Consider the following 230,686-nt stretch of genomic DNA (forward strand, 5'->3'; position numbering starts at 1 on the left):
TGGCGCGCCAAGGTGCCCAACGAAGTGATCGCCGCGCCGGTGGTGGCGCAGAACCTGGTGTTCGTGCGCAGCAACGACGGTCGCGTCACCGCGTTCGACGCGGGTACCGGCCAGCAGCGCTGGTTCCACTCGCAGGAATTGCCGACCCTGACCGTGCGCGGCAACGCGCCGGTGGTGGCCGGTCCGGGCGTGCTGTTCATCGGCAACGACGACGGCACCCTGTCGGCGCTGGCGATGCCGGACGGGCGCGAGCTATGGCAGCAGACCGTCGGTGTGCCGGAAGGCCGCACCGAGCTGGAACGCATGGCCGACGTGGACGGCGCGCCGGTGCTGGATGGCACCACTCTGTACGCGGCCAGCTTCAAGAACCAGACCGTGGCGCTGGAAGGCCCCAGTGGCCGTCCGCTGTGGACCCGCGATCACGGCAGCGCCGGCGGCGTCGGCGTCAGTTCCGGCAGCGTGGTGGTGGCCGACACCGCCGGTTCGGTGTGGGCGCTGGACAAGGCGACCGGCTCGGCGACCTGGTCGCAGGCGGCGCTGGCGCGGCGCTCGCTGACCGGTGTCGCGATCCAGGGCGACTATGCGGTGGTCGGCGACTACAAGGGCTATCTGCATTGGCTCAAGCTCGACAACGGCGAGATCGCCGCGCGCGAGCGGGTGGGACGTAAGGCGCTGGTGGCGCAGCCGGTGGTGGCCGATGGCATCCTGCTGGTCCAGAACACGAAAGGCGACCTGACCGCGTTCCGGTTGGGTCAATAAAGGAAAGGAAGTTCGCGATGCTGCCGCTGGTCGCCCTGGTTGGACGGCCGAATGTCGGCAAGTCCACGCTGTTCAACGCGCTGACGCGCAGCCGTGACGCGCTGGTCCACGACCAGCCAGGCGTCACCCGCGATCGCCACTACGGGGTATGCCGGCTGCAGCCGGAAACCCCGTTCGTGATCGTCGATACCGGCGGTATCTCCGGCGAGGAGGAAGGCCTGGCCGGCGCCACCGCCGAGCAGGCGCGCGCCGCCGCCGGCGAAGCCGATCTGGTCCTGTTCGTGGTCGATGGCCGCGAGGGCGCGTCCGCGCTCGACGACGAGATCCTGGCCTGGCTGCGCAAGCTGGCCCGACCGACCCTGCTGCTGATCAACAAGATCGACGGCATCGACGAGGACCAGGTCCGCGCCGATTTCGCGCGCTACGGCCTGGGCGAGGCGATCGCGGTCTCCGCCGCGCACCGCCACGGCATCGACGACCTGCTCGAGGTGGTCCTGGAGCGGTTGCCGGAGGAGGGCGCAGGCGAGACCCTGGACACCGATCCGGCGCGCATGCGCATCGCCTTCGTCGGCCGTCCCAATGTCGGCAAGTCGACCCTGGTCAACCGCCTGCTCGGCGAGGAGCGGATGATCGCGTCCGAGGTGCCGGGCACCACCCGCGACTCGATCGCGGTGGATCTGGAGCGCGATGGCCGACTGTACCGGCTGATCGACACCGCCGGCCTGCGCCGCCGCGGCCGGGTCGAGGAGGCGGTGGAGAAGTTCAGCGCGTTCAAGACGTTGCAGGCGATCGAGCAGTGCCAGGTGGCGGTGCTGATGCTCGATGCCGGCGAAGGCGTGACCGACCAGGATGCGACCGTGTTGGGCGCGATCCTCGATGCCGGCCGCGCCCTGGTGGTGGCGATCAACAAGTGGGACGGGCAGAGCGATTACCAGCGCGCCCAGGCCGAGGATCTGCTGTCGCGCAAGCTTGGCTTCGTCAGCTGGGCCGAGGCGGTGCGGATCTCCGCCAAGCACGGCTCGGGCATGCGCGAGCTGTTCCTGGCGATTCATCGCGCGCACGCCTCGGCGGTACGTGAATTCAGCACCAGCGAGGTCAACCAGGCGCTGGAAGTGGCCTACGAGAGCAACCCGCCGCCGAGCATCCGCGGGCATGTCTCCAAGCTGCGCTACGTGCATCCGGGCGGCAGCAATCCGCCGACCTTCATCGTCCACGGCACGCGCCTGAAGGTGCTGCCGGAATCGTACAAGCGTTACCTGGAAAACTTCTTCCGCAAGCGCTTCAAGCTGGTCGGCACGCCGGTGCGCTTCCTGTTCCGCGAAGGCGCCAACCCGTACGAAGGCAAGAAGAACGTGCTGACCGAGCGCCAGATCGCCAAGAAGCGGCGCCTGATGAAGCACGTCCGCGGCAAGTAGGCGGATGATCGACGCGCGGCGCGAGGTCACGCTGGGCATCCTCGCCGGCGGCCGCGCGCAGCGCCTGGGCGGCCGCGACAAGGCTTGGCTGCTGCGCGATGGACAACCGCTGGTGCAGCGCCTGGCCCAGGCGCTGGCGCCGTCGCTCGCGGCGGTGCTGGTCAGCGCCAACCGCGCGTTGCCGCGCTATGCCGATGGCGGCCTGCAGGCAGTGCCCGATCGCGTCGCCGCGGCGCGGGACGCCGAGCGTTCGCTGGGGCCGATCGCCGGGCTCGATGCACTGGCCGCAGCCTGCACGACGCCCTGGCTGCTGACCGTGCCGGTCGATCTGTGCGTGGTCCCGCCGGCACTGCCGGCGCTGCTGGTGACCGCCGGCAGCGAAGGAGCCGGCGCCTATGCCGAGGACGACGACGGCGTGCAGCCGCTGGTGGCGCTGTACCGCATCGATGCGTTGCGACCGGCGCTGGCCGCGGCGCTGGCGGCCGAGCGCTATGCGCCGAGCGCGCTGCAACGGCAACTGGACATGGTTCGCGTGCGCCTGCCCGGCGTCGTGCTGGGTAACCTCAACACGCCGCAGGATCTGCGCGCAGCGGGTATCCTGCCCGCGCCATGACCGATTATCCGACCCGTATCGCCTATTCCGAGGCGCTGGCCATCGTCGCCGCCGTCGCCCAGGCGCGGCCATTGCCGGCCGAACGCCTGGCGCTGCCGCGCGCCGATGGACGCATCCTGCTCGAAGCGCTGCACGCGCCGATCGACCTGCCGCCGTTCGCCAACAGCGCGATGGACGGCTTCGCGGTGCGTCACGTCGACCTCGCCGCGCAGGGGCCGAGCCTGCTGCGGCTGGCCGGCGAACAGTTCGCCGGCGAGGATCTGCGGCAAGTGCTGGAAACCGGCGACTGCCTGCGCATCACCACAGGCGCCCCGCTGCCGGCCGGCGCCGATACGGTGGTGATCAAGGAGAACGTGGTCGAACGCGCCGGCCAGGTGGAAGTGCCGGCCGCGCCTGTCGTCGGTGCGCACGTGCGCGCCCGTGGCGAGGACGTGCGCGCCGGCGAGCGCGTGCTCGACGCCGGGGTGGCGCTGACGCCGTCGCGGATCGGCCTGGCCGCCGCGCTGGGCGTGGCGCAACTGGCGGTGGCGGCGCGGCCGACGGTGGCGGTGTTCGCCACCGGCGACGAACTGGTCGAGCCGGGCATGCCGCTCAAGCCGGGACAGATCTACAACAGCAACCGCGACATGCTGATGGCGCAACTGCGCCTGCTCGGCCTGGAACCGACCGCATGGCCGACGCTGCCGGACGATCCGCAGCGGATCGACAGCATGCTGAGCGATGCCGCCTCCGCATTCGACGTGGTACTGACCTGCGGCGGCGTGTCCGCCGGCGAGAAGGACTACCTGCCGCGGTTGTTGGCCGAGCGCGGCCGCATCCATTTCTGGAAGGTCCGCATGCGCCCAGGCATGCCGTTGCTGTTCGGCGAACTGGACCGGGCCCTGTTCCTCGGCTTGCCGGGCAACCCGGTGTCGGTGCTGGCGACCTTCCTGGCGATCGGGCAGCCGTTGCTGGATGTGTTGCAGCAGCGCACCGAACCGCGTCCGCAGTGGCGCGCGCGGCTGGCCTCGGGCTGGGACAAGCGCCACGACCGTCTCGAGTTCCTGCGCGGGCGCATGCGTTGCGACGCGGACGGCCAGCTGTGGGCGGAGCCGAATCCGGCCGATGGCTCGCACCGCCTGCGTGGCGCCGCCGACAGCGACGTGTTGCTGCGCCTGGACGAGGGTGCGCGCCGCTTCGAGGCCGGCGAGGTGGTCGAGGTGTTTCCGTACTGAGTCCTTGCGTCTGCGTTCTCGCGCGGGTCGTATAGGCGCATCCTGCGGTCGCGGCTCCCCGTAGGCAGCGCTGGCGCCGCGCCGACGCAAGGCAGTGCAGTCGGCGCCGTGCTCGCGGCTGGCGGTGCGCCATGGAACGGTGCATGCCCTGCGGCGCGAAGGACGCGACATGGCTTTGCGCCGATAATGCATCCATGAGCATCCGAGAACTGACGCCGCAACAGGCCCACGCATGCATCGCCCAGGGCGCGCGGCTGATCGACGTGCGCGAGGAACACGAGCGCGCGTCCGGCATGGCCGAGGGCGCGGTCGGCATCGCACGCGCGCACCTGCAAGGCGACCCGGCCGCACACCTCGGCGCCGCCGATGCCGAAGTGATCCTGATCTGCCAGAGCGGCAAGCGCTCGCATGACGCGGCGCTGTTCCTGCAGCGGGCCGGCTATTCGGCGGTGGCGTCGGTGCTGGGCGGTACCACGCGTTGGCAGCGCGAAGGCTTGCCGTTGCAGCGGCCGGCGCTGGCGCCGGAGCAGCAGGATTTCTTTGAGCGCTATTCGCGGCACCTGCGCCTGCCCGAGGTCGGTGTCGAGGGCCAGCGCCGGTTGCAGGCCGCGCGCGTGCTGCTGGTCGGTGCCGGCGGGCTGGGCTCGCCAGCCGGGTTCTACCTGGCCGCGGCCGGGGTCGGCCAGCTACGCATCGCCGACGACGACGTGGTCGAGCGCAGCAACCTGCAGCGGCAGGTCCTGCACACCGAAGCGCGCATCGGGGAGGCCAAGGTGACGTCGGCCGCCGCGGCGCTGGGCGCGCTGAATCCGGGCGTGGCGGTCGAGGCGGTGCGCGAGCGGGTGACCGCGGCCAATGTCGAGCGCCTGCTGCAGGACGTCGACGTGGTACTGGACGGCTCGGACAACTTCCCGGCCCGCTACCTGCTCAACGACGCCTGCGTGAAGCTGGGAAAACCGCTGGTGTATGGGGCGGTGCAGCGCTTCGAGGGCCAGGTCAGCGTATTCGATGCCGGTCGCCGGCGCGGCCAGGCGCCGTGCTACCGCTGCCTGTTCCCGGAGCCGCCGCCGCCGGAGTTCGCGCCTAACTGCGCCGAGGCCGGCGTGCTCGGCGTGCTGCCCGGCATCGTCGGCCTGCTGCAGGCCAACGAGGTGTTGAAGCTGCTGCTGGACATCGGCGAGCCGCTACGCGGGCGCTTGCTGTACTTCGACGCGCTGGCGATGCGCTTCCGCGACACCCGCCTGGCCGCCGACCCGCAGTGCCCGGTCTGCGCGCCGGGGAAGGCCTTCCCTGGCTATCTCGACTATGCCCAATTCTGCGGCGTGGAGCACTAGCCCTTCTCTCCAGAGAAAGGAGGGTGAGAGCACGAGGCGAAGCCCTCGCGTTCTTGGATTGAATGGCTTTGCCAGAATCCGCATCCGCCTCTGCGGGGGCAACGCAAAAGCGCCCGCTGCCCCCGGTGGGAGAATGGCAAGGACGACAGCGGCGCGCGATGTTGTTGTCGCAGCGGTGGCCCATGACAAGCGATTCGTCATGTCGACCCGCTCGCTCCAGCGCTCGCGGCACCCTGTAGGAGCGGCTTCAGCCGCGACAACCACCCCATCGCAAGCATCGCGTACAGACACCCGCGCCACAACATGCAGGCCACAGCGGCACTGCGTCTGGTGGCGCGCGCCCACTGCACGCAACACCCGGGCGCGAACGCCGCTGCATGTTGACACGCACGATAACGCGGCGGGTTGCGCTACGCCTCCGCGACGAGCAGGCGGCTACCGTCCCGCCGCCATGCCGCACGCCAGTCCATGGGGTTGCTCCAGCCTTGTGCGTAGAATCGGCGCATGACCAACGCAGCCGACAGCAGTGAATTGATCAAGGTCGTGGCGCTGCTCGGCGCCGCGGTGGTGGCGGTGCCGGTGTTCCGGCGCCTGGGCCTGGGCTCGGTGCTGGGCTATCTCGCCGCGGGCCTGGCGATCGGTCCGTTCGGACTGGGCTGGTTCTCCGATCCGCAGGCGATCCTGCATGTGGCCGAACTGGGCGTGGTGATGTTCCTGTTCGTGATCGGCCTGGAGATGCGGCCGTCGCACCTGTGGAGCCTGCGCAAGCAGATCTTCGGCCTGGGCGCGCTGCAGATCTCGGTCTGCGCGGTGGCGCTCACGCTGGTCGGACTGGCCCTGGGCATGCCGTTGCCGGTGGCCTTCATCGCCGCGTCCGGCTTCGTGCTCACCTCCACCGCGGTGGTGATGCAGTTGCTTGGGGAGCGCGGCGACATCGCCTTGCCGAGCGGGCAGAAGATCGTCGCGATCCTGCTGTTCGAGGACTTGCTGATCGTGCCGCTGCTGGCGGTGGTGGCCTGGATGGCGCCGGTACCGGCCGCTGCCGATGCGCCCTCGCGCTGGATCGGCATCGGCATCGGTGCGGCGGCGATCGTCGGTCTATTGGTGGCCGGGCGTTGGCTGCTGAACCCGCTGTTCCGGTTGCTGGCCGCGGCCAAGGCGCGCGAAGTGATGACCGCGGCGGCGCTGCTGGTGGTGCTGGGCGCGGCGCTGCTGATGCAGCTCGGCGGGCTGTCGATGGCGATGGGCGCGTTCCTGGCCGGGGTGCTGCTGTCCGAATCCACCTTCCGCCACCAGATCGAGGCCGATATCGAACCGTTCCGCGGCATCCTGCTCGGGCTGTTCTTCCTCGGCGTGGGCATGGCGCTGAACCTGGCGGTGGTGGCGGCGAACTGGACGCTGATCCTCACCGGGGTGCTCGCGTTCATGGCGGCCAAGGCCGCGTGCATCTACCTGGTCGCGCGTCTCACCGGCTGCGGCAATGCGCGGGCGCTCGATCGCGGCGTGCTGATGGCGCAGGGCGGCGAGTTCGCGTTCGTGCTGTTCGCCGCGGCCAGCGCCGCCGGGGTGATCGACGCCCGGATCAACGCCAACCTGACCGCCATCGTGGTGCTGTCGATGGCGCTGACCCCGCTGTTCGCGCTGCTGTACCGGCGCTGGGCGCCGGTGGAGGCGCCGTCGCTGGACGGCGTGGAGGCCGCCGAGGGACTGACCGGCAGCGTGTTGATCATCGGCTTCGGCCGCTTCGGTCAGGTCGCCAGCCAGTCGCTGCTGGCGCGCGACGTGGACGTGACCATCATCGACAACGACATCGAGATGATCCAGAGCGCGGCCGAATTCGGGTTCAAGATCTACTATGGCGACGGCACCCGCCTGGACGTGTTGCACGCCTCCGGCGCGCACAGCGCGCGCGCGATCGCGGTGTGCGTCGACGATCGCGAGGCGGCCAACCGCATCGTCGAACTGGCCACGCAGGAGTTTCCGCACGCCAAGCTGCTGGTGCGCTCGTTCGATCGCGAACATTCGCTGAAACTGATCGCGGCCGGCGTGGACTACCAGATCCGCGAGACCTTCGAGTCGGCGGTGGAATTCGGCCAGGCGGCGCTGATCGAACTGGGCATGGCCGAGGACGAGGCCGCCGGCATCGCCCGCGAGATCCGCCGCCGCGATGCCGAGCGCCTGGAGCTGGAGATCGCCGCCGGCGACGTGCGCGCGGGCAGGGGACTGATGTACGGCAACGCGATCCCGGCCGTGCCCAAACCCACGCCGTTCACCACGCCGCGGCGCGAAAGCCGCACGCTCAATCCGGAGGCGGTGCCGGCGGACGAGCGCCGTAGCGACTAAGGCACCGCGAATTTGTAGGAGTGGCGTCAGCCGCGACGGGCGTTACCTGTGGCTCTGGTCGCGGCTGAAGCCGCTCCTACGGGGTGTGTGGAGGGGGGCGCTTCAGCGCAAGAACGCCCGCAAGGCCTGCCCATAACGCGGATCGGCGCTGATGTCGTCGTGCCCGGCGCGAGGCAGCTCGACCAGCGTCGGCGCTTGCGGCAGCGCGTCCAGCAGCCGTTGCGTGCTCGACGCCGGGATCACCTGGTCGCGCCCTGCGCGCAGTACCAGCAGCGGCCCGCGGTAAGCGCGCAGCGCGCTGGCGGAGTCGTAGCGATCGCGCAGCAGCCAGCGCACCGGTGCCCACGGATAGTGCGCTTGCGCGGCCGAGGCCAGGCTGTCGAACGGCGTCACCAGGATCAACCGCGCCAACGGCCGCCGCGCCGCCAGTTGGCTGGCGACGCCGCTGCCCAGGCTGCGCCCGAGTACGGCGATCTCGGCCTGCGGCTGCGCGGTGCGCACGTGGTCGTACAACGCCAGCGCATCGCCGACCAGCGCCGCCTCGCTGGGCGCGCCGTCGCTGGCGCCGTAGCCGCGATAGGCCAGCAGATACACGGTGTAGTCGGGCAGCAGTGGCGCCAGCTGCGCGCGGGCGTGGCGCAGGTCCTCGGCATTGCCGCCGAAATACAGCAGCACCTTGTCGCGTCCGGGATTGACGCGCCAGCCGCGCAGCGCCAGGGCGGGGCCACGCTGCAACGCGAAGTCGGTCTGGGCCGGCGCCACCCGCGTCGTTTGCGGGAAATACAGCAGGTCGCGCTGGCCGAAATAGAGCAGGGCGCAGACCACCAGGTAAGCGGCGATCGCGATCGCCGCCACGATGCCCAGGGGGCGCACCATCTACGGGTGCCGGCGCTGCGCGTCGGCGAAGGCCGCCAACTGCTCCGGGGTGGCCTCGGCCTGGTGCTGCGCCTTCCACTCGGCGAACGGCATGCCATAGACGCGCTCGCGCGCCTGCTCCTTGCTCAGGACCTCGCCTTCGGCGGCGGCGGCCTCGCGATACCAGTCGGCCAGGCAGTTGCGGCAGAACCCGGCCAGGATCATCAGATCGATGTTCTGCACGTCGGGGCGGTCCTGATTGAGGTGCTGCAGCAGGCGGCGGAAGGCGGCGGCCTCGATGCGGGTGGTGTCGGTCATGGCGGAATCGGGGACAATGGACATCCCCCGACTCTACACCCGCCCGCCCCGATGACCGATTCCGCGTCCGCCTCCTCCGTCCCGGCCCGCATCCTCGACGGACGGCGCATCGCCGACGACCTGCTCGACCAGCTCAAGGCCCGAGTCGACGCGCGGCTGGCGGCCGGGCAGCCGCGGCCCGGACTGGCGGTGGTGCTGGTGGGCGGCGATCCGGCCTCCACGGTGTACGTGCGCAACAAGCGCCGCGCGGCCGAGAAGGTCGGCATCGAGGCGTTCGACTACGACCTGCCGGCCGGTACCAGCGAAGCGGAACTGCTGGCGTTGATCGACCGACTCAACGCCGATCCCAAGATCCACGGCATTCTGGTGCAATTGCCGCTGCCGGGCATCCCCGACGCCAGCCGGCTGATACATCGCATCGATCCGCGCAAGGACGTGGACGGCTTCCATCCGGAGAACGTCGGCCACCTGGCGCTACGCGAATTCGGCCTGCGCCCGTGCACGCCGCGCGGCATCGTCACCCTGTTGGCGCACACCGACCAGCCGGTGCGCGGGCGCAACGCCACCATCGTGGGCGTCAGCAACCACGTCGGCCGGCCGATGGCGCTGGAACTGCTAATCGCCGGCTGCACGGTCACTTGCTGCCACAAGTTCACCCCGCCGGAGGTGCTGCAGGCGCGGGTGCGCGATGCCGACATCCTGGTGGTGGCGGTGGGCCGGCCGGGGCTGATCCCGGGCGAGTGGGTCAAGCCTGGCGCGGTGGTGATCGACGTCGGCATCAACCGCCTGGACGATGGCCGCCTGGTCGGCGATGTCGGCTTCGACGCGGCGGCGCAGCGCGCCAGCTGGATCACCCCGGTGCCGGGCGGGGTCGGGCCGATGACGGTCGCCACGCTGATGCAGAACACGATCGAGGCCGCTGATGCGGCCGGGAGTCGGGAATCGGGAGTCGGGATTCGTTAAGGGCAACAGCAACGGCGCATGCACGGCCTATCCGGGGTGCATCGGGATCGGCAGGCCATCGAGCGGCAGTCTGACAGACAGGCATATGGCCGATTGCGCAGGGCTCCGCCGTTGCGAATCCCCACTCCCGACTCCCCAATCCCCGCCCCAATGCGTTAAAATGCCGCGCTTCCCCACACTCGGGTCCGCCGATGCTCCGCATCCAGGCTGAAGCTCTCACGTACGACGACGTCTCGCTCGTCCCCGCCCATTCGACCGTCCTGCCCAAGGACGTCAGCCTGGAAACCCGGCTGACCCGCGACCTGCGCCTGAAGCTGCCGATCCTGTCGGCGGCGATGGACACGGTCACCGAGCACCGCCTGGCGGTGGCCATGGCCCAGCTCGGCGGCATCGGCATCATCCACAAGAACCTGACCCCGGCGCAGCAGGCCGCCGAAGTGGCCAAGGTCAAGAAGTTCGAGGCCGGCGTCATCACCGAGCCGTTCACGGTCGGCCCGGAGACCACCATCGGCGAGGTGCTCAAACTCACCCGCGCCCGCAACATCTCCGGCGTGCCGGTGGTGGACGGCAGCGAGCTGGTCGGCATCGTCACCAGCCGCGACATGCGCTTCGAGAAGAAGCTCGACGATCCGGTCCGCCACATCATGACCAAGAAGGATCGCCTGGTCACCGTGCGCGAAGGCGCCAGCGACGAGGAAGTGCTGCAACTGCTGCACCGCCACCGCATCGAGAAGATCCTGGTGGTCAACGATGGCTTCGAGCTGCGCGGCCTGATCACGGTCAAGGACATCCAGAAGAAAACCGACAACCCCAACGCCGCCAAGGACGCCGCCACGCGGCTGCTGGTCGGCGCCGCGGTGGGCGTCGGCGGCGATACCGAACAGCGCATCGAACTGCTGGCCGCGGCCGGCGTGGACGTGGTCATCGTCGACACCGCGCACGGCCATTCGCAGGGCGTGATCGAGCGCGTAGCCTGGGTCAAGAAGACCTACCCGCAGTTGCAGGTGATCGGCGGCAACATCGTCACCGGCGACGCCGCGCTGGCGCTGATGGACGCCGGTGCCGACGCGGTCAAGGTCGGCGTGGGCCCCGGCTCGATCTGCACCACCCGTGTGGTCGCCGGCGTCGGCGTGCCGCAGATCACCGCGATCGACATGGTCGCCGAGGCGCTGCAGGACCGCATCCCGCTGATCGCCGACGGCGGCATCCGCTATTCCGGCGACATCGGCAAGGCGCTGGTCGCCGGCGCCTCCACGGTGATGGTCGGTGGCCTGTTCGCCGGCACCGAGGAGGCCCCGGGCGAGGTCGAACTGTTCCAAGGCCGCAGCTACAAGAGCTACCGCGGCATGGGCAGCCTGGGCGCGATGGAGAAGGGCAGCAAGGACCGTTACTTCCAGGACGCCTCCGACGCCGACAAGCTGGTGCCCGAAGGCATCGAAGGCCGCGTGCCGTACCGCGGCCCGCTCAGCGGCATCATCCACCAACTGATCGGCGGCCTGCGCGCGACCATGGGCTACGTGGGCTGCGCCACCATCGAAGAGATGCGCACCAAGCCCAAGTTCGTCACCATCACCGGTGCCGGCCAGCGCGAGAGCCACGTCCACGACGTGCAGATCACCAAGGAACCGCCGAACTACAGGATGGGCTGATGCCCATCCGGGAATGGGGAATCGGGAGTCGGGAATCGATGAACCAGCGTCTGCACCGCTTTGCCCATTCCCGATTCCCCGTTCCCGATTCCCGGCCTCAATGACCAACATCCACAGCGACAAGATCCTCATCCTCGATTTCGGTGCGCAGTACACGCAGTTGATCGCGCGGCGCATCCGCGAACTCGGCGTGTACTGCGAGATCTGGGCGTGGGACCACGATCCGGCCGAGATCGCCGGCTTCGGCGCCAAGGGCATCATCCTCTCCGGCGGCCCGGAATCGACCACGCTGCCGGGCGCGCCGGCCGCGCCGCAGGAAGTGTTCGACAGCGGCCTGCCGATCTTCGGCATCTGCTACGGCATGCAGACCCTGGCCGCGCAGCTCGGCGGCGACACCGAAGCGGCGGACCAGCGCGAGTTCGGCCACGCCGAAGTGGATGTGATCAATGCCGACGCGCTGTTCTCCGGCCTGAGCGATCATCCCGGCAGCGCGCGCCTGAACGTGTGGATGAGCCACGGCGACCACGTCTCGCGGGTGCCGCCGGGCTTCACCATCACCGCCGTCACCGACCGCATCCCGGTCGCGGCCATGGCCAACGAGGCCAAGCGCTGGTACGGCGTGCAGTTCCATCCGGAAGTCACCCACACCCTGCAGGGCCAGACCCTGCTGCGCCGCTTCGTGGTCGACGTGTGCGGCTGCGCCACGCTGTGGACCGCGGCCAACATCATCGACGACCAGATCGCCCGTGTGCGCGCCCAGGTCGGCGACGACGAGGTGATCCTCGGCCTCTCCGGCGGCGTCGATTCCTCGGTGGTCGCCGCGCTGCTGCACAAGGCCATCGGCGACAAGCTGACCTGCGTGTTCGTCGACACCGGCCTGCTGCGCTGGCAGGAAGGCGACCAGGTGATGGCGATGTTCGCAGAGCACATGGGCGTCAAGGTGATCCGGGTCAATGCCGCCGACCGCTACTTTGCCGCGCTGGAAGGCGTCAGCGATCCGGAAGCCAAGCGCAAGATCATCGGCAACCTGTTCGTGGAGATCTTCGACGAAGAGTCGAACAAGCTCCGCAACGCCAAGTGGCTGGCGCAGGGTACCATCTACCCGGACGTGATCGAGTCGGCCGGCAGCAAGACCGGCAAGGCCCACGTCATCAAGAGCCACCACAACGTCGGCGGCTTGCCCGAGCACATGAAGCTGGGCCTGGTCGAGCCGCTGCGCGAACTGTTCAAGGACGAAGTGCGGCGCCTGGGCGTCGAACTCGGCCTGCCGCGCAGCATGGTCTACCGCCATCCGTTCCCCGGCCCCGGCCTGGGTGTGCGCATTCTCGGCGAGGTGAAGCGCGAGTACGCCGAACTGCTGGCCAAGGCCGACGCGATCTTCATCGACGAACTGCGCAAGGCCGATCTGTACGACAAGACCAGCCAGGCCTTCGCCGTGTTCCTGCCGGTGAAGTCGGTCGGCGTGGTCGGCGACGCCCGTGCCTACGAGTGGGTGATCGCCCTGCGCGCGGTCGAGACCATCGACTTCATGACCGCGCACTGGGCGCACCTGCCGTACGACTTTCTCGGCACCGTGAGCAACCGCATCATCAATGAGCTGCGTGGTGTGTCGCGGGTGGTGTATGACATTTCGGGCAAGCCGCCGGCGACGATCGAGTGGGAGTGATTTGAGGTCCTTCGCGGACTATCGCCAGCTATCGAAAAATCGCCACAACCTTTTGATCTGAAAGGGAAATGGTTGCGACTGCTATCGGTGACTATCGCCGGCTAGCAGAAAAATTTGACGGTATAGGTGACGGCAAAAAACGCGGCCGGATTCAGTCGTTCTCATTCACTATCCAGACTTATACCGTCTTTGACGGTAAAAGTTTTCTCGGAAAAGCTTGTTTCATGCGGCTTTCCGAGCATCAGCAGGCCTCCAGGTCCCTGACGGTAAAAGCCGTCGGAAAAACCGGAGAAAACCTCGATGCTGACCGATGCTGCGCTACGAAATTTGAAGCCCAAGGCCAAGCCCTACAAGGCTTCCGACCGTGATGGGCTTTACGTGACGGTACTGCCGAGTGGTACCGTCACCTTCCGCTACGACTACCGGCTCAATGGCCGCCGCGAGACCTTGACCCTGGGGCGCTACGGCGCTGGCGGTATCTCGCTGGCGATGGCGCGCGAACTGCTGCTGGAGGCGCGTAAATCGGTCCAGGCAGGCATCTCTCCCGCGATCGAGAAGCAGCGGGCCAAGCGGCGGGTTACCGCCATCAAGACCTTTGGGGCGGCGATGGATGCGTGGTTGGCCAATGCGAGGTTGGCCGACAGCACGCGCGCCATGCGCAAGCACATCATTGACCGAGACATCCTGCCGGTCTTCCGCAACCGCCTGCTGACCGAGATCCAGGCGGATGACCTGCGGGCTCTGTGCAACAAGGTCAAGGAGCGTGGTGCGCCGGCGACGGCGGTCCAGATCCGCGACATCGTCAAGCAGGTCTATGTCTATGCCATCGCCCAGGGCGAGAAGGTAGAGAACCCGACGGATAGCGTCAGCGCTTCATCGATCGCCACCTTCACGCCGAAGGACCGCGCCTTGTCGCCGCTGGAGATCCGGCTGATGCTGCAACAACTGGAAGCGGTGGCGACCTATCCGACGATCAGGCTGGCGTTGCGCCTGGTTCTCCTGACGCTGGTTCGCAAGAGCGAACTGATCCATGCCACCTGGGACGAAGTGGATTTCGAGCGGAAGACCTGGACGATTCCCAAGGCGCGGATGAAGGGGCGCAATCCGCACGTGGTCTACCTGTCGAAGCAGGCGCTCGACATCTTCGTGACGTTGCATGCGTGCGCAGCGGGTTCGAGGTTCGTTTTCCCGTCTCGCTACGATGCAGAGCGCTGCATGTCCAACGCTACGTTGAATCGGGTGACACAACTCATCGTCGAAGAAGCCAGGAGCAAGGGCCTGCCGCTGCAGCCGTTCACCGTTCACGACCTTCGACGGACAGGTTCGACGCTGTTGAACGAGATCGGATTCAACCGCGACTGGATCGAGAAGTGCCTTGCGCACGAGGATGGGCGCTCGTCGCGATCCGTCTACAACAAGGCCGAGTACGCAGAGCAGCGGCGGCACATGCTGCAGGAGTGGGCCAACCTGGTCGGTGCCTGGGAGGAAGGAAAGGACTACGTTCCGACGCTGATTCCAAGGAACGTGGTCGTACCCGGACTGAGCGCGGTGGCATGATTATGCGTTGGTTGTCACTTGACAACTATGGTGGTCGCCAGCACACTGGAGACCGCTGATGGTTCGTCCCTCCCATCCGAAGAAGGAAGTCGAGGAGGCGCTTCGGCATGCCGAAGGGCAGGGCTGGCGCGTCGAGGTCGGCGGAAGCCATGCGTGGGGGCGGATCTATTGCCCTTACAACGACCAGGAATGCCGCTGCGGCGAGTTCTGCATCACCAGCGTGTGGAGCACGCCGAAGAGCCCTGGCAACCATGCACGCGCCTTGCGGCGCGTCGTTGACAACTGCACCACGCACAGCCGCCAGCAGCTCGATGCTGGCGAGGGCACCCAGGAGTAGCGCGATGGAATACACCTTCACCCTGAAGTACCAACTGGCTGACGAGGACCGCGACACCGATGCGCTGGTCGAGCGCTTGGGCGAGGCCGGCTGCGACGATGCGCTGGTCGGCATTGGGCAGCCGGGGCGCCTGGCGCTGGAGTTCAACCGCGAGGCGGTCGATGCCGGGGAAGCTGTGCGCAGCGCATTGGCTGACGTACGCGCGGCGGTGCCTTCGGCACGCCTGATAGAGGTGGCGCCGGACCTGGTGGGGTTGACCGACGTGGCCGAGATCGTGGGCGTGTCGCGGCAGAACATGCGCAAGCTGATGCTCGCGTATCCCGGGAGTTTCCCAGCGCCGGTGCATGAGGGCAGCACGTCGATCTGGCATCTGGCCGACGTGCTGGCCTGGCTGCAGGCTCGGGGAGGTTATGCGCTGACGGAGGATGTGCTGGACGTGGCGCGCGTGGCCATGCAGGCCAATGTGGCGAAGGAGCGTCTGCGGCTGCCGAAGGCGGCGGCCAAGGAACTGGAGACCTTGGTCGGATGAATCGTCCTGCGCACGGCTAGATCTTTTCCGAACCCGCCCGGACAGGGCGGGTTTTTCGTTGGCGGACGTCTGGTTTGACTATGCCAGTGCGAGCGGCCTGCTTGCGTTGCTCGATCCACGCTTCCACTTCGGCCAGATCCCATACGACACACCGCGGCGTGAGGTTGAAGCGCCGCGGGAACTCGCCCCGGCGCTCCATTTCGTAGATCGTCGTTTCGGCCAGCGGCACCATCTGATGTAGTTCGTGACGTCGGATGGTGCGGCGAAAGGGAAGGGTGCCGCGCTGGGGGAACTGCGGCAGTGCCTCGTAGGCGTGCGTGCCCGGGACGGGCAGGGGCTGGGCTGTGTTGCTGTCCTCAACCGGTGTCTGTGATCTTTGTTCCACCTAGACCTCCATCGGTTTTGCTGCATGGAGGTATGGTGGTTTTCGGTGGCTATCGGCACAACCAGTTGGGGCGTAGAAAGGATGCGGCGAGCAGGATCGTGCCGATGTGCCGGTCCACTATCGGCGTCAGCCAGCTTCGGACTGTTCCTCCGGCATATCGATGATGGCGAGGTGGCCTGCCGACCACCTTCCTGGTTGGCGTTCAGGACGTCTTTTAATAGCGCGGCTGACGATGACACATGCGTCTCGCAAATCTATCCAGTGCATGCGCCTCTGGATGCGGGCATCGCCAGCTGAGCAAACTTTGCTAGCACACCTCTGCTATAGCGGGGCTCCGGTGGGTTCCAGCGGGCCCTTCGCTCTTGCAGATGAGCCTCGTCTACATTCAGCTGCAGCAACTGGCGTTGGGCATCAATGGTGATGGAGTCGCCCTCCTCAACCAAAGCAATGGTTCCGCCCACGAAAGCTTCGGGTTCGACGTGCCCGACCACCATGCCCCACGTACCGCCGGAGAATCGTCCGTCGGTGATGAGGCCAACGCTCTCTCCTAAACCCTTACCAACCAGTGCAGAGGTCGGTGCCAGCATTTCAGGCATGCCTGGTCCGCCCTTAGGTCCCAGGTAGCGCAATACGAGCACGTCACCGGCTTGGATGCGGTCATCGAGGATCGCCTGCATAGCACTGCCTTCATCATCGAAGACGCGCGCCGGACCGGTGATGGCCGGGACCTTTAGCCCACTGATTTTGGCGACGGCGCCCATGGGGGCAAGGTTGCCTTTGAGGATCGCCAGGTGACCTTGGGCGTAGAGCGGTAGGTGAAACGGCAGAATTACGTTCTGATCGGCTCCCGGCTGAGCAGGAACGGCTGCCAGCTCTTCTGCCAGGCTACGTCCAGTGATCGTGAGGCAGTGACCATGCAGCAGCCCCGCTTCAAGCAGCATCTTGAGCACCTGTGGGACACCTCCGGCCCGGTGCAGGTCGGTGGCTACATACTGTCCAGAAGGTTTGAGATTGCAGATGACCGGAACTTTGCGCCGGACTCTTTCGAAGTCATCCAATGTCCAGTGCACGTCAGCAGCGTGAGCTATAGCCAAGTAGTGCAGGACCGCATTGGTTGAACCGCCTGTGGCCATGATCAGCGAGACCGCATTTTCGATCGAATCGCGCGTAATGATGTCACGGGGTTTAATGTCAAGCTTCACGGCGTTTACCAACGCCCTTGCCGACGCCACCGTACTGGCAATCTTTTCTTCGTCGGGGTTGGCCATGGTCGATGAGTACAGCAGGGACATGCCCAAGGCCTCGAAGGACGAACTCATGGTGTTGGCCGTATACATTCCTCCGCATGAGCCAGTGCTGGGACAAGCGTTGCGCTCTATCCCGTCGAAATCCTCTTCGCTCATGCGGCCGGCCATGAGTTCACCGACTGCCTCGAAGGACGAAACGATGGTCAAGTCCTGATTTTTCCAGCGCCCCGGCTTTATCGTGCCACCATAAACATAAATCGCCGGAACATTGGTGCGGGCCATGGCTATCATGCCGCCTGGCATGTTCTTGTCGCACCCTCCAATCGCCATGATGCCATCCATCCATTGACCTTGCACACAAGTTTCGATGCTGTCCGCGATTACTTCCCGGGATATCAACGAATACTTCATGCCCTCGGTTCCCATGGACATCCCATCGGAAATGGTGGGAGTGCCGAATACCTGAGGATTACCGCCTGCATCGCGAACCGCCTTGATCGCTGCGTCTGCGAGACGCTGGAGACCGGCATTGCAGGGCGTGATGGTCGAATGACCATTCGCTATACCGATCATCGGCTTTTCGAAATCGGATTTTTCATAGCCCATCGCGTAATACATCGAACGATTGGGTGAGCGTGATACGCCTTGGGTAATATTCTTAGAGCGCGTGTTGTACGGCATGGGGTCCTGGTGGAGAGTTATTCAATCAAGCGCGCAATTTTAGGATGATTCCTCGTGGTGTGGGCCTTCGGCGAGCGAGATTGCCTCATTTTTTGCGGGCAGACCTCCTGCTGTCTCAATCGCCTCCTCACGCGAAGTGGCTTGAGGAAGGAGTATGGTCCGCAGGAACCCACAGCTCCTTCTGCAGGCCCCTGATTGGCGTAAGCCTCCGCGTGACTGTGCGTTCCAGCCTTAACAGCGCCATCAGCGCGAGGCTTGAGATCCCTACGATATTGGGCGGCGACGTGGGGCATTGTTGGCGAGGTTAAATACCTTTTGATGAAAGTAATTCTTCTGCCATTTCTACCGCCTGCTCACGCGAAGAAGCAAGCAGGAGGGGATAACCCCAGAACTTTGCAAAGACCGTCGCGAAAGCCTTGAAACCCAGACGCTTTGCCGCATTGGGTTCGATCAGGATCATTGCCTGGACGAGCTTTCGCAATTCAGTCTTGTGCTTTTTCATCCAGAGCGCGGTTCGCTTCTTTTCCTCTGGCGTGTGCTCATGGTCGTCCCCCTCAGGCGCGCTATCACTCAGGATCACGAAGGGTTCACCGCGCCGCAAATTGGCCTCGAATTCGTCGAAGTCCTTCTGGTCGTCATGTCCGGGTTCGTGCGAGAAGCTCACCCAGACCAAGGGAAAGTTCGAACTATTCATGGACATGTGTAACTCCTTTGCCTGCGATATGGCGCCAGGTGACTGCTACGGCAAACGCGCCGGGCAGGGTGATGAAGAGGATGGCCGCGAAGGTGACATGCCAGCCGTCACGCAGTCCGTCTGCAATCCCCCCGAGTGTGCTCAGGGCGACGAGCAGGCTGCCGGCGACCAGGGTGATCCAATCGGTCCTGCGGGTTCCGATCAGTGCAAGAAGCACCGTGGCTATCCATAGGCCATAGAATGCGGAAACGACCCATAACGTACCGGTGTCAAACGTGAGGGCAGGTGTCGCTCCGCGCACCCGGACGAACTCGTTGACATAGAAAAACAAATGGAGTGTCGCGGACAGCACGACGCCGATGGCTGTCGCCAGCCAGAACAGTGCGACCTTGTTGGGATGGTTCATTGGTACTACTTGGGTAGAGGTGGGAGGCATGAACACTTTTCTCGATGGTTCGGGCTGCGGGTGATCAATACCTGTAGTCCAGCGTCACCATCACGTTGCGCGGGGCGCCGTAGCTCACCGTGTCGAAATCGCCCTTCTGCAGCGCGTATTTCTTGTCGAACACGTTATTGACGTTGATCGCCACGTTGGTCTTCTTCGTGATGGCGTAGCGAGCCATTAGCGATACCAGGGCATATGGGCTTTGCTGCCCTCCTAGCGAACTGGTGCCTGTATTGGGAGCCTGGTAGAAGCGGCTTTGCCATTTGGCGCCGGCACCCAGCGTCCACTGGTTCCATGTTCCCGGCAATTGGTAGGTGGTGAAAAGCTGCGCGTTGGTGCGCGGCAGTTGCGAATTAAGGCGGACGTCATCGCCATCATGTGCCGAGAAGTGGGAGACGCCTGCGTAAACGTTCCAGCCACGCGCCAGTTCGCCCTGCACATCCAGTTCGATCCCGCGCGACTTCGTCCCGTCCGCGCCTCTGTAGGCAAGGGCCCCGCTCGGGGTAAGGGTGCCGGGGACCATCTGTGCTGCGTTATCCAGTTCCGTCTCGAACAAGGCCACCGTGGTATTCAGGCGTCCGTCCAGGTAGGCGCCTTTGAGGCCGATTTCCTTGGTCTTTCCCTTGGATGGGGTGAGCACGTTGCCGTTGCTGTCCCGGTAGTCGGTTTGTGGATTGAAGATGCCGGTGTAGCTGGCGTAGGCCGAATAGGTGGTGTTGATGTCATAGACCAGCCCGGCGTACGGAGTGAATTCGCCGCGCTTTTTGTAGTGCACCGCCGTACCACCAGCGGTGTCGTCGATTTCATAGTTGCTGAAACGCCCGCCGATGATCAGTTTCAGTGGATCAGCCAGCGAAAACCGCGCTGCGCTATAGACACCGCTCTGCTTGATTCGGGTGCGAGTCGGAATCCAAGCCATCGCACCGAAGTCGGGCCGGGGAGTGGCTGGGCGCAGCGTATAGACGTTCACCGGCATGAAGCCCGCCGGGAAGGGCGCCACATCCTCCTGGCTGGCCGTGCGATGCGAGTCCGTCGCGCCAATTACCAGGTCGTGCTGGCGGCCCAGCAGATCGAACTGGCCGCTGGCCATGACATCGAAGCTGTTCTGACGGCTACGCCCCTGCGATGCCAGCGCGACCGGATAAGCGCCGGCGGGAAACATGCCCAGCCCGGTGGCGCGATCGGGGCGGCCGCCCAAGGTGATCAGTTCTGCATCGGTTTCGGTGCGGTATTGGTTGGCAATGGCCCGGAGGTTCCAGCCGTTGTCAAAGCGGTGCTCGATCTCGGCAAATCCCGTCTTGAGCGTATTGTCGAAGTGGCTCCAGTCTTGGCCATAGCTTTTGGAACGTGGATAGTCCACCTGCGTGCCATCGCTGAACCACAGCGGCAAGCCGCCCCAGGTGGCCCCTTTCGGCGTGATGTCCTGGTAGTCGTACCCCAAGCTCACGGTCGTGGCCGCGGTCAGGTCGGCCTCGACGATACCGTAGGCGGCCTTCCTTTTCGGCTTGTAGCCATCGATGTATGAGTGGCCGTCCTGAGACGTTCCCACAAGGCGTGCGCGAATGCGGCCGTCGGCGGTCAACGGCGTGGAAACGTCGGCCATGCCCCGATAGGTATCCCAGCTCCCGGCACCCAGCGAGGCGGACGCCGAGACGTCACGGCTCGGGCGCTTGCGTACCAGATTGATGGCAGCCGACGGATTGCCGGTGCCGGTCAGCAAACCCGAGCCGCAGCGCACGACCTCGACGCGGTCGTAGAACGCTGTGTCGAGCGCACCGATGCCGCTGCCATTGACGGTGTTGCCGATCACCGTGGGAATGCCGTCGTACTGGACGTTGTTGATCAGCAAGCCGCGCGAATAGAAGCTGGTGCGTTCGCTGTCGGATTGGTACGCGGCGATGCCGGTGGTGCTTTCCAGCACGCCCTGCACCGAATTCAATTGCTGATCGTCCATGCGCTGGCGGGTGATCACCGTGACCGACTGCGGCGTCTCCTTGAGCGACAGCGGCAGGCGCGTGGCTGCCCCCGTCTCGCCGGTGGTGTAGGAGCCTGTGCCATCTGTGGTCGCTGCATCCGCCCGACCCGTGACGGAGACGGCCGGAAGGGTGGCCTCCTGCGGCTGCGCAGGCCCGGCTGCGCATGCGCCCTGCGCGCTGGCGAAAGCGACCGCCGCGACTGCCGAGCTCAGCACGCTGCGGGGGGCCATCCTGCGGGCGCTCCGGGTGGACCCATCCAGTCCGGGAGGGGCGGAGCGCATGGCACGCATACCGATTTGCCACTGGAGCCCTTCAGCATCCTTGAGATTGCGCATCAAATAATACTCATTAACATTTGAATGCGTAATTTGACAGCGAAATGAAGTTGGCTCGATAGCGAATTCAGGCCAAAACATTGTCCGTTCAGGCCACGGCCCAGTCGGTGTTTTTGGCTGAAATGACAAACAGTCTGGCTTGAGTTCGCAAGATGGATGCGGGCGAAACGGATAGGCTGATCCCACAATGCAGCGCAAGAGGCACCGATCGACACACGCGACCGGTTCGAGAGCCTTCACAGACAGATCAGCGCATGGCGCCGGTCGGTCCGCCACCTCGACGTACCTGTGGCGCAAACCTGCCTGAAAGGCGCGAACTCACGGGTGGACGCTGCAGCCATGCGTGGCGTTCAACACGGATTAGCGCGTTCAAGGCGCCTGGGGGCGATTGGGATCAGGCGGCTGGCACTAGAACTTGTGGCTGTCGGTGGAGTGCGACCTTCGCCATCGCCCCTTGCCCGAGACCACTCTGTAAGTCTCTATGTGTCACGCAACAGCCGGGATTCGGCAGCGAAGGAAATGGATATGGAGCAACAAAATGATCCACCTCGGATCGTGGACATGATCGCAGCGTTCGGCAACAAGAGCCAGGCTTCAGGCAGATACAAAATGAAGCACGCTGCAGAAGCCGGAGCCGAGATCGGCATACAGGCGTCGTCTCTGGAGCAACGCCTGGTGGCGCGCAAACTGAGGCCAACGATTGCTCGGATCAGTGTATTGAGCGCGTTGGCCAGAGCGGCGCCGGGTTGCCTCGATGCCAACCAGATGTATCGCGCCCTCTGCAGGCAATTCGACAGCCTGACGCCGGGATCGATCTACAAGGCGTTGAATGATCTATGGACTGCCGGGTTAATTGTTCGCACGGAAGGGGCACGCGGGCGCGCGTTCTATGCCACCAAACCCGACGCGCTGGATGCCGGCTACATGACACTGCGCTGCCATTGCGGCGCGCGACTGGTCTTCATTGAAGACCTGATGCTGCGTAAATACCTGCAATCGGTGGCGGGCGAAGAGGGCTTCGCTCTCGACGCGGAGCCCGCCTTCACAATCACTGCGACCTGTGCGAAATGTCGGCAACTGCGCAAGGAAGGACGACGCGGCGCCGATCCCGTCACGGCGAGGTTGCGTCGGCAAGCGTGATGGCGGGCACGGAAGCAGGCTCCGCGCCGTTCGTTCGGTCCGCGAGATAGCGTGCCGGTGGCTTGCCCACCGCCTTGCGGAACATGGTGACGAACCCGCTGGAGTTTTCGTACCCCAGTTCCAATGCCACCGTCTGCACACTATCGCCCTTGGTCAATCGTTGAAGCGCGAGGATGACGTGCAGTTGCCGGCGCCAGCGTCCGAAGCTCATTCCAATTTCGTGCTGCAGCAGGCGGCTCATGCTCCGTTCGCTCATGCCAATCCGGGTGGCCCAATCGGCCTTCGGGGTCTTGTCCGTGGGGTCGGTCAGCATCATTTCCGCGAGGCGGCGCAATCGGGGGTCGCGCGGCATGGGCAGGTGCAGGTCCTCCACCGGCGCCTCCACCAACTCGTCGAGCAATGTCGCGATCAATCGGGCTTCCCGCCCGCCCAGCGCGTACAGCTCAGGAAAGCCGGCCGCCTTCAATAGCAGTTCGCGCAGCAATGGCGAGACTGAGATCGTGCAGCAGGATTTAGGGAGATCCGGTGCTGCATCGGGTTCGACGAACAGGCAATAGATTTCGGTTTCGCCGGACCCTCGTGCCGAGTGTGGCAGGTCTCCGGGGATCCATATCGCGCACTGTGGAGGCACGATCCAGACGCCTTCTTCGACTTCGCAGTTGAGGATCCCCCGAACGGAATAGATCAGCTGGGCCTTGTGATGGTGGTGCCTTGCGTTTTCCCAGTCCTTCGCCACTGATGTGGCGCTGAGGGCAACGACGTCTCGGGGAACGCTGTCGATGTCCGTGGGCGCATATACATCGTTGATGGCAAGCCTTGACATCGTGGAGGCCGAAAGTTGTATAAAGAGTAGGGGGTGTATTTGAAAAATATTATGAAAAAACTTCGCATTTAAGTCTAGGTGGCCGTGGGGTTCAATTCGCTCACACGAGTAGCTTGGCGCCAAGAGTTAGCCCGTGGCGGACGAGTCCCGCATGTCGGAGCAGGAACGACGCAAGGAAGTTGGCGCCTTGATCGGATTGAACGGCTCCGTGGGCTGGGCTGCATTGCTGTTCTCAACCGGTATCTGTGATCGTTGCTCCACATGGACCTCCATCGTTTTTTGCTGCATGGAGGTATGGTGGTTCTCGGGGGCTATCGGCCCAACCCGTTGGGGCGTAGAAAGGATGCGGCGAGCAAGATCGTGCCGATGTGCCGGTTCACTATCGGCGTCGGCCGGCTGCGGACTTTTCCTCCGGCGGATCGATGATGGCGAGCATGGCCTGCCGGCCACCGTCCTGGTTGGCGCGCAAGACTTCCTTCAACAACGTGGCTGACTGGGCACTGGTGCCGATCCAGCCGGACTTTGCCAGTTGGATGAACTCCGAATTGTTCAAGTAGCGCGGGCAGTTGTGATAGCCAACGGATGTGCTCCCTCTCTTGTTCTTGGCTTCAGGCAATTGAAGGAACTCGTCCAGATGATCGGCTGACATCGTGATGCCAGGGATCAGGCTTTCGTCGCGTGCATTGGGGCGAAATTGCTCACAGAATTTGAAGAAGAAGGGCTCGTGGCTCAGCCTGTAGCTCCATAGCGATGGCGATGGCGCGAGGTTGAGGCGCGCTGCCGCGGCCTTGAAGTTCTTGGTCTTCTGCAATTGAGTGAGCAGATCTGATGAAGGCGGAACCGGATAGGCCCAACTCTCAGGCTCCTTACGCATGCGCTTGTACTGCAGAAGGACGTAGTTGTCGTAGCAGCTGTTGTAGATCAGGAGGTCGATGCCCAGTACGGTCTCCAGATCTGTCTGGTCGGTGACGATTACTCGAACCGAGCGGTCGTCGCCGTTGTCAAAAGTGGCGACCCTGACTGGCCGTTCTCCAAGAAGGTTATTGAAGATCCTGCTGTCGTGCTCCAGCAGTGTGCGCTCATGAACAGGCAGGGCGTCCAACAGATCCAGCACCGATGTGGCTTCCGGGGCGCGCTCGATGTTCATTGATTTGAGGACTTCCGCACGGTCCAGCCCTCCAATATCCAAGGCCAGGCCCAGGCCGTCTCGCTGCTCATTCAAACGGAGTTCGCGCTGGCTGTTCTCGGGTAATCGATGCTGCTGAGTGCGCAGGGCAATGATGTCGTTGATGCGATCTGCGTCGGCCGGGCGCACTTGTTGCAGCCGCTCTATGAACTGGTTCCAGGTCTGCCCGTCCAATCGCGTCAATCGCTCTGGAGTGCTGACGAGCGATTCCAGGTTCAGTGGCGCCAGCATTCTGGAGGTGATGGGCCGACCGAAGACAAGCAATGGCTTGACCATGCGCATCTTGCGTTTGCCCGAGCCGCCGCTGCCATGCATGTGTTCCATCATGGCAAACGCATGGATTTGAATCGGTTCCTGTTGCAGAGCCAGGGCGACCAGTTCTCGCGACTCGATGTCCCAGTCGAGCGCGGAGAACGAGTCCGAAAAATCTACCTGTGGATGCAAACGTTCTTGCAGCCACTGGGTACGCCCAGGTTCGAATGTCAGGATGAAGCCGCCGTATTCGGCTGGTGTATTCCTTTTCCTTCTTGGCATCGTGCGATTCCCTTGCCCTTTTGCCAGATGGTATCTCCCCACCTTGGATGGTCATAGATAGGCAGTGGGCGTCCCCCGGCAACGCCGGGCCGCGCTGTCGTGCTTCGCATCGAGCCCCGCGGCGCGGGTCTCGCCCCTGACGGGCTTCCATCGTTCCCTCGCTTCACGCTCGGCTGACGCCTCCGGCCCGGCCCTTCGGGCCGTGCCTGCGCGCTTCGCTTGCCGGTCCTGGCTTCGTTTGGGGTCGGGGTGGGCGGAGTTGCCGTTCCCTCGAACGTACCACGGCGTTCTCGCCGTCAAGGGCTGCGCGTGCCCGTAGGCACGCTGGCGGCCTGCGGCCGTCTGCGACCCCTGACAGCTTGCGCTGCGCCGTGATGGCGGCGGTGCCGGGCAATTTCGCCCGAGCAACCGGAGATCGCCATGAACGAGAAATCGCACGTTTCGCTGGAACAACACGTCTGCCTGGTCTGTGGCAGCGCGTTCGAGACTGGCTCCCTCCTGCTGGACAAGCGCCTGCGCGCCAGCATGGAGCGTCACACGAGGACGGGCTGGGGGCTGTGTCCCGAGCACCGGAAGTTCGCCGACGATGGCTTCGTCGCGTTGATCGAGTGTGATCCTGAGCGCAGCGCGTTGGCGACCAATGCAGAGCGCCTGAAGCCGGAGCATGCGTACCGGACAGGGCACGTGGCGCATCTACGGCGAGAGGTGTTCGCGCAGCTGTTCGACGTGCCCTTGGAGTCCTGCCAGGACTGCGTATTCGTCGAGGTCGGGCTGATCGATCAGTTGCAGTCGCTGCTGAAGCGCGAAGCCACCTGATCGCAGTCATGGGCGCTGCCCGCCGTGAGGCGGGCGGCGCCTTTTCGTTTGCGCTCGGTCTTGCGCCGCTGCTTCCGATTGCGCACGCCGCATCTTCGGCCCGGCGAGGTTCGCCGGGCCTGCGCGCTCCGCTTGCGGATCCTGGCTTCGTTTGGGCAGGGGTGCTGAGTTGCCGACCCCTTCAACGTACCACGGCGTTCTCGCCGTCAAGGGCTGCGCGTGCCTGTGGGCACGCTGGCGGCTTGCCGAATGGGGGATTTGCAGACCTTGCCTAACGTATGCCTAACTTAGCGACCACGGCTCGGATCTTCGTTGCTTTCTCGAAGTGATCGAACTGATGGGTTCTTATCCACCACTCGGCAGCTTCCATCAAAAGCTCAGGTGATGTTGCCCCCGTTTTCCCGGCCCCGTCCTATTCGCAATAAAGCGACTGGTCCATCGATGGTGCCAGTCGCACCCGGGCGGCCTGTTGCCACCTAAACTCCCGAGGCGAGCGCATTTTCAGCGACGAGTGCGGATGCACCTCGTTGAAGTGCTCGAAGGCCGCCGGTAGCTGTGCCAGCACCGTCCGGGCGTCACGCAGGTCCATGCGGGCCACGTAGTCTCGTTTGAAGGTGTTGACGAAGCTCTCGGCAATGCCGTTGCTCTGTGGGCTGCATACGGGCGTGTTGATGGGCTTCAGGCCCAGCGCGCATGCCAGCGCCCTCGTTTCGGCGGCGATGTAGGCCCCGCCGTTGTCGCTCAGGAACTCCAGCGCCTGGCCTGCCGGCACCGCCTCCACCGCGCCGAAGCGGCGCTCGACAGCTTCGATGAGCATCTCGCGTACCGGCTCACCAGGTAGCCCCTTGCCTTCCCAGGCCCTCCAGGCCATGACCTCGCGGTCGCAGCAGTCTTTCGTGAAGGTGGCCGTCACGGTCTGGCCGGAGTCGCACTGGATTTCCAGACCGTCGGAGCACCACCGCAAGTCGCTGCGCGAGACCGCCACTCGGCCCTCATGCGTGCGAGCGGACTGCCTGCGCCTGGGGGCCTTGGGCAGCAGCAGGCCAGCGCCTGCCATCACGCGATAGACGCGCTTGGCATTGACCCTGGGCGCGCCCTGCGCAGCGCGCTGGCGATTGACCAGGGCACAGGCACGCCGGTAGCCGTAGCTGGGCAACTGCGCAATCTCCTGGCGTAGCTCTGCGAGCAGTTGGGCATCACCGCAGGGCGTGCGGTACCTGCGGCCATCGGTCCATGCGTCATCGCGCACCAGCAGGTCACGCACATGCGAGCGCGCCAGTCCCATCGTCCGGCAGACCGTCTTCACTGGTCGTCCCCGGGCAACAAGGGCGAGCGCGCAATCCACTTTTTTTCGGCGGCGTACTCCACGGCTTCCTTGAGGATTTCGTTCTCCAGGGTCTTCTTGCCGAGCACGCGCTGGAGCTTGGCGATCTCTGCCCGGGCCGCCGCCAGCTCCGATGCCGGCACCACCGCCTCACCTGCAGACACGGCCGTCAACGCTCCCTCGCGTTCGAGCTTGCGCCATTGGAACAGCAGTCCCGCCGAGACACCTTCCTGGCGGGCCACCAGCGACACGCTCATGCCCGGCTCGTAAGTGCGCCGCACCAGGGCCGCTTTCTCAGCCAGGGACCAGCGCCTGCGGCGCTGGTCCTTCACCACTACCTCTACTGCCTCCGTATGCCTAGTCATATGCACAGTCCTGTTCCTATCTCCAAAGATAAGCGACAGGACAGGGCCGGGGAATCAGGGGGCTATCTCACAGGGTCGTCGTTCTTGTTGGCAAAGAAGGCGTAGAAAGACAGGCCAACGTTGCATCCCTTGTCCGCGATCTTTCGGTCACACACTTCCAACATCTTCTTTTGCAAAGATGGCCTGATGAGTGAAATTTTATCGTCCACCGTATCCTGTCTCATGGTTGCTGCGGCAGTCCCCTCTAGGCTCCCGTACGGGAAATCTCCACAGCCAGGGCCAAGCTGAAGTGATCCAAAGACGCCCCGGTCGCGGTGCGTCAATGCTCGGCAATGTCATCGCGGCTCATCTTCGGAAAGCAAGTCTTCATAGAACGCACCAAACGGGCGTGACGGATGAGCAATCTGGATCTCCAGGATCCAAAGGCCAGTAGCGGGGCACAGGCCGAAGTCCCCTAGATTGCCCGCCTTGTAAATGGCATGCGGAAAATCGCATACCCGATGGCCCTTGATGTCTTGATTCAGACGCCAGCCCATGGCCTCTGCGCGCTCTGCTGCGTAGGCATACAGGGCTTGGCCGCTGGTCTTATGGAGCCGCCAGTGTTCGGCAACCTCGTGCCATAGCGCACGAGCAGCCTGTGCACAGGCATGCATTTCAGGATCATCGCCCACGACGAAGGTATCACCCGCGTCGCCTTCATGGCCCTGCCATACAGGGCCGATGTCCACAAAGAAGATGTCTTGCTCGCCGAGAACACGCGTAGGGTCCGTGCGCTCCCTGAATGTGGCGAGTGTTGCTTCTCCAAAGCGGATGATGATGGGATGCCAGATGCGGTCCATGCCCATTTGGTGGAGCACCCCTTTGGCGTGTTCCTGAGCCTGCTGCTCGGTCATGCCGGGGCGTATGCCCTCGGCCATCCGAGTGACGGCGTTCCAGGACTGACCGCGCGCGAACTGCATGCTATTCAGGGAGAATTTTGTGCCGGTAGCTTCTCGCCGGTCTGGAACATCAATTTTTTCGGTTGTCATCGTCATCGGGGGAGGGGGAGGGGCGCCCTCGGTCTTAACCTCGGGCGTGAGTGCTTGAAACGGATGCCTGGGTCTCTCGATCGGTTGGGCGCTGCAGGGCGTTCTGTGCGCGGATGCTCTACGTCAACGTACTGACCGGCACGCCGTGGGCATCTGTTGCTCCGAACCGATTAACCTTCTGGGCCAAGTAAGAACTGACCTTCGATGTATTCTATGGTGCACATCGAATCGCGTGAAGAACCTTCTGCGCCGAACTTGAAGTCGATTTGTTGGGGCAACAGGTCGATGAGATGTCTGTCAACGTCTTGATCGTCATGGAATCTACGTTGCGTGCCCTCCGCAATGCACCGGCGCGCAGACGAGGGGTCCTGCAGTTGGTTCATGGATGAGCCAGTACTGCATTCACTCTTCCATCACCCGTTCGTCTGCATCCGCTGTGCTCTGCAGTACGCTCAAAGATATCTTCTTTCACAGCCTTGGCCATGAAGTCAAAAGTCCAATTCCGGGTGCGTATCTATCGGGATGACAGCATTGCGATAGGTCCTGGGAAGGTGCAACTGCTGGAGGCGATTGCCGAGACGGGCAGTATTTCGGCCGCAGCCCGACAGCTCGATATGTCTTATCGACGGGCGTGGCTGCTGGTGTCGGAGATGAATGCTGCGCTCATCGAGCCCGCGGTGAGCACGGCCAAAGGAGGCTCGCAAGGCGGTGGCGCGAGCCTCTCGTCCACTGGCCTCCTCCTGATCAAGCACTACCGCGCTATGGAAGCAGCTTCGCGGGCGGCCGCATCGACCGAGATCGCGGCATTGAAACGGCTGTTGGCGCCATGAGCACTCCCGTGCGTGCTACGACCATCTGCAGTGTGCGCAGTGCCCATCTGCCATTCACCGCACGTTTGCTTGCTCAGGCGCGAAATTCCTGGCGCGTGCTAGGTAGTCTGTCGCCGGTGCGTGCAAGCTTGCGCGAGACGCTGACGGCAGACGTTGCCGACGCCTATAGGCGGTACAAGCTCCCGACGCCGCTCCCCAACATCTCGTCGGTGCAATTGGCCATTGGCAAACCCTGCGACCATCCAGCCGCCATCGCTTGAGCGTCACGCAATGGATCGGACGCCTTTGCGCGCTCATTGCGAAGACGGCAGGTTTCGGGGTCTTGGGCGAAAAGGCCGCGCGCGAACATTCGGCCCTGCTCTGCCAGCTTGGTGGTCTTTGGACTGCGCACCGCTGCGAAGCGCATCAGTGCTTCATCCAGGCCGCCGTCGGCCCCATCGAGGCATCTTGCCAGATGCCAAGCGTCTTCCAACGCCTGACAGGCGCCCTGGCCGGAGGTTGGCAGTGGCGCGTGCGCCGCATCGCCGACGAGCAGCACATTCGCTCGGCTCCACGTGTGCAGCGGCTCCACGTCGTGCACGGCGATCAGTTGGATGGAGTGCGCCGGCGTGGATTCGATGAGGCGGGCGACAGGCTCGGGCCATCCTGCAAACAGGTCCATCACCTCCTTGCGCATCTCCGCTGCTGGCGTCGCCTCGGGCAATGGCCGCGCCTGCGCGGCAGCCCAGTACACCAGATCCGTCCGGATCGGCACGCAACCGAAACGATCGCCGGTCCCCCAGTAGTCATGAATTGCGAGGTCGCTGACCAACGCGCCACTTCCCTGGGCAACGCCGATCCAGTTCACGAACCCTTGGTAGATGGGGGTGTTGTCCCCTGCGACGAATTTGCGTGCGATCGAGTCCATGCGGCCGTCGGCACCAATGAGTATATCTGGACGGATGCTTTTCCCGTTCTCGAACCGCGCCACGGCCTTGTCGCCGGCATCCAGATCAATCGCGACCGCCCGATGCCCGAACTCCACCCGGATACCAGCGCGTGTCACGTGGTCCAGCAGCACCGCCTGCAGATCGCGACGCAGGATCGTATGGGTCGGGTAGCCCATGAGCCGGTCCAGCAGCGTGATGTCCAGGCCTCCCAGCGAATCACCCGCTGCGTCTTTGCGGTATACCGACAATGGCCGACCGCCCACCGCCCCGACATCCTCCAACAACCCGAGTTCCTGCAGCACAAAGCCAGCGTTGGGCCAAAGCGTCACGCCAGCGCCCATGGTGGCCGGCCCATTCCGACGTTCGTAGACGCGCAGGGTGTGCCCTTGCCTATGCAACGCGAGGGCCACGCTCAAGCCCGCGATTCCGCCGCCAAGTATTCCGATTTCCATTCCGATGCATCCCGATTCAATGGGTCCGGACACCCCGTGAAGGGTGTCTATTGGACGGGAGTGCATCCTAGACTCTGCCGTTTTTGGCAACTAGTATGCGAATCAGGGATGATTTCATACCTTGAACGGGATAATGTGCGCAACAACCTCGACCTAAACACAGTCCGTGTCTACGTGGCCGTCGTAGACGAGCAGAGCTTTTCCGGTGCGGGGCGCCTGCTGGCCCTGCCGTCATCCAACGTCAGCCGTCATGTCGCCTCGCTGGAGCGCAGGCTGGGAGTGCGCTTGCTGGAACGCAGCACGCGCCATCTGCGCATGACGGAAGCCGGCAGGCTGGTGTACGAGCGCGCCAAACCTGTCCTCGACGCCTTGCTCTCCACGGAGGAGGAGCTCGGCGCAGTACAAGGCCAATTGAAGGGGCCTCTCAGGATGTGCATGCCCAACGAAGCACCCAGGCTGCTCGCGCCGATCCTCGCCGAATTCTGCAGTCTTCATCCTGGCATTGAGTTGGAATGCGACACGCGCCTGACCGGCCTGGAAGTGTTGCGCGAGGACATGGACCTCTCCATCGTCTTCCACCGCGGGCGTCAGGATGACAGTGCGTTCATCACCCGCGAACTGGCGACGTTGCCCAGCATCGTGGTCGCGTCCCCCGCGCTCCTGGCCCAAACCGGAATGCCGCGCCACGTGCACGAACTCAAGTCCCTGCCGTGCATCACCACCGTGAGCGCCCTGAAGGGGCAGCCCTGGCAGTTTCTCGATCCTGCGGGCGAGATCGTGAAGGTGCCCGTGCGCAGCCGCTATCGCGTCAACAGCGGGGAACTCGCGGTGGCGGGCGCGCGCCAGGGCCTTGGCTTCGCCATCGTTGCTGCTTACCCATGTCAGGACGATCTTGCCGCGGGCCGGCTGCAAGAAGTGCAACTGGATCTAAGCCCTGCACCACTGCAATTGCTCGGTGCCTACAGTCACCGTCATTCGGTCACTGCGCGGGTTCGGGCATTGCTGGAGTTCATTCAGGTGCGGCTGCAAGGATTCGGAGGGAATCCCAAGTGAGTGCTGGCTCGCAACGTCACGGGTTCCTTTACGATTCCGGTCTCCAGGGGCTTCCTATCGAGAGTGCGCTGCAGCGTGCTGATTCCTCACAGGTAGGCGTCAGCTGGGGTGCCAGCACCAAAGCCTCACGGGCGCTGCCTGCCGTGAGGCGGGCGGCGCCTTTTCCTTTGCGCTCGGTCTTACGCCGCTGCTTCCGATTGCGGTCGCCGCATCTTCGGCCCGGCGAGGTTCGCCGGGCCTGCGCGCTTCGCTTGCGGATCCTGGCTTCGTTTGGGTGAGGGGTGCGGAGTTGCCGATCCCTTCACCGTACCACGGCGTTCTCCCCGTCAAGGGCTGCGCGTGCCTGTGGGCACGCTGGCGGCCTGCGGCCGTCTTCGACCCCTGACAGCTTGCGCTGCGCCGTGATGGCGGCGGTGCCGGGCAATTCCGCCCGAGCAACCGGAGCTGATCATGACCATGTCGAACCTGTCCATTCTCGATGTCGATGCGTCGCTGCACGTGCGCGACGGCCGGGGGCGCTACCGTCCTGCGTCCGTTGACCAGATCCTGGCGGCTGCGCGACGCGTGGCCGACCTGAAGGTGCAGCGGGGCGCGGAGTTCACCTCGCCCGGCGCGTCGAAGGAGTTCTTGTGCGCGAAGCTGGCGGGCCTTGAGTGCGAGGTGTTCGCCGTTCTGTTCCTGGATACGCAGCATCGCTTGATCGAGTACGTGGAGATGTTCCGCGGGACCATCGACGGTGCGCCGGTGTATCCGCGCGAGGTGGTAAAGGAGGCACTGCGGCTGAACGCGGCCGCGGTGGTCCTGGCGCACAACCATCCCAGCGGGAGCGCGACGCCGAGCAGCGCTGACAAGGCGCTGACGCGGCAACTTCGGGAGGCGCTGAACCTGATGGACATCCGCATGCTGGATCACATCGTCGTGGCGGGATGCACCGCAGTGTCGATGGCTGAAAAGGGGTTGTGCTGAACCCTGGGGCTTCGTTGGGCGCGGCTTTCGCCGCGCCCGTTCGTATCGCCCAGGGCCTGGGTATCCGCTCGGATGCGGGAGAGGGATATGCACAGGTGTAAGGTAGCCGGGCCGTCGTGAACGGCGTCATTCTCCGGGAGGTTCTGCCGGTGCAGCCACCTCGCTGGGCAGAGGCCATTCAGCAATCAACGGAACATCCACGCTTGTGGACGACCAGCGAATCTGTTCGACCAATTGTACGGCTGCGATGTCTTGCTCTTGCAGCACCTTGCCTTCTCGGGTCTTCAGTCGTACAAAACCCGGTGCATCCCCAGAAGAGCCCGGAAACCTGGGTAAGAGTGTGCGTGTGCCAAACACCTCTACCCGGAAGCGTTGATCGGGACTGACGAAGGTTTTGTACCTACTTGAGCAGCACAGCTTGCGCCCGCTGGGTGTGAGCCATAGCCATGCACAAGACCCAAAGGCGACTACAACCAGTAATGCTATAAGTTGATAGTAGGTTGATTTTTGGATGTGCATATGGTTGGCGTTGAAAATAAAGATGCTTTCGCGCCTCGCTCTAAAATGCGCACGGCAGAATACATGATGTAATTGTCGCGCTCTTCCATTGATGAGCGCCAAGACACGCTACCCACAGAGCAGTGGCACGTTCTAGTGACGTGGTTCCCCGGCCTTGGCATGAGATGGATCCCCCACTGCGTTAGCTGTGCGCGGCGCCTGCGCGCCCAGTGTAGGAAGCTCGCTCGGTGCCACGCTGGGCCCGCGGCTGGCCGCCGTGCGGCCTGCCGAGGTCGGTGCTGTCGTGGCCTGGTCGCCCGGCGTGCAACTGGCTACCCAGGTGCTGCTCGACCGACTCTGCAGGTGCCCATGCCATTGGTTCGCCGTACAAGACGCAACTCGCTGGGGCGGTGGCTGCGGCGTCCGTGGAGTTACTGCGGGAGATGCTTGCTGGGACGAGTCCTCGCCGGAGCACCTAGCTTGCGCGGCGCACACCGCCCAGGTTGGCGCTGTGGTATCGCCGGCGTGGCGCTGCTCAGGCGCTCGCGGGAGGACCTGCCAATGGCGCCCGCGTCCGGCATGGTCAGATTCCCACGGGATCGCGTCCGGCGGTATCGGGAAGTTGCCCAGTGCCGTGTCGGGATTTTCCTGGGGCTGGCGCCGTTGGCTGGTTGGGAGCGTCGGAGCTGGGATGCCTCGGCGTCACGCCCAGGGAGGGTTGGATCGGGTCCGGCGGGGAGGTGTTGCCTGGGGCGGCTGGTTCGGGTTGGGCGATGGCGTATTCGAGCAGGTCGAAGACCTGGGCGCGTCGCTCGCCTGAGGCGATCACAAGGAAGGCGATGAGATAGAACCCGCCCGTCATCGCGACTGCTGGCCAGATCCAGGTGCTCCATGGGCCCTCCCATAGCTTTGGGGTCGCTACGAGGACTGCCAGAAGGCCGGGGAACAGGCCCAGTTTCTTGACGTCGCCCGACAGCAGCATGACCCTGCCATCGACGCGGCTCCAACGGTGGCGGTACTGGACCAAGGCGTACTTCAGCATTTCCTTCGGAAACGCCCTCAATTGCTCGATGTAGGCCGCGTCGAACACCATGTCGGCCTGGAACTGCTTGTAGATCGTGCCCCAGGGGTTGCGTCGTTGCTCCAGGAGCATCTTCCCGGCGTCGTAGAAGAACAGCAGGAAGTAGGCCATGGACGGGACGATGGTCACCAGCGCCCAGTTCGGCGAGATCCTCGCTGGCAGCACCCCTGGATAGCGCCGCTCGATTTGGAGAGCGATGGCGAGCAGCGCCGTGTTGACGACGATCATGATGATGAGCGTGGGCTCAATCCACTTCTTGTGCTGGCTGCCCATCGGAAGATGGCGCGATCTGCCGTCCGGGCGCGTCATGCGCTCGATGAGTGCCGAGAGGTCCTTGAGCGAGCTTTCTGGAAAGGCCATTGTTCTGGATCGGACGGGAGTGCGTTGAAGTCTAGATAGGCTGTCGCCGAGTGGGCTTGGCCCATCCTGCTTCCGGGACGGTGTGCCAAGTTTTGCTGGCGCCGCGATCATCGCTTCCGCTGCAAGAGAGTCGGGCTTAGCGACCCTGCGCAACGTGCATGGCTGGAATGCCCCCGATTTATGAGGCGCATGGGGTTGGGCGTCCCCGGCCCTCTGGGAGATGGCCGGTCGCGCTGTCGTGCTGCGCATCGAGCCCCGCTGCGCGGGTCTCGCCCCTGGCGGGCTTCCATCGTTCCCTCGCTCCGCTCGGCTGACGCCTCCGGCCCGGCTTCCAGCTTCGGGCCTGCGCGCTTCGCTTGCCGTGCGGTTCGGCGCAGTGAGGTGGTCGGCGCCGTGTCCAGCCGTCTTCCCTGACTTCATCACCTTGTCCGCGACTGTAGCCCGCGTCCGTGCGCCGTCAAGGCGCGCAGGGCCGTGTCCTCGGCTGCGCCTGCGGGCCGCACCAACCCTGCGCTTTTCTCCTTGACGGCATCCGTCCGCGCGCTCCTGACCGTCGCGGGCGATGAACTCAGGAAAGACGGTGGCAACAGGGCCAACCGGGTTCCTCGTGCCAACCGCACAGAACAGCCGGAAGGCTGGGCTCCGAATCTAGGAATCCGGTGTGCGGTGTTTCTTCAACAGCCTTTTCGTCAGGAGAAAGACCATGCAACTCGCATCTCGTTTCGCTTCCCGTTCCCCGTCGCTGCGCAGCGACTCCCCGCTGTCCGACGACCAGATCCGCAGGGTGGCGCCGTCCATCTTCGCCGAAGCCCCGCACGAAAGCCGCTCCGAGCGGTACAGCTACATCCCCACCGCCGCCGTGCTGACCGAGCTGCGCAAGGAAGGCTTTGAGCCCTTCGCGGTGACGCAGACCCGCGTACGGGACGAGGGCAAGCGCGAGCACACCAAGCACATGATCCGCCTGCGCCACGCCAGCCAGATCAACGGCGCGGAGGCCAACGAGATCATCCTGCTGAACTCGCACGACGGCACCAGCAGCTACCAGATGCTGGCAGGCATGTTCCGGTTCGTGTGCTGCAACGGGTTGGTGTGCGGGGACACGGTGGCGGACGTGCGCGTGCCGCACAAGGGCGACGTGGCCGGGGCCGTCATCGAAGGCGCCTTCGAGGTGCTGAGCGGCTTTGAGCGGGTGAAGGAATCCCGCGACCTGATGCGCGGTATCACGCTGGACGAGGGCGAGGCCGAGGTGTTCGCCCGCGCCGCACTGGCCCTCAAGTACGACGACCCGAACAAGCCCGCGCCCGTGACCGAATCGCAGGTGCTGATGCCGCGCCGATTCGACGACCGCCGGCCCGACCTATGGACCACGTTCAACCGGGTGCAGGAAAACATCACCAAGGGCGGATTGGCCGGGCGTAGCGCCAACGGGCGCCGACAGCAGACCCGGCCCGTGCAGGGCATCGACTCCGACGTGCGGTTGAACCGCGCGCTCTGGCTGCTGGCCGATGGCCTGCGCCAACTGAAAGCCTGACCTGTTCCCCGTGCCTGGAGGGGACGGTCCCCTCCATTCCCTGTTTTTTTCTGGATTGGAGATAAGCCATGAACGCCATTACCCACAATGAAGTCCGCGCCGTCGATGCCGTCGCCGTGCCGCTGGAAGCCGCCGACCCGACCAAGAACCTGATCCTGGTGCCGCTGTCACGGCTGGTGCTGCGCCCGAAGGGCCGCAACGTGCGCAAGACCCCGCGCATGTCCATCCCCGAACTGGCGGCCAACATCCAGCGGGTGGGCCTGCTGCAAAACCTGATCGTGATCGCATCCGCCGATGGCGAGCATTACGAGGTGGTTGCCGGTGGCCGCAGGTTGGCCGCGTTGAAGCTGCTGGCGAAGAAGCGCCGTCTCAGCAAGGAATGGGAAGTGCCTTGCCTGCTGGTGGCCGACGGCACGGCCCGCACGGCCAGCCTCACGGAGAACGTGCAGCGCGAGGCCATGCACCCAGCCGACCAGTTCGAGGCTTTTGCCGCGCTGGTGGCAGAGGGGCGGCCCATCGAAGACATTGCGGCCGACTTCTCTGTCACCCCGCTGGTGGTCCAGCGCCGGTTGAAGCTGGCGAACGTCTCGCCGCGCCTCATGGCCGACTACCGTGCGGACGCCGTGAGCCTGGAGCAGTTGATGGCCCTTGCCATCACCGATGACCACGCCGCGCAGGAATCCGCCTTCTACGATGCCCCGACCTGGCAACGCCATCCGGCTACGCTGCGCGAACGCCTCACCGAAAGAGAAATCGACGCCTACCGGAATCCGCTGGCCCGCTTCGTGGGGCTGGCAGCCTACGAGGCGGCAGGCGGCGGTGTGCGCCGTGATCTGTTCGCGGAAGCGGACACGGGGGTGTACCTCAGTGACGCCGCGCTGCTGGAACGGTTGGCCCACGAGAAGTTAGCGGGCATCGCCGCCGAGGTGAAGGCGGAGGGCTGGGCCTGGGTGGAAGCCGTGCCGACCGCGACCTATGCAGACCTGCACGCCTTCCAACGCGCACCGCGAGAGCACCGCACCCCGACCAAGCGCGAAGCCCAGCGTATCGAGAAGCTGCAAGACAGGATGTTGGAAATCGACGAGGCCATCGAGGCCGCGATGGATACCGACGATGAAGAAGCGGCGGAATCCTTGCAGGAAGAAAGCGATCACCTGCGCCGCCAACTGCAGGTGCTGGAGGACGGCTTGCTGTGCTACGCCGCGAACGTGCTTGCTGTGGCGGGTGCCGTCGTCACCATCGACCGCCACGGGGAGGCGGTCGTCCATCGCGGGCTGATGCGCGAAGCCGAGGCCAAGGCATTGCGGACGCTGGAGCGGCTGCGGCAAGGCTTTGCCGATGGCGATGCGAGCAACGACGACGACGGCGAGGAAGGCGAGTGCGCGCCCCAACTCGCCCCCGTGTCCGACCGGCTGGCGAAGCGCCTGAGCGCGCACCGCACGGCAGCACTGCAGGTCGAGGTGGCCCGGCATCCGCATGTGGCCCTGGCCGCCCTGGTGCATGGCATGGTGCAGTCCATCTTGCAGGACGGTCACTTCCGCCGCGATCTTCCGGTGGGCGTATCAGCCACCGCGCAAGATCGGCTGGAGCGCGTGGCTTCGGATTTTCCCGAGTCGCCGGCGGCCGAGGCGCTGCGCGAGCTGCAGTGCGGCTGGGCCGCGAAGCTGCCCGAGGACAGCGCCGAACTGTTCGCCGCGTTGCTGGCGATGGAGCAGGACGACCTGGTCAAGTTGCTGGCGGTATGCGTGGGGGCCACCGTGGACGTGGTGACGTTGCGCGCTGCGTCTCGCCAGCCCGGCGCGGTGCTGGCCCAGGCGGTGGGCCTCGACATGGCGAAGTGGTGGCGGCCCACGGCTGAAGGCTACTTCCGACATGTTTCCAAGGCCGCCATCCTGCATGCAGTGACCGAGTTTGCGCCGGAACACGTCACCCGGTTGGCGAAGCTGAAAAAGGCTGACGTTGCCAGCGAAGCCGAGCGGCTGGCCGAGGGCACGGGCTGGATGCCGGCGATCTTCCGTTCCGAAGACCTGCCGCAGAACCAGGAGGAAATGCAGCCAGAGGACCCGGTACAAGACGTTCCCGAAGACAGCGGGGACGGCGAGAACGAGGCCACTACCCAAGCGATGGCCGCCTGATCCGCAATCGGACCAGCGCCCCGGCCCCGGCCGGGGCGTTTCGTTGAAGGAGCAACCCCATGTCTCGCAACATCAACCGCCGCCCGCGCATGGCGGCGATCTAAGCACCCGGAACCGTGTGCGCCCGCCGCTGGCATGACGCCGGCGACGTGCGCCGTTACCGCCCGCCCTCGGGCTGGTCGGCCCGGGCGGACCTGACCGATACGCACCCCATCATCGGCCGCGTTCTGCCGCGCGCCGAGTGGTGGATCATCGAAACGAAGGAATAGCCGCGATCGGCGCCGCGCCCAGCCCGTTCCGGCCTGGGGGCGGGGAAAGCAAAACCGGCTGCGGCGGGGCCGCGCCCGGTTCTCAAGACCACTACTGAAGCATCGGAGCGATGCTGTATAGTAAAAATACAGCCGCGTCCCGCTGAACCTGCTGCCGGGTTAAACGACGTTGGAAAATCCCTATTTCATTGGCCGTGCCTTTCTCTCGGTCGATGCGTAATCGGCAGACATCGACCAGTCACAGAGGAATTTGGCATGACTGTCTCGACTTTTTTCGTTTCCGAAGCTGCTGTTCGTACTCTCAAGCGTCAGGCCCAGCGTGCCTTGAAGGATGTTTCTTCATCGCATATGAGTGAAGCTGTTGCCTCAGCCTTGGGATTCAATACGCACGCGTCGCTTCGTGCAGCCTTTGCTGGCAAGGCCACTGCCGAGGCCCAAAAGCCCAGTAACTCCAAACTTGTGCGGCGTCTTCGGCAATTGGGCTATGCAACGCCCGAGGATCTGCGGGTGTTGCCTGAACTGGAGCATTCCTACGCACGGTTCAAGACTTTCCCCCTGAGAACGCAGCGTAGCGCTCGCTGGTGGGTTTGGCGGAATCTGATGGTTGCAGCGGTCAACGCAGGGCTGGCACGCCATTTGTTCGGCTTGTCGGAAGGAGAGAACTGGTGGCCAGGTGCTGCCGAGGACAGCCATCGCTGCGCTGCCGGCACTTACCGGTTCGTGGTTGATGGAAGCCTTCCAGCGATTGCTAGTGTGGATGCGATCAGCGGCGGAGAGCTGTCCATCCATGTTGTTCTGAATCCACGTAATCCTGACATCCAGCCAGAGTGGTACTGCGATTTAGGCAGTGGGGATGCTGTAGCCAGTGGCTGGCTGGAGCGGCGCCTTGGGGCGTGGCTTCAGGACGGCGGCGAGCAGATCCACTGTAGGCGTGCATTGCAGTCTCGCCTTGCACATGCTCGGATCGAGCCTCGCGGCTTCTCCGACCAAGGCAGCTTCATCTTGTAATTGATCGGGCCGTCCCCGTCGGCGCGGCTTCCGGACTTTTTTGCTGGTCCGGTAGCCGTGTCGTGCGGGCGACGCGGCGCTTTGCCGACGGATTAAGGCATTCGGTGTCGCGTCCATTGCAGCGTTGCAGGCTCGCCAGCAGCGCTTGGCGCAGCTCGCGTTTCTCCCCCGGATGGAGAGAACAGGCACGATTACAGAGATCAGTTAGTCAATGCCATCTCTTGATTCTGAGAGCTGCCGGACCGGCAAGAGATCCATGACATCACAGAAGAGTGCACGGTTCTGCCAGTCGTCCCGGTTGCCGATTACATAAAAGCGTCGCTTGGCCCGCGTGGCAGCCACGTTCAACAAGTTGGGTTCTGACACCACCCAATCCCTTGCGCCGTCGCCAGCGGTGTTGCCGCCAAGCACCATGATGATGACGGGAGCCTCCTTGCCCTGCATGGTGTGAATGGTCCCGGAGACCATGGTGTTGCCAAGCAGGCGCTCAAGATTTTCCAGGACTGCCTTGAAGGGCGTGATGACCGAAATTTCGGCCGCTTTCACTCCGTCATCGAAAAGCAGCGCAAGCAGGGCCTGCAGTGCGTCTCCTTCGGCAGGAACCCAGTTGCCTTCGGACTTGCCATCGACGTGTATCCATCCCGTTGGCAGGCTGGCGCGCGTCTCCTTATCGGCGCGCGGCGCAATGGTCCCGTACACCATGGCACCGTCGTAAGCAATCCGGTTGGCTACCCCGTACATCGGCCTGTCGCAGCGCCTATGCACCAATAACGGCAAGCCGACCCACGTCTTGCTGTCGGTGGGGCCCGCCATTCGGCCCCACCCCGTGGCTTGGTCGGCCAAAGTCTGAGCGGACTGCCGGTTGGGAAGCCAATGCGCATCGACGTTATAGCGGGTACGCATGTGTTCCAGCACCGCATCGGAAACGGTGACGATGGGTTTGAGTTGCAGAGGGTCGCCCACCAAGAGCGCGCGCCTGGCGCGCCATAGCGCGCCGATCGCTGCTTGTGGCGTGGCCTGTCCGGCCTCGTCCACCAACAGCCAGCCAATCTCGTTCACACCCAAGGATCTGAAGGAGCGTGCGAACGAGGCAAAGGTGCTGCTGAGCACCGGCACGACCATGAACAGGGAAGCCCAAGCTGATCGAACCGCATCGCGAGAAAAGCCCTGCAGGTTCTGTCCGGTCAACATCGAATTGATCAGGAACAGATTGGAGCGGATCCGCGCGGCTTCCAGTTCAAAGAACGTGCGATGCAGCTTCAGCGCCTGGATGAAGACACGTGAGCGTGCCTGCCGCCAGCCCTCGATGTTCCATGGCTCTGCCAGCTCGATGGGATCACCGCGGCCAATGACTCCGTGGTCCAGCCATGCTTGCAGGTGGTCAGCGCCGCATGTGCTGGCCAGTTCGCTGGCCTGTCGGGTCAGTGACTGCTTTTCTGCCTGCAACTGGCGCAAAAGCTTTAGCGATCCGGTACGCTGCAGTTCCAGTTGCTCTCTGGAGGTCTCGTATTGTTTCGAGAGCCTTCGAATGCGATCGAACTCGGCCCGTGCATGCTCAAGCTGATCTTTCAGTTGCTCCAGAGCAGCAGCCCAGGCCCGCGACGCTCCCCACAAGCTGCGGAGGTTGGCCCAAAATCCAGGCTTGCTTCCTTCGTGCTTGGTCAGCGCGTCCCGCGCATTCTTGAATGCCACGTTGGCAGTTGCGCCTTCTTCGGCATCTAGCCGTGCTTGGCTCTTCGTCGTGCTCTCCAGAAGCTGTTCGAGCGCCTGCACGGAGCTCTCGGCCTCCGCCGTCTTTTCCCTGATCGCCTGCAGGCTTCGCAGCAATGTGCCGATGCGCTTCGCATCGGCGCACGCGGCGCGCTCCTGAGCTTTGGCGGCGTGGTATTCGGCAACAGCCTGCTGCCACAAGGCGAGACGTTGTTCCGACGTGCGATCCTTGTTGGCCTGTGAGTACGTGGCAAGCAGTGCATTAAGGCCTTGGGGCACGTTCTTTTGCGGCTGCGGGATGGCTTGGTTGCCAATGGCTTCGGTCGCGCTGCTCGCACCTTCGTTCAGGTCGCGGGCGGCAGCCTCACTTTCGATTTCGGCCTCTTCGGGCACAGGTGCGCCACTGTCCGGGCTAGGCGACTCGGGCCGTGGCGGAATTCCATAGAAATACCGGTCCACAAACGTTTTGCGCCGCGCCTTGCTTCCCAACGCACCCGAGATCAAGCCCCATGCAGGTTTACCTGTGATCAGTTTCCCCACTTCAGCGAAGTGTTCCGCATCAGGGAGCCAGCTCTCATCGACCTTGTCGCGCTGGGGTAGTTCGAGCGTGACGTTCTCAACTGCGCCATTGTTGGACGATGCGACCACGATCTCGAAGCCGAACAGCGAAGAGTTGAGCTTGAACGCGGCCTGTTCTTTGCCACCGACATTGCCAGCTTCGCGTGGGTTACTGGCGAACGCGTCAGAAGCACGCCTCAACGTGGCTAGGACGTCGGCCCTGCTGGTAACGATGGCGGCGATCAAATCGCGCAGCAGGGTGGTTTTGCCCGTACCGGGCGGGCCATTGATGCCAAGCAAACCTCGTCCGTTGGCAAGCGTGGAGAGAACGGTGTTCACGGCAAGTTGCTGTGAATGTACGAGTCCCAGGTGCCGCTCGGTCGGCCAGCAGCTGTCGGCATAGGCGGTCGGCAGCAGCCGCTCGATCACCTTCATGGAAGCTGCATCGCTGTCAACATGCAGACGCACGCTTTCATCGTGGTGACGCAGATATTGATTCAACGCTTCGCTGCTCTCGCCTTTGCCGAGGCTGTCGGCAACGTTGGCCAGGTCTTCGAGCAAAAAGCTGTTGAGAGGATCTTCCTCCGATGTGGATTTGTCGGGCTTAACCGGCTGCGATCGAAATCTCAGTTGAGTGCGTTCTGCATCCGTAAAGAAGCCTGAAAGACCCAAGAATTGGAGCACCCATAGTGTGAAGCTCCGCAATGCGCCGCTGGATACCTGACCTTGGAATTGCGTTTGCGCCTGCTCAGCGGCGGTCCGCTGATCCTCCTCGAATCCGTGCGTCCAATCTTTTCGCGCCAAGGCGCGCCCAAGAAACCAAGCTTCGCTGGAAAGCACGAGGCTGTCATCCACGAACTGACCGCCCATGTTGAATTTCGCCGCGAACAGCGCGGACACCCGGTTCTGCGGCTCTCTGTAGCCCTGGTCCGCGCCATAAAGCTCCTTGAGCGCGTTGGCGACGAGCTGACTGTCATACAGATAGGAGTAGAGCGTGTGACTCCATTCCCGGTCGTCGGGAAGCCGTTGTTCGGCGACCAAGCTCTCAGGGGTCCATGGAGGAACAGGGCATTGGAAGGGCGTGTCGTGAAAGAATGGACGATACGCTTTATCCCGCTTTTGGATTTTTGGTGCCGCTTGCGGCTGCAGCAGTTCGACTGCGTGCCAATAGCGAACGATCTTCTCCGGCTCCTTCAAGGCGCCTCCCTTCATGTGTCCTGTGTGCTCTTCGACCTGAGCTGCAGGCGCTTTGTATTCAACGGCCAATGTGTGGCGCTGGTGCCTTGCGTGCATGCGACGCGTCGCTACTGCGCTGGTTTCTATGATGCCACGCCGTGGCTTTCCCGCGTTCACTGTGCTTCGCCTCCACGGGAATTTGGGATGCAGGGCGTAAGTACAGATGGCGTGTCGGCACGAGGTGCCGCCGGGCTTTCGGGCTGCGCCCCGTGCCGCCGCTGGCGTCACGGCCTTCGGCTTCAATCCCTCCCGCCTCCGCGCCTAAGGCGCTGCGCGCTGCGCTTGCCGTCAATGCAGGGTGCTTCGCTGTGTCGACGCGCGATGCGCTACGGAACACAAGGCGGATGCCAAGCCACGGCCTGCTGCAGTAGCAGACCCCATGTGCTCGCCGCCCTCGACGGCGGCGGTTCCATGCCAGGACGCAATGAAGGACGGCTCACGGACGCGGTCCGCTGCCGGCCGGCTTCGCTGGTCTTCTTCCTGTAGCTGCCATGCGCTGCGCCGCTGTACGCGGCGGGGCGCATGATCGTCGCCGGCCTTGCCGTTGGGATGGCCTTGCGGGTGTTGGAGGCTCAGCGTGCCGATGCAGCCGTCGTGCGCAGGCACCGAGTCCGCCATGCCACCTTTCGGAGAGGGCCGGCACCAGTGCGTCCTTGTTTGTCGTGAATCCTGGCGTTGGCACGGCTGCGCCTTGGGCTTCATGCCCGCAACCTTCCAGCGAAAACAATTTCCCCGCCGCTGCGCGGCTTCCTCGCGCGGCAAATTCTTTTCGCTTCCAGGCTCTCCACTGCGTTGCGACCGCTGCGCGGTGCGGTCAGCCCATCCCCCGCCGGGCGGATCACAACAAGGACGCACTGGCGCGACCTTGGGTCACCCCGAAAGGAGAAATCACCATGGCAAACATCGGCACCTTCACCACCCAGAACGACGGCTACACCGGCACGCTGCGCACCCTCACGCTCAACGCGAAGGCCCGGCTGGTACCCAACGACAAGGCCGACAACGAGAAAGCCCCCGACTACCTGCTGCAGGTCTCTGGACACGACATCGGCGCGGCGTGGAAGAAGACCAGCGAAGCCGGCCGGCACTACCTGTCCGTGACCCTGGATGACCCCTCGTTCCCCGCGCCGATCTACGCCCGCCTGATCGAAGGCGAGGACGGCAAGCACGAGCTGTTCTGGTCGCGCAGCAAGCCCCAGGCGTCCTGACGGCCGCCACCGAGCCCCGCCCATCGGCGGGGCCGGACTGCCCCGGTCGCGAGGCCGGGGCAAAGCGTAGAGCCACAGAAGCGGAGAAGCGGAGAAGCGGAGAAGCGGAGAAGCGGAGAAGCGGAGAAGCGCATCCCCACGGAAGCACAAATCCGTAAATCCGCATCGGCGCAACTGCTCGTTCGATTCCATCCGTACAAGCGCATTCGTGCTTACGCACGCATGCACGAAGCCGCTTCCGTGGCAATGCACGAAAGCACGCATGCGTGCCTTTGCGACGCGGCCATGGCGCCCGCATGCGTATTGCCGCGATCACTGGTCTCGTCGCAGACGGCGCACGTCTCAATCGCGTTCCAGACGCGGCGCAGCGCGATTCGGACCGAAACGGACATGCACTGCCGTGCCGCCCTCCAGAGACTTCCCACACCCGACCTGCTTCTGCGGTCGGGGCTGTGATTCGATGGAGAACACCATGATGCGACCCACTCCCGTGCGGCCCTCGGCCGCCCCCGGCGCTGCGCCGCAGGCTGCTGCCGCCGCCGCCGCGCACCCACCGCGCTACCTCACCAACGACGAAGCCGCAGCGCACCTGCGGCTGTCTCCGCGCACGCTCGAAAAACTGCGCGTGATCGGCGGCGGCCCGAAGTTCCGCAAGTTCGGCCGGCGCGTGATGTACGCAGTGACCGACCTCGATGCCTGGGCGGATGCCCGCAGCTTCGAGGCCACGTCCGATCCCGAGTACGCCGAGCACCACTCGGCGGACAGCCGTGCGCGGTGACCGGGGCCACACGGCGGGCTGCCGCGCCGTGCGAGCCGGAATCGCGGGAGCGGGAGCAGCTGGACCTGTTCCGTGCTTTGCCCGGCGACATGGCGCCGCGCGACAGTCAGGACCTGATGGCCTACCCGTTCTTCTCGCTCGCGAAGTCGCGGCGCACGGCGCCGATCGACTTCCAGGCCGGGAACGTGAAGATCCGCGTGGAAGGCACCCACGAGCACGGCATCGCCACGATCTGGGACGCGGACGTGCTGATCTGGGCGGCCTCGCAGATCGTGCAGGCGCGCGACGCCTGCCTGCGGCCGTCGCGCCTGATGCAGGCCACGCCCTACGAGATCCTGCGCTTCATCGGCCGCGGCACGTCGCTGCGCGACTACCAGCGCCTCAAGGCGGCCCTGGACCGGCTGCAGTCCACCACCGTGGCCACGTCCATTCGCGAGACGACCGGGCGCCGGCTGCACCGCTTCTCGTGGATCAACGAATGGAAGGAGCTGGCCGACGCCCGCGGCGCGCCGCAGGGCATCGAGCTGATCCTGCCGGACTGGTTCTTCTCCGGGGTGATGGATTCGGCGCTGGTGCTGACCATCGACCCGGGGTATTTCCGGCTGACTGGCGGCATCGAGCGCTGGCTGTACCGCCTGGTGCGCAAGCACGGCGGGCGGCAGCGCGGGGGCTGGCAGTTCGACTTTCAGCACCTGTATCGCAAGTCGGGCAGCGTGGCGCGCTACTACGACTTCGCGGCAGACCTGCGTGCATTGGTCGCCCGGCAGGCGTTGCCGGGGTATCGGCTGTGCATCCTGCCTGCCGATGGCACGCAGTCGCCCTTGCTGTCGTTCCGGCCCGTGTTGCCGACGGCACGGGGATAACCGCGGTAATTCCTGTGGACGGCCTCGTGCTATCAGGCAACACGGGCATCGTGCTATCGGGCAACGAATCCTCGTGCTATCAGGCAACAAAATCGGCCGGAAAGCCGCGGCTGGTGCGGCTTTCGACTCCCCGTAACGTACCTAACCTTGTTTCTAACATTGGTGGTAGAGGCGCCGCGATTCGGTGGATAAGCGCCAACCGGCACGCGCTGGTCTGCGCGATCGGGAGGGCCGCGCCATGATCTTCGCGTTGCTCAACCAGAAAGGCGGCGTCGGCAAAACCACGCTCGCCACCCACATCGCGGGCGAGCTGGCGATGCGTGGTGGGCACGTCATCCTGCTGGACGCCGACCCGCAGGGATCGGCGCTGGACTGGACACAACGCCGCGCCCAGCAGGGGCTGCCGCGGCTGTTCAGCGCGGTGGGCCTGGCGCGCGAGACGCTGCACCAGGAGGCACCGGAGCTGGCGCGTCGCGCCGACCACGTCGTGATTGACGGGCCGCCGCGCATCGCCGCGCTGGCGCGCTCGGCACTGCTGGCGGCCGACCGCGCCTTGATCCCCGTGCAGCCCAGCCCGTATGACCTCTGGGCCAGCGCCGAGATGGTGGCGCTGATCCGCGAGGCGCAGGTGTTCCGGCCTACGCTACGCGCGGCGTTCGCGGTGAACCGGCGCGTGAGCACCACCGTCATCGGGCGTGACGCACGTAGCGCGCTCGCAGAGCAGCCATTGCCCGCGCTGCGCGCCGAGGTGCGCCAGCGCATCGTCTTCGCCGACAGCGCGGCCGCAGGCCGGCTCGTCCGCGAGACGGCGCCGGACAGTGCCGCTGCGCGCGAAGTCGCCGCGCTGGTGGATGAACTGCTGCGGTGGACGGCATGAGCGAGAAGCCCACACCTCGCGCCAAGCGCGTCGGCATCGGCGCGCGTCCACCCGCGAATCCCCATGCCGAGGCATGGATTCGCCAGGGCGACGCCGATGCGCTCGCCAAGGGTGACCTCTACACCGCGCGCCTGACGCTCGACATCACTCCAGCAATGCGGGCGCGCATCAAGGTGTCCGCGTTCACACGGGGCGTGACCGTGGCCGAGCTGCTGCGCAGCCTGCTGGAGCGCGAGTTCCCCGAGGACTCCACGGAGACGCAACCATGAACGCATCCGATTGCGAAAAAGCATCCGAGGCTGGTACTGCACGCCATGCAGCGCTGCATGGCGCACCATGCACGCGACGGCGGCCCCGCGCCATGCTCGCGGCTCTGTCGGCCGCAGGCCTCGCCGCGCTCGCCTGGGCCTCCTTCGCGCACCCCGATCCGCGGCTCATCTACAACCCGTCCGACAGCGTGCCGATCGGCTGGTACCGCATCGATCCCATGGCCTCCGCTGCATCGCGGTCGCCGGCCCGGGTGTCGGTGGGCAGCACCGTGCTGGTTCGCTTGCCGGCCGGCGTCGCCGCGCTTGCGTCGCAGCGTCGCTACCTGCCGGCGCACATCCCGCTGCTCAAGCACGTCGGCGCCGTGGCGCCCCAGCATGTTTGCATCGTGGGCGGACATGTCTTGGTCGATGGCGTGGCGGTGGCGAGCACCTTGCCGGCCGACCGCATGGGCAGGCCGCTGTTGTCCTGGCCGGAGTGCCGTCCGCTCGAACAGGGTGAAGTTTTCCTGCTGAGTGAGACGAATCCGGCCTCGTTCGACAGCCGGTATTTCGGCCCGGTCAGCGCATCCGCCGTGATTGGCGTTGCGCGACCGGTCTGGCTGGAGACACGCCCGTGAGGGCCGCCGATTCGCTGCACGCTGCCGTGCGTCTCACCGCGCCATCGGGCATGGCGTCGCGCTGGTTGCTGCGGTGTCGTCGCACGTGCAGCGCGGGCGCGTCCGCGCCGCGCTTCGCGCAACATCCGGCGCAGCCACCCACTGTGCAGTGTGCTTGCCACGAACGCGCCCGGCCTGCGGCCCCCAGCGCGTCCGTCGTCGCGTTCGCTGGCCGGCTGGCCGCGCGCAACATTGCGCCGCCGGGCCGCCGGTGCCTGAAGCGGCAGCAGAAGGCGAAGGCGGAAGGCAAGACAAAAGGACGCGGCACCGGGCCGCGTCGAAAGGCAGTCTGCACGTGGGGTTGGCGCGGCACGCGGCGTCTGCGCCGCCGTGCCGCGTGGGGTGCTGGAGCTGCGTCGCTCCAGGCATGTCCGCGTGCTTCTCGCGCTCTGGCGCGCTGCAGCTTGCCCGGGGGGCCGCTATGACCCGGGGCCACGACGATGACTTCCGGGTACGTCCCAGCGCCCCCAAGAACCGCGGCAACGCCCAGGGACAGCGCTTCGTCTCCAAGGTCCTGAAGCAGGTAGGAAGGGCCAGCGGCGGCAAGCCCGCGATACGACGTTCCACGACTGGGAGCAGCGGCGCGCGCACCGGCCAGCGGCCCGGCTCGCGCCTCGGCCGTGGCCATACGGCAGCGCGGTTTGCCGGCTCTAAGCTGACGCCCATGTCGCGGCGGGTGACCATCAAGACCTTGCTGGTCAACCAGCGCCAGGCCAGCCCCCGGTCGCTCGCCAAGCATCTGCGTTACATCGAGCGTGACGGCGTGGGCCGTGATGGCGAGCCCGGGCAGGCCTACGGGCCGCAGACAGACACCGCGGACCTGGACGCCTTCAAGGAGCGCTGCGCCGACGACCGGCACCATTTCCGCTTCATCCTCTCGCCCGAGGATGCGGCGGAACTGGAAGACCTGCGCACCTATACGCGGCACCTCATGCACCGCATGGAAGCCGACCTGGGCACGGGGCTCGATTGGGTCGCGGTCAACCACTGGAACACCGACAATCCCCACACCCACATCGTCGTGCGGGGCCGGGACGACACCGGCAAGGACCTCGTCATCGCCGGGGACTACATCGCGCATGGTTTCCGGCACCGGGCCGCGGAGTTGGCGACGGAATGGCTCGGGCCGCGCACCGAGCTGGAGATCCAGCAGACCCTGGGGCGCGAGGTGGAACAGGAGCGCTGGACCAGCCTGGACCGCACCCTGCAACGTGAGTTGGGGGACGGTGACCAGGTGCAGATCGAACGCTTCAACAGGCCGGAGCTGCAACGACAACGCCTGCTGCTCATCGGCCGGCTGCAGCGATTGCAGCGGCTGGGGTTGGCAGACGAGGTGCAGCCCGGGACATGGACCATCCACGCCGACGCGGAGAAGACCTTGCGGGCCCTGGGCGAACGGGGCGACATCATCCGTACCATGCAGCGGGCCATGTCGGGTGCCACGCGCGAGCTGGCGATATTCGAGGCGGGTGGAGATGGCCGCACCATACTTGGCCGCGTTGCCGCGAAGGGGCTCGCGGACGAGCTACACGACCGCGGCTATCTGGTGGTCGATGGCGCCGATGGCAAGGCGCACTACGTAGCGTTGAGCTGGCGCGATGAACTGGCGAACTATCCGGTGGGGGCAGTCGTGGAAGTACGCGGTACCACGGAGGTGCGCACGGCGGACCGCAACATCGCCGCGCTGGCCACCGATGGCCTGTATCGCGCAGACCATCACCTCGCGATCGAGCAGGGCCGCGCCGCGCTTGGCCGCGATCCGCGGGAGGTCGTCGCAGCGCATGTGCGCCGTCTGGAAGCACTGCGCCGTGCCGGCATCGTGGAGCGCGTGGCGGAAGGCCTATGGAAGGTGCCGGACGACTTGGCCGAGCGTGGCCGCCAGCACGACGCGCAGAAGGTGGGTGGCGTCGCCTTGGAGCTGAAATCGCACCTGCCCATCGAGCGCCAGATCCGCGTCATCGGGGCGACCTGGCTAGACCAGCAACTGATCGGCGGTGGCCGTGGGCTGGGGGATCTCGGCTTCGGCGGCGAAGCCAAGCGAGCGATGCAGCAGCGTGCCGACTTCCTGGCCGAACTGGGATTGGCCGAGCGGCGTGGACAGCGCATCCTTCTGGCGCGCAATCTGCTGGGGACACTGCGCAGCCGCGAGCTTGCCCAGGCCGCGAAAGACATCGCTGCGGAAACGGGCCTGGAGTACCGCCCGTTAGCCGACGGGCAGCGCGTGGCGGGCACCTATCGGCGCTCCATCATGCTCGCCAGTGGGCGCTACGCGATGCTGGACGATGGGATGGGCTTCAGCCTGGTTCCATGGCGGCCCGTCATAGAGTCGCGGCTGGGGATGCAGCTTTCCGCGACGGTAAGAGGCGGGGCTGTGACGTGGGATGTCGGGCGGCAGCGCGGGCCGTCGATCGGGTGAAGAACTGGCGTCTGAACTGCTGCGCCTCCATTGCCCATCGACGTGGTTAGGCATTCGGTTCCTACGCGGGTCCAGGCGGTTCGGACTCCATTGGCCCGGGCAGGAACTTGAACGTGACAGGCACGCCGAGTTGCGTGCTCAGGGAGGATCGCCGTGCTTCGTACCCTGAATGTTCTTCGGTGGGAGCGAGCACGTAGAGAGTGATCGTCGCATGCACTTCGTCCACGCCCGTGCCCTGCAGGCCGGGTACCTGTTCGCGCAAACGGGCATGATTCGCAGCGAGGATGGCGCTGATCTCGTCCATCGTCTTGCCGGAGACCAGGGTGAACTTCACCGGGATGGTCCCGTGCGCAGTGCGCAACTCCTGGGTGGCGGGTAGCGGTCCCTGTTTGAGGCGCAGAACGAGCTCGAATCCATCCCGGCTGTCGTCCCAATACGAGGCATCGAGGCGGTCCGCATAGCGTGCCTTGAAAGCTTCGATCTCGGGCCGTGCAAGCACCTGCCTGAGTTCCAGACGGCGGGCGGCCTCTGCTTCGTCGACACCGTTGTCCCTCGCATAGCTCGCGTACGCCGGCTGCATGAGATCCGAGGACGGATGGACCTGCGCCCGGGAGGCGTCTGCCAGCGCCGCCGCGCACGCAATGGCGAGAAGCCGGGTGAGGACCAGCGGGATATCCTGCTTTGACATGAGCCAGAGACCCTGTGGTGGGACATTTATTCTTGTTTTGGCCAGAAGTAGTGTCAATGGGCATTAATCTGGTTGTGGGCCCGTGACCGTGGCATGGCCTTCTCGTTATTGGAAATGGAGCGAGAAGGGCGATGCAGGCCGTTATCTATCTCATAAAGTGAGATGCACGGAAACAAATATCCCCCTCCGGTGGGGAAGTTGCGCGGCCATCCGGCCTCTACCATCGGCCCCCGTCTTTGGGGCGGGGCAGGGGGCGATCCCCCGACAGCCACCCCTCAGCGCCGGTAGGGATGAGGTCGCTCGTACGGGTTCCGCCATGCGCTAGGCGGCAGTGGCTGGCGTTGCACGCCAAACCCGCGCACTGGCTAGTTATCCAATTCGCGAAAATGCCAGCAACGTGCTTCAGGTCGCGCCGGGTACCTGCGAGCGCACGGCGCAAACGTTTTCGTCCGGAGTCCCGAGCGGCAACGGTCGCACGCGTCGTGGCTGGGCGGAGGCGAATGTGAGGATCGCCAACTGAATGAAAGCCCAGCGCTCGTGGGATAGCGCTGTCAAAACTCGATGCGCCTCACATTCGCTTGGTGGGGGGCTTCAATGGGAGATCGTCAATATCGGGAGGTCAATATGCAATGAGGCAGCCGATGAGGGAATGAGCTGGAGACAGGATCGATGGATTGGAGTTCAACAAGGAAAAACAATATGGAACTACGCCATCTTCGGTGCTTCCAAGTAGTAGCCGAAGAACTTCATTTTTCACGTGCGGCCGAGCGCCTGCACATTGAGCAATCACCGCTTTCCCGCACCATCAAGGAGCTGGAAGCGGATTTGGGAACACAATTGTTCGTGCGGACCACCCGCAGCACGCGACTGACGCGCGCCGGCATGCTCTTCAAGGAGCGCGTGCCCCGGATCTTCGCAGCGCTCCGCCAGGCTTGCGATGGCGCAAAGGCCGCAGCCAACGGGTTCGACGGCCAGTTGCGTATCGCGCTGTCGGATGGCATCACGCCCTCCGGCCTTCCCACGCTCCTGGCCCGATGCCGCGAAGAGGAGCCGGAGACCGACATCAAGCTGTCCGAGGTCACGTTGTCCGAGCAGATCAACGGATTGCGGGACGACCTCTACGACGTTGGGTTCGCTCAGTCCCCCGATGTCGGCGATGGGCTGGTTGCCGAGCCGGTATGGGCAGAAGAACTCGCGGTGGCCGTCCCATCGCGGCATCCTTTGCTGGCGCACAAGCATCTGGCGCTCGAAGAGGTCATGCGCTATCCCCTGGTACTGTGCGATTCCAGGACCTACGAGGGGCACGCCATGCAGGTGGAGCGCATCCTGCAGCGGACTGGCATGGAGCCGCTGGTGGCCGAGCGCGTTTCCTCCATCGACTTGATGATCGCCCTGGTGTCCGCTGGGCTGGCGCTGGGCCTGGCCGGTGCGTCGTACATCGCGCCCAGCCGGGCCGGTGTGGTGATGCGGCCATTGGCGGCACCTGCGCCCATGCTGACCACCTACCTGCTGCGTCCGGACAAGGCACTGTCCGAGCCGTTGGCACGGTTCATCGCTCGCGCGCAAGCGGTCGGCAGTCTGGATGGCCGCGGCGGTAGTTGATCGCAATCTGGCTTGTCGCTCAGGCGCGACGGGGCCAGCCGTGGACTCGCGGACCGGGAGGGGCCGCGAACCACTCGCTTCCCAGCATCGCCTCGTCCTGCTCTATCTCAGTAGGGAGGGTAGCCACACACCGCAACATCAGCCCCGGCGGGGGGGAGGGGGCAAGCAGCAGTGCGGGACGTGCTGAGCAAGCGCTACCCAGCCCTGGCCGCGTCCACCAGATCCTTTGGGTAATAGGGGCTATCGCGCAACGGCTCGTCCTCGATATCGAGCACCATGGCGGCGAGTGCGATGTCGAAGCACCAATAGCCGAAGTACGCGCCTTCCGCACCCTTCAAGCTGTTGGACCAGTAGATCGGTCTCATCTTCGTCTTCCACACCTTAGAGGCGGCAAGCAACTTCGCGGGCCGTTCCGACGGAGGGCAGCGCCACACCTCCAGGAGCGGGGTGTAGACCTTTGGGAACTTGCAGGCTTCCGCCACGGGCCTTTGTGCATCGCCCAAGGCGCGCGCACCTTCGTCGATCAGCGCATCCTGGCCGGGGTGCCCGATTGCACCGATTAGTCGCGTCATCTCCTCCGTGGTGAAGTTCAGCGCTTTTGCGAATGCCATCATGGTCAGCGCGTCGTAAACCGTGTCGAGCGTGATCCGCTCATACATTAGTTTCACGCCTTTTTGTTCTGGCGCTATTTTTGAGACGATACGTGCATGGATTTCATTCGCCGTCACCCAAGTCCAGATGTCCGGGCGAATTTCCTCAAGCGCATCGCCCCTGCTGAACTTGCGCACGCAAAGCTGAAATGCGTACATGCACATGCTGGATGACATGATGGGTCTGCCTTCGATGCGATGAAAGCTCTCAGCAGTCGGCAAGCGCTCAAGTGCTTTTTCTTCTATTTTAATGCTATTTGAAAAATATCCGAAGTCTTTTATTTTGTCTCTCATGTCCATTCCAGGTTTGCTATTGTTCAATTCGGGTTGGTTTATTATTTATTATTGTTTGAGGTGCGGTTGTTAATAGGGAGTTTGAAGCATGCGAAGGCGTAAAATTCCGCCTTCTACTCATTTTTCCTAGCCGCGTCCACCATGTCTTTCGGGTAATACGGGTCGTCGCGCAGCTTCTCGTCGTCGATGCCCAGCACCATGGCAGCAAGGGCCACATCAAAACACCAATAGCCGAAGTAGGCGCCGTCAGCACCGTTCAGGCTGTCGGACCAGTAAATAGGCTTGATCTTCTTCTTCCAGGCCTTGGAAAAGGCGAGCAGCTTTTCGGGGCGCTCCGACGGATCGCAGCGCCATACCTCTAGCAGCTGATCGTAGACCTTGGGGAACTTGCAGGTCTCCGCTACGGGCCTCTGCGCATCACCCAAGGCGCGTGCCGCTTCATCGATCAATGCGTCCTCGCCAGCGTGACCGATGGCATTCACGAGGCGCGTCGTTTCTGCAACGTTGAAGTGGAGCGCCTTGGCGAACGCCATCATGGCCAGCGCGTCGTACACCGTATCCAAGGTCACCCTCTCGTACATGACCTTGTCCTCGTGCTTTGCTGGAAGTGATGCGAGCACGCGCTGCTGCAGTTCCCTGCCTTCGACCCATTGCAAGACGTTCGCCTTGATGGCTTGGATCTCGTCCCCCGCGCTGTAGCGAAGAATGACGATCTGTAACGCATAGAGCACTAGGTCGTGTGCCCTCCCGGGGCGCCCCTCCACCCTCGGAAACTGCTCCGTGTCCTGTAAGCGCTTCAGCATCGCTTTCGTAGCGAAGCTGATGTTGTCAGAGAAGTAAGCGGAGTCCTTGTTACGATCGCGCATTGCTACTGTCCATGGCTAGTCGGTTATTTTTTTGGAGCGAAGAGCTATTGCTTGGTTTCCACGGTAGCACGCAACGCCTGCACTCGACGGGTTAGGGAATAGCTGGCATGCGACCGGAGTCGTCTACAGTTCGATCACCAACCAAATATTCTAGAAATCTGTTGAGGTTCCTGAAGTTTTTGTAATCCGCTCCAAAAAATCTCCACACCTCGGGTTCAGCTTGCCCTGTTCGCCAGACAACATATGTTTCTTCTGGCTCATATGGATTGAACCCAAACAGCGCCACGTCATCCTTACTGACGTTTGCTGGCGGACAGTGGTCCCAATTCTCGATGCGTAATGCAATCCACTCTTGCGCCGTCGCGTCGCCGCCGATGTTTGCTGCATCGGAAACACTCAGCCAATCCTGATCGAGGTTGGCGTTGTTCCATCGACCGCAAAATTTAAAACGCTCCATTAACATGGGAGAAAGCTGGCGGATTTTTCCTGAAAGCGTCATCAGTTCAAGGCTTTCAAGATTGGCAGGTTGAAGTTCCTGATCACCATGGTCAGCGTCTGCTTCGTTTCGCAGACGCAGCCGCTCAAGCAGGCCGCGTGTCGCATTGCTCTCTTGGGTCATTAACAACCTCTAACGTAAATCATTATTTACACATTATTGGCGAGCCTGCGCGACCCTTATCCGGGCAAAAATTCGTCATCTTCGAATCAAAGTACATGTGCCGTATGAATTCCTTCATGGCAGTTTTGGTTTGCGAATGATTTTCTCCTCGGGGAAAAATATTTCTTCAACGCCATGATCAATGATGCGCTTATCGCCTCGAAAACTTGGGAGATCCATCAAATCGACATCAGGCGTCGGAGTCAGCTTGATTCCTTTCAAATCGCGTTTACGCAATTCCAAAAACAATTTTTCTGAAACCACAAGTAGATCCATTCGTTCAGCGACTCTAAATAGATTCGAGTTGCCAGCCAATTTCTCATCCACGACGAGTCTGTACAAGTACTTTAATTTTGGCCGCTTTACTCCCAAGTTGTTGAAAACAACCTTCCCCGCCTCATCCCGTTCCACGCGCAGTTCTGAATGAGAAAAATCTGCGCATGAAATATTTTCATGAAAAACCGCCAAGTGATATTTTTTCTCGATTTTTATTGGTTTCCTATTCTTTCCAATCATGTGTGCATTGATTGGGACTGATGAGAAGTCCACGTTGAAGTCCCGGAGAACTTCTACGAAAAGACTGGAGCAGAAAATAGCATCCTTGTATTGATCGAAAAAATCAAATCCAATTGGTGCGTAGTCAAAAAATACATCGGACTCTCGAAATTTCTCTATTTCCGCCTGGCTCATAGACCTGAAGCCATCTTCGATATGGGCAGCGTCATGCATGGGGAAGGAAACATCGCACCACGCGGGGCAATCACTCCCTCTTTCGGGAGAGCCCTCATAACTGATAAAAAAATGCATATCACCTCAACTTTCCAGCGGCATTTATGTTAGAGCTTGTCCCGTCCGCAAGCTCGTTCTTAAGCTGATTTATGTATATGAACATTTCCTGCTGTGCGGACGTGCCGGACAAGCTTCCGCAAATTTGCGTCAGTTTTGATTTAACGGCAGCGTTATATGTCAAATGATTGGAGTCATGAACGGGGGGCGAACATTACGGCCGCGAGCAGTTTTTGCCTTTTCACTGCATGGCACTGCTTACATTCTTTTTCACACTAGTACCTCAAGATCGTTTCGACGCAGGATCAACGGTTATATCAATAGGACGAATCGGGACGGCCGTTCCCCCACCCCTTGTTTAGGACAGAACCCCGCTGGGTCAATGCTTGGGACATCCCTGGCCAGCGCCAGCACCAAGGCCGGATGCTCGGGCTACAGCGGCCCAGCGCCTTTTCTATTCGCGGGAGCGCTCGGTAGCTGGCCAGTTCGTGCTGGTGTGGGCTCCGCGGCTCTCCTGCAGCAGCCGCAGACCTTCACACGCGAGCTGCGATGCACCAGCCAAGGGTGGCGTAGCGGTAGACCTGCCGGATGGGTTCGCCCTCGCGGCCGGCGCGGATGACAGAGGCGTGGGTCATGCGGTGCAGTGCGTCGTAGCGGCAGTGCAGTTCGGGGTCCACTCCAGCGCATTCAGCTGGGTTTGGAGGTGAAGTAGGCCATGGTGTTGTTGGTGAGATACATGCCATCGACACGATCAAACTTCGCGATGGCATCCGGCCAAGCGATGAAGCGAGCATGAGGCTTCGGACTGACGGTGCCGGCCTTCATGTGTCGGTAATGGGGTAGAGCTTGTGGCCGTACTGCCTGCATAACTTTCAGACGGCCTTGACGAAGGCATCTGTTTCTGGATCTTCCACAGAGTCATAGGAAGCGGCAAGACGGCCATCCATTAATCCATCCGGCGTGTAGTTGGCCCTCTTTGAATGCTGAAACTGAATCAATCCCCTGCCAAAGAAGTCGGGTGTGTACTCCTCTCTAACTGGACTCTTATGGATGTATTTTATTTTATAATCATCTAGATTTGTTATATTTGTATTTAATATTGCGCAAATGGAAGTAAGTGCGCCATGGCACTTATCAATGGACGGTTGAAGGATGATCTCTAGTTTTGGGAGTGGATAGGTATCTATGAATCTCACGCTAGGAATTTCTTGGATCAATATCTTCGAGAACTCTTCTTCATCCTTCTTGGTCATGAAAACTTGAAGGGTCGGCAGGTGCCGCCACCCGAAATTCCTTGGCAAAGTGCTCCCCCGGCGGACGATTGATACCGCCCAGCGCAGCAACATTCCACGTTCGTATCTCGGGGTCAGCCCGTAGATTTTCGGAGGTCTGGGATTTGCCATGACAACACGTATAGGCGCACTTCTTTCATCCGCGCTTGGACGTCAGGTATGCCATCGTGTTGTTGGTCAGATACATGCCATCCACTTGATCAAACTTAGCCACGGCATCTGGCCAAGCAAGAAACTTGGAGTGCGGCTTAGAGCTCACTGTGCCAGTCTCCATATCCGTGATGGGATAGAGCTTTAATGCGTGTTTTTTGCATAGACGCCAGACAGCTTTAACAAAAGCATCAGTCTCAGGGCTTTTTACGCTGTCATACGATGCCATCAGAGCACCATTCCTAAGTCCGCCGGGAGAGTAAGACGCAGTCTTCGAGTGCAGAAATTTTACCATCCCGTCGCCAATGTTCCCCCCGTGGAAAAATCCCTTTCCTCCAATGTCTTTTATATAGTTATTCTTATAATAATCCAAATTAACAATTTCCTCATTGATTATCGCGACCGAGGAGTTTCCTGCGTCGTAACACTCATCGATCGAATTCTTCACCATGGGTGAAGGAGAAGTCCAAGCATAGGTGTCGATGAAATAGACGCTCTTGATTTCCGCCTTCAGGAGTTGAGAGAATACCCGCTCATCTTCGCGCGTCATAAACAATTCGATTGCCAAAAGTTTTTGACTAGACATTTTCACCTTCTCGTTACAGTGCCCGTAGGCATCTGGGATGCATCCAGCGTCCCCGGAGCGGGGAGGCTTCCCTTGGGAACAGTTATGACGACTGCATTCGGATCCTGTTGGGTGATGCGTACTGCATTGTTCCACTCACGCTGGCTCATACCGTTCACGGTACCCTTATCCACTGTCTGGATGTAAACGGTACGCCCTTGGCCATCCTCGAACGTCATGTCGGTATAGGAAGCCCCTTTACGCCCATTACCACTCAACGGTTTCAAATAGGTCTCTGGTTGTTCAATCCCCGTCGTGGCATTGCGCCCACCTCGATCATGGTTATACGTAGGGTTTTCGGCTTGGAACTGATCCCGCACCTGGTCCATATGGCTTTTGGTCGCGGCATTGCCTCTACGGCACCAGCCAAGCGGGTCGGTCCAAGTTATGGGGTTGAACGCATATTGGTGCAGATTCACCCCGCCTGCCAAGCCGATCGGATCAGGCGTAGTGAAGGCGCCAATGTCCGGGTCATAGTATCGGAAGGTGTTGTAATGCAGCCCCGTCTCCCGGTCCAGGTACTGCCCCTGCATGCGCAGGTTCTGCGGCAGGGGCGCCGCGCCCGGCTGCGTCCGGGTGCCGGTCTCCGCCATTGGCGCATCCACGGGGCGACCTGCTGCATCGAACGCTTGCCATTCCTCAGTGACCGCGCTGCCCCACACGCGGTATTGCGCCCGCCACACCAGATGGCCGTCGCGATCGCTCATCTCTTCGGGCAGCCCGTTGGGCTGAAGGTGGAAGTAGTAGATGCGCGCCGAGGCCTGCGACGAGTCGGGAGTCGGAGGCACGGAATTTACCTGCGGCTTCGGCTCCTGTTCCGCGCTCCGCGTCCCACGCTCGCGCGCTTCCAGCTCGGCCATCCAGCGCGCCGTCGCGCCTACCGGCCCAGCCACCGCATGGTAGGCATCGCTCGCGTCCGCATTGGTAACGGGGATGGAGCGGACCTTGCCCTCCGCCGGGTCGCTGCGGGGGGCGTGCCCGGCCAGCGCCAGCACCGCGGCCGGATGCTCGGGCTCCAGCGGCCCAGCGCCGTCGATGCGTGCCAGCGGCCGGTGGCTGACGGGTTCGTACACGTAGGTGCTGGTTTGGGCTCCGCGGCTCTCCTGCAGCAGCCGCAGGCCTTCCCACACGAACCGCGTCTCGCCGAAGTCGTCCTCCTTGGCGATGCGCCGGCCCAGCGGGTCGTAGCGATAGCGGAAGACCTGGCGGATGGGGTCGCCCTCGCGGCCGGCGCGGATGACGGAGGCGTGGGTCATGCGGTGCAGCGCGTCGTAGCGGCAATGCAGTTCGGTGTGCGCGCCGATGCGCTTGCGCACCAGGCGGCCGAAGCCGTCATAGTCGTAGCGCTTGTCCTGCAGCACCTTCACCCGGTTGTGCCGCACCCATCCACGGCTGCCCTCGGCGCCCTGCGGCACGGGCGCGTCCAGCCGGTTGCCGGCCGGGTCGTAGTGGAACACCTCGTGCAGCGCCTGTTGCAGGGCCGGAGACACGCCGCCCACAGCGCCCGCGGCCTGCAGCGTGGCCGACAGGACATGGCCTGCCGGGTCGTAGCGGTAGCGCGTCTCCCCATTGCGGCTGTGGCGCGTGCGCACCAACTCACCCGCGGCGTCGTAGTCCCATTGCTTGCGCAGGCCGTCCGTGGGCACTGCCAATCCCGGCGAGGTCGTCGCGTCCGGCATCTGTTGAGCCCAGTCGCCGCCTACACGCAGGCTCGCCGATTGGGTCCACTGCGCCCGCTGCCGGCCCAGCGGATCGTAGGCCCAGCGGCTCGCCCAGCGCCCCTGCGTGCGCAGCACCTCGCGGTGCAGGTCGTCGCGCTCGATGTCGGCCACCACGACGCCGTCCAGGCTGATCTGGTGGACATGGCCGCTGCCGTAGTGCAGGTGGCGCAGCACGCGCCCGTCCGGCAGTTCGGTGGCGAGGCGGTTGCCCAGCGGGTCGTGCGTGTGGCGTAGAACGGTGTGCGTGCCCGCGTCGGCGTCCCGCGCCGAGTCCAGGACCAGGTCTCCCAGCAGGCTGTAACCGAATTCCGCCGCCTGCACGGGCGACTGGCCTGCATCATCGAGCGTTTGCGCGCGCACCAGCCGGTTCATCCTGTCGTAGGCGAAGCGCTGCACGATGGTGTCTTGCGGAGACGGTGCGCGCGCCACGGCCTGCACGCGCTTTTCGATCAGCCGGCCGATGGCATCGCGTTCGTAGGCGGTCTGGATCGGCGCGGCCGGCGCGTGGCCCGGTATCGCGTGCTCGATCACGTCGTCCTCGCCCGGGTCTTCCCGCAGTGCTACCACGCGCCCCAGCGCATCGTGCGCGAATGCCCGCCGGCTACCGTCCGGCCGCAATTCCTGCACCATCCGGTTGGCCGTGTCGTAGGCAAAGCGGTAGGTGGCGCCGTTCTCGCTGACGAGGCTCGCGAGGCGGTGCGCTGCGTCGTAGCCCAGGTGGACCGTGCTGCCGTCGGGCCGCTGCAGCGCCAGCAGCTTGCCGTGGATGTCGTAGCGGTAGTGCGTGAGCCGGTGGCTCGAATCGCCGGCTGACACGAGCTGGTCCGCGTCGTCGTAGCTGTATCTTGCCGCTGTTCCGTCCGCCCGCGTCACGCTCAGCAGCCGCCCGAGCGCGTCATGCACGTAATGCGTGGTCTGCCCCAGCGCATCGATGTGCTTGCTCAGGAATCCATTGGCGTCGTACTCGAAGCGCGTGGTCTTGCCCGAGCAATCGGTGTGGCGCACCAGCAGGGCGCGTTCGTCCCAGGCCCATTGCTGGCGTCCACCGTTCGCGTCGATGGTGACCACCGGCAAGCCGCGGGGGTCGTGCACCGTGGATTCGCGCCAGCGCGCTTCGCCCTCACTGCCCGGGATATGCGGGGGCGAACCCGGATCCTGCGGCGGCCCGAGCACCTCCGTGCGGTTCCCGCGGTCGTCGTAGGTGTAGTGCCAGCGGGTACCGTCCACGGCGGTGGCCGCGCGCACGCGCTGCAGGCGTTCGTGCCAGTCCAGCCGGGCGGTCTGCCCCAGCGGGTCGGTGGCACCGGTCAGGTTGCCCAGGCGGTCGTAGGTGAAGGTGAACCGGCTGCCGTCCGCACGCGTCCAGGCCAGCAGTTGCCACAGCTCGTTCCACTCCATGCGCTGCACCTGCCCCAGCGGATCCTCGATGCGCGTGACGTTCTGGTCCGCATCGTGGTCGAAGAGCTGCACCCGTCCGATGTGGTCCGTGACGCGCGTGCGCCGATCGCCGGGCCGTTCGCCGGGCAGGTCGTATTCGAAGGTCCAGGCGGTGGCGGGCATGCCCGGGGCAGCGTCCTCCAGCCAGTGCTGCACCACGCGGCCTTCGGGCGCGGGCCGGTCCCACCGGTAGCGGGCCACCAGCCCGCTCGCGAAGGTCTGCGCGACAAGGGTGGAGCCCTCCCAGGTGAAGCGCCGCACGCAGCGCCCCAGGCGGTCGATGACCTGGGCGAGCTGGCCATGGGCGTCGTAGCGGTATTCGACCAGCGTGCCGGCCGGGCCGCCCGCCGTGAGGTCCACGCGCACGAGGCGCAGCCCGCCGGCCTGCGCATAGCGCAGCGCGAGCCGGTGGCCCGCGCTGTCGGTCACATGCCGCACCACACCGTCGGCATCGCGGTGGAAGTCGATGGTATTGCCGTTGAAATCCGCCCATTGCTGCAACCCCAGGCGTTCGCCATCGCTGCTGCCGGCGCGCTGGCCGAAGCAGTAGATCCATCCCAGCGCAGGCATGCCAATGAAGTAGGCGCCGTTCTCCCCGCGGCTCAGTTGCACACCTTCCGGCACGCTGAACATCTGGCCGCCGGGCGGCAGGTCGTCGAAGGGGACGTCGCGGCCGGACTCGTCGATGAAGTGCGCCTTGCCGCCCTCGAAGACCAGCTCCACGCTGAAAGGCAGGCTCCAGCCCGTGCCCAGCGCGCCCGTGCGCCCGTCGCAGGACGCATACGTGCGGCGCCAGACGATGGGCAGCGCTCCGGGCAGGCTGAAGTCGGTGTCGTCATCGCCCAGCAGCACCTTGGCGCCGGTCACCACATGCACAGGCTTGCCTTGCAGGAAGTTGCCGACGGCCGTGCCCGCGCTTTTGCCCCAGCCGCTCACGGCGGAATGCCCGCCGTCGAACGACGGCAGGATCTCTCCCATCACCTTCGCGCCCACGACACCGGTGAGCACGGCCATCCCGAAGCATTTGAGACCGGCCTTGAGCGCGCCGGTGGCGCCGCCGATGATGCCCCCCCAGAAGCGGGCCTGGCTGGCGAGTTCTCGGTCGGAGGCCGGTATCTCCTGGTCCCGAAAACGCGCGATGGGGACCGATTCCCCGCCTATGAAGACATCGTCTGAGCCCTTGCTGATCTTCGCCTCGCAGTCCAGGCAGTCGCCTTCTCGCGCGGCGCGGTAGCTGTCGATGAAGACGTTCTCGCTGCCGTAGATCACCAGGCTGGTGGGCGGGCTGTGCTTGGCGCATTGGCCCACATCCAGCCCGGTCCGGATCGCCGGCTTACCGTTGATGAAGACCGTGCTCGATCCGGTCGCTTCGAGCTTGCCGCAATCGGAGGTCAGAGTTCGCCCGAAGGCTTCGCCGAAGGATTGGATGAAATCGCCAGCCAGGCTCGCGATATGTGCGATGGCGAAAGAGCCCAGCACAATGCCGATGCCGACGGCAATGCCGGCCAGCGTGCCGAGGCCCGGGCATATGATCGTTCCGCCGGCAATCGCGCTCGCGACGAGCTCCGTGACCGCGACGGCCGTGCCGAATTCGAGCGCGGCCGCAATCGCGGCCCCTGCCGCATGCCCCTCGCGTGCATAGGTGTGGGCGATCGGGTCGTGCAGTCGGGCGGCCTTGGGCATGGCTTGGAGCGGTAGAACTAGTGCGGGAAGAAGAGCGGCGGCCTCACGCGCGCAGGCGCAGGCTGTGCAGAATCGAGGCCCAGTGGGCGATGTGCTCCTCCTTCCAGGGACCGGCGTGGGTTCCGGTTACGACCAGAACCCGTCGTGCGGGCATCTCCGCGAGCACGACCTTCTGGTGGATGGGGTGGCCCTGCTTGGTGTAGGTGACGTAGGCACCAGCAGCGTTGTGCGCTCCACCACTGGCCGAGACAGATGCCGATGTTGGCTGCGCACCCGCGTGCGCATTCAGCGGCAGATGGGTCGTGCCGAACTCCAGCTCCTTGAACTGCTTGCCCGACGTGGACAGCGCCTTGACCTGCTCGCGCAGCAGTTGCTCGACACTCCCGCCCTCGTCGAAGTAGTCGCGCGTGATGACCACGCTGAAAGGCAGTGCGGGATCCCCGAAAACCAGCACGTTCACGCTGCGGTCGATGAAGCTGCCCTCGGGCAGGTCGAAGGTGGCTTCCTGGATGTGGTACTGCATGGATCGTTCCGCGGCTGGGGCCGCGGAAGGGTCAGTTGATGTTGACGGGCTTGCCCAGCACGTTGAGCACGTCCTTGAGCTCGATGAGCCCGTTCTTGCCGCGGATCTCCACCTTGCCTTTGTCCTCGCTCAGCAGGTCGATGTCGAGGCCGAAAACCTGGCTCAGTTCTTCTCGCCCCTGCAACTGCCGGAACTGCAGCTGCTCTCCCAGGGGCGTCTGTATGGTGACGCGGCGTGTCATGGTGCATGGCCCGCAGTCGAAATGGACTGCACGGACGAGTCGGAATGGCCGGGATCATAGGCTGGAGGTATGCGATTGAAAAGATATGCGGCGCGCGGATCTGTTTTCAAACGTTACGGCGAATTACGAGATATATGAATCAGTTGGCGCGCGCCCTGCAACTGGCGAGGTGGTGGCAAGCTGATGACCCAAGTATTCCAAGAAAAATTTATCGACTGCATAATAAATTGCATCGCCAGTCCTTCCTCTATGCGGCGATCCTGCTGGTCTGGATTTCAAGCAACAAGAGGTCAAGATGCGATTTCGTCTACGTCAAATGGAAGTGTTCCGCGCAGTCATGCTGGCCGGATCGATAAAAGGGGCGGCAAAGCTGCTTTCCATGTCCCAGCCCGCCGTGAGCCGAGGAATCGCGCACACGGAGCAATGCCTCGGATACCCCCTGTTCGAGCGTGTTGGCGGCCGCCTCTGCGCTACGGAGGAGGCGAAAGCCCTGATCGCAGACGTGGAGTCGTGCTATCTACACGCACTCCAGGTCAACGACCTGGCGGCTAGTCTTCGCAACGGGTCTGCCGGTACTTTGACGCTTTGTTCGAGTCCATGCCTGTCCCGCGGAGTCGTCGCCCGTGCGGTTGCTCGATTCCTGGCCCGCTACCCGAAGGTGCATGTGCAACTGCGGACGTGCACGCTCGGGGAAATGCCACGCGTGCTCCTGAGCAACCAGGCAGACTTGGCTATCGCAGTCGTCCCATTGGAGCATGTGAACCTGGAAGCCGAGGTGGTGACCTCGGGGCGCATGGTTTGCGTGATGCCCGTGGACCATCCGCTGGCATCGAAGGAACGGATCAGCTTGCAGGACCTCGCCAACGTCCTAGTGATCGCTCCGCATCCGAGTATCGCGGGTGGCCAGTTGATCGAGGCCGCGCTCAAACGGATTGGCGCGTCACTGAATTCACGCTTCGATGTCTGGCAGATGGATGTCGCGTGCGCGCTCGCCGCATCGGGGATTGGCGTGGCCTTGGTCGATGAATTCACGGTGCAGGCGCACCATGACGATCGTCTCAGGGCAGTGCCGATCGCCGAGGACATCTTGCTTACCCCGGCGGTGTTGCGCTCGTCGCTTGGCGTCGCAAGGCCCTATGTCGCCCCATTCATCGCTGCCTTCAAGGAGCAGGCGGCTCAAGAGCGGATGGACTTCGCACCGTCCATGGCGAATTGAAATGGCCTCTTATGGGCAACATAAATAATTGTTGAAATGCGCAGGAGGTAGTCGATCAATTAACCAATATGCATACTGCACCGGATATTTAGCAATCGTCACATTCCACCTGTCGGCATAGCATTTCGGCCGTTCAGTGCATTACCGGGAGGGGATGATGCGTATTGGTTTGATCGGGGCTGGAAATATCGGCCGGCATTTCGTCAGGCATTGGGTTGGGGCAGGGCATGCGGTTATCGTGATCGACTGCAACGCTGCAGCCGTATCCGCGGCGCTGGAATATGGTGCGGTCGCAGCGGATGGATTGGATGAGATGCTGGCTGACGTCAGCGTGGTCTGCATGAGCTTGCCAACACCCGACAGCGTGCTGTCGTTCGTTCGGGAGTTGGCGGGACGCTCAGGGCAACGTAGACCGAATGTGCTTGTCGATCTGTCCACGATAGGGCCAGAGGCCACCCGTGAGGCGAAGGCATTGATGGACGAGGCAGGCGTGCGTTTCCTGAGCGCTCCCGTAAGCGGAGGGCTGACAGCTGCTGTGCGCGGTGAGCTGACCATCATGGCTGCTGGCTCGCTGGATGCATACGGAAGCGCATTGCGCGCCTTGGAAGCCATCGGAAAGCACGTCTTCTACCTCGGCACTGACGTGGCCAGCGGGCAAACCCTCCGGGTACTCAACAGCCTGCTCTATGCGACGACGATGCTCGCAAGTTTCGAGGTGATGGCCTGCGGCGCCGCTGCCGGGATTGAACCGTACATGGTCCTGGACGTCATCAATCGATCGAGCGGAAGGTCGTTCGCCACGCAGGAGCGGCGCGCTAGCGGGCTGCTGGACCGGAGCTTTCCGCCGCGCTTCAGCAGCGGCCTTCTCCGCAACGACGTGCATCTGGGGCTCCAGGCCGCCGAGGCGCTTGGCGTGCCGATGGATGTGTGCCGCACGGCGTTGCGCCTGCTCGACGTGGTGATCGCGGATGGACCCGGCGAGGCGGTCAACACCACAGCCATTCAGTCCTTGGACCGGGTGGCCGAGGTCACTTTCAGCAGCGCGCCTTGAGCGCCGATCTGCGAGCCGGACAGAACAATCAACCGAATAGAAACCATGAAGAAACGCATCGTCGCATTCCTCATTGCCGTGGCGCCGTTGGTTGTTGCCGCGTTTCCGGACAGGCCGATCCGGCTTGTGGTCCCGATGTCCGCTGGCAGCATCACGGATGTCGTGGCGCGAACACTGGCCGACGCGATGGCGATACGCCTGAAGCAGCCGATCGTCGTGGACAACCAGGCCGGCGGCGGCAACTTGGTAGGCACGATGGCGGCGGTTCGTGCTGCACCGGATGGCTACACATTGCTCATGGTGGGCGTCACCAATGGAGCCAGTAACTTGGCGGTCATGAAGTCTCTTCCGTACGATCCCCGGAAGGACTTCACCCCGATTTCCTTGATCGGCGAGTCCCCCTTCCTGCTGGTCTCCAGCAAATCGCTGCCTGTCCGGTCTGCGCAGGAACTTGCCGCCTATGGCAAAGCCCATGCTGGCAAGCTTTCCTATGGGTATGGGGCGGGGAGCACCCAGTTGATGGCCGCTCGCTTTGTGTCGGCGATGGGCTTCGACGCCACCGCGGTGGGCTACAAGGGAACGCCGCAGGCCATGGCGGATTTGATAGGCGGCAACACGGACTTTGTCGTTGCCGATCTCGTCAACGGCATGCAGGCGGTGCGTTCCGGGCGCGTGACCGCGCTGGGTGTCACGTCCGCACGGCGCACGCCGCTTGCGCCGGACATCCCGACGCTTGCGGAGCAAGGCATCCGGGACTACGACCTGACCGCGTGGATTGGTGTGGCGGCTCCTGCGAACACCTCACCCCAGATCGTCGCTCTGCTCAACGCCACGCTGCGCGAGGTGCTTGCCGATCCAGACATCAAGCAGCGCTTCGATAACGTGGGCCTGGCCGTGTCGCCTTCTTCGCCTGAGGAGTTCGGCCGACTGATCCGCGAGGACATCGAGAAATGGGGCGAAATCGCCAGAAGTACCGGCATCGCACCCCAATGAGGCCGCGCCCGCGAGCAGCTGAGCGGCCCACACGCCGCTGCATCGCTTCGGATCGCGGTCAGGGCTGACGACCTGCCCGGGCCAGCGGCCCCGGCATTCCACTTTCTTTATTTGCATGCCCGTTTGGGCAGGGGCGAACTCGCGCCCCAATAGGCCGGGTGCCCGCATGCGCGGTGCCCGGGAGGAGAGACACGATCATGCATTCCCATTCCAACGTACATGACGCGCTCGCCGCGGCCTTGGCGCCGCTTGCCAAGCCCGGCAGCTTCAAGGACCCGGTGGTGCGCGGGCATGTGCTGCACGTGGCGCAAGCGCTAGCTGCGGTGCGCTGCGCATTGGACGGCAGCGCGCATGCCGTCGCCATCGCGCGCTTACGAGCCCTTGGCGTCACCACGGCGCAGCTTGCCAGGGTTGCGGATCGGCTGCCCCGCGGTCCGCTGCACGGCCTGGTGACGAACAAGGTCCGCGCCTCGACAACTTGGGCGGGCGGCATGCTGGAATACGGCTGGCATGGATTGGCACCCACATCTCAGGTGGCGTGGGGGCTGGGTTTCGATCCCGCGAGTTTCAGCGAGGCCGCGGAAAACCCCACCTTGCACTGGATCGCGAGCGGAACCGTGCCGCTGTACCTGACGCAGTCGTGGCAGGTGCTGGGTGGGGTGATCGATGCCGCATTGCTGCGTGGGCTGGGCGATCTGGCCCGCAGCGTTTGCGATCAACCGGATGTGCGCTGCGCTGTCTTTGCCGGCAGCTATCGGGATACCGTCCAGCAGTTGGAGTGCATGGCCGAGACCTTGCTTGCTATCGACCTGCGGATGCAGGAGTGCGCCTGGATGCTGGCACAGCTGTCAGAGCGGCTGGATCCGCTGGCTGGCCGTGTGCTGTCCGCACTGGACGCGCGGTACAGCGGCGCGGGAGGCCTGCCGGTGGAGTACATCTACGCGGAGTTCGACCAGGTCCAGCAGCACAACCTGAAGTCGTGGTGCGCCGCGCAGCTTCGGCTGCTTCACGTGCGGCTTCTGAATGACGACGGCGGGCTGACGGCCGAGGGCAGCGCTGCGGTAGTGGACGCAAGGCGCCTGCTGTTGAGCGGTGCGTCGAGTCTGGCGATTCGCCACGAGGCCTGCGCTGCCTGACGGCGCGGTCCATTCACTGAGCAAAAGGCACGCGGCAAAGCGGTGCCTTGGCGCGGAACCATTTGCACGCACTTTCGAACTGACTTCTGTCTCAAACTGAAAATCCGCCATTCTTGGAGCGCGCGAACCCGTGTGCACATCGAGACGGCACGACGTTACGATGTGCGCGCTTCGCTTGCCCCTATGTGGGCTGCGAAGCGTTGCACCAACAGGAAGTCTCTGGCGCTACGGCGCCAGCACCAATTCGTGGAGAAGACTTGATGCACAAGACACCCGTTGCAATCCCCTTGCTTGCGATGCTGCTGGCCGGCTGCAGCCCATCGCAACCAGCCGAGACCGTTGATTCGCTGGTGGCCAATCCTGAGCGCCTGAAGGAACTGCGCCGCCAGTGCCGCGAGGAGCGGGAGAAGGTTTCGGACGCGCTATGCGAGAAGGCGGCACATGCCTTCAACCGCCGCTTCCTCGGAGACCGGCCAGAACAGAAGTCGCCATAGCGCCAGGATATGTGGCGCGCGAAGCACGGTGCTTCGCACTCGAATCCCACTACGCCGCAGCGCTCTCGGGCCTGCGGCTTTTTCATTGCTTTCGCTGCCGCTGGAAGTCTGATTTTTTACGTATGAATCCTCGCCAGAACAGTCTTTGACGGTCCCTGGACCTCACACCGATCCTCGCCATCCGGCACGCGCTCGTGCCGGGTACGCAAGGAGAAGTGGAGGCAGGAATGCAGGGTCAAGGGGTGCTGTTCGGACAGGTCGCGATGGTCCTCGGCATGGTGGTTGCCGGGGTCTGGGGTGCGACGCAATGGACTGCCGCGGCCCTGGGCTATCAGGTACGCCTGGGCTCGCCCTGGTTCGACCTCTACGGCACGCCGGTGTATCACCCGTGGCGCCTCTTCGAGTGGTGGTTCTTCTATGACGCCTACGCCTCGCGCATCTTCGACATCGGAGGCGCGATCGCCGGCGGCAGTGGCTTGCTGGCCGTGGTGGTCGCCATCGCGATGTCGGTCTGGCGCTCCCGCCAGTCGCGCCTGGTCACGACGTATGGATCGGCACGCTGGGCGAACGCGGAGGACATCCGCAAAGCCGGCCTCACCGAGCCGGCCGGCGTGTTCCTCGGCCAGCATGACCGCCAGTACCTGCGCCATGAGGGCCCGGAACACGTCCTGACCTTCGCCCCGACGCGCAGCGGCAAGGGTGTTGGCATGGTGGTGCCTACGCTGCTTTCCTGGCCGGCGTCCGCCGTCATCCACGACATCAAGGGCGAGAACTGGCAGATCACCGCGGGCTGGCGCAGCCGTTTCAGCCACTGTCTGCTGTTCAACCCTACGGACGCCGCTTCTGCGGCCTACAACCCGCTGTTAGAGGTCCGACGCGGCGCGCACGAGGTGCGCGACGTGCAGAACATCGCGGACATCCTGGTCGATCCGGAAGGGGCGCTCGAACGCAGAAATCACTGGGAAAAGACGTCCCACGCGCTGCTGGTCGGCGCGATCCTGCATGTGCTCTACGCCGGGCAGGACAAGACGCTGCGCGGCGTCGCCAACTTCCTCAGCGACCCGGCCAGCCCGTTCGAGCTGACGCTGCACCGGATGATGACCACGCCGCATCTCGGCGATGGCCCGCATCCGGTCGTCGCTTCCGCTGCACGCGAAGTCCTGAACAAGTCGGACAACGAGCGCTCCGGCGTGCTGAGCACGGCCATGTCGTTCCTTGGCCTGTACCGCGATCCCACCGTGGCCGAAGTGACGTCGCGCTGCGACTGGCGCATTGCCGACCTCATCTCCGCTGAGTATCCGGTATCGCTGTATCTGGTCGTGCCGCCGTCGGACATCTCGCGCACGAAGCCGCTCATCCGGTTGATCCTCAACCAGATCGGACGGCGGCTGACGGAATCGCTGGACGGCTCCGATGGAATCGAGCGCCGGCACAAGCTGCTGCTGATGCTCGACGAGTTTCCGGCGCTGGGGCGCCTGGACTTCTTCGAGACGGCGTTGGCCTTCATGGCCGGCTACGGCATCCGCAGCTTCCTCATCGCGCAGTCGCTGAACCAGATCGACAAGGCGTACGGGCAGAACCACTCGATTCTGGACAACTGCCATGTGCGGGTGACGTTCTCCACGAACGACGAGCGCACGGCCAAGCGCATCTCCGAAACCCTGGGCACGGCTACGGAGTTGCGCGCGCAGCGCAACTACGCAGGCCATCGGCTTGCGCCCTGGCTCGGCCACCTGATGGTGTCCCGCCAGGAGACCGCAAGGCCGCTGCTCACGCCTGGCGAGGTGATGCAGCTTCCGCCCGACGAGGCGGTGGTCATGGTCGGCAGCAGCCCGCCCATCAAGGCGAAGAAGCTGCGCTATTACGCGGACGCCAACTTCCGGCGGCGCGTACTGCCGCCGCCGGCGCTGGCCATGGGGCGCTATGCCGACGCGCCGCCAGCCCGCCCGGACGACTGGAGCGAACTGGCGATTCCCCCAACGCCCGCGGCACCCGCTTCCGATTCCACGCACGGCTTGGCGTGCGCGGATGACGGTGGCCCGCGCCGACAGCCAGAGCTCGCCGAAAAGGTCGCCTACGCCCCCGAACTGGACGCGGTCGCGAACGACCTCTCGCTGCTCGACGACGAAGACACGCCGCTGCCGCTCCCCGGCCAGCTCGATCCGGCCATGCAGCGCACGGCCCGGCTTGCCTCACTCGACCCTGACGACGGAATCGACCTATGACCCAACACCGCCTCAACCTTTTCGTTCAACCCGAACACGCCAAGCGCCTCGATGAGCTGGCGGCAAAGAAGGGGGTATCCAAGTCCTCCATCGTCGCGGCGGCGCTGGCATCCTGGCTGTCAACGGATGCGGGCGAACAGCGCGAAGCCGCCATCGCCAAGCGCCTGGACCGCCTGTCGCGGCAGCTGGAGCGACTGGAGCGCGACCAGGCCATCCTGATCGAGACGTTGGCGCTGTACGTGCGCTACTTCCTGACCGTCAGCACGTCGCTCCCCGAGGCCCACCAGGAGGCGGCGCGCGCGCAGGGCAGGGCGCGCTTCGAGCAGTTCGTGGAGCAATTGGCCCGACATCTGCTGCGTGGCCGCAGCCTGGTGCGCGACGTCGTGGGAGAAATGCAGCCCGACACCGCGCGCATGAAGGATGCGGTGGCGGCGGCCGAGGTGAAGGAGCGCGCGTCGTGATGCCCGCGGCTGGTGTTCCGACGGCAACCACGCTCGATCGCCGCGTGCGCATGCTGCGCACCGCCATGGGGCCGGTGATCGGCGCCGCGCTGGCCGATGCTGACGTGGTGGAGGTGATGCTCAATCCCGACCGCTCCCTATGGGTCGACCGGTTGTCCCGCGGCCGCGTGCCGTTGGGGGTCGAACTGTCCGAGGCCGACGGGGAACGCATCATCCGCCTCGTGGCAACGCACGTCGGCGCGGAGGTGCATCGCGATCGGCCGCTGCTGAGCGCCGAGTTGCCGGAGACGGGCGAGCGCTTCGAGGGTGTGTTGCCGCCGGCATCGCCGGCACCGGTCTTCGCGCTGCGCAAGCACGCCGCGCACGTCATCGGCCTGGAGCGCTATGTGGCCGATGGCATTCTGGGCGCGGAGCAGGCGGACTTCCTGCGCCGTGCCGTGCGCGACCGGCAGAACATCCTGATCGCCGGCGGCACCAGCACCGGCAAGACCACGCTGGCCAACGCGCTGCTGGCGGAAGTCGCCGCCACGGGCGACCGGGTACTGGTGCTGGAAGACACCGTGGAACTGCAGTGCCTGGCACGCGACCACGTGGCGTTGCGCACGCGGGCTGGCGTGGTCTCGATGACGGACCTGGTGCGCTCCGCGATGCGTCTGCGGCCTGATCGCGTCGTCGTTGGCGAGGTACGCGGCGGCGAAGCGCTGGACCTCGTCAAGGTGTGGGGCACCGGGCATCCGGGTGGCATAGCCACCATCCATGCCGGCTCCGCGCACGGAGCGCTTCTGCGCCTGGAACAACTCATCCTCGAAGTGGCGTTGAACGCCCCACGCGCCCTGATCGCAGAGGCGGTGAACGTCGTCATCCACATCTCCGGACGCGGCTGCAAGCGCCGCGTCGAAAGCATTGCCCGGGTCGTCGGCTTCGACGGCTCGGGCTACCAACTGGCGGACGCCCTGGAAACCCCGCTTCCGGAGCTTCCGCCGGATTCCTCCCCATCCACTGAACCATCTGGAGAACTGCCATGACGCAGGCGCATCTTCCTGCCTTCCGTAATTCCGTACATCCGCGTTCCCGGTCCACGCGGCCAGATCACCTCACTGTGCCAGCAGTGCGTGGCCTTGCGCTCGCGGTCCTGCTGCTGGGGCTGGCCGGCGCGGCGCAGGCCGCCGGCTCGTCGATGCCGTGGGAAGGGCCGCTGCAGTCGATCCTGGAATCCATCCAGGGCCCGGTCGCGCGCATCGTCGCCGTCATCATCATCATCTCGACGGGCTTGGCCCTCGCGTTCGGCGACACGGCGGGCGGCTTCCGCAAGCTGATCCAGATCGTCTTCGGCCTGTCCATCGCGTTCGCCGCGTCGTCGTTTTTCCTGTCCTTCTTCAGCTTCTCCGGCGGGGCCGTCGTATGACGGCGGCCCATGACGCAGCGCCGGGCACGGAGCAGGACGCCTTGCCGGGCTTCGAGGTACCGCTGCACCGCTCTCTGACCGAGCCGATCCTGCTGGGCGGCGCCCCGCGCGCCGTCGCCATCGCGAACGGCACGCTGGCCGCCGCGGTGGGCATGGGGCTGCAGCTCTGGCTACCCGGGCTGCTGCTGTGGATCGCCGGGCATTCCCTGGCGGTGTGGGGCGCGAGGCTGGACCCGCAGTTCACGGAGGTGTTCGCGCGCCACATCAAGCACCAGCCACTGCTGGACGTGTAGGGGGCCGGCATGCTGAACCTTGCCGAATACCGCAAGCGGCCGGCGATGCTGGCCGACTGGCTGCCCTGGGCCGGGCTTGTCGCTCCCGGCGTGGTACTGAACAAGGATGGATCCTTCCAGCGCACTGCGCGCTTCCGCGGGCCCGACCTGGACAGCGCGACACAGGGCGAATTGATCGCTACGTCGGCGCGTTTGAACAACGCGCTGCGCCGGATGGGATCGGGGTGGGCGCTGTTCATCGAGGCCGAGCGGCTGCGCGCCGCGGGCTACCCTTCCTCCGTGTTCCCTGAGCCGCTGTCGTGGCTCGTGGACGAGGAGCGCCGCGCCGCGTTCGAGGAATCGGGCAGCCACTACGAAAGCAGCTACCACCTGACACTCGTCTATCTGCCTGCGGAGGAGTCGCGCGCACGAGCGGCCAGGCTGCTGTACGAGCATCACGCCAGTGATGGCGTGGACTGGCGCGAGCGGCTGCAGGCCTTCGTGGCGGAGACCGATCGTGTCTTCGATTTGCTCGATGGGGTGATGCCCGAGATCGTGTGGCTGGACGATGCGGCCACGCTGGCCTATCTGCATGCCACCGTCTCCACGCGGCGCCATCCAGTGGCCGTGCCGGAGGTGCCGTTCCATCTGGACGCGCTGCTGGCCGATTCCCCGCTGGTGGGCGGCCTGGCGCCCATGCTGGGCGACCGGCACCTGCGTGTCGTGTCCGTGCGCGGATTCCCGTCGTCCACCTGGCCCGGCGTGCTGGACGACCTCAACCGGCTTGGAATCGCCTACCGCTGGTCCACGCGGTATCTCTGCATGGACAAGGCAGAGGCTGAGAAGGAGCTGCGACGGCTGCGCCGGCAATGGTTCAGCAAACGCAAGAGCGTCGTCGCACTGCTGCGCGAAACGATCTTCCAGGAGCAGACGCCGCTGGTCGATACGGATGCCAGCAACAAGGCTGCGGACGCGGACGCGGCCATGCAGGAACTGGGAAGCGACCACGTGTCCTACGGTTACTTCACCGCCACGGTGACGGTAATGGATGCCGATCCGGACGTGGCCGACGAGAAGCAGCGCATGGTGGAGCGCGCCATCCAGGCGCGGGGTTTTGTCACGATCCCGGAAACGCTCAACGCCGTGGATGCGTGGCTGTCGTCCATACCCGGCAATGCCTACGCCAACGTGCGCCAGCCGATCGTGTCCACGTTGAATCTGGCGCACATGATGCCGGTCTCGGCCGTGTGGGCCGGGCCCGAGAAGAACGACCACCTCGGCGGCCCGCCGCTGATCGTCACGCGCACCGATGGCGCCACGCCGTTCCGGCTGGTGACGCACATCGGTGACGTGGGGCACACGCTGGTCGCTGGCCCGACCGGCATGGGCAAGTCGGTGTTGCTCGCCACGCTGGCGATGCAGTTCCGTCGCTACCGCGGCTCGCGCATCTTCGTGTTCGACATGGGGCGCTCGCTGCGCGCCACGGTGCTCGGCCTGGGCGGCGAGCACTACGAGCTTGGTGCGGAGGCCGCGGATCGCCCTGGCGTCGGCGTCGCCTTCCAGCCGCTGGCACGCATCGATCAGGAGAGCTATCGCGCCTGGGCGGCCGAGTGGGTCGAGGGCCGGCTGCTGCATGAGGGAGCGCCTGTCGGCCCCGACGAGAAGGCCGCGATCTGGTCCGCCCTGGGCAGCCTGGCTGGCGCCCCGGTGGAGCAGCGCACGATGACGGGCCTGTCGGTGCTGCTGCAGTCCAACGCGCTGCGCCAGGCCATCGCGCCCTACGTGCTGGGCGGCACGCACGGCCACCTGCTGGATGCCGACCGCGACCGCTTGGGCACTGCCGAAGTGCAGTGTTTCGAGATGGAGGAGCTGATGCACAGCCGCGCGGCGGTGCAGGCGGTGCTGCGCTACCTGTTCGCACGCTTCGACGAGCGCTTCGATGGGGCGCCGACGCTGCTGATCCTGGACGAGGCCTGGCTGTTCCTCGACGAGCCGGCCTTCGCCGCGCGCATCCGCCAGTGGCTCAAGACGCTCAGGAAAAAGAACGTCAGCGTCGTGTTCGCCACGCAGTCGCTGGCCGACATCCAGGATTCGAGCATCGCCCCCGCGATCATCGAAAGCTGCGCCAGTCGCATCTTCCTACCCAACCCGCAGGCCACCGAGCCGCAGATCCGCGGCATCTACCAAGGCTTCGGCCTCAACGCGCGGCAGATAGAGATCGTCGCCAACGCGACTCCCAAGCGCGACTACTACTACCAGTCGCGCCTGGGCAACCGGCTGTTCGATCTCGACCTGGGGCCGGTCGCGCTGGCCTTCGCCGGCGCATCCACGCCGCAGGACCAGCGCGACATCGACAGCGTCCTCGCCGAGCACGGCACGCCCGGTTTCGCGGGCGCCTGGCTGCGCCATCACCGCCTCGATTGGGCGGCCGACCTGCTGCGCGAGTACCCGGGCGCCGCACCCGGCACTGCTCACGCCACCACCCACTGATAGGAGACATCCATGAAGAGCCACACGCCCAAGATCGCGGCCCTCACGGCCGCCTGCATCCTCGCCCTCGGCGCCGCGCAGCCCGCGCATGCGCTGTTCGGTGTCGGCGACATCGTGCTGGACCCGACCAATCTGGTGCAGAACACGCTCACCGCCGTCCGCACGCTGGAGCAGATCAACAACCAGATCCGCCAGTTGCAGAACGAGGCACAGATGCTCATCAACCAGGCGCGCAATCTCGCGAAGCTGGACTTCAGCGTCGTCAACCGCCTGCGCTCCACGCTCGCCACCACCGAGCGCCTCATCGCCGAGGCCCAGGGCCTGGCCTACGACGTGCAGAACATGGACCGCGAGTTCGCGCGGCTGTACCCGCAGCAATACGCCGCCACGGTCAGCGGCGACCAGATGTACCGCGATGCGCGCGAGCACTGGAAGAACACCCTGGACGGCCTGCACACCGCCATGCGCATGCAGGCGCAGGTCTCGCAGAACCTGCGGGACGACGAAAGCGCACTGGCCGACCTGGTCAACCAGAGCCAATCGGCCACCGGTGCGCTGCAGGCCATGCAGGCGACCAACCAGCTGCTGGCCCTGCAGGCCAAGCAGTCCATCCAGGCGCAGCAACTGCAGATCACGCAGGACCGCGCGGCCTCGCTGGAGCTGGCGCGGCAGTCGGCTGCAGCGGAACGCGGGCGCGAGATCACGCGCCGCTTCCTCGGCAGCGGTACGGCGTACACCCCGCAACCGGTGGACTTCTACAGCCGCTGATGGGAGGCCGCGCAATGTCACGCATATCTGTGCTCTTCGTGCTGTGCCTGTTCGGCGCCGCGCTCTCCGGTTGCGGCGTGCCGCAACTGCCGTCGGTGGACGCGCTGGCCGGCGACGCCGAATTGCTCGACACCTTGCGCACGCGCTGCATGCATGGCTCGCCGCCAGGGCGTCCCAGCGACGAGCTGTGCGAGCGCGTAGAGCGCGCCGACCTGCAGCGGCTGCTGTCCGGCCGCAGCGATGCGGGCGAGTACCGCACGCTGGCCGAGATTCCGCCGCTGCCCGCGACCTTTGAACCACCGACGTGGCCGTGCCATGAATGACGTCACGATCATCGACCGCATCCTCGACACCTTCTCGCGCTACATCGATTCGGGCTTCGGCCTGGTGGAGGGCGAGGTGTCGTATCTCACAGCCACGCTGGTCGCGATCGACATGACGCTCGCCGGCTTGTACTGGGCGCTGGGACATGCCTCCGGACAGGGCGAGGACGTGATGGCCCGGCTGATCCGCAAGGTGCTCTATGTCGGGGCCTTCGCCTACATCCTGGGCAACTTCAATCAGCTGGCGGGGATCGTGTTTCGCTCGTTCGCTGGCCTGGGGCTGCAGGCCAGCGGGACGGACATGAGCATGGAGAACTTCCTGCAGCCGGGCAGGCTGGCGAAGGTCGGCATCGATGCGGCGGCGCCCATCCTGGAGCAGGTCAGCGAGATGGCCGGATTCCCGGACGTCTTCATCAACATCACGCCCGTGGTCGTGATGTTCCTGGCCTGGCTCACCGTCATCCTGTGCTTCTTCGTGCTCGCGGTGCAGTTGTTCGTCACGCTGGTGGAGTTCAAGCTCACGACGCTCGCCGGCTTCGTGCTGGTGCCGTTCGCGCTGTGGAACAAGACCGCGTTCCTCGCCGAAAAAGTCCTCGGCAACGTCGTGTCTTCCGGCATCAAGGTGCTGGTGCTGGCGGTGATCGTGGGCATCGGCACGGGCCTGTTCGCCGAGTTTCAGGTGCATCCCGACGAACCCTCGATCGACCACGCCCTGGTCATCATGCTCGCCTCGCTCACGCTGCTGGCACTGGGCATCTTCGGCCCGGGCATCGCCACCGGGCTGGTGTCCGGCGCGCCGCAGCTGGGAGCGGGTGCCATGGCGGGCGCGGCGGTGGGCGCGGCAGGCACCGCCGTCGCCATCGGCGCTGCAGCGACCGGCGTGGGCAGTGCCGTTGCGGCCGGGGCGCGCATGGCGCCGGCTGCGGCCCGCGCACTCGACCGCGGGGCCAGCGCAGCGGCCGGGGCAGCGGGCCGGGCTCAGTCCATCTTCCGCGCCGGCTCCGCTGCCGCTGGCGGCGGCCCGGAAGGCACCGCCGCCGGTCTCGGGCAGGTCGCGCGTGCCGGCATGCGCGCGGCGGGCAGGAGGGCGGCGGCTGGTGTCCAGTCCTTCGAGCAGCGCATGGCTGCAGCGTTTGATACCGGAGCCGCGGGCAGTGTCGGCGGCGACGCCGGTGCCGACGCTCCCGCACGCGGCACCGATCCGCCACCGCAGCCCGCCTGGGCGAAGCGGATGCACCGCCGCCAGCAACTCGGCCATGCCGCCGGCACCGCAGCGAACGCGCTGCGCGGCGGCGATGGAGGCGGATCTTCCCAAGGGCCGCGTCTCGATCCCGATTCATAAGGAGGTTTTCCCATGCGATTCAAACGACCGCGGGTGCGGTACGGCGACACCCCGCAGCCCACCACCCCCTATCAGGCCGCGGCACAGGCCTGGGACGAGCGCATCGGCTCGGCCCGCGTGCAGGCGAGGAATTGGCGTCTGATGGCCTTCGGATGCCTCGGACTGGCGCTCGCGCTGGCCGGCGACCGCATTTGGCATTCCACGCAGTCGCTCGTCACACCCTACGTCGTCGAAGTGGACAAGGAGCACGTGCGCGCCGTGGGCGAGGCGGTCACTCCGTACCAGCCCACCGACGCGCAGATCGCCTTCCACATCGCGCAGTTCATCACCCGTGTGCGCTCGCTGTCCGTCGATCCGGTCGTGGTGAGACAGAACTGGCTCGATGCCTACAGCTACACCACGGACAAGGGGGCCGGCGTGCTCAACGACTTCGCCCGCTCCAACGACCCGTTCGCGCGTGTCGGCAAGGAGTCGGTGACCGTGCAGATCGCCAGCGTGGTCCGCGCCAGCGATTCCTCGTTCAACGTGCGCTGGACCGAACAGCGCTTCGCCAACGGCGCGCCGGTCGGCACCGAGCGCTGGACCGCCGTCGTCTCCATCGTCCTGCAGCCTCCGCGGACCGAGCAGAAGCTGCGCAAGAACCCACTGGGTATCTACGTCAACGGCCTCTCGTGGAGCCGTGAACTCGATGCCCCCGAAGGAGCCAAGCCATGAAATCGTGTTTCCGTATTTCCGCATCCGTGCTTGCTGCAATGGTCACCCTGGCCGGTTGCGCATCGCAGGGCCGGCCCGCGCCGCGTATCCCGCTCGACGAGCCGGTGCAGGCGCAGCCGCTGCCCGAGCCGCCGAAGCCTGTCGAAGTGGTGGAGGTGCCGAAGGTGCTGCCCATGCCGGCACAGATGAAGCCGCTGCCGGCTGCCGATGAGACCAAGCCACCGCCGGAGCCGGCGGATGAGGCGGTGCGCGTCTCCCGCGCCAACGCCGAGGCGCGCGTCGCGCCCACGCGGGAGGGTTATGTCAACGCGATCCAGGTGTGGCCCTACACCGATGGCGCCCTGTACCAGGTGTACACGGCCGCAGGGCGCGTCACCGACATCGCGTTGCAGCCCGGTGAGGAACTGGTCACCGTGGCCGCGGGCGACACCGTGCGCCGGATCGTGGGGGACACCACCAGCGGCAGCGGCGCCGAGCAGCGGGTGAGCATCCTGGTCAAGCCCATCCGCGCGGGCCTGCACACCAACCTCGTCATCAAGACCAGCCGCCGCACCTATCTGCTGGAGCTGACCTCCACCGAGAAGGCGTGGATGGCGTCCGTCTCCTGGGACTATCCCAAGGACCGCATGCTGGCCTTGAAGCGCCAGGCCCAGGCCGCGCAGGCGGCTGCGCCGGTCGATGCCGGTCTCTCGCTGGAGCAGATCCGGTTCCGCTACGCGATCACCGGCAGCAATCCGTCATGGAAGCCGCTGCGTGCATTCGATGACGGGCAGAAGGTGTACATCCAGTTCCCACCCGGCATCGCGCAGGGCGAGCTGCCGCCGCTGTTCGTCATCGGCGCCCAGGGCGATGCGCAACTGGTGAACTACCGCTTCCGCTCTCCGTACTACGTCGTTGATCGCCTGTTCGGCGCGGCCGAACTGCGCCTGGGAGGCGGCAAGAGCGCGGACGGCAAAGCGGGCGAGGGCGAGGTGGTGCGCATCGAACGCACGGATGGCCAGCGGAGGAACTGACATGGTTCAGGACGACCTGCCCAACAGCGGCGCCGCGCAGCGGCCCGCCAAGGTGGCGCCGGAGACCGTCGCGCTGCGCGCCCAGCCGCGCGCCGTGACCCGGCTCAACCGCCGCACGCTCGCGGTCCTGATCGGCGGCCTCTCCGCCGCCGTGCTCGGCGCGCTCATGTGGTCTCTGCAGCCGCAGCGGCGCGCAGCCACCGAACAGCCCGAGCTCTACAACGTCGATCGCATCGCCAAATCCGATGGGCTGGACGCGCTCCCGAAGGACTACTCGCAACTGCCGCCGGCTGCCTCCAAGGTGCCTGAGTTGGGGCCACCGCTGCCCGGCGATCTGGGGCCGGCCATCCTCAAGTCGCAGCAGCAACCCACGGTGGCGACCTACTCGCCGCCTGGCCAGGACGCCGCGGCGGCCGAGCGGGACGCGCTGCGCAAGGAGGCCGAAGCCGCTGCGGGATCGTCGGTGTTCTTCCGCACCGGCAACAACCGTCCGGGGACGGCCGTGGCCTCCGCAGCGCCGCCTGCCATGGGCGCTGCGGCGCCGCCTGCGTCCGCGCTCGCGGCCTTCGATCCGCTCGCCGCAGGACCGGCTTCGATCGCGCCGCAGGCCAACGATCCCGCTACCGTACAGAACCGGCAGGACCAGAAAGAGGCTTGCCTGAAATCCGGAACGCCGGATACCCACAATTCCGGAAAGCTGCATATGCCCGCATCGCCGTACCAGGTCATGGCCGGAGAGGTGATCCCTGCCGCCCTGGTCACCGGCATCCGCTCGGACCTGCCCGGCGACGTCATCGGCATCGTGACCGAACCTGTGTACGACACCGCCACGGGCCAGCACCTGCTCATCCCGCAGGGTTCGCGCATCTTCGGCCGCTACAACAGCCAGGTCAGCTACGGGCAGAGCCGCCTGCAAGTGGTGTGGAACCGCATCATCCTGCCCGACACGTCGTCGCTCACGCTCGACAACCTCGTGGGCACCGATCCGGCAGGACACGCGGGCCTGGAGGATGGTGTGGACCGGCACTGGGACCGCCTGCTGGCCGGCGCGGCGCTCACCACGCTGCTGGGCGTGGGAGCCGAACTGGCCGCGCCTAAGCACCGCCAGGACGGCAACCGCATCGTCATCGCCGGCCGGGATGGGCTGCAGGACTCCGTGAACCAGGTGGGGCAGGAGCTGACCCGCCGGAACCTCAACGTGCAATCCACCTTGACGGCGCGTCCTGGGCTGCCGGTACGCATCATCGTCAACCGGGACCTGGTGCTGCGGCCGTACCAGCCGATCTTCTTCGCCAATGGCAAACCACAGGGAGCATCGCAATGACCCAAGGCAACGACAGCGTCCAGGCCAACGACAGCGGGAAGAGCGAAGCGCGCGGCAGTGGCAGCAGTGCCGCGCGTGCGTCGCAGAACCGCCGCAAGCTGCGGCTGGGGCCGCTGCCGAGGACCGACAGCACCAAGATCACCTTCACGTGCCCGGCCAGCCTCAAAGCGGACCTCGACCGCTATGCCGCACTGCATGGGCAGACCTACGGGGAGACGGTCGATGCGGCTGCGCTGGTTCCTTACATGCTGGAAGCGTTCATGGCGGGGGACAGGGGGTTCAGGAAGAGCGGTACGGCTCGGAATAGATCGCCATAGTCGGCGGTCCAGGCGAGGTGTCGGCGCATGCGGCTGAAGGCTTCTCCGACACCTTCGACCTTGCGAGCGGTTCCTCGCCAGCTAAGGAGTTTGCTGCGTTGGAGTTGACCGAAAGATGCAATGGAGAAACCTCAGCATATGCGAAGAGGGAGATGGAAGGTGGTCTGCCTGCGCTGGAGGGGGCGATTGCCTGCGTCGTTGTGGTGGTCTAGTATTAGTCGGCAGTGCTGACAGGGATCGTCGTATGCGCAACGTGGATAACCCGTTTACCGCATTGCTTTGCGCAGGGACGAGTCGCCGATGCTCGATTCGCGGCAGCCTGTGCACCATTTCCTTTTCTGAGCTCCCCGTCACAGGGATAGGCGTCTCCAGATTTTCGCGTCGCTTGCTGTGCGGCGATTGACTGTATCGGGATTCGATGGACATTCGTCGGGATGCGCCAATGGCACATCGCGATTCATTAGATCAACGTGCTGCTTCCAAGGAATGGTCATGAACACACCCTGCCGCATTAACGCGAACACCGGCATTCGGCGCTTCGCGCTTCTGATCGCGATGTTGTTCCTTCTCTCGGCGTCTGCATTCGCGGCGACAGAGGGACCGAAGCAGAAATTCGTGGTCCGCGACGCGGAGGGAACTGATCGAGGCACCTACTACACCCAGTCGGAGGCGGAAGCGGCGATCAAGGCGATTCCGGGGCCGCAGTACGCGCAGGATGCTTATCAGTACGTCGACACCATCAAGAGCCAGATAATCCTGGAAGAAGGAAAGACGCTGATCACCTACTGGATGGGCAACGCGAAGGCGAAGGACGAAGATTGGCTCTATTACCCCGCAGTGGGTGGGTCTAAGTTTGCTTCGGAAGAAGAAGCCGTTGCAGCGATAGTGCAGACCTTGAACGAGGAGGCACCTCAATGTGGAGTCCCGTCCGTCGCCCCGCAGGGTGGATGGACAGCGCAAGCCGGCCCGTATCCGGAGTATGACCTGGGGATGGAATCTCAGGCTAGGCCTTACACCGCTCAGGTATTTTTTGACGATTGCAGCGATACGTATGATTTCGACCTAAACATAACCCGGTTAAAGCGGAGCGAATGCCCGAAGCCCTACACCAATTGGCACATCAGCGACCAAGGCTGTACGAACCAGGGGATTATCGCGACCATCGAAGTCATCACCCTGCAGTGCGGTGGTGAGCAAAACAGCAGCCAAGGTGGCGGCGGCAACTCCGGCATGGTCGGCAACCCCTGCGACGTCAAGACTGGCGAAAAATTCCAGGCCGAACGCGACTTCGATCTGGGCTGGATCGCGTTGACGCGCTATTACCACTCCGGCATCGCGTTGAATACCGGCGGGTTCGGACCCGGCTGGACCTTCTCGCACACGCTGCGCCTGGCGATCCAGGGCGACACGCTGGGCCTGGTGGAGGGCAGCGGCTATGCCGTGCCGTTCCGCAAAGTGGGCTCGGACTATCGCGCGGCCAATGCCTCCGGCGAGCGCATCGTGGCCAATGGCGATCAATGGGTGCTGTATCGCGAGGATGCCATCTATACCTTCGACGCTCAGGGCAAGCTTATCTCGCGCGCCGCGCAGGACGGCAGCGGCCTGACGTACGCCTATGACGCGCAAGGACGGCTGCAGCGCATCGCCTCGCTGCAGGGCCGTTCCATCGAACTGGTGTACGTCGACGATACCCGCGATGCGCTCATCGCCAGCATCGTCTCCGGCGGCGTGTCGCTCGCCAGCTACGGCTACGATCAACGGCGCCTGGTCAGCGTGACCTATGCCGACGGCGGCAGCCGGATCTATCACTACGAGGACGCGCGCTTCCCGCGCCATCTGACCGGGGTGACCACGGAAGACGGCCAGCGCTTCAGCACCTTCGCCTACGACGAAGCCGGTCGCGCGATCTCCAGCCAGCATGCCGGCGGCATCGACGGCGTCACCTTGGCGTACTCCGCCGCCGGTACCCGCGTCACCGATGCGCTGGGCGACGTCACCGATTACACGATGACCGACGCCGGCGGGGCATCGCCGAAGGTCGGCGCCGTGGCCAGGGCCGATGGCACGCTGCAGTACAACTACATCGACCAGGCCACCGATTTCCGCCGCCGGCTGAGCAGCGCGACCGATCGGCGTGGAGTCCAGACCCAGCATAGCTATGCCGAAGCGACCGAGAATGGACTCGCGGTCAACATCCATACGGTGCGCGACGCGGTCGGGCAACCCCAGGAGCGCACGACGATCACGCGTACCGCGGCCGACAGCAATCGCCTGCTGTCGACCCAGGCAGGCGGGCGCACCGTTTCCTACGGCTACAACGAACGGCTGCAGCCGGTGCAGATGACCAGCAGTGACGCGGCGTCGGGCAAGCAACGCACCCTGGCCTACAGCTACTGCGAAGCGTCCGACGTGGCAGCGAGCGACAGTACCTGTCCGATCCTGGGCCTGCCCAAGACGGTCGATGGCGCCCGTACCGATGTCAACGACACCACGGCTTTCACCTATTACCCGTCCGACGCCGACACTTGTGCCGCATCCCCGACCAACTGTCCGCATCGCGAGGGTGATCTTTGGAAGACCAGCAATGCCCTTGGGCAGGTCACGGAGTACCTGGCCTACGACGGCGCCGGCCGCGTGCTGTCGGTTAAGAATGCCAACGGTGTGGTCACCGACTTCACCTACCACCCGCGAGGCTGGTTGACCGCCAGCAAGGTTCGCGGTCCCGACGACAGCAATGAGAGCGACGACCGCATCACCCTGATCGACTACTGGCCGACTGGCCTGGTCAAGCAGGTCACGCAGCCGGACGGTGCATTCACCCGCTACACCTACGACGCTGCGCAGCGACTGACCGATGTCGCCGACAACGCAGGCAACACGATCCATTACACGCTCGACAACGCTGGCAACCGCGCCAAGGAAGACACCAAGGACGCGTCGGGCACGCTCAAGCGTACCCTCTCGCGGGTGTACAACCAGCTCGGCCAGCTGGCCACGAAGGCTACCGCCCAGGGCAATCCGACCGACTTCGGTTACGACGCCGACGGCAACACCAAGACCGTGACCGACGCGCTCGGCCACGTCACCCAGAACGACCACGACCCGCTCAACCGCCTGGCGCGCACCCTGCAGGACGTAGGCGGCATCGCGGTAGAGACCAAGTTCGGCTACGACGCGCTGGACAACCTGACCAAGGTCACCGACCCCAAGGGCCTGGACACCACCTATGCCTACAACGGCCTGGGCGACCTGACCAAGCTCACCAGTCCGGATACCGGCGTCACTACGTACACCTACGACAGCGCCGGCAACCGCGCGACCCAGACCGATGCGCGCAACGTCAAGACCACTTACGGCTATGACGCGCTGAACCGGCTGACGCAGGTCACCTATCCGACCAGCAGCCTCAACGTCACCTACACCTACGACGTCAGCCAGGCCACGTGCGCCAGCGGCGAAACCTACGCGGTCGGCCGCCTGGCCCGCATGCAGGACGGCAGCGGCAGCACTGACTACTGCTACGACCGCTTCGGCGACCTGGTACGCAAGGTGCAGACCACCAATGGCAAGGTGTTCGTGCTGCGCTACGCCTACACCAAGGCCGGGCAACTGAGCCGGCTGACCTACCCGGATGGCGCGGTGGTCGACTACGTGCGCAACGCCCAAGGCCAGACCACCGAGGTCGGCGTGGCTCCGGCCGGTGGCACCCGCCAAGTGCTGTTGAATCAGGCCACCTACTATCCGTTCGGCCCGGTGGCCGGCTGGACCTACGGCAACGGCCGCCCGATGCAGCGCGTGCTGGACCAGGACTACCGTCCGCTGGCGGTCAATGACACGCGCAGCGACGGACTGGCAGTGGGCTTCGCCTTCGACCCTGCGGGCAACCTCAGCGCCCTGACCGCAGCCGGCAACACCGCGCCCGTTGTCAGCCTGGACTACGACGCCCTCGGCCGACTGACCGCGTTCAAAGATGGCCCGACCGGTACGGTGATCGACGGCTACAGCTACGATGCCACCGGCAACCGGCTCAGCGCCAAGGTCAACACAACGACGCAGACGTATGCCTATCCGACCACCAGCCACCGGCTGGATGCGGTGGCGGGGACTGCGCGCACCTACGATGCGAGCGGCAACACCACCTCCATTGGTGGCACCGCGCTGCAGTTGGTGTACGGCGCCAGCGGCCGGCTCGGGCAGGTCAAGCGCTCCGGCACCGTCGTAATGAACTACGCCTACAACGGCCGCGGCGAGCAGGTACGCCGGGTGGGCAAGACCAATACCTACACGCTATATGACGAAAGTGGCCATTGGATCGGCGACTACGACAACAATGGCACCCCGCTCCAGCAAGCGATCTGGCTGGACGACCTGCCGGTGGGCGTGCTGGCCAAGAACAGCCTGCGCTATGTGCAACCGGACCATCTGGGCACCCCACGTGCGGTGATCGATCCGGTCCGCGACGTGGCGATCTGGAAATGGGATCTGAAGGGCGAAGCGTTCGGCAACACGCCGCCGAACCAGGATCCGGATGGCGACGGCACGGCGTTCGTGTTCGATATGCGTTTCCCGGGGCAGCGCTATGACTCTGCCACCGGGTTCAACCAGAACTACTTCCGAGACTATGACCCCATCACTGGGCGGTATGGGCAGAGTGATCCTATTGGACTAGGAGGTGGTTCTAGTACGTATGCGTACGCGCTGTCAAATCCATTTTATATGGCGGATCCAAACGGACTGCAGGCATTTTATCCTGTGAATCCCGCAATAAATGGTGCCGCTGCATTGGCTGGAACAGGTAATGCCAATATTCCGCGTGATTCGGATGGTCGTGATAGTTGTGGGCCAAAGGTGGATAGTCCAGAGGTAAAGGCGGCATTTAATCTTGCTCAAATGGCAATTCCGCAAAACATACTGGGGCCAAATGGGCTTTTGTGGAATCTATCTAGGCTTGCTGCGAATGCGGCGCATAATGATGACAATGAATCTGACGATAACCAGTGTGACCATCAGTATTACAATGTTGACACTCCAACTTGTCGTGTAATAAGTAAAAAGAGGGGGAGTACGGCCGGCGCTCGATGCTATGCTTCTGCGGCAGAGCGATATTCGGCTTGTTTGAATGGGCGTCCTATGCCTCCATTGGATACATGGAATAATTGATATGAATTTTGGAATAAGGATTGATGCGTTTATTGATAGAAATGGGAGCGTTGAGCCGTTTTTTCTGGAAATATCGGAGCCAGTTCCTTCGATTGATGATGATTTCTATTGCGTCGTACATATGCCTGGAATTCTAAAAAGAGATGGAAAGATTTTTGGTATTGATGCGGTGCAGGCAAGGCAGTTGGCAGTTGATTTTGTTAATTCCATGTTGGATGGTGCTAAAATTGTTGACAGAGACGGGGGCGTCGTAGCTTTGGGAGAAGGCGACTCTGGTGCTCAATGAATTAATTGCTAGGCCGTTAACATTCGCAATCGTTCTTGGGAAATAGCTCTGTTTCGTCTATCCCAATATCCCCTGAGCGAACCATCTCGGTGGCCGACGGACGTCATACGCCAGAACACACCGCATCCGGGCGAGCGCGCCGGATGCGGCGGTCATTGCGCGGGATGGTGCGTCCACGCCGCTGTTCGGGCATCTCTACAATCCCGATGGCGTCACCTGGGGTTGGAGCTTGTTGCTGTTCGACGCCCGGCAGCAGGACACATGGAGGCGATGCGGCATGCGCTGGCCCAGGTCCGCGACTGGGACTGGGTGCGTCCTCCGATGATCCTGGCAAGGCGGTGCCGGAGGCCGGCGATGCCGCGGCGGTGTTCGATCTGGACGGCGTCGCGCATGGCGCCTATGGCATTGAGGGCGATCCGGCGCTGGTACTGGTCAGGCCCGATGGCCCACGCTTTTGCACATCGATGCCAGCGCCCGCCCTGGCGCCTCAGATACCACACCCGACGGATCTACGCGGCGGTTGACGGCACGCTTCACGAGGCAGTGGATGTCCGCGCATCCAGACGCGCAAGTGATCTACCGCGACATCGGCCAGGAGCCGCCACCGCCCGTCACTGGTCCCTGGATCCATGCGGGGTTTACACCCGAGCCGGTGCGCGAGCCCTGGATGCATGACGCCCTGCGCACCAGCGACGCTCTGGTGGACGAACTGCTCCGGGCCGACCTGATTGTCGCTGGCGTGCCCATGTACAACTTCGGGCCGCCAGCGCAGCTCAAAGCCTACATCGACAAGGCTGTATGGAAGCTCTGCAAGCAGCACGGTCAGAAGCTGTACGCCATCACCGATATGAAGGCCGGCACCGTGAGTCCGAAACCCCATGGCCGGTTCGTCGGCTGGCCGGATGCCATCGCCAAGTTTGACCGCGTCGGCGACCTATATCTCACGAACAACACCATGGCCTATTTCACATCCAAACCTGGATGAAGCAATTCGCGGATCGGCAGTACTCAAATGTGTTTGGAGGGCGCGTTATGAATAAAACCGGAATACAATTTCATGCTACCCATGAAGAGATTGCAGAAATCCTGAAAGCGCTCTGTGGGGCGAAGTCGGTCTATGCTTGCCTAGTTGAAAATAGACCATTCTCCGTAAGGAATTTAAATGTGAGCGCCGATCCAATGTCTTTGAATTTGAGTGATATTATATTTAATGGAATAAATTTTATTTACTTTGGGGAGGGGCCTTTTGTTGAGAGGTGTGATTCTATAGCTGAGTTTAGAAATAAGAATGAACACCACACATCTTTACTCGTAGGAAAGCAAGGCCTGAAAGTGCTTGAAGATTCGTTTTTCAGCTGCCTTGCCATGGATGAGGATGAATATAGGTTTGGAAAGAATGTCTGCGCTTTTATAAAAAAATACACTGTCGCTGGACTTATTCCAGTCGGCGCCAATGGGCAAAGAGGGAAACTTAGCAAGATCTTCCGTTACACCAAAGGGGCAAGAGAGTTCTATTCAAGTGGTGGCGAGTTGAAGGCTATGGTTGGTACGGCGCATTTCGAGGTGCCGTAACTCTCGCCTTTGCAGGTTCTAACTTGGCTCAAAACCCATCAGCGTGAAGAAGATCCATGCATTCAGAAGTAAGAGTTGATGGTTGGCGAAATTTTGGCAAATTCAGTCCCATGGGTCATGCTGCGGGCAGAGACGAGATTCATCGATACCAGGAGGAAAAAGTGAATGCAACTGATTTGATGAGTTTTTTGGGTCATAGTAGTATTTACGAGCCGTTTGATAAGTTCCTTGCGGATAGTGGTGTAAAGAAACGACCCAAAATAGGCAGGTCTCTTGACACCATCATTCCAGTCAAGGGTGAAGGCCTTTCCATGTCTTTTGAAATGGACGCGAAGGGTAGGGGGGTCGTGCAAAAAAGCGAGGGCAATTTTGTCTTCTATCGATTGGAAATCATGTTGCTGGAAAAAGGCCAGGACAATGGGATCTATACCGGGCAGCTGCCTTACAGTCTCCTTGCTACGGATTCGCGAGGCGAGGTCGAGAGCAAGCTAAAAAACTTGAGAAGGCGGCTACCAGACGGCGATGATTACTTTGTGGATGGGCTTGTCTGGACGGTGGCTTTTGATGGAGAAAAGCTGCGCTTTTTTCAAGTAGTTGTGCCAACCGATGGGATGCGCAAGCGCGGCCTTTGTGATTTAGGGTGACCATGAAGCAAGTCGAGGAAGTATTTGAGAGGTACCATCGTTTTGATGACGGTCTAATCAAATCTATCGAAGTGACTTATGGTGGGAGCGGTTCATTGAGTGTGGATTTCATCTTCTATGCGAGAGATCACTCGGCCACGGGCAATGTTTGGCGGAATGTAATCATTCGAGTTGGTAGAGTGAGTGAGGTCATGCTGTCTGCCCAGGGTGGGGTGATAAGTTCTATATCATCAAGTGTCAAGCTTCTTCCCTTCGGTGACCTTTGGTGCGTAGAGGTGGACGGTACTTATGCATATGGCGATGACCCAAAAACCATCGAGGAAATAAGAAAGTACGGAACGTGCTATGCCTTCGGCAGGGATGTAGAGGCCATAGAGATTTCAGAGCCTGGTTGAAGATTTTAAACTCTTCGGAGTTAGAGGCGCGATGAGTGCAAAGTCGAAGCCAGGTTTTTGCTTGGGTAAATGCCGTGGACAAGTTCGATCAGGTTGATGGCATGTATCTGACCAACAACACGATGGCGTACTTGACATCAAAAGCCAGATCAAGGGTGTAATTTAAATGCAAGATTTTCTTGTTTATATGAGTCTCACTGAGTTGTATCAGTCCTCGAAAAGTAGGGAGTGGCGTAAACAGGTAAAAGACCGGCAAGCCGTGATTTTTAAGTTCTTGCAAGACAACGGGCTTAGTAAAGTGCCGTTGTTGGATTCGTGTGGAGATGTCTCTGAAGACTTTGAGTTGAGGAGTTCTCATCTGGTGGAGGAAGGGATAAAGCTATTTGCCAAAGCGGTTCCTGCTTGGCAGCGTGCCGGGGATAGGGATGGGAAGTTGTCGAACATTTATCAGCTGGAAAACGGCTTCAAAAAGCTACGCGCCGATAAGTAGATCTGCTCGCATTGGCTGTTAGCAGCAGCCGCAATGCTTGAATACCGTGAATGTGAATAATGATGCGTCGAAGCTCGCACACAAATTACAAGTGGCTCGAAGCTCAAATCTATGAGTACAAGGGCAGCTACTTCGTGCTGGAGATGTGCCAGCAGGGGCAGGTGCTCTTGCCTGCGCATGGGCCTGAGCAACTCGCGAGTGAGTTCTGTGCGCTGAGTATGAAGCTGGACTGCGGTGTAGGTTCAGATGCATTGGGGAGCGCCACGAAGAAAGCTCTTGAGGACTTCGACACCCAGTCTCATCCTTTTGACCAATACGACATTCCATCCCGCAACAAGGTGGTTTGGGGGTGGTTCGGAGCGCGCGGAATGGGTGTCCTGGAGAAGAACTGCAGGGTCGTTCAGGTGCTGCACTTTCTGGAAAGCGGCGAGATTCGCGTCATTCCGTTTGATAACCACCAGTGTAATCACTGGAACGGGCCGATGGATGGCCACGCCATCACGTTGTCTCAGGGAGCTGGCGCGTCCGAGATTGGGGGTGCCGTCGAGGCCGCTTTTTTATTGGCGACCTATCATCCTGAAAGAAAGGATCCCGTTTCCTGACTTACGCGTAATTGACCTTCACGATTCGGATGCTCTCGTCGTCGGTCGGCGGGGTTTAGAAAAAATTCCGGGATTTAATCTGCGCGAGAAGGATCGAATCCGTATCTTTTATTGTTTTCATGAATCAGAGTCAAGAGTGTTCTGGAAGATGCGACCACGTCATTCCATTCCGGCGTGGAAATATACTCAAGATCCGAGCAATGATCGCCGTATCTTTCAAAGACGAGATCCAATTTTTTCATCACGTCAATAACCCCGCCCTTCTCGTCTTCGACCAAGAACAGCCCTATAGCGCCTGCCGGGTCATCAGACAGACCGGAATCATTAAAAAGGAAATTTACTACCACGCCCAAGTTGTCCCACTCTATTCCCGGTGGGAAGTTGTGATTTACCCACACTTCGCGCTGGTTGCCCTTGTCGGAGAGCGCTTGGATGGACATCAAAAGCTCTCGACGTAGGAAGGGATACTCAAACGCGGCGTCGCTCATGGTTTGTTTCAGCTTGACAGGTTTTCCCGCTCGGAAATGGGATATTGCGTCCCGACTGGCTTGGTTTCTTGGCGGGATGTAGGGATTTGCTTCTGGCCTTTCGGAGATTGTCCATCTCGATACTACAGCCCAGGCTCCTGCGCTAGTCGATCAAACGCTTACTCGGCGTCCAGTGACGACTCCTGTCTGGGGTCAGCAAGCACGAGGGTTTCCCCGGTGACCGCCGTCAGCCAGCCAGTGCCCATGTTGCGCAGCAACCATTGCCACTCGCCGTAGCGGCTCGTCAGCGTGCCGGTGGCATAGCAGGGACCGTAGAGGTACCAGTCGTGTTCCTGGCGGTTGGTGATCACGATGGCGTGCCGCAGGAAGTCGGCGACCTGCTCTGCGCTGACGCTGTAGTCCTTGCAGTTGTCCCCGGCCTCGTTGGGGCCCTGGCCGACCTCAAGGACCTGGATCCGCTCCACTGGTCCGATCACCGTGATCACTTCTTCCGCCAGCAGTGGTGCGGACAGCAGTTGCAGACTCAGGCCCAGAATCCATCCTTTCATTCGTGTGTCGTCCATTGGCGGAGTTCGAGCGGTGACGCGGCTCTACTGCACATCGAACAACTTTCTTGCAACAGTTGTTTGATCTTCTTGCCGCTCAGGCCGCGCTCGGTATCGGTGAGCACGGGGAACGCTACTTCAAGATGCTGTGAAGCGAAAGTGGCAATTCGCGCCGCCAAGGCCGATCTTCCTCATCAAACATCAGATGATGGCCTGCAGGCCCTTGTCGGCGATGACGTTGAGTAGTTTCAGTGCAGGCCCTGTGGGATGGGTGTCGCCTTGCTCCCACTTGCGTACGGTCGATGCTGATGTGTGCAGATGGAGGGCGAATACCGGCTGGCTGAACTTCAACGCTTCGCGCAGGCGCCTGATATCGGAAGCGCTGAACTCCCGCACCGGCGGCGGGCAGATCGCGTCGAACTCGCGCATGGTCACCTTGCTGATCGCTCCTGCTTCGTGGAGCGCAGCCAGGTCGCCACGCAGGGAATCAATGATCTTGCTCACAATGCACCTCCAGTAAAACGCCTGACTGCAATGCCATGGCAAGGGCGTCTTCGGAAAGCTCCAGGAACACCTTGCCAGCGAATTGCAGTGCCTTCTTCTCACCCCGAGTGATGTTCGCCTTGTCGTTCTTAGGGAACCCATGCAGGAAGATATAGCGGCCGCCGATCCTTGCCGAGAGCAGGGTGCGATAGCCACCGCTCTTCCCGCGGCCGGGCCGCGCTACTCGCTTCTTGTACAGATGACCACCCAAGTCCGCGTCGATGAGGCCGCATTCCATCTCCCGTGCCGTCTGGCACAAGGCGGAGTCAGGCAGCTTTTCACCCGCCTGCCAACGCGCGAAGTCCCGTCGCTTGTAGAGCCACGTCATCTTGGCATCCAAACTATACCCGTTGCGGGTATGGTTTTCCAGGGCCGTTCCCCGGGTGACGAAGGGGGAGGGTGTAGATGACCGTCGTTGGCCGGCGGTGATCGGAGTGGGGGCCGACACGTAACTTTGTCGGATCATGCTGGTACCTCATTCGTTTCCGAGGGGGCGCCAACGACCGACTTGCGCCGATTGGCCACCAGCTCTGCGGCCTGCCGCACCGGATCGTCCTCGGTGTGGACGTAGCGCATAAACATCGCCACGGTCTTGTGTGCGGTCAGTGCCATGCCGACCTTGACCGGCTGAACCTGTCCCGCATGAGCGGACGCCAGGAAGCGATACATTCATCGCACCCTGGAGGTTCCATGCAAGGCATTACCCGTCGCCGCTACACCGAAGATTTCAAGACGCAAGCCGTCGCCCTGGCCGAGTCGATTGGGCCGGCCAAAGCCGCCCGGCAATTGGACATGTCGGCCAAGACGCTGGCCAGCCGCTGAGCTCCCCCAGCCGCAAGCCGGTCAGTGAGATGGAGAGCGAACTGGCTCGGCTGCGGGCCGAGAACGCCACGCTCAAGCTGGAGCGCGAGATCCTAAAAGACGTCCTGAGCGCCAACCAGGAAGGTGGCCGGCAGGCCATGCTCGCCATCATCGATCCGCCGGAGGAAAAGTCCGCAGCCGGTCGACGACGCCGATAGCGGATTGGTACATCGGCGCGACCTTGTTCGCTAACCCTGGTGGTGCATGGGCGGCATGAAACGTCAGCACTCAATGGGCCACTATGACGGAAAGTAGCTGTAGCGCACTGACAATCGTCCCCGATGCAGAACGCCCCTGCTTTCTACCGCGACGCTCCTATGTGGCTCCCAGCCCACAACGCGACAACCCCGTAAAGCGATCCGAGTCGGCGCTAAGTCAGCGCCACACATAGACTTTCGCCCGCTCGGCCGCTTTCACAAAAAGCTTGACGCGCGCCATTTTTTGATCCTCGCTACCGCCAGCGGAGTGAGCATCGCATGTTGCTGGAGTACCTCCATGAAGAAATCGCGCGTCCAGTCCGGCTTAACGAAACCGATTATGTCGTTACGCAGGCTCTGGCAGATTTTATTCGCTATGAAAAGCGATTAGCATTCGACGGCATAGCGTTTCGATCGGTGCAGCGCGAAGGTGGAACTAACTACGTTTTATTTGATAGGGGGGTAAGCGATGCAATTATCGCGCCGGACTGGCGTCCGACGTTCTATCTAGTCACATCTCCGGCTCATGTCTCCCAACACGTTATTAAAAGTGTGCGCTACGTGCATGACTAAATGCTCAGGATTAAAATCGATTCCGAACTCGTCAGGAATTTGGCGAAGGTTCAAGCCTTATTTGTAAGCTTTCAAGATCCACCACCTTCAAGCCCGCTGCAATGAGTGAATGGAAGTAATCTAATAGCTCGTCTTGCCTCGGCTGCCCGAATGCAAGGCGATATACAGCGAGGCTGTGTTTAAGCCAAGCGAGCCGAGTGACTTCCCTACTGAATGGCAGCATTGGCACGCGTCGTTCGACACGCACGGAGCCTTCGTAAATCCAGTAGGGAACAAGGTCGGTATCGACTTCCGCCTCCGAGCGAGCGCGCTCGAACATGAGCTTCCACGGATCGTCAGGAGTCTGCCCATGGCCCCGGACGACCGCGGCCTGGCGCTCGGCCAGATTGAGGCGCACGGCATGGCCCTTGAAGCGATGGACGCGACCTTCCCGTTGCTCAAGGTCCACCGGGTTGCCTGGCAAGTTCCAGTGATAGACGCGATAGCAATAGGGATGGAAGTCCAGCCCTTCCTGACCAACCGACGTGGTGGCAAGAACGAATGGCCGGAACGGTGAGTTGAAGGCGTCACGCACGCCTCCGAGGCGCGCGACGGCGCCATCTTCGTCCTTGTAGTCGGCGAGCCGCATCGCGAAGCGTCCGCGCATCTGGAACTTGCCGATGGCGAGGGACTCTCCATCGACACGCACGTCATCGACTTCGATCTGCGACGGGCGGATAGCCAGGGCCTGGGCCATGGCGCGAGCGACACCGATTGCGCGGTCTTCGGCTGGGCGGGCGCCGAGTCCTTCGGCATCGACGAGGTAATGTGCGTACTCGTCCAGGACGGCCTGTAGGTTGTGCTGGGCGCAATAGGCCAGCACGCGGCGCCAGTAGTGATCGTCAGTATCCCGTCGCAGCAAGGCGACTGCGTCATGCTGATTGAACAGCGCCCGGAACGACCAAGCGACTTCAGCGGCGGCGCTGAGCAAGCGTGGGTCATCCCACGCAAGCTCGGGCGCTATCCGCTTGAGAGCGCGAAGCGCGCAGACGGCCGGACTGCCGAGCGCGACGTCAACCAGCAGGTCCGAAAGATCGTCGGACGAAGCAGCGATGTGGCGCGTCCTCACTGCTTCCGCCAGTTCGGCGACATGCTCGTGGAAAGCGTCTTCGCTCGCCAGGGCGCGCATGCCGTGGGACGCTTCCAGCCAGGCGCGGGATCGCGCGCCCAGCAGGTCATCGATCACGGCTGGGGCGGCCCACTCGGCGCTGTGCGCGTCCTGATGCGACACCGTGCCTTCCTTCAAAGCACCCAGGGCGGGCTTGAGGCGGTCGCCCACTGCGGAGCGCATTCCCTCAAGCGACAAGGTGGCCCCCGTTTCGCTGAACACCGCCAGCGGATCGGCCAGTTCGGCGAGCGCCGGCGAGGGATAGATCAGCAGCAGCGCGCGCAGACCCGCGAGCCGGCCGTGATCCAGCCGAAACTGCAAGGGGCGCAGGCGATGCTGCTCGAAATAGCGCCGTCCGGATTCGCCGACACCCATGAGCCGCTCGGCTTCATAGGACAGCAGGGCTGCGATCGCCTCGGGCACCATGGACCAAGACGAAAATATCAATGCTTTGGTCAGCGGTGCCCCGGCTCGCGCCTCGCCGTAATAGGGCAGGGCGGCGGGTATCCAGAGGTTCTGTTCCAGTTGCTGGCCGAAGACGTCGTCCATGATCGCGCGCATACGGCCGTTGGCCGGGTCCAGCGGCGCATAGGCGTCGATGGCGTCGTGATCGAGCATGGCTGATCGAGCGGCTTGAATTGCGGTGCGGAGCATGGCCGTAGGCGCGTTAGCCTGATCTTCCAATAGCCGCTTCAGGCTGTAGTGACGCATGAAATTGAGCAGATAGGGCGACGACTTCCAGTATTCGATGATCTCCGGTGCATTGAGCGCGCGCGCTACCTGAGAAACGGCGGATGCCTGCGCGAGGTCGGCGGGCGCGATCGAGACCGCAATGGGAGGCTCGCTCATCATGGAGTCGCGCTCGATCGTGGATGCGACCCGCTCGGTTCGGGCGATCACACGGCGCAGGCGCCGTTCAATGGTCTGGCGGGTCTCGACCGCTGAGGCATGTGACTGTGGCAGGGCATGCAAGAGGCCGCGGAAGGTGCGCATTTCACGCGCCAGCGTGGCTGCCACCTCCGGCCCCTTTTCCCGGCCGTAGAGGAAACTCAGGGTCTCAAGGAAGTCCCGATAGTGGTCTCCTTCGTCGGCCTCGTCGCCGACGAGCGTGAGCATCCGGTAGGGTGTGGCGGAGAGCAGCAAGGTACGGGCGGCGTGCCCGTCGCTTCCCGAGTAGTCGAACAGTTCGCGCGCGAGGATCGCCGCGTCGCTGTCGCCATGCAGCAGATCCCGAAACCGCTGGAACTCGTCCATGATGATGAGGTCGGGTTTCAGCGCATCCACGCACGCGTGGGATAGCTTGGCGCGCAGCCGGGCGACCAAGCTATTGCGGGGCTGCGTCATTTCTGCGGGATAGGTTTCCCGGCGGCGGGGGAACAGTTCGCACACCCGTTCGAGTTCCTCGAAGAGATCGCGATCCGCCTGCACGTCGCGGCGGAAACGCGCGGTGATGCGCTCGTCGACGCCTTCGAGGGTGAGATTGTCGACGGCGCGACTCCAACCCTCGACGCCTGCGTTGACCTGCAACAAGTTTTGCAGACCGCGCGGGCGCGTAACGAGACCGCGCAGTAGATGGAGCAGCAAAGCGCGCTCAAGCGTTACGCCCGTCGCGGAGCGGAGATCGAAGGTGGTGCCCGGCGTCAGGCTGATGAAGTTCACCTTGTTAGCGTCGAGGCCCGCCTGATCGCGCAGTTGCAGCGGCACGAGCGTCATGCGGGTTGGCAGGGCCAACTCGCGCCTTCCAAGGACGTTCAACCGGTTGAGGTTCTGGGCGGCGATCGCCTGATTCGAGCAGATGTAGAGGATGTCGATCCGCTTAGTGCTGTCCCAGAGGTGTTCGATCATGCGGGCGATGACCCCACGCGCGACCATTGTCTTGCCGAGGCCTACCTCGTCGGCGACTAGGAACTGGCGGACAGGATCGTCCCGGCCATAGAGCCGATCGAATACGTAGTCGACGGTGCGCCGCTGAAAGATCTTGAGGGGAGCGAGCGCCGCATCTGCGCGAAATCGTTCATTCGACATGCGCGGCGTCCTGTGTGGCGAGCGCAATTCGGAATGTGTTCCAGAGTGCGCGGAACTCGGCTGGAATCGGATCGGTATCGTCACCGTCGCCGGTTTCCAGGCGTGCGATCAGCCGTTCGATGGCACGAAGCTGGTCCCCGCCCCGGCAGAAGGCCCGAACCATCTCCTCGAGGACGGGCGCGTCGTCGCTTGACGCGCGCCAGGCGCCCTGACCTGACCCATCCTGCGCCGCGAGGGCGGCGGCGAATGGATCGCCCAATTCGGAGAGGAGCAGCCGGAGATAGCGGAAGAAGGCGTCCTTGCTGTCGATCACCCAGCGCAGGATGGCGGAGTGGCGCTCTGCGGGCAGCCCCTCCATCATTAGCCCGGTGCTGAACAGGATCGAGATATCTTCCATCTCGTCCGTCAGTTGACAGGCGAGGAACCGGGTAAGGTCAACCAAGGGCATCGCGCCAAGGTCGGCGGGCTGTCCCTGCCGGAGCGGCTCCAGCACATCGCGCGCATGGCCTTCGCCTCGCGTGATCGGCCAAACCCGCAGCGCACCGAGCCCGGTAAGGGGCAGCGGTTCGGACGGGATCAGCCAGACCTGCCAGGCCGGCGCGCCATCCGCGCTATGCTCGCCGCGCTCGCACCGTAGCGTGAGGCCGCTGCGGCAAATCTCGCGCCTGGCCCGATCCAAACGAGCCTCGGCGGCTCGTCGCGCGGCATCTGCGGCTCCCGTCTCGTCGCGGATGAACGGCCGCGTCAGCCGGCCAAACCCCTTGTCGCCGAGGATTTCCTCGACGCTGCCAACCCGCGACCGCTTCCCGGTCAGGGTAGTGAAGATCTCGACATTGTTGCCGGTCAGCAGCGCCGGCCGCGTGGCATTCCCCGAGCCTACTGTGATCGCGGTGTCCCAGCCGCGTTCGGCGATGAACGCCTTGGCATGGAGCCCTTGCAGGGCCGCTGCGTCCTCCTCTTCGCCATCTTCCGTGGCCGCCATTTCGTCGAGCACCGCCACGCGGGCAAAGCCCTTGAGCGTGGTGCCTGGCACCTGGGCGAGTTGGTCGGATCGCCCAATGAAGATGGGCTTTTCGGCGCTGGCTAGGCCCGCGAGCATCAACAAGGTTTGATCGTCGCAGAAGGGCGACACTACGCCCAGTCGAACGCAGGGTTCCGGGCGCCATGGCTTTCCGCCGAGGCCGTTGACGGCGAAGGAGACGCTCTGGAACGGTTCGGGCAGGCTCCATTCGGCGCGGCGCATGTCTTCGGCCAGGTCATCGACAAGCGTCTTCGTTCCGTCGGGAACGCCGACGGTCGCGAGGTCGGGGAGCTGGCGAAGGAAGTCGGCGACCGGGCGGTTGACGGCTTTGGGCTGCCTGGTGATCACGCCATCGAGGGTGGCGGCGATGTCCCATGAGCGATCACGCGTCAGGTTTCTGGAGAGAATGAGCAGACGCAGGCGGGCGGGGTCTTCGGGCCGCAACGGCGTGAAGCGGAGCGCCCACATCTTGGGGTGGAAGGCGCCGCCTTGAGGAGCGGCGACTTCGACAATGATGCGTTCAAGCAGCGAGCAAAGGCGGGAATGCGACCGGGCGCTCGCCTGGATATGGCCAGCGTCGGTGAAGACGACGAGGCGGCCGGCGATGCGCTCGGCCCCTTCCAGCAGAGCCAGCGGATGGGAAAGAATGTCGTCGCGGTTCTCGGCGGCGAAGAGCGCCAGACTGACTGGCACGGCGAGCGCCGTCTCGAAGTCGAGCGAGAAGGTCGTGGCGACCCCCGCGTCGAAGACATAGCCCGCCGGCGGCTGAAGATTGGCGCCGTAGAGCGTCCGCTGTTCGGGATCCAGGGTGCGCCTATTCAGCATGGGCGAGATCCCGCAGGTGGGATTTGGCCTGCGCCCAGCGGAAGCTGAGGCGGTCTGCGCCCGATGCGCCGGTCCAGCGGTCACGTACAGCGTGATTGGCGTAGCGGGACTGGTTGGTCTTGAGCCGGCGTTCGCGCTCCTCGACGAGTCGCCGCGCCGCGGGCGCCGAGATTACCTGCTCCGTCCCGGCCAGAACCAGGTCGCGCCACTCATTCACGAACCGCTTGGCGGCCGGTCGGACGGCGTGCGCCGGGTGCTCCACGACATCCCAGAAATCATCGAGCGACCATGCGCGGACGGCGCCGGTATCGAGTTCGTCGCTCCAGGCTTCAAGCCGAGCGCGATAGACCTCGATCCAGTCGTCACGCTGGCGCAGCTCGCTGAGCGCGAGGTTATAGAGCAGCGCCGCGCCGTGCATCACATGGGAGAAGATTTCCCCATGCTGGACGAGGCGGCGCGCCGCGGATGGAAACGCCGACAGATGGGGGTGCGTCCAGATGTAGTCGCAGTCCGCGTCGATGCCTTCGCGCGCCAGCATCGTGAGCAGTGCGGTGGGCTGGCTGGAGATCAGGCGGTCGATGAGGAATTGCGCCTCGTCGGTGGTCAGGCGGAAGACGGCGTGCTCAAGTAGGTTGTCGGGCATCTGGGGCAAGGCTGGATTCCAGACGGCGGGCGTCTGGGCGCTGGCCAGAGCGTCTTCGCCGCTGGATGCGCCGCGCGACCGGCCACGGCCCCGCAAGGCGACGAACAGACTGTCGAGCGAGCCCGGGAAGACCCGTATGCCCCACGCGCCCAGGCCAGCCCAATAGACGGAACTCGGCAACCGCTGAAGCCGTGGCCCTGCATCCCGGCCGATGATGCCGTTGGACTCACCGCCGGCTTTCAGTGCGTCGGCAAGCCGGATTTCGGTGTCGCGCGCCTCGGTGCGGAGCTGCGCTTCAGGGAATTCGCGCTTTTCCAGCGCCCGATAGAGCCAGGGAATGAACAGCATGTATCGCAGGCGCGTCTGTATCGTGCTTGTGCCCGGAAAGAGATGATCGGCGATGGAATCCCGGATTGCCCCCAGTCCCAGCTCGTCGCGGCTCTCGCGCTCCTGAAAGAGCGCCATGATGCGCTGCGCTCGCTGCCGTTCGGCTTCGTCAAAATCGATCCAAGCAAGAGACGACATGGACTCAGCTGGCCTCGTTCTCGGTCGGCTTCGTGCGCAGGACGCGAAGAACTGCACCTGGGCGCATCAGCAGGCTCAGCCCGCGCATGCTCTCGAGGCGGCCTTGGTGACCGTCTCGGCCTGTAGTCAAGCAGCTTAGTGGATGTCTTTTTGACGATACGTGTAACGCCAAACTGTTTACTGGCCGCGCTGTCCCTTCCATGGAATTCCCACTCGATCATCAACAGCACTCGCAAGTCCGCATGGTTAAAGGATTTTGCGATGATTGACATAGGGCATTACCGTCACCTCTACCGTCATCCGGCAAGAGCTTTGCCTAGTGCGGAAGACGGAGGACCGTCAGGGCTCCACGGTTCCGGCACCACATAGTCAATCGTCTTCCAGGATAGCGCAGATGAGCGCACCTCGACCAGCGCCTGGCGGTACCCCACCTAGGCAACACTTGTCAACACACCACAGTCGAGACAGACACCTTGGACGCGCCGTCAGTTCCTAAGTCGTTGCCTAGGATGGATACTTTTCGGGAGTACTGCCGAAGTGACCAAGGATGCGCAGTGGATTAGACACCCCGGCGGCTCCCACTAGTGCACCAGCCCTTGCTAATCACGATCAACGTGGCGACCCTCATGGGCAGCGGTGGCGCAAGAACAGGTACACGCTGGCTACGCTCGGGTCCGGGAGATTGGCAGACTCTCCGTAACATCTACTTAGCGAGTAACTAGGTGTATAAGTACCGCAATGGACTATTGAGTGGGAGTGAAATCAGGTCCTTCGGGGACCATCGTCAGCTATCGAAAAATCGCTGCAACTTGTTGATCTGAAAGGAAGCTTGTCACGGCAACTATCGGTAGCTATCGCCGGCCAGCACAACGGATCGGCGGTAGCGCTGACGGTACGAACCGGAGGTCGGATCAAGACCCTCCCGTTTACTATTGAGGCCAAAACGGTCTTTGACGGTAAAAATCTCCTGAGGAAAGCTTATTTCATGCGGCTTTCCGAGCATCAGCGGGTCTCCAAGTCCCTGACGGTAAAAGCCGTCACGAACAGGAGTGAAAACCTCGATGCTGACCGACACTGCACTGCGCAATCTCAAGCCTAAGTCCAAGATCTATAAGGCTTTTGATCGAGATGGAATGTACGTGACGGTATCGCCTACCGGTACCGTCACCTTCCGCTACGACTACCGTCTTCATGGACGCCGGGAGACGCTCACGATCGGGCGCTACGGACCTGCCGGCCTCTCGTTGGCGATGGCCCGCGAAAAGCTCATCGATGCCAAGAAGACCATCGCCCAGGGCAAGTCGCCCGCGATGGAGAAGCAGCGCGAGAAGCGCCGGCTGACCGACGTGAAGTGCTTCGGCGACGTTGCGGTGAAATGGTTGAAGGAACTGGACGCCCTGGTCGGATGAACGGCTCCGCGCACGACTAGATCTTTTCCGAATCCGCCCGGCCAGGGCGGGTTTTTCTTTGGTGGACGTCGGTTTGACGATGCCGGCGCGGGGCGCCTGCTTACGTTGTTCGATTCAAACTTCCACTTCGCCCAAGTCCCATACGACACAGCGCGGCGCCAGGTTGAAACGGCGAGGGAACTCGCCGCGGCGCTCCATTTCGTAGATCGTCGTTTCGCCCAGCGGGACCATCTGACACAGCTCGTGGCATCGGATGGTGTTACGTAAGGGAAGGGGGCTGCGCTGGGAGAGACTGCGTCAGTGCCTCATGGGCATGTGTGCCCGGACGGGAAGTGTCTCGTCTGTTGTGATGTTCACAGTCATTGCCTTAATGCTGGACGGAGCCAGCCAGTTCGAGCGGAACGGACAGACATCGGCTGCGTCAGCTGTGGCTTGGCATCGGCACGCCCACTGCTTCGCGAATGGCCTCAGGAGCAGTCGACCACGAACCAGCGTGGTATGGAGGCTTGGGATCGTATTGGATCTTCAACTGAGCCTTCATCGCCTCGGTGTCTCCACGCAGGTGGCCGATGAGCGCGAGCGTCATGTCCAGGCCTGCGGATACGCCTGCCGAGGTCCAGTATTTGTCGCTGACGACCCATCGCTCGTCCGTATAGGTGGCGCCCTGGTCGTTCAGCATGTTCTGCAGTGCCCAGTGTGTCGTGGCTCGGCGTCCACGCAGGAGCCCGGCGCGGCCCAGGATGAGCGATCCGGTACAGACGCTGGCGGTGATCCTGGATGTTTGGTCGATGCACTTGATCCAGTCCATGACGTCGGGATCGTTGGAGACGTCGCGTACTCCCATGCCACCGCCCGGAATGAGCAGAACGTCGGCTTTGCCGATGTCCTGGAGAAGGGCGTTCGCTTGGTAGCTCACCATGCCGCTGTCGCTCTTGTAGAGGTCGCGCGTCTTTGCGGCGAGGACCAATTCGATTCCGGGCACCCGATGCAGCAGTTCGTACGGACCTATCCAGTCGAGCATGGTGGTGCCCGGGTACAAGAGCATGATCACTTTCGTCGGCCTCTCGGAACCTCGTGGTTCCGCACTCCCCGGAACCTCAACGGAAGCCGATTTCGCGGGCCCGGAAGCCTCCGCCAGTACGCGGGTTGCGACGAGCAGCGCCCCCAGCGCGAGCAGCCCCGATTGACTGATGTGCCGTCGCATCTGGTCGTGTTTCATGTGGTCTCCGAATTGAGCATGACACTGTTTCCTCCATGGCGATCGAATGCCGATCACGCTGCCGCGCCCGAGCTAGCCCTGCCGGACCCATGCTTTGCGGGCCTGCTCAGAATCCTTCGAGCACGATCTTGCCGCGGCTGCGGTTCGTCTCGATCCATTCGTGCGCGCGGCGCAGGTTGCTGGCGTTCACCGTGCCGAAGTTCCCGGCGAGCGTGGTGCGCAGCACGCCTGCATCGATCAGCGATCCCGCGCGGGTCAGCAGTTCGTGCTGGCGGAGCTGGTCCGGCGTCGAGAACATGGAGCGCGTGAACATGAATTCCCAGTGCAGCGACGCGCTCTTGGTCTTGAGCTTGCGGAAGTCCAGGAGATCCGGATCGTCGATGAGCGCGATATGCCCCTGTGGGTTGATCGATGCGACGATTTCGTCGAAATGGCGGCCCGTCTGGTTCAGGCTGGCGATGTAGTCCACGCCGGAGAATCCGATGCGCTGGAGTTCCCCGGACAGCGGCTTGCTGTGGTCGATCACGTGGTGCGCACCGAGCTCGGTGACCCATTGGGCGGTTTCCGGGCGCGATGCGGTGCCGATCACGGTGAGGCCCGTGAGCCGCCGTGCGAGCTGGACGAGGATCGAGCCCACGCCGCCGGCTGCGCCGATCACGAGCAGCGTGGCGTCCTGGGGCTGGTCGCTTTCCGCGATGGCCAGGCGATCGAACAGCAACTCCCAGGCGGTGATGGTCGTCAGGGGAAGCGCCGCCGCGGCCGCGAAATCGAGGGTCTTCGGCATGCGGCCGGCGATGCGCTCATCGACGAGGTGCAGTTCGCTGTTGGTGCCGGGCCGCTTCAACGATCCGGCGTACCACACCCTGTCGCCGGGCTTGAAGAGCGTGACGCCCTGGCCCACGGCGCGCACCACGCCCGCCGCATCCCAGCCGATCACCTTGGGCTGGCCGGCTTCGGGTGCGACGCCCGCCCGGATCTTCACGTCCACCGGGTTGACCGACACGGCGCGCACTTCGACCAGCAGGTCGTGCTCGCCGGGGACGGGGTCGGGCAGCGTGAGATCGATCAGCGATTCGGCATCGCCGATCGGCAAATTGCGGTAGTAGCCAATGGCTTTCATGGTGGTGCTCCGGACGCAGACAGAATCGAATCGGCGCGAGCCAGCGCAGCGTCGATTGCGCTTCAGCTCCAGCCAAAGATGGCGCCATCATCCGTCCACGCCACATACGTTAAAAGACGCGGTGAGCGATATCAGTTTCAAAATTATGTTGAAAATAGCGGGCGGTGGCAGATCCGCTGAGCTTCCTCACGCAAGGTGGCCGCTGATCCGCTGTACGAGGACATCGCGCAATGCGTTGACGGTGGGCGACAGCATTGCTCTGTGTGCGCAGACCAAATGGAGCGGCGCGCGCTCTCCCTCGAATTCCGTTAGCGCCGCCTCGAGTCGGCCAGCGCGCAGATCGTCCAGCACGTCCAGCCTGGACTTGTAGGCAATCCCGAGTCCGGCAACGGCCCAGCGCCGGACCAGTTCTCCGTCGTCGCTGCTGCGATCGCCATGCACGGACACCACTGCCGGTTCGCCTCCACCGAAGAACGTCCAGCGATCGTGCAACGCGTCGCTCAGGGCAAAGCGCAGGCAATTGTGCTGAGCCAGGTCCGCCGGAATCGCGGGTCGGCCGTGGCGCAGGAAGTAGGCGGGCGAAGCGCACAGCACCCGGCGGTTGTCGGGCGCGAGCGGCAGTGCCACCAGCGAGGAATCCTCGGAGACGCTGTAGCGGATCGCTACGCTGACGGGCGCGCGGATCATGTCGGTGATCTGGTCGCCGATGCGGACCTGCAGCGAGACGCTGGGGTACTGGGCCTGGAACTCGTCCAGCCATCGCAGCAGTACGTTGCGACCCAGGTCGGAGGGCACGGACAGCGATACCGTTCCGCCGATCCATTTCTGGCCCTGGGCCACTGCGTTACGTCCCGCTTCTACCTGCTCCATTACGTTGCGCGCGTACTGCAGATAGCGTTCGCCGTCCGGCGTGAGGCGCAGGCTGCGCGTCGAGCGCGCGAGCAGCCGGGTGCCGAGCTCCGTCTCCAGCCGTTTCAGCCCCACGCTGGCCACCGCCGGGGTGATGTCCAGTTGTCGGGCTGCCGCAGATAGGCTGCCGCTGTCGGCCGCGGATACGAAAATCCGCACGTCTTCTAGTCTGATCATTGAGGTTTTTCCAGCAGAGTGCGCCGAGTTCCGGCTGATCTGAAACCTAGCGGGATGCGGCGATTTTCAAAATTATCACAATACTGCTTGCTCCGCTCGCCGCTGGTTCCGGGCACGCTGCCTCACCACAATCCGGCCGGAGTTCCATTCGTAAATTCCCTGCTGGAGAGCGCTATGCCATCCCCCTTCCCCCGCCATCGGTGGGCCCTTCTCGTCGCCGCGGCCCTCACGGGCGCCGCTCCGTTCGCCCATCCTGACGCAGCGACGGCAGCGACGGCACACCTTGCAACGCCCGTCGCCGTGCGCGAGAGCCGGCAGATGCCGTGGAATGCGGTGGCGCTCGATGGGCGAGGGCGCTTCATCGTCAGTTCGCCGCGCTGGACGGGCAACACCGGCCCCGCAGTGGCCGTCGCGCAGAAGGATGGCTCGCTCACTCCCTATCCGAATGCCCGTTGGAACGGCTGGAAGCCGGGCAGCGAGGCAGCGCATGCATTCGTCAGCGTCAATGCGATCCACAGCGACGCGCGCGGCGACCTCTGGATCGTCGATACCGGGACGCCGGAGTTCGGTGGCAAGCCGATCGCCGACGGCGCCAAGGTCGTCCATATCGATCCCCGCACCGACACCATCGTCCGCGTCTACACCTTTGCGAAAGAGGTAGTTCGCGAACACTCCTACGTCGATGACATCCGCATCAACGGCAGGCATGCCTACCTGACCGATGCCGGCGAAGGCGCGGTGATCGTGCTGGATCTCGACAACGGTAGCGCGCGGCGCCGCTTCGACGGCGCGCCGTTCGCGCGCGCCCGCGCCGACGACAAAATCATCGTGAACGGCAAGGTGCTAGCCGGCAACGACGGCAAGCCATTGCAGGTGAATGCCGATCCGCTGGAGCTGAGCCCAGACGGCCAGACCCTGTACTTCGGCCCGCTGGCGGGGTCGCTGTCGCAGGTTGGGACACGTTACCTGGACGATGACGCGCTGAGCGACGAGGCCCTCGCCCGGCATGTGAGCCCATGGTTCGACAATCCGCCGATCGGCGGCACGGCAATGGGCGCCGACGGCAGCCTGTACTACACGCCGCTGGCCGACAACGCGCTGATGCGGCGTGCTCCGGACGGAACGTTGTCGGTGGTCGCGCGCGACGACCATCTGCGCTGGGTCGATGCGCCTTTCCTCGATGGGCACGGCCATATCTACCTGCCGGTGCCGCAGATCGATGGCGCTCCGGCATTCAACCAGGGGAAGTCGACCATCCGCTTTCCGGTGAAGCTCTTCCGGGTCGATCTGCCGGCAGGCCCGCGCTAGCCGGACGTTGCGCGCTGCGCAGCCGACCGTGCGGCGCGCAGCGCGATCTGTCCATCCGTCCATCCGTTGAAAGTTGCCGCTTGCAGCAGCGATCGTGCCCCGGAGTTCAGCATCCATGGATCACCGCATCCCCGTTCGTCTCCTGACGATCGATCTTTCCTTTCATCGCGCCGCGGCCAGCGTGGTCCGCTCCATCCTTGCCAGTCATGGCGTGGATGTGAAAGAAACCTTCGCCCCCCACGAGCGAGCCTTCGAACAACTGCGCGACGGCGCGGCCGATGTCCTGTGCAGCGCATGGCTGCCCGACAGTCACGGTATGTATTTCGCTCCCATGGCGGACAGCTTCGAGAACGTCGCCGTTCTCTACCGCCCCTACGCGTATTGGGGCGTGCCTGACTACGTGCCGCAGGATGCCGTGTACTCGATCGACGATCTTCGCAGGCCAGAAGTGGCAGCGCGCATGCAAAAGCGCATACAGGGGATCGGCCCCGGGGCGGGTATCAGCCGGTTTTCGCGCACGGCGATAGCGCGGTACGGCCTCGCGAACTCCGGCTATCACTTTGAGAACGGCACGCTGGACGATTGCGTTGCCGCGTACGAAGACGCGGTGCGACGCAGGCAGTGGGCAGTGGTTCCGCTGTGGAAGCCCCAGTTCCTGCACGAGAAACATGCCATCAGGCAACTGGAGGATCCGCTGGGGGTAATGGGGGGCGCCGACGAGGCGACGCTGATCGCACGCCGGGGCCTGATGGCCCGATTGCCCCCTGGCGCAGCGGTGGCGTTGCGCGGTATGCACCTCGGCAACGAAGAGGTCTCGCGGCTCGACTACCTCATTTCGTGCGAGGGAATGGATGCCTTGGATGTCGCCCAAGTACGGTCCAAAGGCGCGGGCTGATATGGTTCTGGTCCGGTCTTTCTGCCAGCAGCACGCTGGCATGCGGCGCCATTTGCGCTTCGGCATGGCTGCCGCTGGCGCGTTTGCCACGGCGGCGAGTGCCGCCGGACAGCCCATGCAGTCTTCTTCACCAGTGGATGATCCGCCGTACAGCCTTCCCGCAGTGGCGGTCACTGAAACGTTGGACGGCTACGCACAACCTGCCAGTCGTACCGCTACCCGCACCGCCACTCCGTCGCTGCGCGGTGGCTCCTACGTCATCGTGGACCACGCGGCTGTCGTCGGTTGGGCATGAGCAACGCTCAGTCGCTGCATCGGATTGAGTCTGCTTTCGTTCGCCGGATCGCGAAAATGTAAATGGTAACTTTTTGTCGGTCTCCGCTATGGCGTTGCGCGCGGCAACTCGTTGTCATTGGCTTGGCAGCTGTATGGGTGCGGTTAAATCTGGAGTAAAGCCACTTCTGGATAGTGAACCGGCATCGCAGGTTGCGTGACAGCGCCCAGTGACACTCAGTCGATCAGCTTGCTCAGCAATTTGTGCCCATCATCAGTCACCTCGACCATCGCCGAAAGCATCACGCTATCCGCGCCGTCCTTGGTAAGCACGGTCCAGAACTCCGGCGGTTGGAACCGTATGCCGGCGGTGCCTGACTTCGCCACCACATAGACGTTTAGCACCTGACCGGATTTCATCGGAGTTTCATCGTTGATGGAGCTTCCATAGCCCAGCACATGGGGCTCCTGAACTCGCGTCTGGCCCATGGAGTATCCCACTAGCTCATGTATGGCCACCGCGTGGTTGGCATCGAGTTCCTGCTGAATGGCAGTGCCCACATTGGATAGCCGCTCCCCAGCCCGGATCTGAGCAATGCCCATTCGTAGCGCGCGACGAGCTGTCATCAATAGCTGCCGCTGTTGCTCAGTTGCATTGGGAGTAGCAAATGTCCATGCCTGGGCTACATGGGCCTGTGGCGACGCAGCTACCAATTCCACTTTGACAAGTGCGGCATCTGGAAATGGCGCGTCAGTAGGGACGGCATTTCCCACTTGATTATTTACGGAAACCGGTACTGCCTCCCGGTACCCTTCGTAACCAATTAACATTGGTCGCCAACCATGCGCTGAAAATTGCTTCAGTAAAAATTCCTGGATCGCTATGCCGTTACTACCTCGGCGGACAAGGGGTTTTACCTTAAGCAGCATCTCACTGGCAATGGGGGCGATTCGAGTCTCGTCAGCTAAAATTGTCGCATTGTCCAGTTGGGAAATCCTGGCCCTAAGCTCCTCATTGCCTGCGGCGTAGCGGTCGTAATGCGATTCTGTGGCGAAAAAACTTGTAGAAAACAATGATAGAAGGATTGCGATCCTTTTCAGAAATAGCCTCCGTATGCGAATTAATTGTGACTGCCAATGTCGAGCATGGTAAGCGATCGGTAGTGTGGATGACTGCTACCGTTTGAACAACAGCTTCCGCAGCAATGAAGTTCGCACCCTGGCAGGCGCTGGTAGGGGCGCTTGTCTGCGCTATCCTAGAGGCTGATTGACTATAGCTTTCCGGAGCCGTCGCGCCCCAATGTTCCTCTGCTTTTTGCACCCGACAAGCTCTTCTCTGGTGACGATAATTGCCTATGTCGATCATCGCAAAATCCCTTGACCACGCGGACTTGCGAGCGCTGTTGATGATGGAACGGGGGGGGATGTTTGCCCGGTCGGTGATATGCGGAACTACGCCAGGTTGCTACCTAAATCCCTGATAAAAACAGACACTCCCGTCGGTATGACTAAGTTGCTTGCCGAGGAGGACATAGCGCCATCGCTGACCGAGGCGGCACGCGCCGTGCTCCGGATTATGAGCGAGATGCCTGACCTGCTTGATCGCCGGGTTGCTGATCTGAACAAGGAGATCGGCCGGCGTACCGGGGAGAGGGGTGTCGCCGATCAGCCCTTCGCGACGGGGGTGAAGAAATTGATCGGGTTGCCGTCAGGATCCCGGAACAGCATCGAGCGGTTGCCCCAGGGCATGTCCTTGGGTTGCTGCAACCAGTCGGTCACGAAGACGTCGATGCGCGCCCGCTCCGCGTCGACGTTGTCGACTTCGAACTCGAGGATCGCCGATCCGTTCGCGCTGGCGGACCACTCCCCGCCATGCGCATAAGTGGCGGCCGCCTGGCTGACGATCGCCAGGATCGCACCGCCCGGATGCAACTCGACATAGTGGTCATCCCCCTTGGGCGGTGCGCCCAGAAGCTTTTCGTAAAAGCTGGCGAGGCTCGGGACATCCTTGGTGACAAGGCGCGTGTAGGCAAATTTCATGAGCGAGACCTCTCTGGCTTGCGGCTTTGTCGGTACACACCGATACTGAACGGTACCGTTCTTGTGGAACGCTACCGTAGCGTATCGTAATGGTCAATGGGAGGCTTAGGGTGGATCGGATTGCGGACAAGCGGGTGGAACGATCCAAAGCGGCGGTCTTGGCCGAAACCTATCGCCAACTGACGCAGAGCGGGATCAGCGGTGTCAGCATCGACGAGGTATCGCGTGTCTCCGGCGTGTCGAAAACGACCATTTATCGGCACTGGCCGTCACGCTCCGCCTTGCTGATCGACGCCTGTTCCAGGCTCGGGAACGCACCTCCGCCGCCCGACACCGGCAGCTTGCACGCCGATCTCCATACGCTGGTGACGACGCTCGCGGAGCAGCTTCGGTCTGCCGCGTGGGCATCGGTTTATCCCTCGATCGTCGATGCGGCGGAGCGCGATCAGGAAATCGCCGCCCTGCAGGCTGGACTGCACACAGCCTTCATGGCGCCATTCCATGCCGTCGTCGAACGAGCAAAGGACAGGGGGGAAGTGAATCCGGAGACATCCGCCACCGACGTGGTCGCGGCGGTGATTGGTCCGCTGTTTTATCGTCGGTGGTTTTCCAGAGAGCCGGTCGACGACCGCTTCATCGAGACCACAATCGCCGCCGTCGTCGAAGCCGCTCTTCTCCGGTGATTTCTGGGATTTGGATGCCGGCACCGCTCAGATATCCGTGTCAGGCCGCCCGACTGCTGCCCGGCAGGACTGTCCCAGTTCGGAGCGTTCCTCCGACCGGAACAAACCTCGGATGGGCTCGCGCTTAGCCGAAGGGCAGTTGCGACAAGATCCGGACCATCGCGAGTTCGCCTTCGACTAATCGTCGGTCCGTTGTCTTTCATCCCAGTCCGGCGGGCGTCGATGGCAGGGGGCAGCCTTGGCCAAGGCGCGGCTAGGCGCTCAATGTCGCATGTCCGTCGTCGCGCCTCGCCGCTAACTGGACCCGGTGTTGACCAGGTCCGACACGGTCGCCTTGTGCTCGAAGGCCGGTCCGAGCATGTCCAGGAAGGCGCGGACCGCTGGATTGCTGCGTCGGCTTTCGGGCCAGAGGGCGGTGACATTCCGCCGTTCGACCGCGAAGTCGACGAGCAGCGGCGACAGGTCTCCGCGCGCGATATAGGGCGCGGCGGCGAACGACGCGCCGATCCCGATTCCGCCGCCGGCGACGAGCGCGGCCAGGACCGCCTCGCTGGTATCCACGACGATCTCAGACCGCGGCAGGATCTCGATTTCCTGGCCGCCGATCATGAAGGGCCAGCGGAAGAGTTGCCCGGTGCTCTGGTAGCGCAGGTTGACCGTGTCGTGGCCGTCGAGGTCGTGCGGATGCGCGGGTGCGCCGCGCGCGGCGAGGTAGGCCGGGGAGGCAAGGCAGCAAAGCCGATACGGCGCCAGCTTGCGCGACAGCAGGCGGCTGTCCGGGAGCTCGCCGATACGCACGGCGACGTCGATCCCTTCCTCGATCAGATCGGTCATCTGGTCCCCGAGCCGAAGATCGATCGTCACCTCGGGAAAGCGCCGCCGGAACGCGGGCAGGGCAGGCGCGATCACGTGCAGGCCGATCGGCAGGGAGGTGGCCACCCGCAGCGCGCCGCGCGGTTCGGAGCGCGCCGTCAGCGCCATCTGCTCGATTTCCTCGGCCTGGCGGATCAGGCTCAGGGCGCGCTCGTGGAGGTCGCGGCCTTCGGGCGTGAACGCCAGCGAACGGGTCGTGCGCGTGAACAGCGAGACCCCCAGGCGTTGCTCGAGTCGCTGGATGCTCTTGCTGACCGCCGAGGGGGACACCGCCAGCGACCGCGCCGCCGCCGCATAGCTGCCCAGCGCGCCGACGCGCGCGAACGCGATCAACCCGGTGAGACGGTCGAGGCTCATTCTTTCCATGGCGGCACTATAGAACTGCTTTCTGGCCCAATTATCAACTCGAATGTTGGTCGCTAGATTGCCTCGCAAAGAGGAGAACGATCATGAGCGAGACGATGAAAGCGGTTCGACTGCACGCCTTTGGCGGCCCCGAGGTGCTGACTTACGAGGATGCGCCCAAGCCCGACGTCCGACCGGGCGAGGTCTTGGTCCGGGTCCGGGCCGTCGGCCTCAATCCGCCGGACTGGTATCTACGCGACGGGTATCGTGCCCTGCCGCCCGAATGGCGACCGGATTCCGACTTCCCGCTGATCCTGGGCACCGACATTTCCGGCGTGGTCGAAGCGACCGCCGCTAACGTCGCTGGGTTCAGGGCCGGCGACGAGGTCTACGGCATGGTCCGGTTCCCGGATGGCGTGATGACCGGCGGCGGCGCCTACGCCGAGTATGTCAGCGCGCCAGCCGCGCACCTGGCCCACAAGCCGGCGGGGCTGGATCACGTCCATGCCGCCGCCGCGCCGATGTCCCTGTTGACCGCGTGGCAGTTCCTGGTCGCGCTTGGCCACGACGCGCCCAATCCGTTCCAGGACGTCCCGCATGTGCCTGTCGAGCTCGAAGGCCAGACAGTGCTGGTCAACGGTGCTGGCGGAGGTGTCGGACATCTGGCGGTGCAAGTGGCCAAGGCGCGGGGCGCGCGGGTGATCGCCGTGGCTTCGGCCAGGAACGCGGCGATGCTCGGCCAGTTCGGCGTACACCAGTTCATCGATTACCGGGAAACCATGGTGGAAGAGGTCATCCGGGATGCCGACCTGGTGCTCGATGCGGTGGGCGGTCCGCGGATGGAACGGTTCCTGGAGGTGATCCGGCCTGGCGGAGCCCTGTTCCTGGTCAATCCACTTGGCTTCGAGGGTCACGAAGCCGCGGCAAAGCGTGGGATCAGGGTGTCCTCGACCCAGGTGCGCTCGAACGGCGCGCAACTGGCACAGGTCGCCGCACTCCTCGACCGACACACCGTCCAGGTCGTGATCGACAGTGTCTTTCCGCTGTCGGAGGCCTCGCGCGCCCACGAGCGCGCCGCCGAAGGCAGCATCCAGGGCAAGATCGTCCTGACCGTCTCCTGATGCCGATGGGGCGTGCCGGCTGCGGCGCCCCTGTTTCCCTTCGAACCTCTGGAGTCGTTCGCCATGCTGATCGTCACCGGTTACGTACAGGTGCCGCCCTCGGATCTGCCGGCCTTCACGCGCGATCTTGCCGATCTCGCCCACACCACACGCGAGCGAGACGGCGCCCTGTCCTATGACGCCGCCGTGATTGACGCGTCCCGCGGGCGGCTGCTGGTGATGGAGCGGTGGCGGGACCAACACGCCCTGAGCGCCCACCTGGCGGCCGCCGATACCGTCGCCTTCGTGGCGCGATGGGATGCGCGCCTTTCGGCGGACATCAGAAAGTACGACGCGACGCACGAACGGGGCTTGGCAGACGCCTGACCCGACCTTCCAGGTGACGCACGCCACCGCCTCGCCTCGCGTTTGCATTCGCGAGAACGGATCGACCGTCGGCGGCGTACCGCGGTGTTGCCGCCGTGCGCCATGTGCTGGCGCAAGCCGACGCCATCTGGATCGTCGTAGTGGCGCCGCGCATCGCCCGATCGCTCATCGACGCTGGTAGACCACGCCCTGGACCAAGACCTGATCCGGCTCCGGCTGCGTGTCGAAACGCTGATGCGCCTCGGCGATGGCGGCTTGGTGCTCGTTCGCCCAGTCGACCAGTTCCATGACCGGCTTCAATAGCGTTCGTCCCAGGTCGGTGAGTTCGTAATCGACGCGTGGAGGGATCGTCGGATACAGCGTGCGCGTGATCAGTCCGTCGCGTTCGAGTCCGCGCAAGGTCAGCGTCAGCATGCGCTGGGAAATGCCGTCGATGCCGCGCTTCAGTACGTTGAAGCGCTGCGGGCCGTTCTGCAGCATGGCGACGATGTAGAGACTCCACTTGTCGCCGATGCGATCCAGGATTTGACGGGTCGCCAGACAGCCGCCCGCGTCGGGTGCGGGCAGTTCGGCAGGGTGCTCGATGTGACCAGGTGACATGCATGTGCCTTCTTGTGGGGCAGCGGCAGGGACAATACCATCCTTTGTATGGATTCGTAATTTAGAACCCATTTATTACTTGGTTCTCATTTTATACCTAGGAGCCGTCATGAGCCGCACGCTACTTGTCACGTCCAGTCCGCGCGGGGCGGACAGCCTCTCCACCCGTTTCGCCACCGAGATCGCCGAGGGCATCCAGGCTCGCTCTGGGGGCTCGCTGACCGTGCGCGACCTCGCGGCGAATCCGCCGCCGCACATCACGCCGGCCTACATCCAGGGCCGGATTCTGCCACCGGAAGATCGCACGCCGGAGCAGGCCGAGGCGGTGGAGGTCGCGCAGGCGTTGGTCGATGAGTTGCAGGCCGCGGACGTGATCGTGCTCGGTTCGGGCATGATCAACTTCGGTCCGCCCTCGCAGCTCAAGGCCTGGTTCGATCACGTCACTTGGCCACGCGTCACTTTCGGCTACGGCGAGGCCGGGCCGCAGGGACTGCTGACCGGCAAGAAGGTCTATCTCGTCGCCGCCACGGGCGGCGTGTTCTCGGAAGGCGCCTGGGCGCCGTTCGATTTTCAGACCAACTACGTGCTGCACCTGCTCGGCTTCATCGGCCTGACCGATGTGGACGTGGTGCGCGTCGAAGGGACGGTGCTCGGCCCGGAGGCGGTGAGCGCCGCCATCGACAAGGCCGCAACGGCCATCACCGCCTTGTTGGCGAAGGCGGCGTGAGCGTGTGACCGGGAAAAAGACCATCGCGTTGTTCGGTGCGACCGGGCCGACGGGGCGGCACCTCATCGAGGAAGCCTTGCAGCGTGGCTACTCGCTGTCGGTCTATACGCGCGACGCCGGGAAGCTCGCATCGTTCGCGGGGAAGGTCGACATCGTGGTCGGCGACCTGCAGGACCGCAACGCCATTGCGCAGTGCGTCCGAGGGGCCGATGCGGTCATCAGCGCCCTTGGGCCCAATGGTCTCAAGGTGCAAGGCGACAAGCCGGTCATGCATGGCCTGGCCAACATCATCGCCGCGATGCAGCAGGCCGGCGTGCGCCGCCTCATCCAGATCTCCACCGCTGCCTATCGCGATCCCAAGGACGGGTTCGCGTTCGGCACCCACGCGTTCGCGCTGCTGTTCAAGCTGATCGCGCGCAACGGCTACGAGGATATCCAGGCGACCGGCGCCTTGGTCGCGGGTTCGGACCTGGACTGGACGCTGGTACGCATTCCGAACCTCAAGGATGGTCCCGCCAACGGCGGCGTGGATGTGGGGTGGTATGGACAAACCAAGCTCGGCACGAAGCTTTCCAGGGGCAATCTCGCGAAGTTTCTGGTCGACCAGGTGACCGACACGCACTTCGTCCGTGCCGCGCCAGGCATCGCCAACCATTGACGCAAGACCATCGACAAGGCAGTGGAACATAGCGATGCAAATCGACCTCTACACCGACATCACCTGTCCTTGGTGCTTCGTCGGCCATCACCGTCTCGACAAGGTGCTGGCAGAGCGTTTCCCCGACCTGGCCGTGGAGATCCGACAGCATCCGGTCCCGCTGCTGCCGGATGCGCCCGCAGGCGGCCTCTACATTCCAGATCTGCTGCGTTCGCGCTACGGCATCACCGATCCGAAGGCCGCTTTCGCTCGCCCCGAGGCGGAAGCGCGCGCGTCGGGCTTCGATCTGGATCTCGGTCGCCAGCTCTGGACCTATCCGACCCGGGCGGCGCATGCGCTGATCCTCGCCGCCGCTGGGCGCGATACCCAGCATCGGCTCGCCGTCGCCATCACCGATGCCTACTTCATCGCAGCGAAGAACATCGCCGATGCGGAGGTGCTGGCCGACATCGCAGTCGACCATGGTTTCGAGCGCGACCAGGCGCGCGCCATCGCGCTCGATCCTGCGCAGCACCGTCGCGTCGAAGCGGAAGCGGCCAGGTCGGCGAATGCCGGTGTCCGTTCGGTTCCTCACTTCGTCTTCGCGGGAAGAATCGCCATCAATGGGGGGCGTAGCGAGGACGAGATTGCTTCGGTACTACGAGCGGCGTCCGCTGCGATCCCTCTTTGATACCGTTCCTTGGCGGAGCGGGCGTGGTGTTCGGATCGTGCAGATGCATGTGCATCGATCGAAACCGGCAGTGGAAGCGGTCCGACCCGGTCGCTTCCACGGCCCGACGATGGCGCGTGCCATCGGTCGCTGCGCGGTAGCGCCGCCGGCCAGAGGAAACGGAGTGCTGTCTCCCTGGCCTCGGTACATTCGACGTCGGGCGACAGCACCGCCAACCGGTGCTTGCCGTTCTCCTCGGAGGATCTTTCTTAGGTCCTCCGGATCAGTTCGCGATTGTCGGTCGTCTCAGCCCCACGGCATTTCGCCGTTGGCGACCTTGGCGCCGATCTCGAGGGCGATGCCCATGCCCAGATTCGGGAAGCGCGCTTCCATCGCCGCCTCGAGCGATGCGGCTCCCTTGGCCGTCGCCAGTTCCTCCTCGAAGGCCAACAGATAGGCCTTGGTGTGGGCGATGGCCGACAGATCGGTCGCCGCGTCGGGCGTCAGATGGCCAGGCACGACGATCGCCGGCGCGCGCGCGGCGATCGCATCGAGATTGGCGATCCAGGCGGCACGCTGCTCCTGCGTCTGCGTATCGGCGGTCCAGACATGCACGCCGGAGAAGATCATGACGCCGCCGAACACGGCGTGCAGCGACGGCACCCAGAGATAGCGGCGATTGGCCAGACCCTGGGCGGCGACGATCTCGACCGTCTCACCATCGACCGACAGAGAGGCGCCGTCGAAGGTCTCGGGCAGGACGATGTCGTCCAGCGTCTGCGGACCGTTCTCCTTGAGCTGCGGCCCCCACACGGCGAGCTTCTTCGCGACGTTGCCCTTGATGGCGGCGAGCGTGTCGGCGGCGGCGATGACCTTGGCCTGAGGAAAGGCCTCGCGCACCGGCTTGAGGCTGAAGTAGTAATCCGGGTCCGACTGGCTGACGTAGATCGTCGTCAGCGTCTTGCCGGTGGCCTCGATCGCCTCGGCCAAGGCCTTGCCGTCGGGATAGGTGAAGCCGCCATCGATCAGCAGGGCTTCGCGCGGGCCGGTCAACAGCACCGGCGCGCGGAAGAAGCCGTTCTGCCCGGCGGGAAAGTGGGTCCAGCGCAATGCGGAGGTCTGGCGATCGGTGCTCATTGGATGTCTCCTTGTGTTCGGGAGTGCGGGCGTCGGGAATGAAGGGCGGGGGAGGTCGGCGGCTCAGGCGACGCGCAGGTGCGCGGCCAGGGCGGCGCGATCGCCGAACAGCGCATCGCTCGGCAGCAGCCTGCTTCCGTGCGCGTCTTCGACGACGAGCGTGGGAACGCCCTGCGCGCCGAAACGGGCCATCTCGCGGCGTGCCGCATCGATGCGCGCGCGGTAGGCGCCCAGCACGTCGGCATCGGGCGACACGACGCGCCGCGCGGCATCGGCAAAGCCGGCAGCGGACAGCACTTCCGCCACGACCGCGCGATCGGAGGTAGTGCGGCCGTCGACATAGCGGGCCTGTTGCAGGCGCTTCAGCGCCTCGCGTTCGCGATCCGGTTCGGTCATGCCGACCGCGACCACGGCAAGCGTCGCCGGGGCCGAATCGAACAGCGTGCCGCTCGCGCCGAGCACCCGGCTGCGGTAAGCCTCGGAAAACGCTTGGCCGGTGAGGCGCGCGATGCGCTGGTCGTTCTGCCAGGCGTAGGCGGCGAAGGATGCCTCCAGCGGCCGCGCGTTCTCGCCGGCGAACAAGCCGGTGGGGGCGAGCTGCACGCTGACGCCAGGAACCTGCGCGAGCTGTTCCAGGGCCGGGGCGGCGCCGTAGCACCACCCGCAGAGCGGATCGAAGAGGTAGGTGATGCGCATGGTGGAACCCGCTTGAGGAGGTGCGGTCACCATAGCGAGCCGGGATTGATGGATAAATAATGTGGAATGCTAAACTCTGTAAACAACTGGCTTACAGTGTGTCGGGAGCAGCGTGGAAGCCGTCAATCTCAACAGGCTCGCCTATTTCGCGGCCGTGGTGGACACCGGCTCCTTCACCCGCGCGGCCGAGCGGCTCGGCATCACCAAGACCGTCGTCAGCCAGCAGGTCGCCAAGCTGGAGGCGGAGTTGCAGACGGCGTTGTTGATGCGCACCACCCGTCGGGTCGAACCGACCGAGGCCGGGCGGCTGCTGCATGCAAGCAGCGTGAGCGTCCTGCGCCAGGTCGAGGACGCCATCGGCGAGGTCACGCGCTCCAACACCGAGCCGAGCGGCGTGCTGCGCGTGGCGGCGCCGCACGACTACGGCACCTCCAGGATCGCGCCGCTGGCCGCCGGGTTCTCCCGGCGCCATCCGGCGTGCCAGGTCGAGTTGATCCTGGCCGACACGCGCATCGACCCCGTCGCCAGCCAGATCGATCTGTCCATCCGGGTGGGCTGGCTCGACGATTCCAGTCTGCATGCGCGGCGCATCGACGGTTTCCGGCAGTGCCTGGTCGCCACGCCGGAACTGGCCAGGACCTTGGCGGTGGCGGACCCCGACGACCTCGCGCAGGTCCCGTTCGTCGCCAACAGCGCGCTCCGCGAGCCGTTGACCTGGCACTTCGTCAAAGACGATTTCGAGCGACGCACGGTGCGCATGCGCCAGGCCCTGTCGACCAATGCGACCCCGGCCGTGCTGGCGGCGACGCTGGCCGGTGGCGGGGTGTCGGTCCTGCCGGATTTCCTGGTGGCAGACGCCCTGGCGGCCGGAACCCTGGTCGCCGTCCTGCCGGAGTGGTCGTTGCCGGCCGGCGGCATTCACGTGGTCTACCCGATGGCGCGCTTTCGCCCCTCCAAGGTCACCGCCTTCGTCGAGATGCTCGTTGCTGGAGCCGGCAAGATCGGGGCATGACGCGGGTGCGGGCGCGACGGCGGTCGCCAGCGCCCCGGCGATCGCATGCGCGATCGGCATGCGAAGGCTGCGACGCCGGCGCCCACGTGCGATTGCGGCGCTGGCCCGCAGCGATCGCCTGTCGGGATCGGCGCCATCGCGGCCGGTGCAGGGACGCCGCCATGATCGGGCCCAGCAACGTCCGCTGGCTTGGGAGGAACCGACGTCCGCACTCCCGCCCGCGTTCGGGAGCGGCGGCACGGGCGTAAGGCTGCGTCACGCAAGTGCCGGCGCGTGATTGCGCTTGGAGGACGCGTCGTTCAAACAAGACTCCCATTGCAAGTCGCCGGCATAGCGCGACGCCATCCGGCCTTCGTCGTCCAGCGCGAAAAGATGCAGCCAGCGATTGTCGAACAGCGCGCGCACCGCCGGATGGCGTTGCAGGATGTCGGCGATCGGGTCGGTCGGCGCCTCGATCAGCACGGAAAGCCGCAGCGGTTCGTGGATCAGCCGTTCGCCGTCGTGCACCGACTGCCACGGCAGCCCGCCGCGCAGCAGGCCGCCATTGCCCTCGACCACGCCGATGCCGCCGGTGACGTTGTGCAGCAACTTGTTGCCCGCGCCGAAGACCGCGGGCGCGACGGTCGACCCGTAGTACTGCAGGCTGATCCAGCTGGCGACCACCACCGGGGCGGTCAGGATCAGTTCCAGCACACCGAAGCCGTCGTCGCGCCGCCAGTCGTAGTCGTGGAGGAAGGCCCGTCCCGCCAGGTCGCGCCCGGAGGTGCGCTCGCGTGGCGCGGCGATGAAGGCCTGGCAGCCGGCCAGCGCCCATTCCGGGCGCAGCTCGGCCCAGTCGCGGGCGCGATGCGCGATGTCCTGGCCGCGCTGCGCGCGCGGCAGGCGCAGCGCCCGCTCGCCCCGCGCCAGCGCGCCGGCGGCCTGCAGCCAACGCGCCGCCTGCTCGACATCGGCGGCATGCTCGGGCGAGGGATGGTCGGCGCTGTAGAGCGTGACCGCGTCGGTCGTGGTGTCGTGCAGCGCGGCCAGGAACAGCGTGTCTGCGGGAATCGCGATGCCGCGCTCGGCGAGACCGGCGCGCACCTCCGGGGTATTGAGCAGCGAAGCGAGCAGCCGTGCGTTCACGTCGCCCGAGTAGCCGCCGCAGGCGCCGCACTGCAGCGCGCTGGCATGAGGGTTGTTGACCACACTGGCGCCGTGACCGGCGAGCACCACGAGCCGCGCGAAGCCGGCGGTGAGCGACATCGCCTTGAGGATGCGCGTGGCCATGGTCAGCCGCGTGTCGAGGTCGAGCGCGTCGGCCAGGCGCGGTGCGGGATCGTTCGGCGTGGTACGACGGGGCAGCGCCAATCCATCGCGCAGCAGCTTGGCGACATAGAGCGGGCCGGTGGCCTCGACGAAGGCGAACGAGGAAATGGCGGCCAGCTTGAAGCGACCCCAGGCTCGCTTCGCCCGGGCCGCGATCCGCGCGGCGAGGTCGGAGTCGGCCACCGGCGACGTCGCCTCTCCCGCGCAGGTGAATACCCCTGGCGTCAGCAACACCGGAAGACGCGCCTCGACCACGTCCGAGGCGAACCGCCGATGGCCGATGCCCAGCCCGAAGAATCCGGCGAATCCGAGGGTCTGGATACCCGCATCGAGGCTTTCCAGTGCGCGGCGGAACACTTCCGAGCGCACGTCGATGCAGAAGGCCATCTGCATCGTCATTCGCGTCGGTGCGGCCGGGGCCGAGGCGGGTGCTGCAAGCAGAGCGTCGAGCCGCCGCTGCGCCGCGCGTTCGGCCGCTTCCTGCAGGATGCTGTCGATCACGTCGTCCGGCGTCGCCGCAATCGGCATTGCGTATGCGGAGATGGCGGTTCGCCACTGCGAGGCGATCGCCGACTCGAACTTGCCCAGCAGCGTCACTTCCCAGCGCATGCGGATGGCGAGCAGGTCGGTGACGCACGCGTCCGTCTCGCCGCTCAGCTCCGCTTGCCAGAGCCGATACCGGGCGAGCTGGCTCCAGCCGCCAAGGGTGGTCAGCAGTCGGTGGAAATAGCCGTCCAGCGCGTCCGCCGGCAGGCCGAGGCGGGCGACGCCGTCGACGAGCGCATCTTCGGCATTCGCTGGCGCGTCCGCCACCTGCTGCGCGAATCCGGCGAGGCCGGCGATTTCCGGCGTCAGATCGTGGGTCGCGATGAGCCGCCACATGCTGTAGGCGCCGCCGGATTGACCGGCGGCCCACAGCGCCTGGCCCTGGTCGAAATAGGCGGCGGCCCAGTGCCCGATGCGCTCGTCGACGATGCTCGGCCAGTCGATCGCCGAGGCGTCGCGCGCCAGATCGGCGACTGTCGGGATCGCCCGCGGGGCGGGACGCACGGCGTCGATGACGTGCTTGAGCGCGGACAAGTTCGGCGGGCGCAGTGCGGCCGGCGCGTCGTGCAAGGCCGCCTGCAGATCCTCCTCGGCGATCTCGCCGGAGTGCAGCCGCGCCGCATACCAGGAGCGCGGCAGGGTCAGGGCGATGCCGGCCGCGCGCCGCAGCCGTGCCGCCGCGGTCGCCAGCGGCTCGCCGGCCTGGCCGAGGAAGGGGTTGACCGCCACGCTCGAGGCCAGCGGCCACAGCGGGGGCAGGGCGCGCGCCGCACGCTGGGCGGCGGCGATGATCGCAGCGTGGGACATGGAGGGTGCATCGGTCGCGGTCATCGGCATGGGGGTGTCCTGGCGGTTAGGGGTCACGACGTCTTGCTGACAGACCAGCCGCCGAGCAGGCGATCGATCGTGGCGTTGGCATATAGCCCATTGGAGAGATGGACGCGCAGCCCCGCGGCGGCCGGGTGCGAGGCCCAGAGCGGGAACAGCGCCTGCGCCACCGCGACCAGCCCGAAGCTCAGCACCGCCAACGCCATCAGCGTCCACTCCAGCCGTCCCGGCGCCGGCGTCGTCGGCAGCACCCCGGCAGTCAGCCATTCGGCGGCGGTCTGCAGCGCGAAGTAGCCGATCGCGGCGGCGCTGGCGTAGAGCGCCGTCCTGCGGGTCAGGGGGCGCGGCGCGGCATCGGCCAGGCCCTGGGCCAGCAGATAGGCGACACCGAAGATCAGGATGGCGCCCAGTGCCAGCGCCTGTGGCGACTTGTGCTCGAAGCCGAAGGCGAACCCGAAGGCGGCGCCGATCCCGACATAGATCGCCAGGGCGATCAGGAAGGCGCGGCCGACCGCCGCCCCATCGGGTACGGCAACCGGCCCGGGCCGGCGAATGGAGGCCACCTGCTCGACGGCCCCGTCGGCGGCCAGGAAGGCATGCGCCTTGTACAGCGAGTGCGCGACGATGTGCAGCAGCGCCAGCGGGAACAACGCAAGGCCGCACTGCAGGACCATGAAACCCATCTGCGCGACCGTGGACCAGGCGAGCGACGTCTTGACCGCGGGCTGGGTCAGCATCACCAGCGCACCGAACAGGGCGGTGAACCCGCCGAGCATGGCCAGCACGGCGAGCACGCCGGGGGCCGCCAGCATCAGGTCGGCGAAGCGGATCAACAGGAAGCCGCCGCCATTGACCACACCGGCATGCAGCAGCGCCGACACCGGCGTGGGCGCCTCCATCATCTCGGTGAGCCAGCCGTGGGTCGGGAACTGCGCCGACTTCAGCACCGCGGCCAGCGCCAGCAGGGCGGCCGCCGCGGCGAGCGGCCAGCCGTGCTCGCCGTTCCGCGCCAGCGCGTTGATCGTGGCGATATCGGTGGTGCCCAGGCTGTTCCAGACAAGCAGCGCCGCGGAGATCAGCGCGATGGCGCCGATGGTGGAGAACAGGCGCTTCTTGCGCGCGGCGCGCTGCGCCGCCACGCGTTCCGGATAGAACAGCAACAGGCGATGCAGCGCGGCGCTGGTCGCGATCCAGGCGACGACCAACTGGACCAGGTTGCCCGCCTGCACCAGCAACAGCACGGCCGCGAGTGCGAAGCACAGCCAGCCGGTGAAATAGCCTTGGCGCGCCTCGCCATCGAGGTAGGTGCGGGCATAGCGCACCACGATCCAGCCGACGAACGCGACCAGCGGCAGCATCGTGGCGCTGACCGCATCGAGCCGTGCCGACAGGCCGATGCCGCCCCAGCCGAGCAGTCCGCTGTCGCCGGCGCCTCGCGCGACCAGCAGCGCCAGCGAAGCGATCGCGATGAGCAGCGCGCCGAATGCGGCACCTTCGGCGAAGACGGGGAGCCGGCGGGGACGTCGGCCGCTGCGGACAAAGCCGAACACGGCGGCGACAGACAGCAGGAGCGGTGCGGAAAGCGGCAGCAGATAGGGCGACAAGGCAATCCCCTCGAATGGGCGCGGTGGTGGGCGGCGCCACGATAGCGATCGGCGGGATCGAACAAAAATTCATTGTTTTCACTAATTCGTTCGTTAATATCGAACGATATGGCCGCCTTGAACTACAACCATCTGCGCTATTTCTGGGCCGTTGCCCACGACGGCAACCTGACCCGCACCGCCGAGCGGCTCAATCTCACGCAGTCGGCCTTGTCGGTGCAGATCCGCAAGCTCGAGGAACGCCTCGGCCACGCGCTGTTCGAGCGGCGCGGGCGGCAACTGCATCTGACCGAGGCGGGGCAGATCGTGCTCGACCACGCCGACGCGATCTTCGCCACCGGCGAGGAACTGCTGGGCACGCTGCGGCAGACAGGCGCCGCGCGCCAGGCGTTGCGCGTCGGGTCGCTGGCCACGTTGTCGCGCAACTTCCAGATGGAATTCCTGCGCCCGCTGCTGGGCCGCACCGACATCGATCTGATCCTGCGCTCGGGCAGCGCGGGCGAACTGCTGCGGGCGCTGGAGGCGCTCAATCTGGACGTGGTCCTGTTGAATCAGGCCCCCGCCGGTGACGCGCTGACCCCCTTGGTGACCCATCGGCTCGCACAGCACCCGGTCAGCCTGGTGGGCACGCCCGATCGGTTGGGCGGTGCCGCCAGCATCGCCGATCGTCTTCGCAGCCATCCCATCATCCTGCCGACCGTGGACAGCAGCGTGCGTACCGGCTTCGACGCCCTGGTCGATCGCCTGGGGGTGCGGCCGCAGATCGTGGCGGAAGTGGAGGACATGGCGATGATGCGACTGCTCGCCCGCGAGGACATCGGCCTCGCCGTGCTCCCGCCGATCGTGGTCAAGGACGAGATCGCCGCCGGCGTGCTGATGGAAGGGGATCAATTGCCGGACATCGTGGAGGCGTTCCACGCCGTCACCATGGCGCGACGCTTCCCGAATCCGTTGGTCCGGCTGCTGCTTCAGCCCTCGGCTGCGCCAGTAGACCCGTAGCGGCCCCGATGGGCGCCGCGGCGCCGTGCCGAGCCATCGCCAGGGGAGTGCAAGCGGCTGGTCGATTCAGCAGGGCAAACCATGGCGCGCGCCGAAGATCGGCAGCGTGCGGTTGGCAGCGGTTGGCACTACTCAAGGAGCACGTCGAGGATCTTTCAATTTGACAGCATGCTGTCAAATTGAAAGAATGTTGCATGGCTTCTGAAAACCTCCCCGTGCTGATCCGAGAACTGGTTCTCGCGGTGTTCGCCAGCAACGGCCGCCTGGTCGACATGGGCAACCAGTTGGTGCGCCCGATCGGGCTGACCACCGCCTGGTGGCAGGTGCTCGGCGCGTTGGGCTATTCGCCGGTGCCGCTTCCGGTCGCGCATATCGCGCGCAACATGGGGCTGACCCGGCAGGCTGTGCAACGCGTCGTGGAATTGCTGGCCGAACACGGGTTCGTCGTGTTCGAGACCAATCCGCACCACGCGCGCGCGAAGCTGGTCGTGCTGACGGCGGCGGGGCGCGCGGCCTTGCGCGCCGCCGAAGCCGCGGTCGCATCGCTCGACCGGCAACTGATCGAGCGACTCGGCGCCGAGCGCGTCAGGACCGCCATCGAGGTGCTCGTGGAAATGCGCGACGCACTCGACGAGTCGCTGGGCGCCTGAACTGCAGACACCCGCGCCGCAATCACTTACCTGGAGACACCATGCCCCTTGCCTCGCAGACCGACGGGTTCGATACGGACGTCCTCATCATCGGCGGCGGACCGGTCGGCCTGACCACCGCTTGCGCGCTGGCGTACCATGGGGTGCGCTTCCGCATCTTCGAGCAACGCACGCATCCCAGGCCGCATTCGCGCGCCAACAATCTGTGGGCGCGCCCGCAGGAGCTTCTCGCGAGCATCGGCATTCGCGATGCCCTGGCCGAACGGGCGTACCGGATCGTCCACATCAACACCCTCCTGAACGGCAAGACGGTGGATCCGATCGCGATCGCGCAGGTCGACAGCCCGTATCCGGAGGTGTTGTACAGCGGCCAGGACGTCATCGAGACCGTGCTGACCCGGCAGATCGAGGCCGGCGGCGCGGCGCTCGAACGCGGCCGCAAGGCGATCGGCTTCGAGCAGGATGCCGAGGGCGTCCGCGTGACGATCGCGACGGTGAACGACGACGGTGAGCAGATCGAAGGGCACCCGGTCGAGCACCTGCGCTGCCGCTACCTGGTCGGTGCGGACGGCGCCGAAGGCTTCGTGCGCAAGCAGATCGGTGCGGACTTCACGACGGAGAAGCTGCCCCATTGCATCAATCGGCAACTGGACGCGAAGCTGCGCTGGCGCCGCTCCACCGCGTTCGACCACCTCTGGTTCTTCTACTACCCCAAGGGCTTCTGCGGCGTGCTGCCGGTATGGGAGGGCTATCACCGGCTCTTCTTCCTGTCCGACGACGAGGGCATTCCCGATCGCGACCCGACGCTGGAGGAATTGCAGGCCATCGCGCGCGAGGTCACCGAGGACGAGACGCTGGAGCTGAGCGATCCGATCTGGATCACCCATAGCCGCTTCCAGCACGGCGTGACGTCGCGCTATGCCGAGGGGCGCGTGTTCCTGGTGGGCGATGCCGGCCATCTCACGCTGCCCGCCGGCGGCCAGGGCATGAACGCCGGACTGCAGGATGCGGTCGGCCTGGCATGGCGGCTGGCGATGGCGCTGGACGGCAAGGCGGCGCCGGTGCTGCTGGAGTCCTATGGCCTGGAGCGCGGCGGCGAGCACAGTCGCCTGGACGCGCAGCAGGAAAAGGGCTTCAGGAACAGCGTCTATCGGGGCGCCATCAAGGATGCCGTCATGGGCATCGCCGCCAGCGTCTTGCCCAACATCGGGGCGCTGATCCAAGGCACCGACGACCTGCAGCAACTCTCCGTCGCCTATCCCGACAGTCCCTTGAACGAGAACCACCTCGATGGACTGCGGGATGTCGTGCACCGGCGCGCGCCGCGTCCGGGCGAGCGCGCGCCGGATGCGGCGGTCATCGCGCAGGATGGTGCGTGCACGACGCTGTTCGCGCATCTCTACAACCCCGATGGCGTCACCTGGGGATGGACCTTGTTGCTGTTCGACGCCCGGCGGCAGGATGCCCTGGACGCGATGCGGCGTGCGCTGGCGCAGGTCCGCGATTGGGAGTGGGTGCGTCCGCGGTCGATCCTGGGCAAGTCGGTGCCGGAGGCAGGCGATGCCACGGCACTGTTCGATCTGGATGGCGTGGCGCATGGTGCCTACGGCATCGAGGGCGTTCCGGCGCTGGTGCTGGTCAGGCCCGATGGCCATATCGCGTTCCGTGGTCCGCTCGACAAGCCGGAATTGCTGCGGGCGTACTGCGGCCGGGTGTTTGGCGCGTAAGCCGTCCGATCGCAGTGCGGATCGAGCCGTTGCGCAAACTAACGCGCGAGGCGTCGCGGCGTGCCGAGAATCGACACCACGGCGTTCCGGGCCTAGCGCCGATCGAACGGTTCTCGATCCAGCAGACAGTCGATGAACGCCCCCAGCAGGGCGGGGCGATGCTGCCTGTTCGGGTAGTAGAGGAACAGCCCAGGGCGCGAAATCGACCAGTCCGCCAGAACCTGGACCAATCTTCCCTGGGCCAACAGCTCGCCGACGCCATCTCGCTCGAAGTGATAGGCGATGCCGAGCCCGTCGAGCGCGGCAGCGATGCCGATATCGGCGTGATTGGTGACGACGGGCCCCTCCACCGCCACGTCTAGCCGCTGGCCGCGTTTCTCGAACTCCCACCGGTAGTGCCTGCCATCCATCCGCAGCCGCCAGTTGATGCAGGCATGGCCGTGCAGGTCGGCGGGCGAGGTGGGTGTTCCCCGCCGTGCGAGGTACTCCGGCGAGGCCACGGCCACCATCTTCAGATCCGGCGTGAGCCGCACGGCCACCATGTCCTTCTCGAGCTGCCCGCCCACCCGGATGCCCGCATCGAAGCGACCCGCGACGATATCGGCAAGCGCATCGTCGACCACGATGTCGAGCGCCACCTCGGGGTGCGCGCGATGGAAGCGTGCGAGCCGCGGCGCAATGATGGTTCTCGCCGCGATCCCCAGCGTGTTGATGCGCAGTGTGCCGCGCATCTGTCCGGTCGCTTCGCTGGCGTCGGCGACGGCCGCCGCCATCTCGCGGAACAACGGGGCGATGCGCCTGTAGAGCAGTTCGCCACTTGCCGATGGCGCGACGCTGCGCGTGGTGCGGTTGAGCAGGCGAGCGCCGATGCGGTCTTCGAGCTGGCGGATGGTCTGGCTGAGCGCCGACGGCGACAGGCCCAGATGCTCCGCGGCCCGCGCGAAGCTCTGGCGCTCCACGATGGCCACGAATGCCTTCAGCTCGGCGAAGTCGGACCCGCGCATTGTGTATCCATTTCTACATGGCGAATGCCGATTCTAGGATATTCCCTGAATTAACGCCGGCGCGCATCCTGAGGTCTTCAACGACCCCAAGGAGCCAGCACCGTGAACGCTTTGACCCTTCCCGAACCGATTGCCGCGTACTTCGCCGCCGAACACAACCCCGACGCCCTGACGCAATGCTTCACGGCGCACGCCGTCATGCAGGACGACGGTCGCACCTACACCGGCGTCGACGCCATCAAGGCCTTCATGGCCGAGGCCTCGGCCAAGTACAACGCGACCAGCGTGCCGTTCGCCATCGAGCGCGAGGACGGCGGCCACCTCGTTCGCGCCAAGGTCACCGGCGACTTCCGTGGCAGCCCGGTCGTGCTGTCCTACCGTTTTCGCCTGGAACGCGGCCTGATCGCAGCGCTGGAGGTCACGGCATGAGCTTCGATCTTCACCTGACCGGCCTGCGCGCCGTGGTCACCGGCGGCACACTGGGCCTGGGCGCGGCAGTCGTGAAAACCCTTGCCGAGGCCGGCGTCCGGGTGGCGACCTCCGCGCGCACCCTGCCGGCGCAGCCGGTGGAGGGGGTGCACTACGTGGCGGCCGATCTGTCCACGGCGGAGGGCACGCACCACCTCGCTGAGACTGTCCTGCAGCAGTGGGGCGGCGTCGATATCCTGGTCAATGTGCTCGGCGGTTCGAAGACGCCCGGCGGCGGGTTCGCTGCGATCCGCGACGCGCACTGGTTCGCCGAGCTGAACCTGAATCTGATGCCGGCCGTTCGCTTGGATCGTGCGCTGTTGCCACGATGCTGGGGCAAGGTTCCGGTGTCATCATCCACGTCAGTTCCATCCAGCGCGTGCTGCCGCTGCACGAGTCCACCACCGCCTACGCGGCGGCCAAGGGCGCCCTCACCACCTACAGCAAGTCGCTGGCGCGCGAGGTGACGCCCAAAGGCGTACGCGTATTGAGCGTCGCGCCAGGCTGGATCGAGACCGAGGCATCCGTGGCGTTTGCGGAGCGGATAGGCGCGGAGGCCGGAACGGACTACGAGGGCGGCAAAAAGATCGTGATGGATTGGCTGGGGGGAATTCCCGTGGGCCGCCCCGCCAAGCCGCACGAGGTTGCCGATTTGATCGCCTTCCTGGCGTCCCCGCGATCCGCCTCGATCGCGGGGACGGAGTATCGGATCGACGGTGGCACCGTTCCTACCCTGTAGCCGACCGGCGCAGCCGGGCGAATGATGGTGAATTCATCGCCCGGCCCTTGTGCACGATGGCCGGGGAGCGATTGAACGTCCTTCGCGGTCCATCGCCAGCCATCGGAATGCTGTGGCGTGGCGAGGCGAAAAATCTCGACTCAATGCCCTAAGGGCGCTTCCGTGTGCATACCTACCGCCCAGTGGGTGTTCTCTTCCGCAGCGACCGATTATGCTTGTGGGCGCCATGAAGCACTTGCACGGTGAACATGCGTCCTCTTGAGCGCGTTCTGAGCGGCAGGATCGTGGTCTGCGAAGTTCCCTCCGATGCCGCTGGGAAGCGGCGTTGGTTGGAACTGCAGTTGCAGGATGTCTCCAGGCCGAGCTACCCCTTGAGGACTCCCCCCAATTCCATGCTCGGATCGTCTCCTCTTTGGCCTTCGGTGGCAAAGCAGAGCGCCAGGTTCAAATTGCGGATTTCCGATTTCGATGCGGAAGACATCGCATCGGGAATGGATCCTTCTTATGATGCTGTTGGTGCGTACATTGAATTTGAATCGTATGCCGATTTGGTGGCGTGGCTGAAGGAACGGGAAGTTTGCTTGCAGGACTTCGTCGACTCGGCTGGAACGGACTATCCATTGTAGGCATTTGCTGGGGGTGGTTTTGAAGATTGCTCGGGGTCGGTCACTCAAGGGAGGCGGCGGATGATCCGGATTGCGCCGGAAGTGGTGGACTTCCAGATAAACACGACCGGTGTTGAAATTGGATACTCCGAACTGGACGGCCTGACGATCCGGCTGACCGTTGTCAAAGAGGACAAGGTGACCGCGGCCACGATCTGCTTTCCGGTTGTTGCGGAATTCGAATGCGTGGGAATGAATTTCTATGAGCGCCATTTCGGCGAGATGGAAATCGTAAACTCTTCGACGGAGATGGTGGACTCCGGGTTCTACAAGAACCTGGACAGGATTTCATACGCCGAAAAAGTCAAGACATACGACCCGAAGCAACGATTCGATCTGGAGGAATATTACATTCCTGGCAACGATTCCTATCTCCGAGTGATGGCGTCGAAATACCACGTCCGAATCGACGAGGCGTGAGCAGGGCTGCGCAAGTCGCTCGACTGTGTGCCGGGGCAAGCCCGGTTGGCCTGAGACCACGGAGTCCATCAACCACGCGTTTTCGCGTCTCCCTTACCGGGATCACCGACCGCACGGCGGATCCAAGGCATTCGCCAGCCTGATCCGGCCGGTGTCGGGCACGTGCATGCCTACACAACGGCATCACTTTGCCGAACGTAGTGTGGCTTGCGTCGTCGCTTCGTGAGGATGGCCGCACGGCCGCATGCGCGCGTGGTCTAGGTTTCCACACAGCGGCGACGATGGGTGCGCTCGGGAGCGTGTCCCAGCGCGCGGCCAGCGCCCATGGCAGCGCCCCCGCTTCATTCACACGCAACCATGAGGCACCACCATGACGCCCCACCGGCAGCCCGATCCCGCGAATGGCGAAGACCCGGCGCGTATTTCGACCGGCAGTGCGGGGTTGGACAACATATTGGGCGGAGGCGTCGATTCCAATCGCCTCTATCTCTACGAGGGCCGGCCTGGGACCGGCAAGACCACCATCGCCTTGCAGTTCCTGCTGGAGGGTGCACGGCGCGGCGAGCGGGTGCTGTACATCACCTTGTCCGAGACCCAGCGCGAGCTGCAGCTGGTGGCCACGCGCCACGGCTGGAGCATGGACCAGGTGGACGTGTTCGAGTTGGTGCCGCCGGAGACGGCGCTGGATCCGGATCGCGAGCTCACGGTGTTCCATCCGGCGGAAATGGAACTGACCGAGACCACCAAGCTGATCTTCGATGAAGTCGAGCGGCTCAACCCCAGCCGCGTGGTGCTCGACAGCCTCTCGGAGTTGCGCCTGCTCGCGCAGAGCCCGTTGCGCTATCGCCGCCAGGTGCTGGCCTTGAAGCACTTCTTCGCCAGCCGCCAGTGCACGGTGATCCTGCTCGACGACCTGTCCTCGCAGGAAAACGACCTGCAGCTGCATTCCATCACCCACGGCGTGGTGTTGCTGGAGCAACTGGCCATCGATTACGGCGCCGAACGCCGGCGCCTGCGCGTGGTCAAGATGCGCGGCATCCAGTTCCGCGGCGGCTATCACGACTTCACCATCGAGAAGGGCGGCCTGGAGATATATCCGCGCTTGATCGCGGCCGAGTACAAGCACAAGCCGGTGACGGACATCGCCCCCAGCGGCAACGACGAGCTCGACCGGCTGCTCGGTGGCGGCCTGGAGCGCGGCACCAACATGCTGATGCTGGGGGCGGCTGGTGTCGGCAAGTCCTCGCTGGCATTGAGCTTCGCCATCGCCGCGGCCGAGCGCGGCGAACGCAGCGTGTTCTTCGCCTTCGACGAGGGGCGTGGCACGGTGGAGGCGCGCGCGCGCGCGCTGGGCATGCCGCTGCAGGAAAGGCTCGACGACGGCCTGATCCGTTTCCAGCAGATCGATCCGGCGGAGATGTCGCCAGGCCAGTTCGCCGCGATCGTGCGTCGCAGCGTGGAAGTGGACCAGGCGAAGGTGGTCGTCATCGATAGCCTCAACGGCTACCTCAACGCAATGCCGGACGAACGCTTTCTGATCCTGCAGATGCACGAATTGCTGAGCTACCTGGGCCAGCAGGGGGTACTGACCATCCTGGTCCTGGCCCAGCACGGGCTGCTCGGGCCAACCGAGGCGCCACTGGATCTGAGCTACCTGAGCGATTCGGTGCTGATGCTGCGCTATTTCGAGGTGGACGGGACGGTGCATCGCGCGCTGTCGGTGGTCAAGAAGCGCACCGGCAGACACGAGACCACCATCCGCGAATTCCGTCTCGGCAGCGACGGCATCCACGTCGGCGCGCCGCTGAAGGCGTTCAACGGCATTTTCTCCGGCACGCCGCGCTACAGCGGAGGCGATCAGACGTTGTTGGACAGCCGTGCATGAGCAGTAGCGAGGCGACCGAGAACCGGGTGCTGGTCTATGCGCCGATCGGGCGCGACGGCGCGGCCTCGGTGGACCTGTTGCGGCGCGGTGGCGTGGTGGCCTGCCACTGCGCGGACCTGGAGATCCTGGTCCGAGAGTTGCGGATCGGCGCCGCCGCGGTGTTCGTCGCGGAGGAAGGCCTGTTCGGTAAGGACTGCGCGGCCCTGTTCGCCTGGGCCAACGCGCAACCGGCGTGGTCGGATCTGCCGTTCGTGGTGCTGACCAGTCATCAGGAACAGCCGACGGTGGTGACCTGGCGCCGCAACCTGGTGGCCGCCTTGCGCAACGTGGCCCTGCTCGAACGGCCGGTGCAGGCGATCACCTTCACCAGCACCGTCAAGGCCGCGCTGCGCGCGCGCGCGCGGCAGTACGAGGTGCGCTCGCTGCTGCAGGCGCAGGCGTCGGCGGCGCAACAGCTGGAGGCGCAGGTGGTGGCGCGGACCCGCGAACTGGAGGAGGCCAACCGCCTGCTGCGCACGCAGATGGACGAGCGCGCGCGGGTCGAGGAAACCTTGCGGCAGGCGCAGAAGATCGAGGCGATCGGCCAGTTGACCGGTGGCGTCGCGCACGATTTCAACAATCTGCTGATGGTGATTTCCGGTGGCCTGGCGATGCTCGACATGCAGGCCGATCCGGCGGTGCGCAAACGCTTGATGGACGGCATGCAGAAGGCGGCGCAGCGCGGCGCGGGCCTGACCAAGCAGTTGCTGGCGTTCTCGCGGCGTCAGCAACTCAAGCCCGAGCCGGTGGACCTGACCCGGCAGATCGGCGGCATGCGCGAGTTGCTGGACCGCAGCCTGCGCGGCGACGTGCATGTGGATTTCGATTTCGCCGACGACCTGTGGCCGATCGAGGTGGATCCGGGCGAGCTGGAGCTGGTGGTGCTGAACCTCACGGTCAACGCGCGCGATGCGATGCCCAACGGCGGCACCATCGTGGTCCGCGCGCAGAACGTGCCGGGCGCCAGTGCGACCGATCCGGATTTCATCCGCCTGTCGATCGTCGATACCGGCACCGGCATGGCGCCGGAGGTGCAGGCGCGGGTGTTCGAGCCGTTCTACACCACCAAGGACATCGGCAAGGGGTCGGGGCTGGGCCTGGCGCAGGTGCACGGCTTCGTGCAGCAGTCCGGCGGCTCCATCCGGATCGAGAGCGACCTCGGACGAGGCACGGCGATCCATCTGCTGCTGCCACGGTCGTTCCGCTCGCCGGTACCGGACGAGCGCCAGCTGATGGAGGTCCAACTCGCACGCCGTAACCTGGGCGAGGCCGGCTACGTGCTGCTGGTGGAGGACGACGACGAGGTCGCGGCACTGGTCGATGAGATGCTGCGCCAGCTGGGCTACCAGGTCACGCGCGTGGCCAGCGCGGCGGCGGCGCTGGGGGCGCTGGCCAACGGGCGCGCGGTGGACATCGTGTTCTCCGACATCATGATGCCCGGCGGCATGAACGGCCTGGAGCTTGTCCAGGAAATACGCAAGCGGCGCCAGGCGCTGCCGGTCCTGCTCACCAGCGGCTATGCGGAGGCGGCCAAGTCCGCGGCCGAGGCCGAGGGCGTGCAGATCCTCGCCAAGCCCTATCGGCTGGACGAATTGGCCGCGGCGCTGCAGCAGGCGCGGCCCGGTGCCAGCACGCCGGAACCGCTGTGTCCGTGAGCGGTGTGGCCGCCCGCGACGTGCGCGCGTCACCGTCCAGGCGATCGGCGCTGCGGTAGGCCGCGCGGCTCAGTGCAGCAGCATGTCGCCGAGCAGTTTCACGTTCAGCGCCACGATCACCGCGGCGATCGCCCACGACAGCCAGGCCAGCCAGCGCGGCGCGACCAGCGCGCCCATCTTGCGTTTGTCGGCGACGAAGCGCACCAGCGGGATCACCGCGAACGGCAGTTGCATCGACAGCAGCACCTGGCTCAGCACCAGCAGCTTGGCGGTGCCCTGTTCCCCGTACAGCCAGGTCACCACCACCACCGGCACGATCGCCAGGCCGCGGGTCAGCAGGCGCCGCGCCCACGCGGGAATGCGCAGGTGCAGGAAGCCTTCCATCACGATCTGCCCGGCCAGCGTCGCGGTCACGGTGGAGTTGATGCCCGAGGCCAGCAGCGCCACCGCGAACAGGGTCGAGGCGATGCCCACGCCGAGCATCGGCGCCAGCAGTTCGTAGGCCTGTTCGATTTCCTCCACGTCGGTGCGGCCGTGCGCATGGAACACCGCCGCGGCCAGCACCAGGATCGCGGCGTTGACGAACAGCGCCAGGCTCAGCGCGATCGTGCTGTCGGTCAGCGCCCAGCGCAGCGCCGAGCGGCGGCCGCCGTCGCTGCGTTCGTAGGCACGGGTCTGCACGATCGACGAATGCAGGTACAGGTTGTGCGGCATCACCGTCGCGCCGACGATGCCGATCGCCAGGTACAGCGCGGCGGGGTTGGTCACCACCTCCGCGCGCGGAATGAAGCCGGCCATGACCTCGCGCAGCGGCGGCGCCGCCAGTGCGATCTGCACCAGGAAGCAGAGGAAGATCACCAGCAGCAGCGCGGCCACGAACGCCTCCAGCGTGCGGAACCCGCGCCGCATCAGGTACAGCACCAGCAGCGCGTCGATCGCGGTGATGATCGCGCCCAGCGTCAAGGGGATGCCGAACAGCAGCTTGAGCGCGATCGCGGTGCCGATCACCTCGGCCAGGTCGCAGGCCACGATCGCCACCTCGCAGGCCAGCCACAGCAGGAAATTGACCGGCCTGGAATAGTGCGCGCGGCATGCCTGCGCCAGGTCCAGGCCGGTGGCGATGCCCAGGCGCGCCGCCAGGCCCTGCAGCACGATCGCCATCAGGTTGGACAGCAGGATCACCGACAGCAGCAGGTAGCCGAAGTGCGAACCGCCGGCGATGTCGGTTGCCCAGTTGCCCGGGTCCATGTAGCCGACCGAGACCATGTAGCCCGGCCCGAGGAAGGCCAGGAGGCGGCGCCAGCCCAGCGCGTTGCGCGGCACGGCGACGCTGGCGTGCATGGCGCCCAGGCTGGGGCGCGCCTCGTCATGGCGGGTGTGCGCTGCGGCAGAACTTGGCAGGGGCAGGGGAGCGGCCATGGCGGCGACGGCGTGGGCGGGGTGCGAACGAGTATATAGCACTTGCTATATGGATTAGCATTTGCAATTCAAATCGCTGCGATAGCGGCGATTTCGGCCAGAATAGGCGGGTGGCCGGCGGGCGCCGGCACTGACAAGGGCGTTGCGATGCAGAAAAGCGGGAAGTCGACGGCGCCAGGAGCGGTGCTGCTCGACGCCGAAGTGCAGGTCGAGAGCTTCCGTCAGGTGCGCGAGGCGCATCGCCTGGAGCTGATCGAGGACTATGTGGAGCTGATTTCCGACCTGCTGGCCGATGGCGGCGAGGCGCGGCAGGTGGACATCGCCGCGCGCCTGGGCGTGGCCCAGCCGACCGTGGCCAAGATGCTCAAGCGCCTGGTCAAGGGCGGTTGGGTGGTGCAGCGGCCGTACCGCGGGGTGTTCCTGACCGCCGAGGGCGAAGCGCTGGCCGCGGCCAGCCGGCAGCGCCATCAGACCGTGGAGCAGTTCCTGCTGGCGCTGGGCATCGATGCGGACACCGCGCGCCGCGATGCCGAGGGGATCGAACACCATGTCAGCGAAGCGACGCTGGCGGTGTTCGCCGCGTTCGTGCGCAAGCACGGCGCGCCGCGATGAGCGTCGGCGACGACGCGCGCTTGGCGCGCGACGAACACTGGATGCGGTATGCGCTGGCCCTGGCCGACCGCGCCGAACGCGAGTTCGACGAGATCCCGGTCGGCGCGGTGCTGGTGTCGGCCGACGACGAAGTGCTGGGCGAAGGCTGGAACCTCAACATCGCCGAGCACGATCCCAGCGCGCATGCCGAGATCGTCGCGCTGCGCCAGGCCGGGCGCCGGCTGGGCAATCATCGCCTGGTCGGCAGCACCCTGTACGTGACCCTGGAGCCGTGCGCGATGTGCGCGATGGCGGTGGTGCATGCGCGGGTGGCGCAACTGGTCTATGCCGCCTCCGATCCCAAGACCGGCGCCTGCGGCAGCGTGTTCGATCTGATCGCCGATCCGCGCCACAACCACCGCGTGCAGGTCCGGGGCGGCGTGCTGGCGGCGCCGGCCGGGCTGCGCCTGACCAACTATTTCCGCGCCAAGCGCGGCCGGCCGTTGCTCGGCGGCTGAGCGCCGCGCAGGCGTCGGCATGTGAAGCCGCGTGCGCCGCGCGCGCTATCATGCGCGACCCGATACGACCCCCGCGCCGGCCTCGCCGGCGCGAACGACTGGATGGTGCTATGGCGGAACCGCGTGTGGACAACGATCGTCTGATCTGGATCGACCTGGAAATGACCGGGTTGGATACCGACGCCGATTCGATCATCGAGATCGCCACGGTGGTCACCGACGCGCAGCTCAATGTGCTGGCCGAGGGGCCGGAATTCGCCATCGCCCATCCGCTGCAGACGCTGCAGGCGATGGACGAGTGGAACCGCAACCAGCACCGCCACTCCGGGCTGTGGCAGCGCGTGCTCGACAGCCAGGTCACCCTGGCGCAGGCCGAGGCGCAGACCGTGGCGTTCCTGGCGCAGTGGTGCAAGCCCGGCGCCTCGCCGATGTGCGGCAACTCGATCTGCCAGGACCGGCGTTTCCTGCACCGGCAGATGCCGCGGCTGGAGCGCTTCTTCCACTACCGCAACCTCGATGTGTCCACGCTGAAGGAACTGGCGCGGCGCTGGGCGCCGGCGGTGTCGGCCGGGCTGACCAAGACCTCCTCGCACACCGCGCTCAGCGACGTGCACGATTCGATCGACGAGTTGCGTTACTACCGCCCATTCATGGGCACGCTGGGCGGGCAGGGCGAAGGCTGATCCGCGCTCCTGGCGCCTTCGGGGCGCATGCGGCAGGCCGCCGGACGAGGAGTGTCGCGCGGGGCTGCTGGCAATACCGCGGGTGACGCCGCCGCTCAGCGCGCCAGCGGCGGTCCCGGCTTGGTCTCGCCGTCGTCGGTGACGCCCTTGAGCAGCAGCTCGGCGATCGGACGGCCATCGGCATCGTGGTGGTACACGTGCAGGTCGCGCTGCGGATACGGAATGCTCAGCCCGTTCTCCAGCAACTGGTTGCGGATCTGCTCCAGCGTGCTGCTCTTGGCCGCGCCGAAGTCGCCGTTCCTGGCGTAGGCGAACAGCATCAGGTCCACCGTGCTCTCGCCCAGGTTGGTGACCTGCACGAACGGGGCGGGGGTCTTCAGGATGTTCGGGTTGTCCTGGGCGATCTTCAGCAACAGCTCTTGCGCCTTCTTCAGGTCGTCGCCATAGCCGACGCCGACGGTGATTTCCAGGCGCCGGTTGGGCAGGGTGCTGTAGTTGACGATCGGCGCGGTGGTGATGGTGCTGTTGGGCAGGGTCACCATGCGTTCGTCGAAGGTGCGGATGCGGGTCTGGAAGATGCGGATCTCATCGACCACGCCTTCCTGGCCGGCGACCACCACATGGTCGCCGTCGCGCATCGGTCGCAGCACGATCAGCATCACCCCGGAGGCGATGTTGGACAGCGAGTCCTTCAGCGCCAGGCCCACCGCCAGGCCGGCGGCGCCGAGCACCGCGAACAGCGAGGTCGGCGGCACGCCGATCTTCTGCAGCGCGGTCACGAACACCAGCACCAGCATCAGCGCGTAGGCGACGTTGCGCAGGAAGTTGCTGAGCGTGGTTTCCACCCGCGCCCGGGTCAGCGCACGCTGCAGCCACAGGCTCAGGCGCTTGGCGACCCACATCCCCACCACCAGGATGACGATCGCCACGCCCCAGTTGAGCGCGTACTGCGCCCAGTCCAGTTGCCGCCAGTCGAACGGGCGCGCGGCCGGCGCCGCCGGTGCAGCGGTCGTGGCCGCCGTCAGTGCCGTCAGCCACGACTGCATCGGCATCAGCCCTGGCTCTTGAGCTTGGCCAGGCGCAGCCAGGTGTCGACCACGGTGTCGGGGTTCAGCGACACCGACTCGATGCCTTCCTGCATCAGCCACTCGGCCAGGTCCGGGTGATCGGACGGGCCCTGGCCGCAGATGCCGACGTACTTGCCCTTGGCGCGCGCGGCCTTGATCGCCATCGACAGCATCTTCTTCACCGCCGGATTGCGCTCGTCGAACAGGTGCGCCACGATCGAGGAGTCGCGGTCCAGGCCCAGGGTGAGCTGGGTCAGGTCGTTGGAGCCGATCGAGAAGCCGTCGAAGATCTCCAGGAATTCCTCGGCCAGCAGCGCGTTCGACGGCACCTCGCACATCATGATGATCTTCAGGCCGTTCTCGCCCTGGCGCAGGCCGTTGCTGGCCAGGACCTCGACGACCTTGCGGCCTTCCTCGAGGGTGCGCACGAACGGGATCATCACCCACATGTTGTCCAGACCCATCTCGTTGCGGACCTTGAGCACGGCCTTGCATTCCAGCGCGAACGCGGCGGCGAAGCTCGGATCGACGTAGCGGCTGGCGCCGCGGAAACCGATCATCGGGTTCTCTTCGTGCGGCTCGTAGTTGCCGCCGCCGATCAGGTTCGCGTACTCGTTGGACTTGAAGTCCGACAGGCGCACGATCACCGGGTGCGGCGCCACCGACGCGGTCAGCGTGGCGATGCCTTCGGCCAGGCGGTTGACGTAGAAGCTCACCGGATCGGCATAGCCGGCGATCTTCTCGTCGATCTTCTTCTTGGTCGCCGCATCCTGCTTGGCGTACTCCAGCAGCGCGTTGGGATGGATGCCGATATGCGCGGCGATGATCATCTCCAGGCGCGCCAGGCCGATGCCGGCGTTGGGCAATTGACCGAAGTCGAACGCGCGCTCCGGGTTGGCCACGTTCATCATGATCTTCAGCGGCGCCGGCGGCATGTTGCCCAGGTCGGTGGTGGTGCGCTCGAACGGCAGCCGGTCGGCGTAGATGAAGCCGGTGTCGCCTTCGGCGCAGCTGACCGTCACTTCCTTGCCGTCCTCGATCAGTTCCATCGCGTTGCCGGTGCCGACCACCGCCGGCACGCCCAGTTCGCGGGCGATGATCGCCGCGTGGCAGGTGCGGCCGCCGCGGTTGGTGACGATCGCCGAGGCGCGCTTCATCACCGGCTCCCAATCGGGATCGGTCATGTCCGCGACCAGCACGTCGCCGGGCTGCACCCGGTTCATGTCCTCCAGGCTGCGCACCACGCGGGCCACGCCGGCGCCGATCTTCTGGCCGATGGCACGGCCTTCGGCGATCACGGTGCCGCGCTTTTCCAGCGCGAAGCGTTCGATCTGGGTGGCGTGGCCGCGCGACTTCACCGTCTCCGGCCGCGCCTGCACGATGAACAGCTTGCCGCTGACGCCGTCCTTCGCCCATTCGATGTCCATCGGCCGCTGGTAGTGCTGCTCGATCACCAGCGCCTGCTTGGACAGCTCCTGCACGTCTTCGTCGCTGATCGAGAAGGTGTTGCGCAGCTCGGCCGGCGTGTCCTCGATGCGCACGCGCTCGCCGGGCACGTCCGAATACACCATGCGGATCGCCTTGCTGCCCAGCGAGCGGCGCAGGATCGCCGGCTTGCCGGCCTTGAGGGTGGGCTTGTAGACGTAGAACTCGTCCGGATTGACCGCGCCCTGCACGACCATCTCGCCGAGGCCGAAGCTCGAGGTAACGAACACCACGTCGCGGAAACCGGACTCGGTGTCCAGGGTGAACAGCACGCCGGAGGCGCCGACGCCCGAGCGCACCATCAGTTGCACGCCGGCCGACAGGAACACGTCCTCGTGCTTGAAGCCGTGATGCACGCGGTAGGCGATGGCACGATCGTTGTAGAGGCTGGCGAAGACTTCCTTGACCTTGTGCACCACGTCGTCGGCGCCGGTCACGTTGAGGAAGGTCTCCTGCTGGCCGGCGAAGCTGGCGTCGGGCAGGTCTTCGGCGGTCGCCGAGGAGCGCACCGCCACGGCCACGTCGCCGCCCCCGTTCTCGTCGCACAGCTGCGCGTAGGCCGTGCGGATCGCCTGGTCCAGCTCCGGCTGCAGCGGCGCGTCGGTGACCCAGCCGCGGATTTCCTTGCCGGCGGCGGTCAGTGCGCCCACGTCTTCCACGTCCAGCGTGGCCAGCCTGTCGAAGATGCGCTGGTACAGATCGTTGTGGGCGACGAAGGCCTTGAACGCTTCGGCGGTGGTGGCGAAGCCGCCCGGCACGGAGACGCCGAGGCCGGCCAGGTTGCCGATCATCTCGCCGAGCGAGGAATTCTTGCCACCGACGCGGGCCAGATCGGCCAGGCGCAGCTCATGCAACCACAGGATGTTCTCGTTCAAGCGCGATGCTCCGTTAGGCCATCGCCCGAGGCGGGCTGGATGGCCGCGTCCGTGAGGGAAGAAGCCGATATGATGCAGTGCGCACCCGAGCCGGCACAAGCGAAACGGGCGCATCCGTTGGGTTTCATCCAGGAGAATGCAGGCAATGTCGACGATCAGACCGGTGTTCTACGTGTCCGATGGAACCGGTATCACCGCTGAAACCATTGGACATAGCCTGCTCACCCAGTTCAGCGGTTTCAGCTTCGTCACCGACCGCATGTCGTTCATCGACGATCCGGAAAAAGCGCGCGAGGCGGCGCAGCGCATCCATGCCGCGGGCGAGCGCTACCAGGTTCGGCCGATCGTGGTCAACTCCTGCGTGGATCCGCAATTGAGCATGCTGCTGTCGGAAAGCGGCGCGTTGATGCTGGACGTGTTCGCGCCCTTCATCGAGCCGCTGGAGCGCGAATTGAACGCGCCGCGGCATTCGCGGGTGGGGCAGGCGCACGGCATGGTCGACTTCGAGACCTACCATCGCCGCATCAACGCGATGAACTTCGCGCTGACCCACGACGACGGCATCGCCATCAACTACGACGAGGCCGACCTGATCCTGGTCGCCGTCTCGCGCGCCGGCAAGACGCCGACCTGCATCTACCTGGCGCTGCACTACGGCGTGCGCGCGGCCAACTACCCGCTGACCGAGGAGGATCTGGAGCACGACCGGCTGCCGCCGCGGCTGCGCCAGTACCGCAACAAGCTGTTCGGGCTGACCATCGATCCGGACCGCTTGCAGCAGATCCGCCAGGAGCGGCGGCCGAACTCGCGCTATTCCAACCTGGAGACCTGCCGGCGCGAGGTGGCCGCGGCCGAGACCATGTTCAGGATGGAGCGGATTCCGACCCTCAGTACCACGCATACCTCGATCGAGGAGATTTCCAGCAAGGTGCTGGCGACGCTGGGCCTGCAGCGCGAGATGTTCTGAGCGGGGCGGCTTCGCAGCTCATGAAAGGGCAGGGCGCCCGACGCTGCGTGTCGAGACTTCCAAGGTAGGCCGCGACGGGCGATCCGTCAATGCTGCCGCGCGGCCGCCGCAGCGTGTAGCATCGGGGCCATGCAGCACGCCCTGACCCGCAGCGAACGCATCCCCCGGCTCAGCCGATTTGGCTGGCTGATGGGCTTGTACGCCGAGAATTTCCTGCACCTCAATCGCCTGTTCGTGCCCTCGGACCTGGCGGTCGGCAGCTACGTGTCCTCGGTCGGCGACGGCCTGGACCTGCGCCTGGACGTGATCGAGCACCATCGCTACACGGTGGAACTGCGCATCACCTACGACCTGTGCGACCCGCTCACCGGCGAGCCGGACCCGTCGGCCTACGTGCGGCTGTACCGCGACGCGCGCCAGGCCGAGACCACGCATTGCTACGTCGGTCGCCGCTGGCAGGACGTGATGGGGCTGTATCCGCCGCCGGCGGAACTGATCAGCCACCGCATGCGCATGAACACCTTTCTCAGCAAGTGGCTGGAATATCTGGCCGAACGCGGCCATGGCGTGGCCACGCTGAAGCCGGCCGCGCCGCTGCCGCGTCAGCCCAGCGTCGCGGAGACACCCGCGCTGTAGCGCCGTCCACCGCGGCCGATGCGGCATACTGCGCGCCCGCCGACTCGCCCGCCCGCCGCATGCCCTACACCCCGATCGTCGCCACGCTGGGCTACGTGCTCTCGCCCGACCGCACCAAGGTCCTGCTGATCCATCGCAACGCGCGGCCCGGCGACCATCACCTGGGCAAGTACAACGGCCTGGGCGGCAAGGTCGAGCCCGACGAGGACGTGCTGGACGGCATGCGTCGCGAGATCCGCGAAGAGGCCGGCATCGAGTGCGAGGCGCTGCAATTGCGCGGCACCATCAGTTGGCCCGGCTTCGGCAAGCACGGCGAGGACTGGCTGGGCTTCCTGTTCCTCATCACCGCCTACAGCGGCGAGCCGTTCACCGAGAACGCCGAGGGCACGCTGGCCTGGGTCCCCGTGGCGGAGATGGAATCGCTGCCGCTGTGGGAGGGCGACCGCCATTTCCTGCCGCTGGTGTTCGACGCCGATCCGCGCCCGTTCCACGGGGTGATGCCGTACCGCGACGGACGCATGCTGTCCTGGTGCTATTCGCGGCTCTGACCCGCGCTGAGCCATAAAGCCCCTCTCCCGCCGGGAGAGGGGTTGGGGTGAGGGTCCGGCGCGAAAGCGACTCGCGGAGTTGGGTGCGCGATGCTTCGCCCGTACCCTCATCCGCCCCTACGGGGCACCTTCTCCCGACGGGAGAAGGAAGCGCCGCTAACCCCTCTCCCGCCGGGAGAGGGGTTGGGGTGAGGGTCCAGCGCGAAAGCGACTCGCGGAGTTTGGGAGCGCGAGGCTTCGCCCGTACCCTCATCCGCCCCTACGGGGCACCTTCTCCCGACGGGAGAAGGAACAGCCTTACCCCTCATGGCGGTAGAGGATGAGAGCCCGGCGCGGCGCGCGGTCGAACGCCTGCGCGACGCCGCGACCGGCTTGTCCACAGCGGCTGTGGATCGATCCTGCACAAGCCTGTGGGCAAGCGTGGCAAGTCGCTGAAATGGCTGCCCGATTTTCCCGGGTGGCGAAAATTTCAGCACGCCCGGCTGCGCTTCTCCACAGCCGGTGTGGATGGAATCGCACAAACGTTGTGGATAAGACCCGCGTGACGTTGCGCCGCAACGCTCGCCGCTGCGCTGGCGAAAAATTCGCCAGTGTCCAATCCGGCAGCGGGAGCTACGGCGCGCGCCGCGCCGCTACTGCGCGGTCCAGCCGCCATCGATGGCGATGGTCTGCGCGGTGATGTTGCGCGCTGCCGGCGAAGCCAGGAACGCGACGCAGCCGGCCAGCTCGTCGTAGGCGATGAACACGCCCTTGGGCATCGGCTTGAGCATCACCTGGGCGACCACGTCGGCTTCGGAAATGCCGCGGGTGCGGGCCTGGTCGGCGATCTGCTTGTCCACCAGCGGCGTCTTGACGTAGCTCGGGCACAGCGTGTTGATGGTGATGTCGGTGTCGGCGGTCTCCAGCGCGATCGCCTTGGAGAAGCCGACCAGGCCGTGCTTGGCGGCGACGTAGGCGCTCTTGTACGGGCTGGCGACCAGCGAGTGGATGCTGCCGATGTTGACGATGCGGCCGTAACCGCGTGCGCGCATGCCTGGCAGCACCGCCTGGGTCAGCCGCGCCACGCCGGTCAGCATCACCTCCACCAGCAGGCTCCACTTGGCCATCGGGAACTCCTGCAGCGGCGCCACGTGCTGCAGCCCGGCGTTGTTGACCAGCACGTCCACCGGCCGCGACAGCGCCGCCAGCGCGGCGTCGATGCTGGCGGCGCTGCTCACGTCCAGCGTCACCGCCTCGGCCGAGCCGCCGGCCTCGCGCAGCTGCGTCGCGACCGTGTTCGCCGCGTCCAGGTCCAGGTCGCTGACGACGATGTGGCGGCCGCCGGCGGCCAGTTCGCGGGCGATGCCGGCGCCGATGCCGCTGGCGGCGCCGGTGATCAGGACGGTCTGCATGGGAAGCACCTTGACGGGGAGGGAGCTGCCCAGCGTAGCAGCGTGGCGCGACCCTGCCATGGCGGTCGTTCTCCTGGCCCGCCACCTGCTCGTGTAGGAGCGGCTTCAGCCGCGACAGGCTGTCTGATGGTGTCTGTCGCGGCTGAAGCCGCTCCTACAGGGGGCGGCAAGCCGACCGCGGCGGTCATGCGCCGTCCTCGCTCGCCAGTGCGTCGGCGCCACGCTACCCTGTGCCGTCGCACCCTTTCCAGCCGGATCCGCCACGCCATGCCGATGAAACGCCACTTCTCCATGCTGCGCGAGTTCCAGTTGGCCGACTGGTTCACCCTGGCCAATGCCTTCTGCGGCACCGGCGCGGTGTTCGCGGCGATGCGCTTCCTGCAGGAGGGCCGGCGCAGCGACCTGTTGATCGGGATGGCGTTGATCCCGCTGGCGTTCGTGTTCGATGCGCTGGACGGGCGCGTGGCGCGCTGGCGCAAATCCTCCTCCACGCTTGGCCGCGAGCTGGATTCGCTGGCCGACGTGATCTCCTTCGGCGTCGCCCCGGCGGCGCTGGCCTACGCCTGCGGCATGCAGGGCGGCTGGGACTGGCTGGTGCTGAGTTTCTTCGTGTGCTGTGGCGTCAGCCGCCTGGCGCGCTACAACGTCACCGCCGAGCAACTGGCCGGCGATGGCGACAAGGTGCCGTACTTCGAGGGCACGCCGATCCCGAGCAGCCTGCTGCTGGTGATCGTGCTGGCGGTCGCCGCCTATCTGGGCCACATCGGCGAGTCGCTGTGGTTCGGGCAATGGCGCCTGGGGCCGTGGCTGCTGCACCCGCTGGTGCTGCTGTTCGCGCTGTCCGGTTCGCTGATGATCAGCAAGACCCTGCGCATTCCCAAGCCCTGAACGGGCGCAGTTGCTATCATTCGCAGCCGAGTCGGGAGGGTGGCGATGATGGCTAGCGGCGGCAACGATGCCGGCGAGTTCGAGGCGTTGGCGCGCCGGTACTGGGACGCGTGGCGCGACGCGCTGCGCCAGGGCGGAGCGACGCCCGCGTCGCCGCCAGGCGGCGCTCCTGGTGGCTGGCGCGAGGCGATCGACGCCTGGGCGCAGTGGCTGCCGCGCGGCGCCGCGGGGCCGGCCGAGGACGCGGTGGCGCAGTTGCAGCGGCAGGCCGGCGACTGGTTCGGCGCGATGCAGCAGGTCGCCGCGCAGTTCGCCGGGCGCGATGCCAGCAGCGCGGACGTGGCCGAGGCCTGGAAACAGCAGGTGCAGGGCCAGCGCGAGCAGATGCTGCAGTGGCTGCTGGGCGCCGCGCGCGGCGCCAACCAGGCCGGGGTGGATCCCTGGTTGCAGCAGGCCGCGCAATGGCTGCAGGGCTGGCAGCGCGACAGCGGCCCATGGCTGCAGATGCCCGGCTTCGGCCCGGGGCGCAACCACCACGCGCGCTGGCGCGCCCTGGCCAAGGCGCAGCAGGAGTACCAGGCGCAGCTGCAGGCCTACCTGGGCCAGTTGCAGGGCGCGATCGATCGCGCCTTCGGCGTGTTCGAGTCCAAGCTGCGCGAGCATGAGGACCCCGGCCGCCAGTTGACCAACGCACGCGCGATGTTCGACTTGTGGATCGACGCCGCCGAGGAAGCCTATGCGGCGGCGGCGTTGTCGGAGGAGTTCCGCGAGGCCTACGCCGGCTTCGCCAATGCGCAGATGCGCCTGCGCTCGTTGCTGCAACGCGAGACCGAGCAGGCCTGCGAGCAACTGGGTCTGCCCACCCGCACCGAACTGGATGCGGCGCATCGACGCATCGCCGATCTGGAGCGGCGCCTGCGCCGGCTGGAGCGGGGGGGCGTGCCTGGTGCAGGGGCGGCTTCGGACGCTCCTTCGCGTCCGCAGGCCGCCGGCGCCGCGGCGCAGTCGCGCTCCGCGCCGGCGATGCCGGATGCGCCCGCGGCACGGCGCTCCGCCAAGCGCACGCCCTCCGGCGCCAACGCCAAGCGCTCCGCCACCGCCACGCCGGCGGCCAGGTCCACGTCCAACTCCTCCTCCAGGAAACCCAACGCCACGTCGCCGGCGGCCGCGCCGTCCAGGCCGGCCGCCAAGCCTGTTGCCAAGCCGGCGCGCGGCAAGCCGGGCGTGGTCTCGCGTCGGAGCCGCGCATGAAAGGGCCATTGAGCTTCAGCAGCGACGACCTGCTGCAGGAAACGCTGGAACTGCAGCGCAAGCTGTTGGAAGGGCTGCGCGTGCTGCCCGGATTGGACGAGGTGCAGTACGGGGTCACCGAGCGGCAGGAAGTGTGGCGCGACGGCAAGGTGGTGCTGTACCGCTTCGTCGGCAAGCAGCCGCCCACCGCCAAGGTGCCGCTGCTGATCGTCTATGCGCTGGTCAACCGGCCGTACATGGTGGACCTGCAGGCCGACCGCTCGCTGGTGCAGGGTCTGCTGGCGCTGGGCGAGGACGTGTACGTGCTGGACTGGGGCTATCCGGACCGCTCCGAGCGCTACCTGACCCTGGAAGACTATCTGCTGCGCTACATCGATGGCGCGGTCGACCACTTGCGCGACGCCGGCGGCGGTGCTCCGGTCAACATGCTCGGCATCTGCCAGGGCGGCACCTTCTCGCTGTGCTACGCGGCCTTGCAGCCGGCCAAGGTCCGCAACCTGGTGACGATGGTGACGCCGGTGGATTTCCATACCCCGGACAACATGCTGTCCAACTGGGCGCGGCAGGTGGACGTGGATCTGTTCGTGGACACGCTGGGCAACGTGCCGGCGGATCTGATGAACGTCAGCTACCTGATGCTCAAGCCATTTCGCCTGAATCTGCAGAAGTACGTCGGGCTGCTCGACATCCTCGACGATCCGCGCGCGCTGGAGGACTTCCTGCGCATGGAGAAATGGATCTTCGATTCGCCCGACCTGGCCGGCGAGACCTTCCGCGAGTTCGTCAAGCAGTTCTACCAGGACAACGCGCTGATGCACGGCCGCGCGCGCATCGGCGAACATGCCGTGGACCTGGCGCGGGTGACGATGCCGGTGCTCAATGTCTACGCCGAGCAGGACCACCTGGTGCCGCCGGACGCCTCGCGCGCGCTGCGCGGCCTGGTCGGCAGCGACGACTATGCCGAACTCGGCTTCCGCGGCGGCCACATCGGCATCTACGTCTCGGGCCGCGCGCAGCGCGAGGTGCCGGCGGCGCTGCACCGCTGGTTGCGCGAGCGCGATGGCGGCGCGTAGCCGGCATGGACCGCGACGTTAAGCGATCCACGCGCCGCGTCGGCCTGCGCTTGCTGGCACTGGGCATGGTGGGCGTCTGTGCGATGAGCTCGACACTGGCTGCGCCGACGGCGTCCGCCGAGCGCGAGATCCAGGCGCTGCTGGCGACGCTGCAGGCGTCGCCGTGCCGGTTCCAGCGCAACGGCACCTGGTATCCGGCGGCGCAGGCCGAGGAACACCTGCGTCGCAAGTACGCGTACCTGCGCAAGCGCGCGCTGGCCGCCAGCGCCGAACAGTTCATCGAACGCGGCGCCAGCCGCAGCAGCGTCAGTGGGCAGGTCTACCGGGTCGCGTGCCCGGGACAGTCCGAGCAGGACGCGGCAGCCTGGTTCACGCAGCAGTTGACGGCGCTGCGCCGTCACGCCGTGTCGGCGGCGCCGCGACCAGACTGAGCGCGCCTTCGTCGCAGGAGCCACCGTCATGTCCCAGCCCCAGCCCGCGCGCACGCTGTCGCGCTCGCTCGACGACCGCATGATCGCCGGCGTGATGGGCGGCATCGCGCACCGTTTCGGCTGGAGTCCGACCTTGCTGCGCGTGGTGTACGTGGTCGGCTCGATCGCCTCGGCCGCGTTCCCCGGCATCCTGGTGTATCTGATCCTGTGGTTGCTGATTCCCAACGAGGCCGATTGAGGCCGGTGCTGTCCGCGCTGCGCCTGGCCGGCTTCGTGCTGGGCGCGTTGTGGGCCTCGCCCAATACGTTGCTCGGCCTCAGCGCCGGGCTCGTCGCGCTACCGTTCGGGGCGCGAGCCCGCATCAGCCGCCGCGAGCTGGCGCTGGTGTTCGACCGCGTTCCCTGGGGGCCGCGCGGCGCCATGACCCTGGGCAACGCGATTCTGGTCAGCGCCGACGACCTCGACGTGGCCTGCGCGACCTACGAGCATGCCGCTGGCCGCTGCCGGCATCCGCCGGTGCGCCTGGGCGACCACGAACGCGCCCACGTGCTGCAGTACCTGGTGTTGGGGCCGCTGTTCCTGCCGGTCTACCTGGCCTGCGGCGGGGTCAGCGTGCGCAACCCGTTCGAGCGCGCCGCCGACCGCTACGCCTTGCATGGCCGCGGGTGGTGGCCGGGATTGCGCTGAGCGTCAATCCAGCCGGGCGAAGCCGAACAACTGCGCGAGCGGATGCTTGCGTCGTTCGATCTGCGCGCGCAGCAGGCCCGCGCCGAGCATGCTGTAGGTGATGCCGTTGCCGCCATAGGCCATTGCAAACAGCATGCGTGGCCCGTGCTGGGGATGGGCGCCGAAGAACGGCAGGCCATCGGCGGTTTCGGCGAAGGTGCCGGCCCAGGCGAAGGTCGGCTGCAGGTCCAGATCCGGTAACGCCTTGGCGATCTTGCGGCACAGTTTGCGGGCCTTGCTGTCTACCCGCGCATCGCGACGCACCGGAATATCCACGCTGTCGTCCTCGCCGCCGGCGACGATGCGCCCGTCGCCGGTGCTGCGCAGGTACAGATACGGACGCGCGCTTTCCCACACCATGGTGCGCTTGAACACGCCGAGCCGGGCATCGTCCAGCGGATCGCTGACGAAGGCGTAGCTGCTGCGGTTTTTCGCCACGCGCTGGTCCAGCCACTCCTGGTTGGCATAGCCGGCCGCCATCACCACATGGCCGGCGCGCACCTGCACGTCTTGCTCGGTGTGCAGTGTGGCGCCGCGGCCGTTGACCGCGATGCGCGCGACCCGGGTCCGGTCGTAGACGCCGGCGCCTCGCCGCTGCGCGCGGGCGAGCAGGCGGTAGGTCAGCCGATACGGGTCCACGCGCGCGGCCTGCAGGCTCAGGATCGCGCCGTGCGCGTGGATGCCGTACCCGTCGCGCAAGGCCTGCGCATCCAGCCATTCCACGTCCAGCCCGTGCCGCGCGCGCAGTTCCAGTTCGTGCTGCAGCACGCGCACATGGCGCCGGCGGCTGGCGTAGTAGAGGCTGTCGTTCCAGCCGAAATCGACGTCGCGCAGCGGCTTGGCCAGCGCGCGCAGCTGTTCGAGCGCCTGCGCGCAGGAACCGTAGGCGAGGGCGGCGGCTTCCTCGCCGTAGCGCTTGGCCAGGTCGCGCATGTGGGTGTCGATCTCGTACTGCAGCAACGCGGTGCTGGCGGCGGTGCTGCCCCAGCCGATGTCGCGCTGTTCCAGCACGGCGACGTCGTAGCCGTGCGCGACCAGCTCGTCGGCGATCAAGGCCGCGGTGATGCCGCCGCCCACGATCGCCACGTCGCAGCGCAGGTCGCCGCGCAACTGCGGAAAGCTGTGCATGAGGCCGTTGCGTATTGACCAGAAGGGGTAGCCGCTCTTGAGATCCATGCAGGTGCGCAGCGTATTAGGGTGCGCGACTAACGCCTATGCGCGGTTAAGCCGACGTGAGGCCGAGGTAAGTCATTTGCGGGCAAACAGCCGCGATTAACCTGCGTGGAGGTTGCCCTCACGACGCGCTGTGTAGGCTGCGCGCCAGTTCCACGAATTCCCAACAGAGGAAGCGTCATGTCGGTCGTTCTGTATATCGGTGGCAGCAAGGATGGCGAGAAGGGCGTGGTGCCCTACGGTTTCAGCAAGTCGATGAAGCAGACCGAGGCCGGTCCGGAGATCTACGTCGAGCGCATGCTCGCGGTGAGCGACCGGCAGATACGGATCATGGCGCTGGAATCGTTGCAGGACGAGATCGTGGTGGAGCGGTTACACCAGTACTATGCGCGTTGACGCCGGCATGCGGACCCCGGTGTGGCCGCCCGGGTAGCCGGGCCAACAACGGTTCGCATGGAATGACGAATACCCATGCCCGGACCCGATAACCGCGTTACCGTTCACGAAAGCACCACCGCCAACCTGGCGGAGCATCGCAGCGACATCTTCTTCGCCGCGGTGGAGACCACGCGGATGCCGATGATCGTCACCGATCCGCGTCAGCCGGACAATCCGATCGTCTTCGTCAATCGCGCCTTCCTGGAGATGACCGGATATGGCGCCGAGGAACTGCTGGGCAACAACTGCCGTTTCCTGCAGGGGCCGGAGACCGACCGCGCCACCGTGGACAGCGTGCGCGAGGCGATCGCCGAGCGCAGCGACGTGGCCGTGGAGATCCTCAACTATCGCAAGGACGGGTCCAGCTTCTGGAATGCGCTGTTCATTTCCCCGGTCTACAACGAGCACGGGGAGTTGGTCTATTACTTCGGCTCGCAGCTGGACGTCAGCCGCCGCCGCGATACCGAGGATGCGCTGCGCCAGGCGCAGAAGATGGAGGCGCTGGGCCAGTTGACCGGCGGCATCGCGCACGATTTCAACAATCTGCTGCAGGTGATGTCCGGTTATCTGGAGTTGATCGAGCACGGCCTGGAACGCGAGCCGCTGGACCCGACACGCTTGCGCAAGAGCGTGGTGCGCGCCCGCGACGCCGCCAGCCAGGCCGCGCGGCTGACCCAGCAGTTGCTGGCGTTCGCGCGCAAGCAGAAGCTGGAAGGGCGCGTGCTCAACCTCAATACCCTGGTCGCCGGCATGAGCGACGTGGCCGAGCGCACGCTGGGCGACGGCATCGCGTTTTCGCTGGACCTGGCGGCCGACCTGCGCAACTGCCGGATCGATCCGACCCAGGCCGAAGTGGCGCTGCTGAACATCCTGATCAACGCGCGCGATGCGATGGCCGCGCAGCCTGCGCCGCGCCTGGTGATCCAGACCCGCAACATGTCCATCCGCGCCGACGAACCCACCACCTACGACAACCTGCTGCCCGGGCACTACGTCTGCGTGTCGATCACCGACAACGGCAGCGGCATGCCGCCGGACGTGCTGGCGCACGTGCTGGATCCGTTCTTCACCACCAAGGAAGAGGGCAAGGGCACCGGCCTGGGCCTGTCGATGGTGTACGGTTTCGCCAAGCAGTCCGGTGGCGCGGTGCGCCTGTATTCGGAGGAAGGCCACGGCACCACGGTGCGCCTGTATTTCCCGATCGACGACAACGTGGAGAATCCGGCGCCGCGCGACGCGCGCACGCGCCGCTCGTTCGACCGGCAGGGCGACGAGACCATCCTGATCGTGGAGGACCGGCCGGACATCGCCGAACTGGCGCGGCTGTTCCTGGACGACCAGGGCTATGTCACCCACGTGGTGCACAACGCGCGCGAGGCGCTGGAATTGCTGGACACCGGCATCCACGTGGACCTGCTGTACTCGGATTTGATCATGCCCGGCGGGCTCAACGGGGTGATGCTCGCGCGCGAGGCGCGGCGACGCCGGCCCAAGCTCAAGGTATTGCTGACCACCGGCTATGCGGAGTCCTCGATCGAGCGCACCGACGCCGGTGGCACCGAGTTCGACGTGCTGTCCAAGCCCTATAACCGGCAGGAACTGACCCGCAAGGTGCGCATGGTGCTGGACGGGCCGACCGGGGTGAGCTGACGGCCTGCGCGGCCTCGCGCGGGCGCGCCGGGGCCGACAGGTCGGCGCGCGCCTGTCAACGGGTTCCCCGGCGGGACGGGCGCTGCGAAAATGCGGGTTTTCCGCAAGGCGGCTTCGGCCGGACGCAATGCACGACACTCAGCTCGCCCAGCAGATCGCCACCACCATCGCCGCCGAGATCGGCGCGCAGCCGGCACAGGCGCGCGCCGCCATCGCCCTGCTCGACGAGGGCGCCAGCGTCCCGTTCATCGCGCGCTACCGCAAGGAAGTCACCGGCGGGCTCGACGACACTCAGTTGCGCAATCTGGAAGTGCGCCTGACCTATCTGCGCGAACTGGAGGAGCGCCGCGCCGCGGTGCTGGCCAGCATCGCCGAGCAGGGCAAGCTCAGCGACGAACTGCGCGCGGAGATCGTCGCCGCCGACACCAAGTCGCGGCTGGAAGATCTGTATCTGCCGTACAAGCCCAAGCGCCGCACGCGCGCACAGATCGCCCGCGAGGCCGGGCTGGAGCCGCTGGCCGATGGCCTGCTGGCCGATCCCACCCAGGTGCCGGAGACCGTCGCCGCCGGCTTCGTCGATGCCGACAAGGGCGTGGCCGACGTCAAGGCCGCGCTGGATGGCGCGCGCGCGATCCTGATGGAGCGCTGGGGCGAGGACGCCGCGCTGGTCGGCGAACTGCGCGGCTGGCTGGGCGAGGTTGGCGTGATCCGCGCGCGCGTGGTCGAAGGCAAGGAGCAGGAAGGCGCCAAGTACCGCGACTATTTCGATCACGCCGAAGCGCTGGCCAAGATCCCGTCGCACCGGCTGCTGGCGCTGTTCCGCGCGCGCCGCGAGGAGATCGTGTACCTGGAACTGGATCCCGGTAGCGAGGCCGAGGCCGGCCACCAGTATGCCGAAGGGCGCGTCGCCCTGCGTGCGGGCATCGCCAATCAGGGCCGTCCCGGCGATCGTTGGCTGCTGGATGCGTGCCGCCTGACCTGGCGCGCCAAGCTGCACATGCACCTGCTGCTGGACCTGTTCAACCAAGCCCGCGAAAAGGCCGAAGCCGAGGCGATCGCGGTGTTCGGCGACAACCTGCAGGACCTGATGCTGGCCGCGCCGGCCGGGCCGCGCGTGACCCTGGGCCTGGACCCGGGCATCCGCACCGGCTGCAAGATCGCCGTGGTCGACGCCACCGGCAAGCTGCTGGCCACCGACACCATCTACCCGCACGAGCCGCGCCGGCAGTGGGACCAGTCGCTGCATACGCTGCGGCAGCTGTGCACCCAGCATGGCGTGGAGCTGATCGCGATCGGCAATGGCACCGCCAGCCGCGAGACCGACAAGCTGGCCGCGGACCTGATCAAGCAGAACCCGCAGCTGAAGCTGGAGAAGATCGTGGTCAGCGAGGCCGGCGCCTCGGTGTATTCGGCCTCCGAGTTCGCCGCCAAGGAATTCCCGCAGCTCGACGTGTCGCTGCGCGGCGCGGTGTCGATCGCGCGGCGCCTGCAGGATCCGCTGGCGGAGCTGGTCAAGATCGAGCCGAAGGCGATCGGCGTGGGCCAGTACCAGCACGACGTCGACCAGTACCGCCTGGCGCGGGCGCTGGATGCACGGGTGGAAGACTGCGTGAACGCGGTCGGCGTGTACGTCAACACCGCCTCGGCAGCGCTGCTGTCGCGCGTGTCCGGGCTGTCGTCGAGCGTGGCCGAGAACATCGTGCGCCACCGCGACGACAACGGCCCGTTCAAGCGCCGCAAGGATCTGCTCAAGGTGCCGCGGCTGGGCGACAAGACCTTCGAACAGTGCGCCGGCTTCCTGCGCATCGCCGATGGCGAGGAGCCGCTGGACGCCTCGGCGGTGCATCCGGAAGCCTACCCGGTGGTGGAGCGCATCGTCGGCGCCACCGGCAAGCCGATCAAGGCGCTGATCGGCGATGGCGGCTTCCTGCGCGGCCTCAAGCCCGACCAGTTCACCGACGAGACGTTCGGCGTGCCGACCGTGCGCGACATCCTCAAGGAACTGGAGAAGCCGGGCCGCGACCCGCGTCCGGAGTTCAAGGCGGCGCGTTTCGCCGACGGCGTGGAGGACATCAAGGACCTCAAGCCGGGCATGGTGCTGGAGGGCGTGGTCAGCAACGTCGCCGCGTTCGGCGCGTTCGTCGACATCGGCGTGCACCAGGACGGGCTGGTGCACATCTCCGCGCTGTCGGACAGCTACGTCAAGGATCCGCGCGACGTGGTCAAGGCCGGCGATATCGTCAAGGTCAAGGTGCTGGAAGTGGACGTGGCGCGCAAGCGCATCGCGCTGACCCGGCGCCTGGACGACACGCCGGCGCCGGCGTCGGCGCGCACGGGCGAGCGCGATGGCGGACGTCCGGCGGCGGGCGCGCCGCGCCGCGAGCGCGATGCGCGCGGCGGCAACAATGGCGGCGGCAACGGCAAGCCGCGCGCCGCGGCGGCACCGCCGCAGAACAGCGCGCTGGCCGACGCGTTCGCCCGCGCCAAGCGCGGCTGAGCGAAACGGGCGCGCGTGCCAGACGGCACGCGGGGCCGCGGCCATGCGCATCGCGACGCGCGTGGCCGCAGGCGTCAGGCCGGTTCGGCCTGCGCGTTCGGATCCTGTTCGGTGGCGGTCCGCGGCTGCACCAGCGAGGCGGCCAGCGCGACCAGCTTGACCGGGTCCACCGGCTTGCCCAGGTGCGCGTCGAACCCGGCGTCCAACGCCAGCGAGCGGTCCTCGCCGCGCACATAGGCGGTCAGGGCGATTGCCGGAATGCGGCTGGTCGCGCCGGCGCCGCGGCTGCGCACGCTGCGGATCAGGCTATGCCCGTCGCGGCGCGGCATGCCCACGTCGCTGACCAGCAGGTCGTACGGCCGCTCGCGCAGCAGCGCCTCGGCATCGTCGGCGGACACCGCGGTCTCGACCACCGCGCCGGCTTCCTGCAGGAAGCGCTGGGTGACACCGCGCGAATCCATGTCGTCGTCGACCACCAGCACGCGGATCCGCTGCAGGCTGGCCGTGCCGCGCTGCAAGGTGGCGGCCAGCGCCGCGCCGTCGCTGCGCCGCACCGGATCCAGCGCGTGCACGTCGTTGCGCGGCAGCAGCAGCGTGAAGGTGGCGCCCAGGCCGACGCCGTCGCTGCTGACCGACAGCTCGCCGTGGTGCATGTCCACCAGTTGCTTGGCGATCGCCAGACCCAGGCCGAGGCCGCCGGCGCTGCGCGTGCTGCTGGCGTCGGCCTGGCGGAACCGGTCGAACACGTGCGGCAGGAACAGCGGATCGATGCCGATGCCGCTGTCGCTGACGCTGATCCGCAGATGCGTCGCGCTCGCGTCCAGCGTCACCGTGACCTTGCCGGCATCGGGCGTGAACTTGACCGCGTTGCCGATCAGGTTGGTCAGCACCTGCCGCAGGCGCGCCGCATCGCCCAGATAGGGCAGGGCGGGAGCGTCGCTGCACGGTGTCAGCGCGATGTCGATGCCCTTGCCCTCGGCGCCGGGCCGGGCCGCGTCGATCGCTTCGCCGGCCAGCGCGCACAGATCCAGCTCGGCGATCTCCAGGCGCACCTTGCCGGACAGGATGGCGCTCATGTCCAGCAGGTCGTCGATGATCTGCGCCTGCGCGTGCGCGCTGCGCTCGATCACTTCCAGGCCGCGGCTCAGGTCCTTCTCGCGCACCGCTTCGCCCTGCATCAGTCGGGCCCAGCCCAGGATCGCATTGAGCGGAGTGCGCAGCTCGTGGCTGAGGGTGGCCAGGAACTCGTCCTTCATGCGGCTGGCGCGTTCGGCCTCGCCGCGCGCGCTCTGCTCGGCGGCCAGCAACTGCTGCAGGCGCAGGTCGGTCGCGCGGCGTTCGATGATGATGCCGGCCAGGCGCGAGGCCGAGCGTGCCAGCTCCTGCTCGTGTGCGGTCGGGTAGTGCACGAAGGGGTGATACAGGGCGACCACGCCCAGCACCTGGCCATCGCTGGCCAGGATCGGGGTGGAGCAGCAGGCGACAATGTCCGCTTCGGTGGCCATCAGCAGGTAGTCCTGCCAGTTCGCTTCCAGGCGCACGTCGCTGCATAGCACCTGCCGGCGCAGGAACGCAGCGCGTCCGCAACTGCCGCTGCGCTCGTCGATCGGCAGCCGCTGCACCGCCTTGCGGAACGCGGCGGGCATGCTCGGCGCGGCGCCCTCCAGCAGGCATTGGCGGTGTTCGTCGACCAGCATGATCGTGCAGCGCAGGCCCACGTCGCTCTGCGCCTCGGTGCCGCGCGCGATCGCCTCCAGCACCGCGTTCAGCGGCTTGCCGGTGGTGATCATTTCCAGCGCGGCGCGTTCGGCGGCGGTCGCGTTCTCGATCCGCTTGCGCTCGGCGATGTCCAGCAACGAGCCGATGAAGCCGAGGAACTGGCCGGAGGCGCTGAAGCGCGGCGTGGCGGTGTCCACGCACCAGCGGTACTCGCCGTCGTGGCGCCGCAGCCGGTATTCGATCGAGAACGCACGCCGGTCGGCGGCGGCGCGGGCCATGGTGCGGCCGACCGCGGCGACGTCGTCGATGTGGATCTTTTCCATCCAGCCGGCGCCCAACGCCTCCTGCTCGGTCTGCCCGGTGAACTGGTGCCACTGGCGGCTGACGTACTCGCAGTCGCCGTCGGCATTGGCCATCCAGATCAGCACCGGGGCGTTGTCGCACAGGGTGCGGAAGCGCAGTTCGCTTTCCTGCAGGCGTTGCTCGACCACGCGACGATCGTGGATGTCGGTATTGGTCCCGATCCAGCGCACGATGTCACCGTCGTCGTTGCGGATCGGCAGCGCCCGGCCCAGATGCCAGCGGTACGTGCCGTCGTGGCGGCGCAACGGATACTCGATCTCGTAGGGTTCGCCGCTGCGCAAGGCGGCTGGCCAGGCCTGCATCACCCGCGCCAGGCCCTCCTCGGTATGCACCTTGCGCCAACTCTCGAACCCGGCCTCGCCGTCCGCCAGGCCGGTGTATTCGTACCAGCGCCGGTTGAAGTAGTCGACGTGGCCATCGGGCGTGGCGGTGAACACGATCTGCGGCATCGCGTCGGCCAGTTCGCGCAGGCGCGCCGCGCTGCGCGCCAGGTCCGATTGCGCGCTGGCGCGCTCCATCGATTCCCAGCAGCGCGCGGCGACCAGTCGCACCAGTTCGATTTCCGCCGCGGTCCATACCCGCGGCTGCAACTGGTGCACGCCGATCACCGAGACCAGCCTGCCGCCCTTGTGCAGGGGGGCGCTGAGCGTGGCGCGCAGGCCGCTGTTGCGGTAGGCGGGATCGGCGAAACGCGGCGGCGGCGCGTGGAGCTGGATGTCCTGCACCACCCAGGGCCGGTTCTCGTGCAGGCAGTCGAGAAGATCGCTGCCGAAATCGCGGAAATGGAAGCGCCCGGTCAGGTGCTCGGTGCCATCGACGTAGTCGGCGCGGATGTCGAAGGCGGCTTCGTCCGGGTCCACGATCGCATAGGCGCAGCGGTTCGCGCGCAGGTGCCGGCCGAGCAGGGTGGCGCCGGTCTCGCAGATCGCGTCCGCGTTGTCCAGGTTCTGCAGTGCGTCCTCGAGCATCAGCAGGAAGCTGTCGTGGGCCTGCGCGCGGGCCTGCTCGGTCCGGTCGATCACGTGCACCAGCACGCCGTTGACGTTGTCCTCCGCATCGCGCATCGGCTGATACACGCATTCCAGCGTGGTTTCCGAGAGCGAGGCGTCCGGCGTGCGGCGCAGGTTGAAGGTCATCGCCTCGCCCATGAAGGGCTGGCCGCTGGCGCGCACGCTGTCGAGCAGGCCGATCACGCCATCCTGCAGGATCTCCGGAATCGCCTCGGCCAGCGGCTTGCCGACCACCTCGCGCGGCCCGATCAGGTCCTGGTAGCGCTGATTGACGCTTTCGACCACATAATCCGGGCCGCGCAGGATCGCCAGCGCCGCCGGCGATTGCTCGAACGCGTCCGCCATCTGCGCGCGCTGCGCGTCCAGCACCTTCAGCAGCCGGTCGCGTTCGCGCTCCAGCCGGATCTGCGCGGTGTCCTCGGTGCACACGCACAGCACGCCGCCGATGCCGCCGTGGTCGTCGAACAGCGGGCTGTAGGAGAAGGTGAAGTACGCTTCCTCGTCATAGCCGTTGCGGCTCATCACGAACGGCACGTGCTCGTTCCAGGTCGGCTCGCCGGTCGCCAGCACCTGTTCGGCCTGCAGCCCGACGCTCGGCCATACTTCCGGCCACACCTCGCTGGACGCGCGCCCGAAGGCGTAGGGGTGGCGCTTGCCGAGGATCGGAACGTAGGCGTCGTTGTAGAGGTTGATCATCCGCTTGCCCCAGCGGATCACCATCGGGAAGCGGGAGTTGAGGCAGATCGACAGCGCGGTGCGCAGGCTCTGCGGCCATGCCTCTAGTGGTCCAAGTTCGTGAACGGACCAGTCGATGGCGCGCAGCAGCGCTCCCGTGGCACTGTTGGCGGGAAGCCAGACAGGGGGCGGCGAGCGATCATGGACGTTGATGGCGGTGTTCCTCGAATCGGTTCCTGCCGTCTGGCAGGCTTCCGATCCCGGATTCTCACGGCCGTGCGGTCATTTTGGCGTGAGCGTCGAGCAGGGCCTTGATCAGGTGTTCGGACAGATACGGCTTGGTCAGCACGACGCCGGCCGCGAACCCGGCCGGAAGCGACTCGGCCGCGACGCCGGTGGCCAGTACGTACGGGATCCCCTGATCGGTGAGGGCGCGGGCCACGACCTCGCTGGTTTCGCCAGCGGCCAGACGGAAGTCGAGCACCGCGCGGTCCGGCCGCTCCTGTTCGATCAACGTCAGTGCCTGGCGGACCGAGTCCGCCGGTCCCAGCACCTCGGCGCCGGCCTGAGCGAGCTGCAGTTCCAACAGCGTGGCATTCATTTCGTCGTTCTCGACCACCAGGATGCGCAGGCCCTGCAATGCCGACATCGCTTGCTCGTTAAGGTTTGGGAACGGAAAGTATAGCGGCAGGGGAACGAGCGACGCGTAGACCTGGATCCCGGCAAAGATGAAGGATTTACTTGTGCCGGATTGCGGCCATGGCGAGGCGTCGGTGCGGTGCAGCCAGGTTTTGCCGCGCGCAATTTGCCTGCCGCGGGTCGCAGCGAAGCGGCGAGGGCGCCAAGTGCGGTGGCGCCTCCCGCCCAGGCATGCGCAGGTCTGCAGGATGTCGCCAAGCACGCGTCCCTGTCGGCGTATCTGTGTCTCCCCGTACGCACGGCGACGGCCAAATGAGCGCAGTCCGGGCCTGGGTGCCAGTCACCGACGCCAGGCTTATAGAGCGTGTCGGATATCGCGGCGCCCGCGATGGTGCGCGCAAAAAACAAACGGCAGCCGAAGCTGCCGTAGGTCCTGGTGCCGAAGGTGGGACTCGAACCCACACGCTTTTAAGGGCGGCGGATTTTGAGTCCGCTGCGTCTACCGATTCCGCCACTTCGGCGCGGCCGCGAAGTATAGCCGACCGTTTCGCGCTGCGACAGGGGTAGTTCCCGGCGGCAGCGTCGGATGCGCCGCCCGCGGCGCGGAGGCGATGCGCATCGGGCAGCGTACGCGGTCCATGCGGGGGATGCGCATGGTCTCGCGCGCGGATCGAGCGCGCCAATCCGATGCGCGCGGTGGTGAGCACGCATCCGATCCCAGCAACCGTGCACGGGCTTGCGCGCGTCGCCGCGTTCCCCGATGCATCCACGGCGGATCGCGGCATGGCAATGCAGGCGTCGCTGGAGTGGGTCGGTGGTCGGCGCAAAACCCGTTGTGCATCGCGTGAAAAAACTTCAAAAAACGCTTGCGCGCAGCGGAGGCCATCGTTAATATTCCGCTCCTCGCAGCACACGTGGGGCCATAGCTCAGCTGGGAGAGCGCTTGCATGGCATGCAAGAGGTCGCCGGTTCGATCCCGGCTGGCTCCACCAACTTTTCGGGCATTAGGCCTGTCCGCAAAGCAACATCGTTATCAGCGTCCCCATCGTCTAGAGGCCTAGGACATCACCCTTTCACGGTGGCGACCGGGGTTCGAATCCCCGTGGGGACGCCATTTTTTCGCGAGACCATCGAAGTCCGGCGCCGCCGGACTTTTTTTGTGCGGGATGTGCACATTTCGCAGAAATCGGGTAAGATTCCGCTTCTGCCAGTTTCATGTGGGGCCATAGCTCAGCTGGGAGAGCGCTTGCATGGCATGCAAGAGGTCGCCGGTTCGATCCCGGCTGGCTCCACCAACTTTTCGGGCATTAGGCCTGTCCGCAAAGCAACATCGTTATCAGCGTCCCCATCGTCTAGAGGCCTAGGACATCACCCTTTCACGGTGGCGACCGGGGTTCGAATCCCCGTGGGGACGCCATTTTTACGAAAACACCCGGCACTGCCGGGTGTTTTTTTGTCTGCGATTTGGGCGTCGCCGCTGCGTGCGCCGTCGTGTCCGCCCGGATGTGGGGCATTGCGGTGATCGGCGTTCGAGGTAGCCGCGCCCGGCCCCTCGTTCCTGCGCGCGGCGTGCCGACAGTGCGGCGCCGGGCGGTAGCCGTGCGCGGCGCTCATGCCGCCGCCGGCACGCGCGCCGCGCCGCTGCCCCGGCGCAGCGAGAACAGCAGGTCGTACAGCACGGGGATGACGCCCAGCGTGACCAGGGTGCCCAGCGCCAGCCCGCCGATCATGGTGATCGCCATGCCGGTCCACAGCGGCCCGGCGAACAGCATCAACGGCACCAGGCCGACGATGCAGGTCAGCTTGGTCATCACGATCGGGCGCAGGCGCTTGACCGCCGCGGCGATCACCGCCTCGTGCCGGCCCAGGCCGTCGGCCAGTTCGGCATCGATGCGCTCCAGCAGCAGCACCGCGTTGTTGACGATGATGCCGGCCAGCGCGAGCAGGCCGAAGGTGGCCATGAACCCGAACGGATAGCCAGTGACCAGCAGCGCGAGCGCCGCGCCGATCACCACGAACGGAATGCTGGCGACCACGATGAACAGCTTGCGGAACGAGTTGAACTGCCAGACGAACAGCAGCAGGATCGCGACCAGCGCATGCGGCATGTATTGCAGCAAGGCCTGGTTGGCCTCGGCCGAATCCTCCAGCTCGCCGCCCAGCTCGATGCGGTAGCCCGGTGGCAGGCGCAGCGCGGCGACCTTGTCGGCCAGGGCCGCGACCACCTGGTCGGTGGTCATGCGCGGATTGCGGCCGGTGACGGTAATGGCGCGGCTCAGGTTGCGACGCTGGATCGCCGACGGCTCGGAGGACAGGACCACGTCGGCGATCGCCGACAACGGCACCGCCGGACCGCCGGCCTGCGGATACAGCACGGTGCTGCCTGGGTCGCTGCTGGCGGCGCGTTCGTCGGCGCCACCGCGCAGCACGATCGGCACGTTGACGCCATCGTCGTGGATCGTGGACGCGGCGATACCGCTGTAGCGCAGTTGCAGCGCCTGGGCGATGTCGTCGCTGCTCAGTCCGGCGCGGCGCGCCTTTGTCTGGTCGATGCGGACCTCGTAGCGCGGAATGCGGATCTCCCAGTCGTCGCTGACATCGACGGTGCCCGGCAACTGCCGCAGCGCCTGTGCGATGCCGGCGGCGAGACGGCGCAGCTCCGCCTCGTCGGGGCCGACCACCCGGTAGATGGCCACGCCCGCGTCGGTCGAGCCCAGCGAGAACCGCTTGGGCTCGGCGCGGACCGCCGGATAGCCCTGGCGGATGTGCTGGCGAACGCGGGCGATGACCGCGTCGATGTCGGTGCCGGGGCGCACGCCGACGGTGAAGTAGGCGATGTTGGCGGCGGGCTGCGGCGGGTTCAGGCCGAGCACGATGCGCGGGCCGCCCTCGGCCACGTAGCCGATGCTGTCCACGATCTCGGGATTGCGCCTGCGATGGGCGAGCCAGGTGCTGATCGAGCGCACCGTGCGCAGGGTTTCGCGCGCGTCGCTGCCCGGCTGCAGCGTCACCGGCATCTGGAATTGCAGGCGGTCGGACTTGGGCAGGAAGCTGTAGGGGATCGAGCCCAGCACGGCGGCGGCCGCGCCCAACAGCAGCAGCATGCTGCCCAGGAACAGCGCCTTGTGCCCGAGCAGGCTGGCGATGATGCGGCGGTAGCCGCGGTACAGCCTGGAATCGTAATGGTCGGCCGCCTGCCCAGGCGCGGGGCGGTGCGCCCGCGCGAAATGCATGCACAGCAGCGGGGTCACGGTGACGCTGAGCAGCCACGAGCCGAGCAGGGTCACCGCCAGCACGATCGCCAGCGAGCGCATGTATTCGTTGGTGCTGGTCTGGCCGAAGAAGAACGGCGAGAACGCGAGCACGATGACCAGCGAGGAGGTCAGCAGCGGCAGCGCCAGCGTGCGCCCGGCCGCTTCGCAGGCCTGCCGGCGCTCCTCGCCCGCGGCCAGGCGGCGCTCGATGTCCTCGGCGATGACGATGCCGTTGTCCACCAGCAGCCCCAGCGCCAGGATGATCGCGGCGATGGAGACGGTCTGCAGTTCCACGTCCAGCGCGCGCATCACGATCAGCGTGCCGAGGATGGTCAAGGGCACGATCGCGCCGACGATCAGGCCGGTGCGCCAGCCCAGGAACAGCATCACCACCGCCATCACGATCAGCACGGTCTCGCCCATGACGTGGTGCATCTTGCCCATTTCGCGCTCGACCACGTCGGCCTGGAAGGTGACCACGTGCTGGGAAAAACCGATCGGCAGCATGCGCGCCGTTTCGTCGAGCTTGTGCCGCAACGCCTGCCCGACCTGCGCGATGTTGAAGCCGGGCGCCATCGACACCGCCACCACCACCGCCGCCTGGCCCTGGTAGATGGCCGCGCTGTCCGGCGGATCGGCCGGCATCAGCGCGATGCGCGCCAGCTGCGACAGCGGGATCTGGGGCATGCCGTCGGCGCCGGACGCGGCGATCGGGAGGTCGCGCAGTGCGTCCAGGGTACGGATCTCGCCGCTGGGGGTGACGGTCATCGCCAGGCCGGAGGCGGCGATCTGGCCGCCGCTGGCGACCACGTTTTGCGCGCGCAACTGCTGCGCCACCGCGGCCGGGGTCAGGCCGGCCTCGCTCAACCGGGTCCGATCGAAGGCGACGTAGAGCCGATCCTCGCGCAGCCCGTGGAAGGTGACGCGCTCCACCCCGGGCACGGTGTACAGCTGCTCGCGCATCTGCCGCAGCGGCTGGCGCATTTCGCTGGTGCTGAAGCCCGGTGCGGTGACCGCGATCGAGGCGATCGCGACGCGGCCGAAATCGTCGTCGACGAACGGCCCCTGCGTGCCGGGCGGCAATTCGGCACCGGCCTCCGCGGCCTTGTTGCGCACGCGTTGCCACAGCGTCGGCAGGTCGTCGACGTCGTCGCGCGCGGTCAATTGCACGATGGCGCTGCCGGGGCGCACCGTGGTGACGATCTTCTTGATGCCGGTGAGCTCGCGCAGGTGCTCCTCGAGCGGACGCGCGATGGTGTTCTCGACGCGTTCGCTGGGCATGCCGGGAAACGCGACCTGCACCACCGCGTCGCGCACGGTGACGCTGGGCTCCTCCTGCGAGGGAAAGCCGAGGAAGGTGGCGACGCCGGCGACCAGCACCAGCGCGGCGGCGAACAGGGTGAAGCGGCTCGAGGTCAGGGCGGCGCGGGTCAGGTTCATGGCGTGGCGGCGTCGGTCAGGTGCGTGGCGGGGAGGTAGGGGACGACACGCTGTCCGTCGCTGAGGAAGGCTGCGCCGGCAGCAACGACGCGTTCGCCGGCGCGCAGGCCCTGGCGGACCTGCACGCGCTCGCCCATGGCATCGCCGGCGACGATCTGGCGGCGGCGCACGGTGGCGTTGCGGTCCTGGTAGACGAACACCATCGGCTTGCCATTGCCCATGCTCGGCACCATGGCGCTCAGCGGGACGCTCAAGGGGCGGGTCGCATCGCGGGGCAGGGCCAGCAGCAGGTTCTCGCCGCTGCGCAGGCCGGCGTCGGCGTCGCTGTCGAACAGCGCCTGCACCGTGGCGCCGCCGTCCAGGCGCGCGGACACACTGCGCAGCCGCATCGGCAGCGCCTGTCCGGGCGCCGTGGCCCGGTATGCCGTTGCCGCCTGGCCGGGCTGCAGCGTCGCCGCCAGTGCCGCCGGTAGCGTGGCCACGAGCTGGAGGTGGTCCTGGCCTTCCAACTGCAGGACCGGCTGGCCGGCGGCGACCATGGCGTCGGCTTGTTGCAGGCGCGCGACCACACTGCCGTCGAATGGTGCGCGCAACTCGGCCTGGCGCAGGCCGCGGCGCGCCAAGGCCAGGTCCGCCTGCGCGCTGCGCAGGCGCGCCTGCGCAGCGGCGAACGTGGTCTTGGCCGCAGTCAGGGTCGCCGCCGACGCGGCGCCGTCCTCGAACAGCGCCTGTTGTTGGTCGAGCTGGGTCTGCTGTTGGTGCAGGTCGGCGGTGGCGCCGCGGACGGCGGCGTCGGCCTGCTCCACGCGCAAGCGGTTCGGCTCCGGATCCAGTCGCGCCAGCAGTTGCCCCTGACGCACGCGATCGCCGACATCCACCGCGATGGCGGCGATGCGGCCGCCGCCTTCGAAGCCGAGTTCGGCGCGCTGCGCCTGGCGCACCTGGGCGACGAAGCGATCGCCGTCGGCAGCGTCGGCGTGGCCGACGGTTTCGAGTTTGACCGCGCGCGGCGCGTCCGGCGTCGGCGCCGCCTCCTGGCCGCAGGCGGTCAACGCCAGGGTTGCCGGCGACGCGCAGAGGAAAACAAACAGGGCAAGGCTCGGTTTCATGGACATTCCAGGCCGTCAAAAGGTGTAGGTCACGGCGCCGCTGGCGCTGGCGAAGGCGCGGCGCTGCACGATCGGGCTGCCGTCGGCCTGGTCGACGTAGCGCGTGCCGGCCACCGTCAGCGAGGTGCTCCAGTGTTTCGACAGCGCGTGGTCCCAGTTGGCGCCGACCGAGTAGGCGTACAGGCCGGAGCCGGCGTCGTAGGCGGCGAAGCGGCTGTGCGCGCTTTGCGCCTCGGTGACGCCGAAATAGGCCTGGTTGTAGCGGCGGTCGCCCCAGTGCGCGTCCAGGTCCATGGTCAGCGTGTCCCGGTCGTTCTGCAGCAGGGTGAACTTGGCCCCGGCGCGATAGGCGTTGCGGCGCGCGCCGTCCTTCAGCGCGATTTCCGCTTCGGCGTCCAGCATCAGGTAGGGTGTGAGCTGCTGCGCGATCATGCTGCGGCTGGTGATGGAGCCGGGGACGTCACCCATGCCGGCCAGCGACCTGCCGCCCGGACGCCAGCGGCTGTCGCGGTCGAGCCGGCCCAGGTCGTAGCCGAACGACTGGCTGACGTAGAAACCGCCATCGCTTTGGAACTGCACGCCGAGTCCGCGCACGCTGTCGAGGAACACGATGCCGCTTTGCGTGGCGAAGACCGGGGCGAACAGCGCGCGATCGTCGGCCGAACCGAAATAGCGCGGCGCTGCGACGGCGGCCACGCCGACGCTGAGCTCCGTCTGGTGGCCGAACAGGCGGAAGCCGGACGCGTTCGCGTCGGCGGCATGGGCCGCCAGCGGCGACGCGGCGCAGGCCAGGAGCGGGAGCAGTGCGATGGTTTTCATGGAGAGCCTATCGGAGTGGGGGTGGGTCAGGAGGCGCGCGGCAAGCGCACGCCGTAGAACGCGTGGAACAGGGCGATGCGGTTGAGCAGCAGGTCCTGGCGGGCCTGCAGGTGGTCCAGCGCGGCCTGTTCGGCGGCGATGCGCTCGCCCAGCAAGGCCGGGCGATCCTGCAGGCCTTGCGCCACGCGCCGGGCCATGCGCGCGATGCGCTGCGCTTCGCGCTCGCGATTGACGCGTTCGCGCTGTTCGCGTTGCTGCAGGACCGGCGCGGCATCGAGCGCATCGGCGACTTCGCGGAATGCGGCCGCGATGGCCTTCTCGTAGTCGGCGACGCCGGCCTGCGCGCGTAGCTGCGCGATGTCCAGGTTGGCGCGATTGCGGCCGTAGTCGAAGATCGGCATGGTCAGTTGCGGGATGAAGCTCCAACTGCGGCTACCGGCATCGAACAGGCCGCTGAGCGCGTCGCTGGCCGTGCCCAGCGAGGTGCTCAGGCGGATCGACGGGAAGAACGCGGCGCGCGCGGCGCCGATGTCGGCATTGCGTGCGCGCAGTTCGGCTTCGGCCTGCTCGATGTCCGGGCGCTGCAGCAACACCGCCGAGTCGAGGTCGCGTAGCGCCGTGGTGTCGTCCTGGGCCGGCAGCAGCGCCTCCAGATCGCCGGCGCCGGCCGGTGCGTCGTAGCCGGCGAGGGTCTGCAGCGCACGGCGCGCCGCGGCGTGTTCGCTTCCCGCCTGCAGGGCCCGGACCTGGGCCTGGTCGGCCTGATGGCGCTGCCGGTCCAGCGCATCGCGGGAGATCAGCCCGACCGCCTGCTGGCGCTCGGCGAACGCGAGCAGCGCGGCGCTGTCCTCGGCGATGGACTGCCAGCGCGCCTGCGCCTGCGCCGCAGCGCGTTCCACGGTATAGCTGCGCAGCACCTCGGCGATCAGCGCGCCGCGCGCGGCTTGCTGGCCGGCGCTGGACGCCAGATAGCGCTGCTGCGCGGCGGCCGACAGCGACGCCAGCTTGCCGAACAGGTCCAGTTCGAATCCGTCGATGCCGACCCCGGCCGTGACCAGCTTCTGGCCGTAGCGCTCCTGCTGCTGCGGCGCGTCGTAGCTCTGCCGCGTCTGCTGCGCCTGGATGCCTACCTGCGGCAGTTGCTGCGCACGCTCGATCCGGTACTGCGCGCGCGCCTGCTGCACCTGCAGGACGGCGCTGCGGAAGTCCGGATTGCGCGCCAGTGCCTGGAGCAGCAGCGGAGCGAGATCGTGATCGGGCGAGAACGCGCGCAGGAACTGTTGCTCCTGCTCCGACAGGACCGGCGCCGGAGTTGCCGCGTGCGTTGCCGGCGGCGCGGACGTCGCGCCCAGCGTCCGCGGGAGGGTCGCCTGCGGACGCTGGTAGACCGGCGCCAGCGAGCAGCCGCCGAGCAGCGTGGCCAGCGCGCCGAGGAGCAGGAGGCGAGGGCGGTGTGGCGGCGCGCCTGCGGACGATAGAATCATGGTGGTCACTCGGGGAGCGAATCTCGAGTGATAGAGTCGGCCGGCAAGTTCAAGCTGGCTTCCAGGATTCTTCAAGATTTCTTCAAGGCGCGCGACGGGGCGGTACAGGCATGGGTTCCAAGAAGATTCTGGTCGTCGAGGACGACGCCGACAGCGCCAGCATCCTGGAGGCCTACCTGCGCCGCGACGGCTTCGAGGTCGCCATCGCCGGCGACGGCGAGCGCGCGATCCAACTGCATGCGCAGTGGAAGCCGGACCTGGTGCTGCTGGACGTGATGCTGCCCAGGTTGAGCGGCACCGACGTGCTGTCGGCGATCCGCCGCAGCGGCGACACGCCGGTGATCATGGTGACCGCGATGGGCGACGAGCCGGAAAAGCTCGGCGCGCTGCGGTATGGCGCCGACGATTACGTGGTCAAGCCGTACAGTCCGAAGGAAGTCGTGGCACGGGTCTACGCGGTGCTGCGGCGTGCCGGCCCGGCCAGGGCGCCCGAGGAGACCTTGCGCTACGAGCGGCTGACGGTGGACACCAGCGCGGTGCTGGCCACGGTGCAGGACGAGAACGGCAACCCGGTGCCGTTGGACCTCACCCCGACCGAGTTCAACATCCTGGCGACCCTGCTGAGAACGCCGTTCAAGGCCTACACACGCAGCGAACTGCTGGAGATCTGCCTGCCGGAGAGCGACGCGCTGGAACGCGTGGTCGATGCCCACGTGCACAACCTGCGCAAGAAGCTGGAAGCCGAGCGCATCACCGACGTACTGGTGACGGTACGCGCGATCGGCTATCGCTTCCGATGAAGTGGCCGTTCGCGCGGCGTACCGCGCACGCGCCGCTGTGGAAATGGGTCGGGCTGCGCATGAGCGCGCTGGCGGTGGCCACGGTGCTGGCGATCGTGTTCGGCATGTGGCTGCGCTTCGCGATCTGGGACCTGGTGACCCTGCACAAGCTGCCGCCGGCGGCGCGCGCGGAAATGATGGAGTTGCGCGAGGACCCGCACCTCAACGAGCGCCGCTTGTGGGAATTGTTCGAGCGCTACTACGACGTCGCCGACTTCCTGCCGGGCCTGGCCAGCCGCGACTGGTTGCTGCTGGCGGTGCTGGTGCTGGCGTCTATCCCGGTCATCGTGGTCTGCGGCCTGCTCGCGTCGAAACCCTTGTCGCGCCAGTTCTCGAACGTGGCCGAAGCTGCGCGGCGCATCCGCGACGGCGATTTCTCGGCGCGGGCCACGCTGATTCCCAGCGCGCCGGACGAACTGGCCAGCTTCGCGATGGACTTCAACGGGATGACCGCGCAGTTGCAGCAGTACGAGCGCGAGGTGCGCGATTCCAGCGCGATGCTGGCGCATGAACTGCGCACCCCGCTGAACGCGGCGATGGGCCGGGTGCAGGGCATGCTGGACAGGGTGTTCCCGTGCAGCGACGCGCAGTTGCAGATGGTCCATCGCCAGTTGGAGCAGATCAACCGCCTGGTCGGCGACCTGCATCTGTTGTCGATGGCCCGCGCCAACCAGTTGATGCTGGAGCCGCAGGCCTTTCCGATCGACGTGTTGATCCGCGAACGCCTGGCGTGGCTGGCGCAGCCATTGCAGGCGGCGCGGATGGAGGTGGAGTTGCGCGCGCCGGCCGCGCTGACGATCCACGCCGACCGCGACCGCATCGGCCAGGTGCTGTCGGTGTTGATCGACAACGCGCTGCGCTACGCCGCGGCTGGCGGGCGCCTGCTGATCGAGGTGGCCAGCGGCACGGATGAGGTCTCGATCCGGGTCTGCGACCGCGGTCCGGGCGTGGCGCCGGACCTGCTGCCGCGCATGCGCGACCGCTTCTGGCGCGCCGAGGACTCGCGGGCGCGACATTCCGGCGGCAGCGGCCTGGGCCTGGCGATCGCCGCTGCGATCTGCCATGCGCACGGTGGCGCGCTGGAGTTCAGCAACCGCGAGGGCGGCGGCCTGTGCGCGCTGGTGCGGTTGCCGCGGGTGGCCTAGGGAGGTTCCGGAGCACGGCATGGCCGCGTTGCCTGCCGATCGAACGGTGCGCGTGTTTGCCATCGTGATGCCGCTCGATTACCTCCGGCCGGCGCGGTGGAGGAGTTCGGCGGCGGCATCGCCATCGATCAGGCGGAGGTCGCGGGCAGGGAGGCCTGTCTTGCCGCCATCGCCGTCGACGTGGCGGTAGACTTGCGCCTGGCCGACAGGATCGGCTCAACCAGGATTTCCGTGAGGCAGACGCATTGACTGGCAAACGCCAAACCGGCCCGACCGGTACCACCAAGTCCGAGTGGCAGGCGATCGAGCGTGCCGCGACGCAGGAACTGCAGCGCCGCACCGCCGAGGCGCACGCGACGCTCCTTGTCCTGCTGCAGCGGCACGCGAAGGATTTCAGTCCGAAACAGATCGCGGTGCTTCGACGGCGATTGCGCAAGGGTCGCTGAAGCGTTGAGCGCGGACGCCAGGAAGAGACGCTGCACCACCACCGCAGTGACTGGCATGCTTCAGCGGCGCTCGCACTGACAGGTTCGGGATGAGGCGTCTGGCGAGCACGCGGCGAGCAGGAGCCGCATGACCGGCGCCGCGAAGCAGTGCGTCGGTGTCGAGGGACAAAGCCCCGCGGCGATCATCACGGCAGCGTCTCAGCCACGGATGCATGCGGATCGCTGCCTGGAATAGCCTTGCGCCGTGCAGAGGGTGTCCTTCGGATGCACGGCAGGCGCATAGAACAAGGCCCCGCAAGCGGGGCCTTGTTCGGATGCAAGCCGATCTTCTAAGACGTGGCCTTGCGCATTCCCGCGGTCAGCCCTGCGGGAGGTCGCACTTCATTTTTCCATCCACGTAGTAAGGCTTGGGCACGTCCGGGTTCTGGCTGGTTTTCTCGAACACCACCTCGAACGAGTCGGGTTGCGGCTTGCCCTTGCGCGAGGTGCAGGCCTCCTGCAACTTTTGCTTGACCGCGGCGATGCCGGCCTCGCGGTTGGCGCCATCGGCGCTGTTGGTCAGGTTGGCGACCTCGGCAAAGGCCGGTGAGGCGATGCCGAACAGGCATCCGGCGAACAAGAGTCCTTGCAGCTTCTTCATGGCGTCTCCTTTTCAATGTTCGTGGGCGTCGGTCAGCGTACTCCCCGCCTTACACGGCATCCGTGGCTGCGGCGGGCGCGATCCAGCGCGCCGCTAGGATAGGGGGAGGTGGTTAAGACTTCGTGCGGAAGGTGACGTTGGCGATCGAACTAGCGTCCTGCGCCGTGCGAGTGCCGGTGCTGCATGGCGGCCTGGCGGATCAACAACGGCATGGGGAATCGATCCAGAATTATTTCTGCGATTTTCTGCTTTCAATTGCTTGGCGATGGCCGAAAGTGGCGCCGCCCGAGGACTGCCGCAGCCGTCCTCGGGCGCCGCATCGACGTGCGATCCCGCCGTCAGGCCGACGCCGCGACCCTTGCGGCGAACGCGTGGTAGGAATGCAGGGGACGGCCCAGCAGCGCGGTCAGGCGTTCGACGTCGCCGGCATCGGGCAGCATGCCGTCGCTGATGAAACGTTCGCTCATCAGGCGCATGTCGAAGGCCATCCAGCTCGGCATGAACTGGCGCAGGTTCTGTTCGAAGCCCGCGGTGTCCTCGCCGGGATATGCAACGGGTCGGCCGAGCGCGTCGCTCCAGATCGCGGCCACGTCCGCGCCGGTCAGCGTGTCGGGGCCGACCACGTTGATCCGCTCCAGCGGCAGCGGCACGGGCGAGCGCTCGCGGCGGAGCAGCTCGATGGCGGCGACCTCGGCGATGTCGCGGGTGTCGACCATCGCCAGGCCCTTGCTGCCGATCGGCATCGGATAGAGGCCGTGGCCGCGCACCACGTCCTGGATGGACAGGTCGTTGTCGATGAAATAGGCCGGGCGCAGGATCGTGGCATGCAGCCCCATCCGCTCGATCATGCGCTCCACCGCGAACTTGCCGGCGAAGTGCGGCACGTCGACGTACACGTCGCTGTGGATGACCGACAGGTAGACGATGCGTTCGACGCCGGCCGCACGCGCTAGGTTGAGGGCAATCAGCGCCTGGGTGTATTCGTCGGCTACCACCGCATTGAGCAGGAACAGCGTGGAGACGCCGGCCAAGCCGCTGCGCAGCGCGTCGACATCGAGCAGGTCGCCGCGGACGACGTCGACGCCGGCCGGCAGGGCGGCCTTGGCGGGGTCGCGGACCAGCGCGCGCACGTCCGCGCCGCGCTGCACGAGGTGTTCGACGACCTGGCGGCCGACGGTGCCGGTGGCACCGGTAACGAGAATGGTCATGTGTGTGTCCTCTGGTTGGAATGTGGTGTGGAGGGTCGGCGCGCGCGGGATGCTCAGGCCGAGAAATCGACGACGGTCTTGCCGGTCTGCGGCTGCGTGCGGTTGCGTTCGATCGCCGCGGGCAGGTCGTCGAAGCGCACGACCGCGCCGATCCTGGACTGCAGCCGCGCCTGCGCCACGTCCTCGGCGATCGCCTGCAGGCGCGCGGCGTCGGGCGTGTTCATGAACCACAGGCCGCGACGCCCGGCCGGCGTGCTCGACAGGATGGCCGGCGAGACGGTGCTGACGATGGCGCCGTTCTCGGCGAGCACCGACCACGAGCGGCTCAGGACCTCGCCGCCGACGTAATCGAGCACCAGGTCGATGTCGCTCAGCGCATGCTCGAACGGCTCCTGGTCGTAGGCGATGACCTGGTCCGCGCCGAGGTTGCGGACATCGTCGGCCTGGCGCTGCAGGGCGGTGGCGTACACCGTGGCGCCGGCCTGGTGCGCGAACTGCACCGCGAATCCGCCGACGGCGCCGGCGGCGCCCTGGATCAGGATGCGCTGCCCGACACGCAGTGGACCGGCGGCGTTGAGGCTTTGCCAGGCCGTCACCGCCGCGACCGGCAGCGCCGCCGCCTCCACGAATCCCAACGCATCGGGGACCAGGCTGAGGTTGGCGGCATCCACCGCGACCAGTTCCGCGTAGGCGCCGAGGCCGCCGCGCGGGCCCATCACCCGGTCGCCACGGCGCAGGCGGGTGACGCCTGCGCCGACCGCCTCGACCACGCCGGCGAGTTCGATACCCAGCACGGTCGGCAACTGCAGCGGGAAGGCATCGCGGACGAAGCCTTCGCGGACCTTCCAATCCAGTGCGTTGACGCCGGCGGCATGGACCCGCACCAGCACCTGGCCGGCGGCGGGCGTCGGCGCCGCGATCGATGCGATCCGGGCCGCATCGGTGCCGCCGTATTCGGTGAGAAGCAGGGCGCGTACGTTGTTCATGAGGGAACTCCTTCGGGGTTGGGTTGCGGACGACCCCACGATAGGAGGTTCCACATTCGAAACACAGACGGTAATATTTGGACATCCCGTATCAAATTTGAGACACATGGATCTCAATGCCCTGGAGGATTTCCAACTGGTCGCCGCGCACGGCGGCTTCGGCAAGGCCAGCCGTGCCAGCGGGCGCTCCAAGGCCACCCTGTCGCGGCGTGTCGCCGATCTCGAACAAGCCCTGGGCACCCGGCTGATCGAGCGCGGCACGCACCGCCTGGAACTGACCGAGGCGGGCCGGCTGCTGCTGAGCAGGACCGAAGGTCCGCTGCGCGAGGTCGCCGAGGCCGCTGCCGCGGCCCGCGACGGCGAGGCCACGCCCAAGGGACGGTTGCGGATCGCGGCGCCGGTGCTGTTTTCCCAATTGGCGCTGGGCCGCATCGCCGCCGGGTTCGTGGCGCGCTATCCCGAGGTGCGGATCGACGCCGCGGCCGAGGACCGCTTCGTCGATCTCGTCGACGAACAGTTCGATGTCGCCATCCGCGTCAATCCGCGCAAGGACAGCGCGCTGGTCGGCCGATGCTTCGCCAGGGACAGGATGGTGCTGGCCGCGGCCCCTTCCGTGCAGCGACCCGACGGCACCGGCGCCCCGCCGTTGCGGATTCCGGCGGTGGTCATGCCGACCTATCGCGACGGCGAACTGTGGTCCGTGCGCGATGGCCGATTCAGCATCGAGCCGCAACCGGTGCTGCGCCTGTCCTCGCTGTTGGCGATCCGCGACGCGATCGCCGCCGGTGCCGGCGTGGCGATGCTGCCGCAGTCCATCATCGGCGGCTTGCTGGCAAGCGGCGAACTGGTGGCGTGGGGCAGCGTCGGCGACGACGTCGCGCTGTGGGTGCTGCACACCTCGCGGCGTCTGCAGAGCCCCAAGGTGCGCGCGTTCGTGGAGTTCATGTGCGAGCAGTATCCGAACGGCAGGTTCGTCATCCCGCCGTACTGAGGCGCGCGCGGCGTTTTGCCGTGGCATTGCATCTCCGGCAAGTCGCTCGATCCGTGCCAGCCGCGACGATGCCCCGGGATCGCCATCGTCCGTCGCCCGGCAATGCCTTCGCTCGCAGAGTGGAACGTAGACCAGGCCGACGACCTTGTCGTGCACGCAGACTCTGGCGATCGATCGACGGCCGAACGTCACGTGGTCTCCATGACGTGGCCTTTTGCCCGTGCTAGGTTGTTTTTATCTGTGGAGAGGTAAGGCCGTGAAAAGGATTGCTTACGCCGTGGTGGCCGCTTGTCTCCAGTTTGCCCTTACCGCTCCTGCACATGGTCAGGTCCATGTGCCGGATCTCCAATCGGCCCCGGAAGCGAACGGTTGGAATGGCGCCACGTCCGCGTTCTCGGTTCTCCATCGAGATGGCAAAGCCAGCCTCCAATGCGACCGGCCCGGCCAACATGTCATCTGGCTGAAAGACATGGAGCTGGAGGGCGGGACGATCGAGTTCGATGCGAAGGGAAGCAGCCAGCCCCAGAGCAGCTTCATCGGCGTGGCTTTCAGGGTCCAGGAGAGCCGCCTGTTCGACGCGGTTTACTTCCGCCCCTTCAATTTTCGCCCGGACGCGCCTGATCGCCGCGCGCGTGCGATTCAGTACATTTCCGAACCCGCCTGGCCCTGGGAAAAGCTGAGGGCCGAGAGGACGGGCGAGTTCGAGGCGGCGGCTGTGCCCGTGCCCGACGGCGATGCCTGGTTCCACGCGAAAGTGGTGCTCGAAAACCGTCAGGTCCGGGTGTGGGTCGATAATGCTCCCGCACCCTCCTTGCAGGTCGGTGAGCTCAGCGATCGCAAAGGCGGAGCGGTGGGTGTGATCTGCATCGGACACGGCGCCATCGCAAATCTCAGGATCACACCCGCGCCAAGCGCCGGCGCGCCGACAGCACGTGCGGCGACACCGGAGTAAGCGCAGTCTGATGGTCCCGCGAGACATCGGGGAACGTGGCGAGCCGCGGATTTTGTAAACTCAATCCACCTTTGGCCGGTGGACGCGGTTCGGATGGATCTAGAGACGTTGGACAGGCAGCTGGATCCACTGCCGTATCAGCGGGGTGTGGTCGCCTACCTGAAGCAGTACGAGCCCGATGTCTGGGCGTGGGCCAGTTCGCAAAAGGCGCGCGACGAGCACCTCGCACAGGTGCGGGCCGAGCTGTTGCGCGGCACCTATCGGCTGGAGGTCGACGCCCATCCGGAGGTGCACGCGCTGCTGGCGCTGGCCATGGAACGGCTCGGCATCCGCGCCCCGGCCATGCTGTACCAGGCGGGCGGGCAGGCCATGAATGCGGTGCTGGTACACGTGCCTGGAGAGGTGCACATCGTGCTGGAGGGGCCGCTGCTGGAGCGCCTGGCCGAGGACGAGCGCCTGGCCCTGTTTGGCCATGAGCTGGCCCATTATCTGTTGTGGTCGCAGGACCAAGGCGAATTCCTCGTGGCCGACCGGATCCTGCAGGATGCAGTGTCGTCCACCAGCGCCACCGAGAGCCATCGCGAGACGGCACGGTGCTACGGATTGCACACCGAACTGTTCGCCGACCGGGGGGCAGCGCTGGCGGCACGGGCGCTGGCGCCTGCCGTCGGCGTGCTGGTCAAGGTGCAGACCGGTATCGCCAATCCCGACCCGGCCGCCTACCTGCGCCAGGCCCTGGAAGTGGAAGCCGCCTCCGATGCCGGCAGTCAAGGCACCACGCACCCGGAGACCTTCATCCGCGCGCGGGCGCTGGAACTGTGGTGGCAAGGCGCCGAGGAGCTGGAGGCCTGGACCGACCGCAGGCTGCGCGGCCCGCTGAGCCTGTCCACGCTGGACCTTCCGCGGCAGGCGCAGCTGCAAGCGATGACCCGTGGCTTCCTGACCTGGTTCCTGGCCGGCCAGCGCTGGGACAGCGCGCCGATGTGCAACCAGGTGCGCCAGCTTTTCGCCGACTGGTCCGAGGGCGAGGTCGCCACGCCGCCGGAATCCTTTACCGTACTGCACGTGGCGGACGATGTGCGCGCTTATCTCAATGCCCTGATGCTCGACCTGGCACTGGTCGACCCGGAGGTGCGCGATGTGGCACTGGAACGCGCACTGGTCACGGCCCGGGTATTGGACAGCGAGGAGGCGCTGCTGGTCCAGCTCAAGCGCGATGCCGGCATGGGCAAGCGCGAAATAGACCGGCTGCGCAAGCGGGTCAAGCGGGAGCTGCCGGCATGAGTGCGCACGACGAGGCCCAGCCCGCGACCCTGGCCACGGTGCTCGAGGCGCAGGGGGGCGCGCCCCTGTCCACGGACGATGTGGTGCTGATGGTGGTGCCGCTGTTCCAGCAGGTGGCCGCGCTGCACGAGCAGGACCGCGTAGCCCGGCTGGATCCGCACCGCATCGTGCTGGCTGGGGAGGGCGGGCTGGTGCTGGCGCAGCCGCAGGGCCAGCCACGGCTGATGGACATCGGCGCGGTGCATCGCGTACAGCCGCCGCCGGCCTCGGCGCTGAACATCGTCGGCGAGTTGCGGCGCCTGCATGACCAGGCCGGGATGGAGGCACTGGCCACCCTGGAGGTCCAGGAGGACCTGGTCGCTCCGATCGAGCGCCCGGTGTATCTGCCTGCCTTCGGAAGCTGGGAGCTGCAACTCGGGCACCACGACGAGATCACCGACGTTTTCCAACTGGGCATGGTGCTGGCGGCACTGGCCTGCGGGTTGGATTTCAACGATCCAGGCGACGTGCGCCGCTTCGCCGAACACCGGCGCAACCTGTTCCTCATCAACGCGCGGCTTCACCCGGTGGTGGCCGCGGTGATCGTGGAAATGACCGCGCTCAACCGCCACGACCGCGCCACGGACGTGGCCGGCCTGGCCACGCGGCTGAGCACCTGGCGCGAACAGCCCGGCGTGCTGGACGTGGAACGGGCGCTGGCCGGTGTCAGCGGCGTGGTCTCGCGTCGCACGGCGGTGCTTGCGCATCTGCGCGACCGGCTCTTCGATCTCTCGCGGCGCAACCGGCTGCTGTATTTCAAGCCCACCGCCAGTAGCGTCAACCTGACCGTTTCCAGTGTGCCGCTGATGCTGCAGGTCGAGAGCATCCGGCCTGAGCACCTGTGCACCTGGGGCGGCCCGTTCGCCTCCGAGTTGCTGGCCGGAAAGGCGGTCGACCTGCAGCGCTGGCTGCGCTTCGAAGACCAGCCTTACCTTCCTGTCGCGCTGGACAAGCTGATCCAGGACACGCGCCGGGACCGCGCCGAGTATGGCTTCGGCACGCTGCGCCTGGTGGTCGCTTTCCTGCGCTGGCACAACCTCAAGGAAGCGCCCGAGGAGCGTATCGTCACGCCCTTGCTGTGGCTGCCGGTGGAGCTGACCCGGCGCAAGGGCGTGCGCGATCAGTACGTCCTGCAGGTCGAGGACGACGATGCCGAATTCAATCCCGTGCTGCGCCACCAGCTGCGTCAGCTCTACGACATCCAGTTGCCCGAGAAGGTCGACCTGCAGTCCACCTCGCTGGCACAGATCCATGCCGATCTGCTCGCGCAGATCCGGCGGACCGAGCCCTCGGTGGAGCTGCGCCTGGTCGAGAAGCCGCAGGTCCGCCTGGTGCGGCAGAAGGCGCTGCAGCGGCTGAACCAGTTCCAGCGCCGGCGCGGCCAGTCGCGGCGGCCCGCAAGCAGCGGACTGCCGGACTACAGCTATGCGATAGACGATTACCGGCCGCTGGGTCAGGCCCTGTTCGCGCGATGGGTCGCGCCCAGTCCGCTGCCGCAGCGCTTCGAAGCCGGTGCCGCGCCTGTGGCCGGCCCGCGCCATGCGCGCATGGTGGACGCCGAGGCGGCGCAGGAGCGGGTCGGGTATGCGCTCGAGGAATCCGACGGTCACCGGTACGCCTGGGACTTGGACCTGACCCAGGTGAGCCTGGCCAACTTCAACTACAAGAAGATGTCGCTGGTGCGCGACTATGCGCAACTGATCGAATCGTCCGAGGCCAACCCCGCCTTCGACCAGGTGTTCTCGATCCAGCCGCGCGAGACGCAGACCGATGCGCCGGCGGCGCTGCCCTTGGCGAGCCAGTGGAACGTGGTGGAGTCCGATGCGACCCAGAACGCGGCGGTCGCCCTGGCGCGCACCCAGCGCAGCTTCATCATCCAGGGGCCTCCCGGGACCGGCAAGTCCCAGACCATCACCAACCTGATCGCCGATTACGCCGGCCAGGGCAAGCGGGTTCTGTTCGTCTGCGAGAAGCGCGCGGCGCTGGACGTGGTCTTCCACCGTCTCAAGCAGAGCGGACTGGATTCGCTGTGTTGCCTGATCCACGATTCGCAGGCCGACAAGAAGGCCTTCATCGCCGAGCTGCGCGATGGCTACGGGCGCTGGGTCGCGCAGCCACACGGCAGCGAGGCGCTGCTCGCCCAGCGCGAGCGGCTGGTGGCGACGATCGATGCCAGCCACCAGCGGATCGAGGCGTTCGAACGCGCCATGTCGTCGGTATCGGACCAGACCGGCACCAGTGCGCGCGCCCTGATCAGGCGCCTGGCCGCACTGCCGGCGGCCCAGGAACTGGACGCCAGCAAGCGCGTCCGGCTGCCGGACCTGGCAGCCTGGGATACCCAGCGCGAGCTGGCTGTGCGCGTCCACCGGCAGCTACAGGCCCGTGTCGGCGTGGAGTGCCTGGCCGAGCATCCGCTTGGCCGGGTGCGTTCGGTCGTGGTCGACGACCCACGCGCCTATGCGCGGCTTACCCAGTTGCTGGACGATGCCGAAGCGCTGCTTGGACAATTGGATCCGCTGCTGGAACATCCGGGCCATCTGCTCGACGGCCATTCGCGCCTGGACCAGGCGCGCGAGATCGCGACCGAGGCGCAGTGGCTGCTGTCGCAGGGACTGGCCGCGCACCTGACGCTGCTGGACGAGGCCGCGCCGGCGTCGGTTGAACTGCGCACGCTGCGCGAGGTACTGGCACAGAAGACGGCCGCGCTGGAGGCGGCGCGCGGGGGCACCACGCACTGGCGAGACAAGCTGGATCCGGCCGATACCCAGGCCGCGCTGGCCATGCTCGGCCAGATCGAAGGCTCGGTGCTGCGCTGGCTGAAACCGGCGTGGTGGCGTTTGCGCGGCGAGCTGAAGCGTCGCTATGACTTCGGCCGCCATGCCGTCCATCCCGGCTACGCGTCCGTGCTGCGCGCCCTGGCCGCCGAGCAGGCGGCGGCCGCCGCCGTCGAGGCCGAGCAATCGGCAGGTCTGCAGCGCTATGGCGTGCCGCGCCTGCAGGACCTGATCCAGGCTGTGGAGCAGCTCAGGCAACGCTTCGCCACCTCGGCGACCACGCGCCAGTTGGTCGATCACCTCCGCGCCGCGGTCGATCCGCTCGCTTCCGCGCGGACGCATGCCAATGCGCGCGAGCCGCTGGACAAGCTGGCCGTTCGCATCGAGGAGTCGCTGGACCTCGACCAGGGGATTGGCCTGGATGCGCTCGCCGAGTACCTGCGTGACCTGCGTGAGTCGCTGGACGATCTTCCCGATCTGCTGCCGCTGCTGCGTGGCGTCCACGCGGCGGACCCCGGCAGTGCCTACGTACTGCTCAACCTGGCCGGCCCACCCGAGCGCATGGAGGCCGCGGTCGCCCATGAAGCCTGGCGCAGGCTGGAAACGGCCGCGCCGGAGCTGGCGCGCTTCGACGGAGCGGCGCTGGCTGGCCATGCGCGCAAGCTGGCCAGTGGCCAGGCGCAGCTGCTGGCGCTGAATTCTCGGGTCGTCCAGGCCAACCAGCACCGCCTGTTCGCCGAGCACGTGCGGCTGTCGTCGCTCTCGGCGACCCAGCTCGACGCGGCGGGCAAGGCGTTCAAGAAGACCTACGCCACCGGTCGGCGCGAGCTCGAGCACGAATTCGCCAAGAGCATGCGCTACCGCTCGATCCGCGATCTGTCCGACGACGAAACCGGCGTGGTCATCAACGACCTCAAACCGATCTGGCTGATGAGCCCGCTCTCGGTGTCCGACACGCTGCCGCTCTCGCCGGACCTGTTCGATGTCGTGATCTTCGATGAGGCCAGCCAGATTCCGACCGAGGAGGCCGTGCCGGCGCTGAGTCGTGCCCGACAGATCGTGGTGGTCGGCGATGAGATGCAGTTGCCGCCGACCAGCTTTTTCTCGGCCGGTGGCGAAGCCGACGACGAACTGGTGGTGGAGGACGAGGGCGAGCGCATCGCGATCAGCATGGATGCCGAGAGCCTGCTCAATCAGGCCGCGCGCAATCTGCCGGCCACGCTGTTGGCCTGGCACTACCGTAGCCGCCATGAGGCGCTGATCAGCTTCTCCAATGCCGCCTTCTACGATGGACGGCTCGTGACCATTCCCGACCGCCGCATCGAACCGGCGGACGACACGCCCCCGCTACCGCGCTCGGACCAGCAAGACGCCGGCATTGTCGGTGCCGATGCCGTGCTGGCACGCGCGGTCAGTTTCCACCAGCTTGCCGACGGCGTTTACCTCGGGCGGCGCAACAGCGCCGAGGCGCGCTACATCGCCCAGACGGTGCGCGAGATGCTGCGCCGCGAGACAGGCTTGAGCCTTGGCATCGTGGCCTTCTCCGAGGCCCAGCAGGACGAGATCGAGAGCGCGCTGCAGACACTCGCCGCCGAAGATGCGGACTTTGCGCTTCGGCTCGATCGCGAATACGTGCGCGAGGACGACGACCAGTTCAACGGTCTGTTCGTCAAGAACCTGGAGAACGTGCAGGGCGATGAGCGCGACGTCATCCTGCTGAGCATCTGCTATGCCCCGGGGCCGGACGGCCGCATGCTGATGAACTTCGGTCCGATCAATCAGCGCGGAGGCGAAAAGCGCCTGAATGTCATTTTCAGCCGAGCCCGCCACCGCATGGCCGTGGTCTCCACGATTCAGGCCGAGGCGATCACCAACGTCCACAACGACGGTGCCGCCGCACTGCAGGCATTCCTGCGCTTCGCTCAGGCCAGTGCGGTTGGCGACCACCGCCGAGCCCAGCACGTCCTCGGGACACTCAATGCAGGCGCCCGCGACGCCTTCGCGCGGCCTGCATCGTTCGACCCGGTGCGTACCGCCCTGGCCGATGCGCTGCGCGCACGCGGACATCTGGTCGATGAGGACGTCGGGCGCTCGCAGTTCCGCTGCGATCTCGCGATCGTGGACCGGCATAGCGGCGACTACTCGCTGGCCGTCCTGCTGGATGCGCCCGATCAGCCCGTGGCCGACACCCGCGAGCGCTACGTGTTCCGTCCTGGCGTGCTCCGCCGGTTCGGCTGGCGGGTGCTGGACGTGCCCGGTCGCGACTGGCTGCGCGCCCCTGGGGCGGTGATCGAGCGGATTGAGCTGGCCCTGTCCGGTGCAGAGGAAGCCGATGAGGAAGCCTTCGAACTCGAAACTTCCCCGTTGGAGGTGTCGAGCGTCGTAAGCGCGCCTGCCGACGTCCCGGTGCCTGCGCCAGTGCCGGCGCGCGACGATGCTTCGCGGGTCGAAGACGAGGTCCGCAGCCTGAGCTTCGAGCAAGGAGCGTCGAGGAAATTCTGGCGCGTGTCGCGCGCCGGGGCAGACCTCACTATTTCCTATGGCCGGATCGGAACAACCGGGCAGTCGATCATCAAGACGTTCGAGACCGGCGAGCGCGCCTCGCGAGAGCTGAGGAAGCTGACGGAAGAAAAGCTTCAGAAGGGCTATGTCGAAAAAGAGATCTGATCCGAGGATACGGCGGTTATTTTCGGGTAGCTGGGCAACGGCAGGTCGGTCGGAAAGATGGGGGCGCGTCGCGGGACGGAAGCGCACCGGCCGACAACCCACTCGAGTCCTGAGGGCGAGCGTCTCAAGAGAGACGCCAGAGGCTACTCGGTGCGCGGCGCCTTGTAGTCCTGGCCCGCCTGTAGCGTGGTGACGTAGGGGCCGTTCCAGTCGCGGTCGAAGATGCGTGTCAGCGTCTCGGCCGGGCCTTCGCCCTTGACGAACACGGAGGCGTCCACCGCGGTATTGAAGTAGCTCCACTCCCAGTTGCCGGTGCCGATGACGCTGCTGCGGCCGTCGGCCACCGCGTACTTGGCGTGCTCGACGCGCGCATACGGGATGAAGCCTTCCGGCGCTGGCGGCAGGCTGCTGAACTTCACGGTGATGTTCGGGAGCGCGGCCAGGCTCTTCAGATAGGCCTGCATCGGTTCGCGCAGTGCCCAGTCGGCGACGATGATGCGCACCTGCACGCCGCGTGCGGCGGCATCGCGCACCGCGCTGTCGACCGGCGCCCACCAGCCCTTGGGTCCGAAGCTGCGGATCGCCGAGAGCGTCATCACCTGGATGCGCAGTGCATGCTGGCTGGAGCGGATCATGTCGACCAGGGCCGGCTCTTCTGCGGTGACCCAGGCCGGCTGCAGCGCCGGCGGGCTGAACGCGGGGAAAGCGATCAACGGCGTGTCGCTGCCGGCATCCAGCAGTACCGGATCGGTGGCGGTGGCCGGGACGAAGTCCGGCGGCTGCACGCCGCGCGCCTGCGCCTTGGCCAGGTCGCCTTCGTCGGCCAGGCGCCAGCTGTAATCGAAGCTGGCGGCGAAGGTTCTGGCGAAGCGCGCATCGTCGATGCGCGCGCCGATCTCGTGGATCTGCTCCAGCGCCCGCCAGTCCCAGTTCTGGCTGCCGACGAACACGCTGGCATCGTCGACGACCATGTACTTGGCGTGCAGCACGCCGCCGGTCAGCGTATCGACCGGCAGCACGCGCACCGTGATGCCCGGCACCTTGCCCAGCCAGGCGACGCTGTCCGGATTCTTGGCCAGGAAGGTGTGGTCGACCAGCAACTGCACCGTCACGTCCGCACGGGCGCGTGCGGCCAGCGCGTCGAGTACCGGGGTCAGGCCGGTACCGGGTTTTTCGGAGATGTAGAACGCGGCGATGTCGATGCGGTGCTTGGCGCCGTTGATCATCGCCAGCCAGGTCTGCTGGGTGCGCGGCACGCCAGGCTCGCCGTAGACGCTGGCGTCGGGCACGCTTTCGACGATCTGGAACTGCGAAGGCCGCGGCCGTGCCTCGCTACCGGTAACCGCCGACAGCAGCAGGCAGGCCAGGGCGACGGAGAGGGAGCGGCGCGCGCGATACGCGCGGGCAGGGGACGAAGCGGGCACGGGGACATCCTTGCTGTGGCTGGGAACGGGAAGCCCGGCGACTACGCGTGTGCATGTTGCCGGTGTCGCTGGTACGGATTCGGCGCACCAACAGACGCGGCATGTCGGCGTCTGCTGGGTGTTGTAACGCTTGCGTTTCAGCCAGGGGGCGCAAGCCCGCCCGCGGCTGGATGTATCAGCGTACAGCGTGCCCTCGACGCGCGCAGCATGCCGTAGCCGATGCTCACACCTTGCAGAACGACCGCGCTCATCGAATGTGGGGGATCGCAGGTCCACACCGGCTGTGCCCGCCGCCGCGCATCAGCGCGGCCTGGCGTGGGCCATCGAAGTGATGAATCAGGCGGCGCCTGACCATGGCCCGTCGGCGGGCAACGTCACGCCGACCATTCCGGTACCCAGCGCGCCGCGCAGTGGGGTTCGTCGCTGGCGGTGAAAGCGTTGGAACGCAAGCGCTTCGTCCTGGATGACTATGTGGTGTCGCTGAGCCGAAGCGGTTGGCTGCGCCGCGTGATTGGCCAGCACACGCCCGCGGATCGTCAAGGCCTACAAACAGGCCCCCAGCGAGGCCGGGCAGGGAGCGGGTGGGGCGATCCCACCCGTGGTCGCCAACCGGCTGACCTCGCTCGTCGCCGGCATGCTGGATAGGCTGTCCAAATCCTGCCGCTGCGGGCTGTGGTCTCTTTTGTTGCGAGCGGTCAGTGCCGGCAGCGGGCTGCCTACAGTTAGTAGCGACCATGCCGCGCGAATGACATTTGCCCTGGGGACTTCGCTACGACCGTGCGGCAGTTCGCGGAGCGGCGCAATCACTGCAACCAGCAACGACCAGGCGTCCTGCAACGGTATCCAACCTCGGCTATCATCCCGCCCAATCTGAGGTGAGTACGGATATGGATGTGCGACTCACGCGCGAGCAGGTGCTCGCGCTTGCGCCCGATGCGGCGTCGAGCAAGGCGGCCGGTGGTCTGGCCACGGACGGAAAGTGGGGCCTGCTCGGCGCCGACGCAGAAGCCCTGTGGGGCGAATGCCAAGGCAGCGGCGCCAAGCCGTACCAGACGCAGGTGGAGCTGACCACGCTGGCCAGCCGATGCTCGTGTCCCAGTCGCAAGTTCCCCTGCAAGCATGGCCTGGCCCTGATGCTGCTGCATGCCGCCGGCAACCCGCGCTGCGTCCCGAGCGAGCGCCCGGCCTGGGTGGACGAGTGGATGCAGGGCCGCCGCGCCCGTGCGATCCGCAAGGAGGAAGCCGCCGTCAGCGTCTCCTCGGCGGATCCGCAGGCGCAAGCCGCCGCTGCCGCCAAGCGCGAACAGGCGCGCTGGTCGCGCATGGAAGCCGGCGCGGCGGAACTGCAGCGCTGGGTGGCCGACCAGTTCCGCCAGGGGCTGGCCAACCTGGGCGGGGGCTTCGAGCAGGACGCGCAGCGGATGATGGCGCGCATGGTCGATGCCCAGGCCCCGGGACTCGCCAGCCGGCTGGAGCGCGCGTTGGGCGACGGCGGTCGCGACCTCGCCCAACTGGCCGAACTCGGCGAATGCCTGGGGCTGTTGCAGTTGCTCACCCAGGCGGTGCCGCGCATGGAGACCTTCGGCGCAGCGCGTCAGGCGGACCTGCGCGCAGCGCTGGGCTGGCCGATGGAGCGCGACGCGGTGCAGCGGGAGGGCGAGGCCGTGCGCGATCGCTGGCACGTGCAGGGTCAACACCTGATGGAACAGCCGGGCAACCTGGTGGAGCGCCGCGTGTGGCTGCATGGCCTGGAAAGTGGACGGCCCGCGCTGCTGCAGGACTACAGCCATGGCGGGCGCGGTTGGGAGCAGCACTGGCGCAATGGCCATGTGCATGCGGGCACGCTGCGTTTGCATCCGGGCACGGTCCCGCTGCGCGCGGTGCCGGGCGAGATGGCGGCCGGCACGGACGCCGGTACCGCGGTGCCCCGCGACGATACGCTGGATGCCGCCGCGCAGGCATACGCCACCAATCCATGGCTGCCGCAGGTGCCCATGCGCCTGGGAGAGGCGCACGTGGCGCACGATGGCCGCAACGCCTGGGCGCAGCATGCCGAAGTCACGCTGCCGCTGCGGCTGCCCACGTTGCAGGGCTGGGCGCTGATGGCGTTCGCCGGCGGCCATCCGCTGTGCCTGATGGGCGAATGGGATGGCCAGGCACTGCTGCCGCTTGCCGCCTGGAACGCGGTGGGCGAGCGCTGGGACAGGAGCGGGGCATGAGCGACGCATGGTTGAAGCCGGCGCTGCTGGGCATCGATCGCCCGCAGACCATCCCCGCCGAAGGCGCGCTGGGCGAGGTGCTCGCCGCGGTGGCCATGCAGGAAGACGCCGCGCTGGGGTACAGCCAACAGGTGGGCGTGCTGGCCGCGTGCCGGCGTGCGGCCCTGCGCATGGCCGCGCCGGTGCCCCTGCCACCGCCAGCGGACGTCGATCCTCTGGCGCTGCCCAGCGGCCACGCCTGGGCACCGCTGTTGCAAGCGCTGTTCGCCAGCGTGCAGCCGTCGCCATGGGTGAGGCGCGTCCGTTACGAAGCCTGCGTGCAGCTCGCTGCACGGCACCGGCATCTGCCGGTGGCGGTGCTGCCGCAGGCGCTGGACGCCGGCGCCCGCCTGGGCGCGTTGCGCTCGTGCCTACGCCCGGTGCTGGGCGTGCGTGGCCGCTGGCTGGCGGCGCGCAATGCGGACTGGGCCTACGCGGCGCAGACAGCGATCGAGGCGGATGCACCGGCGGACCTGGAGCAACTCTGGAACGAAGGCGCCTTCGATGCGCGCCTGCGGGCCTTTCAGCAACTGCGCGCGCACGACGCCGAGGATGCCCGTGCGCGATTGCAGGCCACGTTGAAGGACCTCTCCGCGCGCGAGCGGGTGGACTTCGTCGCCGCACTGCAGCCGCAACTGAGCGAGGCCGACGCGCCGCTGTTGCTGCCCCTGTTGAAGGACCGCAGCCGCGAAGTGCGCATGCTGGTGGGCCCGATGCTGGCTCGGCTGCCGTCCACGCCGCACGCGCAGTACGTGCAGGCCCAGATGCTCGCCCTGCTGCAGCACCAGCCGGGCGGGCTGCTGCGCCGGATGAGCTGGAAACTGGAAGCGCCGGCGGCGGCGGATGCAGGTTGGGCCGACGCTGCCATCGACGGCAAACGTCCCAACACCGATCTGTTGGGCGAGCGTGCCTGGTGGCTCTATCAGTTGGCGCGTCAGCTGCCGCTGGCATGGTGGTGCCATACCCTGGAAAAAACGCCAGCGCAGGTGCTGGCCTGGGCGCGCAGCACGGACTGGTACGACGCGCTGTTGCGCGCCTGGCTGGAGCGTGTGGACGCCAGCGAGCCGGAATGGGTGGAAGCCCTGGTCGCTGTGGAGCAGCGCCACATGCGCCTGGGCGAGCTGCTGGCCATGCTTCCGCCGGCGCAGCGCGAACGGCATTGGCCGGCCAGTGCCGCAGAACTTCAACAGAAACGCCTGTTCGGTGACGTGCTGGACAGCACGGGCCCGGGCCAAACCCTCAGTGCCGCTTATTCGCGGCAACTTGCTGCCGGGCTGGGCGCGCTGTTCGGCGAGGAATCGTTGCGTTACGACTACACCCTGCGCGACACGCTGCTGGAACTGTTGGCCGTGCTTCACCCCGCCGCGCTGCCGCACGTGCAGGTGGCCGACGCAGCGGCCGACGCCACCGAGGCCATGCGCGACTGCGTCCAGCAGGCACGCCAGCTTCTGGTCCTGCGCCAGACCCTGCACTCCGCTTTCTGATCCTCACGACCTTTCAATGGAGCCACCATGAATACTGCCGTCCTGCGCCAGCACGCCGAACACCAATACGCGGAAGAGCTGGAAGAACTGCGCCGCCAGGACACCCGCCAGCGGCCGGCCAACTGGCTCCTTTCGCCGTGGGCAGTGGTGACCTATCTGGTGGGCGGCACCCTGGAAAACGGCTTCGTGGTCAGCCCCAAGTACATCGGCGACCGACGCCTGATGGAAGTGGCCGTGGCCACCATCGCCACCGACCGTGCGCTGTTGCTGTTCGGGGTGCCGGGCACGGCCAAGTCGTGGGTGTCCGAGCACATGACCGCGGCCATCAGCGGCAACTCCACCCTGCTGGTGCAAGGCACGGCCGGTACCAGCGAAGAGCAGATCCGTTATGGCTGGAACTACGCGCAACTGTTGGCCTACGGCCCCAGCGAGAACGCGCTGGTGCCCAGTCCGCTGATGAACGCCATGCGCCTGGGCAAGATCGCGCGCATCGAGGAACTCACCCGCATTCCGGCGGACGTGCAGGACGCGCTCATCACCGTGCTGTCCGAAAAGACCCTGCCGGTGCCGGAACTGGGCAGCGAAGTGCAGGCCGTGCGCGGCTTCAGCGTGATTGCCACGGCCAACAACCGCGACAAGGGCGTGAACGAACTGTCCAGCGCGCTCAAGCGCCGCTTCAATACGGTGATCCTGCCGGTCCCCTCCAGCGAGGAGGACGAAGTGGCCATCGTCGTCAAGCGCGTGGCCGAAATGGGCGTGGCGCTGGAGCTGCCGGCCGAACCACCGGCGCTGCAGGAAGTCGCGCGCGTGGTCCGCATTTTCCGCGAGCTGCGCAACGGCGTGACCGAGGACGGCAAGGCCAAACTGAAGAGTCCCACCGCCACGCTCTCGACCGCCGAGGTCATCTCGGTGATCAACAACGGCATGGCCCTGGCCGGCCACTTCGGCGATGGCGTGCTGCGCCCGGGCGACATGGCCGCCGGCATGATCGGCGCCATCGTCAAGGATCCGGTGCAGGACGCGCTGGTGTGGAAGGAGTACCTGGAAACCGTGGTGAAGGAACGCGACGACTGGAAAGACCTGTACCGCGCGTTTCGCGATCACGTCTGAGCGGCCCGCGCCAATGAGCGAAGGCATCTCCCTGTTCGGCATCCGCCACCACGGCCCGGGCTGCGCGCGCAGCCTGCTGGCCGCGCTGGAGGCGCTGCGGCCGGACTGCGTCTTGATCGAAGGCCCGGCAGGGACCGAGGCGCTGCTGCCACACGTGGTGGAGGCGGGCATGCACCCGCCGGTGGCGTTGCTGTCCTACAGCGTGGACGACCCGCAGCTGGCGGTATTCCATCCATACGCGCTGTATTCGCCGGAATGGCAGGCCATGCACTGGGCGCTGCGCAAGGGCGTGCCGGTGCGCTTCATGGACGTGCCGCCGGCACTGACCCTGGAATGGCAGGCACAGACCCGCGCGGAGCGCCTGGCGCCGGAGGCGACGGACGCACTGGATGCAGCGGACGAAACCGCGATGCAGCCCCAAGGGGATGGCACATCCGCCGCAGAGGAATACACGGACGCCAAGGAAGACGCCGAAGCCCGCCTGGCCGACCCACTGGACTGGCTGGCGCGCGCCGCCGGCCACGCCGACGGCGAGGCCTGGTGGAATCACATGGTGGAAGAGCGGGGCGACGGGCAGGGGCTGTTCGATGCCATTGCCGAGGCCATGGCCGCGGTGCGCGAGCACACGCCCGAACATTCCGGCTTGCGCGGCGAGCACGAGGCCGTCCGCGAGGCGCACATGCGCACCGCGCTGCGCGGCGCCAGCAAGGAGTTCGCACGCGTCGCCGTCGTCTGCGGCGCCTGGCACGTGCCGGCACTGCAGCCGGCCGCGCTGCGCGCCAACAGCGCGACGGCCGACAATCGCCTGCTCAAGGGCATGCCCAAGCGCAAGACCCAGAGCACCTGGGTGCCGTGGACCTACCGTCACCTGAGCGCCGAAAGCGGATACGGTGCCGGGGTGGACGCCCCCGGCTGGTACGACCACCTGTGGCGCAACGCCGGCGCGCGCAACCAGCGCACCGTGGGCTGGTACGCCCGCGTGGGCCGTTTGCTGCGCGAGCACGGGCTGGATTGCTCGCCGGCCCATCTCATCGAAGCCACGCGCCTGGCCGACACCCTGGCCGCGCTGCGTGGTCATCCGGCGCCGGGACTGGACGACATTGCCGAAGCCAGCCGCGCCGTCCTCTGCAATGGCGACGACGCCCCCATGCGGCTCATCCGCGAACGCCTCATGGTGGGCGAGGCGCTGGGCCAGGTGCCCGACAGCGTGCCGGTGGTACCGCTGCAGCGCGACCTGGAGGCCCAGCAGAAGCGCCTGCGCCTGAAGCCCGAGGCCCTGGAAAAGACACTGGATCTGGACCTGCGCAAGGAGAACGACCTCGCGCGAAGCCACTTGCTGCATCGCCTGCGGCTGATCGGCATCGATTGGGGCAGGCTGGCGCGCACAGGGCATTCCGCGCGCGGTACCTTCCACGAGATCTGGCAGCTGGCGTGGCAGCCGCAGTTCCTGGTGGAGTTGGTGGAGGCCAGCCGCCACGGACAGACCCTGCTGGACGCCGCGACCAACAAGGCCATCGCGCAGGCGCACAAGGCCGAGGCGTTGCCGGAGCTTTCCGATCTGGTGGACCAGGTGCTGCTGGCCGACCTGCCGCAGGCGGTGCGCGCCATTGCCGCCGAACTGGAGGCGCGCGCAGCGACGGATGCCGATCCGCTGGCGCTGCTTGGCGCGCTGCCACCGCTGGCCAACATTCACCGCTACGGCAATGTGCGTCAGACCGAAGGCGTGCAGGTGGCGCACCTGTTCGACAGCATGCTGGAGCGCGCGGTCATCGGCCTGCCGCTGGCGCTTTCCAGCCTGGACGAAGCGCGCGCCGAACACGCACGTAACGTGGTACTGGGCGCCGACCGCGCCATCGGCCTGCGCCACAACGCAGGCGGCAGTGCCGGCTGGCAGCACGCACTGCAGCGGGTGGCGCTGTCGCCCGCGTGCAGCGCGCTGTTGCGCGGCGTCGCGCTGCGCTTGCTGTTCGACACGCAGGCGGTGGCGTCCGAAACGGTACACCTGCAACTGCAGCAGGAGCTTTCGCCGGGTGCCGAGCCCTTGCAATCGGCGCAGTGGCTGGACGGCTTCCTCAACCGCAACGCCACAGTTCTGCTGCACGACGATGCGGTATGGCGGATGATCGACGAATGGGTGTTGGCCCTGGACGACGCGCAACTGCTACGCGTGCTGCCGCTGGTGCGGCGCACCTTCGCGGCCTTCGAGGCGGCCGATCGCCGCGACCTGGGAACGCGTGTCAAGCGGCCCCCCATGCAGAAAGCTGCGGCTGTCCTGGCCCCGGACTGGAACCAGGCACGCGCCGACCGTGCGTTGCCGATGCTGCGTGAACTGCTCGGGCTGCCCGCATGACCGATACCACCGAAACACCGAATGCCTCGACCTCGCGCGAAGAACGCTGGCGCTTGATTCTGGGCCAGGAGGCCGATCGCAGCTGCGGCGCGTTGCCCAAGCACTTGCAGGGCATCGACCAGGCCCTGGCCGCGCTGTACGAGCCCGATGGCCCCGGCGGCCTGGGCCGCCGCGGCGGGCGCGGCGCGTCTTCCCCGAATGTGGCCCGCTGGCTGGGCGACATCCGCCGCTATTTCCCCTCATCGGTGGTCCAGGTGATGCAGCGCGACGCCCTGCAGCGGCTGGACCTCACCCAGATGCTGCTGGAAAAGGAGATGCTGGAGCAGGTGCAGCCCGACGTACACATGGTGGCCAACCTGATCGGCCTGAGCCGGGTGATTCCGGAGGAGACCAAGGACACCGCACGCATGGTCGTGCGCAAGGTAGTGGACGAACTGCTGCGCCAGCTCGATGAACCCATGCGCTCCGCGGTGACCGGGGCCCTGGACCGAGCCCGCCGCAACCGCCGCCCGCGCCTGGCCGAGATCGACTGGCACCGCACCATCCGCAGCAACCTGCGGCACTGGCAGCCGGAACTGCGCACCGTGGTGCCGCAGGAGGTTGTTGGCTATGGTCGCAAGGCAAGGAGGCCGCAACGCGAGGTGCTGTTGTGCATCGACCAGAGCGGTTCCATGGCGGCATCGGTGGTGTATTCGAGCATCTTCGGCGCGGTGATGGCCTCGTTGCCGGCGATCGCCACCCGCCTGGTGGTGTTCGACACCGAAGTGGTGGACATGACCGAGCAACTGGACGATCCCGTCGATCTGCTGTTCGGCGTGCAATTGGGCGGCGGCACCGACATCCACCGTGCGGTGAGCTACTGCCAGGGCATCATCCGCGAACCGCACAACGCCATCCTGGTGCTCATCTCCGACCTGTACGAGGGCGGGGTGGAAGCCAACCTGCTGGCCCGCGCGCGCGAACTGCTGGAGGCCGGCGTGCAGTTCATCGTCCTGCTGGCGCTCAGCGACGAAGGCGCACCGTCCTACGATCGAAGCCTGGCCACCAAGCTCGCGGCCCTGGGCGTCCCATCGTTTGCTTGCACGCCGGATGCCTTTCCGGGGCTGATGGCCGCCGCGATTCGTCGTGACGACATCAACCAATGGGCGGGTGGGCAGGGGTTGTTGACGACGCGTTGAAGGCTGTACCGGCTCCCTTGATAGGAGTCGCGGGTGGAGTAGGGAAGTAGGGAGCCGATGCACGATTAGGTAAATTTATCGGGGGTAGGGTGCCATGAATACAGTGAGAGACCCGCCTACGGTTGCTGGACTTCGATGCGATGGCGGAGGTGCTCGTGGTTCGGAGTCTGACCCATGCGCGTGTAGAACGAATCTAGGAACGCTGTGGCCGTGTTGATGGCCCAAGCCGCGCACTCGGGTGCCAATAAGCGGGGGCCATAGTGGTGCGTAGCCGGCAGGAAACTGAATGCTGTTTGCCGCCCGGGGGTATAGGGCGCTTCCGTAGAGGTTGTTGACTCCCACCATGTCTTCGGTGCCAGAATCCAACCAATCGCGTTTGTAGTGAACCAAACGGTTCCGAAGGTCCAGAAGGGTCTTGGCTCCCTGCCACGTGGCGTCTTCCTGGTCGAACTCTGATCCCCCCGCATCTATGCTTCCGTCTCGAATCAAAAAACCTGAGCGTGGCCAACTGCACGCGCGCCGCAGTCCTAGCAAACAGTATCAGCACTCCTCGTGGGCAGAAGCCCGCAGATATGTAGCATTGGGGCCTAGCCTAAACTTCCTGCATACCAGGTGGATTGGGACTCTACAACTTAACCCCTACAGTCAGCCGAGTGAATCACAACGATTATTTGGCATTTCGCGTAGTGAGCGCATCAAGCGAAAAAGTTCGGCCTGGTACAAGGCGTCTTCCAGGGCGTCATGATTCGGGGCTCGCTGCGGCTGCAAGCGCTTGCTCATCAGACTGGAACGCGTATCGCCCCATGAGCATCCTGTGGCGCCCATGTAGTAAGCCTTGATATCCAGGGCCGAAAAGCCAAACGGGTTGTCGCGTGTAAAGCGATGGAAGTAGTAGTTCACGAACGACCAGTCGAATGGCGCATTGAACCCCACGAAAACCAGTTTATCTCCCTCAGCCTGCAGGGACTGCAGCCACTGGGCAAAATGATTCATCGCAATGGCGGGCGCAGTGCCGGTTTTGGCCAGTTCACTCAACGACAAGCCGGTGGCGGCCAAGGCCTCGGGATCAGCGTTCTGATTCAGTGGCTGCAGCGTGCACGCGAAGGTCAGCTCATCGCGATCTACATCGCAGGCCCCCAGCGTGAGCAGGCTGAATTCGCCGGGGATCGGTCCGGAGGTCTCCACATCGACGGAGATGAAACGTTCGGGTGTGTTCGGCATGTAAAGCAAATCCTCAATAATCGGCCGCTCTCAATAGCATTGCCTTGGGCGATTTGCACTAGGTCAGAGCCCCACACGAAGCGCTTAGGGACCCTCCTGGTCCGTCGCACGCGCTAGAAGGATTCCGGGCCGCCTATTCATGAAAATGAATGAGCTAACGACCACTTTTCTCAATTTCTGAGACTTGAATAGCATTAGCTAGGGACATACGTAGCACTTTAATCACGGAGTGATGACATGACGCTAACAGAACAGCAAGCGAGTGACTCGCCGACCAAGACGGCCAGGCACGGCCGTTTTAGTACGACCGAAGAGATCAAGCGCATCGTTTGGACTCAAGCTGCCGGGCATTGCGAGCTGTGTGGTACCGATCTGATGCACGACTATAGGGTGGGCCAACCCATGAAGTGGGGCGAGGTCGCCCACATCATGCCAGCTAGTCCCAAAGGGCCTCGAGGACAAGCCCAGCACAACGCCGAACAGGCGCAGGCCCTGACCAATGATCCAGCCAACTTGATGCTGCTCTGTCCCAGCTGCCACGACAAGATCGATCGCGACGCAGAGGACTACCCCGAGCAGGATTTGAGCAACCTGCATCAGGCCCATTGTGAGCGGATTCGGTTGGCCGCCTCCACTCCAGAAGGTGGCCGGGCCATCGCCCTGATCGTGCAAAGCCGGCATTTCAGCACCCAGAACGAGATTGGGGAGCGCGCCTTCCTCACGGCCATGTCCGCTGAAGGACTGGCCGCCTTCGGCCATCCTGTGAAGCTAATTCTGGATGCGCCTGGGCCCGCGGGTCGCGATGCGGCCTACTGGAAGTTGCTGGAAAACAAGATGCGCTACGAGCTCGAACACAAGCTCAGCCAGCGCGGCGGCTCACATGGCGATGCGCCGGCATTGGCCGTGGTGGGCGTGGCCGATATGCCGGCGTTGGTCCTGTTGGGGCAATGTATTGGTGATCGCTCCAATCGCGCGTTGTTCTCCTTCAACCGTGAGCACGGCCTGAGCTGGCCCGACCCCGGCGCCGCGCCGCCAGAGTATCTGTACACCGCGCCACCCGACGGCGATGGGCCGTTGGCCTTGGTGCTGTCCATTTCCGCCCAAGTCCCTGATCGGGATGTGCTGGCTGCCTTGCCCGGCGCGCGCATTGCCACGCTGGCTATTTCCGAGCCCAGCTACGCGATGGTCAAGAACCGCGGCGTCATCCATGCCTTCCGCGATGCCTTGCAGATCCAGCTCAGCCGCCTGGAGGCCATGACGGCAGGGCCCATCCATGTCTTTCCGGCCGCGCCTGCGGCCTTGATGATCGAATTTGGGGCCCTGCTGACCACCGAACACCAACATCCCTATCTGATCTTTGATCGTGACAAGAACGATCAGGATCGTTTCAAACCCGCCTTGCCGTTGGGCCCTACGTCGAACACAGGTGAACCATGAACATGCACGTCAATACTGGCCACACCAAGTACAGCAGCTGGGAGTTTTTCCTACTGAGTGCGGCTGAGAGGATTTCGCTGAGCGAGGCGCAATACCAAATCATCAACAATCGCTACCAGCAATTGCAAAAGGTTCTGGATGCGGCTGACGATCCATTGTTGGCCGGGGCCCACATCTTTGTGCAAGGATCCATGCGCTTGCGCACGACGATCAAGCCGGTGGCGGACGCGCCCAAGGACTTGGGCACCATCGATGCCGATGCCATCGTCTGGTTGCCCCATGCGCAGGGCGCCAGCGCGATGCAGGTGCTGGATGCCATCTACAAGCGCTTTGATGACGGCAGCCGCGTCCAGGCCAAGATCGAACTGCTGCGGCGCGGCGTTCGCATCGTGTATGCCGATGATAATCCCGGCTTCCATATCGATGTCACGCCAGCCCGCGCCATTGCCGGCAATGGGCAGGAGAACGGTGCGGGCAAGCTCGAGGTACCGGACCGCGAAATGCGCAGCTGGAAGGCGAGCAGTCCGCTTCCATACGCGACCTGGCTGCAAACTGCATCTCAGGAGCAGATCGCCTTGGACAGCACGCATCGCTTGGCTAAGCGCGATGGCCGGCTGGTCGAAGCTTCGCAGGAGCCGCTGCCCGACTATGCGCTGTATTCGGAACAGGATCCGCTGCGTGCGGCGGTCAAGATGCTCAAGCGGCACCGTGATGAATGGGCCATTCGCACCCGGACGGAGGGGCATCGGCCGATCTCGGCGGTCATCACCACGTTGGCTAGCCAGGCCTATCTGGATGTCGCTAAGGCCTCCAAGGCCCGGGCATTGCGCCCGTTGGAGGCGATGATGGCCATCGTTCAGCGGATGCCGGCCCATATCCAGGGACATCCCGGCCACTACCAAGTCTGCAATCCAAAGGATCCGGGCGAGAACTTTGCCGAGAAGTGGAATCGTCCCGACGGGCAGCTTTACCGCCAGGCGTTCGATCGTTGGCATGCCCATGCGATGTCCTCCTTCGGGCTGGGTCTGCAGACCTTCAGCTCGACGGCGGACTTTACCGACTCGGTGAAGGAGAGCTTTGGCATCGGCGGTGCCTTTGTGGACGAGATCAACAATGCGATCCCGCCCAACTGGACCTTGCCTGGTCGTGCCGATACGGTGACCCGTAACGCCATGATGGCCGGCTCTTTCTTCGGCGAGGGGGTGCGAGGTCAGGGCTCGCAACAGGACGTGAAACCGGTCGGGCGCCTTGGCTAAGCCTGCGCAAAGTGATGTGCAGCGCGGCATCGCCGCGCTGCATGCGTTCTTGGGCCCGGATGTGGTCCAGACCTGGCTGACAGCGATCACGCCACGCTACAACGAAGCAGCGGCTTTCACCCTCCCGCTGCCGGCGGACTATACCGGCCTCTCACGCCGGCTACGCATCGGGTTTCCCTCGCAGTTCCCCTCAGGTCAACTGGCTCTGCAGGTGACGCCATCGCCCTGGCTTCAGTGGCCTCATGCCATGGAGAATGGCATGTGCCTGCACGGCTTTGGCGAGCGCCCGATTACGGGAACACCCGAGAGCATTGTCTGCGACAGTTTGAAACGACTCGGGCAAATTCTGGAATTTGCCGTTGAAGGATCTGATCCCCATCGTCGGGCAGCCGAGTTCCAGGCGGAGATCACCTCTTACTGGTCCCACCAGCTAAAAAGGTCCTCGCAGAGCTTGCTGCTGTTGAAGCGCCCCACGCAGGCCGGGCCCTTGTATGCCTTGAGTGATCCTCGACGCGAGGTGATATCGGGATGGGAAACGCTATGGCTATCGGATGACCAGGGCGCCCTGAGGAAGCATCACGAACGCGTCGTCGGAGTGGCTCGATCGATCCGCGAGCCGCTGGCTCCGGCGTTTTTCATCAAACTGCAGGACTATCCTCCACTGAGTGTTCCCACGGCTGAAGCATTCTTGGAATGGCTGATGCCGTATCTGGATGATGAGGATATTCCGGCCTTGTTGGATTGGCTGCAGCGCAGCGATGATCTTCCCGTTCGCTGGGCCGTGCTGGAACTGCCCGGTGAGCAAGCCGGGCCGCTGTTTTGCTTCAACCTGCGCTCCAAGGCGCTGCAACCCCGCCGAGGCCCGCGCTATGGGCTGCGCGCCGGGCGTCGACAGGGCGCGCAGAAGACAGCGTTGTTTCCCGCGGTTCTGCAGGTAGCCACGCTCGACTTGCTCGAGCGCGCTGCGATCCATTCAAGAGAACGCGCCGGAATGGCCGCAGATCTGGAACATCGCCGGGTCGCGTTGGTCGGTCTAGGTTCCTTGGGAAGTCCCGTGGCGATGTTGCTGGCCAAAGCCGGGGTAGGGCATCTGACATTGATTGACCCGGACAAGCTGGTTGGTCAGAACTTAGGCCGACATGCGTTAGGCATGGATGAGTTGGGAAAGTCCAAGGTAGGCGCGCTGCGGATGCGGCTCCAGCGGGATCTCCCCACCGTCCAGATCGAGGCCTACAACACCTTCGTGGAGGTCATCCTGACCGCCAAGACCGAGGTCCTGGACAAGGCAGACCTGGTTATCGTGACCAGTGCCGAATGGAGTTCAGAGGTAGCGCTGTGGCGCGCCAAGGCCAATGGCGCAGCGTGGCCGTTGATACAGGCATGGAGCGAACCCAATGCCTTTGTTGGTCATGCCCTGGTGGCGATTGAACCGGGCAGCGATGGGCGGCGATTGTTCAATGAGCGCGGTGATTTTTGCCAGGCGTTCACCCAGTGGCCTGATGGTGGCGTGGTGCCGCTGCCGGCCTGCGGGGAGAGCTTCATTCCGGGAGGTGCGACGGGTCTAGCCAGCGTGGTATCGATGGTCGTCAACAGCGCGATACGCGTGTTGCGCGACCAAATGCCCGCACAGGCATGGGTCAGCAGTATCTCTACTCCTGACGAAGTAGCAACATTGAAGGGGCACTACCAAGGCCCACGCCTGGAGCCCGGTCAGGTCCATATGGTGTTGGAGCGTGAGTGGCCGGCCGGCGAGGAGCGCCATTGAACAAGATTGCCTGGCGATGGCGGTGGCCCGGTCACAGCGCAGAGCTGCTTGTCACCGAGACTGTGGCGCAGGTATTGAGCGCACATCGTCAGCGGATCTGGGAGACCGAGCGCGGCGGCCAGCTCTTTGTCGATCCGGATGATCGGCGAGGGCTCGTGCTCGTCAGCGCCACCTCGCCCCATCCGGCAGATCGGGCAGGGTGGGCGTGGCTGGAACTGGATGCCAAACGATGCCGACAAGAGATCGGCCAAGCCAACGCCCGGGGCTGGCGTCTGGTGGGCTATTGGCATACCCATCCACAGGTGATGCCCAAGATATCGCCCAAGGATGTGGCGAGCTTTTCAGCTTTTGCTACGCAGCATGCCGTTGCATTGTCATCACCATTGGCGGTCATTGTGGGCAAGTCCGCGCACACGCGTGGGATTCGTGCGTGGTCGATTCGAGATGGCCAACCGAAAGAAGGACAATGGGCCCCGGCATGAACCGCGTCTTTTCGCCCTGCGGTAACAAGACACGGCCAGTCTCGCGCGGGCGAAGGCGTCACAGGTACGGGAAACAATCATGAGATATGAAACTGCACTACAGGTTGTACGCCGCGTAAAAATGCCTTGGTTGGCAATCGATTGGACCATCCCGTGCCGCGCTGGCTTCAGGGTATCGTGGATACGGTTTTGGGTTTAGCTCTAAGCGTGCCAGAGTTCCTGAAGGTCGATATCCCCACTGTCTGGACGTCGGTTGGAGCTGAGCATGTCTACCTGAACCACCATCGGCAGGTCGAAGGCGGTTCCCGTCACCACGCAGCAGCCTTGGGTCAGGTTCGGAATCAGCGCACGGGAAATCGGGTCCAAGGTCGAGATAGTGTTGTCGATCAGGAACAGGTCGCGGTCATTTACTAGACGATGGATCAGGAAGTTGTGGATCTGAGACACGATGGTCGGAGAGATGTCTGCCGGCCGCTGGCTGGCAATGGTCAGGAAGGCGCCGAACTTGCGTCCTTCCTTAATGATTTCTTCAAACAGCTCCAGACGGTAGTCCTTCCACGCCTCCGCCTCGCGGGTAGACATCTCTGACAGGATGTTGTGAGCCTCATCGATTATGAGGTGTAACGTGCGGTCCGGCGGCGAGGCCACGGCAGCGCGATGATGGTGATACGCGTGTTTGGCGATGAGGATGGGAAGAATCTTCTTTGCGTCGGTGCTGCACCTCTTAAGCGATACGACCGTCAGCGTGGAGGGGGGCAGGGCGTCTTGGATCGCCACCTGAACAGTTTTGCGCAGCATGGCGATCGCTCCCTCCATGCGCTTCATCAGCGGCAGAATGTGATCTAGCTGAACTTGACCCGTGCCGATATCGTTCATCAACCCTAGTTGGCAGCGAACGTCCAACTCGTCAAACGCGTCCATGTCGGGGAGTTCTGCGGCATCAACGATTGGGGCGAGCGCGTTAGCGTAGCCAATTCCGTCTGCGTTGAACCAGGTGCCGCTGCGCGGATTATTGAAGGTTGCCACGGCGCCGTACCATTGAATTTCGTCGAGCGCTTGAATGAGATCGTCTAGGCCCAACTGGCTGACCAAGAACCTAGCTCGATCAAGGAGCTCTGGACGCGGGCGGCTCGATGTGAATATTTTCTTGACCACGCTCCGAAAATAGCGGGGCAACGAATCTTGCAAGTGGCCAAAGCGCCTGCGGCCTTCCACCACACGGCTTAGGAAGGGGCGCTGGGTGTGCTGGGTAGCCTGGAAGAGCAGCGCAAGGGTCTCGACATCCCAGAATTCGTCAAACGTGATCGTGATGCGGTCGCCGAGAACGCGCCCGGTCGAAACGTCGAGCACCCGCTTGTAGGGGGCGTCGACCAGCTGAGCTTGAGTGTATTCGCCGTTGAAGTCGATGAGAAGGAAGCGGCTGCGCTGAGCTAAGCCGGGTGGGTTACGCTCGAACAACGCCGTGTACAACTTGGCTAAGGTATTGGATTTTCCGCTGCCCGTGTTCCCAAAGATGCCGATGTGGCTATTGAAGACGCGAGTGTATGGCAGCGCGACCGGAAGGCCCTCCTTCTGCAGCATTCCGATACGCAAGCCAGGGGTATGTGCCGATCGATCAAAGATCTGCGCAATCCGCTGGTCAGACAAGAGGTGCGCTTCATCCAAGATCATGGGCAAGAACTTGATCCCATGCACGAAGCGGTCATTCTCAAAATATCCGATGGGCCGCGCGTCGACGCGACGCACATATTCGGTACGAACACCGTCCGTCTCACTCCGACGTTCGTCAAGGAATTCGCCCTCGACCATGCAGATAATGTCGCGAAAGCCGCGGGAGATTGCTAAATACTCACGGATCGAAATTCCCTTCAGCCGTTCGCCACGAACGAATAAGACCTCCTTGCTAGATTCTTCATCGATGCGGAGCGTGACCTTGGTGCCCGCCACCGCAATGACCGCACCGACCCGCATCATGGGGCCGCCCCAACCACCGGCCCCGCAGCGGACGATGGGCTAACGGAGGTGAGCATGGCGTTGAACGTGTCGAAGGTGAGGAGGCCGTCCGCGGCCGTCACACAGGCAACATTCGCGTAGTCCGCAAACTGGACGGACAAGCGCGCATACTCGGTCTCGTTGAAGCACGTGACAAATACCATCAACTGTGGGTTGGACAGCGAGCGCTTAACGAGGTTGAGGATATGCTCATCCGCGAAAGAAAATCCGAAGGTGATGAGTACGGAATTCTCTCGCTCCAGCTCAAAGCTAAGCATGCGGAGCATCTGATAGTAGTGCTCTTCAAACACCGTTTCGTGGAACTTCCACTTAGTTGGGTTCACGATCGGAAGCCGGCGGTAGGCTGTCCAAAACGTTTCCATCTGGGCTTGAGTTAGGGGGGGCGTCAGGCAGTGCGGTGTCTGGGCCGCCGGCCTCTAATTGCTCCCAATACTCCTTAACAGCCTCGCGCATCCCCTCATCGACCAACGGGGCGTCCGCCAAGTGATCATGGTTGTAGGACACATGCACTTGATCGGCATGCCGGGACCAATAAACCGAGCCATGTAAGTTTATGATATTGATCTGAGGGACGGTCTGACGATGCCGCTCGAAGATGCCGGTGCGCGTGAGATAGGTGTTGTAGTTCCGCGCCTCGACCACACGTTGGAAGAAGCCGCGGCTCCCGTCATTGACTACGAAATCCTGCCCACCCTCGAGCGTGATGCGATTGGCCGCTTCCGGAAGGCATCCGTCGTAGTTAGTGGTGAACACATTGCAGCGCCGGTCGACCCCGCGCCGGCGCTGGAGCAGCGTGAGCACTGCCCGGATGAAGCGCTCGTAATTGGCTTGGACCGCAGATCGCGCGGGGTCGTTACGAATGGCTTCGAACGACATCTGCTGAGCTGGGCGAATGCACTGGTCGTAGTAGTGCATGAATAGCGCGGTGTGCCGCTTCCTATCTTCCTGCTGTTCGTAAGACGTCGCCAAAGTCTCGATGGTATGTGCCCTGCCTTCGTCCCATGTGACCTTCAACGCAAGGGTGGGCAGCAGGCCGAATGAGGCGCCGGGCCCGATCAGGAAGTTGAGGGGTTTGTCGTAAATCGCGTTGACATCGAAGTTCATGGCCAGTCCTTGGAAGAGTGAGATCTATGTCTTACAGGCGCATATGTCGCGATCTGTACGAGACCCTTTGCTTCAACCACGAGCGCCGGGTTAAGACCGCGCATATGCTTGTCTCGGTGTACGGGGATCGAGCAAGCACTTGAGCACTTAGCCGATGCGCGCCGCCTTAGGGGTCGCGATCTGGGTCGACTCGTGGCCAAGACGGAATGCCACGACGTAAAGGACAGTGGCGTTCATAGGCGCGCCCGAGCCCATCCGGACGGCGACCTTGCGCTGACCGTGACACAACGATACGCCCAGCACCTGCAGCGCGTCGATGTGCTGCTGCAGCTCGTCGTAGATGTCGAGCTTGTTGGTTTCCGAGTACAGGTCGTGGCAGTCGCGGTACTCACGGTAAGAGTCGATCAGCGCAGCGAACTCGGCCGCCGCCTCGCGCGGCAGCTCGAAGGTCGGCTCGGACAGATCCATCTCGCACGACGTGATCAAGCTGGCCAGCTGACGGCCCGTGGTCAGCGGTGCCACCGCCAGGGTGATGTGGTCGCGCTCGAACTGTGCTTGCGCCGCCTGCAGCTCCTCGGCCGTGGGCAGCGAGAAGGGCTTATTGAGCGCATCAATGTCGTTGAGGTCGAAGACGCGAGCCAGGGCACGACGGGTGTCGAAACTGGCCGAGTCGCCCTGTTCGACCCGCTGGACGGTGCGCACGCTCAGGCCCGAGATCTCGGCCAGTTGCTCTTGCGACCAATGGCGTAGCTCGCGGGAATTGGCGGATGCAGGCGCCGACTTCGGCTGTGGTCAGCAGGCGGGGCGGGGTAGCGGTGGTCATGGGGTGTAACTCCGGTGCGGTAGGAATCCCAGACTAGGAAGGCGCCGGACCTGGCAACACGACAGCAGCCCGACAGGCGCCCGACACGGGTCAATTATCCAGTAGCCGGGACGCCGGGTTCTTCGGCGCATTGCCAGCTTGGAAATACCCCACCACGCTCGACACAGACCGGTGCTCGGTCAGCTGCATGATCGCCGGCAGAGCCGCGCCCTGGCGGCTGGCCTCGGTCACGAACCCCGATCGCAGACTGTGACCTCCGAAATCCCCCTCCAGTCCGGCCAGTCGCGCCCGCCGCTGTACGATCTCGCCTACCGCGGCCGGAGACAGGGCGGGGCCGACGCGCTGCTTCCAGAGCCGTCGGAAGATCGCCCCTTCGGTGATCCCGGCTGCGTCCAGCCAGTCCTGCAGCGCGAGGGCGGCCCTATCGAGCACCGGCTTGTCCGGGGTCGAGCTCGCGGTGACGCCGGCCTGCTGTGCTCCAGACGGTAGATGTAGCCCGCCTCGCCGATCCGGCGCAGGTCGCGCAGGTCGGCGGCGGCGATCTCACTGCGCCGGCGCCCACCGCTGGCAAACCCGAAGCAGAGTAGGGCGCGATCCCGTATTCCTTCCAGGCTGTCGTCGCAGGTGGCCAGCAGGGCTTCCAGCTCGGGCAGGGTGATCGCGGTCTTCTTGCGCGGCCGCTCGCCGCGTTTGACTGCGGCTCGGGCGGCGCGGCTGAGCACGGTGCGGATCGCTGGCTGTTCGCAGGGATTGGTCGCCTTTTTGAGCCTGTGCGCGGTGGACAGCACGGCGACCCGATGCCGCACGGTGGCCAAGGTCCAGGGTCCAAGCTTGGCCTTCAGGCCGGCCGCCACCAAGGCCTGGTCCACGATCGGCGGCAGCTCCCACGCCAGCTCACCGTCAGTCGAGCGGCGCTGCACGTGATCGACCACAAACTGCAGCACAGTGGCTTCGGGCACCGGCAATGCGAGCTCGATGCCGTAGCGCGCCGCATGCCAGCCGGCCCAGTAGCGCAGGGCACTGGTGTAGCTGCGGGTGGTGTTCTCGGCCGCTGCTTCGGCCAGCAGTTCGCGCACCGCGTCCGCCGCCTGTTGCGCCAGCTGTTCGGGCAGTACCAGATGGTGGACAGTCTGGGCGAGGGCGGCACTAGTGGAATTATCATTCATAGTATGTAATGTATGCTACGAATAAGTAGGCGTAGCCACGATAATCATCACTTATCGCGAGTACGTCAACTGCGGGGCAGGGCGCCAATCCGGGAGGCACTTCAATGGCCAGAGGCATCACAGAATCAGACGTCCACGCCGCCGCCGACGCGCTTGTCGCGCTTGGCGAACGTCCGACCGTCGAACGCATCCGTGCTCATCTTGGTACAGGCTCCCCGAATACCGTCGTTCGGTGGCTGGATACATGGTGGCGCGGATTGGGGACGCGCCTGGCGCAAAACGACCAGATCCGCGTAGTCACAGCCAATGTGCCCGAGGCAGTGGCAGCCCTGGCAGGGCAGTGGTGGGCGTTAGCTCTTGACCATGCGCGGAACCATGCCGATGAAGCCATCGCCAGTGAGCGTGCCGCCCTACTGAGCGCCCGAGATGAATTAGAACGCGATCGCCACAGCATCCAGGCCGAACTCGGCCGGCTTAGGGGCGAGGCAGAGGTGGCTCATCACGCCGAACAGCTCGCGACAGCCCGCGCCGGCGAACTCGAGCGTCTCGTTGCGCAACTCCGGCAGCAGCTAGATGAGTTCTGCCAGCAGCGCGACGCGGCAACACTGCGTGTATCAGAAGTAGAAAGAGCCTGCGAAGCACTGCAGATTCAGCTTCAGCATGTGCAGGAAGCGGCGCGTGCTGAGCGCGACGCTTTGACCCAGCATGTGCGTGCTACGGAAGACCGTGCACATGCGGAAGTGGATCGGGCGCGCCAGGAGGCCAAGGAGGCTCAACAGCAACTGATGAGCCTCCGAAAAGAAGTTGCAATGACCGAACGGCTGCATGGCGAGGAGCTTGAGCGCGCGAAAGCCACGGTCTCTCAGACTCGCCAGGAATTTACCGTCCAGCAAGCGCGTGCCGACGCGTTGGAGGCACAGCTGGCCAAATTGAACGATCTCCCTGCGGCACTCGAAGCGGCTTGGTACCAACGTGTTGGACACGGTCAGCCCAAGCCTCCTAAACCAGCACGCTCTAGGCGCAGTCGCGGCAAAGTGGCTGCAACCTGACACAGATCAAGCTGCTCTGCATAGCGACACTGGCACGAAGAGCGTCCATGCGTTACTTTGGATCGTGTCCTTGGAGAGGGAAAAAAGCCTTTGAAATCAAGCAGGAGCACGATCCAAGCGAAAAGGACACGAACTAAAGAAACTGACAAGCATGGTGCTGCCGCTGGTGCAAAGGCTGCCGGTTGGGGCGCCCCTTTATTTCGCATAATGTATATTATGTAAAGAGGGGCGCGTTATCGCAGGATACTCACATTGCTCGATCCACAACCCTGAAGCTTCTCCCGGGAGTTGCGGCCGAAGGCACCCTGTAGCAACCAATCTGGAAGAAGCTTCGCCGCATTTGGGCTGCCCGCGATCATGGTGAACGCGGTTGGCTTCAGCCGCAGTTCGATCACGCCCAGGCGGTCCAGGCGGTCCAAGTGTAGATAGCTGTTCTGCAGTTCGGTCGCCTCGAACAAGTCGCTGAGTTGGACCGAGATGTCTTTGTAGGCTGGGTCGATGCTGCCGTCGATATCGATGAGGACACTCTTGCCGATCAAGTTCAGGCTGGCCACGGCCGCCCAGTCGTAGCCCGCGTCCAGCATCATGCTGAGCCCTCTTGCGAGCCTATAAGCCTCCACAATCGGATGCATGTAGGCATCGGCGTTGATGGACCGATAGCTGATCTCGTTTCCGGCCTGCCCTGACACGCTGCCGTACTGGTGGGAGCCCAGGTCGAGTCTGAGCGCGTCCATCAGCGCAGCGCCGCGATCGAGGTCCGACTTGTTTTCGCCCCACAGCCGGTGAAGCAGTTCGCGTCCCAGAAAGCGCTCATACTCACCAAGTGCGTGATATAGCCAGATCATTGCCACGCCGGTGTCGCTCAGGTGCGCGCGCAATCTACTCAGACCTTTGATCGGATCCTCCAGGTGATGCATCACGCCGCTGGAGATGATCACGTCGAACTCCATGCCCAGGTCGAGTTCCAGCAGATCGCACTGGCGATACTCGATGTTGGAGACGTCGTTGCTGGCTGCCATCTTCCTGGCTGCGTCCAGTGACGCAGAGGTCATGTCCACGCCAATGACCTGCGCCTTGGGAAACATCTTGGCGACGCCATTGGCGCGCTGGCCCGTTCCGCATCCCGCATCAAGAATCCGCTTGCCCGCGAAGTCTTCGTCGGGGAAAAGAACGCTCAGCATGTTCCCGTTGTCCCGAATCAGCCCGTTGCCGACGATGGGGCTTGGATAAGGGAATTTTTCGTACATCTGCTTCACGTCGTTCGTCGTGCGCTGGCTGCGCGCATCTGCGGATGGACGGAAATTCGATCCGTCACCATCAGCGATCGTCGGTGCTGTCGCATCAAGCGTGGGCGAGAAGTCGGGTTCATCCTTCATGCTTGGTCCTGTTGGCAATCTGCTCAGTGATTAAAGCGGCGAAAAATTACATGCCCTGCCCACCAGCCGTTGCCGTCCACAACGATGAGGTCGGATGGCGTCGACGTCCGGCATGTCTGTTTTTTGGCGTCGTGCGGCCTGAACGAGCGCGCAAGCAATTCGTGGCGAGTATCATCGGACGATGACGTCTGGCTCCCTGCCAGCTTCCATATCCGTGCGAAATCCATTGCACATCCACTGCAGGAGGTACGCCGTTGAGCGCCAGCCGCTGGTTCATCCGTCCCGATCCTCGACCATACGCCGACATGCGGTTGGTCTGTCTGCCGTATGCCGGTGGATCGGCGGCCACGTACATTCCCTGGGCTTCCAGTCTGCCCGACAACGTGGAACTGGTCTGCGCGCAGCCGCCAGGACGTGCTTCCCGCATGGGCGAACCCGCGCATACGTCGATGGAGGCGATGGTGGCCGATCTGAGCGCTGTGTTCGTTGGCCTCTTCGATAAGCCCTACCTGCTGTTCGGCCACAGCCTGGGCAGCCGCGTGGCCTATGCGTTCGCACGTCGCTGCGCGTCGTTCGGGTTGCCGGGCCCTGCCCGACTGATTGCGTCGGGTAGCCGCGCGCCGCACGTCCCGTCGACCCGCGCCAGTATCCATGACCTGCCCAAGGACGATTTCCTCGCCAAGCTGCGTGAACTGGATGGGACGCCGGAGGAAGTGCTGGGCAACGCGGAGCTGTTGGACCTGCTGATTCCCCTGCTGCGCGCTGACTTCAGGATCGCCGATGTCTACCGGGCCGGGCCGCAGCCGTTGGACTGCCCTATCACCGTCCTGGCCGGCATGGACGACCATGAAGTGGCGCAGGCCGATGTCGATGCCTGGCGCGAGCTCACCACCGGCGCGTGCGAGATCCATTGGTTGCCCGGCGGCCACTTCTTCGTCAACGAGCAACGTGCGGAGGTGATCGCGAGGATCAACCACGCCATCGGGCAGGCCAGCCGCGAGCTGGCCTAGTAGGCTCCAGCACGTCGGCCGACGGTGCCCTGCCCTCACGCTCGCCCGACGGGGTGAACTTCGCGCGCGCGGCTGGATCATTTCACGAAAAATGTCGTCCTGGCGACGCCGGCGTTGTTGGTCATGCCGGTCCAGGCGCGGATCTGGACCTCATAAATGCCGGGGCCTTGGGTCGTGAGCTGGGTTTCGTATCGGCTGGTTGCGGCATTGAAGCGCAGCGTTTGGGGCTTCTGCTTTTTCCCGTCGATCCAGAGATAGGCTTGGACGTCCGTTCCGTCCGCCTTCCAGGGGCCGTCGGTCGACAGGCCGCAGCCGCACATCAGCGTGACCGATGCCTCTAGTGGAATAGTCGAATTCGCCTTGACCCACTGATACGCGGTAGGTGTCGCCAGGTCGACGATCAGGCCCGGCAGTTCGAGCAGCCAGCCGTCGCCGGCCGTCACGTGGCGGCCCGGCAGTATCCATTGGCTGCTGGTGACCGTGGTCGCCGCTTGTGGCTGGCTCATCGGTCCGGTGACCGTAGCGGTGACGCGGCGCGCATCTGTCAGGTCGAGCGTTGCCTTGAATACGCCGGAATCCGGCGTGGACAGAGGCGCGCGGCCCTGCAGGATGCGCTGCGTATCACCGGTCGAGCCCTGGGTCATGCCTTTCGCCAGCACTTCGCCCGTCTCCGCATCGGTGAGCGTCACCAGGGCCGACGCCGTGTATCCGCCGATGAACTTCGCGCCGCGCGCAAGCACGCGCACTTCGACGTCGGTAGGCTCCGCCTGTGCAGGTACGCCGACCGCGAGTGTCAGGATCAGCGCGCAGGCGCCGATGGCGCGCCGCGAGAAAAGTGAAGCAAGTGGGTTCATCGCGATGTTTCTCCTAAGGTTCACATCTGTCTAGGCCACGCGCGGCGGCGCGATTGACCGGCTACCTGCCCTGCCCGTCAACATGCCGCTTCGAACACGATGCGCTCCTGCGCGCCGCGGGCGGAGTTGATGACACCGTCGTAGCTTTCGCTGTTCGGCATCATGCGAATCCACGAGCCACCGAAGCGATCGCCGAACTGGAACACGCCCCAGACGAAGTCGAAGACCTGGCGCGAGCCCGGTGCGTGGCCATAGAAGCGCACGGATTCGCAATACTCCTGGGCGATCCACAGCTCTTGTCGCTCCAGTGTGGCCAGTTTTCTCGTCCAGTCCTCCATGTTCATGAAACGCCCGACATAGACGTCGATGCCCTGCATGCCGTCGCACTGTTTGACGACATAGTCGTCCTTGCGCGCCAACAGTTCGTCCATCAGGTCCGCCCGGTAAAGCGGCCCGCCAAGCATGAAGGTGCGGGGCACATAGCGCGTGACCAGCTCGGCGTCGGCGGTGGGCAGCGCGCCCGCCTGCACGGCGTAGTGCAGCAGCGCCATCGCGCGCTTGTCGGACAGCACCATGTTGGTCGGGAAGTCCGGGCAGGCCAGCTTGCCGGCCAGCACGCTGCGCAGCAACTGGACCGGCGCGGGCGCCTCGCCGCTCAGGTCGCCGAAGGTCACCAGGTGGATTCTGTCGCCGTCATGGAAGGTGCCCTGCGGTGTCACTTCAAGCGCGTCGAATGAGGCGAAGAACCGTACCTGGGCGTCGACTCCGGACGCGGCGACGGCCTCGTCGATGCACTGTTGCAGGAACTCGCCGTACAAGGCCGGATCGAAGCCTTCCTTGACCTTGAACAGGATGACGCGCGTGCCGTGGTCCTCGATCCGCGCCGCCGACTCGATCAGGAAACGGAAGAACGTGACCGGCGTGTTGCGGCAGCTGACGCTGTGCTTGTCGAAGAAACCGCGGTAGCCGGGATAGTTCCTGAAGGTCTCGTCCATCCATTGGATCTGCCAGCCTCCGATGGAGGTGCCGACGTTCACCTCTACCAGCTTGAGGCCTTGCTCCGTCAGCACGGCATCGGTGCGGAAGCAGATGTCCGACAGGTTGAGCTTGCTGAGAAACAGCGAGCAGCGCACGGCATCCATTCCCATGGCCGCGGCCATGCGCTCGGGATCATCGTTGAAGATGCCGCGGATGGCGGCATGGGTGATGCGCAGGATGTTTCCGTTCATTTCCTGCATGTCGGCCACGAACGCGGGCGAAACGAAGAATGGCCATGAGTTGATCGGGTACTGATACGTCCGCATGAACTCCGTCGTCGCCAGGTCGCGGAACGGGATGGGATCGGAAATCCCGTGGGCGTCGACGTAACGCTCGAATTCCCTGTTCAGCAGCGATGCGTCGGATCCGTTCTTTTCAATGAGGTCGATCATCGTTCGTTGCCCGTGGTGGCGAAAGGCAGTCGCGGCGCGGCTTGGAGCGCTTCTTGGAGCTCTCCGGAGGAGCGCCCGGTCTGAATCGAAGCAGTTGATGGGTCGGGGCCGGCGATGGCCTCGCGCAGGCGTCCCTGCTCCATGTGGACGATCCGGTCCGCCTCTCCGAAGAAGCGGTCGTCATGGCTGATGACGATGACGGCTTTCCCTCTCGCCTTGAGTTCGTGGATGATCCGCCGATAGAAGATCTCCTTGAATGCCGGATCCTGATCGGCCGCCCATTCGTCGAAGAGATACAGTGTCTTGTCCTCGATGAGCGCCGCCAGCAGCGCCAGGCGCTTGCGCTGCCCGTCCGACAACGCGCGGGTCGAGAACTTGCGTCCCACGATGGATAGCTTGCGCTCCAGTTTGAGCAGGGTCATGTACTCGCGGATCTTTTCGTCCTCGTCCAGCCGCGCGTCGCAAAGCAGTCGGTCGAAGAGATGGTAATCGGAGTAGATCGAACAGATCTGGTTGCGGTAGGCAACGATGTTGGCATCGGTCAGCGGATCGTCGTCGAACAGCATGTCTCCGCCGCTGGCGCGGTAATGGAGCGTGATGAGCTTGCTCAGGGTCGATTTGCCCGAGCCATTGCCGCCGACGATGAAGGTCACTTCCCCGCGATGGATGGTCAGGTCGATGGGGCCGACGTGGAAGCCCGCATCGTCGCCATTGCCCGCGTGGGTGTACTCCAATCCGCGCAGGGTCAGCGTCGACCAATCGTCACGCGCTCCGCCAGCGGCAACCGGGTACGTCTCCGACGGGATGGCGCCCAACAGCGCGTTGACCTTCTTCAAGGAAATGCGCGCCATGAACACGGCGGGAACGGTGTTGATCACCAGCGCGATAGGCGTGGTGATGTACAGCATCGCCATGATCACGCTGGTGAGGGTGGCGGCGGTGATCGCGTGATAGTTGACGAAGACATAGGCGATGACGCCGATGACCAGGAAACTGATCATGTCGCCGTAATTGGCGGCGAGCCGCACGACGGTGTTGCCGGCCTTGTCGGCGCGCATGACGGCGTACTCGTTGTCCATCAGCACGTCGAGGAAGTAGCGCTGGCGCTTGGCCGGATCGAGCTTGAGTTCCTTCGCGCCGTTGATCAGGCCCTGGATGGCGTCCTGCAGGGGATCGATGCGTTCGCGTGAGCGCTGGAAGTGGCGGTTGGCGAGGAACATCGGGATCTGGTAGGTGATCGCGCCGAAGGCGATGGCCTGCAGGACCAGGACGAAGACGGGAAAATCCAGGTAGCTCATGAAGCCCAGCATGCCGACGATGGTCACCGCGCTGATGAGCAGATCCGGCAGCGCTCGCGCGCCGAACACGATGCGGCCGACGTCTGTGGTGATGGCGGCGATGAGCCTGGCCGACCCCATGCGTTCGAGCTCGGCGATCGGGGCCTGGCTGATGCGCTCGTACAGCGTGCGACGCAGTTCGGTCGTCACCTCCATGGCCACCCGCAGCAAGGTGATCTGCGACACGGAGCGGAACACCAGTACGCAGGCACACAGCGCGAAGAAGACCAGAGCCAGCTTGTGCTGGTGGACCTCCACGCCCAGGAAGATGGCGGTGTCGGCGCTGCCCGCTGCTGTGTCCGCGCCGCTGATGCCGACCTGCACCATCGGGATCAGCAGCGAATAGCAGACGCCGGACAGCGCGCCGAGCAAAATGGAGAGGAAGATCCGGTTCGGGGCGCGGCGGACGAAGAGGTCGAACAGCTTCACGGTCTTGCCTCGCTGGCGCCGCCTGCTGCATGCAGGGTCTGGCGCATCGCGCCGGCCGCGGTGTCCGGCTGCCTCAATGCGTACAGTTGCGCATGCGCGAAGGGCTCAAGCATGTCGTCGAAATGCGGGCTCATCGGATTGCCGGACTGTCCGGTCGAGTTCATGTAGGCGTGCTCCCCGCCACCCTGCCCCATCACCATGACCTGGCGGAACACCGCACCGAAGTTTTGTTCGTAGCCTTTCATCGGCCGATAGAGGCTGCCGGCGACGTTCACGGAGTTCTCCGAGCCAGGGCTCGGCAGACGTCGTGAGAACACGCGGTCCAGCAGGTTCACGTCGCCGAACGGGACATGGTTGAACCGCGCGCGGTGCAGCGTCCCCCATGCCCAGTCCGACCGGTCGCCGCCGTACTTGCGCAGCTCCCGCAACGCATCGTCGAGCGCGGTCCGCAGGGGGCCCGTGCAGCCTGTGGCGGCCTTGCTGTCGCTGCCGCACCAGGCGGGGTCACCGCTTTGCAACAGCTGGCGGATCTGCACGGGAGTGACTCCGCCGACGTAGCCGCGCAGTGCCTGTATCTGGTCGGCTGCGCCCTGCTCGTCGTCGATCCGGTCCAGGAGCAGACGTTTGCGCAGGTGCCTGAGCCAGAAGTTGAACACCGTGGCCGAAGGCTGGTCCGTGTCCATGCGGCCGTCCCACCGCGCGAGATCCCGGACGGCGGCGCTGGATGCCAGTTCCGGGGAAACATGGGCCACCAGATAGTCGCGCAGCGCAAGCGCTTCAAGGTCCACGGTGTCCGCCTGCATCAGGCGCGTCTGCTCCGTGTCGATCTTGCCATTGCGGCGCAAGGCGTCGGCGATCATGGCGGTGATGCGTTCGGCGCGAGCAGGTGGCGCCCAGTCGCGCGAAATGAAGTGCGGGTAGCGATCATCCACCACCTTGTTGTTCGCGCTGACGATGACCCCGCTGGCCGGATTCAGGGCGCGCGGCATCTCGCCGAACGGGACATAGCCGCGCCAACCCGACGCCGAGCCTGCCGCCGGTGTCGGCATGCTGCCATCCCCCGTTCCTCGCAGTGGAATGCGTCCCGCCGCGACATAGCCGATGTTGCCGGCGTCATCGGCGTAGACCACGTTGATGGCCGGGGTCACGACCTGGCCGAGCGCGGCATTGAAGTCCGCCCAGTTGCGCGCGTAGGCGAGTCGGAAGATGCCCTGGTAGGACGTGTCGCCATCGTCCAGGCCCGACCAGCGCAGGCTGATCGGCTGGTCGAACAGTCCTGTCGCGTCGCTGACCACGGGCCCGAAGCGTGTGCTGCGGACCTGCACGCGCACCGGCGCGCGCGGGGCGCGCAGCGAGGCGGGGAAGTCGGCCCGCACCGCGATCTCTTCCTGGCGCACCGTCATCGCGTGCCACTGCCCATCCACGCGGTAGACGTTGGGACGCTCCGGGTGGGTCTCCAGCGCATAGAGATCCTGGGTATCGGCCATCATGTTGGTGCCGCCCCATGCGACGTGGCGATTGCGGCCGAAGACGATGATCGGCAGGCCCACGACCGACATCCCGGAGACGGCGAACCCCGGGGCCGAGAGGTCGGCCACGTACCACGCCGAGGGCATCTGCAAGCTCATGTGCGGGTCGTTGGCCAGCAACGGCGCGCCATCGCGGGTCAGCCGTCCGGCGAGCACCCAGGCATTGCTGCCGACATACGGCCCACCCAGGCCCAGGGTCCGCTCCAGACGTCGACTCAGGTCGGACAGGGCTTGCATCGGTTGATCGAGCGCCAGTGTGGTCGGCGCATCCGCGGGATAGCTTCGCTCCAGCAGCGCCCATTGCCGTTCGGGGAGGAACTTGCGCGCCAGATAGCGGTCCGCCTCGGCGCGCATGCCGTTGGACTGGTTGAGGCTGAACACCTTGAACCATGCCAGCGAGTCAATGGGCGTCCACCGCTCGGGGGTCACGCCGAGCAGCAGGAATTCGGGCGGCAGCGTCGTGCCCTCGTCAAGCCGAGCATTGATGCCATCGGCGTATGCCTGCAGTGAGCGCTTGGCGTCCGGCGCCAGCGCCGGCCAGGCGCGCTCGGCGGCGCCATGGATGTCGAGCGTGCGCATCCAGATGTCGCTGGACAAGGCCTGCTGCCCAAGGACCTCGGCAAGGCGCCCCTGCGCGACCCGCCGCGCCAATTCCAGCTGCCAAAGACGGTCCTGGGCGTGCAGGTAGCCCATCGCGAAATAGGCGTCCATGTCGCTGGAGGCGCGGATATGGGGGACGCCGTGTGCATCGCGGGTGATGTGCACGTCCGCCGCCAGGCCCTTGGCCACGCTGCGGTCTCCCGCTTGCGGCAGACTCTGGCGCAGTTGCGCGTAGCCGAACCAGCAGGCGATCGCGATGGGCAGGCAGACCCACACGGCCAGGCGCCACAGCAGCGGATGCCGCGACAGCGTGCTCATGTGCGCTCCTGCGCGCGCCACGTGGCCGCGCCGGCTGCGCTGCAAGGTACCGGGATCGGACGCGCTGCAGTGGTCACAGGGTCGCCACCGCGTTCTTCAGCCGGTTCAGATGGGGCAGATTCTCGAGCACGACCCGCGGGTCGATGCCGAAATCCACCAGGCACGCGATCTCGTCCACGCCGATGGAGCGCAGTCTGGCGGCGAACTCCAACGCGCTGTCGGGCGTGCCCAGCAGCGCACTGGTTCCGTGATAGCGGTGGAAGGCGTGTTCCAGCAAGGTTTCCATGTCGCCGCTGCCGATGCTTTTCGGGTCGATGCCGACCTGCGCGGCGAGGTTGCTCAACAGATCGATCGACTGGGCTAGATAGCGCTTGAACGGTTCCTTGGCGACCTGAAGAACCGATGCCTGGTCGGAGGAAATGAAGGTGTGGATCATCACCGTCACCTGCCCTGGCGTCGTATAGCCGGCCTCCGCCCTCGCCTGGCGGTAGACCTTGATCTTCTGGCCCAGCGCCTCCGGTGTCTGCCCGGTCAAGTGGGACAGGACGTTGGCGCCGATCCTGCCTGCCGACTCGAAGGTCTGCGGGCTGGTGGCGGCCGTGATCCAGACCGGTAACTCCGGCTGGATCGGCCGCGGCAGGCAACTGATCGCGATGTCCTCGCCAGCGCCGTTGCGGCGCGTGATGGAGCCTCCGCGCCAAAGGGTGCGGATCTCCTCGATGCCGTCGTACATGAACTGGTGGCGGGTCGGATAGACATCCGGCGCCAGCACGAAATCGTTGGGCTGCCAGCCGGACGCGAACGCCACGCCGGCGCGGCCATCGGACAGGTTGTCCACCACGGCCCATTCTTCCGCCACGCGCAGCGGATCGTTCAGCGGCAGCACCACGCTGCCGGCACGCAGGGCGACGTGGCAGGTCGTAGTCGCCAGCGCGGAAGCCATCAGCGCCGGATTGGGATACAGGCCGCCGAAGCGGGCGAAGTGCCGCTCCGGTGTCCACACCGCCTCGAATCCGTGTTCGTCCGCGAACCGCGCGCCATCGAGCAACAGCCGATACTTGTCGCGGTCGCTGCTGCCCTCGTCGCTGGAAAAGTAGAACAGGCTCATCGACGTCGGGCGTTCGCGTCCGGCCCCCGCGTCGCGCTGCGCGGACGCGCCGAGCAACGCCTGCTCGACGCGGTCCCGCTGCTGCTTGAGTTCCAGCAGCAAGGCCTTGTCCTTGGGCGGACTCTTGACCTCGATATTCAAGGTCCCGTCCTGGATCCTCAGGAGGATGCCCTGTTCGGCGCAACGGCTGATGATGTCTTCGACGTCCATGGCACTGTGTCCTTGAGCTGTGGTCGATGGGTCAGGCGGCGCGTTCCGCCGCTCCGTTGGTCCGCGCCGGCGCGCTGGCCGTCAGGAAGGTCGAGAGCCCGGCGATGGTCTGGTGCACGTACAGGTCGCGCAGTTGCAGGCCCGGCAGTCCCCGCTCCCGCGCCTTGGCGGACATGCGGATGGCGATCAGGGAGTTGCCGCCAAGGTCGAAGAAGTTGTCGCTGCTGGACACCGGCACGGCGAACAGTTCCTGCCAGATATCCAACAACTGGCGGGTCACGTCGTCGTCGGCGATGCCGACAGGTCGGTCGATGGCGGCCGCGCGGGGCGGCGCAGCCCGGTCCCCACCCGGGCGCGGACCACGGCCCGACGACGCCAGCACCCGGGCCGCCATGGCGACGGGATCGGCCTTGCCGTTGATGGTCAGGGGCATGGAGGAGACCTGCGCGATGGTGGCTGGCAGCATGTGCTCCGGCAACCGCGACAGCGCCAGGTCCCAGACCTGATCCAGCGTTGCGCCGTCGAGCACCACGTAGGCATCGATGCGCGCGGTGGCCGCATCGGCGGGGTCGCGCTGGGCGAAGACCACCGCCGCGCTGGACACGCCCGGACAGTCCTGCAGCACCGAGCGGATCTCGTCGAGTTCGATGCGGAAACCACGCAGCTTGACCTGGCTGTCCAGGCGCCCGAGATGGAGCAGCTCGCCGTCGGGCAGCAGCCTGCCGCGGTCGCCGCTGCGGTACAGCAGGCCTTCGCCGAACGGATTGGCGACGAAACGCTGCGCGTTGAGTTCCGCGCGATCGTGGTAGCCCAAGGCCACGCCGGCACCGGCGACATGGATCTCACCGTCGACGCCGGGAGGCAGCAGCGCCAGGTCGGCGGAGAGCACATGGGCCTGCCAGCCCGGAATCGGCTTGCCGACGGAGCGCGATCCTTCCAGGGCATCCAGCCGCGACACCGTCCTGGCCGTGACGTGTACCGTGGTCTCGGTGATGCCGAACATGTTGACCAGCCGGCACTGCCGCTCGGGATGCCGGTCGAACCATGGCAACAGGCGCCGCGTATCCAGCGCTTCGCCACCGAAGATCACCAGCCGCAGCTGCGGACCGATCGGACGATCCGCTTCATGGGCCATCAGTTGGGCGAAGGCCGACGGGGTCTGGCTGAGCAGGGTGATGCCGCGGTCGTTGATCTGCTCGATGAGCGCCGCAGGATCGCGCGACGCCTCGTGCCCGACCACATGCACGCATGCGCCGGTCAGCAGGGCGCCCCACACTTCCCACACCGAGAAGTCGAACGAGAAGGAGTGGAAGAAGCTCCACACGTCGTGCGGCCCCAGTTGGAAATCGTCGCGGACGGCGGCGACGAGCGCGTGCACGCTGCGATGCGCGACGCGTACCCCCTTCGGGCGGCCGGTGGAGCCGGAGGTGTAGATCATGTATGCCGCATCGTCCGGCGTCAGCCCGTCCGGCTCCTGCAGGCCAGCGCCAGCGTCGGCATCCAGCAACGCGGGCAGCGGCGCGATGGCGCAGCCAGCTGCGTATGCCGACGCCCCGTTCTGCACGACGAGCAACTTCAGGGCCGCATCGGCACAGGTATGGGCGATGCGGTCCGTCGGATACTTCGGATCGATGGGCACATAAGTGCCGCCCAGCTTCATGATCGCTACGGCGGCGGCGATCATGTGGCGTGACCGGTCCACGCACAGGCCGACGTGATCGCCTGGCCGCACGCCCAGGCGCGCCAACTGCGCGGCCATCGTCGTCGCGCACTTCTCCAACTCTCGGTAAGTCATCATCCCGGCGTCGTCGCTGATGGCCGGGGCCTGGGGTTGACGGGCGGCGACGGCGGCGATGGCCGCTTCGATCCGCAGCGCCGGTTCCATCTGCGGCCGCTCGGCGCCAGCGCCGAGCTCGAGTACCTTGCGCCGCTGCGAGTCGTCGAGCAGCGGCAGGCTCTCCAGCGCGGCGGCGGGGTCGACCATCAGTTGCCGTGCGACCGTGCCGATGCAGGTCAGGAGCCACTGCGCATCGTCGTTGCCCAGGGCGCTACGTTCGTGGCTCAGGCGGATTTCGCTGCCAGCCGTCGTGGTGGCGATGTCCAGCAGCACCGGATAGGGCGGCTGCAGGAACGCGAGGTAGTCCAGTTGCGTTACGCCCAGCGCAGACAGCGCCGGCACGTCATGCACCACCACGCCGAGCCAGTCGCCGGGCTCCTGCGCGAGCACCGCCTGCGTGCCGGCGTTGAACGGCGCCGCGACGGTACGGGTCAACAACACGCCGCAGTGCCGCGGGTCGGCACCGATCACCCGCTGCGCCCAGCCCGATGCGGTGTCCCCCGGCTGCGTCCGCGGAACGTCGGCCAGCACGGGAATGCTCGCCATGGTCTGTCGCGCGAAGGCAAGCACGACGCGTGTGATTGCCTTTGCGATCACCTCCAGTGGCGCGTTCAGCACGATCGGTCCGTGGCGCATCGTGCCGGTCTCGGTCGTCGTGGCCGACCAACGCGCCAGCGGGGCCGCGCCGAGCGCGCCGTCGGCCACCGGCGGCAACGCAGCGGTGGTGACGACGGCCGCGGTATCGCCGGCGTGCGCCGGGACGTCGCCGGCGGCTCCGCTCGCGAGATGGTCCACGATACGGGTCAGCGTGGTGAGCCCGGCCGCGTCGCGTCGGGCCGCCACGATCAGGTCGCAGGGACCGTTGGCGTAGGTCAGTTGCACGATCCTTACCGTGTTCGACGGACCGGCGCCAACTGCGCGCGCGAGTTCCCGCTTGGCCAGTGCGTCCGCGTGAGCGCTGTGGTCGGCGAACGGCAGGGTTTCGCTGAAGAAGTGGAGAACGGGCACGGCGTCGCGCCCGCTCCGCTCAGGCACGCAGCCGAGTGCGACGGCACGCTGCCGGGCCTGCTCCGGGCAAACGCCCACCGCCAATCGCACGCGCAGGGCGTGCGCGTGTCCGCTCGATACGTGCTCGCGGGCCGTGGCCTGCGCAGCGTCGCGGTGGGGCGTGGAAGGCATGAGTGGGCGGCTCCGATTTGGTTGCTCTGTCCGACGCTCAGCGCGCCGTGAATCCGCCGTCGACGGTGACGATGCTGCCGGTCACCCGGCGTGCCGCATCCGATGCGAGCCAGACCGCGGCTTCGGCCACATCCGCCGGCTCGACCAGCTCGTTCATCGGTTGCGCCTGGGTGAAGACCTGCTCGTGGCTGGCCACGTCGACCTCGAGCGAGCGTGCGATCTCCGACAACATGCGACCCTCGACATGACCGGAGTCACGCACCGAACCCGGGCAGATCGCGTTGACCCGTACCTTGAGCGGACCGTAGTCCAGCGCCGCGGCCCGGGTCAGCCCGACGATGCCGTGCTTGGCCGCCACGTACGCCGAAAAATTGCGATAGCCGACGCTGCCGGCGGTGGACGCGATGTTGATGATGCTTCCGGTGCGTTGCGACGTCATGAACTGTCCGACGGCCTTGGTCATGCGCCACGCGCCGCTGAGGTCGATGTCGATCATCAGGTTCCACTCTTCCTCCTCGATGTCGTGCACGATCTTTCCCGAGGGCGCGGCGATGCCGGCATTGTTCAGCAGGATGTCGATCCGGCCGAACCGCTCCAGCGCCATGTCCTTGGCCTGATGCAGCGCAGCCATGTCGCGCACGTCGGCGCCGACCACCAGCACCGCCGCGCCGGCGCGGCGGCACAGCGCGGCGGTGGTCTGCAGTTGGTCGGCGTTGCCCAGGGGATACGGCACGCCGTCGATGTGCGTGTCGACATCCAGCAAGACCAGGTCGGCACCTTCGCGGGCGAACGCGCGGGCGCATTCGCGCCCGAGGCCACGCGCGGCCCCGGTGACGACGGCGACCTTGCCGGCCAGCCTCATCGCGCCGCATCCACGGCGGTGGCGGTCGACAGCGAACGCGCGAAACGGTCGATGAGTTGCAATAGAGGCATGGGATCAGCGATGAAGTACATATGGCCGCCCGGCAACTCGCGGTGCGTACATTGCGCGCCGCTGGCGCGGGACCAGCCGGCGACTTGCGACGCCGACACCAAGGCGTCCTGGGCGCCGCGCACGGTCATCAGCGGCACGCTGAGCCCTGCCCCGCTGCGCGGCCGATACTCCTCATGCATGCGCACATCCGCGCGCAGCGCCGGCAGCAGCAGTTCACGCATCATCGGATCGTCCAGCGCTTCGTGGCGATAGTCCGAGAAGCGCGACACAGCGGCGATGAACGCGTCGTCGTCGCGCTGGTCGGAGGCGCGCTCGGTGCGGGGACTCCACGGATCCGGCGATCCGCTGACCACCACGCCCAGCAATGGAAACCGCGCCGAGTCCTCGAGCCGGCGCGCGAGTTCGAAGGCCAGCACCGCGCCCAGGCTGTGCCCGAACAGCAGGGCCGGCTGGTCGTCGTCGTCGGCCAGCAGGTGCGCCGCCAACTCGTCGGCGGCGGAATGCAGGTCCTCATGCGCCGGTTCGAGAAAGCGCTTCTCGCGCCCGGGCAACTGCATCGGGACCGGTTCCAGTCCTTCGGCAACGCCCTTCCAGGCATTGAAGAAGGACGCGCCGGCACCCGCGAACGGGACGCAGATCAGGCGGATAGCATGCATGGATTCATCCTTGTTGCAGTCTGATGGTCGCGACGGCGGGCGCCTATTCCGAGCGCAGCGCGAACACGGGCCAACGGGTGATGATGGCCCGCAGCGTGAGGTAGCAGGCGGCGGCCACCGAGGCGACGATGACGATGTAGCCGGTCGCTCCGGCGCCCCAGGACAACGGCAGCTCGTAGCCCGCGTAGCGCGCCAGCAGCCGATCGGCGGCGATCAGGATGACCAGGCTGGCGATGGTGCCGTAGACGCAGAGGATCAGGTTCTCCGTATAGACCATCTGCGCGATGCGCGCCGGTGCCGCGCCGATGGACATCCGTACGCCGAGTTCGTAACGGCGCAGCAGGATGCCGTAATTGAGCACGCCGTAGATTCCGACGCTGGCCAGCAATACGGTCAGCACGCCGAGGCCGATCGCCACCCAGACGATGAACAGGTCCTTGAGCACCAATTGGTGATAGATGTCATCGACCCGCTCGTACTCGTACAGGTTGTACTGGCTGTTGACCGCGCCAAGCACGTCGAGGAATTCCTGCCGGCTCAGGGTGGCGCCCTGCTCGAGTTGCACGATGAAGCGCAGGCCGCTGTAGCGGGTCGCGTAGAGCCGCGGCGTGGCCGGCGTGCGCGGAATGCTGACGTCGCGCACGACGCCGATGATTTCATTGGGCTTGAACTCGCCCTCGCCGTCCGCCTGCCAATAGACGTGACGGCCGACGACATCGCCGTCGGGTGCGATACGCCTGGCCATCTCCTGGTTGACCAGCACCTTCGGCGCCGAGCTGTTCACGTCGTCGCGGCTGAAGTTGCTGCCGCTCACCAGCTTTTCCCCCATCACCGAAAGGTAGGCGTCGTCCACCAGGTTGGTCGCCACCGATACCGTCTCGGTGCCGGCGGCATCCAGCTTGACCGAGCTTGTCCAGCGGTTGCTCATCATCGGCACGAACAGCGCGCTGCTCACCTGCTTCACCTTGGGCAACTGCTTCAGGCGCGCGGTGAGATCTTCGATGTTACGGATGCGCTCGTCCCGACTGGGCTGCAGCGCGCCGGTACTCAAGTTGGCGAATACCAGGTTGTCGATGTTGAAGCCGGGATCGCGCGTGATGGTCTCGTACGAGAGACGGACGACGCTGGAGATGGCGACGAGCAGGAACGCGGCGAGCGCGATCTGGCTCACCACCAGCGTGTCGCGGACGGTTGCCGACACCTGCAATCCCGACCCCTTGCCGCTGGATTTGAGTTGGGACGCCAGGCGCCGGTAGTCGAGAAGATGCGTTACCAACCCGGAGAACGCCAGGGCCAGGAGCAGCACCAGGCCGATGGCCACCCCCACCGTTGCGGGGGAGATGGATAGCTCGGCGATGCGCGGCAACTGCCCCGCGATCCTGTCCTTCATCGCCGAGGTCACCACGGTGGCCAGCAACAGCGCCAGCACGGTGGAGGTGCCGACCAGCAACAGGTGTTCGGCGAAGACCTGACGGAAGATGTGCGATTTCTTCGCGCCCAGGGTCGCGCGGATGGAGAGCTCGCGCAATTGCTCGGCTGCCCGCGAGAGCAGCAGGTTGAAGACGTTGATGCAGGCGATGATGGCCAGCGCGAGCCCACTGGCGAGGAACAGCAGCGCCGACACCCTTCCGTCCTCCACCAGATAGGGCTTCAGTCCTTCCAGCGAGACGTGATAGGAAGCATTGTTGAGAAAGGCCGAACCGCGCGTCTCGGCTTTGAAGCGGTCGCTGACGAGACTGTTGATCGACTGTTCGGCGACCGCCTGGCGCTGACCCGGTGCGAGCAGGCCAAGCAGCTTGATCTGGTCGGTGAAGGCCGACCAGTTGCGGCGGATCTCCGGCGGCCATGTGTTGAATTCCCATGGCAACCAGACGTTGGTCTTCAGACCGGCCTGGAACAGCTCCGGCTCCACGAAGCGCGCGGCGGTGACGCCGATGATCCGGTAGGACACGTCGTTGACGACGACCTTGTCGTCGAGCACGTTGTCGCGTCCCCCGAAATAGGTCTGCCAGGTCTCGTAGCTGATGACGGCCACGGGTTCGTGCGAACCGACACCATTGCGCGCGGAGAAGCCGCTGCCCTTGGCGAAGCCGGCGCCCAGAATGGGAAAGTAGTCAGGCGTTGCGTTGGTGATGCGCAGCTTGGGCCGGGCGGCGATGTTGGTGACGATTTCCTCGCCGTAGTTCAGGATCGCCAACCGCTCGAGGCCGGTCTGCGCCTTGCTTTTCTCGAGCAGTTCGGCGATCGGATAGGCGACGTTGTCGGCGAATTTCACCTCGCTGCTCTCGTAGACGTTGCCGACGCCCACGACCAGCCGCTCCTGGGCCGGGTACGGCAGCGCCTTGAGCAGAAGCACCTGGTTGAGGTTGACCACGCACAGCAGGATGCCAAGGGTCACCGTCAGGGTCAGCACGATGCTGAGGACGAACAATGGCCGTTTGCGCAGACTGCTCCAGGCCTCCGCGAGTTCCTGGCGCAGCATCAGGCGGCCTCGTCCTTGGGCTGCCCGGCGGCCCGCGAGTGGCTCGACTGGATCTTGCCATCCAGCAGGCTGATCCGGGTGCGGGCGAAGTCCGCATAGCGCGGATCGTGGGTGACCATGCAAATGGTGGTGCCGGCCTGGTTCAACTCGTCCAGCAACGCCATGATGGCGTCGCCATTGGCGGAGTCCAGATTGCCGGTCGGCTCATCCACCAGCAGGACGGCGGGGTTGGCCACCAGGGCGCGGGCGATGGCGATGCGCTGCTGCTGGCCGCCGGACAGCTGGTTCGGCCTGTGCCCGGCGCGGTGGTTCATGCCGACCTTCTCCAGGCAGTCGGTGACCCGCGCCTGCACCTGCTCGGCACTGCGCCGGGTACGCGAATAGCGCAGCGGAAGCGCGACGTTCTGGGCCACCGTCAGCCCGTCGATGAGATTGAACTGCTGAAAGACGAAGCCGATCTTCTCGCAGCGCACCTCCGCACCTTCGGACAGGCCCATCCTGCTGACGTCGATGCCGTCGAGAAAGTAGCTGCCGGAGGTCGGGGCATCCAGCAGTCCGAGAATCGAGAGCAGCGTGGACTTCCCACAGCCGGAAGGACCGGAGATGGCGAGGTAGTCGCCCTCCAGCACCTGCAGGGTCACCTCGGACAGCGCATAGGTGTCGACTTCGTCGGTCGAGAACACCTTGCTGAGATTCTCGACGCGGATCTTGGCCTTGCTCATGACGTACCCCGGAAGTAATGACTGGTCCATGTAGCGACTGCACGACGCGTGCGGCGGGGCCGGCCCGCAGGCCGGCTCGGCACGCGTCAATCGGCGATTGCGAGCACGTCCTCCGACGCATACTTGGAGACATCCGACAGGACGATGCCGGAACCCTTGGGCACCCCGTTCCTGATCTGGATCAACTTGCCGGACTCCTGCCCGAACTCCACCTTGGTCCGGCGCGCGACGTCGCCTCCCCCATCCACCACGAACACGCTGGAGCTGGCATTGGCGACGACATTCGCCGGACGTTCCACGTACAAGGCATTGGGGAACGACCCGACGCCGACGCTGGCATCCACGTTGAGGCCCGGGCGCGCGTTCGCCGGCAGCGGCTGATCGGGCCTGAGCTCGATCAGGACGCTGCCATCGGCGACGCCTGGATTGATCTGCGTCACTTTGGCCGGCACCCGCGTGCCGCCGACGGAAATGGTGGCGGGCTGGCCGATCTGGACGGCGTCGCTCCTGGATTGCGGGATCTTGACCAGCGCGTCGAGGTCCCGGTCGCCGCCGATCAGCGCCAGCTCCTTGCCGGTGTCGATGCTCTGGCCGAGCTCCACGTAGAGCAATTGCAAGGTCCCCTCCTTGCCCGCGCGGACGGTCAGCCTGTTCTTCTGTTCCATGACCTTGTCATAGGCGAGCTGACGCTCCTGCACGAGGCGGTTGCGTATCTCGATCTGCGCGCCGTTGATCTTCTGCAGCGTCGCATAGCGCTGCTTCTCGATCTGCAGGCTGTGGCGCAGCTGCTTGGCGTTGAGCGAGATCTCGGCATACGCGATCGAACTGATGATGCGGGCCTTGGCGAGGTCGGCCATCGCCTTCTCGCGCATCTGCGCCAGCTCCAGTTCGGACTGCACCTTGAACAAGGCCGCCTCCGCCTCCTGCAGTTCTCGCTGCTGGGTCAGCCCGATCTCCTGCACGGCGATCTTCTCCGCTTCGAGCTGGTGCCGGGCGAGATCAAGATCCTGGTCGATCTGCGGATTGGACATGCGCAGGATGACGCTGTCCGGCGTCACCTTCGCCCCGGGTTTGAGCACCAGCTCTTCCACGGTCGCCTTGCTGTCGCTGGTGATGAGACGCGCGCTGCCGGACTTCAATTCGCCGTAGCCATCGACGGACACATCGAATTTGCCGCTCTTGACGACACCGATCACCAGCGCATCGCGCTTGATGGCGGCGGAAGACGATTGGGAGCGCAGCGCAAAGCCGATGATGACGACGACAACCGCCGCGGACAGCAGCAACATCTTCCTGGAAGCGAACCACTTCCCCCGACTACGCACCTTCTCCGATCTTGCGATATCCATTTCTTCGTCCGTGGCTGAACGTCATTCACGCGTGCACTGCGTGCGGGGATCGCAGCTGAACGGCGGCGGCGTCTGCCCTCGGCATCCATTGCGCCTGCGTGACTGGTGATCCAGTGCAATCGCAGAGAGTTGTGATCGTTGGCGAGCCTATGGCAGAGCCCACACAGTGTAAAGCCGCATCGCGGTGCCATCGCGGTGCATGACGTAGACAGAAAGGAATAGTAATCACATCGTACGAGGAGGCATGCAACATGCGCGATGTGGCGTGCTTCATGCGTCAGTTCAGCCCGTTGCCGCGACGAGCGCTTCGCGCTCTTGGGCGGTTGCTGGCTCGACGCCGGGCAGATCTCCGCGCTGCACTGGGTCGGCCTGTGCGAGATAGATCCGCCGCTCGCCCTTGAACGGCTTTCTGGCGTGCGCGGTAATCAGATTGTCAACGACCAACAGGTCGCCGCGCTGCCAAGCCACCGGCACGGCCTCGGCCAGATAGGCCTGTTGCAGCATGTGCACGACCTCGGGCTCGATGGGGCCGCCATCGCCATAATAGGTGTTGTGCGGTAGCCCATCGTCGCCGAACATTTCGCGCAGCGACGCGCGCAGGTCCGCGTCGAGCGTCTCGATGTTGAAGAACGTGGCGTGGTTGAACCAGGCGGCATCGCCGCTGACGGGATGCCGCAGTATCGGGTCGCGGATCTGCCAGGTCTTGAGCGATTCGTCGCCAAGCCATTCGAGCTGGATATCCTGGCTGCGGCAATACGCCTCCACCTCGTCACGGGACTGGGTGTTGAACGCTTCCTGCCAGGGAACGCCGATACCGGCCGTGTAGTTTCTGACGTACATCCAGCGGCGCGCTTCGAAGCGCTGCCGGACCGCCTCGTCGATGCGATTCAGCACCTTGCGGCAATCGACGATCGGCGTGGCGCCGCCCTCGCTTCCCGGATGCACGCAATAGAAGAACAGCTTGGTGGGGATCTCCTTTTTGTAGGAGTTCTCGTTGTGCGGAAAGATGTCCATCTCGGACCGGTAGTTGGTCGAGGTGTACACGTTGCCGTAGACATGGTTGCGTGGGGAGCTTTCCTCGTCGTTGCGGTAGGGCGCCGACGACAGCGACCGTACAAGCGCGTCGAGTTCCTCGCCGGAGATCGGCGCGAAGCCCCGGTAGAGCACGGCGCCGGCGCTGGCCAGCGTGCGCCCTAGCGCGTCCTTGTGGCCGGCCAGTGCGTCGGCCAGCGAGTCGCCCGGCCGTGCCGCGGTGAACGTCAATGGAAACTGATCGTGCTTCATGCTGGTCTCCGACTGCATGCGGATGCGCTGTGGTCAGGCGTGGACATGCTCGGCGCGCTGTGCGGCCGCGCGGGGTCGCGCCTCGAAGGCGTAGATGTGGCCGAACACGGGATGGATCTCGGTCCCGGCGCTGCGGCGGATCGCATGACCGATCCGGGACAGCTCGTCCGTGCCGTCGAGCCGCGGCGTCGGCCAGGCGATCGAGATGTCGTTGAGTCCGTGTTTCACCAGATCCGCCGGGACCACGATCTCGTGGGTCTGCCACTGGCCGGATAGCGCGAAGCGATGGCAGGCGACGCCGTTGAGCAGCAGCTCGGCGTGCCCGTCGCTGCTGCCATCGGCCGACTTCAGCGTGATCCGCACGCGGTGCTCGCCGGTCTCGCCGGAAATGAAGCAGAAGTCGCTGACCGGTGCGTAGCCCTTGAAGAAGTCGTTGTGCTGGTTGACCCCGCCCTCGATGAACTGCTGGTTGGAGAACGACGTGCTGTGATAGTAGGGGTCCAGCAGATCCACCGCACCGAGCGCGCCGACGCAATGCGCCGCGACCCGCAGCGCGGAAACACGCGGTGCCAGGTCCCTGCCCCGATCGGCATGGCACTGGATGAAGGCGTCGATCAGCAACCTGTCCAGACACTTGAACTCCATGGAGAACAGGTAGCGCTTGATCTGCGGCGATACGTTCTCGATCAGTTCCGTGGCGCGTGCGTTCATCCAGGTCGGCAGTCGTTCGTTCTGGATCTCGACGATGATGTCCATCAGCTCCAAGATGTCCGGGGACTTTTCCGCGGCGCGACGGCAGTAGTGGAGCACCACCTCGTACGCCTGACCCCAGTGCGCGTTGTGGATGGCGGCCAGCAGATGCGCGTCCGCCTCGTCCCCATCGGTGGGCCAAGGCGCGTGCGCCAGCAGTTCGGCGACGCTCACCTGCCCGCCTTGCGCGCGCGCGATCAACTGCCGCGCGACCGCCGTCATCGCCAGGCGGATGCCCTTGCTGGTCATATGGCAGTAGTCGAGAAACAGTTCCCGGCCGGCGACGGTGGTGCCGGTCGCGGCGCCGAGGACGTCTTGCAGGTCGATCACGTCATGGCCGTGCGCCCGTGCCTGCTCGAGAATGATGCGGCGGATCAGCGTGGTGATTCGCGGCGAATAGCTGCGATTGAAGTCGATGATCGATGCATCGCGCGCCATTTCCAGGAATTGGCGTTGTGCATCCATCATGCCCAGGCCGCGGCAGCATTCGGCGAGCAAGTGCGCGGTCCTCGCGCAATCGCCGCCGTCCAGCGCCAGCATGGCTTCCGCGTGCTGGCGCGCCGCGTCGAAGTCACCTTCCGCCAGGCGCTCTTCCGCCTGGGCCAGGCGCGTCAGCCAGGTCTGGTTGGCGCCCTCGCCGCCCAGCCAGTGCGCGTGGATCTCGGGATCGCGCCAATCGTCCAGGTTGAACTCGGGAAGTACCCAGCACACGGGCACCTGTCGCCGCGCGTACAGCGCCGCGATGTCATCGATCAACGCGGTGATCTCGGCGGTCAGCTCGCGCTCTATCTGCCTGCGCAATCCGGCGATGCCGCCGTCGCGCAGGCTGGCGGCCAGCGCGTAGGCATGCGCAGTGCCGACATAGGAACGGCTGCCTGCCCAGTTGTTGCCGGCGAAGATGACCGCCTGCTGCGGTTGCAACTGCTCGGCCTGCTGCGCGGTACGGCGCAGCGTCGCCATCGAGGCGTTGGTGCGCGCAAGATCGATCACTTCGGGCGCGCGCGCTCCTGAATGACCGGCCAGTACCTGTTCCAGCACCTGGGCGGGCGTGTAGCCGGGATCGTAGAACATGCCGCGGGCGACGGACTCGCCCATGAACACGACGCGTTCGCGCTCGCTGCGCACGGGGATGCTCTGCCGCTGCGCCCAGTACGCCCAATCGGCGCTGGCGCCGGTGTCGCGATGAAAGGCTTGCGCGGCGTCGTCCAGCTTCCATATGCCGATCTTTCCGGGCGCTTCCTCCACCGCTGTTGCCGCCTCCTTCGGCGCCGGAGAGGTGCGACCCACGAGATTGGCGAACGTCAGCAAGCGGGCGAAATCTGCGCCCTCCTTGCGATACACCTGCGCGGCGATTTCGTCGGACAGCTGCTTCATCGGGTCATGAATGGACATCGTGGCGCACTCTCAGAGGAAGGTGTAGACGGCATGGCCGATGGCACGGGAATCGCGGCGCGGTGGAACGACTGGCGTGTTGCCCACGCCCACGCGCCACATCTCCGGAATGTCGCTCTGGCGGATCACGAAATCCTCCAGGATCAGGAAATCGATGCGAGCCCGCACGAAGCAGATGATGGCGTCCAGCGGCGAGCACACCACCGGTTCACCGCGCACGTTGAAGGAGGTGTTGAGCAGGATCGGACAGTCGGTGAGCGCTTCGAATGCGCTCAGCAGCGCGTGGAAGCGAGGATTGACCTCCCGCTCCACGGTCTGCACGCGCGCGGAGTTGTCCACGTGGGTGATGGCGGGCAGGTCGAGCAGCGACTCCACGTCGCAGGTCTGCAGCATGAACGGCGACGGCGAGGTCAGCGCGAAGTGTTCCCGGGCGGATTCGGCCTTGACCGCCGGCGCGAAGGGACGGAAGGCCTCGCGCATCTTCACCAGCGCATTGATTTTCTCGCGCATCTCTCCGTCGCGCGGGTCGGCCAGGATCGAGCGCGCGCCGAGCGCGCGCGGTCCGAACTCCATGCGCCCCTGGTACCAGCCCACGACCTTGCCGTCGGCCAGTTGGCCGGCGGTGAACGCGATCAGGTCGGCCTCCCTGCCGCGGTAGTCCTCGAACAGCACACCGGTACTGTTGAGCAGCCGGTGCACATCGTCCGGCTGATGGCGCGGTCCCAGATAGGCATGCGGCATATCGCGCTGGCGCGGACGTTCGCCGAACAGGCGCACCCACGCCACCGCGGCGGCGCCGAGCGAGGAGCCAGCATCGCCCGCGGCCGGCTGCACGAACAGGTTCTCGAACGGGCCATCGCGCAGGATCTTGCCGTTGGCCACGCAGTTGAGCGCCACGCCGCCGGCCATGCACAGATTCCGGCTGGGCACGCGCGAATGCAGATAGCGCACCTTGTCCAGCAGGATCTCTTCCAGCACCACCTGCAGGCTGTGAGCGATATCCATGTACTCCTGCGCGATGTCCGATTCAGGCACGCGCGGTGGAACGCCGAGCAGGTCGATCAGCGCGTCCGAGTACATCCGGCTGGTCCGGAGGAAGTCGAAGTAGCGCATGTCCAGGTGGTACTGGCCGTTCTCGCCGTTGCGCACCAGCTGCCGCAGGCGGTCGGCGTAGATGCTCCGGCCATAGGGCGCCAGACCCATGACCTTGTACTCGCCGCTGTTGACCTTGAAACCAAGGAAGGCGGTGATGGCGCTGTAGAACAACCCCAGGGAGTCGGGGAATCCCACTTCCTCGAAGATCTCCAGCGTGGCGCCCTTGCCCTCGGAGTAGCTGGTGGTGGCCCACTCGCCGACGCCGTCGACGGTCAGCACGGCCGCGTCGTCGAAGCCCGAGAAGTAATAGGCGCTGGCCGCGTGGGACAGGTGGTGCTCGACGATCTCGATCCGCCCCTGGTAGCCAAGCGTCTCGCGCACGGTCCGCTCCGGGCCGTCGGCGCACAGATGGTCGACGACTCCGGCCTTGCGCACCGGGTCGGCGTTGTCGATGCTGCCCATCCAGATCTGGCGGGACAGCTTCTTCTCGGGCTCTTCGTAGTAGGCGATGCAATCCACCTCGTCCAGCCCTACCCCCGCTTCGGCGAGGCAGTAGCGCAGACTCTTGCGCGGAAACGACTTGTCGTTCTTCACCCGGCTGAAGCGTTCCTCCTGTACCGCGGCCACCAGCATGCCGTCCTTGAGGATGCAGCAGGCCGAGTCGTGATAGCCGAAGGACATGCCCACGACCACTCTGGATGTTGCGTTGTCCATGAACCCACTCATCACGTTGTCCTTGTCTCAGTTGATTGCGGAATCGGCCGCTTCGGCCACGCGTGCCGTCGGGTTCCCGACGATCCGCACGAGTTGCCCACGAATGAGGTCGGCGAGGTGCTGCATGTCCTCGCCGGAGAAATGACGCGCATCGAACTCGATGTTCATCGCCAGTTGCCCGCCATAGACGCCACCCTGGAACCCCATTGCCGCGCTCAGCGGCAGTCGTGCGCTGGCCGAGGGTCCGATGTCTTCCTGGAGGAACTGCAGAACGCCGGCGTCGGCCACCATGCTGTTGAACTGCCCCAGGTAGTTGAAAAGCACCTGGAATGGCGCGTGCAGTTCGGGATCGCACAGCGCCGGCGCGCGCTGGAGGAAGCGCAACACGCCATAGCCGAGTCCATCGTGAGGAACGGCCGCGAGCTGGGCCCGGACCGTGGCCAGGTCCTGCTGCACGTCGCCGGGTTCGAACGCCATCAGGAAGGGATAGGACTGGGTGAACCAACCCACCGTCTGCGACAGATCGAGTCCTGTCTCGTCGCTGTGGCGACCGTGGCTCTCCAACAGGATCCGGAACCCGCCGCGGCCGCGCCAGGCAGCGAGCCCGCGGTACAGCGCCGTGAGCAGGATGGCGTTGACGTCCGCTGCGCCGCGCGCGCCGCCATGGGCGAGCAGCGCCGCGGTGGAGGCGACATCCAACTGCAGCGGTTGATGGCGGCGATGGCCGATGTCGGCGGCAGGTGCGTCCTGCTGGAGCACCGGCGCCAGCGGCGCGGTGGCGAGCTGCATCGACCAGTAGCCGAGTTCGTCGGCGAACCGCCCGCGACGCGCGCAGGCGACCAGATGGCGTCCCCACGCCTGATAGGTCGACGCGGACGGCGCCAGGCGCACCGGTTCGCCACGCAGGCACTGCTGCACGGCTTCGCCGAGATCGGCGACCAGCAGATGCCAGGACACCACATCGAGAACGGCGTGATGGCCCAGCAGCAGCAGCCGATCGACGTCGGGGGCGCGGATGAGGACCAGTCGCAGCAGGCCACCATCGGCCAGCCGGAATGCGTGCTGATGGCGGACGCAGATCGCCTTGACCGCTGCGGCGACGTCCGCCGCATCGGTCGGCACGTGGTCGACCGCCGTGGCCTGCGCGAACACCGGCGCCGTAGGCTCCAGGTACACGGCCGAGGGTACCGGCGCGTCCAGGCGGAACGCCAGGCGCAGCGCATCGTGCCTGGCGAGCAGCGCATCGTAGATGTCGCGTACGGAAGACGCGGGCAGGCCCGGCGGCAAGCCGAACAGCGAGCCGCCGTTGAAGTGGTCGAACACCGTCAAGCCTGCCGCCAGCTGCTCCACGAGCACCTCGTGATGGATCGGCAGTAGCGGCTGTTCGCCCGTCAGCGATGTGCGCTGTTGCGCGGCGTCAGCGCAATCGCACACCGCCGCCAGGGCGCGCGGGGTCGGTTGCTGTGCGAGCTGCCGTACGCTGAAGCGGATGCCGGCCTTGCCCGCCTTGGCCACGAGGCGGATCGCTAGGATGGAATCGCCACCGAGCGCGTAGAAGTTCTCGTCCGGCCCGACATGCGCGTCGCGCCCCAATACAGCGGCGAACAAGGCGCAAAGCGTCTGCTGCGCCTGGGAGGTGGCGGCGTCCCGGGTGATCGCCGCTCCGCCGCATACCGTCGCCAGCCGGCGCGGCGTGGGGTGCGCCGTGAGTTGCCGGACGGTGAAGACCAGCCCCTCTCGCGCCGCCTTCGCGACCATGCGGATGGCCAGGATGGAGTCGCCTCCGAGCGCATAGAAGTCCTCGTCCGGCCCAACCTGCTCACCACCCAGGACGGACGCGAACAGCGTACAAAGCGACTGCTCGACCGGCGTGGCGGCCGCGCCGCCGGCCGCCGCCTGCACCGGACGTGCCTCCGCCTGCAGGGCGGCGCGGTCGATCTTGCCGTTGGAGGTCATGGGCCATTGCGCGACCACGGCGAACAGTTGCGGCTGCATGAATGCGGGAAGCTGCTGTTGCAACCAGGCGCTCAACGCGGGAACCAGGTTGCCGGGGTCGACCGACGGCAACGCGCGAGCGCAGGCGACCAGGCGCTGGCGGCCGTCCGCGGCGCGAGCGGCGAACACCAGGGCCGCGTCGACCAGCGCATGCCGTTGCAATGCGTTGGCGACCTCGTCGAGTTCGATACGGTAGCCGTTGACCTTGACCTGATCGTCGAGACGGCCGAGATATTCGAACGCGCCATCCAGGCGCTGCCGCACCTCGTCGCCGGTGCGATACAGACGACCACCGCGGCCGCTGAGGGTGTCGGTCACGAAGCGTGCGGCCGTGAGCGACGGATTGCCGGCATAGCCGCGTCCGACGCCGTGGCCGCCGATGTACAGTTCCCCGGCCACGCCGACAGGACACGGGACCATGTCCGCGTCCAGCACCAGTCCGTGGACGTTGTGCAGGCACCAGCCGATATGGGGCGTGTCGCCGGCGATGCGGGCCATGCTGGCATTGACGGTGGTCTCGGTCGGCCCATAGGCGTTGAAGTGGTCGCGATCGCGCAGCCCGTGGCTCGCGAGCCGTGTCCACAGCGCGGGTGGGACGGTTTCGCCACCGACGACAAGCTGCGGCAATACATCGCCCAGCCCCTGCTCCAGCCAGGCGGACGCCAGCGTCGGCGTGCAGTCGGCGACCGTCACGCCATGCTCCCGGATGCGGGCACGCACACTGGCGGCATCCACTTTTTCCTCGTCGGTGAGCACCACCAGGTGCCCGCCCTGCAGCAGATGGCACAGCCCCTGGACGGAGGCATCGAACGAGAACGACGCCACTTCGGCCCAGCAGCCCTGGCCGTCGAAACCGTGGGCGCGCATGCCGACCATCAAGTTGCGCAGGTTGCCGTACTCGACCATGGCGCCCTTGGGCGTGCCGGTGGAGCCGGAGGTGTAGATGACGTAGGCCAGATCCGACGCGGCGTGACGCGGCGCGCCCACGGCGCCGTCCGCATACGCGGCGAGCGTCTCGGGCGCATCGATGCAGTGCTGCGCGACGCCCTGCAGGTCGCGCAGTTCGCTGGCGCGGTCGCACAGCAGCTGACGCACGCCGCTATCCTGGACGATGAAACGCTTGCGTTCCGCGGGGTATGCGGGATCGATCGGAACGTAGGCGGCCCCGGCTTTGAAGATGCCCAGCACGGCAACGACCAGGGCAATGCCACGCTGCGCCAGCACGCCAACGGGCTGGTCCGGGCCGATGCCTTGTGCCTGCAGCAGGCGGGCGATGCGGTTGGCCTGCGCGTCGAGCGCCGCGAAACTCAGGGTGGCCCCGCCGCAGCTGAGCGCCGCCCGCTCGGGCGTTGCGGCCACCGCCCGATCGAAGCCCTGTAGCAGCGGCCGCGCCGGTTCGTCGGTGGCGGCGAGCGGTGCGGGCAGCGTGATGGGCGGTGCGATGTCCGCCACCGCCCGCCCCTGCACGAGCAGGCCGAGCACGCTGGAGAGATAGGACAGCATCTGCCCGACATGCGCCTGCGCGTACAGGTCGCTGCGGTAGCTGCAGTTGAACATCATCGTCTCGTACACGCCGACGATGAGCGAGATGTCGAAGCTGTTGGTGCCGTGACCTTCGGTGGTTTCGACGGTCAATGCGTCGCCATGGACGTCCGCCTCGGGCGCATGCTCGTTGATCGGGTAGTTCTTGAAGTCGATCAGCGTCTGGAACAGCGCGCTATCGCCGACGGCGCCGGCGCAGCGCTTGATCTCGCTGTAGGCGAGGAAGGACTGCGCATTGAGCTGCTGAAAGCTGCGCTGCAGCGCGTCCAATTGCGCTCCCACCGCGCGACGGTCCAGGCGCACGCGCACCGGTATCGTGTTGATGAACTGGCCGACCATGCGGTCCACGTTGTCGACGGCCTCCGGGCGCCCGGACACCACCGCGCCGAAGACGACGTCGGCGGTGCCGCAGTACGCCTTCAACACCAGGGCCCAGGCGAACTGCACCACCGTGTTGAGGGTCACGCCATGCTGGCGAGCGAACGCGCGGATGCGCCGCGTGGTATCCGCATCCACCACTTCTTGCAGCAGCGCATGCCGCGGCGTGTCGCTGGCCTCTGCGCGTGGCAGCTTCAGCATGGTCGGCGACGCCTGGTCCAGATGGGCCTGCCAGGACGCGACCGCCGCCGCCGCGTCCTGGCGCAGCAACCAGGCCACGTAGCTGCCGTAGTCGGGCGCGGATCGCGGCGCCAGCGTGCCACCCTGCCCCAGGCACTTCATGTTGTCGAGCAACTCGTTGAGGATCAGGGCGGTCGACCAGCCATCCATGATGCTGTGGTGGCAGGTGAACAGCAGCCGGTGGCGATCGGCCGCCATGCGGATGACCGTCATCCTGTGCAGCATCGGCTCGCTGCCGTCGAACCCGCTGCGCATGTCGCGCTCACAGAGCGTGTCGAAACGGAGTTGCTGGATGTGCTCGTCCAGACCGCACAGATCGACGACGGCGACCTCGGCCTGCGCATTGCGGCGCACCAGTTGGTGCTGATCCTCGCCTTCGCCGACGAAGCGGGTCCGCAGCACCGCGTGCGCATCCACCACGCCCTGCCAGGCGCGACGGAAGATATCCGGATCGAGCGGGCCGCGCAGCAGCGGATACAGCTGTACCACGTAGGCCGCGCGGTCCAGCCAGTTGGCGGCCAGCATGCTGCGCTGCGCCGGGGTCGACGGATACAAGGCGTCGATCTCATCGGCCTGCTGCAGCCGTTCCAGGGTGGCGGCATCGAGAGAGGCGAGCGGAAAGTCGGCCGGTGTGCGCACCTGCCGGCGCTGCGCGCCGCAGTGGGCGAGCAACATGCGCGTGGCGGCGGCGATGTCGTCCAGCATGGCGGCCGCGGTGGCGGCGCCGAACTCGTGCTCGCTGTAATCCAGGGTCAG

At 65.5% G+C, this 230,686-nt stretch carries 192 protein-coding genes, 5 tRNA genes and 4 pseudogenes (2 of these 201 running past the window's edge); 113 read left to right on the forward strand and 88 right to left on the reverse strand.

What is annotated here, in order from left to right; genetic code table 11:
- The 6 genes from bamB to AB3X07_RS10135 form a co-directional block, all read left to right on the forward strand.
- Nucleotides 1-759, forward strand: partial view of an outer membrane protein assembly factor BamB gene (bamB, locus tag AB3X07_RS10110; RefSeq protein ID WP_369944372.1) — the 3' portion only. The gene continues 597 nt to the left of window position 1, outside the view; the window shows 759 of its 1,356 coding nt (coding positions 598-1,356); its start codon lies beyond the left edge, outside the window; its stop codon occupies nt 757-759.
- 17 nt (nt 760-776) lie between these two features.
- Nucleotides 777-2,174, forward strand: a complete 1,398-nt coding sequence (gene der / locus AB3X07_RS10115; RefSeq protein WP_369944373.1) for a ribosome biogenesis GTPase Der — start codon at nt 777-779, stop codon at nt 2,172-2,174.
- A gap of 7 nt (nt 2,175-2,181) precedes the next feature.
- Nucleotides 2,182-2,787 (forward strand): molybdenum cofactor guanylyltransferase, encoded by a 606-nt coding sequence (gene mobA / locus AB3X07_RS10120; protein ID WP_369944710.1) that lies wholly within the window; start codon nt 2,182-2,184, stop codon nt 2,785-2,787.
- Nucleotides 2,784-4,001, forward strand: a complete 1,218-nt coding sequence (gene glp / locus AB3X07_RS10125; protein WP_369944374.1) for a gephyrin-like molybdotransferase Glp — start codon at nt 2,784-2,786, stop codon at nt 3,999-4,001. The genes mobA and glp overlap by 4 nt, the downstream gene beginning before the upstream one ends.
- 194 nt (nt 4,002-4,195) lie before the next feature.
- Nucleotides 4,196-5,335 (forward strand): molybdopterin-synthase adenylyltransferase MoeB, encoded by a 1,140-nt coding sequence (gene moeB / locus AB3X07_RS10130; RefSeq protein WP_369944375.1) that lies wholly within the window; start codon nt 4,196-4,198, stop codon nt 5,333-5,335.
- A 504-nt stretch (nt 5,336-5,839) separates the two neighbouring features.
- Nucleotides 5,840-7,678, forward strand: a complete 1,839-nt coding sequence (locus AB3X07_RS10135) for a monovalent cation:proton antiporter-2 (CPA2) family protein (protein WP_369944376.1) — start codon at nt 5,840-5,842, stop codon at nt 7,676-7,678.
- Between the two features lie 102 nt (nt 7,679-7,780).
- Here AB3X07_RS10135 and AB3X07_RS10140 read toward each other — a convergent pair whose 3' ends face one another.
- On the reverse strand, nt 7,781-8,554 hold the full coding sequence (locus AB3X07_RS10140; protein ID WP_369944377.1) for an alpha/beta hydrolase: 774 nt from the start codon (nt 8,552-8,554) through the stop codon (nt 7,781-7,783).
- A complete protein-coding gene (locus AB3X07_RS10145; RefSeq protein WP_369944378.1) occupies nt 8,555-8,851 on the reverse strand; it encodes a DUF1244 domain-containing protein in 297 nt (98 codons plus the stop codon). It lies immediately after the preceding gene.
- A 51-nt stretch (nt 8,852-8,902) separates the two neighbouring features.
- Between AB3X07_RS10145 and folD the strand changes: the two genes are divergently transcribed.
- The 6 genes from folD (at nt 8,903) to AB3X07_RS10175 (ending at nt 15,552) form a co-directional block, all read left to right on the forward strand.
- On the forward strand, nt 8,903-9,814 hold the full coding sequence (folD, locus tag AB3X07_RS10150) for a bifunctional methylenetetrahydrofolate dehydrogenase/methenyltetrahydrofolate cyclohydrolase FolD (protein ID WP_369944379.1): 912 nt from the start codon (nt 8,903-8,905) through the stop codon (nt 9,812-9,814).
- A 191-nt stretch (nt 9,815-10,005) separates the two neighbouring features.
- On the forward strand, nt 10,006-11,463 hold the full coding sequence (gene guaB / locus AB3X07_RS10155) for an IMP dehydrogenase (protein ID WP_369944380.1): 1,458 nt from the start codon (nt 10,006-10,008) through the stop codon (nt 11,461-11,463).
- Between the two features lie 100 nt (nt 11,464-11,563).
- Nucleotides 11,564-13,129, forward strand: coding sequence for a glutamine-hydrolyzing GMP synthase (gene guaA, locus AB3X07_RS10160; protein WP_369944381.1), 1,566 nt, complete (start codon nt 11,564-11,566; stop codon nt 13,127-13,129).
- Between the two features lie 300 nt (nt 13,130-13,429).
- Nucleotides 13,430-14,686: a tyrosine-type recombinase/integrase gene (locus AB3X07_RS10165; protein WP_369944382.1), complete on the forward strand. Its 1,257-nt coding sequence runs from the start codon at nt 13,430-13,432 to the stop codon at nt 14,684-14,686.
- 58 nt (nt 14,687-14,744) lie between these two features.
- Nucleotides 14,745-15,023: a hypothetical protein gene (locus AB3X07_RS10170; protein WP_369944383.1), complete on the forward strand. Its 279-nt coding sequence runs from the start codon at nt 14,745-14,747 to the stop codon at nt 15,021-15,023.
- Between the two features lie 4 nt (nt 15,024-15,027).
- Nucleotides 15,028-15,552 (forward strand): helix-turn-helix transcriptional regulator, encoded by a 525-nt coding sequence (locus AB3X07_RS10175; protein WP_369944384.1) that lies wholly within the window; start codon nt 15,028-15,030, stop codon nt 15,550-15,552.
- 16 nt (nt 15,553-15,568) lie between these two features.
- Here AB3X07_RS10175 and AB3X07_RS10180 read toward each other — a convergent pair whose 3' ends face one another.
- The 5 genes from AB3X07_RS10180 to AB3X07_RS10200 form a co-directional block, all read right to left on the reverse strand.
- Complete coding sequence (locus AB3X07_RS10180; protein ID WP_369944385.1) at nt 15,569-15,937, reverse strand: helix-turn-helix transcriptional regulator; 369 nt, start codon at nt 15,935-15,937, stop codon at nt 15,569-15,571.
- Nucleotides 15,938-16,191: 254 nt separating this feature from the next.
- Nucleotides 16,192-17,865, reverse strand: a complete 1,674-nt coding sequence (gene ilvD, locus AB3X07_RS10185; protein ID WP_369944386.1) for a dihydroxy-acid dehydratase — start codon at nt 17,863-17,865, stop codon at nt 16,192-16,194.
- Between the two features lie 304 nt (nt 17,866-18,169).
- Nucleotides 18,170-18,565, reverse strand: a complete 396-nt coding sequence (locus AB3X07_RS10190) for a hypothetical protein (RefSeq protein WP_369944387.1) — start codon at nt 18,563-18,565, stop codon at nt 18,170-18,172.
- Nucleotides 18,552-18,965 (reverse strand): hypothetical protein, encoded by a 414-nt coding sequence (locus AB3X07_RS10195; RefSeq protein WP_369944388.1) that lies wholly within the window; start codon nt 18,963-18,965, stop codon nt 18,552-18,554. Before AB3X07_RS10195 ends, AB3X07_RS10190 begins: the two co-directional genes overlap by 14 nt.
- A gap of 64 nt (nt 18,966-19,029) precedes the next feature.
- Nucleotides 19,030-21,315, reverse strand: a complete 2,286-nt coding sequence (locus tag AB3X07_RS10200; RefSeq protein WP_369944389.1) for a TonB-dependent siderophore receptor — start codon at nt 21,313-21,315, stop codon at nt 19,030-19,032.
- Nucleotides 21,316-21,876: 561 nt separating this feature from the next.
- Here AB3X07_RS10200 and AB3X07_RS10205 point away from each other — a divergent pair.
- Complete coding sequence (locus tag AB3X07_RS10205) at nt 21,877-22,455, forward strand: Fur family transcriptional regulator (RefSeq protein WP_369944390.1); 579 nt, start codon at nt 21,877-21,879, stop codon at nt 22,453-22,455.
- Here the strand turns inward: AB3X07_RS10205 and AB3X07_RS10210 are convergent.
- On the reverse strand, nt 22,427-23,278 hold the full coding sequence (locus AB3X07_RS10210) for an AraC family transcriptional regulator (RefSeq protein ID WP_369944391.1): 852 nt from the start codon (nt 23,276-23,278) through the stop codon (nt 22,427-22,429). The two genes, AB3X07_RS10205 and AB3X07_RS10210, sit on opposite strands and share 29 nt — an antisense overlap.
- A 379-nt stretch (nt 23,279-23,657) precedes the next feature.
- Complete coding sequence (locus AB3X07_RS10215; RefSeq protein ID WP_369944392.1) at nt 23,658-24,998, reverse strand: hypothetical protein; 1,341 nt, start codon at nt 24,996-24,998, stop codon at nt 23,658-23,660.
- Between the two features lie 420 nt (nt 24,999-25,418).
- On the opposite strand from AB3X07_RS10215, the gene AB3X07_RS10220 reads away from it, so the two are divergent.
- Nucleotides 25,419-25,814, forward strand: coding sequence for an ATPase (locus AB3X07_RS10220; RefSeq protein ID WP_369944393.1), 396 nt, complete (start codon nt 25,419-25,421; stop codon nt 25,812-25,814).
- A gap of 271 nt (nt 25,815-26,085) precedes the next feature.
- On the opposite strand, the gene AB3X07_RS10225 is transcribed toward AB3X07_RS10220, so the two are convergent.
- The 4 genes from AB3X07_RS10225 to AB3X07_RS10240 all read right to left on the reverse strand — a co-directional run bounded on the left by AB3X07_RS10225 (nt 26,086) and on the right by AB3X07_RS10240 (nt 28,531).
- Nucleotides 26,086-26,184, reverse strand: coding sequence for a DUF6500 family protein (locus AB3X07_RS10225; RefSeq protein ID WP_369944394.1), 99 nt, complete (start codon nt 26,182-26,184; stop codon nt 26,086-26,088).
- Between the two features lie 42 nt (nt 26,185-26,226).
- A protein-coding gene (locus AB3X07_RS10230; protein ID WP_369944396.1) for an IS3 family transposase occupies nt 26,227-27,503 on the reverse strand; the annotation gives its coding sequence in 2 pieces (ribosomal slippage) (nt 26,227-27,173 and nt 27,173-27,503; 1,278 coding nt in all).
- 62 nt (nt 27,504-27,565) lie between these two features.
- Nucleotides 27,566-27,727, reverse strand: a complete 162-nt coding sequence (locus tag AB3X07_RS10235; RefSeq protein WP_369944397.1) for a DUF6500 family protein — start codon at nt 27,725-27,727, stop codon at nt 27,566-27,568.
- A 111-nt stretch (nt 27,728-27,838) separates the two neighbouring features.
- Nucleotides 27,839-28,531, reverse strand: coding sequence for a M24 family metallopeptidase (locus tag AB3X07_RS10240; protein WP_369944398.1), 693 nt, complete (start codon nt 28,529-28,531; stop codon nt 27,839-27,841).
- A gap of 551 nt (nt 28,532-29,082) precedes the next feature.
- Here AB3X07_RS10240 and AB3X07_RS10245 point away from each other — a divergent pair.
- The gene (locus tag AB3X07_RS10245) at nt 29,083-29,361 is read left to right on the forward strand and encodes a winged helix-turn-helix domain-containing protein (RefSeq protein ID WP_369944399.1); all 279 of its coding nucleotides are present in this window, start codon (nt 29,083-29,085) and stop codon (nt 29,359-29,361) included.
- Nucleotides 29,362-29,524: 163 nt separating this feature from the next.
- Here AB3X07_RS10245 and AB3X07_RS10250 read toward each other — a convergent pair whose 3' ends face one another.
- Nucleotides 29,525-30,700, reverse strand: a complete 1,176-nt coding sequence (locus tag AB3X07_RS10250) for an FAD-dependent monooxygenase (protein WP_369944711.1) — start codon at nt 30,698-30,700, stop codon at nt 29,525-29,527.
- A gap of 150 nt (nt 30,701-30,850) precedes the next feature.
- Here AB3X07_RS10250 and AB3X07_RS10255 point away from each other — a divergent pair, with 150 nt between their 5' ends.
- The gene (locus AB3X07_RS10255) at nt 30,851-31,795 is read left to right on the forward strand and encodes a LysR family transcriptional regulator (protein ID WP_369944400.1); all 945 of its coding nucleotides are present in this window, start codon (nt 30,851-30,853) and stop codon (nt 31,793-31,795) included.
- Between the two features lie 456 nt (nt 31,796-32,251).
- Nucleotides 32,252-32,761, forward strand: coding sequence for a JAB domain-containing protein (locus AB3X07_RS10260; protein ID WP_369944712.1), 510 nt, complete (start codon nt 32,252-32,254; stop codon nt 32,759-32,761).
- A gap of 1,081 nt (nt 32,762-33,842) precedes the next feature.
- On the opposite strand, the gene AB3X07_RS10265 is transcribed toward AB3X07_RS10260, so the two are convergent.
- On the reverse strand, nt 33,843-34,700 hold the full coding sequence (locus AB3X07_RS10265) for a hypothetical protein (protein ID WP_369944869.1): 858 nt from the start codon (nt 34,698-34,700) through the stop codon (nt 33,843-33,845).
- A 703-nt stretch (nt 34,701-35,403) separates the two neighbouring features.
- On the opposite strand from AB3X07_RS10265, the gene AB3X07_RS10270 reads away from it, so the two are divergent.
- From AB3X07_RS10270 to AB3X07_RS10280, 3 genes are all read left to right on the forward strand, one after another.
- Nucleotides 35,404-36,231: a DUF932 domain-containing protein gene (locus AB3X07_RS10270; RefSeq protein WP_369944401.1), complete on the forward strand. Its 828-nt coding sequence runs from the start codon at nt 35,404-35,406 to the stop codon at nt 36,229-36,231.
- Nucleotides 36,232-36,299: 68 nt separating this feature from the next.
- Nucleotides 36,300-38,366, forward strand: a complete 2,067-nt coding sequence (locus AB3X07_RS10275; protein WP_369944402.1) for a ParB/RepB/Spo0J family partition protein — start codon at nt 36,300-36,302, stop codon at nt 38,364-38,366.
- A gap of 524 nt (nt 38,367-38,890) precedes the next feature.
- Nucleotides 38,891-39,643 carry a hypothetical protein gene (locus AB3X07_RS10280; protein ID WP_369944403.1) on the forward strand — a complete coding sequence of 251 codons (753 nt, stop codon included), beginning with the start codon at nt 38,891-38,893 and terminating at the stop codon, nt 39,641-39,643.
- 204 nt (nt 39,644-39,847) lie between these two features.
- Here the strand turns inward: AB3X07_RS10280 and AB3X07_RS10285 are convergent, their stop codons facing one another.
- Complete coding sequence (locus AB3X07_RS10285; protein WP_369944404.1) at nt 39,848-43,108, reverse strand: AAA domain-containing protein; 3,261 nt, start codon at nt 43,106-43,108, stop codon at nt 39,848-39,850.
- A 932-nt stretch (nt 43,109-44,040) separates the two neighbouring features.
- Here AB3X07_RS10285 and AB3X07_RS10290 point away from each other — a divergent pair.
- The 7 genes from AB3X07_RS10290 to AB3X07_RS10320 all read left to right on the forward strand — a co-directional run bounded on the left by AB3X07_RS10290 (nt 44,041) and on the right by AB3X07_RS10320 (nt 50,214).
- On the forward strand, nt 44,041-44,355 hold the full coding sequence (locus AB3X07_RS10290) for a DUF736 domain-containing protein (RefSeq protein ID WP_369944405.1): 315 nt from the start codon (nt 44,041-44,043) through the stop codon (nt 44,353-44,355).
- Nucleotides 44,356-44,830: 475 nt separating this feature from the next.
- Nucleotides 44,831-45,133 carry a helix-turn-helix domain-containing protein gene (locus AB3X07_RS10295; protein ID WP_369944713.1) on the forward strand — a complete coding sequence of 101 codons (303 nt, stop codon included), beginning with the start codon at nt 44,831-44,833 and terminating at the stop codon, nt 45,131-45,133.
- Nucleotides 45,134-45,222: 89 nt separating this feature from the next.
- Nucleotides 45,223-45,996, forward strand: a complete 774-nt coding sequence (locus AB3X07_RS10300; protein ID WP_369944406.1) for a replication initiator protein A — start codon at nt 45,223-45,225, stop codon at nt 45,994-45,996.
- 238 nt (nt 45,997-46,234) lie between these two features.
- The gene (gene parA / locus AB3X07_RS10305) at nt 46,235-46,873 is read left to right on the forward strand and encodes a ParA family partition ATPase (RefSeq protein ID WP_369944407.1); all 639 of its coding nucleotides are present in this window, start codon (nt 46,235-46,237) and stop codon (nt 46,871-46,873) included.
- A complete protein-coding gene (locus tag AB3X07_RS10310; protein ID WP_369944408.1) occupies nt 46,870-47,142 on the forward strand; it encodes a chromosome partitioning protein ParB in 273 nt (90 codons plus the stop codon). The genes parA and AB3X07_RS10310 overlap by 4 nt, the downstream gene beginning before the upstream one ends.
- A gap of 92 nt (nt 47,143-47,234) precedes the next feature.
- Nucleotides 47,235-47,759 (forward strand): S26 family signal peptidase, encoded by a 525-nt coding sequence (locus tag AB3X07_RS10315; RefSeq protein ID WP_420018524.1) that lies wholly within the window; start codon nt 47,235-47,237, stop codon nt 47,757-47,759.
- A 460-nt stretch (nt 47,760-48,219) separates the two neighbouring features.
- Nucleotides 48,220-50,214, forward strand: a complete 1,995-nt coding sequence (locus AB3X07_RS10320) for a relaxase/mobilization nuclease domain-containing protein (protein WP_369944410.1) — start codon at nt 48,220-48,222, stop codon at nt 50,212-50,214.
- A 61-nt stretch (nt 50,215-50,275) separates the two neighbouring features.
- Here the strand turns inward: AB3X07_RS10320 and AB3X07_RS10325 are convergent, their stop codons facing one another.
- Nucleotides 50,276-50,902: a hypothetical protein gene (locus tag AB3X07_RS10325; RefSeq protein WP_369944411.1), complete on the reverse strand. Its 627-nt coding sequence runs from the start codon at nt 50,900-50,902 to the stop codon at nt 50,276-50,278.
- Nucleotides 50,903-51,601: 699 nt separating this feature from the next.
- Here AB3X07_RS10325 and AB3X07_RS10330 point away from each other — a divergent pair.
- Nucleotides 51,602-52,504, forward strand: a complete 903-nt coding sequence (locus AB3X07_RS10330) for a LysR family transcriptional regulator (RefSeq protein ID WP_369944412.1) — start codon at nt 51,602-51,604, stop codon at nt 52,502-52,504.
- Between the two features lie 194 nt (nt 52,505-52,698).
- On the opposite strand, the gene AB3X07_RS10335 is transcribed toward AB3X07_RS10330, so the two are convergent.
- The 11 genes from AB3X07_RS10335 to AB3X07_RS10385 form a co-directional block, all read right to left on the reverse strand.
- Nucleotides 52,699-53,448, reverse strand: coding sequence for a PoNe immunity protein domain-containing protein (locus AB3X07_RS10335; protein WP_369944413.1), 750 nt, complete (start codon nt 53,446-53,448; stop codon nt 52,699-52,701).
- Between the two features lie 113 nt (nt 53,449-53,561).
- On the reverse strand, nt 53,562-54,314 hold the full coding sequence (locus tag AB3X07_RS10340; RefSeq protein WP_369944414.1) for a PoNe immunity protein domain-containing protein: 753 nt from the start codon (nt 54,312-54,314) through the stop codon (nt 53,562-53,564).
- Nucleotides 54,315-54,405: 91 nt separating this feature from the next.
- A complete protein-coding gene (locus AB3X07_RS10345; RefSeq protein WP_369944415.1) occupies nt 54,406-54,933 on the reverse strand; it encodes a hypothetical protein in 528 nt (175 codons plus the stop codon).
- A gap of 114 nt (nt 54,934-55,047) precedes the next feature.
- Nucleotides 55,048-55,779, reverse strand: a complete 732-nt coding sequence (locus tag AB3X07_RS10350) for an Imm43 family immunity protein (protein ID WP_369944416.1) — start codon at nt 55,777-55,779, stop codon at nt 55,048-55,050.
- A gap of 512 nt (nt 55,780-56,291) precedes the next feature.
- Nucleotides 56,292-56,435 carry a hypothetical protein gene (locus tag AB3X07_RS10355; RefSeq protein WP_369944417.1) on the reverse strand — a complete coding sequence of 48 codons (144 nt, stop codon included), beginning with the start codon at nt 56,433-56,435 and terminating at the stop codon, nt 56,292-56,294.
- 10 nt (nt 56,436-56,445) lie between these two features.
- A complete protein-coding gene (locus AB3X07_RS10360) occupies nt 56,446-56,583 on the reverse strand; it encodes a hypothetical protein (RefSeq protein ID WP_369944418.1) in 138 nt (45 codons plus the stop codon).
- A 47-nt stretch (nt 56,584-56,630) separates the two neighbouring features.
- Nucleotides 56,631-57,011: a hypothetical protein gene (locus AB3X07_RS10365; protein ID WP_369944419.1), complete on the reverse strand. Its 381-nt coding sequence runs from the start codon at nt 57,009-57,011 to the stop codon at nt 56,631-56,633.
- 175 nt (nt 57,012-57,186) lie between these two features.
- A complete protein-coding gene (locus tag AB3X07_RS10370; protein ID WP_369944420.1) occupies nt 57,187-57,786 on the reverse strand; it encodes a hypothetical protein in 600 nt (199 codons plus the stop codon).
- A 2-nt stretch (nt 57,787-57,788) separates the two neighbouring features.
- Nucleotides 57,789-62,666 carry an RHS repeat-associated core domain-containing protein gene (locus tag AB3X07_RS10375; RefSeq protein ID WP_369944421.1) on the reverse strand — a complete coding sequence of 1,626 codons (4,878 nt, stop codon included), beginning with the start codon at nt 62,664-62,666 and terminating at the stop codon, nt 57,789-57,791.
- A gap of 43 nt (nt 62,667-62,709) precedes the next feature.
- Nucleotides 62,710-63,189 (reverse strand): DUF1795 domain-containing protein, encoded by a 480-nt coding sequence (locus AB3X07_RS10380; protein ID WP_369944422.1) that lies wholly within the window; start codon nt 63,187-63,189, stop codon nt 62,710-62,712.
- Between the two features lie 31 nt (nt 63,190-63,220).
- Nucleotides 63,221-63,430 carry a hypothetical protein gene (locus AB3X07_RS10385; protein WP_369944423.1) on the reverse strand — a complete coding sequence of 70 codons (210 nt, stop codon included), beginning with the start codon at nt 63,428-63,430 and terminating at the stop codon, nt 63,221-63,223.
- Nucleotides 63,431-63,746: 316 nt separating this feature from the next.
- On the opposite strand from AB3X07_RS10385, the gene AB3X07_RS10390 reads away from it, so the two are divergent.
- The 26 genes from AB3X07_RS10390 to AB3X07_RS10515 all read left to right on the forward strand — a co-directional run bounded on the left by AB3X07_RS10390 (nt 63,747) and on the right by AB3X07_RS10515 (nt 90,123).
- Complete coding sequence (locus AB3X07_RS10390) at nt 63,747-64,646, forward strand: LysR family transcriptional regulator (protein WP_369944424.1); 900 nt, start codon at nt 63,747-63,749, stop codon at nt 64,644-64,646.
- A 157-nt stretch (nt 64,647-64,803) separates the two neighbouring features.
- Nucleotides 64,804-65,697, forward strand: a complete 894-nt coding sequence (locus tag AB3X07_RS10395; RefSeq protein WP_369944425.1) for an NAD(P)-dependent oxidoreductase — start codon at nt 64,804-64,806, stop codon at nt 65,695-65,697.
- Nucleotides 65,698-65,742: 45 nt separating this feature from the next.
- Complete coding sequence (locus tag AB3X07_RS10400; RefSeq protein ID WP_369944426.1) at nt 65,743-66,690, forward strand: Bug family tripartite tricarboxylate transporter substrate binding protein; 948 nt, start codon at nt 65,743-65,745, stop codon at nt 66,688-66,690.
- Between the two features lie 197 nt (nt 66,691-66,887).
- A complete protein-coding gene (locus AB3X07_RS10405; protein WP_369944427.1) occupies nt 66,888-67,826 on the forward strand; it encodes a hypothetical protein in 939 nt (312 codons plus the stop codon).
- Between the two features lie 260 nt (nt 67,827-68,086).
- Complete coding sequence (locus AB3X07_RS10410) at nt 68,087-68,320, forward strand: EexN family lipoprotein (protein ID WP_369944428.1); 234 nt, start codon at nt 68,087-68,089, stop codon at nt 68,318-68,320.
- A 227-nt stretch (nt 68,321-68,547) separates the two neighbouring features.
- Complete coding sequence (locus AB3X07_RS10415) at nt 68,548-70,545, forward strand: conjugal transfer protein TraG (RefSeq protein ID WP_369944429.1); 1,998 nt, start codon at nt 68,548-68,550, stop codon at nt 70,543-70,545.
- Nucleotides 70,542-71,006: a CopG family transcriptional regulator gene (locus AB3X07_RS10420; RefSeq protein ID WP_369944430.1), complete on the forward strand. Its 465-nt coding sequence runs from the start codon at nt 70,542-70,544 to the stop codon at nt 71,004-71,006. The genes AB3X07_RS10415 and AB3X07_RS10420 overlap by 4 nt, the downstream gene beginning before the upstream one ends.
- The gene (gene trbB, locus AB3X07_RS10425; protein WP_369944715.1) at nt 71,006-72,031 is read left to right on the forward strand and encodes a P-type conjugative transfer ATPase TrbB; all 1,026 of its coding nucleotides are present in this window, start codon (nt 71,006-71,008) and stop codon (nt 72,029-72,031) included. The genes AB3X07_RS10420 and trbB overlap by 1 nt, the downstream gene beginning before the upstream one ends.
- The gene (locus tag AB3X07_RS10430) at nt 72,028-72,411 is read left to right on the forward strand and encodes a TrbC/VirB2 family protein (protein ID WP_369944431.1); all 384 of its coding nucleotides are present in this window, start codon (nt 72,028-72,030) and stop codon (nt 72,409-72,411) included. The genes trbB and AB3X07_RS10430 overlap by 4 nt, the downstream gene beginning before the upstream one ends.
- A complete protein-coding gene (locus AB3X07_RS10435; RefSeq protein ID WP_369944432.1) occupies nt 72,408-72,704 on the forward strand; it encodes a VirB3 family type IV secretion system protein in 297 nt (98 codons plus the stop codon). Before AB3X07_RS10430 ends, AB3X07_RS10435 begins: the two co-directional genes overlap by 4 nt.
- 9 nt (nt 72,705-72,713) lie before the next feature.
- Nucleotides 72,714-75,173, forward strand: coding sequence for a conjugal transfer protein TrbE (gene trbE, locus AB3X07_RS10440; protein WP_369944433.1), 2,460 nt, complete (start codon nt 72,714-72,716; stop codon nt 75,171-75,173).
- Nucleotides 75,174-75,185: 12 nt separating this feature from the next.
- A complete protein-coding gene (gene trbJ, locus AB3X07_RS10445; RefSeq protein WP_369944434.1) occupies nt 75,186-75,941 on the forward strand; it encodes a P-type conjugative transfer protein TrbJ in 756 nt (251 codons plus the stop codon).
- 14 nt (nt 75,942-75,955) lie between these two features.
- Nucleotides 75,956-76,264: a hypothetical protein gene (locus tag AB3X07_RS10450; RefSeq protein WP_369944435.1), complete on the forward strand. Its 309-nt coding sequence runs from the start codon at nt 75,956-75,958 to the stop codon at nt 76,262-76,264.
- A complete protein-coding gene (trbL, locus tag AB3X07_RS10455) occupies nt 76,257-77,606 on the forward strand; it encodes a P-type conjugative transfer protein TrbL (protein ID WP_369944436.1) in 1,350 nt (449 codons plus the stop codon). Before AB3X07_RS10450 ends, trbL begins: the two co-directional genes overlap by 8 nt.
- A 12-nt stretch (nt 77,607-77,618) precedes the next feature.
- Entirely contained in the window at nt 77,619-78,320 is a 702-nt protein-coding gene (gene trbF / locus AB3X07_RS10460; protein ID WP_369944437.1) for a conjugal transfer protein TrbF, read from the forward strand.
- Nucleotides 78,317-79,333, forward strand: coding sequence for a P-type conjugative transfer protein TrbG (gene trbG, locus AB3X07_RS10465; protein ID WP_369944438.1), 1,017 nt, complete (start codon nt 78,317-78,319; stop codon nt 79,331-79,333). Before trbF ends, trbG begins: the two co-directional genes overlap by 4 nt.
- Before the next feature lies 1 nt (nt 79,334).
- The gene (locus AB3X07_RS10470) at nt 79,335-80,657 is read left to right on the forward strand and encodes a TrbI/VirB10 family protein (RefSeq protein WP_369944439.1); all 1,323 of its coding nucleotides are present in this window, start codon (nt 79,335-79,337) and stop codon (nt 80,655-80,657) included.
- A 98-nt stretch (nt 80,658-80,755) separates the two neighbouring features.
- A complete protein-coding gene (locus AB3X07_RS10475; RefSeq protein ID WP_369944716.1) occupies nt 80,756-80,974 on the forward strand; it encodes a DUF2274 domain-containing protein in 219 nt (72 codons plus the stop codon).
- Between the two features lie 492 nt (nt 80,975-81,466).
- Nucleotides 81,467-86,134 carry an RHS repeat-associated core domain-containing protein gene (locus AB3X07_RS10480; RefSeq protein ID WP_369944440.1) on the forward strand — a complete coding sequence of 1,556 codons (4,668 nt, stop codon included), beginning with the start codon at nt 81,467-81,469 and terminating at the stop codon, nt 86,132-86,134.
- Between the two features lies 1 nt (nt 86,135).
- Entirely contained in the window at nt 86,136-86,420 is a 285-nt protein-coding gene (locus AB3X07_RS10485) for a hypothetical protein (RefSeq protein ID WP_369944441.1), read from the forward strand.
- A 454-nt stretch (nt 86,421-86,874) separates the two neighbouring features.
- The gene (locus AB3X07_RS10490; protein ID WP_369944442.1) at nt 86,875-87,405 is read left to right on the forward strand and encodes an FMN-dependent NADH-azoreductase; all 531 of its coding nucleotides are present in this window, start codon (nt 86,875-86,877) and stop codon (nt 87,403-87,405) included.
- Between the two features lie 47 nt (nt 87,406-87,452).
- Nucleotides 87,453-87,992: a hypothetical protein gene (locus tag AB3X07_RS10495; protein WP_369944443.1), complete on the forward strand. Its 540-nt coding sequence runs from the start codon at nt 87,453-87,455 to the stop codon at nt 87,990-87,992.
- Nucleotides 87,993-88,048: 56 nt separating this feature from the next.
- Nucleotides 88,049-88,636, forward strand: coding sequence for a hypothetical protein (locus AB3X07_RS10500; protein WP_369944445.1), 588 nt, complete (start codon nt 88,049-88,051; stop codon nt 88,634-88,636).
- Nucleotides 88,637-88,638: 2 nt separating this feature from the next.
- Entirely contained in the window at nt 88,639-89,031 is a 393-nt protein-coding gene (locus AB3X07_RS10505) for a hypothetical protein (protein WP_369944446.1), read from the forward strand.
- A gap of 166 nt (nt 89,032-89,197) precedes the next feature.
- A complete protein-coding gene (locus AB3X07_RS10510) occupies nt 89,198-89,521 on the forward strand; it encodes a hypothetical protein (protein ID WP_369944447.1) in 324 nt (107 codons plus the stop codon).
- A gap of 59 nt (nt 89,522-89,580) precedes the next feature.
- The gene (locus AB3X07_RS10515; protein ID WP_369944448.1) at nt 89,581-90,123 is read left to right on the forward strand and encodes a hypothetical protein; all 543 of its coding nucleotides are present in this window, start codon (nt 89,581-89,583) and stop codon (nt 90,121-90,123) included.
- A gap of 74 nt (nt 90,124-90,197) precedes the next feature.
- On the opposite strand, the gene AB3X07_RS10520 is transcribed toward AB3X07_RS10515, so the two are convergent.
- The 5 genes and pseudogenes from AB3X07_RS10520 to AB3X07_RS10540 all read right to left on the reverse strand — a co-directional run.
- Nucleotides 90,198-90,611 (reverse strand): SCO4402 family protein, encoded by a 414-nt coding sequence (locus AB3X07_RS10520; protein ID WP_369944449.1) that lies wholly within the window; start codon nt 90,609-90,611, stop codon nt 90,198-90,200.
- Nucleotides 90,612-90,769: 158 nt separating this feature from the next.
- Nucleotides 90,770-91,174 (reverse strand): hypothetical protein, encoded by a 405-nt coding sequence (locus tag AB3X07_RS10525; RefSeq protein ID WP_217284577.1) that lies wholly within the window; start codon nt 91,172-91,174, stop codon nt 90,770-90,772.
- Nucleotides 91,175-91,357: 183 nt separating this feature from the next.
- Nucleotides 91,358-91,660, reverse strand: a complete 303-nt coding sequence (locus tag AB3X07_RS10530) for a helix-turn-helix domain-containing protein (RefSeq protein WP_369944450.1) — start codon at nt 91,658-91,660, stop codon at nt 91,358-91,360.
- A complete protein-coding gene (locus tag AB3X07_RS10535) occupies nt 91,644-92,027 on the reverse strand; it encodes a type II toxin-antitoxin system RelE/ParE family toxin (RefSeq protein ID WP_369944451.1) in 384 nt (127 codons plus the stop codon). The genes AB3X07_RS10530 and AB3X07_RS10535 overlap by 17 nt, the downstream gene beginning before the upstream one ends.
- A gap of 134 nt (nt 92,028-92,161) precedes the next feature.
- Nucleotides 92,162-92,326: pseudogene (locus tag AB3X07_RS10540) on the reverse strand (integrase); the annotation flags it as partial.
- A 63-nt stretch (nt 92,327-92,389) separates the two neighbouring features.
- Between AB3X07_RS10540 and AB3X07_RS10545 the strand changes: the two are divergent.
- From AB3X07_RS10545 to AB3X07_RS10555, 3 genes are all read left to right on the forward strand, one after another.
- The gene (locus tag AB3X07_RS10545; RefSeq protein ID WP_369944452.1) at nt 92,390-92,521 is read left to right on the forward strand and encodes a hypothetical protein; all 132 of its coding nucleotides are present in this window, start codon (nt 92,390-92,392) and stop codon (nt 92,519-92,521) included.
- Between the two features lie 29 nt (nt 92,522-92,550).
- Nucleotides 92,551-92,718, forward strand: a complete 168-nt coding sequence (locus AB3X07_RS10550; RefSeq protein WP_369944453.1) for a hypothetical protein — start codon at nt 92,551-92,553, stop codon at nt 92,716-92,718.
- A 318-nt stretch (nt 92,719-93,036) separates the two neighbouring features.
- Nucleotides 93,037-93,330 carry an RES family NAD+ phosphorylase gene (locus AB3X07_RS10555; protein WP_369944454.1) on the forward strand — a complete coding sequence of 98 codons (294 nt, stop codon included), beginning with the start codon at nt 93,037-93,039 and terminating at the stop codon, nt 93,328-93,330.
- A gap of 31 nt (nt 93,331-93,361) precedes the next feature.
- On the opposite strand, the gene AB3X07_RS10560 is transcribed toward AB3X07_RS10555, so the two are convergent.
- Genes AB3X07_RS10560 through AB3X07_RS10570 form a run of 3 tightly spaced genes read right to left on the reverse strand, consistent with a single transcriptional unit; the run spans nt 93,362 to nt 99,516 of the window.
- Nucleotides 93,362-96,502 (reverse strand): helicase-related protein, encoded by a 3,141-nt coding sequence (locus AB3X07_RS10560; protein ID WP_369944455.1) that lies wholly within the window; start codon nt 96,500-96,502, stop codon nt 93,362-93,364.
- Nucleotides 96,492-98,348, reverse strand: a complete 1,857-nt coding sequence (locus AB3X07_RS10565; protein ID WP_369944456.1) for a phospholipase D family protein — start codon at nt 98,346-98,348, stop codon at nt 96,492-96,494. The genes AB3X07_RS10560 and AB3X07_RS10565 overlap by 11 nt, the downstream gene beginning before the upstream one ends.
- Nucleotides 98,338-99,516 (reverse strand): DUF6361 family protein, encoded by a 1,179-nt coding sequence (locus AB3X07_RS10570; RefSeq protein ID WP_369944457.1) that lies wholly within the window; start codon nt 99,514-99,516, stop codon nt 98,338-98,340. Before AB3X07_RS10570 ends, AB3X07_RS10565 begins: the two co-directional genes overlap by 11 nt.
- 1,061 nt (nt 99,517-100,577) lie before the next feature.
- On the opposite strand from AB3X07_RS10570, the pseudogene AB3X07_RS10575 reads away from it, so the two are divergent.
- Nucleotides 100,578-100,898 (forward strand): annotated as a pseudogene (locus AB3X07_RS10575) (Arm DNA-binding domain-containing protein); the annotation flags it as partial.
- Between the two features lie 141 nt (nt 100,899-101,039).
- On the opposite strand, the gene AB3X07_RS10580 reads toward AB3X07_RS10575, so the two are convergent.
- The 4 genes from AB3X07_RS10580 to AB3X07_RS10595 form a co-directional block, all read right to left on the reverse strand.
- Nucleotides 101,040-101,156 carry a helix-turn-helix transcriptional regulator gene (locus AB3X07_RS10580; RefSeq protein WP_369944458.1) on the reverse strand — a complete coding sequence of 39 codons (117 nt, stop codon included), beginning with the start codon at nt 101,154-101,156 and terminating at the stop codon, nt 101,040-101,042.
- A gap of 190 nt (nt 101,157-101,346) precedes the next feature.
- Nucleotides 101,347-102,144 carry a DJ-1/PfpI family protein gene (locus AB3X07_RS10585; protein ID WP_369944459.1) on the reverse strand — a complete coding sequence of 266 codons (798 nt, stop codon included), beginning with the start codon at nt 102,142-102,144 and terminating at the stop codon, nt 101,347-101,349.
- Between the two features lie 106 nt (nt 102,145-102,250).
- Nucleotides 102,251-103,264, reverse strand: a complete 1,014-nt coding sequence (locus tag AB3X07_RS10590; RefSeq protein WP_369944460.1) for a zinc-binding alcohol dehydrogenase family protein — start codon at nt 103,262-103,264, stop codon at nt 102,251-102,253.
- 186 nt (nt 103,265-103,450) lie between these two features.
- The gene (locus tag AB3X07_RS10595) at nt 103,451-104,350 is read right to left on the reverse strand and encodes a LysR family transcriptional regulator (protein WP_369944461.1); all 900 of its coding nucleotides are present in this window, start codon (nt 104,348-104,350) and stop codon (nt 103,451-103,453) included.
- A 174-nt stretch (nt 104,351-104,524) separates the two neighbouring features.
- Between AB3X07_RS10595 and AB3X07_RS10600 the strand changes: the two genes are divergently transcribed.
- The 3 genes from AB3X07_RS10600 (at nt 104,525) to AB3X07_RS10610 (ending at nt 106,848) form a co-directional block, all read left to right on the forward strand.
- On the forward strand, nt 104,525-105,658 hold the full coding sequence (locus AB3X07_RS10600; protein WP_369944462.1) for an L-dopachrome tautomerase-related protein: 1,134 nt from the start codon (nt 104,525-104,527) through the stop codon (nt 105,656-105,658).
- A gap of 115 nt (nt 105,659-105,773) precedes the next feature.
- The gene (locus AB3X07_RS10605; RefSeq protein WP_369944463.1) at nt 105,774-106,553 is read left to right on the forward strand and encodes a glycine betaine ABC transporter substrate-binding protein; all 780 of its coding nucleotides are present in this window, start codon (nt 105,774-105,776) and stop codon (nt 106,551-106,553) included.
- Nucleotides 106,519-106,848, forward strand: coding sequence for a hypothetical protein (locus AB3X07_RS10610; RefSeq protein WP_369944464.1), 330 nt, complete (start codon nt 106,519-106,521; stop codon nt 106,846-106,848). The genes AB3X07_RS10605 and AB3X07_RS10610 overlap by 35 nt, the downstream gene beginning before the upstream one ends.
- 215 nt (nt 106,849-107,063) lie before the next feature.
- Here the strand turns inward: AB3X07_RS10610 and AB3X07_RS10615 are convergent, their stop codons facing one another.
- Both AB3X07_RS10615 and AB3X07_RS10620 read right to left on the reverse strand, forming a co-directional pair.
- On the reverse strand, nt 107,064-107,900 hold the full coding sequence (locus tag AB3X07_RS10615; protein ID WP_369944465.1) for a M24 family metallopeptidase: 837 nt from the start codon (nt 107,898-107,900) through the stop codon (nt 107,064-107,066).
- 591 nt (nt 107,901-108,491) lie between these two features.
- Nucleotides 108,492-108,866 carry a VOC family protein gene (locus tag AB3X07_RS10620; RefSeq protein ID WP_369944466.1) on the reverse strand — a complete coding sequence of 125 codons (375 nt, stop codon included), beginning with the start codon at nt 108,864-108,866 and terminating at the stop codon, nt 108,492-108,494.
- A 110-nt stretch (nt 108,867-108,976) separates the two neighbouring features.
- On the opposite strand from AB3X07_RS10620, the gene AB3X07_RS10625 reads away from it, so the two are divergent.
- Complete coding sequence (locus tag AB3X07_RS10625) at nt 108,977-109,549, forward strand: TetR/AcrR family transcriptional regulator (protein ID WP_369944467.1); 573 nt, start codon at nt 108,977-108,979, stop codon at nt 109,547-109,549.
- Nucleotides 109,550-109,843: 294 nt separating this feature from the next.
- On the opposite strand, the gene AB3X07_RS10630 is transcribed toward AB3X07_RS10625, so the two are convergent.
- A complete protein-coding gene (locus AB3X07_RS10630; RefSeq protein ID WP_369944468.1) occupies nt 109,844-110,779 on the reverse strand; it encodes a LysR family transcriptional regulator in 936 nt (311 codons plus the stop codon).
- Between the two features lie 92 nt (nt 110,780-110,871).
- Between AB3X07_RS10630 and AB3X07_RS10635 the strand changes: the two genes are divergently transcribed.
- A complete protein-coding gene (locus AB3X07_RS10635) occupies nt 110,872-111,888 on the forward strand; it encodes an NADP-dependent oxidoreductase (RefSeq protein WP_369944469.1) in 1,017 nt (338 codons plus the stop codon).
- 63 nt (nt 111,889-111,951) lie between these two features.
- Nucleotides 111,952-112,254, forward strand: a complete 303-nt coding sequence (locus AB3X07_RS10640; RefSeq protein ID WP_369944470.1) for a putative quinol monooxygenase — start codon at nt 111,952-111,954, stop codon at nt 112,252-112,254.
- 165 nt (nt 112,255-112,419) lie between these two features.
- Here the strand turns inward: AB3X07_RS10640 and AB3X07_RS10645 are convergent, their stop codons facing one another.
- On the reverse strand, nt 112,420-112,854 hold the full coding sequence (locus AB3X07_RS10645) for a winged helix-turn-helix transcriptional regulator (protein WP_369944471.1): 435 nt from the start codon (nt 112,852-112,854) through the stop codon (nt 112,420-112,422).
- 109 nt (nt 112,855-112,963) lie between these two features.
- Between AB3X07_RS10645 and AB3X07_RS10650 the strand changes: the two genes are divergently transcribed.
- Genes AB3X07_RS10650 through AB3X07_RS10660 form a run of 3 tightly spaced genes read left to right on the forward strand, consistent with a single transcriptional unit; the run spans nt 112,964 to nt 114,909 of the window.
- Nucleotides 112,964-113,581, forward strand: a complete 618-nt coding sequence (locus AB3X07_RS10650; RefSeq protein ID WP_369944472.1) for an FMN-dependent NADH-azoreductase — start codon at nt 112,964-112,966, stop codon at nt 113,579-113,581.
- A gap of 4 nt (nt 113,582-113,585) precedes the next feature.
- Nucleotides 113,586-114,239, forward strand: a complete 654-nt coding sequence (locus AB3X07_RS10655; RefSeq protein ID WP_369944473.1) for an NAD(P)-dependent oxidoreductase — start codon at nt 113,586-113,588, stop codon at nt 114,237-114,239.
- 34 nt (nt 114,240-114,273) lie between these two features.
- The gene (locus AB3X07_RS10660; RefSeq protein ID WP_369944474.1) at nt 114,274-114,909 is read left to right on the forward strand and encodes a DsbA family oxidoreductase; all 636 of its coding nucleotides are present in this window, start codon (nt 114,274-114,276) and stop codon (nt 114,907-114,909) included.
- A gap of 285 nt (nt 114,910-115,194) precedes the next feature.
- Here the strand turns inward: AB3X07_RS10660 and AB3X07_RS10665 are convergent, their stop codons facing one another.
- Both AB3X07_RS10665 and AB3X07_RS10670 read right to left on the reverse strand, forming a co-directional pair.
- Nucleotides 115,195-116,025, reverse strand: a complete 831-nt coding sequence (locus AB3X07_RS10665; protein ID WP_369944475.1) for an MBL fold metallo-hydrolase — start codon at nt 116,023-116,025, stop codon at nt 115,195-115,197.
- Nucleotides 116,026-116,088: 63 nt separating this feature from the next.
- Complete coding sequence (locus AB3X07_RS10670; protein ID WP_369944476.1) at nt 116,089-116,721, reverse strand: DsbA family protein; 633 nt, start codon at nt 116,719-116,721, stop codon at nt 116,089-116,091.
- A gap of 112 nt (nt 116,722-116,833) precedes the next feature.
- Between AB3X07_RS10670 and AB3X07_RS10675 the strand changes: the two genes are divergently transcribed.
- Nucleotides 116,834-117,733 (forward strand): LysR family transcriptional regulator, encoded by a 900-nt coding sequence (locus AB3X07_RS10675; protein WP_369944477.1) that lies wholly within the window; start codon nt 116,834-116,836, stop codon nt 117,731-117,733.
- Nucleotides 117,734-117,988: 255 nt separating this feature from the next.
- On the opposite strand, the gene AB3X07_RS10680 is transcribed toward AB3X07_RS10675, so the two are convergent.
- Both AB3X07_RS10680 and AB3X07_RS10685 read right to left on the reverse strand, forming a co-directional pair.
- Entirely contained in the window at nt 117,989-120,424 is a 2,436-nt protein-coding gene (locus AB3X07_RS10680; RefSeq protein ID WP_369944717.1) for a YbcC family protein, read from the reverse strand.
- Between the two features lie 23 nt (nt 120,425-120,447).
- A complete protein-coding gene (locus tag AB3X07_RS10685) occupies nt 120,448-122,019 on the reverse strand; it encodes a proton-conducting transporter membrane subunit (protein WP_369944478.1) in 1,572 nt (523 codons plus the stop codon).
- Nucleotides 122,020-122,127: 108 nt separating this feature from the next.
- Here AB3X07_RS10685 and AB3X07_RS10690 point away from each other — a divergent pair, with 108 nt between their 5' ends.
- The 3 genes from AB3X07_RS10690 to AB3X07_RS10700 all read left to right on the forward strand — a co-directional run bounded on the left by AB3X07_RS10690 (nt 122,128) and on the right by AB3X07_RS10700 (nt 125,395).
- Complete coding sequence (locus tag AB3X07_RS10690) at nt 122,128-123,018, forward strand: LysR family transcriptional regulator (RefSeq protein WP_369944718.1); 891 nt, start codon at nt 122,128-122,130, stop codon at nt 123,016-123,018.
- Nucleotides 123,019-123,212: 194 nt separating this feature from the next.
- Entirely contained in the window at nt 123,213-123,668 is a 456-nt protein-coding gene (locus tag AB3X07_RS10695; RefSeq protein WP_369944479.1) for a MarR family winged helix-turn-helix transcriptional regulator, read from the forward strand.
- Nucleotides 123,669-123,709: 41 nt separating this feature from the next.
- Entirely contained in the window at nt 123,710-125,395 is a 1,686-nt protein-coding gene (locus AB3X07_RS10700) for an FAD-dependent monooxygenase (RefSeq protein WP_369944480.1), read from the forward strand.
- Nucleotides 125,396-125,487: 92 nt separating this feature from the next.
- On the opposite strand, the gene AB3X07_RS10705 is transcribed toward AB3X07_RS10700, so the two are convergent.
- Nucleotides 125,488-126,399, reverse strand: coding sequence for a LysR family transcriptional regulator (locus AB3X07_RS10705; protein WP_369944481.1), 912 nt, complete (start codon nt 126,397-126,399; stop codon nt 125,488-125,490).
- A 102-nt stretch (nt 126,400-126,501) separates the two neighbouring features.
- Here AB3X07_RS10705 and AB3X07_RS10710 point away from each other — a divergent pair, with 102 nt between their 5' ends.
- The 6 genes and pseudogenes from AB3X07_RS10710 (at nt 126,502) to AB3X07_RS10735 (ending at nt 132,270) form a co-directional block, all read left to right on the forward strand.
- The gene (locus AB3X07_RS10710) at nt 126,502-126,828 is read left to right on the forward strand and encodes a nuclear transport factor 2 family protein (RefSeq protein WP_369944482.1); all 327 of its coding nucleotides are present in this window, start codon (nt 126,502-126,504) and stop codon (nt 126,826-126,828) included.
- Nucleotides 126,825-127,606: pseudogene (locus tag AB3X07_RS10715) on the forward strand (SDR family oxidoreductase). Before AB3X07_RS10710 ends, AB3X07_RS10715 begins: the two are co-directional and overlap by 4 nt.
- Nucleotides 127,607-127,848: 242 nt before the next feature.
- Nucleotides 127,849-128,232 (forward strand): hypothetical protein, encoded by a 384-nt coding sequence (locus AB3X07_RS10720; RefSeq protein ID WP_369944483.1) that lies wholly within the window; start codon nt 127,849-127,851, stop codon nt 128,230-128,232.
- A 60-nt stretch (nt 128,233-128,292) separates the two neighbouring features.
- A complete protein-coding gene (locus AB3X07_RS10725) occupies nt 128,293-128,691 on the forward strand; it encodes a hypothetical protein (protein WP_369944484.1) in 399 nt (132 codons plus the stop codon).
- A 370-nt stretch (nt 128,692-129,061) separates the two neighbouring features.
- On the forward strand, nt 129,062-130,576 hold the full coding sequence (locus AB3X07_RS10730; protein WP_369944485.1) for an ATPase domain-containing protein: 1,515 nt from the start codon (nt 129,062-129,064) through the stop codon (nt 130,574-130,576).
- The gene (locus AB3X07_RS10735; RefSeq protein ID WP_369944486.1) at nt 130,573-132,270 is read left to right on the forward strand and encodes a response regulator; all 1,698 of its coding nucleotides are present in this window, start codon (nt 130,573-130,575) and stop codon (nt 132,268-132,270) included. Before AB3X07_RS10730 ends, AB3X07_RS10735 begins: the two co-directional genes overlap by 4 nt.
- 69 nt (nt 132,271-132,339) lie before the next feature.
- Here the strand turns inward: AB3X07_RS10735 and AB3X07_RS10740 are convergent, their stop codons facing one another.
- Complete coding sequence (locus AB3X07_RS10740) at nt 132,340-133,689, reverse strand: Nramp family divalent metal transporter (RefSeq protein WP_369944487.1); 1,350 nt, start codon at nt 133,687-133,689, stop codon at nt 132,340-132,342.
- Nucleotides 133,690-133,836: 147 nt separating this feature from the next.
- Here AB3X07_RS10740 and mntR point away from each other — a divergent pair, with 147 nt between their 5' ends.
- From mntR to orn, 3 genes are all read left to right on the forward strand, one after another.
- On the forward strand, nt 133,837-134,301 hold the full coding sequence (gene mntR, locus AB3X07_RS10745; RefSeq protein ID WP_369944488.1) for a manganese-binding transcriptional regulator MntR: 465 nt from the start codon (nt 133,837-133,839) through the stop codon (nt 134,299-134,301).
- Complete coding sequence (gene tadA / locus AB3X07_RS10750) at nt 134,298-134,798, forward strand: tRNA adenosine(34) deaminase TadA (RefSeq protein ID WP_369944489.1); 501 nt, start codon at nt 134,298-134,300, stop codon at nt 134,796-134,798. Before mntR ends, tadA begins: the two co-directional genes overlap by 4 nt.
- Nucleotides 134,799-134,908: 110 nt before the next feature.
- Nucleotides 134,909-135,481: an oligoribonuclease gene (gene orn / locus AB3X07_RS10755; protein WP_369944490.1), complete on the forward strand. Its 573-nt coding sequence runs from the start codon at nt 134,909-134,911 to the stop codon at nt 135,479-135,481.
- 95 nt (nt 135,482-135,576) lie between these two features.
- On the opposite strand, the gene AB3X07_RS10760 is transcribed toward orn, so the two are convergent.
- Nucleotides 135,577-136,527, reverse strand: coding sequence for a mechanosensitive ion channel family protein (locus tag AB3X07_RS10760; RefSeq protein WP_369944719.1), 951 nt, complete (start codon nt 136,525-136,527; stop codon nt 135,577-135,579).
- Between the two features lie 5 nt (nt 136,528-136,532).
- Nucleotides 136,533-138,908, reverse strand: a complete 2,376-nt coding sequence (gene ppsA / locus AB3X07_RS10765) for a phosphoenolpyruvate synthase (RefSeq protein WP_369944491.1) — start codon at nt 138,906-138,908, stop codon at nt 136,533-136,535.
- Between the two features lie 145 nt (nt 138,909-139,053).
- On the opposite strand from ppsA, the gene AB3X07_RS10770 reads away from it, so the two are divergent.
- From AB3X07_RS10770 to AB3X07_RS10780, 3 genes are all read left to right on the forward strand, one after another.
- On the forward strand, nt 139,054-139,875 hold the full coding sequence (locus tag AB3X07_RS10770) for a pyruvate, water dikinase regulatory protein (RefSeq protein WP_369944492.1): 822 nt from the start codon (nt 139,054-139,056) through the stop codon (nt 139,873-139,875).
- Between the two features lie 129 nt (nt 139,876-140,004).
- Nucleotides 140,005-140,511, forward strand: a complete 507-nt coding sequence (locus AB3X07_RS10775; protein WP_369944493.1) for a DUF1249 domain-containing protein — start codon at nt 140,005-140,007, stop codon at nt 140,509-140,511.
- Between the two features lie 59 nt (nt 140,512-140,570).
- Nucleotides 140,571-141,059, forward strand: coding sequence for an NUDIX hydrolase (locus AB3X07_RS10780; protein WP_369944494.1), 489 nt, complete (start codon nt 140,571-140,573; stop codon nt 141,057-141,059).
- Nucleotides 141,060-141,691: 632 nt separating this feature from the next.
- Here the strand turns inward: AB3X07_RS10780 and AB3X07_RS10785 are convergent.
- The gene (locus AB3X07_RS10785) at nt 141,692-142,450 is read right to left on the reverse strand and encodes a 3-hydroxybutyrate dehydrogenase (protein WP_369944495.1); all 759 of its coding nucleotides are present in this window, start codon (nt 142,448-142,450) and stop codon (nt 141,692-141,694) included.
- Between the two features lie 273 nt (nt 142,451-142,723).
- Between AB3X07_RS10785 and AB3X07_RS10790 the strand changes: the two genes are divergently transcribed.
- The 6 genes from AB3X07_RS10790 to AB3X07_RS10815 all read left to right on the forward strand — a co-directional run bounded on the left by AB3X07_RS10790 (nt 142,724) and on the right by AB3X07_RS10815 (nt 146,780).
- Nucleotides 142,724-143,338 carry a CDP-alcohol phosphatidyltransferase family protein gene (locus AB3X07_RS10790; RefSeq protein ID WP_369944720.1) on the forward strand — a complete coding sequence of 205 codons (615 nt, stop codon included), beginning with the start codon at nt 142,724-142,726 and terminating at the stop codon, nt 143,336-143,338.
- A gap of 45 nt (nt 143,339-143,383) precedes the next feature.
- On the forward strand, nt 143,384-144,589 hold the full coding sequence (gene phaE, locus AB3X07_RS10795; RefSeq protein WP_369944496.1) for a class III poly(R)-hydroxyalkanoic acid synthase subunit PhaE: 1,206 nt from the start codon (nt 143,384-143,386) through the stop codon (nt 144,587-144,589).
- Nucleotides 144,586-145,662, forward strand: a complete 1,077-nt coding sequence (locus AB3X07_RS10800; RefSeq protein WP_369944497.1) for a class III poly(R)-hydroxyalkanoic acid synthase subunit PhaC — start codon at nt 144,586-144,588, stop codon at nt 145,660-145,662. The genes phaE and AB3X07_RS10800 overlap by 4 nt, the downstream gene beginning before the upstream one ends.
- 83 nt (nt 145,663-145,745) lie before the next feature.
- Nucleotides 145,746-146,093 carry a DUF5329 family protein gene (locus AB3X07_RS10805; RefSeq protein WP_369944498.1) on the forward strand — a complete coding sequence of 116 codons (348 nt, stop codon included), beginning with the start codon at nt 145,746-145,748 and terminating at the stop codon, nt 146,091-146,093.
- 28 nt (nt 146,094-146,121) lie between these two features.
- Complete coding sequence (locus AB3X07_RS10810) at nt 146,122-146,331, forward strand: PspC domain-containing protein (RefSeq protein ID WP_369944499.1); 210 nt, start codon at nt 146,122-146,124, stop codon at nt 146,329-146,331.
- Nucleotides 146,328-146,780, forward strand: a complete 453-nt coding sequence (locus AB3X07_RS10815; RefSeq protein WP_369944500.1) for a hypothetical protein — start codon at nt 146,328-146,330, stop codon at nt 146,778-146,780. Before AB3X07_RS10810 ends, AB3X07_RS10815 begins: the two co-directional genes overlap by 4 nt.
- A gap of 3 nt (nt 146,781-146,783) precedes the next feature.
- Here the strand turns inward: AB3X07_RS10815 and AB3X07_RS10820 are convergent, their stop codons facing one another.
- Nucleotides 146,784-147,995 carry an NAD(P)/FAD-dependent oxidoreductase gene (locus AB3X07_RS10820; RefSeq protein WP_369944501.1) on the reverse strand — a complete coding sequence of 404 codons (1,212 nt, stop codon included), beginning with the start codon at nt 147,993-147,995 and terminating at the stop codon, nt 146,784-146,786.
- A gap of 177 nt (nt 147,996-148,172) precedes the next feature.
- On the opposite strand from AB3X07_RS10820, the gene AB3X07_RS10825 reads away from it, so the two are divergent.
- The 3 genes from AB3X07_RS10825 to AB3X07_RS10835 all read left to right on the forward strand — a co-directional run bounded on the left by AB3X07_RS10825 (nt 148,173) and on the right by AB3X07_RS10835 (nt 152,577).
- The gene (locus tag AB3X07_RS10825; protein WP_369944502.1) at nt 148,173-148,388 is read left to right on the forward strand and encodes a hypothetical protein; all 216 of its coding nucleotides are present in this window, start codon (nt 148,173-148,175) and stop codon (nt 148,386-148,388) included.
- 75 nt (nt 148,389-148,463) lie between these two features.
- The gene (locus tag AB3X07_RS10830) at nt 148,464-150,080 is read left to right on the forward strand and encodes a hybrid sensor histidine kinase/response regulator (RefSeq protein ID WP_369944503.1); all 1,617 of its coding nucleotides are present in this window, start codon (nt 148,464-148,466) and stop codon (nt 150,078-150,080) included.
- A 127-nt stretch (nt 150,081-150,207) separates the two neighbouring features.
- Nucleotides 150,208-152,577, forward strand: coding sequence for a Tex family protein (locus AB3X07_RS10835; RefSeq protein WP_369944504.1), 2,370 nt, complete (start codon nt 150,208-150,210; stop codon nt 152,575-152,577).
- A 74-nt stretch (nt 152,578-152,651) separates the two neighbouring features.
- Here the strand turns inward: AB3X07_RS10835 and AB3X07_RS10840 are convergent, their stop codons facing one another.
- The 3 genes from AB3X07_RS10840 to AB3X07_RS10850 all read right to left on the reverse strand — a co-directional run bounded on the left by AB3X07_RS10840 (nt 152,652) and on the right by AB3X07_RS10850 (nt 157,504).
- Nucleotides 152,652-156,389, reverse strand: a complete 3,738-nt coding sequence (locus AB3X07_RS10840) for a PAS domain-containing protein (RefSeq protein ID WP_369944505.1) — start codon at nt 156,387-156,389, stop codon at nt 152,652-152,654.
- Between the two features lie 223 nt (nt 156,390-156,612).
- The gene (locus AB3X07_RS10845) at nt 156,613-156,993 is read right to left on the reverse strand and encodes a response regulator (protein WP_369944721.1); all 381 of its coding nucleotides are present in this window, start codon (nt 156,991-156,993) and stop codon (nt 156,613-156,615) included.
- A gap of 424 nt (nt 156,994-157,417) precedes the next feature.
- A tRNA-Leu gene (locus tag AB3X07_RS10850) sits at nt 157,418-157,504 on the reverse strand.
- Between the two features lie 395 nt (nt 157,505-157,899).
- Here AB3X07_RS10850 and AB3X07_RS10855 point away from each other — a divergent pair.
- The 4 genes from AB3X07_RS10855 to AB3X07_RS10870 all read left to right on the forward strand — a co-directional run bounded on the left by AB3X07_RS10855 (nt 157,900) and on the right by AB3X07_RS10870 (nt 158,400).
- Nucleotides 157,900-157,975, forward strand: a tRNA-Ala gene (locus tag AB3X07_RS10855).
- 46 nt (nt 157,976-158,021) lie between these two features.
- Nucleotides 158,022-158,097 (forward strand) — tRNA-Glu (locus tag AB3X07_RS10860).
- Nucleotides 158,098-158,202: 105 nt separating this feature from the next.
- Nucleotides 158,203-158,278, forward strand: a tRNA-Ala gene (locus tag AB3X07_RS10865).
- Between the two features lie 46 nt (nt 158,279-158,324).
- A tRNA-Glu gene (locus tag AB3X07_RS10870) sits at nt 158,325-158,400 on the forward strand.
- Nucleotides 158,401-158,593: 193 nt separating this feature from the next.
- On the opposite strand, the gene AB3X07_RS10875 is transcribed toward AB3X07_RS10870, so the two are convergent.
- Genes AB3X07_RS10875 through AB3X07_RS10890 form a run of 4 tightly spaced genes read right to left on the reverse strand, consistent with a single transcriptional unit; the run spans nt 158,594 to nt 165,089 of the window.
- Nucleotides 158,594-161,677 (reverse strand): efflux RND transporter permease subunit, encoded by a 3,084-nt coding sequence (locus AB3X07_RS10875; protein WP_369944506.1) that lies wholly within the window; start codon nt 161,675-161,677, stop codon nt 158,594-158,596.
- A complete protein-coding gene (locus tag AB3X07_RS10880; protein ID WP_369944507.1) occupies nt 161,674-162,792 on the reverse strand; it encodes an efflux RND transporter periplasmic adaptor subunit in 1,119 nt (372 codons plus the stop codon). The genes AB3X07_RS10875 and AB3X07_RS10880 overlap by 4 nt, the downstream gene beginning before the upstream one ends.
- A gap of 9 nt (nt 162,793-162,801) precedes the next feature.
- Entirely contained in the window at nt 162,802-163,605 is an 804-nt protein-coding gene (locus tag AB3X07_RS10885) for a MipA/OmpV family protein (protein ID WP_369944508.1), read from the reverse strand.
- A 26-nt stretch (nt 163,606-163,631) separates the two neighbouring features.
- On the reverse strand, nt 163,632-165,089 hold the full coding sequence (locus tag AB3X07_RS10890; RefSeq protein ID WP_369944509.1) for an efflux transporter outer membrane subunit: 1,458 nt from the start codon (nt 165,087-165,089) through the stop codon (nt 163,632-163,634).
- A gap of 110 nt (nt 165,090-165,199) precedes the next feature.
- Between AB3X07_RS10890 and AB3X07_RS10895 the strand changes: the two genes are divergently transcribed.
- Both AB3X07_RS10895 and AB3X07_RS10900 read left to right on the forward strand, forming a co-directional pair.
- Complete coding sequence (locus tag AB3X07_RS10895; protein WP_369944510.1) at nt 165,200-165,889, forward strand: response regulator; 690 nt, start codon at nt 165,200-165,202, stop codon at nt 165,887-165,889.
- The gene (locus AB3X07_RS10900; protein WP_369944511.1) at nt 165,886-167,073 is read left to right on the forward strand and encodes a sensor histidine kinase; all 1,188 of its coding nucleotides are present in this window, start codon (nt 165,886-165,888) and stop codon (nt 167,071-167,073) included. Before AB3X07_RS10895 ends, AB3X07_RS10900 begins: the two co-directional genes overlap by 4 nt.
- 128 nt (nt 167,074-167,201) lie before the next feature.
- On the opposite strand, the gene AB3X07_RS10905 is transcribed toward AB3X07_RS10900, so the two are convergent.
- The 4 genes from AB3X07_RS10905 to AB3X07_RS10920 form a co-directional block, all read right to left on the reverse strand.
- On the reverse strand, nt 167,202-167,576 hold the full coding sequence (locus tag AB3X07_RS10905; protein WP_369944512.1) for a hypothetical protein: 375 nt from the start codon (nt 167,574-167,576) through the stop codon (nt 167,202-167,204).
- Between the two features lie 301 nt (nt 167,577-167,877).
- Nucleotides 167,878-168,159, reverse strand: a complete 282-nt coding sequence (locus AB3X07_RS10910; protein ID WP_369944513.1) for a hypothetical protein — start codon at nt 168,157-168,159, stop codon at nt 167,878-167,880.
- A gap of 338 nt (nt 168,160-168,497) precedes the next feature.
- Nucleotides 168,498-169,367: an SDR family oxidoreductase gene (locus tag AB3X07_RS10915; protein ID WP_369944514.1), complete on the reverse strand. Its 870-nt coding sequence runs from the start codon at nt 169,365-169,367 to the stop codon at nt 168,498-168,500.
- Between the two features lie 53 nt (nt 169,368-169,420).
- Entirely contained in the window at nt 169,421-170,353 is a 933-nt protein-coding gene (locus AB3X07_RS10920) for an NADP-dependent oxidoreductase (protein WP_369944515.1), read from the reverse strand.
- Between the two features lie 106 nt (nt 170,354-170,459).
- Between AB3X07_RS10920 and AB3X07_RS10925 the strand changes: the two genes are divergently transcribed.
- From AB3X07_RS10925 to AB3X07_RS10940, 4 genes are all read left to right on the forward strand, one after another.
- Complete coding sequence (locus AB3X07_RS10925; protein ID WP_369944516.1) at nt 170,460-171,344, forward strand: LysR family transcriptional regulator; 885 nt, start codon at nt 170,460-170,462, stop codon at nt 171,342-171,344.
- Nucleotides 171,345-171,600: 256 nt separating this feature from the next.
- The gene (locus AB3X07_RS10930) at nt 171,601-172,296 is read left to right on the forward strand and encodes a hypothetical protein (protein ID WP_369944517.1); all 696 of its coding nucleotides are present in this window, start codon (nt 171,601-171,603) and stop codon (nt 172,294-172,296) included.
- 108 nt (nt 172,297-172,404) lie between these two features.
- Nucleotides 172,405-173,580: a M48 family metalloprotease gene (locus AB3X07_RS10935; RefSeq protein ID WP_369944518.1), complete on the forward strand. Its 1,176-nt coding sequence runs from the start codon at nt 172,405-172,407 to the stop codon at nt 173,578-173,580.
- 590 nt (nt 173,581-174,170) lie between these two features.
- Nucleotides 174,171-179,060, forward strand: a complete 4,890-nt coding sequence (locus AB3X07_RS10940; protein ID WP_369944723.1) for an AAA domain-containing protein — start codon at nt 174,171-174,173, stop codon at nt 179,058-179,060.
- A 143-nt stretch (nt 179,061-179,203) separates the two neighbouring features.
- On the opposite strand, the gene AB3X07_RS10945 is transcribed toward AB3X07_RS10940, so the two are convergent.
- Nucleotides 179,204-180,484, reverse strand: coding sequence for a phospholipase D-like domain-containing protein (locus AB3X07_RS10945; protein WP_369944519.1), 1,281 nt, complete (start codon nt 180,482-180,484; stop codon nt 179,204-179,206).
- A gap of 887 nt (nt 180,485-181,371) precedes the next feature.
- Here AB3X07_RS10945 and AB3X07_RS10950 point away from each other — a divergent pair.
- The 5 genes from AB3X07_RS10950 to AB3X07_RS10970 are packed head-to-tail and all read left to right on the forward strand — an operon-like array spanning nt 181,372 to nt 188,864.
- Nucleotides 181,372-182,703: an SWIM zinc finger family protein gene (locus AB3X07_RS10950; protein WP_369944520.1), complete on the forward strand. Its 1,332-nt coding sequence runs from the start codon at nt 181,372-181,374 to the stop codon at nt 182,701-182,703.
- Nucleotides 182,700-184,226 carry a DUF5691 domain-containing protein gene (locus AB3X07_RS10955; protein ID WP_369944521.1) on the forward strand — a complete coding sequence of 509 codons (1,527 nt, stop codon included), beginning with the start codon at nt 182,700-182,702 and terminating at the stop codon, nt 184,224-184,226. Before AB3X07_RS10950 ends, AB3X07_RS10955 begins: the two co-directional genes overlap by 4 nt.
- 27 nt (nt 184,227-184,253) lie before the next feature.
- Nucleotides 184,254-185,336, forward strand: a complete 1,083-nt coding sequence (locus AB3X07_RS10960) for an ATP-binding protein (RefSeq protein WP_369944522.1) — start codon at nt 184,254-184,256, stop codon at nt 185,334-185,336.
- A 13-nt stretch (nt 185,337-185,349) separates the two neighbouring features.
- Nucleotides 185,350-187,686 carry a DUF5682 family protein gene (locus AB3X07_RS10965; protein WP_369944523.1) on the forward strand — a complete coding sequence of 779 codons (2,337 nt, stop codon included), beginning with the start codon at nt 185,350-185,352 and terminating at the stop codon, nt 187,684-187,686.
- Nucleotides 187,683-188,864: a VWA domain-containing protein gene (locus tag AB3X07_RS10970; RefSeq protein WP_369944524.1), complete on the forward strand. Its 1,182-nt coding sequence runs from the start codon at nt 187,683-187,685 to the stop codon at nt 188,862-188,864. The genes AB3X07_RS10965 and AB3X07_RS10970 overlap by 4 nt, the downstream gene beginning before the upstream one ends.
- 645 nt (nt 188,865-189,509) lie before the next feature.
- Here AB3X07_RS10970 and AB3X07_RS10975 read toward each other — a convergent pair.
- Complete coding sequence (locus AB3X07_RS10975) at nt 189,510-190,085, reverse strand: 3'-5' exonuclease (protein ID WP_229016225.1); 576 nt, start codon at nt 190,083-190,085, stop codon at nt 189,510-189,512.
- A 237-nt stretch (nt 190,086-190,322) separates the two neighbouring features.
- Here AB3X07_RS10975 and AB3X07_RS10980 point away from each other — a divergent pair, with 237 nt between their 5' ends.
- Genes AB3X07_RS10980 through AB3X07_RS10995 form a run of 4 tightly spaced genes read left to right on the forward strand, consistent with a single transcriptional unit; the run spans nt 190,323 to nt 195,025 of the window.
- Entirely contained in the window at nt 190,323-191,522 is a 1,200-nt protein-coding gene (locus tag AB3X07_RS10980) for an HNH endonuclease (protein ID WP_369944525.1), read from the forward strand.
- The gene (locus AB3X07_RS10985; RefSeq protein WP_369944526.1) at nt 191,519-192,778 is read left to right on the forward strand and encodes a nucleotidyltransferase; all 1,260 of its coding nucleotides are present in this window, start codon (nt 191,519-191,521) and stop codon (nt 192,776-192,778) included. Before AB3X07_RS10980 ends, AB3X07_RS10985 begins: the two co-directional genes overlap by 4 nt.
- A complete protein-coding gene (locus AB3X07_RS10990; protein WP_369944527.1) occupies nt 192,771-194,543 on the forward strand; it encodes a ThiF family adenylyltransferase in 1,773 nt (590 codons plus the stop codon). Before AB3X07_RS10985 ends, AB3X07_RS10990 begins: the two co-directional genes overlap by 8 nt.
- Nucleotides 194,540-195,025 (forward strand): Mov34/MPN/PAD-1 family protein, encoded by a 486-nt coding sequence (locus tag AB3X07_RS10995; RefSeq protein ID WP_369944528.1) that lies wholly within the window; start codon nt 194,540-194,542, stop codon nt 195,023-195,025. Before AB3X07_RS10990 ends, AB3X07_RS10995 begins: the two co-directional genes overlap by 4 nt.
- A 201-nt stretch (nt 195,026-195,226) precedes the next feature.
- Here the strand turns inward: AB3X07_RS10995 and AB3X07_RS11000 are convergent, their stop codons facing one another.
- The 5 genes and pseudogenes from AB3X07_RS11000 to AB3X07_RS11020 form a co-directional block, all read right to left on the reverse strand.
- On the reverse strand, nt 195,227-196,999 hold the full coding sequence (locus tag AB3X07_RS11000; RefSeq protein ID WP_369944529.1) for an ATP-binding protein: 1,773 nt from the start codon (nt 196,997-196,999) through the stop codon (nt 195,227-195,229).
- Nucleotides 196,996-197,361, reverse strand: coding sequence for a hypothetical protein (locus AB3X07_RS11005; protein WP_369944530.1), 366 nt, complete (start codon nt 197,359-197,361; stop codon nt 196,996-196,998). The genes AB3X07_RS11000 and AB3X07_RS11005 overlap by 4 nt, the downstream gene beginning before the upstream one ends.
- Nucleotides 197,348-198,142, reverse strand: coding sequence for a hypothetical protein (locus AB3X07_RS11010; RefSeq protein ID WP_369944531.1), 795 nt, complete (start codon nt 198,140-198,142; stop codon nt 197,348-197,350). The genes AB3X07_RS11005 and AB3X07_RS11010 overlap by 14 nt, the downstream gene beginning before the upstream one ends.
- 147 nt (nt 198,143-198,289) lie before the next feature.
- Nucleotides 198,290-198,844, reverse strand: a complete 555-nt coding sequence (locus AB3X07_RS11015; RefSeq protein ID WP_369944532.1) for an XRE family transcriptional regulator — start codon at nt 198,842-198,844, stop codon at nt 198,290-198,292.
- A 211-nt stretch (nt 198,845-199,055) separates the two neighbouring features.
- Nucleotides 199,056-200,131: pseudogene (locus AB3X07_RS11020) on the reverse strand (site-specific integrase).
- Between the two features lie 104 nt (nt 200,132-200,235).
- Here AB3X07_RS11020 and AB3X07_RS11025 point away from each other — a divergent pair.
- The gene (locus AB3X07_RS11025; protein WP_369944533.1) at nt 200,236-201,180 is read left to right on the forward strand and encodes a DNA-binding protein; all 945 of its coding nucleotides are present in this window, start codon (nt 200,236-200,238) and stop codon (nt 201,178-201,180) included.
- Between the two features lie 233 nt (nt 201,181-201,413).
- Here the strand turns inward: AB3X07_RS11025 and AB3X07_RS11030 are convergent, their stop codons facing one another.
- Nucleotides 201,414-202,556 (reverse strand): class I SAM-dependent methyltransferase, encoded by a 1,143-nt coding sequence (locus AB3X07_RS11030; protein WP_369944534.1) that lies wholly within the window; start codon nt 202,554-202,556, stop codon nt 201,414-201,416.
- A gap of 254 nt (nt 202,557-202,810) precedes the next feature.
- Here AB3X07_RS11030 and AB3X07_RS11035 point away from each other — a divergent pair, with 254 nt between their 5' ends.
- Nucleotides 202,811-203,566 (forward strand): thioesterase II family protein, encoded by a 756-nt coding sequence (locus AB3X07_RS11035; RefSeq protein WP_369944535.1) that lies wholly within the window; start codon nt 202,811-202,813, stop codon nt 203,564-203,566.
- A 77-nt stretch (nt 203,567-203,643) separates the two neighbouring features.
- Here the strand turns inward: AB3X07_RS11035 and AB3X07_RS11040 are convergent, their stop codons facing one another.
- The 15 genes from AB3X07_RS11040 to AB3X07_RS11110 all read right to left on the reverse strand — a co-directional run.
- Nucleotides 203,644-204,420, reverse strand: coding sequence for a hypothetical protein (locus AB3X07_RS11040; protein WP_369944536.1), 777 nt, complete (start codon nt 204,418-204,420; stop codon nt 203,644-203,646).
- 77 nt (nt 204,421-204,497) lie between these two features.
- The gene (locus AB3X07_RS11045; protein WP_369944537.1) at nt 204,498-205,850 is read right to left on the reverse strand and encodes a hypothetical protein; all 1,353 of its coding nucleotides are present in this window, start codon (nt 205,848-205,850) and stop codon (nt 204,498-204,500) included.
- Entirely contained in the window at nt 205,847-207,616 is a 1,770-nt protein-coding gene (locus tag AB3X07_RS11050; RefSeq protein ID WP_369944538.1) for a cyclic peptide export ABC transporter, read from the reverse strand. The genes AB3X07_RS11045 and AB3X07_RS11050 overlap by 4 nt, the downstream gene beginning before the upstream one ends.
- On the reverse strand, nt 207,613-210,063 hold the full coding sequence (locus AB3X07_RS11055; RefSeq protein ID WP_369944539.1) for a penicillin acylase family protein: 2,451 nt from the start codon (nt 210,061-210,063) through the stop codon (nt 207,613-207,615). Before AB3X07_RS11055 ends, AB3X07_RS11050 begins: the two co-directional genes overlap by 4 nt.
- Nucleotides 210,064-210,136: 73 nt before the next feature.
- Nucleotides 210,137-211,381, reverse strand: a complete 1,245-nt coding sequence (locus AB3X07_RS11060) for an LLM class flavin-dependent oxidoreductase (RefSeq protein ID WP_369944540.1) — start codon at nt 211,379-211,381, stop codon at nt 210,137-210,139.
- Nucleotides 211,382-211,412: 31 nt separating this feature from the next.
- Complete coding sequence (locus AB3X07_RS11065; protein ID WP_369944541.1) at nt 211,413-214,397, reverse strand: non-ribosomal peptide synthetase; 2,985 nt, start codon at nt 214,395-214,397, stop codon at nt 211,413-211,415.
- A 37-nt stretch (nt 214,398-214,434) separates the two neighbouring features.
- Entirely contained in the window at nt 214,435-215,259 is an 825-nt protein-coding gene (locus AB3X07_RS11070; protein ID WP_369944542.1) for an SDR family oxidoreductase, read from the reverse strand.
- Entirely contained in the window at nt 215,256-215,987 is a 732-nt protein-coding gene (locus AB3X07_RS11075; RefSeq protein WP_369944543.1) for a thioesterase II family protein, read from the reverse strand. Before AB3X07_RS11075 ends, AB3X07_RS11070 begins: the two co-directional genes overlap by 4 nt.
- A gap of 43 nt (nt 215,988-216,030) precedes the next feature.
- Entirely contained in the window at nt 216,031-218,469 is a 2,439-nt protein-coding gene (locus AB3X07_RS11080) for an ABC transporter permease (protein ID WP_369944544.1), read from the reverse strand.
- Nucleotides 218,469-219,191: an ABC transporter ATP-binding protein gene (locus tag AB3X07_RS11085; RefSeq protein ID WP_369944545.1), complete on the reverse strand. Its 723-nt coding sequence runs from the start codon at nt 219,189-219,191 to the stop codon at nt 218,469-218,471. The genes AB3X07_RS11080 and AB3X07_RS11085 overlap by 1 nt, the downstream gene beginning before the upstream one ends.
- 86 nt (nt 219,192-219,277) lie before the next feature.
- Nucleotides 219,278-220,480 carry an HlyD family secretion protein gene (locus tag AB3X07_RS11090; protein ID WP_369944546.1) on the reverse strand — a complete coding sequence of 401 codons (1,203 nt, stop codon included), beginning with the start codon at nt 220,478-220,480 and terminating at the stop codon, nt 219,278-219,280.
- 342 nt (nt 220,481-220,822) lie between these two features.
- Nucleotides 220,823-221,824 (reverse strand): TauD/TfdA family dioxygenase, encoded by a 1,002-nt coding sequence (locus AB3X07_RS11095; RefSeq protein ID WP_369944547.1) that lies wholly within the window; start codon nt 221,822-221,824, stop codon nt 220,823-220,825.
- Nucleotides 221,825-221,857: 33 nt separating this feature from the next.
- Nucleotides 221,858-223,966, reverse strand: a complete 2,109-nt coding sequence (locus AB3X07_RS11100) for a hypothetical protein (protein ID WP_369944548.1) — start codon at nt 223,964-223,966, stop codon at nt 221,858-221,860.
- A gap of 12 nt (nt 223,967-223,978) precedes the next feature.
- Entirely contained in the window at nt 223,979-225,775 is a 1,797-nt protein-coding gene (locus AB3X07_RS11105; RefSeq protein WP_369944549.1) for a carbamoyltransferase, read from the reverse strand.
- A gap of 27 nt (nt 225,776-225,802) precedes the next feature.
- On the reverse strand, nt 225,803-230,686 hold the 3' portion of the coding sequence (locus AB3X07_RS11110; RefSeq protein ID WP_369944550.1) for a non-ribosomal peptide synthetase. Its footprint extends 4,620 nt past the window's final position; the window shows 4,884 of its 9,504 coding nt (coding positions 4,621-9,504); its start codon lies off the right edge, out of view; its stop codon occupies nt 225,803-225,805.

This window comes from Xanthomonas sp. DAR 35659, assembly GCF_041242975.1.
GTDB classification, from domain to species: Bacteria; Pseudomonadota; Gammaproteobacteria; order Xanthomonadales; family Xanthomonadaceae; genus Xanthomonas_A; species Xanthomonas_A medicagonis.

Excerpts from the sequence above, each read along its gene's own strand:
- AB3X07_RS10145 (WP_369944378.1), bottom strand. The coding sequence starts at position 8,851 with ATGACCGACACCACCCGCATCGAGGCCGCCGCCTTCCGCCGCCTGCTG.
- AB3X07_RS10880 (WP_369944507.1), bottom strand. The coding sequence starts at position 162,792 with ATGTCCATGAAACCGAGCCTTGCCCTGTTTGTTTTCCTCTGCGCGTCG.
- AB3X07_RS11055 (WP_369944539.1), bottom strand. The coding sequence starts at position 210,063 with ATGAGCACGCTGTCGCGGCATCCGCTGCTGTGGCGCCTGGCCGTGTGG.
- ilvD (WP_369944386.1), bottom strand. The coding sequence starts at position 17,865 with ATGCCGTACAACACGCGCTCTAAGAATATTACCCAAGGCGTATCACGC.
- AB3X07_RS10335 (WP_369944413.1), bottom strand. The coding sequence starts at position 53,448 with ATGAGAGACAAAATAAAAGACTTCGGATATTTTTCAAATAGCATTAAA.
- AB3X07_RS11040 (WP_369944536.1), bottom strand. The coding sequence starts at position 204,420 with ATGAACCCACTTGCTTCACTTTTCTCGCGGCGCGCCATCGGCGCCTGC.
- AB3X07_RS10270 (WP_369944401.1), top strand. The coding sequence starts at position 35,404 with ATGCAACTCGCATCTCGTTTCGCTTCCCGTTCCCCGTCGCTGCGCAGC.
- AB3X07_RS10140 (WP_369944377.1), bottom strand. The coding sequence starts at position 8,554 with ATGGTGCGCCCCCTGGGCATCGTGGCGGCGATCGCGATCGCCGCTTAC.
- trbL (WP_369944436.1), top strand. The coding sequence starts at position 76,257 with ATGAATGACGTCACGATCATCGACCGCATCCTCGACACCTTCTCGCGC.
- AB3X07_RS10705 (WP_369944481.1), bottom strand. The coding sequence starts at position 126,399 with ATGCGCGGGTCCGACTTCGCCGAGCTGAAGGCATTCGTGGCCATCGTG.
- AB3X07_RS10430 (WP_369944431.1), top strand. The coding sequence starts at position 72,028 with ATGACGCAGGCGCATCTTCCTGCCTTCCGTAATTCCGTACATCCGCGT.
- AB3X07_RS10500 (WP_369944445.1), top strand. The coding sequence starts at position 88,049 with ATGCATTCAGAAGTAAGAGTTGATGGTTGGCGAAATTTTGGCAAATTC.
- AB3X07_RS10965 (WP_369944523.1), top strand. The coding sequence starts at position 185,350 with ATGAGCGAAGGCATCTCCCTGTTCGGCATCCGCCACCACGGCCCGGGC.
- AB3X07_RS10630 (WP_369944468.1), bottom strand. The coding sequence starts at position 110,779 with ATGAGCCTCGACCGTCTCACCGGGTTGATCGCGTTCGCGCGCGTCGGC.
- AB3X07_RS10890 (WP_369944509.1), bottom strand. The coding sequence starts at position 165,089 with ATGATTCTATCGTCCGCAGGCGCGCCGCCACACCGCCCTCGCCTCCTG.
- AB3X07_RS10670 (WP_369944476.1), bottom strand. The coding sequence starts at position 116,721 with ATGCGCATCACCTACCTCTTCGATCCGCTCTGCGGGTGGTGCTACGGC.
- AB3X07_RS10350 (WP_369944416.1), bottom strand. The coding sequence starts at position 55,779 with ATGCATTTTTTTATCAGTTATGAGGGCTCTCCCGAAAGAGGGAGTGAT.
- tadA (WP_369944489.1), top strand. The coding sequence starts at position 134,298 with ATGAGCGTCGGCGACGACGCGCGCTTGGCGCGCGACGAACACTGGATG.
- AB3X07_RS10175 (WP_369944384.1), top strand. The coding sequence starts at position 15,028 with ATGGAATACACCTTCACCCTGAAGTACCAACTGGCTGACGAGGACCGC.
- AB3X07_RS10645 (WP_369944471.1), bottom strand. The coding sequence starts at position 112,854 with ATGTCACCTGGTCACATCGAGCACCCTGCCGAACTGCCCGCACCCGAC.
- AB3X07_RS10680 (WP_369944717.1), bottom strand. The coding sequence starts at position 120,424 with ATGCCGATGACCGCGACCGATGCACCCTCCATGTCCCACGCTGCGATC.
- AB3X07_RS10215 (WP_369944392.1), bottom strand. The coding sequence starts at position 24,998 with ATGCCAAGAAGGAAAAGGAATACACCAGCCGAATACGGCGGCTTCATC.
- AB3X07_RS10905 (WP_369944512.1), bottom strand. The coding sequence starts at position 167,576 with ATGCCAGTCACTGCGGTGGTGGTGCAGCGTCTCTTCCTGGCGTCCGCG.
- AB3X07_RS10925 (WP_369944516.1), top strand. The coding sequence starts at position 170,460 with ATGGATCTCAATGCCCTGGAGGATTTCCAACTGGTCGCCGCGCACGGC.
- AB3X07_RS10845 (WP_369944721.1), bottom strand. The coding sequence starts at position 156,993 with ATGTCGGCATTGCAGGGCCTGCGCATCCTGGTGGTCGAGAACGACGAA.
- AB3X07_RS10650 (WP_369944472.1), top strand. The coding sequence starts at position 112,964 with ATGAGCCGCACGCTACTTGTCACGTCCAGTCCGCGCGGGGCGGACAGC.
- AB3X07_RS10400 (WP_369944426.1), top strand. The coding sequence starts at position 65,743 with ATGAAGAAACGCATCGTCGCATTCCTCATTGCCGTGGCGCCGTTGGTT.
- phaE (WP_369944496.1), top strand. The coding sequence starts at position 143,384 with ATGATGGCTAGCGGCGGCAACGATGCCGGCGAGTTCGAGGCGTTGGCG.
- AB3X07_RS11060 (WP_369944540.1), bottom strand. The coding sequence starts at position 211,381 with ATGGACGTCGAAGACATCATCAGCCGTTGCGCCGAACAGGGCATCCTC.
- AB3X07_RS10190 (WP_369944387.1), bottom strand. The coding sequence starts at position 18,565 with ATGTCCATGAATAGTTCGAACTTTCCCTTGGTCTGGGTGAGCTTCTCG.
- AB3X07_RS10785 (WP_369944495.1), bottom strand. The coding sequence starts at position 142,450 with ATGCAGACCGTCCTGATCACCGGCGCCGCCAGCGGCATCGGCGCCGGC.
- AB3X07_RS10210 (WP_369944391.1), bottom strand. The coding sequence starts at position 23,278 with ATGTCAAGGCTTGCCATCAACGATGTATATGCGCCCACGGACATCGAC.
- AB3X07_RS10620 (WP_369944466.1), bottom strand. The coding sequence starts at position 108,866 with ATGAAATTTGCCTACACGCGCCTTGTCACCAAGGATGTCCCGAGCCTC.
- AB3X07_RS10535 (WP_369944451.1), bottom strand. The coding sequence starts at position 92,027 with ATGACGTGGCTCTACAAGCGACGGGACTTCGCGCGTTGGCAGGCGGGT.
- AB3X07_RS10275 (WP_369944402.1), top strand. The coding sequence starts at position 36,300 with ATGAACGCCATTACCCACAATGAAGTCCGCGCCGTCGATGCCGTCGCC.
- AB3X07_RS10800 (WP_369944497.1), top strand. The coding sequence starts at position 144,586 with ATGAAAGGGCCATTGAGCTTCAGCAGCGACGACCTGCTGCAGGAAACG.
- AB3X07_RS11095 (WP_369944547.1), bottom strand. The coding sequence starts at position 221,824 with ATGAAGCACGATCAGTTTCCATTGACGTTCACCGCGGCACGGCCGGGC.
- AB3X07_RS10635 (WP_369944469.1), top strand. The coding sequence starts at position 110,872 with ATGAGCGAGACGATGAAAGCGGTTCGACTGCACGCCTTTGGCGGCCCC.
- AB3X07_RS10805 (WP_369944498.1), top strand. The coding sequence starts at position 145,746 with ATGAGCTCGACACTGGCTGCGCCGACGGCGTCCGCCGAGCGCGAGATC.
- AB3X07_RS10435 (WP_369944432.1), top strand. The coding sequence starts at position 72,408 with ATGACGGCGGCCCATGACGCAGCGCCGGGCACGGAGCAGGACGCCTTG.
- AB3X07_RS10725 (WP_369944484.1), top strand. The coding sequence starts at position 128,293 with ATGATCCGGATTGCGCCGGAAGTGGTGGACTTCCAGATAAACACGACC.
- AB3X07_RS11090 (WP_369944546.1), bottom strand. The coding sequence starts at position 220,480 with ATGTTGCTGCTGTCCGCGGCGGTTGTCGTCGTCATCATCGGCTTTGCG.
- AB3X07_RS10320 (WP_369944410.1), top strand. The coding sequence starts at position 48,220 with ATGACCCGGGGCCACGACGATGACTTCCGGGTACGTCCCAGCGCCCCC.
- AB3X07_RS11075 (WP_369944543.1), bottom strand. The coding sequence starts at position 215,987 with ATGCATGCTATCCGCCTGATCTGCGTCCCGTTCGCGGGTGCCGGCGCG.
- AB3X07_RS10740 (WP_369944487.1), bottom strand. The coding sequence starts at position 133,689 with ATGGCCGCTCCCCTGCCCCTGCCAAGTTCTGCCGCAGCGCACACCCGC.
- AB3X07_RS10760 (WP_369944719.1), bottom strand. The coding sequence starts at position 136,527 with ATGCAGTCGTGGCTGACGGCACTGACGGCGGCCACGACCGCTGCACCG.
- AB3X07_RS10545 (WP_369944452.1), top strand. The coding sequence starts at position 92,390 with ATGCAAGGCATTACCCGTCGCCGCTACACCGAAGATTTCAAGACGCAA.
- AB3X07_RS10300 (WP_369944406.1), top strand. The coding sequence starts at position 45,223 with ATGGCGCCGCGCGACAGTCAGGACCTGATGGCCTACCCGTTCTTCTCG.
- AB3X07_RS10205 (WP_369944390.1), top strand. The coding sequence starts at position 21,877 with ATGATCGCAGCGTTCGGCAACAAGAGCCAGGCTTCAGGCAGATACAAA.
- AB3X07_RS11080 (WP_369944544.1), bottom strand. The coding sequence starts at position 218,469 with ATGCTGCGCCAGGAACTCGCGGAGGCCTGGAGCAGTCTGCGCAAACGG.
- AB3X07_RS10975 (WP_229016225.1), bottom strand. The coding sequence starts at position 190,085 with ATGCCGAACACACCCGAACGTTTCATCTCCGTCGATGTGGAGACCTCC.
- parA (WP_369944407.1), top strand. The coding sequence starts at position 46,235 with ATGATCTTCGCGTTGCTCAACCAGAAAGGCGGCGTCGGCAAAACCACG.
- AB3X07_RS10505 (WP_369944446.1), top strand. The coding sequence starts at position 88,639 with ATGAAGCAAGTCGAGGAAGTATTTGAGAGGTACCATCGTTTTGATGAC.
- AB3X07_RS10375 (WP_369944421.1), bottom strand. The coding sequence starts at position 62,666 with ATGCCCAAGGCCGCCCGACTGCACGACCCGATCGCCCACACCTATGCA.
- AB3X07_RS10900 (WP_369944511.1), top strand. The coding sequence starts at position 165,886 with ATGAAGTGGCCGTTCGCGCGGCGTACCGCGCACGCGCCGCTGTGGAAA.
- AB3X07_RS10255 (WP_369944400.1), top strand. The coding sequence starts at position 30,851 with ATGATTTCATACCTTGAACGGGATAATGTGCGCAACAACCTCGACCTA.
- AB3X07_RS11100 (WP_369944548.1), bottom strand. The coding sequence starts at position 223,966 with ATGTCCATTCATGACCCGATGAAGCAGCTGTCCGACGAAATCGCCGCG.
- AB3X07_RS10920 (WP_369944515.1), bottom strand. The coding sequence starts at position 170,353 with ATGAACAACGTACGCGCCCTGCTTCTCACCGAATACGGCGGCACCGAT.
- AB3X07_RS10735 (WP_369944486.1), top strand. The coding sequence starts at position 130,573 with ATGAGCAGTAGCGAGGCGACCGAGAACCGGGTGCTGGTCTATGCGCCG.
- AB3X07_RS10390 (WP_369944424.1), top strand. The coding sequence starts at position 63,747 with ATGGAAGTGTTCCGCGCAGTCATGCTGGCCGGATCGATAAAAGGGGCG.
- AB3X07_RS10910 (WP_369944513.1), bottom strand. The coding sequence starts at position 168,159 with ATGAAGAAGCTGCAAGGACTCTTGTTCGCCGGATGCCTGTTCGGCATC.
- AB3X07_RS11000 (WP_369944529.1), bottom strand. The coding sequence starts at position 196,999 with ATGATGCGGGTCGGTGCGGTCATTGCGGTGGCGGGCACCAAGGTCACG.
- AB3X07_RS10775 (WP_369944493.1), top strand. The coding sequence starts at position 140,005 with ATGCAGCACGCCCTGACCCGCAGCGAACGCATCCCCCGGCTCAGCCGA.
- AB3X07_RS10690 (WP_369944718.1), top strand. The coding sequence starts at position 122,128 with ATGGCCGCCTTGAACTACAACCATCTGCGCTATTTCTGGGCCGTTGCC.
- AB3X07_RS10955 (WP_369944521.1), top strand. The coding sequence starts at position 182,700 with ATGAGCGACGCATGGTTGAAGCCGGCGCTGCTGGGCATCGATCGCCCG.
- AB3X07_RS10360 (WP_369944418.1), bottom strand. The coding sequence starts at position 56,583 with ATGAAGGCCGGCACCGTCAGTCCGAAGCCTCATGCTCGCTTCATCGCT.
- AB3X07_RS10310 (WP_369944408.1), top strand. The coding sequence starts at position 46,870 with ATGAGCGAGAAGCCCACACCTCGCGCCAAGCGCGTCGGCATCGGCGCG.
- AB3X07_RS11085 (WP_369944545.1), bottom strand. The coding sequence starts at position 219,191 with ATGAGCAAGGCCAAGATCCGCGTCGAGAATCTCAGCAAGGTGTTCTCG.
- orn (WP_369944490.1), top strand. The coding sequence starts at position 134,909 with ATGGCGGAACCGCGTGTGGACAACGATCGTCTGATCTGGATCGACCTG.
- AB3X07_RS10830 (WP_369944503.1), top strand. The coding sequence starts at position 148,464 with ATGCCCGGACCCGATAACCGCGTTACCGTTCACGAAAGCACCACCGCC.
- AB3X07_RS10410 (WP_369944428.1), top strand. The coding sequence starts at position 68,087 with ATGCACAAGACACCCGTTGCAATCCCCTTGCTTGCGATGCTGCTGGCC.
- AB3X07_RS10200 (WP_369944389.1), bottom strand. The coding sequence starts at position 21,315 with ATGCGCAATCTCAAGGATGCTGAAGGGCTCCAGTGGCAAATCGGTATG.
- AB3X07_RS10980 (WP_369944525.1), top strand. The coding sequence starts at position 190,323 with ATGACGCTAACAGAACAGCAAGCGAGTGACTCGCCGACCAAGACGGCC.
- AB3X07_RS11010 (WP_369944531.1), bottom strand. The coding sequence starts at position 198,142 with ATGAACTTCGATGTCAACGCGATTTACGACAAACCCCTCAACTTCCTG.
- AB3X07_RS10225 (WP_369944394.1), bottom strand. The coding sequence starts at position 26,184 with ATGGAAGCTGCCGAGTGGTGGATAAGAACCCATCAGTTCGATCACTTC.
- AB3X07_RS10835 (WP_369944504.1), top strand. The coding sequence starts at position 150,208 with ATGCACGACACTCAGCTCGCCCAGCAGATCGCCACCACCATCGCCGCC.
- AB3X07_RS10700 (WP_369944480.1), top strand. The coding sequence starts at position 123,710 with ATGCCCCTTGCCTCGCAGACCGACGGGTTCGATACGGACGTCCTCATC.
- AB3X07_RS10325 (WP_369944411.1), bottom strand. The coding sequence starts at position 50,902 with ATGTCAAAGCAGGATATCCCGCTGGTCCTCACCCGGCTTCTCGCCATT.
- AB3X07_RS10810 (WP_369944499.1), top strand. The coding sequence starts at position 146,122 with ATGTCCCAGCCCCAGCCCGCGCGCACGCTGTCGCGCTCGCTCGACGAC.
- AB3X07_RS10605 (WP_369944463.1), top strand. The coding sequence starts at position 105,774 with ATGGATCACCGCATCCCCGTTCGTCTCCTGACGATCGATCTTTCCTTT.
- AB3X07_RS10315 (WP_420018524.1), top strand. The coding sequence starts at position 47,235 with ATGCTCGCGGCTCTGTCGGCCGCAGGCCTCGCCGCGCTCGCCTGGGCC.
- AB3X07_RS10885 (WP_369944508.1), bottom strand. The coding sequence starts at position 163,605 with ATGAAAACCATCGCACTGCTCCCGCTCCTGGCCTGCGCCGCGTCGCCG.
- AB3X07_RS10640 (WP_369944470.1), top strand. The coding sequence starts at position 111,952 with ATGCTGATCGTCACCGGTTACGTACAGGTGCCGCCCTCGGATCTGCCG.
- AB3X07_RS11030 (WP_369944534.1), bottom strand. The coding sequence starts at position 202,556 with ATGAAGGATGAACCCGACTTCTCGCCCACGCTTGATGCGACAGCACCG.
- AB3X07_RS10195 (WP_369944388.1), bottom strand. The coding sequence starts at position 18,965 with ATGAACCATCCCAACAAGGTCGCACTGTTCTGGCTGGCGACAGCCATC.
- AB3X07_RS10415 (WP_369944429.1), top strand. The coding sequence starts at position 68,548 with ATGCAGGGTCAAGGGGTGCTGTTCGGACAGGTCGCGATGGTCCTCGGC.
- AB3X07_RS10825 (WP_369944502.1), top strand. The coding sequence starts at position 148,173 with ATGTCGGTCGTTCTGTATATCGGTGGCAGCAAGGATGGCGAGAAGGGC.
- AB3X07_RS10280 (WP_369944403.1), top strand. The coding sequence starts at position 38,891 with ATGACTGTCTCGACTTTTTTCGTTTCCGAAGCTGCTGTTCGTACTCTC.
- AB3X07_RS10770 (WP_369944492.1), top strand. The coding sequence starts at position 139,054 with ATGTCGACGATCAGACCGGTGTTCTACGTGTCCGATGGAACCGGTATC.
- AB3X07_RS10595 (WP_369944461.1), bottom strand. The coding sequence starts at position 104,350 with ATGATCAGACTAGAAGACGTGCGGATTTTCGTATCCGCGGCCGACAGC.
- AB3X07_RS10570 (WP_369944457.1), bottom strand. The coding sequence starts at position 99,516 with ATGTCGTCTCTTGCTTGGATCGATTTTGACGAAGCCGAACGGCAGCGA.
- trbF (WP_369944437.1), top strand. The coding sequence starts at position 77,619 with ATGCGATTCAAACGACCGCGGGTGCGGTACGGCGACACCCCGCAGCCC.
- AB3X07_RS11045 (WP_369944537.1), bottom strand. The coding sequence starts at position 205,850 with ATGATCGACCTCATTGAAAAGAACGGATCCGACGCATCGCTGCTGAAC.
- AB3X07_RS10405 (WP_369944427.1), top strand. The coding sequence starts at position 66,888 with ATGCATTCCCATTCCAACGTACATGACGCGCTCGCCGCGGCCTTGGCG.
- AB3X07_RS10560 (WP_369944455.1), bottom strand. The coding sequence starts at position 96,502 with ATGTCGAATGAACGATTTCGCGCAGATGCGGCGCTCGCTCCCCTCAAG.
- AB3X07_RS10790 (WP_369944720.1), top strand. The coding sequence starts at position 142,724 with ATGAAACGCCACTTCTCCATGCTGCGCGAGTTCCAGTTGGCCGACTGG.
- AB3X07_RS10525 (WP_217284577.1), bottom strand. The coding sequence starts at position 91,174 with ATGGACGACACACGAATGAAAGGATGGATTCTGGGCCTGAGTCTGCAA.
- AB3X07_RS10960 (WP_369944522.1), top strand. The coding sequence starts at position 184,254 with ATGAATACTGCCGTCCTGCGCCAGCACGCCGAACACCAATACGCGGAA.
- AB3X07_RS10555 (WP_369944454.1), top strand. The coding sequence starts at position 93,037 with ATGTTGCTGGAGTACCTCCATGAAGAAATCGCGCGTCCAGTCCGGCTT.
- AB3X07_RS10235 (WP_369944397.1), bottom strand. The coding sequence starts at position 27,727 with ATGAGACAGGATACGGTGGACGATAAAATTTCACTCATCAGGCCATCT.
- mntR (WP_369944488.1), top strand. The coding sequence starts at position 133,837 with ATGCAGAAAAGCGGGAAGTCGACGGCGCCAGGAGCGGTGCTGCTCGAC.
- AB3X07_RS10660 (WP_369944474.1), top strand. The coding sequence starts at position 114,274 with ATGCAAATCGACCTCTACACCGACATCACCTGTCCTTGGTGCTTCGTC.
- AB3X07_RS10365 (WP_369944419.1), bottom strand. The coding sequence starts at position 57,011 with ATGACCAAGAAGGATGAAGAAGAGTTCTCGAAGATATTGATCCAAGAA.
- AB3X07_RS10385 (WP_369944423.1), bottom strand. The coding sequence starts at position 63,430 with ATGACACGCCGCGTCACCATACAGACGCCCCTGGGAGAGCAGCTGCAG.
- AB3X07_RS10370 (WP_369944420.1), bottom strand. The coding sequence starts at position 57,786 with ATGTCTAGTCAAAAACTTTTGGCAATCGAATTGTTTATGACGCGCGAA.
- AB3X07_RS10340 (WP_369944414.1), bottom strand. The coding sequence starts at position 54,314 with ATGCGCGATCGTAACAAGGACTCCGCTTACTTCTCTGACAACATCAGC.
- AB3X07_RS10820 (WP_369944501.1), bottom strand. The coding sequence starts at position 147,995 with ATGGATCTCAAGAGCGGCTACCCCTTCTGGTCAATACGCAACGGCCTC.
- AB3X07_RS10915 (WP_369944514.1), bottom strand. The coding sequence starts at position 169,367 with ATGACCATTCTCGTTACCGGTGCCACCGGCACCGTCGGCCGCCAGGTC.
- der (WP_369944373.1), top strand. The coding sequence starts at position 777 with ATGCTGCCGCTGGTCGCCCTGGTTGGACGGCCGAATGTCGGCAAGTCC.
- AB3X07_RS10220 (WP_369944393.1), top strand. The coding sequence starts at position 25,419 with ATGAACGAGAAATCGCACGTTTCGCTGGAACAACACGTCTGCCTGGTC.
- AB3X07_RS10165 (WP_369944382.1), top strand. The coding sequence starts at position 13,430 with ATGCTGACCGATGCTGCGCTACGAAATTTGAAGCCCAAGGCCAAGCCC.
- AB3X07_RS10515 (WP_369944448.1), top strand. The coding sequence starts at position 89,581 with ATGATGCGTCGAAGCTCGCACACAAATTACAAGTGGCTCGAAGCTCAA.
- AB3X07_RS10380 (WP_369944422.1), bottom strand. The coding sequence starts at position 63,189 with ATGCAGTACCACATCCAGGAAGCCACCTTCGACCTGCCCGAGGGCAGC.
- AB3X07_RS10780 (WP_369944494.1), top strand. The coding sequence starts at position 140,571 with ATGCCCTACACCCCGATCGTCGCCACGCTGGGCTACGTGCTCTCGCCC.
- AB3X07_RS10600 (WP_369944462.1), top strand. The coding sequence starts at position 104,525 with ATGCCATCCCCCTTCCCCCGCCATCGGTGGGCCCTTCTCGTCGCCGCG.
- AB3X07_RS10550 (WP_369944453.1), top strand. The coding sequence starts at position 92,551 with ATGGAGAGCGAACTGGCTCGGCTGCGGGCCGAGAACGCCACGCTCAAG.
- AB3X07_RS11105 (WP_369944549.1), bottom strand. The coding sequence starts at position 225,775 with ATGGACAACGCAACATCCAGAGTGGTCGTGGGCATGTCCTTCGGCTAT.
- AB3X07_RS11025 (WP_369944533.1), top strand. The coding sequence starts at position 200,236 with ATGGCCAGAGGCATCACAGAATCAGACGTCCACGCCGCCGCCGACGCG.
- AB3X07_RS10260 (WP_369944712.1), top strand. The coding sequence starts at position 32,252 with ATGTCGAACCTGTCCATTCTCGATGTCGATGCGTCGCTGCACGTGCGC.
- AB3X07_RS10135 (WP_369944376.1), top strand. The coding sequence starts at position 5,840 with ATGACCAACGCAGCCGACAGCAGTGAATTGATCAAGGTCGTGGCGCTG.
- guaA (WP_369944381.1), top strand. The coding sequence starts at position 11,564 with ATGACCAACATCCACAGCGACAAGATCCTCATCCTCGATTTCGGTGCG.
- folD (WP_369944379.1), top strand. The coding sequence starts at position 8,903 with ATGACCGATTCCGCGTCCGCCTCCTCCGTCCCGGCCCGCATCCTCGAC.
- AB3X07_RS10485 (WP_369944441.1), top strand. The coding sequence starts at position 86,136 with ATGAATTTTGGAATAAGGATTGATGCGTTTATTGATAGAAATGGGAGC.
- AB3X07_RS10970 (WP_369944524.1), top strand. The coding sequence starts at position 187,683 with ATGACCGATACCACCGAAACACCGAATGCCTCGACCTCGCGCGAAGAA.
- guaB (WP_369944380.1), top strand. The coding sequence starts at position 10,006 with ATGCTCCGCATCCAGGCTGAAGCTCTCACGTACGACGACGTCTCGCTC.
- AB3X07_RS10585 (WP_369944459.1), bottom strand. The coding sequence starts at position 102,144 with ATGAAACACGACCAGATGCGACGGCACATCAGTCAATCGGGGCTGCTC.
- AB3X07_RS10290 (WP_369944405.1), top strand. The coding sequence starts at position 44,041 with ATGGCAAACATCGGCACCTTCACCACCCAGAACGACGGCTACACCGGC.
- AB3X07_RS10420 (WP_369944430.1), top strand. The coding sequence starts at position 70,542 with ATGACCCAACACCGCCTCAACCTTTTCGTTCAACCCGAACACGCCAAG.
- AB3X07_RS10520 (WP_369944449.1), bottom strand. The coding sequence starts at position 90,611 with ATGAGCGACGCCGCGTTTGAGTATCCCTTCCTACGTCGAGAGCTTTTG.
- trbJ (WP_369944434.1), top strand. The coding sequence starts at position 75,186 with ATGAAGAGCCACACGCCCAAGATCGCGGCCCTCACGGCCGCCTGCATC.
- AB3X07_RS10580 (WP_369944458.1), bottom strand. The coding sequence starts at position 101,156 with ATGGTCCCGCTGGGCGAAACGACGATCTACGAAATGGAGCGCCGCGGC.
- AB3X07_RS10345 (WP_369944415.1), bottom strand. The coding sequence starts at position 54,933 with ATGACCCAAGAGAGCAATGCGACACGCGGCCTGCTTGAGCGGCTGCGT.
- AB3X07_RS10695 (WP_369944479.1), top strand. The coding sequence starts at position 123,213 with ATGGCTTCTGAAAACCTCCCCGTGCTGATCCGAGAACTGGTTCTCGCG.
- AB3X07_RS11070 (WP_369944542.1), bottom strand. The coding sequence starts at position 215,259 with ATGAGGCTGGCCGGCAAGGTCGCCGTCGTCACCGGGGCCGCGCGTGGC.
- AB3X07_RS10840 (WP_369944505.1), bottom strand. The coding sequence starts at position 156,389 with ATGGTGATCCGCTGGGGCAAGCGGATGATCAACCTCTACAACGACGCC.
- AB3X07_RS10940 (WP_369944723.1), top strand. The coding sequence starts at position 174,171 with ATGACCGCGCTCAACCGCCACGACCGCGCCACGGACGTGGCCGGCCTG.
- AB3X07_RS10395 (WP_369944425.1), top strand. The coding sequence starts at position 64,804 with ATGCGTATTGGTTTGATCGGGGCTGGAAATATCGGCCGGCATTTCGTC.
- AB3X07_RS10240 (WP_369944398.1), bottom strand. The coding sequence starts at position 28,531 with ATGACAACCGAAAAAATTGATGTTCCAGACCGGCGAGAAGCTACCGGC.
- AB3X07_RS10665 (WP_369944475.1), bottom strand. The coding sequence starts at position 116,025 with ATGAGCACCGATCGCCAGACCTCCGCATTGCGCTGGACCCACTTTCCC.
- glp (WP_369944374.1), top strand. The coding sequence starts at position 2,784 with ATGACCGATTATCCGACCCGTATCGCCTATTCCGAGGCGCTGGCCATC.
- AB3X07_RS10450 (WP_369944435.1), top strand. The coding sequence starts at position 75,956 with ATGTCACGCATATCTGTGCTCTTCGTGCTGTGCCTGTTCGGCGCCGCG.
- AB3X07_RS10950 (WP_369944520.1), top strand. The coding sequence starts at position 181,372 with ATGGATGTGCGACTCACGCGCGAGCAGGTGCTCGCGCTTGCGCCCGAT.
- AB3X07_RS10495 (WP_369944443.1), top strand. The coding sequence starts at position 87,453 with ATGAATAAAACCGGAATACAATTTCATGCTACCCATGAAGAGATTGCA.
- AB3X07_RS10510 (WP_369944447.1), top strand. The coding sequence starts at position 89,198 with ATGCAAGATTTTCTTGTTTATATGAGTCTCACTGAGTTGTATCAGTCC.
- AB3X07_RS10610 (WP_369944464.1), top strand. The coding sequence starts at position 106,519 with ATGTCGCCCAAGTACGGTCCAAAGGCGCGGGCTGATATGGTTCTGGTC.
- AB3X07_RS10985 (WP_369944526.1), top strand. The coding sequence starts at position 191,519 with ATGAACATGCACGTCAATACTGGCCACACCAAGTACAGCAGCTGGGAG.
- trbB (WP_369944715.1), top strand. The coding sequence starts at position 71,006 with ATGCCCGCGGCTGGTGTTCCGACGGCAACCACGCTCGATCGCCGCGTG.
- moeB (WP_369944375.1), top strand. The coding sequence starts at position 4,196 with ATGAGCATCCGAGAACTGACGCCGCAACAGGCCCACGCATGCATCGCC.
- AB3X07_RS10730 (WP_369944485.1), top strand. The coding sequence starts at position 129,062 with ATGACGCCCCACCGGCAGCCCGATCCCGCGAATGGCGAAGACCCGGCG.
- trbE (WP_369944433.1), top strand. The coding sequence starts at position 72,714 with ATGCTGAACCTTGCCGAATACCGCAAGCGGCCGGCGATGCTGGCCGAC.
- AB3X07_RS10480 (WP_369944440.1), top strand. The coding sequence starts at position 81,467 with ATGAACACACCCTGCCGCATTAACGCGAACACCGGCATTCGGCGCTTC.
- AB3X07_RS11065 (WP_369944541.1), bottom strand. The coding sequence starts at position 214,397 with ATGCCTTCCACGCCCCACCGCGACGCTGCGCAGGCCACGGCCCGCGAG.
- AB3X07_RS10590 (WP_369944460.1), bottom strand. The coding sequence starts at position 103,264 with ATGAAAGCCATTGGCTACTACCGCAATTTGCCGATCGGCGATGCCGAA.
- AB3X07_RS10470 (WP_369944439.1), top strand. The coding sequence starts at position 79,335 with ATGGTTCAGGACGACCTGCCCAACAGCGGCGCCGCGCAGCGGCCCGCC.
- AB3X07_RS10330 (WP_369944412.1), top strand. The coding sequence starts at position 51,602 with ATGGAACTACGCCATCTTCGGTGCTTCCAAGTAGTAGCCGAAGAACTT.
- AB3X07_RS10875 (WP_369944506.1), bottom strand. The coding sequence starts at position 161,677 with ATGAACCTGACCCGCGCCGCCCTGACCTCGAGCCGCTTCACCCTGTTC.
- AB3X07_RS10265 (WP_369944869.1), bottom strand. The coding sequence starts at position 34,700 with ATGGCCTTTCCAGAAAGCTCGCTCAAGGACCTCTCGGCACTCATCGAG.
- AB3X07_RS10295 (WP_369944713.1), top strand. The coding sequence starts at position 44,831 with ATGCGACCCACTCCCGTGCGGCCCTCGGCCGCCCCCGGCGCTGCGCCG.
- AB3X07_RS10565 (WP_369944456.1), bottom strand. The coding sequence starts at position 98,348 with ATGCTGAATAGGCGCACCCTGGATCCCGAACAGCGGACGCTCTACGGC.
- AB3X07_RS10895 (WP_369944510.1), top strand. The coding sequence starts at position 165,200 with ATGGGTTCCAAGAAGATTCTGGTCGTCGAGGACGACGCCGACAGCGCC.
- AB3X07_RS10170 (WP_369944383.1), top strand. The coding sequence starts at position 14,745 with ATGGTTCGTCCCTCCCATCCGAAGAAGGAAGTCGAGGAGGCGCTTCGG.
- trbG (WP_369944438.1), top strand. The coding sequence starts at position 78,317 with ATGAAATCGTGTTTCCGTATTTCCGCATCCGTGCTTGCTGCAATGGTC.